The 227,609-nt window shown below is 71.4% G+C and carries 207 protein-coding genes, 2 tRNA genes, 2 pseudogenes and 1 riboswitch (1 of these 212 running past the window's edge); of the genes and pseudogenes, 84 read left to right on the top strand and 127 right to left on the bottom strand.

The features are described 5' to 3' along the window. From fxsT to ACFXI4_RS17620, 8 genes are all read right to left on the bottom strand, one after another. Positions 1-1,315 carry the 5' end (the start) of an FxSxx-COOH system tetratricopeptide repeat protein gene (gene fxsT, locus ACFXI4_RS17655; protein WP_384991494.1) on the bottom strand. 1,694 nt of this gene lie to the left of the window's left edge, so 1,315 of the gene's 3,009 nt are visible here — the first part of the coding sequence; its start codon is at positions 1,313-1,315; the stop codon falls past the left edge of the window. A 121-nt stretch (positions 1,316-1,436) separates the two neighbouring features. Then, entirely contained in the window at positions 1,437-2,843 is a 1,407-nt protein-coding gene (locus tag ACFXI4_RS17650; protein WP_384991527.1) for an aKG-HExxH-type peptide beta-hydroxylase, read from the bottom strand. Then, the gene (locus ACFXI4_RS17645; RefSeq protein WP_384991491.1) at positions 2,843-3,997 is read right to left on the bottom strand and encodes an FxsB family cyclophane-forming radical SAM/SPASM peptide maturase; all 1,155 of its coding nucleotides are present in this window, start codon (positions 3,995-3,997) and stop codon (positions 2,843-2,845) included. Before ACFXI4_RS17645 ends, ACFXI4_RS17650 begins: the two co-directional genes overlap by 1 nt. 145 nt (positions 3,998-4,142) lie before the next feature. Beyond that, positions 4,143-4,337 carry an FxSxx-COOH cyclophane-containing RiPP peptide gene (gene fxsA / locus ACFXI4_RS17640; protein ID WP_384991488.1) on the bottom strand — a complete coding sequence of 65 codons (195 nt, stop codon included), beginning with the start codon at positions 4,335-4,337 and terminating at the stop codon, positions 4,143-4,145. Positions 4,338-4,364: 27 nt separating this feature from the next. After that, a complete protein-coding gene (locus tag ACFXI4_RS17635; protein ID WP_384991485.1) occupies positions 4,365-7,736 on the bottom strand; it encodes an SAV_2336 N-terminal domain-related protein in 3,372 nt (1,123 codons plus the stop codon). Positions 7,737-7,743: 7 nt separating this feature from the next. Then, entirely contained in the window at positions 7,744-8,775 is a 1,032-nt protein-coding gene (locus ACFXI4_RS17630; RefSeq protein WP_384991483.1) for an AAA family ATPase, read from the bottom strand. Between the two features lie 112 nt (positions 8,776-8,887). Next, entirely contained in the window at positions 8,888-11,104 is a 2,217-nt protein-coding gene (locus tag ACFXI4_RS17625) for a trypsin-like peptidase domain-containing protein (RefSeq protein ID WP_384991480.1), read from the bottom strand. Then, entirely contained in the window at positions 11,101-11,559 is a 459-nt protein-coding gene (locus tag ACFXI4_RS17620; protein ID WP_384991477.1) for a CU044_2847 family protein, read from the bottom strand. The genes ACFXI4_RS17625 and ACFXI4_RS17620 overlap by 4 nt, the downstream gene beginning before the upstream one ends. Before the next feature lie 225 nt (positions 11,560-11,784). Between ACFXI4_RS17620 and ACFXI4_RS17615 the strand changes: the two genes are divergently transcribed. Beyond that, positions 11,785-11,964: a DUF6104 family protein gene (locus tag ACFXI4_RS17615; RefSeq protein WP_152776632.1), complete on the top strand. Its 180-nt coding sequence runs from the start codon at positions 11,785-11,787 to the stop codon at positions 11,962-11,964. A gap of 133 nt (positions 11,965-12,097) precedes the next feature. Here ACFXI4_RS17615 and ACFXI4_RS17610 read toward each other — a convergent pair whose 3' ends face one another. Continuing rightward, positions 12,098-12,895 carry a hypothetical protein gene (locus tag ACFXI4_RS17610; RefSeq protein WP_384991474.1) on the bottom strand — a complete coding sequence of 266 codons (798 nt, stop codon included), beginning with the start codon at positions 12,893-12,895 and terminating at the stop codon, positions 12,098-12,100. 212 nt (positions 12,896-13,107) lie between these two features. Between ACFXI4_RS17610 and ACFXI4_RS17605 the strand changes: the two genes are divergently transcribed. Next, the gene (locus ACFXI4_RS17605) at positions 13,108-14,016 is read left to right on the top strand and encodes a DUF4097 family beta strand repeat-containing protein (protein ID WP_362720225.1); all 909 of its coding nucleotides are present in this window, start codon (positions 13,108-13,110) and stop codon (positions 14,014-14,016) included. Position 14,017: 1 nt separating this feature from the next. Next, positions 14,018-15,091 (top strand): PadR family transcriptional regulator, encoded by a 1,074-nt coding sequence (locus ACFXI4_RS17600; protein WP_384991470.1) that lies wholly within the window; start codon positions 14,018-14,020, stop codon positions 15,089-15,091. A 106-nt stretch (positions 15,092-15,197) separates the two neighbouring features. On the opposite strand, the gene ACFXI4_RS17595 is transcribed toward ACFXI4_RS17600, so the two are convergent. Together ACFXI4_RS17595 and ACFXI4_RS17590 are read right to left on the bottom strand one after the other, a co-directional pair. Further along, positions 15,198-16,163, bottom strand: coding sequence for a zinc-binding dehydrogenase (locus ACFXI4_RS17595; protein ID WP_384991467.1), 966 nt, complete (start codon positions 16,161-16,163; stop codon positions 15,198-15,200). Between the two features lie 166 nt (positions 16,164-16,329). Continuing rightward, positions 16,330-17,562, bottom strand: coding sequence for an NADP-dependent malic enzyme (locus ACFXI4_RS17590; protein WP_362720220.1), 1,233 nt, complete (start codon positions 17,560-17,562; stop codon positions 16,330-16,332). Between the two features lie 583 nt (positions 17,563-18,145). Here ACFXI4_RS17590 and ACFXI4_RS17585 point away from each other — a divergent pair. From ACFXI4_RS17585 to ACFXI4_RS17575, 3 genes are read left to right on the top strand one after another with little or no spacing between them, the layout of a single operon-like run. Further along, a complete protein-coding gene (locus ACFXI4_RS17585; protein ID WP_362720217.1) occupies positions 18,146-19,102 on the top strand; it encodes an ABC transporter substrate-binding protein in 957 nt (318 codons plus the stop codon). A 30-nt stretch (positions 19,103-19,132) separates the two neighbouring features. Continuing rightward, the gene (locus ACFXI4_RS17580; protein WP_362720214.1) at positions 19,133-20,062 is read left to right on the top strand and encodes an amino acid ABC transporter permease; all 930 of its coding nucleotides are present in this window, start codon (positions 19,133-19,135) and stop codon (positions 20,060-20,062) included. Then, entirely contained in the window at positions 20,059-20,859 is an 801-nt protein-coding gene (locus tag ACFXI4_RS17575) for an amino acid ABC transporter ATP-binding protein (protein WP_362720212.1), read from the top strand. The genes ACFXI4_RS17580 and ACFXI4_RS17575 overlap by 4 nt, the downstream gene beginning before the upstream one ends. A 63-nt stretch (positions 20,860-20,922) precedes the next feature. On the opposite strand, the gene ACFXI4_RS17570 is transcribed toward ACFXI4_RS17575, so the two are convergent. Continuing rightward, positions 20,923-21,693, bottom strand: coding sequence for a class I SAM-dependent methyltransferase (locus ACFXI4_RS17570; RefSeq protein WP_384991461.1), 771 nt, complete (start codon positions 21,691-21,693; stop codon positions 20,923-20,925). 100 nt (positions 21,694-21,793) lie between these two features. Here ACFXI4_RS17570 and ACFXI4_RS17565 point away from each other — a divergent pair, with 100 nt between their 5' ends. After that, the gene (locus tag ACFXI4_RS17565) at positions 21,794-22,441 is read left to right on the top strand and encodes a CGNR zinc finger domain-containing protein (RefSeq protein ID WP_384991459.1); all 648 of its coding nucleotides are present in this window, start codon (positions 21,794-21,796) and stop codon (positions 22,439-22,441) included. Here the strand turns inward: ACFXI4_RS17565 and sodX are convergent. Continuing rightward, the gene (sodX, locus tag ACFXI4_RS17560; RefSeq protein ID WP_384991524.1) at positions 22,327-22,779 is read right to left on the bottom strand and encodes a nickel-type superoxide dismutase maturation protease; all 453 of its coding nucleotides are present in this window, start codon (positions 22,777-22,779) and stop codon (positions 22,327-22,329) included. The two genes, ACFXI4_RS17565 and sodX, sit on opposite strands and share 115 nt — an antisense overlap. A 145-nt stretch (positions 22,780-22,924) precedes the next feature. Between sodX and sodN the strand changes: the two genes are divergently transcribed. Both sodN and ACFXI4_RS17550 read left to right on the top strand, forming a co-directional pair. After that, positions 22,925-23,320, top strand: a complete 396-nt coding sequence (sodN, locus tag ACFXI4_RS17555; RefSeq protein WP_055634112.1) for a superoxide dismutase, Ni — start codon at positions 22,925-22,927, stop codon at positions 23,318-23,320. A gap of 102 nt (positions 23,321-23,422) precedes the next feature. After that, the gene (locus ACFXI4_RS17550; protein ID WP_362723757.1) at positions 23,423-23,647 is read left to right on the top strand and encodes a hypothetical protein; all 225 of its coding nucleotides are present in this window, start codon (positions 23,423-23,425) and stop codon (positions 23,645-23,647) included. A gap of 108 nt (positions 23,648-23,755) precedes the next feature. Here ACFXI4_RS17550 and ppk2 read toward each other — a convergent pair whose 3' ends face one another. Genes ppk2 through ACFXI4_RS17535 form a run of 3 tightly spaced genes read right to left on the bottom strand, consistent with a single transcriptional unit; the run spans position 23,756 to position 26,085 of the window. Next, positions 23,756-24,652: a polyphosphate kinase 2 gene (gene ppk2 / locus ACFXI4_RS17545; RefSeq protein WP_384991456.1), complete on the bottom strand. Its 897-nt coding sequence runs from the start codon at positions 24,650-24,652 to the stop codon at positions 23,756-23,758. Between the two features lie 33 nt (positions 24,653-24,685). Further along, positions 24,686-24,916 (bottom strand): hypothetical protein, encoded by a 231-nt coding sequence (locus ACFXI4_RS17540; RefSeq protein ID WP_384991453.1) that lies wholly within the window; start codon positions 24,914-24,916, stop codon positions 24,686-24,688. Between the two features lie 14 nt (positions 24,917-24,930). Continuing rightward, positions 24,931-26,085: an inorganic phosphate transporter gene (locus ACFXI4_RS17535; protein WP_362725591.1), complete on the bottom strand. Its 1,155-nt coding sequence runs from the start codon at positions 26,083-26,085 to the stop codon at positions 24,931-24,933. Between the two features lie 106 nt (positions 26,086-26,191). Between ACFXI4_RS17535 and ACFXI4_RS17530 the strand changes: the two genes are divergently transcribed. The 6 genes from ACFXI4_RS17530 (at position 26,192) to ACFXI4_RS17505 (ending at position 30,935) form a co-directional block, all read left to right on the top strand. Further along, positions 26,192-26,590 carry a helix-turn-helix transcriptional regulator gene (locus ACFXI4_RS17530; protein ID WP_362725594.1) on the top strand — a complete coding sequence of 133 codons (399 nt, stop codon included), beginning with the start codon at positions 26,192-26,194 and terminating at the stop codon, positions 26,588-26,590. Between the two features lie 112 nt (positions 26,591-26,702). Beyond that, entirely contained in the window at positions 26,703-27,071 is a 369-nt protein-coding gene (locus ACFXI4_RS17525) for a hypothetical protein (RefSeq protein ID WP_384991449.1), read from the top strand. A gap of 1 nt (position 27,072) precedes the next feature. Beyond that, a complete protein-coding gene (locus ACFXI4_RS17520; protein WP_384991446.1) occupies positions 27,073-28,404 on the top strand; it encodes a tetratricopeptide repeat protein in 1,332 nt (443 codons plus the stop codon). Further along, positions 28,385-29,698 (top strand): Clp protease N-terminal domain-containing protein, encoded by a 1,314-nt coding sequence (locus tag ACFXI4_RS17515; RefSeq protein WP_384991443.1) that lies wholly within the window; start codon positions 28,385-28,387, stop codon positions 29,696-29,698. Before ACFXI4_RS17520 ends, ACFXI4_RS17515 begins: the two co-directional genes overlap by 20 nt. Before the next feature lie 50 nt (positions 29,699-29,748). After that, complete coding sequence (locus tag ACFXI4_RS17510; protein ID WP_384991440.1) at positions 29,749-30,165, top strand: VOC family protein; 417 nt, start codon at positions 29,749-29,751, stop codon at positions 30,163-30,165. 29 nt (positions 30,166-30,194) lie between these two features. Further along, positions 30,195-30,935, top strand: a complete 741-nt coding sequence (locus ACFXI4_RS17505; protein WP_384991437.1) for a VOC family protein — start codon at positions 30,195-30,197, stop codon at positions 30,933-30,935. Here ACFXI4_RS17505 and ACFXI4_RS17500 read toward each other — a convergent pair. The 4 genes from ACFXI4_RS17500 to ACFXI4_RS17485 form a co-directional block, all read right to left on the bottom strand. Further along, complete coding sequence (locus ACFXI4_RS17500) at positions 30,932-31,264, bottom strand: DUF952 domain-containing protein (protein ID WP_384991434.1); 333 nt, start codon at positions 31,262-31,264, stop codon at positions 30,932-30,934. The two genes, ACFXI4_RS17505 and ACFXI4_RS17500, sit on opposite strands and share 4 nt — an antisense overlap. Before the next feature lie 10 nt (positions 31,265-31,274). After that, the gene (locus ACFXI4_RS17495; protein ID WP_384991431.1) at positions 31,275-31,484 is read right to left on the bottom strand and encodes a hypothetical protein; all 210 of its coding nucleotides are present in this window, start codon (positions 31,482-31,484) and stop codon (positions 31,275-31,277) included. Between the two features lie 161 nt (positions 31,485-31,645). After that, positions 31,646-32,746: a family 2 encapsulin nanocompartment cargo protein polyprenyl transferase gene (locus ACFXI4_RS17490; RefSeq protein WP_384991428.1), complete on the bottom strand. Its 1,101-nt coding sequence runs from the start codon at positions 32,744-32,746 to the stop codon at positions 31,646-31,648. A gap of 113 nt (positions 32,747-32,859) precedes the next feature. Further along, positions 32,860-34,266 (bottom strand): family 2B encapsulin nanocompartment shell protein, encoded by a 1,407-nt coding sequence (locus ACFXI4_RS17485; protein ID WP_384991425.1) that lies wholly within the window; start codon positions 34,264-34,266, stop codon positions 32,860-32,862. A 288-nt stretch (positions 34,267-34,554) separates the two neighbouring features. Between ACFXI4_RS17485 and ACFXI4_RS17480 the strand changes: the two genes are divergently transcribed. Both ACFXI4_RS17480 and ACFXI4_RS17475 read left to right on the top strand, forming a co-directional pair. Beyond that, positions 34,555-35,145, top strand: coding sequence for an N-acetylmuramoyl-L-alanine amidase (locus tag ACFXI4_RS17480; RefSeq protein WP_362729997.1), 591 nt, complete (start codon positions 34,555-34,557; stop codon positions 35,143-35,145). 33 nt (positions 35,146-35,178) lie between these two features. Next, on the top strand, positions 35,179-36,060 hold the full coding sequence (locus tag ACFXI4_RS17475; protein ID WP_384991421.1) for a 1-aminocyclopropane-1-carboxylate deaminase/D-cysteine desulfhydrase: 882 nt from the start codon (positions 35,179-35,181) through the stop codon (positions 36,058-36,060). A gap of 20 nt (positions 36,061-36,080) precedes the next feature. On the opposite strand, the gene ACFXI4_RS17470 is transcribed toward ACFXI4_RS17475, so the two are convergent. Then, on the bottom strand, positions 36,081-37,676 hold the full coding sequence (locus tag ACFXI4_RS17470; RefSeq protein ID WP_384991418.1) for a Na+/H+ antiporter: 1,596 nt from the start codon (positions 37,674-37,676) through the stop codon (positions 36,081-36,083). Between the two features lie 61 nt (positions 37,677-37,737). Here ACFXI4_RS17470 and ACFXI4_RS17465 point away from each other — a divergent pair, with 61 nt between their 5' ends. The 3 genes from ACFXI4_RS17465 to ACFXI4_RS17455 all read left to right on the top strand — a co-directional run bounded on the left by ACFXI4_RS17465 (position 37,738) and on the right by ACFXI4_RS17455 (position 39,775). Then, positions 37,738-37,998 (top strand): UBP-type zinc finger domain-containing protein, encoded by a 261-nt coding sequence (locus tag ACFXI4_RS17465; protein WP_384991415.1) that lies wholly within the window; start codon positions 37,738-37,740, stop codon positions 37,996-37,998. A gap of 272 nt (positions 37,999-38,270) precedes the next feature. Beyond that, positions 38,271-38,684 carry an anti-sigma regulatory factor gene (locus ACFXI4_RS17460; protein WP_004925829.1) on the top strand — a complete coding sequence of 138 codons (414 nt, stop codon included), beginning with the start codon at positions 38,271-38,273 and terminating at the stop codon, positions 38,682-38,684. Positions 38,685-38,701: 17 nt separating this feature from the next. Beyond that, a complete protein-coding gene (locus ACFXI4_RS17455; RefSeq protein WP_384991412.1) occupies positions 38,702-39,775 on the top strand; it encodes an RNA polymerase sigma factor SigF in 1,074 nt (357 codons plus the stop codon). Between the two features lie 21 nt (positions 39,776-39,796). Here the strand turns inward: ACFXI4_RS17455 and ACFXI4_RS17450 are convergent, their stop codons facing one another. Further along, positions 39,797-40,237: a hypothetical protein gene (locus ACFXI4_RS17450; RefSeq protein ID WP_362715204.1), complete on the bottom strand. Its 441-nt coding sequence runs from the start codon at positions 40,235-40,237 to the stop codon at positions 39,797-39,799. 135 nt (positions 40,238-40,372) lie between these two features. On the opposite strand from ACFXI4_RS17450, the gene ACFXI4_RS17445 reads away from it, so the two are divergent. Beyond that, positions 40,373-41,341 carry a diacylglycerol/lipid kinase family protein gene (locus ACFXI4_RS17445; RefSeq protein WP_384991409.1) on the top strand — a complete coding sequence of 323 codons (969 nt, stop codon included), beginning with the start codon at positions 40,373-40,375 and terminating at the stop codon, positions 41,339-41,341. Between the two features lie 319 nt (positions 41,342-41,660). Next, positions 41,661-41,918, top strand: coding sequence for a WhiB family transcriptional regulator (locus ACFXI4_RS17440; protein WP_010353616.1), 258 nt, complete (start codon positions 41,661-41,663; stop codon positions 41,916-41,918). Positions 41,919-42,122: 204 nt separating this feature from the next. Here ACFXI4_RS17440 and ACFXI4_RS17435 read toward each other — a convergent pair whose 3' ends face one another. Next, entirely contained in the window at positions 42,123-43,589 is a 1,467-nt protein-coding gene (locus ACFXI4_RS17435; RefSeq protein ID WP_362715216.1) for a PAS domain-containing sensor histidine kinase, read from the bottom strand. Positions 43,590-44,161: 572 nt separating this feature from the next. On the opposite strand from ACFXI4_RS17435, the gene nagB reads away from it, so the two are divergent. After that, positions 44,162-44,947, top strand: coding sequence for a glucosamine-6-phosphate deaminase (gene nagB / locus ACFXI4_RS17430; RefSeq protein WP_384991406.1), 786 nt, complete (start codon positions 44,162-44,164; stop codon positions 44,945-44,947). A 121-nt stretch (positions 44,948-45,068) separates the two neighbouring features. Here nagB and ACFXI4_RS17425 read toward each other — a convergent pair whose 3' ends face one another. The 4 genes from ACFXI4_RS17425 to ACFXI4_RS17410 form a co-directional block, all read right to left on the bottom strand. Beyond that, positions 45,069-46,553: a glycoside hydrolase family 3 protein gene (locus tag ACFXI4_RS17425; RefSeq protein WP_384991404.1), complete on the bottom strand. Its 1,485-nt coding sequence runs from the start codon at positions 46,551-46,553 to the stop codon at positions 45,069-45,071. 9 nt (positions 46,554-46,562) lie between these two features. Beyond that, positions 46,563-47,399: a carbohydrate ABC transporter permease gene (locus ACFXI4_RS17420; protein WP_362715192.1), complete on the bottom strand. Its 837-nt coding sequence runs from the start codon at positions 47,397-47,399 to the stop codon at positions 46,563-46,565. Then, the gene (locus tag ACFXI4_RS17415) at positions 47,396-48,370 is read right to left on the bottom strand and encodes a carbohydrate ABC transporter permease (RefSeq protein WP_384991400.1); all 975 of its coding nucleotides are present in this window, start codon (positions 48,368-48,370) and stop codon (positions 47,396-47,398) included. The genes ACFXI4_RS17420 and ACFXI4_RS17415 overlap by 4 nt, the downstream gene beginning before the upstream one ends. Before the next feature lie 177 nt (positions 48,371-48,547). After that, a complete protein-coding gene (locus tag ACFXI4_RS17410; RefSeq protein WP_362715186.1) occupies positions 48,548-49,834 on the bottom strand; it encodes an extracellular solute-binding protein in 1,287 nt (428 codons plus the stop codon). A gap of 358 nt (positions 49,835-50,192) precedes the next feature. On the opposite strand from ACFXI4_RS17410, the gene ACFXI4_RS17405 reads away from it, so the two are divergent. From ACFXI4_RS17405 to ACFXI4_RS17380, 6 genes are all read left to right on the top strand, one after another. Beyond that, complete coding sequence (locus ACFXI4_RS17405) at positions 50,193-50,957, top strand: GntR family transcriptional regulator (protein WP_093499171.1); 765 nt, start codon at positions 50,193-50,195, stop codon at positions 50,955-50,957. Between the two features lie 123 nt (positions 50,958-51,080). Further along, complete coding sequence (locus ACFXI4_RS17400) at positions 51,081-51,350, top strand: DUF3311 domain-containing protein (RefSeq protein WP_384991396.1); 270 nt, start codon at positions 51,081-51,083, stop codon at positions 51,348-51,350. Further along, complete coding sequence (gene mctP / locus ACFXI4_RS17395; protein WP_384991393.1) at positions 51,347-52,975, top strand: monocarboxylate uptake permease MctP; 1,629 nt, start codon at positions 51,347-51,349, stop codon at positions 52,973-52,975. The genes ACFXI4_RS17400 and mctP overlap by 4 nt, the downstream gene beginning before the upstream one ends. Before the next feature lie 109 nt (positions 52,976-53,084). Next, positions 53,085-53,621, top strand: a complete 537-nt coding sequence (locus ACFXI4_RS17390) for a GNAT family N-acetyltransferase (protein ID WP_384991391.1) — start codon at positions 53,085-53,087, stop codon at positions 53,619-53,621. Between the two features lie 16 nt (positions 53,622-53,637). Next, a riboswitch (cobalamin riboswitch) is annotated at positions 53,638-53,770 on the top strand. Between the two features lie 125 nt (positions 53,771-53,895). Then, entirely contained in the window at positions 53,896-56,262 is a 2,367-nt protein-coding gene (locus ACFXI4_RS17385) for a ribonucleoside-diphosphate reductase subunit alpha (RefSeq protein WP_384991389.1), read from the top strand. Then, positions 56,262-57,275 (top strand): ribonucleotide-diphosphate reductase subunit beta, encoded by a 1,014-nt coding sequence (locus ACFXI4_RS17380; RefSeq protein WP_384991386.1) that lies wholly within the window; start codon positions 56,262-56,264, stop codon positions 57,273-57,275. The genes ACFXI4_RS17385 and ACFXI4_RS17380 overlap by 1 nt, the downstream gene beginning before the upstream one ends. On the opposite strand, the gene ACFXI4_RS17375 is transcribed toward ACFXI4_RS17380, so the two are convergent. Continuing rightward, a complete protein-coding gene (locus ACFXI4_RS17375) occupies positions 57,188-57,439 on the bottom strand; it encodes a hypothetical protein (RefSeq protein ID WP_362716113.1) in 252 nt (83 codons plus the stop codon). The two genes, ACFXI4_RS17380 and ACFXI4_RS17375, sit on opposite strands and share 88 nt — an antisense overlap. Before the next feature lie 93 nt (positions 57,440-57,532). Between ACFXI4_RS17375 and ACFXI4_RS17370 the strand changes: the two genes are divergently transcribed. Continuing rightward, positions 57,533-58,498, top strand: coding sequence for a helix-turn-helix domain-containing protein (locus ACFXI4_RS17370; RefSeq protein WP_384991383.1), 966 nt, complete (start codon positions 57,533-57,535; stop codon positions 58,496-58,498). A 39-nt stretch (positions 58,499-58,537) separates the two neighbouring features. Here ACFXI4_RS17370 and ACFXI4_RS17365 read toward each other — a convergent pair whose 3' ends face one another. The 10 genes from ACFXI4_RS17365 to ACFXI4_RS17320 form a co-directional block, all read right to left on the bottom strand. After that, positions 58,538-59,917: a cytochrome P450 gene (locus ACFXI4_RS17365; RefSeq protein ID WP_384991381.1), complete on the bottom strand. Its 1,380-nt coding sequence runs from the start codon at positions 59,915-59,917 to the stop codon at positions 58,538-58,540. After that, entirely contained in the window at positions 59,914-60,999 is a 1,086-nt protein-coding gene (cyc1, locus tag ACFXI4_RS17360; protein WP_384991521.1) for an epi-isozizaene synthase, read from the bottom strand. Before cyc1 ends, ACFXI4_RS17365 begins: the two co-directional genes overlap by 4 nt. Positions 61,000-61,292: 293 nt before the next feature. Next, positions 61,293-61,943: a peptide deformylase gene (gene def, locus ACFXI4_RS17355; protein WP_384991379.1), complete on the bottom strand. Its 651-nt coding sequence runs from the start codon at positions 61,941-61,943 to the stop codon at positions 61,293-61,295. A gap of 123 nt (positions 61,944-62,066) precedes the next feature. Beyond that, a complete protein-coding gene (locus ACFXI4_RS17350; RefSeq protein WP_362716127.1) occupies positions 62,067-63,047 on the bottom strand; it encodes a hypothetical protein in 981 nt (326 codons plus the stop codon). Between the two features lie 114 nt (positions 63,048-63,161). Next, complete coding sequence (locus ACFXI4_RS17345) at positions 63,162-64,532, bottom strand: HD-GYP domain-containing protein (RefSeq protein WP_384991376.1); 1,371 nt, start codon at positions 64,530-64,532, stop codon at positions 63,162-63,164. Next, entirely contained in the window at positions 64,529-65,848 is a 1,320-nt protein-coding gene (locus ACFXI4_RS17340) for an HD-GYP domain-containing protein (protein ID WP_384991374.1), read from the bottom strand. The genes ACFXI4_RS17345 and ACFXI4_RS17340 overlap by 4 nt, the downstream gene beginning before the upstream one ends. A 149-nt stretch (positions 65,849-65,997) precedes the next feature. Beyond that, positions 65,998-66,339 carry a mycothiol system anti-sigma-R factor gene (gene rsrA / locus ACFXI4_RS17335; RefSeq protein ID WP_362730213.1) on the bottom strand — a complete coding sequence of 114 codons (342 nt, stop codon included), beginning with the start codon at positions 66,337-66,339 and terminating at the stop codon, positions 65,998-66,000. Next, on the bottom strand, positions 66,336-67,019 hold the full coding sequence (gene sigR, locus ACFXI4_RS17330) for an RNA polymerase sigma factor SigR (RefSeq protein ID WP_352219829.1): 684 nt from the start codon (positions 67,017-67,019) through the stop codon (positions 66,336-66,338). The genes rsrA and sigR overlap by 4 nt, the downstream gene beginning before the upstream one ends. 256 nt (positions 67,020-67,275) lie before the next feature. Continuing rightward, entirely contained in the window at positions 67,276-67,905 is a 630-nt protein-coding gene (locus tag ACFXI4_RS17325; protein WP_384991518.1) for an alpha/beta family hydrolase, read from the bottom strand. 39 nt (positions 67,906-67,944) lie between these two features. Next, entirely contained in the window at positions 67,945-68,760 is an 816-nt protein-coding gene (locus tag ACFXI4_RS17320) for an SOS response-associated peptidase (protein ID WP_384991371.1), read from the bottom strand. Between the two features lie 105 nt (positions 68,761-68,865). On the opposite strand from ACFXI4_RS17320, the pseudogene ACFXI4_RS17315 reads away from it, so the two are divergent. The 7 genes and pseudogenes from ACFXI4_RS17315 to ACFXI4_RS17285 form a co-directional block, all read left to right on the top strand. Beyond that, positions 68,866-69,069 (top strand): annotated as a pseudogene (locus ACFXI4_RS17315) (AMP-binding protein); the annotation flags it as partial. A 151-nt stretch (positions 69,070-69,220) separates the two neighbouring features. Continuing rightward, positions 69,221-69,490 (top strand): annotated as a pseudogene (locus ACFXI4_RS17310) (AMP-binding protein); the annotation flags it as partial. Then, complete coding sequence (locus ACFXI4_RS17305; protein ID WP_384991515.1) at positions 69,487-69,615, top strand: acyl carrier protein; 129 nt, start codon at positions 69,487-69,489, stop codon at positions 69,613-69,615. The pseudogene ACFXI4_RS17310 and the gene ACFXI4_RS17305, both read left to right, overlap by 4 nt. Positions 69,616-69,716: 101 nt before the next feature. Next, positions 69,717-70,430 carry a M50 family metallopeptidase gene (locus ACFXI4_RS17300; protein WP_362733084.1) on the top strand — a complete coding sequence of 238 codons (714 nt, stop codon included), beginning with the start codon at positions 69,717-69,719 and terminating at the stop codon, positions 70,428-70,430. 154 nt (positions 70,431-70,584) lie between these two features. Next, positions 70,585-71,913, top strand: a complete 1,329-nt coding sequence (aroA, locus tag ACFXI4_RS17295; RefSeq protein WP_384991368.1) for a 3-phosphoshikimate 1-carboxyvinyltransferase — start codon at positions 70,585-70,587, stop codon at positions 71,911-71,913. Positions 71,914-71,925: 12 nt separating this feature from the next. After that, positions 71,926-72,936 (top strand): ribosome small subunit-dependent GTPase A, encoded by a 1,011-nt coding sequence (gene rsgA / locus ACFXI4_RS17290; protein WP_384991364.1) that lies wholly within the window; start codon positions 71,926-71,928, stop codon positions 72,934-72,936. A gap of 76 nt (positions 72,937-73,012) precedes the next feature. Then, positions 73,013-73,336 (top strand): multidrug efflux SMR transporter, encoded by a 324-nt coding sequence (locus ACFXI4_RS17285; protein ID WP_351321695.1) that lies wholly within the window; start codon positions 73,013-73,015, stop codon positions 73,334-73,336. 138 nt (positions 73,337-73,474) lie between these two features. On the opposite strand, the gene ACFXI4_RS17280 is transcribed toward ACFXI4_RS17285, so the two are convergent. Continuing rightward, positions 73,475-74,077 carry a TetR/AcrR family transcriptional regulator gene (locus tag ACFXI4_RS17280; protein ID WP_384991512.1) on the bottom strand — a complete coding sequence of 201 codons (603 nt, stop codon included), beginning with the start codon at positions 74,075-74,077 and terminating at the stop codon, positions 73,475-73,477. A gap of 243 nt (positions 74,078-74,320) precedes the next feature. Between ACFXI4_RS17280 and hisN the strand changes: the two genes are divergently transcribed. The 3 genes from hisN (at position 74,321) to ACFXI4_RS17265 (ending at position 76,232) form a co-directional block, all read left to right on the top strand. After that, positions 74,321-75,121 carry a histidinol-phosphatase gene (gene hisN / locus ACFXI4_RS17275; protein ID WP_384991362.1) on the top strand — a complete coding sequence of 267 codons (801 nt, stop codon included), beginning with the start codon at positions 74,321-74,323 and terminating at the stop codon, positions 75,119-75,121. Positions 75,122-75,304: 183 nt separating this feature from the next. Continuing rightward, complete coding sequence (locus tag ACFXI4_RS17270) at positions 75,305-75,697, top strand: cyclic nucleotide-binding/CBS domain-containing protein (RefSeq protein ID WP_384991358.1); 393 nt, start codon at positions 75,305-75,307, stop codon at positions 75,695-75,697. A 115-nt stretch (positions 75,698-75,812) separates the two neighbouring features. Beyond that, on the top strand, positions 75,813-76,232 hold the full coding sequence (locus ACFXI4_RS17265) for a Fur family transcriptional regulator (protein WP_384991355.1): 420 nt from the start codon (positions 75,813-75,815) through the stop codon (positions 76,230-76,232). A gap of 105 nt (positions 76,233-76,337) precedes the next feature. Here ACFXI4_RS17265 and ACFXI4_RS17260 read toward each other — a convergent pair. From ACFXI4_RS17260 to ACFXI4_RS17245, 4 genes are all read right to left on the bottom strand, one after another. Further along, positions 76,338-76,411, bottom strand: a tRNA-Met gene (locus tag ACFXI4_RS17260). Between the two features lie 84 nt (positions 76,412-76,495). Then, positions 76,496-78,337 (bottom strand): sel1 repeat family protein, encoded by a 1,842-nt coding sequence (locus tag ACFXI4_RS17255; RefSeq protein ID WP_384991353.1) that lies wholly within the window; start codon positions 78,335-78,337, stop codon positions 76,496-76,498. Between the two features lie 281 nt (positions 78,338-78,618). After that, positions 78,619-78,692, bottom strand: a tRNA-Met gene (locus tag ACFXI4_RS17250). A 41-nt stretch (positions 78,693-78,733) separates the two neighbouring features. After that, a complete protein-coding gene (locus tag ACFXI4_RS17245; protein ID WP_384991351.1) occupies positions 78,734-81,715 on the bottom strand; it encodes a UPF0182 family protein in 2,982 nt (993 codons plus the stop codon). A 160-nt stretch (positions 81,716-81,875) separates the two neighbouring features. Here ACFXI4_RS17245 and ACFXI4_RS17240 point away from each other — a divergent pair, with 160 nt between their 5' ends. After that, positions 81,876-82,424, top strand: coding sequence for a PPA1309 family protein (locus ACFXI4_RS17240; RefSeq protein ID WP_384991349.1), 549 nt, complete (start codon positions 81,876-81,878; stop codon positions 82,422-82,424). Between the two features lie 109 nt (positions 82,425-82,533). On the opposite strand, the gene ACFXI4_RS17235 is transcribed toward ACFXI4_RS17240, so the two are convergent. The 4 genes from ACFXI4_RS17235 to ACFXI4_RS17220 form a co-directional block, all read right to left on the bottom strand. Further along, a complete protein-coding gene (locus tag ACFXI4_RS17235) occupies positions 82,534-83,628 on the bottom strand; it encodes a PDZ domain-containing protein (RefSeq protein WP_384991346.1) in 1,095 nt (364 codons plus the stop codon). A 60-nt stretch (positions 83,629-83,688) separates the two neighbouring features. Beyond that, entirely contained in the window at positions 83,689-83,853 is a 165-nt protein-coding gene (locus ACFXI4_RS17230) for a hypothetical protein (protein WP_362723011.1), read from the bottom strand. Positions 83,854-83,970: 117 nt separating this feature from the next. Continuing rightward, the gene (locus tag ACFXI4_RS17225) at positions 83,971-84,432 is read right to left on the bottom strand and encodes a molybdenum cofactor biosynthesis protein MoaE (RefSeq protein ID WP_384991342.1); all 462 of its coding nucleotides are present in this window, start codon (positions 84,430-84,432) and stop codon (positions 83,971-83,973) included. Positions 84,433-84,546: 114 nt separating this feature from the next. Next, complete coding sequence (locus ACFXI4_RS17220) at positions 84,547-85,659, bottom strand: SDR family oxidoreductase (protein ID WP_362723005.1); 1,113 nt, start codon at positions 85,657-85,659, stop codon at positions 84,547-84,549. A 193-nt stretch (positions 85,660-85,852) separates the two neighbouring features. Between ACFXI4_RS17220 and ACFXI4_RS17215 the strand changes: the two genes are divergently transcribed. Together ACFXI4_RS17215 and ACFXI4_RS17210 are read left to right on the top strand one after the other, a co-directional pair. After that, the gene (locus ACFXI4_RS17215) at positions 85,853-87,295 is read left to right on the top strand and encodes a zinc-dependent metalloprotease (RefSeq protein WP_384991340.1); all 1,443 of its coding nucleotides are present in this window, start codon (positions 85,853-85,855) and stop codon (positions 87,293-87,295) included. Next, a complete protein-coding gene (locus ACFXI4_RS17210) occupies positions 87,292-87,813 on the top strand; it encodes an NUDIX hydrolase (protein ID WP_384991337.1) in 522 nt (173 codons plus the stop codon). The genes ACFXI4_RS17215 and ACFXI4_RS17210 overlap by 4 nt, the downstream gene beginning before the upstream one ends. A gap of 78 nt (positions 87,814-87,891) precedes the next feature. On the opposite strand, the gene ACFXI4_RS17205 is transcribed toward ACFXI4_RS17210, so the two are convergent. The 4 genes from ACFXI4_RS17205 to ACFXI4_RS17190 all read right to left on the bottom strand — a co-directional run bounded on the left by ACFXI4_RS17205 (position 87,892) and on the right by ACFXI4_RS17190 (position 91,723). Next, on the bottom strand, positions 87,892-88,647 hold the full coding sequence (locus ACFXI4_RS17205) for an AIM24 family protein (RefSeq protein ID WP_362722996.1): 756 nt from the start codon (positions 88,645-88,647) through the stop codon (positions 87,892-87,894). Between the two features lie 17 nt (positions 88,648-88,664). Then, entirely contained in the window at positions 88,665-89,345 is a 681-nt protein-coding gene (locus ACFXI4_RS17200; RefSeq protein ID WP_362722994.1) for an AIM24 family protein, read from the bottom strand. Positions 89,346-89,356: 11 nt separating this feature from the next. Further along, a complete protein-coding gene (locus ACFXI4_RS17195) occupies positions 89,357-90,988 on the bottom strand; it encodes a TerD family protein (protein ID WP_384991334.1) in 1,632 nt (543 codons plus the stop codon). A gap of 138 nt (positions 90,989-91,126) precedes the next feature. Then, positions 91,127-91,723 carry a M48 family metallopeptidase gene (locus ACFXI4_RS17190; RefSeq protein ID WP_384991331.1) on the bottom strand — a complete coding sequence of 199 codons (597 nt, stop codon included), beginning with the start codon at positions 91,721-91,723 and terminating at the stop codon, positions 91,127-91,129. A gap of 288 nt (positions 91,724-92,011) precedes the next feature. Between ACFXI4_RS17190 and ACFXI4_RS17185 the strand changes: the two genes are divergently transcribed. Then, the gene (locus tag ACFXI4_RS17185) at positions 92,012-93,166 is read left to right on the top strand and encodes a TOMM precursor leader peptide-binding protein (RefSeq protein ID WP_384991329.1); all 1,155 of its coding nucleotides are present in this window, start codon (positions 92,012-92,014) and stop codon (positions 93,164-93,166) included. A gap of 43 nt (positions 93,167-93,209) precedes the next feature. Continuing rightward, positions 93,210-94,616 carry an ABC1 kinase family protein gene (locus ACFXI4_RS17180; RefSeq protein ID WP_384991326.1) on the top strand — a complete coding sequence of 469 codons (1,407 nt, stop codon included), beginning with the start codon at positions 93,210-93,212 and terminating at the stop codon, positions 94,614-94,616. 364 nt (positions 94,617-94,980) lie between these two features. Here the strand turns inward: ACFXI4_RS17180 and ACFXI4_RS17175 are convergent, their stop codons facing one another. The 4 genes from ACFXI4_RS17175 to ACFXI4_RS17160 form a co-directional block, all read right to left on the bottom strand. Continuing rightward, a complete protein-coding gene (locus ACFXI4_RS17175) occupies positions 94,981-95,307 on the bottom strand; it encodes a hypothetical protein (RefSeq protein ID WP_362720436.1) in 327 nt (108 codons plus the stop codon). Then, positions 95,304-95,672 carry a WhiB family transcriptional regulator gene (locus tag ACFXI4_RS17170; protein ID WP_362720439.1) on the bottom strand — a complete coding sequence of 123 codons (369 nt, stop codon included), beginning with the start codon at positions 95,670-95,672 and terminating at the stop codon, positions 95,304-95,306. The genes ACFXI4_RS17175 and ACFXI4_RS17170 overlap by 4 nt, the downstream gene beginning before the upstream one ends. A 173-nt stretch (positions 95,673-95,845) precedes the next feature. After that, positions 95,846-96,130: a hypothetical protein gene (locus tag ACFXI4_RS17165; RefSeq protein ID WP_384991509.1), complete on the bottom strand. Its 285-nt coding sequence runs from the start codon at positions 96,128-96,130 to the stop codon at positions 95,846-95,848. A gap of 200 nt (positions 96,131-96,330) precedes the next feature. Continuing rightward, positions 96,331-98,526: an ATP-dependent DNA helicase UvrD2 gene (locus ACFXI4_RS17160; RefSeq protein WP_384991322.1), complete on the bottom strand. Its 2,196-nt coding sequence runs from the start codon at positions 98,524-98,526 to the stop codon at positions 96,331-96,333. A 177-nt stretch (positions 98,527-98,703) separates the two neighbouring features. On the opposite strand from ACFXI4_RS17160, the gene ACFXI4_RS17155 reads away from it, so the two are divergent. Then, on the top strand, positions 98,704-98,946 hold the full coding sequence (locus tag ACFXI4_RS17155) for a mycoredoxin (RefSeq protein ID WP_384991321.1): 243 nt from the start codon (positions 98,704-98,706) through the stop codon (positions 98,944-98,946). A 73-nt stretch (positions 98,947-99,019) separates the two neighbouring features. Here the strand turns inward: ACFXI4_RS17155 and ACFXI4_RS17150 are convergent, their stop codons facing one another. The 6 genes from ACFXI4_RS17150 to ACFXI4_RS17125 all read right to left on the bottom strand — a co-directional run bounded on the left by ACFXI4_RS17150 (position 99,020) and on the right by ACFXI4_RS17125 (position 109,724). Then, complete coding sequence (locus ACFXI4_RS17150; protein ID WP_362720450.1) at positions 99,020-99,655, bottom strand: class I SAM-dependent methyltransferase; 636 nt, start codon at positions 99,653-99,655, stop codon at positions 99,020-99,022. Between the two features lie 16 nt (positions 99,656-99,671). Next, positions 99,672-100,616: an NAD(+) diphosphatase gene (nudC, locus tag ACFXI4_RS17145; protein WP_362720453.1), complete on the bottom strand. Its 945-nt coding sequence runs from the start codon at positions 100,614-100,616 to the stop codon at positions 99,672-99,674. A 140-nt stretch (positions 100,617-100,756) separates the two neighbouring features. Beyond that, the gene (locus tag ACFXI4_RS17140; protein ID WP_384991318.1) at positions 100,757-102,160 is read right to left on the bottom strand and encodes a dipeptidase; all 1,404 of its coding nucleotides are present in this window, start codon (positions 102,158-102,160) and stop codon (positions 100,757-100,759) included. Positions 102,161-102,170: 10 nt separating this feature from the next. After that, on the bottom strand, positions 102,171-105,683 hold the full coding sequence (locus tag ACFXI4_RS17135) for a UvrD-helicase domain-containing protein (protein WP_384991315.1): 3,513 nt from the start codon (positions 105,681-105,683) through the stop codon (positions 102,171-102,173). A 46-nt stretch (positions 105,684-105,729) separates the two neighbouring features. Continuing rightward, positions 105,730-109,071 (bottom strand): ATP-dependent helicase, encoded by a 3,342-nt coding sequence (locus ACFXI4_RS17130; protein ID WP_384991313.1) that lies wholly within the window; start codon positions 109,069-109,071, stop codon positions 105,730-105,732. A gap of 266 nt (positions 109,072-109,337) precedes the next feature. Continuing rightward, entirely contained in the window at positions 109,338-109,724 is a 387-nt protein-coding gene (locus tag ACFXI4_RS17125) for an MGMT family protein (RefSeq protein WP_384991311.1), read from the bottom strand. Between the two features lie 161 nt (positions 109,725-109,885). Between ACFXI4_RS17125 and ACFXI4_RS17120 the strand changes: the two genes are divergently transcribed. From ACFXI4_RS17120 to ACFXI4_RS17110, 3 genes are all read left to right on the top strand, one after another. Next, a complete protein-coding gene (locus ACFXI4_RS17120; RefSeq protein ID WP_384991309.1) occupies positions 109,886-112,648 on the top strand; it encodes a lysylphosphatidylglycerol synthase domain-containing protein in 2,763 nt (920 codons plus the stop codon). Between the two features lie 150 nt (positions 112,649-112,798). Beyond that, on the top strand, positions 112,799-114,340 hold the full coding sequence (locus ACFXI4_RS17115; RefSeq protein ID WP_384991306.1) for an alpha/beta hydrolase: 1,542 nt from the start codon (positions 112,799-112,801) through the stop codon (positions 114,338-114,340). Positions 114,341-114,495: 155 nt separating this feature from the next. After that, complete coding sequence (locus tag ACFXI4_RS17110; RefSeq protein ID WP_384991304.1) at positions 114,496-116,043, top strand: alpha/beta hydrolase; 1,548 nt, start codon at positions 114,496-114,498, stop codon at positions 116,041-116,043. A 62-nt stretch (positions 116,044-116,105) separates the two neighbouring features. On the opposite strand, the gene moeZ is transcribed toward ACFXI4_RS17110, so the two are convergent. From moeZ to ACFXI4_RS17050, 12 genes are all read right to left on the bottom strand, one after another. Then, positions 116,106-117,284, bottom strand: coding sequence for an adenylyltransferase/sulfurtransferase MoeZ (gene moeZ, locus ACFXI4_RS17105; RefSeq protein ID WP_362719720.1), 1,179 nt, complete (start codon positions 117,282-117,284; stop codon positions 116,106-116,108). Positions 117,285-117,347: 63 nt separating this feature from the next. Continuing rightward, positions 117,348-118,097 carry a spherulation-specific family 4 protein gene (locus tag ACFXI4_RS17100; protein WP_384991300.1) on the bottom strand — a complete coding sequence of 250 codons (750 nt, stop codon included), beginning with the start codon at positions 118,095-118,097 and terminating at the stop codon, positions 117,348-117,350. Beyond that, positions 118,085-119,044 carry an NAD-dependent epimerase/dehydratase family protein gene (locus tag ACFXI4_RS17095; RefSeq protein ID WP_384991297.1) on the bottom strand — a complete coding sequence of 320 codons (960 nt, stop codon included), beginning with the start codon at positions 119,042-119,044 and terminating at the stop codon, positions 118,085-118,087. Before ACFXI4_RS17095 ends, ACFXI4_RS17100 begins: the two co-directional genes overlap by 13 nt. A 181-nt stretch (positions 119,045-119,225) precedes the next feature. Next, entirely contained in the window at positions 119,226-120,575 is a 1,350-nt protein-coding gene (locus tag ACFXI4_RS17090; RefSeq protein WP_384991294.1) for a hypothetical protein, read from the bottom strand. Then, entirely contained in the window at positions 120,572-122,350 is a 1,779-nt protein-coding gene (locus tag ACFXI4_RS17085) for a glycosyltransferase (RefSeq protein ID WP_384991292.1), read from the bottom strand. Before ACFXI4_RS17085 ends, ACFXI4_RS17090 begins: the two co-directional genes overlap by 4 nt. Before the next feature lie 264 nt (positions 122,351-122,614). After that, a complete protein-coding gene (locus ACFXI4_RS17080; protein ID WP_384991290.1) occupies positions 122,615-124,207 on the bottom strand; it encodes a dipeptide ABC transporter ATP-binding protein in 1,593 nt (530 codons plus the stop codon). Then, a complete protein-coding gene (locus tag ACFXI4_RS17075; RefSeq protein WP_384991287.1) occupies positions 124,204-125,202 on the bottom strand; it encodes an ABC transporter permease in 999 nt (332 codons plus the stop codon). The genes ACFXI4_RS17080 and ACFXI4_RS17075 overlap by 4 nt, the downstream gene beginning before the upstream one ends. Next, positions 125,199-126,299 (bottom strand): ABC transporter permease, encoded by a 1,101-nt coding sequence (locus ACFXI4_RS17070; RefSeq protein ID WP_384991284.1) that lies wholly within the window; start codon positions 126,297-126,299, stop codon positions 125,199-125,201. The genes ACFXI4_RS17075 and ACFXI4_RS17070 overlap by 4 nt, the downstream gene beginning before the upstream one ends. 4 nt (positions 126,300-126,303) lie before the next feature. Beyond that, positions 126,304-128,022: an ABC transporter substrate-binding protein gene (locus ACFXI4_RS17065; RefSeq protein ID WP_384991281.1), complete on the bottom strand. Its 1,719-nt coding sequence runs from the start codon at positions 128,020-128,022 to the stop codon at positions 126,304-126,306. 165 nt (positions 128,023-128,187) lie between these two features. Continuing rightward, positions 128,188-128,280, bottom strand: a complete 93-nt coding sequence (locus tag ACFXI4_RS17060; RefSeq protein ID WP_351321593.1) for an Ms4533A family Cys-rich leader peptide — start codon at positions 128,278-128,280, stop codon at positions 128,188-128,190. A 56-nt stretch (positions 128,281-128,336) separates the two neighbouring features. Next, complete coding sequence (locus ACFXI4_RS17055; protein ID WP_384991279.1) at positions 128,337-129,893, bottom strand: DUF3152 domain-containing protein; 1,557 nt, start codon at positions 129,891-129,893, stop codon at positions 128,337-128,339. Between the two features lie 7 nt (positions 129,894-129,900). Beyond that, positions 129,901-130,893 (bottom strand): alpha/beta fold hydrolase, encoded by a 993-nt coding sequence (locus tag ACFXI4_RS17050; RefSeq protein WP_384991277.1) that lies wholly within the window; start codon positions 130,891-130,893, stop codon positions 129,901-129,903. Positions 130,894-131,132: 239 nt separating this feature from the next. On the opposite strand from ACFXI4_RS17050, the gene ACFXI4_RS17045 reads away from it, so the two are divergent. From ACFXI4_RS17045 to ACFXI4_RS17030, 4 genes are all read left to right on the top strand, one after another. After that, on the top strand, positions 131,133-131,366 hold the full coding sequence (locus ACFXI4_RS17045) for a hypothetical protein (protein WP_384991275.1): 234 nt from the start codon (positions 131,133-131,135) through the stop codon (positions 131,364-131,366). Positions 131,367-131,532: 166 nt separating this feature from the next. After that, positions 131,533-132,174, top strand: a complete 642-nt coding sequence (locus tag ACFXI4_RS17040) for a TetR/AcrR family transcriptional regulator (protein WP_362725633.1) — start codon at positions 131,533-131,535, stop codon at positions 132,172-132,174. Between the two features lie 150 nt (positions 132,175-132,324). After that, entirely contained in the window at positions 132,325-132,552 is a 228-nt protein-coding gene (locus ACFXI4_RS17035) for a DUF3107 domain-containing protein (protein ID WP_046730492.1), read from the top strand. A gap of 174 nt (positions 132,553-132,726) precedes the next feature. Then, the gene (locus tag ACFXI4_RS17030; RefSeq protein ID WP_362725636.1) at positions 132,727-132,999 is read left to right on the top strand and encodes a hypothetical protein; all 273 of its coding nucleotides are present in this window, start codon (positions 132,727-132,729) and stop codon (positions 132,997-132,999) included. Positions 133,000-133,079: 80 nt separating this feature from the next. On the opposite strand, the gene ACFXI4_RS17025 is transcribed toward ACFXI4_RS17030, so the two are convergent. Continuing rightward, on the bottom strand, positions 133,080-133,826 hold the full coding sequence (locus tag ACFXI4_RS17025; protein WP_384991272.1) for a ferritin-like fold-containing protein: 747 nt from the start codon (positions 133,824-133,826) through the stop codon (positions 133,080-133,082). A gap of 561 nt (positions 133,827-134,387) precedes the next feature. Here ACFXI4_RS17025 and ACFXI4_RS17020 point away from each other — a divergent pair. Both ACFXI4_RS17020 and ACFXI4_RS17015 read left to right on the top strand, forming a co-directional pair. Continuing rightward, a complete protein-coding gene (locus ACFXI4_RS17020) occupies positions 134,388-136,640 on the top strand; it encodes a DEAD/DEAH box helicase (RefSeq protein ID WP_384991269.1) in 2,253 nt (750 codons plus the stop codon). Between the two features lie 95 nt (positions 136,641-136,735). Beyond that, positions 136,736-137,623 carry an alpha/beta fold hydrolase gene (locus ACFXI4_RS17015; RefSeq protein WP_384991267.1) on the top strand — a complete coding sequence of 296 codons (888 nt, stop codon included), beginning with the start codon at positions 136,736-136,738 and terminating at the stop codon, positions 137,621-137,623. A 17-nt stretch (positions 137,624-137,640) separates the two neighbouring features. On the opposite strand, the gene ACFXI4_RS17010 is transcribed toward ACFXI4_RS17015, so the two are convergent. Then, positions 137,641-138,543, bottom strand: coding sequence for an NYN domain-containing protein (locus tag ACFXI4_RS17010; protein WP_362730512.1), 903 nt, complete (start codon positions 138,541-138,543; stop codon positions 137,641-137,643). Positions 138,544-138,704: 161 nt separating this feature from the next. On the opposite strand from ACFXI4_RS17010, the gene ACFXI4_RS17005 reads away from it, so the two are divergent. Beyond that, positions 138,705-138,857: a hypothetical protein gene (locus ACFXI4_RS17005; RefSeq protein ID WP_351704745.1), complete on the top strand. Its 153-nt coding sequence runs from the start codon at positions 138,705-138,707 to the stop codon at positions 138,855-138,857. Between the two features lie 200 nt (positions 138,858-139,057). On the opposite strand, the gene ACFXI4_RS17000 is transcribed toward ACFXI4_RS17005, so the two are convergent. From ACFXI4_RS17000 to ACFXI4_RS16990, 3 genes are all read right to left on the bottom strand, one after another. Beyond that, positions 139,058-139,663: a MarC family protein gene (locus tag ACFXI4_RS17000; protein ID WP_362729160.1), complete on the bottom strand. Its 606-nt coding sequence runs from the start codon at positions 139,661-139,663 to the stop codon at positions 139,058-139,060. A 139-nt stretch (positions 139,664-139,802) separates the two neighbouring features. After that, positions 139,803-140,660, bottom strand: a complete 858-nt coding sequence (locus ACFXI4_RS16995) for a PHP domain-containing protein (RefSeq protein ID WP_384991264.1) — start codon at positions 140,658-140,660, stop codon at positions 139,803-139,805. Between the two features lie 109 nt (positions 140,661-140,769). Next, a complete protein-coding gene (locus ACFXI4_RS16990; protein WP_384991261.1) occupies positions 140,770-141,411 on the bottom strand; it encodes a DUF6758 family protein in 642 nt (213 codons plus the stop codon). 184 nt (positions 141,412-141,595) lie between these two features. Between ACFXI4_RS16990 and ACFXI4_RS16985 the strand changes: the two genes are divergently transcribed. Further along, the gene (locus ACFXI4_RS16985; protein ID WP_384991258.1) at positions 141,596-142,858 is read left to right on the top strand and encodes an MFS transporter; all 1,263 of its coding nucleotides are present in this window, start codon (positions 141,596-141,598) and stop codon (positions 142,856-142,858) included. 43 nt (positions 142,859-142,901) lie between these two features. Here the strand turns inward: ACFXI4_RS16985 and ACFXI4_RS16980 are convergent, their stop codons facing one another. Further along, positions 142,902-143,498 (bottom strand): suppressor of fused domain protein, encoded by a 597-nt coding sequence (locus ACFXI4_RS16980; RefSeq protein ID WP_384991255.1) that lies wholly within the window; start codon positions 143,496-143,498, stop codon positions 142,902-142,904. Positions 143,499-143,984: 486 nt separating this feature from the next. Between ACFXI4_RS16980 and ACFXI4_RS16975 the strand changes: the two genes are divergently transcribed. Further along, the gene (locus ACFXI4_RS16975; RefSeq protein WP_362730098.1) at positions 143,985-145,115 is read left to right on the top strand and encodes a magnesium and cobalt transport protein CorA; all 1,131 of its coding nucleotides are present in this window, start codon (positions 143,985-143,987) and stop codon (positions 145,113-145,115) included. 10 nt (positions 145,116-145,125) lie between these two features. After that, entirely contained in the window at positions 145,126-145,638 is a 513-nt protein-coding gene (locus ACFXI4_RS16970) for a hypothetical protein (RefSeq protein WP_384991252.1), read from the top strand. 18 nt (positions 145,639-145,656) lie between these two features. On the opposite strand, the gene ACFXI4_RS16965 is transcribed toward ACFXI4_RS16970, so the two are convergent. Beyond that, the gene (locus tag ACFXI4_RS16965) at positions 145,657-146,382 is read right to left on the bottom strand and encodes a hypothetical protein (protein ID WP_362731119.1); all 726 of its coding nucleotides are present in this window, start codon (positions 146,380-146,382) and stop codon (positions 145,657-145,659) included. Between the two features lie 205 nt (positions 146,383-146,587). Between ACFXI4_RS16965 and ACFXI4_RS16960 the strand changes: the two genes are divergently transcribed. Genes ACFXI4_RS16960 through ACFXI4_RS16950 form a run of 3 tightly spaced genes read left to right on the top strand, consistent with a single transcriptional unit; the run spans position 146,588 to position 149,655 of the window. Next, positions 146,588-147,892 (top strand): magnesium transporter MgtE N-terminal domain-containing protein, encoded by a 1,305-nt coding sequence (locus ACFXI4_RS16960; RefSeq protein WP_362731117.1) that lies wholly within the window; start codon positions 146,588-146,590, stop codon positions 147,890-147,892. After that, entirely contained in the window at positions 147,882-148,478 is a 597-nt protein-coding gene (locus ACFXI4_RS16955; RefSeq protein WP_384991248.1) for a DUF1003 domain-containing protein, read from the top strand. Before ACFXI4_RS16960 ends, ACFXI4_RS16955 begins: the two co-directional genes overlap by 11 nt. Before the next feature lie 43 nt (positions 148,479-148,521). Beyond that, positions 148,522-149,655 (top strand): Mrp/NBP35 family ATP-binding protein, encoded by a 1,134-nt coding sequence (locus ACFXI4_RS16950; protein WP_384991246.1) that lies wholly within the window; start codon positions 148,522-148,524, stop codon positions 149,653-149,655. A gap of 159 nt (positions 149,656-149,814) precedes the next feature. Here the strand turns inward: ACFXI4_RS16950 and ACFXI4_RS16945 are convergent, their stop codons facing one another. From ACFXI4_RS16945 to sigE, 4 genes are all read right to left on the bottom strand, one after another. Beyond that, positions 149,815-150,486 carry a hypothetical protein gene (locus tag ACFXI4_RS16945; protein ID WP_384991243.1) on the bottom strand — a complete coding sequence of 224 codons (672 nt, stop codon included), beginning with the start codon at positions 150,484-150,486 and terminating at the stop codon, positions 149,815-149,817. A gap of 226 nt (positions 150,487-150,712) precedes the next feature. Beyond that, positions 150,713-151,156: a sec-independent translocase gene (locus ACFXI4_RS16940; protein WP_384991241.1), complete on the bottom strand. Its 444-nt coding sequence runs from the start codon at positions 151,154-151,156 to the stop codon at positions 150,713-150,715. A gap of 228 nt (positions 151,157-151,384) precedes the next feature. Further along, positions 151,385-152,341: an anti-sigma factor family protein gene (locus ACFXI4_RS16935; protein WP_384991238.1), complete on the bottom strand. Its 957-nt coding sequence runs from the start codon at positions 152,339-152,341 to the stop codon at positions 151,385-151,387. Continuing rightward, positions 152,338-153,054, bottom strand: coding sequence for an RNA polymerase sigma factor SigE (gene sigE / locus ACFXI4_RS16930; RefSeq protein ID WP_362731385.1), 717 nt, complete (start codon positions 153,052-153,054; stop codon positions 152,338-152,340). Before sigE ends, ACFXI4_RS16935 begins: the two co-directional genes overlap by 4 nt. 235 nt (positions 153,055-153,289) lie before the next feature. On the opposite strand from sigE, the gene ACFXI4_RS16925 reads away from it, so the two are divergent. Further along, complete coding sequence (locus tag ACFXI4_RS16925; protein WP_384991505.1) at positions 153,290-153,988, top strand: O-methyltransferase; 699 nt, start codon at positions 153,290-153,292, stop codon at positions 153,986-153,988. Positions 153,989-154,074: 86 nt separating this feature from the next. Here the strand turns inward: ACFXI4_RS16925 and ACFXI4_RS16920 are convergent, their stop codons facing one another. Next, positions 154,075-154,242, bottom strand: a complete 168-nt coding sequence (locus ACFXI4_RS16920) for a DUF3117 domain-containing protein (RefSeq protein ID WP_004950282.1) — start codon at positions 154,240-154,242, stop codon at positions 154,075-154,077. A 380-nt stretch (positions 154,243-154,622) separates the two neighbouring features. Here ACFXI4_RS16920 and ACFXI4_RS16915 point away from each other — a divergent pair, with 380 nt between their 5' ends. Next, positions 154,623-155,426, top strand: a complete 804-nt coding sequence (locus ACFXI4_RS16915; protein ID WP_362723036.1) for an enoyl-CoA hydratase-related protein — start codon at positions 154,623-154,625, stop codon at positions 155,424-155,426. A 55-nt stretch (positions 155,427-155,481) separates the two neighbouring features. Here ACFXI4_RS16915 and ACFXI4_RS16910 read toward each other — a convergent pair whose 3' ends face one another. Then, positions 155,482-156,096: a DNA-3-methyladenine glycosylase I gene (locus ACFXI4_RS16910; RefSeq protein ID WP_384991235.1), complete on the bottom strand. Its 615-nt coding sequence runs from the start codon at positions 156,094-156,096 to the stop codon at positions 155,482-155,484. Continuing rightward, positions 156,093-156,452, bottom strand: coding sequence for a DivIVA domain-containing protein (locus tag ACFXI4_RS16905; protein WP_384991232.1), 360 nt, complete (start codon positions 156,450-156,452; stop codon positions 156,093-156,095). The genes ACFXI4_RS16910 and ACFXI4_RS16905 overlap by 4 nt, the downstream gene beginning before the upstream one ends. A gap of 164 nt (positions 156,453-156,616) precedes the next feature. Between ACFXI4_RS16905 and folP the strand changes: the two genes are divergently transcribed. Beyond that, entirely contained in the window at positions 156,617-157,477 is an 861-nt protein-coding gene (gene folP, locus ACFXI4_RS16900) for a dihydropteroate synthase (RefSeq protein WP_384991230.1), read from the top strand. Between the two features lie 34 nt (positions 157,478-157,511). On the opposite strand, the gene ACFXI4_RS16895 is transcribed toward folP, so the two are convergent. Both ACFXI4_RS16895 and dapE read right to left on the bottom strand, forming a co-directional pair. After that, positions 157,512-158,270: a TIGR00730 family Rossman fold protein gene (locus ACFXI4_RS16895; RefSeq protein ID WP_384991228.1), complete on the bottom strand. Its 759-nt coding sequence runs from the start codon at positions 158,268-158,270 to the stop codon at positions 157,512-157,514. 104 nt (positions 158,271-158,374) lie between these two features. Continuing rightward, positions 158,375-159,454: a succinyl-diaminopimelate desuccinylase gene (gene dapE / locus ACFXI4_RS16890; protein ID WP_384991226.1), complete on the bottom strand. Its 1,080-nt coding sequence runs from the start codon at positions 159,452-159,454 to the stop codon at positions 158,375-158,377. A 147-nt stretch (positions 159,455-159,601) separates the two neighbouring features. Between dapE and ACFXI4_RS16885 the strand changes: the two genes are divergently transcribed. Continuing rightward, on the top strand, positions 159,602-160,549 hold the full coding sequence (locus tag ACFXI4_RS16885; RefSeq protein ID WP_384991224.1) for a heavy metal transporter: 948 nt from the start codon (positions 159,602-159,604) through the stop codon (positions 160,547-160,549). A gap of 282 nt (positions 160,550-160,831) precedes the next feature. Continuing rightward, positions 160,832-161,329, top strand: a complete 498-nt coding sequence (locus ACFXI4_RS16880) for an ATP-binding protein (protein WP_384991222.1) — start codon at positions 160,832-160,834, stop codon at positions 161,327-161,329. Positions 161,330-161,434: 105 nt separating this feature from the next. Here the strand turns inward: ACFXI4_RS16880 and ACFXI4_RS16875 are convergent, their stop codons facing one another. Then, a complete protein-coding gene (locus ACFXI4_RS16875) occupies positions 161,435-162,529 on the bottom strand; it encodes a bifunctional succinyldiaminopimelate transaminase/glutamate-prephenate aminotransferase (RefSeq protein ID WP_384991503.1) in 1,095 nt (364 codons plus the stop codon). A 136-nt stretch (positions 162,530-162,665) separates the two neighbouring features. Then, entirely contained in the window at positions 162,666-162,986 is a 321-nt protein-coding gene (gene fdxA / locus ACFXI4_RS16870) for a ferredoxin (RefSeq protein ID WP_086766880.1), read from the bottom strand. Between the two features lie 140 nt (positions 162,987-163,126). Between fdxA and ACFXI4_RS16865 the strand changes: the two genes are divergently transcribed. Both ACFXI4_RS16865 and ACFXI4_RS16860 read left to right on the top strand, forming a co-directional pair. Next, complete coding sequence (locus ACFXI4_RS16865) at positions 163,127-164,131, top strand: GNAT family N-acetyltransferase (RefSeq protein ID WP_384991501.1); 1,005 nt, start codon at positions 163,127-163,129, stop codon at positions 164,129-164,131. Positions 164,132-164,174: 43 nt separating this feature from the next. Further along, positions 164,175-165,062, top strand: coding sequence for a tetratricopeptide repeat protein (locus ACFXI4_RS16860; RefSeq protein ID WP_384991219.1), 888 nt, complete (start codon positions 164,175-164,177; stop codon positions 165,060-165,062). Between the two features lie 136 nt (positions 165,063-165,198). On the opposite strand, the gene ACFXI4_RS16855 is transcribed toward ACFXI4_RS16860, so the two are convergent. The 8 genes from ACFXI4_RS16855 to ACFXI4_RS16820 all read right to left on the bottom strand — a co-directional run bounded on the left by ACFXI4_RS16855 (position 165,199) and on the right by ACFXI4_RS16820 (position 172,905). After that, complete coding sequence (locus tag ACFXI4_RS16855; RefSeq protein WP_384991217.1) at positions 165,199-165,813, bottom strand: response regulator; 615 nt, start codon at positions 165,811-165,813, stop codon at positions 165,199-165,201. Further along, positions 165,810-167,018, bottom strand: a complete 1,209-nt coding sequence (locus ACFXI4_RS16850; protein ID WP_384991214.1) for a sensor histidine kinase — start codon at positions 167,016-167,018, stop codon at positions 165,810-165,812. The genes ACFXI4_RS16855 and ACFXI4_RS16850 overlap by 4 nt, the downstream gene beginning before the upstream one ends. Next, the gene (locus ACFXI4_RS16845; protein ID WP_384991211.1) at positions 167,015-167,755 is read right to left on the bottom strand and encodes an ABC transporter permease; all 741 of its coding nucleotides are present in this window, start codon (positions 167,753-167,755) and stop codon (positions 167,015-167,017) included. The genes ACFXI4_RS16850 and ACFXI4_RS16845 overlap by 4 nt, the downstream gene beginning before the upstream one ends. Further along, positions 167,752-168,696, bottom strand: a complete 945-nt coding sequence (locus ACFXI4_RS16840) for an ABC transporter ATP-binding protein (protein ID WP_384991208.1) — start codon at positions 168,694-168,696, stop codon at positions 167,752-167,754. The genes ACFXI4_RS16845 and ACFXI4_RS16840 overlap by 4 nt, the downstream gene beginning before the upstream one ends. Positions 168,697-168,834: 138 nt before the next feature. Then, on the bottom strand, positions 168,835-171,168 hold the full coding sequence (locus ACFXI4_RS16835) for a peptidoglycan binding domain-containing protein (protein ID WP_384991205.1): 2,334 nt from the start codon (positions 171,166-171,168) through the stop codon (positions 168,835-168,837). 155 nt (positions 171,169-171,323) lie between these two features. Next, positions 171,324-171,740, bottom strand: coding sequence for a DUF6113 family protein (locus ACFXI4_RS16830; RefSeq protein WP_384991202.1), 417 nt, complete (start codon positions 171,738-171,740; stop codon positions 171,324-171,326). After that, positions 171,737-172,630 carry an N-acetyl-1-D-myo-inositol-2-amino-2-deoxy-alpha-D-glucopyranoside deacetylase gene (gene mshB, locus ACFXI4_RS16825; protein WP_384991199.1) on the bottom strand — a complete coding sequence of 298 codons (894 nt, stop codon included), beginning with the start codon at positions 172,628-172,630 and terminating at the stop codon, positions 171,737-171,739. The genes ACFXI4_RS16830 and mshB overlap by 4 nt, the downstream gene beginning before the upstream one ends. Before the next feature lie 80 nt (positions 172,631-172,710). After that, positions 172,711-172,905, bottom strand: a complete 195-nt coding sequence (locus ACFXI4_RS16820) for a hypothetical protein (protein WP_089098958.1) — start codon at positions 172,903-172,905, stop codon at positions 172,711-172,713. A gap of 189 nt (positions 172,906-173,094) precedes the next feature. Between ACFXI4_RS16820 and ACFXI4_RS16815 the strand changes: the two genes are divergently transcribed. Then, complete coding sequence (locus ACFXI4_RS16815) at positions 173,095-175,215, top strand: prolyl oligopeptidase family serine peptidase (RefSeq protein WP_384991196.1); 2,121 nt, start codon at positions 173,095-173,097, stop codon at positions 175,213-175,215. A gap of 152 nt (positions 175,216-175,367) precedes the next feature. Here ACFXI4_RS16815 and ACFXI4_RS16810 read toward each other — a convergent pair whose 3' ends face one another. Genes ACFXI4_RS16810 through ACFXI4_RS16790 form a run of 5 tightly spaced genes read right to left on the bottom strand, consistent with a single transcriptional unit; the run spans position 175,368 to position 180,957 of the window. Next, entirely contained in the window at positions 175,368-176,441 is a 1,074-nt protein-coding gene (locus ACFXI4_RS16810) for an ABC transporter ATP-binding protein (protein WP_384991499.1), read from the bottom strand. A gap of 4 nt (positions 176,442-176,445) precedes the next feature. After that, positions 176,446-177,420, bottom strand: a complete 975-nt coding sequence (locus ACFXI4_RS16805; protein WP_384991497.1) for an ABC transporter ATP-binding protein — start codon at positions 177,418-177,420, stop codon at positions 176,446-176,448. 8 nt (positions 177,421-177,428) lie between these two features. After that, complete coding sequence (locus ACFXI4_RS16800; RefSeq protein WP_362713052.1) at positions 177,429-178,409, bottom strand: ABC transporter permease; 981 nt, start codon at positions 178,407-178,409, stop codon at positions 177,429-177,431. Beyond that, positions 178,402-179,325, bottom strand: coding sequence for an ABC transporter permease (locus tag ACFXI4_RS16795; protein WP_362713050.1), 924 nt, complete (start codon positions 179,323-179,325; stop codon positions 178,402-178,404). Before ACFXI4_RS16795 ends, ACFXI4_RS16800 begins: the two co-directional genes overlap by 8 nt. A gap of 6 nt (positions 179,326-179,331) precedes the next feature. Beyond that, positions 179,332-180,957 carry an ABC transporter substrate-binding protein gene (locus ACFXI4_RS16790; RefSeq protein ID WP_384991192.1) on the bottom strand — a complete coding sequence of 542 codons (1,626 nt, stop codon included), beginning with the start codon at positions 180,955-180,957 and terminating at the stop codon, positions 179,332-179,334. A 504-nt stretch (positions 180,958-181,461) separates the two neighbouring features. Here ACFXI4_RS16790 and ACFXI4_RS16785 point away from each other — a divergent pair. The 5 genes from ACFXI4_RS16785 to ACFXI4_RS16765 all read left to right on the top strand — a co-directional run bounded on the left by ACFXI4_RS16785 (position 181,462) and on the right by ACFXI4_RS16765 (position 187,561). Further along, positions 181,462-182,490 (top strand): ABC transporter permease, encoded by a 1,029-nt coding sequence (locus ACFXI4_RS16785; protein WP_384991189.1) that lies wholly within the window; start codon positions 181,462-181,464, stop codon positions 182,488-182,490. 82 nt (positions 182,491-182,572) lie between these two features. Further along, positions 182,573-184,330, top strand: coding sequence for an ABC transporter substrate-binding protein (locus tag ACFXI4_RS16780; protein WP_384991187.1), 1,758 nt, complete (start codon positions 182,573-182,575; stop codon positions 184,328-184,330). 96 nt (positions 184,331-184,426) lie between these two features. Then, positions 184,427-185,407 (top strand): ABC transporter permease, encoded by a 981-nt coding sequence (locus ACFXI4_RS16775; protein WP_362713042.1) that lies wholly within the window; start codon positions 184,427-184,429, stop codon positions 185,405-185,407. A gap of 48 nt (positions 185,408-185,455) precedes the next feature. Continuing rightward, positions 185,456-186,493, top strand: coding sequence for an ABC transporter ATP-binding protein (locus tag ACFXI4_RS16770; RefSeq protein ID WP_362713040.1), 1,038 nt, complete (start codon positions 185,456-185,458; stop codon positions 186,491-186,493). 24 nt (positions 186,494-186,517) lie between these two features. Continuing rightward, positions 186,518-187,561, top strand: coding sequence for a dipeptide ABC transporter ATP-binding protein (locus ACFXI4_RS16765; RefSeq protein WP_362713038.1), 1,044 nt, complete (start codon positions 186,518-186,520; stop codon positions 187,559-187,561). A 134-nt stretch (positions 187,562-187,695) separates the two neighbouring features. On the opposite strand, the gene ACFXI4_RS16760 is transcribed toward ACFXI4_RS16765, so the two are convergent. The 3 genes from ACFXI4_RS16760 to ACFXI4_RS16750 are packed head-to-tail and all read right to left on the bottom strand — an operon-like array spanning position 187,696 to position 190,384. Then, complete coding sequence (locus ACFXI4_RS16760) at positions 187,696-189,018, bottom strand: MFS transporter (RefSeq protein WP_384991184.1); 1,323 nt, start codon at positions 189,016-189,018, stop codon at positions 187,696-187,698. Positions 189,019-189,062: 44 nt separating this feature from the next. Then, positions 189,063-189,977 (bottom strand): hypothetical protein, encoded by a 915-nt coding sequence (locus ACFXI4_RS16755; protein WP_384991182.1) that lies wholly within the window; start codon positions 189,975-189,977, stop codon positions 189,063-189,065. Further along, complete coding sequence (locus ACFXI4_RS16750; protein WP_384991179.1) at positions 189,977-190,384, bottom strand: ATP-binding protein; 408 nt, start codon at positions 190,382-190,384, stop codon at positions 189,977-189,979. Before ACFXI4_RS16750 ends, ACFXI4_RS16755 begins: the two co-directional genes overlap by 1 nt. 194 nt (positions 190,385-190,578) lie before the next feature. Here ACFXI4_RS16750 and ACFXI4_RS16745 point away from each other — a divergent pair, with 194 nt between their 5' ends. Further along, the gene (locus tag ACFXI4_RS16745; protein ID WP_384991177.1) at positions 190,579-191,430 is read left to right on the top strand and encodes a helix-turn-helix domain-containing protein; all 852 of its coding nucleotides are present in this window, start codon (positions 190,579-190,581) and stop codon (positions 191,428-191,430) included. A gap of 9 nt (positions 191,431-191,439) precedes the next feature. Further along, the gene (locus ACFXI4_RS16740; protein ID WP_384991174.1) at positions 191,440-191,637 is read left to right on the top strand and encodes a DUF397 domain-containing protein; all 198 of its coding nucleotides are present in this window, start codon (positions 191,440-191,442) and stop codon (positions 191,635-191,637) included. On the opposite strand, the gene ACFXI4_RS16735 is transcribed toward ACFXI4_RS16740, so the two are convergent. Continuing rightward, a complete protein-coding gene (locus tag ACFXI4_RS16735; RefSeq protein ID WP_384991172.1) occupies positions 191,625-192,017 on the bottom strand; it encodes a VOC family protein in 393 nt (130 codons plus the stop codon). The genes ACFXI4_RS16740 and ACFXI4_RS16735 overlap by 13 nt on opposite strands. 66 nt (positions 192,018-192,083) lie before the next feature. Between ACFXI4_RS16735 and ACFXI4_RS16730 the strand changes: the two genes are divergently transcribed. Continuing rightward, positions 192,084-192,842, top strand: coding sequence for a class I SAM-dependent methyltransferase (locus ACFXI4_RS16730; protein WP_384991169.1), 759 nt, complete (start codon positions 192,084-192,086; stop codon positions 192,840-192,842). On the opposite strand, the gene ACFXI4_RS16725 is transcribed toward ACFXI4_RS16730, so the two are convergent. The 7 genes from ACFXI4_RS16725 to ACFXI4_RS16695 form a co-directional block, all read right to left on the bottom strand. Continuing rightward, on the bottom strand, positions 192,839-193,948 hold the full coding sequence (locus tag ACFXI4_RS16725; RefSeq protein WP_384991166.1) for an ABC transporter ATP-binding protein: 1,110 nt from the start codon (positions 193,946-193,948) through the stop codon (positions 192,839-192,841). The two genes, ACFXI4_RS16730 and ACFXI4_RS16725, sit on opposite strands and share 4 nt — an antisense overlap. Before the next feature lie 13 nt (positions 193,949-193,961). After that, positions 193,962-195,023 carry an ABC transporter ATP-binding protein gene (locus tag ACFXI4_RS16720; RefSeq protein ID WP_384991164.1) on the bottom strand — a complete coding sequence of 354 codons (1,062 nt, stop codon included), beginning with the start codon at positions 195,021-195,023 and terminating at the stop codon, positions 193,962-193,964. 20 nt (positions 195,024-195,043) lie between these two features. Beyond that, positions 195,044-196,021, bottom strand: coding sequence for an ABC transporter permease (locus ACFXI4_RS16715; RefSeq protein WP_384991162.1), 978 nt, complete (start codon positions 196,019-196,021; stop codon positions 195,044-195,046). Positions 196,022-196,117: 96 nt separating this feature from the next. Further along, positions 196,118-197,920: an ABC transporter substrate-binding protein gene (locus tag ACFXI4_RS16710; protein ID WP_384991159.1), complete on the bottom strand. Its 1,803-nt coding sequence runs from the start codon at positions 197,918-197,920 to the stop codon at positions 196,118-196,120. A 100-nt stretch (positions 197,921-198,020) separates the two neighbouring features. Continuing rightward, positions 198,021-199,061 carry an ABC transporter permease gene (locus ACFXI4_RS16705; protein WP_384991156.1) on the bottom strand — a complete coding sequence of 347 codons (1,041 nt, stop codon included), beginning with the start codon at positions 199,059-199,061 and terminating at the stop codon, positions 198,021-198,023. A gap of 633 nt (positions 199,062-199,694) precedes the next feature. Beyond that, entirely contained in the window at positions 199,695-201,602 is a 1,908-nt protein-coding gene (gene typA / locus ACFXI4_RS16700) for a translational GTPase TypA (protein ID WP_384991154.1), read from the bottom strand. 228 nt (positions 201,603-201,830) lie between these two features. Next, complete coding sequence (locus ACFXI4_RS16695) at positions 201,831-204,011, bottom strand: ABC transporter family substrate-binding protein (protein ID WP_384991151.1); 2,181 nt, start codon at positions 204,009-204,011, stop codon at positions 201,831-201,833. Positions 204,012-204,391: 380 nt separating this feature from the next. Here ACFXI4_RS16695 and ACFXI4_RS16690 point away from each other — a divergent pair, with 380 nt between their 5' ends. From ACFXI4_RS16690 to ACFXI4_RS16675, 4 genes are all read left to right on the top strand, one after another. After that, positions 204,392-204,682, top strand: a complete 291-nt coding sequence (locus tag ACFXI4_RS16690; RefSeq protein ID WP_384991149.1) for a hypothetical protein — start codon at positions 204,392-204,394, stop codon at positions 204,680-204,682. Between the two features lie 69 nt (positions 204,683-204,751). Further along, positions 204,752-205,573: a hypothetical protein gene (locus ACFXI4_RS16685; RefSeq protein WP_362713008.1), complete on the top strand. Its 822-nt coding sequence runs from the start codon at positions 204,752-204,754 to the stop codon at positions 205,571-205,573. A 14-nt stretch (positions 205,574-205,587) separates the two neighbouring features. Continuing rightward, positions 205,588-207,519 (top strand): fumarate reductase/succinate dehydrogenase flavoprotein subunit, encoded by a 1,932-nt coding sequence (locus ACFXI4_RS16680; protein WP_362713007.1) that lies wholly within the window; start codon positions 205,588-205,590, stop codon positions 207,517-207,519. Beyond that, entirely contained in the window at positions 207,516-208,292 is a 777-nt protein-coding gene (locus ACFXI4_RS16675) for a succinate dehydrogenase/fumarate reductase iron-sulfur subunit (RefSeq protein WP_384991145.1), read from the top strand. The genes ACFXI4_RS16680 and ACFXI4_RS16675 overlap by 4 nt, the downstream gene beginning before the upstream one ends. Here the strand turns inward: ACFXI4_RS16675 and ACFXI4_RS16670 are convergent. After that, the gene (locus ACFXI4_RS16670; RefSeq protein WP_384991142.1) at positions 208,267-209,256 is read right to left on the bottom strand and encodes a phosphotransferase family protein; all 990 of its coding nucleotides are present in this window, start codon (positions 209,254-209,256) and stop codon (positions 208,267-208,269) included. The two genes, ACFXI4_RS16675 and ACFXI4_RS16670, sit on opposite strands and share 26 nt — an antisense overlap. Next, on the bottom strand, positions 209,253-210,335 hold the full coding sequence (locus tag ACFXI4_RS16665; protein WP_384991140.1) for a hypothetical protein: 1,083 nt from the start codon (positions 210,333-210,335) through the stop codon (positions 209,253-209,255). The genes ACFXI4_RS16670 and ACFXI4_RS16665 overlap by 4 nt, the downstream gene beginning before the upstream one ends. Before the next feature lie 82 nt (positions 210,336-210,417). Between ACFXI4_RS16665 and ACFXI4_RS16660 the strand changes: the two genes are divergently transcribed. Further along, positions 210,418-211,896 (top strand): hypothetical protein, encoded by a 1,479-nt coding sequence (locus ACFXI4_RS16660; RefSeq protein ID WP_384991138.1) that lies wholly within the window; start codon positions 210,418-210,420, stop codon positions 211,894-211,896. Between the two features lie 121 nt (positions 211,897-212,017). On the opposite strand, the gene ACFXI4_RS16655 is transcribed toward ACFXI4_RS16660, so the two are convergent. The 6 genes from ACFXI4_RS16655 to ACFXI4_RS16630 form a co-directional block, all read right to left on the bottom strand. Beyond that, positions 212,018-214,606, bottom strand: coding sequence for a SpoIIE family protein phosphatase (locus tag ACFXI4_RS16655; protein WP_362729375.1), 2,589 nt, complete (start codon positions 214,604-214,606; stop codon positions 212,018-212,020). 250 nt (positions 214,607-214,856) lie between these two features. Then, positions 214,857-215,273, bottom strand: coding sequence for an ATP-binding protein (locus tag ACFXI4_RS16650; RefSeq protein WP_384991135.1), 417 nt, complete (start codon positions 215,271-215,273; stop codon positions 214,857-214,859). Between the two features lie 242 nt (positions 215,274-215,515). Beyond that, a complete protein-coding gene (locus ACFXI4_RS16645) occupies positions 215,516-215,935 on the bottom strand; it encodes a (deoxy)nucleoside triphosphate pyrophosphohydrolase (protein ID WP_384991133.1) in 420 nt (139 codons plus the stop codon). 29 nt (positions 215,936-215,964) lie between these two features. Beyond that, entirely contained in the window at positions 215,965-216,165 is a 201-nt protein-coding gene (locus ACFXI4_RS16640; RefSeq protein WP_362732701.1) for an SPOR domain-containing protein, read from the bottom strand. Between the two features lie 302 nt (positions 216,166-216,467). Then, positions 216,468-217,220 (bottom strand): GntR family transcriptional regulator, encoded by a 753-nt coding sequence (locus ACFXI4_RS16635; RefSeq protein WP_384991131.1) that lies wholly within the window; start codon positions 217,218-217,220, stop codon positions 216,468-216,470. Between the two features lie 147 nt (positions 217,221-217,367). After that, on the bottom strand, positions 217,368-218,585 hold the full coding sequence (locus ACFXI4_RS16630) for a DUF4190 domain-containing protein (protein ID WP_384991129.1): 1,218 nt from the start codon (positions 218,583-218,585) through the stop codon (positions 217,368-217,370). A gap of 172 nt (positions 218,586-218,757) precedes the next feature. Here ACFXI4_RS16630 and ACFXI4_RS16625 point away from each other — a divergent pair, with 172 nt between their 5' ends. Further along, entirely contained in the window at positions 218,758-219,930 is a 1,173-nt protein-coding gene (locus ACFXI4_RS16625) for a serpin family protein (protein ID WP_384991127.1), read from the top strand. A gap of 158 nt (positions 219,931-220,088) precedes the next feature. Here ACFXI4_RS16625 and ACFXI4_RS16620 read toward each other — a convergent pair whose 3' ends face one another. The 4 genes from ACFXI4_RS16620 to ACFXI4_RS16605 form a co-directional block, all read right to left on the bottom strand. Beyond that, on the bottom strand, positions 220,089-223,073 hold the full coding sequence (locus tag ACFXI4_RS16620; RefSeq protein ID WP_384991124.1) for a glycoside hydrolase family 2 TIM barrel-domain containing protein: 2,985 nt from the start codon (positions 223,071-223,073) through the stop codon (positions 220,089-220,091). A gap of 38 nt (positions 223,074-223,111) precedes the next feature. Then, positions 223,112-225,838, bottom strand: coding sequence for an alpha-mannosidase (locus tag ACFXI4_RS16615; protein WP_384991122.1), 2,727 nt, complete (start codon positions 225,836-225,838; stop codon positions 223,112-223,114). A 23-nt stretch (positions 225,839-225,861) separates the two neighbouring features. Continuing rightward, complete coding sequence (locus ACFXI4_RS16610) at positions 225,862-226,668, bottom strand: carbohydrate ABC transporter permease (protein ID WP_362728280.1); 807 nt, start codon at positions 226,666-226,668, stop codon at positions 225,862-225,864. Positions 226,669-226,718: 50 nt separating this feature from the next. Further along, positions 226,719-227,609, bottom strand: an 891-nt coding sequence (locus ACFXI4_RS16605; protein ID WP_384991120.1) for a carbohydrate ABC transporter permease, incomplete at its 5' end; no start/stop codon positions are given.

Raw genomic sequence — 227,609 nt, 5'->3', positions numbered from 1 at the left:
GGATGAAGCCCGGCGCGAAGAACGTGCACAGGCGCAGCAGGTCGACCGACTCCGGGACCGTGTCGCGCAGCTTGTTCAGCAGTATCGACCAGGCGGTCTGGAAGGTCACCGGGAAGTCGGCGGAGACCCGTACGACGTCCTGGTCGACGCCGTCCTCCAGCAGGGCGATGTAGTCGTCGACGGTCAGGTCGGAGTCGTTGAGCCAGCCCGCCGTCTGGTCCAGGAGCAGCGGCAGGTCCTCCAGCGCATCGGCGAGCTGGTCGGCCTCCTGCTCCGACAGCCGGGCCGCGCGGCGCCGGATGAAGGCGACCGACTCGTCGCGGTCGTAGACCCGTACTTCGAGGAGCTTGCTGTTGTGCTCGCTCCACTCGGGGTTCCGGGACGTGATGAGCACGTGTCCGGAGCCGGACGGGACCAGGTCCCAGACCTGGTCGGGTTCGTCGGCGCCGTCCAGGATCAGCAGCCACCGGGAGAAGGGGTTGCCCCGGCGCAGCGAGTCGCGGACCGCGCGGAGCCGCTCGCCGTACTCGTCGCCGGTCGACAGGCCGAGTTTCGGGGCGAGTTCGGCCAGCAGACGGCGGTAGGTGGCACGGTTCTCGGCGTTGACCCACCACACCACGTCGTACTCGGAGCCGAAGCGGTACACGTACTCGGCCGCGAGCTGGGTCTTGCCCACGCCGGACATGCCGTGCAACGTCAGCACGCCCGCGCCCGGTTCGCTGTTCTGCAGCAGGTGGTAGGCCTCGCCGAGCAGCGGCTCACGTCCGGTGAAGCGGGTGTTGCGGCGCGGTACACCGCCCCACACCTCGGGCATGGCGGCGGGGAAGCGGGGGCCGCGGGTGCCGGGGTCCGCCGCCGGGCGGCCGTCGGCCGGCAGGTCCAGCCGGTCCAGGAGGCGCCGCTCGGCCTCGTCGGCTCCCATGTTGGTCAGGTCGACCGGGGCCAGTACGGCGATGGCCGCGGGCACGGAGGCGTTGGTGACGGAGACGGCGGCGAACTTGGCGGGGTCGGGGCCGACGACCTCGCGCAGCGCCGCGTTCCACTCCTCGAAGGTCCGGGGGCCGAGCTGGAAGTACCGCTCGCTCACCAGTATCAGGACGCGGCCCTCGGCCAGGGAGAGGCCGCGCAGGAGGTCCACCAGGGTCTCCTCGGCGGGGGAGTCCCAGCGCACGTAGACGACCCGGACACCGCGCCGCTCCAGCCTGTCCCCGATCCACGCCGCCCAGGCCCGGTTGAACCCGGCGAAGCTGATCGTGACGGTCTGCCTCGCGGCCCCCCTCTCGGTCGGCCTGACCGGCGTACGAGTTTCAGACATGCGACGGCCTCCACGCGTAGTCTCAAAATCCTAGAACTTCGGTGCGGCTCTGGGGAACACGGCGACTTCGGAACCGGCACCTCGGCTCGTCGATCTTTGCGCAGCGGGGCCTGAGAAGTCGTCATTTCCGAGATTCACCACGAGGTTGGCGCTGTGTCCACAGCGTGCGGGCCGCCTTGACGTACGCCTGCGCACGCGCCGTGTGCCCCCGGGGCGCGGGATGCGCCGCGAGCCGTTCGTGGGTGGCGGCCATCGCGTCGACGAACCGCCGGCCGGCCGTCGTGAGGTCCGCGGAGCCGGCCAGTGCGGGCAGGGCCGCGCCGACCTGGGCGTGGTAGCGCGCGTACTCGGCCCATGCCCCCGCGGCGCCCTCGCTGCGTGCCGGGCCCGCGGCGAGCGCCCGGCGCTGGAAGAAGTCCGCGAGGGCCAGATGCGAGTAGGCGCCCTGCAACAGCCCGTCGTACGGGCGCGGGTCGGGGCGCCAGGGGGCGAAGTACCGGGCCGCCGGGCCCGCCCGGTGCAGCTCCACCAACTCGCCCAGCGCCACCAGTTTGGCGTGCTGCAGTTCGTGGACGAGGGTCGCCGCGAAGGCGACCGGGGTGACCGGGGCGGTGCTGAACAGGGCACCGAACGCCTCGGGCCGGGTGCCGCTGCACCTGCCCCGGCTCCCCGCTCCGGGCGGCAGTTCCATCGGGACCAGGCAGCGCAGCAGCGCCAGGGCCTCCGTGAGCCGTCCCTCACCGCCGCCCCGCAGCGCGGCGGCCGTGCCCGTCCAGGGCTGCAGCCACCGCTTGCGCTCGGACTCGTCCGGGGCCGCCGGACCGACGGCCGCCGGCCGGCCGGCCTCGCGGGGTGGGGCGCGGTAGGGGTCGAGGTCGTCCAGGGGCATGGCCGGGGCCCCGGGGACCAGACCCGGCAGCGCGTACGCCGAGGTCCAGGCGAGCGATCCGGACCAGGCGCCGCCGTCGCTCTCCAGGTGGACGGTCGCCTGGCCGAGTTCCATCCGGCCGCGGTCGTAGGTCACCCGGAGGCGGGCGTCGCCCCGCTCCGGGGTGTGCAGGGCGCCCAGCGACGGCAGGACCAGGATCCCCTCGCGGGCCGTCAGGTCCGAGGTGAAGGTGATTCCGGCACGGGCCGCGGCCACGGCCGCCACGGCGCTGAAGTAGGCCAGGTCCCGGACCAGTTCACGGCGCTGTTCGTCGCCGGGAACGCCACCGCGCGGATCGAGCCGGGTCAGGCAGCGCCGGGCCCAGGGGCCGAGCAGCGGATGGCCGAGCCGGGTCCGTGCGGGCGAACCGGGGGCGGCGGCCCGGTCCGCCGCGGTGAGCAGCGCCCAGTCCTCCCGCAGCCTGGCCTTCGCCGCCGGCGGGCAGAGCGCCGGGTCCGCCGCCTCGGCCGCGTCCAGCACGGCGCGCAGCAGGAGCAGCCGCCGGGTGTCCTGGTCCCGGACCAGCATCCCGAGCGTGCCGGCTCCGCCCTCCGTGCGCCCGAGTTCGGCGAGAGCCGGCTCCGGGACCGCCGGAAAGATCACGGGGTGCCCCCTTCGGGAGAGGCCACCGCGGGCACCGCGTCCGCGGCGAGCCGGCCGGCCACATGTCGGATGAAACGCTCCAGGTCGGCGCAGTACACCGAGGGGTTGCGGAAGCCGTGCCCGGCCCGGTAGCGGTGGGCGTACTGGCCCCCGCCGCACACGGTCAGCAGCGGGCAGGACCGGCATCCCTCCGCGAGCGCCGCGGTACCCGCCTGGCGTGCGGCGATCCCCGGGTGCCGCAACGCCTCGTCGAAGGTGTGCCGGAAGACGTCCAGGCCCGTGCGCGCGGCGCCCTCGTACGCCGACTTCAACGAGTCGACCTGCTCGATGGAACCGTCCGTCTCCACCACGAGCGCGTCGAAGGGCGTCAGACCGAGGGACTCACCGGCCGCCGGCAACCCCAGCAGCAGGGCCACGCACTCCTCGAAGAGCCGCACCCGGGTCTCCCGCCGCTCGGCCGCCCACCAGCGGTCGAAGACCGCGCACAGCCAGTCGCCGTGGCGGCCGCCGCCCCAGTGCGGCGGCGGCGTGGACCAGTTGCCGTGCGGCAGCAGCAGGTCCAGCGCGGGCGGCCGGAGTTCGAGCAGGCTGTCGTACGTCTCCACCGGATCCGCGGTGGGGTCGACGACGGTCAGGATGCCGGCGTACGTATCCGGGAAGCGACCGGCGAGCAGCCGTGCCCCGCGTGCGGCGGCGGGCCAGGACGGGCGGCCCGCACGGTCGACGCGGAGCGCGTTGTGCCGGGCGCGGCCGCCGTCGAGACTGATGCCGACCTGGATGCCGTGCCGGGCCAGGACACTCAGCCGCTCCTCGGTGAGGAGGGTGGCGTTGGTCTGGACGGCGGGGCGGACCGCACAGCCCGCGGGCACGCGCGCGCGTACGGCTTCGGTGAAGCGAGCGAGGGTGTCGACGCCCGCCAGCAGCGGTTCTCCGCCGTGCAGCACCAGGGAGACCGCGGTCAGACCGTGGCCGCGGGCGTGTTCGGCGATGCGGTCGGCGGTCCGGTCGAGGACCGCGGGCGAGGCGGCGGCGGGGCGGGTACGCCAGGTCCGGTCCGGGCCCTCGTAGAGATAGCAGTAGGTACAGGCCAGGTTGCAGCGGCCGTGCACCTTCACGATGAACTGACGGAAGGGGTGACCGGTCGTAGACACTCCAGCACCCCCATGCCGTACGCCATTTCACCCGTATCAGGCCGCATTCCCGGCGGAAGACCGGACGCAAACCCGACGCGATCGAAGTCGCCTTGTTCTGTCTTTATTTGACCGAACGGAATCGCCTTTCTCTGCGCCAGGTGGCTCACATCGCGCTGTTGAAGCCCCAGAGCATCTCGCCCGGCCGTTCCGCCCGCTCCCGCAGGCCCTCCAGCACCTCGTGCAGGACCGGGTGCCGGACCGTCCTCAGCTCCTCCAGATCCAGCTCCAGCAGTTCCGGCAGCGGCTCACCGGCCGTCGGTCCGCCCGGTACCCGCTCCGTGTCGTCCTGTCGGCTCATGTCCCCGTTCCTCTCCATCGTCAGCGCTCACTCCAACGCGGCGAGCCGCTCCGCCGAGTCGCCGGCGGTCGGCTCCCCCGGGACCAGCGTGCCCTCCGGCAGCTTCGACCACTCCGTCCGGGCGGCCCGGTAGGCCTCGCGCGCGGCCCGTGGACGGGCGGCCGCCTCATAGGACATACCCCGCCAGTGGTGGGCCTGCGCGCCCAGCACCACGGCTTCCTGACGGCGGCGTTCGGTGCGGGCCCCGCCCTCCGCCTCCCGGGCGGACTTTGCGGCGAGACGGAACGCGTCCATCGCCTCGTCGAGCCGGGTCGGACGGCCCAGGCTGCGAAAGGCCTCGTACTGGGCCTGGCCCAGCTCCAGGCGGCAGCGGGCGGCCAGCATCGGGGCCCCCGCCTCGTCCGCCTCGTCCGCCGCGAGCCCGAAGAGGTACTCCGCCTCCCGGAGATCGACGCGGTCGCCGCGCAGCCGGTACCGCAGGATCAGGGCCCGGCCGAGCAGCAGCAGCCGCAGTCCCAGCTCCCGGTTCCCCGTGGAGGTCTCCCGGCGGCAGTCCCGCAGCACCCGGATCGCCTGCGACAGCGGCGCCCACGCGCGGTCGCCGGTCTCCGAGTCGGCCCGGCGCAGCAGCGCCTCGCCCCACTCGGCGAGGATCTGGGAGTACTCGGGATCGTCCCGGGGCAACTCGGCCGCCGCGCTCGCGAACGCGTTGGCCGCCTCCTGGAGTTCGCGCGGGTCACCGGTCTCGGTGTACCGGGCGACCCTGACGCGCCCCGCCCGCAGGTGCAGGGCGGCCCGCCGACCGCGCCTGCGGGTGACCGCCAGGGTCTCGTCGATCAGGTCCTGGGCCTCGTCCAGAGGGGCACCTGCGCGCAGCAGGGCATCCACCAGGTCGAGCCGTACCCCGACCCGGTCCGGGGCCTCGGGAGCGGTCTCCAGGGCGTCGCGCAACGAGCGGGAGGCCTGTTCCGCGTAGCCCCGGGCCTGCTCCGGGTCGGTCGTCGCGTCCGACAGGCGCAGCAGGATCCGGCCGTGGGCGCGCGGCAGTTCGGGCGGCCGGTGCCGACGGTCCGGCCAGGCGTCGGCGAACGCCTCCAGCATGCCGACGGCGCTCTGCAGCAGCGCGCTGTCGCCGCCCAGGCTCCACTGCGCCTCCAGCGCGCCGACCCGCTCCAGCGTCAGCCGCAGCGCCTCCGGCTGTTCGAGGTCGGGGGCGCCGCAGGCCACGGCGTACTCCCGGTCGGCGCGGCGCAGCAGGTCGAGGGCGCCGGTCCGGTCACCGTGCCGCCTGCGGTCGCCGGCGGCGGCCCGCAGCACCCCGGCCAGGACGGCGCGTTCACGCCGGGCGTGCGGGTGGGCCACGGCCCGCTCCGCCGCCTCCTCGGCCTCGCGCAGCAGATCGGCGCCGCCCTGCACCTCCCACAGGCGCAGCGTGCAGTGGGCGTACTGCGCCCACAGCTCCGGGTCCGCCCCCACCGGCTCCTCGTGCCCGGTGGCGCCGCGCAGCAGCTGCACGGCGTCGATCAGGTCCTGCACCATGCCCTCGGCGTCGAACCGGGCGAGCAGGGCACGGGCCCGGTCCACCGCCTGGTGGGTGCGGTGTTCACCCGGTCGTACGGCGGTGTCGCGACTGCCGTAGAGGCGGAACTGTTCGGGCAGCGGCATGAAGCGCTCCAGTACGCGGGCCGCCACCTCGGCGAAAGGCTGCGGGACCAGGGTCGCGTCCGTGTTGTCGCCGTTGCGCGCCGGGTAGCCGGTGCCCGGCGGGGTGTACGGCCGTCCGGAACCGCCGTCACCGAGCTGGGCGAGGGCGAGGGCCGGGAAGTTGGGGCCGCCCTTGCCGAAGCGCTGCTCGATGTACTCGGAGCAGTGCTTGAGGACGAGCAGTGCCTCGTCCCGGCCGAGCGCGGAGAGCAGCCCCTCCTGGACCTCGGGGTCCATCTCGTACCACTGGGTGCCGTCCGCGTGCTGATCGGCGTGGCCCTCGCGGGCCCGGGTGACCAGGCCGCCGAGCAGCACCTCGGCGAGTTCGGAGGGGCCGGAGTCGGGCAGCATGGTCCGCTGGACCAGCTGCATCACGGGCAGACAGAGCGGGGCGGCGGCCAGGTAGACGGCGAGCCGGCCGGCGCTCGGGGAGGCGACCGACTGGAACCTGCTGACCCGCTCGACCGGCGACGGCGCCCGCCCCGCCCGTACGGCCGGCGCGGGCGGCTGGTCCGCGCGCACCCATCCCACCGCGCCCGCCACCGGCCCGGCGCCGGCCCCGGACAGCAGCCTCGCCCACGCCCCGAGCGCCACCGGCTCGGGCGGCAGCACCGGCACCGGCACGGCACCCCGTGGGCCGCTGGCCACGGCACCGGCCGGGGTGCGCACCCGCAGCGCGGTGGCGCCGCCCAGCGTCTCGCCGCGGCTCAGCTCGCCGTAGGTGACGGGCAGCCGGGTCCGGCTCCACATCCGCTGCGGCAACGGCTGCAGCACGGCGGCCGGCGCCTGCCGGGACAGGTGGTGCAGCAGCCGGTGCGCGCGACCGCTGTGCCACAGCGGTCCGGCGCAGTCGCTGATCAGGACGGTGATCCGGCGCCCGGTCGGGTCGCTGAGGCGGTCGGCGGTGTGCAGCGGGGCCGCGTGCACGTCCGCACTGCGACTGACCGCCGGCTCGCCGTCGGGGCCGGCGTGCAGGTGGCTGATCTGGATGTCCCCGAAGGCACCCAACTGGCCGAACACCTGGACCAGTTCGGTGAACATCCGGTCCCAGACCCGCATCGACGGAGAGGCCTCGAGGACCAGTTGCAGCCGGGCGTCGCCCCGGGTCACCGCGCGGTACACGGGCAGGATCAGGCCGCCCGCACGTGCGCTGTGCTCGGCGGTCCGCGTCTCGTCCAGTTCGGTGCGCAACGGCGGTGCGGCGCTCCGGTAGGCCTGCAACGGCCGTAAAGCGCGCTGGAGTTCGAGTGGCGCGGGCAGCGCGGGGGCCGCGGGCACGCCGACCGGCAGTCCGGTGACCCGGCCGGTCCGCCCGCCGTGCCCGCCGCCGTGCTGCTGCGGCACGGGGTACAGGGAGGCCCGGCGATCGGCTCCGCCCGGCCCGGGGGCTACCGGTGCCGGCCGCGCCGTCCGGCTCCCGGCGTCCGCGGACGGGGTGTCGCCCGTCGGGCCCTTCGGCGGTACGGCGGTTCCCCTCCGCGGGCCGCCCGCGGGTCCGGGAACCGCCTGCGCCGGTGCCTCGCCGGCGGGCCGCGTCCACCGGGCCAGCCAGAGGGCGTCGCTGAGCCCCTCGGTGTCCGGGTCGAGCCCGACCTCCCGCAGCCTGCGGACGAGTTCGGCCAGCGGGTCGCCGTCGGCGCCGGGCAGGTCGGGGCCGGATGGAAGGGGGCCGTGTCGAGGCGCTGCGTCCGGCATCAGCGGCTCACCTCGGGCGGTCGAGCCGCTGGATGAGCAGGTCGGCGAGCCGGTCGCGGCTGGGCGGGGCCGCCGCGTCGGTGAGGTAGATGGCGTTCAGCAGCTGGTCGGCGGCGAGGAGTTCGCTGCGGGAGCGCTCGAGGAAGCGGCCGATCAGGTCGTCTCCCGCGCGGGCCGCCTCGTCGCCGAGGTGGGCGCGGACGAACGTGGCGAGCCGGTTGTGGTCCGGGCGGTCCAGCCGGAGATGGATGCAGCGGCGCATCAGCGGGGCCGGGAAGTCCCGTTCGCCGTTGCTGGTGAGGACCACGAACGGGAAGGCCCGGCAGCGCACCCGGCCGTCGCGGATCCGGACCTTGACGCCGTCGGCGGTGAGCACCTCGGCCTCGCCGTTGGGCAGCCGGTCGGCGATGCGCTGGAGTTCGGGGATCTCGAACTCCCCTTCCTCCAGCACGTTCAGCAGGTCGTTGGGCAGATCGATGTCGCTCTTGTCGAGCTCGTCGATCAGCAGCACTCGCGGCGTGTCGGAGGGCAGCAGGGCCGTGCCGAGCGGCCCGAGGCGGACATAACTGCCGATCGCCTCCACGGCACCCGGGGTGCCGCCGGCCGCGCCGTACCCGCCCTGCGCGGCGATCTGGACATCCTGGAGCCGCGCGATGGCGTCGTAGTGGTAGAGGCCGTCCTGGAGCGTGGAGCGGCTCACGATGGACCAGCGCAGCACGTCACCCAGGCCGAGTTCGTAGGCCACCGAGTGCGCCAGGGTGCTCTTGCCCGCACCGGGACTGCCGGTGACCAGGAGCGGCCGGCGCAGGTACAGCGCCGCGTTGATCATCTCCAGCTCCTCGGCGCCGGGCCGGTGCAGCTCGGCCAGATGCCGGTTGGCGCCGAGCCTGCGGTCCCGGGAGCCGTCGCCGCCGTCGCCGCCGCCCTCGGCGCTCCGGCCGGAGAAGTCCCGCCAAGGAGGCGGCGGGGGCAGCCTGTTCATGCCGTCGTGGGGTTCGCCGGCGCCTCGGTAGATGAGCCACTCACTGGATTCGGTCATGTCCGGTCCTCGTCGTCACTCGTCCGTCCGGTCCCCACGGCAGCCATCGAACGTGCCTCACGTTATCGACCTTCACCGGACCCCGTAAGGGCCTCACACAGGGCGCGCGAGTTCACGGCGCCTGAAGCAGGTCACCCGTACCGGGCAGGGGTTGATGCGGATCGTCGTACAGGAGAGCGATGCCCTTGGCCCAGAACGCCTCCGTGAGCCCCTCGCGCACCTGTTTACGCAGCGTGTGTACGGACTCGGGCAGCTCCCAGGCGCCGTCCACGCCGTAGACCGTCATCCGGGTGCCTCGATGGAACTCCCCGCACACGGAGTCGCTCTGCCGGCTCCAGCGACGCCACAGCACCACCCCGTACCCGGCCCTGACGATCCGGCCGAGTGCGGTGGCGTCGTCCGGGTAGCGCCGGTCGCCCTGCCGGCACAGCACCGGGACGGTCCCGGGCGCGAGCTCGCGCAGCGCGGCCACGTCCGACACCGGCCGGCGCACCGCGTCGTCGCAGTCCAGAATGTCGGCCCTGGCCCGGGTCTCGGACCGCTCGCGCCCGGCGTGCACCCGCTGCCAGCGGTCACGACGGGCAGCCTCCTCCTCGTCGTCGGGCGGCCCGTCGCCGCAGGATCCGTCGCCGGGCAGGTCACCGCCGTACCAGCCGTCCTCCCCCGGCAGCTGGTCGCGGTCTTTGCAGCGGACCACGACCGGCCGTTCGACGCCCAGCGGGTCGGCACCGGGGCGCAGCCGCCACTCGTCCACCGGGAGGTCGAGCAGCAGATGCGGCAGAGCGGCGTGCAGCGGCACCGGCCGGCCGGGCCCGTCACAGCGGCGGAAGGCCTCGGCGAGCGGCTCGGCGACCCGGGCGGCGAGGTCGGCCAGCGGGGCACCCTGCCCGTCGTCCAGCCGGGTCGCCTCGCCGTCGCCCCGCACCACCGCGACCGACCAGTCGCAGTGCCCGCGGTTCCAGGCCAGATGCTCCACCTCGAGCAGGACGGACTGGGCGCGCGCGGCGCCCTGCGGATGCTCCCGCCCGTGCTCCCCCGCCGCTCCCGCCACCCGGTGCTCGCCCCGGTCGCGCCCGTTGCGCTCGCGCAGCCGGTCACCGAGGTGCTGGGCGCGCCTGCGGGCCAGCTCGCTGCGGTACTCGCTGTCCAGCCGGGTCGCGGCCTGCTTGATCCACTCCCACAGGGCCTGCTCGGCGTCCAGCACGAACGGCGTGACCGGGCGCTCCGCGGTCATGACCCGCATCGCGTACTCGGCGACCAGCCGGAGCGCGCCGTCGTTGCGCACGTTCTCGTACAGCGCGCCGAGGCCGTCCCGCCAGCCGCGCGGCGCGGGCGACAGGTTCGGCAGCCGGAAGTTCGGCAGCGAGTGCAGGATGTCGAGCAGGCCGCGGGTGCTCTCCGGCGGCGGCAGATCGGCGAGCCGGCCGAGCAGCTCCACCCGCTCGTTGGGACTCAGCGTGCGGCCCGGGCGGGTCCCGAGGTCGGCCTGGAGGTCGGTCCAGGTGGGGCGCCCGGAGTCGGTGGGCTGCTGGCGGTCGCGGTGGTAGCGGTCGTGCGCGTGGCAGACCGCCTGGTAGAGGTCGTGCTGGTACGGGTCGTGGTGGCGCAGCCCGTGCCGGTACAGGTCGTGCCGCCGGTCGCCCGGCGCCGTGGGCAGGGTGCGCAGCCGCTCGATCCCGATCGACGTCCCCCCCGTTCCGCCCGCGGCGCGTGACTTGAGGACGCCGACGACCTCGCCGCGCACCGGGTCGATCACCGGTCCGCCGGAGACCCCGGGCGGCAGGTCGTTCTCCCCGACGCGCATCTGGACGCCCGACGACCAGCCGCCGATGGTGCCGTGCACGGTGAGGAAGCCGTCGAGGATCTCCGGCCGCCCCTGGAAGGAGGTCCAGCCGGCGTAGAAGACGCGGCCCGCGGCGTAGTGCGGCATCGGCCGCTCGGAGACGTAGACGCAGTCGTGGTCCACCGGCTCGCGCAACCGGACGAGCGCCAGGTCCGGGGCGGGCCAGCTGCTGGGGACGGGGCGGTCCACGTGCTCGGGGAGGGTCGCGGCGACCTTGCCGGGCACCGCGCAGGGCTCCTCGAAAGGACCGGGCTGATAGACCACCGTGACCTCGCCCCCTTCCCCGCCGTCGATCACATGGGCGCAGGTCAGCACCCAGTTAGGTGCGATGAAGAAGCCACTGCCGAGGAACTCCCCGGACTCCTCGGGGGCATACCCGACACCTGTGCGATGGATGCGTACGGTGGCCGCCATCACGAGGTCACGCAGCGCATGGTGGGCCGGATCCCAGCCGCCGGATGCGCCCCCGTCGTGCCCTTCCGTCATTCCGCGCCCCCGGCCCCGGCCCGGCGGGCGCCCCCGTGCACCGGGGCGCCGCCGGATGCGCCCGCCGGAGTGCCCGCGGAGTCCGCGTGACCGGCTTCCGGGTCGGGCGGGCCGCCCCCGTGCCAGGTCAGGGTCACGGTGACGGCCGCCTTCGCCTCCCCGTCCGCGAGCAGCCCGACCACCTTGCCGGCCTTCGCGGTCAGCTCGATACCGAACTCGACGCTCACCTCGTCGGGCCGTACCGCCCGCAACGGCCCGGCGAGCGACCGCGCGACTCCGCCGACCAGCGAGTTCAGGCTCTCGACGGTCGCTTCCACGCGCTCGGTGAGACCGGTGTCCGTGTACGACAACTCCCCTGTCGGCACGGCCAGTTCCTCGGCGCCCGAGATCCGTGCCCACACCGGCGTGCCGTCCGGCAGCCGCACCCGCGCTATCCGCGTAGCGTCCCGCTCCATTCCGCTCCCCCGTCCCCCCGAGCCCCGTGTGCTCCCTACGCCGTACCGTTCGTGGTTTCCCGCTCTTCCCGCACGGGAACACATCGCCGATTCAATCCACGGGGAAAGAGTCCTTCCCTGCGGAGCCGAGCCCTACCCTTCGCCGACGGCACACCTTTGCGGTCGGCCTAGGCTGGGAGGCGCCCATCACCGGGCGTCCACACTTTGCACGCAGGAGAGCGACCCATGTACTTCACCGACCGAGGCATCGAGGAACTGGAGAAGCGGCGCGGCGAGGAAGAGATCACCTTCGAGTGGCTCGCGGAACAGCTCCGCACCTTCGTCGACCTGAACCCCGACTTCGAGGTCCCGGTGGAGCGCCTGGCCACCTGGCTGGCCCGGCTGGACGACGAGGACGAGGAGTAGGTCCGCGGCGGGGGCGGAGCGCCCGGCCGGAGGCGCGGGGAACTGCGCGGCGGACCCCGCGCGCCTGTCGCGGCCGGTCCCGGTCGGTCGCGTCCGTTCCCGGTCAGCCCCCGCCGCGCGCGGTCAGTCCCGGTCAGTCCCGCGGAAACATCGTCTCGTACGACAGCTCCAGCACCCCGTGCACCGTCAGCACCGCCCCCGCCACGGCCCACCCCGCGCTGCGCCGCCTCACCCCCCAGGCGGCGACCGGCACCCCGACGGCCAGCTCGGCCACGGCCAGCCGATGCGCCGGCGCCGTCCCTCCCCCCGCCACGCCGTCGCCCCCGGTGTCCTCGACATGCCTCACGTCGGCCCCGGCGCCGGCCGCCTCCCGGAGACGTCCGGGCGGTTCGCCCGGCGCCAGCCCGTCCCGCAGGTGCACCCCCGCACGCGTGAGGACCTCCATCAGCCCGCGCAGGCGCGCGCACGCGTCGGCCCCCGGCTCCGGCACGGTCAGCCGGTCCAGCGCCTCCACGTCGGCAACCGGGTCGAGGCCCAGCCGGGCGGCGAGGGCGCGCAACTCCTCGTCCTCGCCCGCGGGCGTGCCGTCGGCGAGCCATACGTATCCGACCGGGCGCCGGAAGCCGGACGCGAGGGTGCAGCCGGCCCGGTCGGCATCCCACCACAGCGCCAGGACCGGCCACCCGGAGCCCACGGCGAGCGTGGTGGCCCAGCCGGTCAGGACCCGGTCGACGGGCTCGCCCCCGCGCAGCCACGGCGCGCCCTCGGGGACGAGGACGCTCCACTCGCCGGCCGGGGTCAGCAGCATCCGTTCCCGCAGGAGAGGGGCGAGCGGCGCGACGGAGCCCGGATCGGTCCGGCACAGCAGCAGGGCACCCGGCACGGGGGTGTGCGCGAACCGGGACACGGGCGGGGATTCGTCGGTCGGCATGGACACACGGTAGGCAATGCGCCCGCTTGTCGCCTGATATGAGGCGTTTACGGCCGGACGAAGGTCAATTGCACGCCCGGCTGGTCACCCAGAAGAGCGCCTTGACTTCCACCGGCCACGATATATCGTGTTTATGGAAGACGCGATATGGCGCGAACCGTGCATGCGCGTCCGCATCCAGCCGCCATGCCCGGCCGAGGGAGGTCCGCACCATGTCCGAGTGGTCCGTCGCTGAGCCCAGGAAGCTCACCTTCGACACCCCCGTGAGCGATCTGCACGTGCGCATCGTCAACGGAACAGTCAACGTCGTGGGCACGGACGAGGGTTCCGCCCGCCTGGAAGTCTCCGAGATCGAAGGGCCGCCCCTGATCGTCACGCACCGGGACGGCACCCTCACGGTGGCCTACGACGACCTGCCGTGGAAGGGCTTCCTCAAGTGGCTCGACCGCAAAGGCTGGCGACGCAGCGCGGTCGTCTCGCTCGCCGTCCCGGCGGACACCCGCGTGGAGGTGGGCGTGGTGGGCGCCGCCGCCGTCGTCTCCGGGATCAGCGGCACGTCCGTGGTCAAGGGCGTCACCGGTGACACCACCCTGGTCGGTCTCGCCGGCGAGGTCCGGGCGGACACCGTCTCCGGGAACCTGGAGGCCCAGGCCGTCACCGGTGACCTGCGGTTCAACTCCGTCTCCGGAGACCTGACCGTCGTCGAGGGCTCGGGCTCCGCCGTGCGCGCCGACTCGGTCAGCGGCTCCATGATCATCGACCTGGACCCGGACGGTCCGACGGACGTCCGGCTGACCAGCGTCTCCGGCGAGATCGCCATCCGGCTGCCGCATCCGGCCGACGCCGAGGTCGAGGCCAACACCGCCAGCGGCACGATCTCCAACGCCTTCGACGGACTGCGGGTGCACGGCCAGTGGGGCGCCCACAAGATCACCGGCCGCCTCGGCGCGGGCAACGGCAAGCTCCGCGCCACCACGGTCTCCGGCTCCATCGCCCTGCTGCGCCGCCCGCCCAAGGAGGACGACGAGAAGACGGCCTGGGAGTCCGGCCCGGACCCCGAACCCGGGCCCGAGGGGTCCGCACCCCCGGCAGACGGTACGACCGACAAGAAGGTGCTCTGACATGCCTCCCGTCTTCGCCCACGGCCGCCTGCGCCTCTACCTGCTCAAGCTCCTGGACGAGGCTCCGCGCCACGGCTACGAGGTGATCCGGCTGCTCGAAGAACGCTTCCAGGGCCTGTACGCCCCGTCGGCAGGCACCGTCTACCCCCGCCTCGCCAAGCTGGAGGCCGAGGGCCTGGTCACACACACCACTGAGGGCGGCCGCAAGGTGTACGCCATCACCGACGCGGGCCGCGCCGAACTGGCGGACCGCAGCGGCGAGTTGGCGGACCTGGAGCTGGAGATCCGCGAGTCGGTGGCCGAACTGGCCGCCGAGATAAGGGCCGACGTCCGAGGCGCGGCAGGCGATCTGCGCCGCGAGGTCCGGGCGGCCGCCTCCGAGGCCCGGCGCGGCAGCGGGACGGGAGCCGGGGCCGGGGAGTTCGGCGACCTCGGCGACAAGGAGTCCTGGCGGGCCGCCAAGGAGGAGATGCGGCGCGTCAAGCAGGAGTGGAAGGAGCAGGCCCGCCGCGCCAAGGACGAGAGCCGCCGGGCGCGTGACGAGGCCCAGCGGGCGCGCCGGCAGGCCCAGGAGGCCCAGGCCCGGGCACGTGCGCAGGCCCAGGAGGAGATGCAGCGCATCGCCCACCGGGTGCAGGAGCAGGTCCAGGACCACTTCGCCCGCGGTGACTGGCCGACGGGGGTTCGCGAGGGCCTCACCGAACTCGCCAAGGAGTTGGGCGAGTTCGGAAAGGACTACGGCAAGGGGTTCGGCAAGGAGTTCGGCTTCGGGGGCCGTACCGAGCCGCAGCCCGGACCGGGCCCGGACCTCCGCAAGCCGGCACCGGCACCCGAGTACACCGAGACCCCGGAGGACTTCCCGGCGCAGTACGTCCCCGAGTGGGCGCACGGCGACGGGACCGGCACCGGCGATCCGGCCCGCGACCTCGACCGGCTCCTGGACCGCTTCCGCGACGACATCCGCGACGCGGCCCGCGACCACGGAGTCACCGCGGAGCAGCTCGACGACACCCGCCGCCACCTGTCGACGGCGGCGGCCCGCATCGGAGCGCTGCTGCGCGGCCCGAAGCCCTGAGAAGCGCCGGGGAGGGAGCCGGGGAGCGTCGCCGTCCCTCTCCCCTGTCTCCCGTCTCTCAACTCCCTCTCCCTCCGTCCCGGCTCAGGAGCGGGTCAGGAGCGGGTCAGGAGTTGGTCAGGACGATCTTCCCGAACTGCTCGCCGGACTCCAGCCGCTGGAAGCCCTCGCGGGCGCGGTCGAGCGGGAGCAGTTCGTCGATGACGGGGCGTACGCCGGTGGCGGCGCAGAAGGCGAGCAGGTCCTCCAGCTCGTCCTTGGTCCCCATGGTCGAGCCCACGACCTTCAGTTCCAGGAAGAAGATCCTGGTCAGCTCGGCGTGCGAGGGCCGGTCGCCGCTGGTCGCGCCGGAGATGACGATGGTGCCGCCGGGCCGCAGCGACTTCACCGAGTGGGACCAGGTGGCGGCGCCGACGGTCTCGATCACGGCGTCCACGCGCTGCGGCAGCCGGGCGCCCGGTTCCACCGCCTCGACGGCGCCCAGTTCCAGGGCCCGCTTGCGCTTCGCCTCGTCCCGGCTGGTGGCGAAGATCCGCAGCCCCGCGGCCTTGCCGAGCACGATGGCGGCGGTGGCGACCCCGCCGCCCGCTCCCTGCACGAGGACCGAGTCACCGGGACGGACGCCCGCGTTGGTGAACAGCATCCGGTACGCCGTCAGCCAGGCGGTGGGCAGGCAGGCGGCCTCCGCGAAGGACAGCTCCCTGGGCTTGGGCAGGATGTTCCAGGTGGGTACGGCGACCCGCTCGGCGAAGGTGCCCTGGTAGCGCTCGGTGAGGATGGAGCGGGGTTCCTCCGGCCCGACCCCGTGGCCGCTCTGCCCGATCACGGAGTGCAGGACGACCTCGTTGCCGTCCGCGTCGACACCGGCGGCGTCACAGCCGAGGATCATCGGCAGCCGGTCCTCCGGGAGGCCGACGCCGCGCAGGGACCAGAGGTCGTGATGGTTGAGGGAGGCGGCGCGGACGTCGACGGTACTCCAGCCGGGGCGGGCCTCGGGGGCGGGACGATCCCCCAACTCGAGGCCGGAGAGCGGCTGGTCGCGGTCGATTCGGGCGGCGTAGACGGCGAACATAGCGCCGACGATAGGTTCCCGGGGCCGGGGGCGAAACCGGGGGCCGCTGTGACACATCCCCTCTTGCGCGGCTGCGAGGCGGCGGTCACCTCGTGAACACCCGAACGGAGGGGTGGCTGGAAGAAAAATGGCCCCGCCCTCCCGGGCGGGGCCATTCGGGGCGACGTCAGCGCCGGGCAACGCCTTCGGCGCGTGCGGCCGCGGCCACCGCCGCGGTCACCGCCGGGGCGACCCGCTCGTCGAACGGCGACGGGATGACGTAGTCCGCCGCGAGATCGTCACCGACGACCGACGCCAGCGCCTCCGCCGCGGCGATCTTCATCCCCTCGGTGATCCGGGAGGCCCGCACCTGGAGCGCGCCCGCGAAGATGCCGGGGAACGCCAGCACGTTGTTGATCTGGTTCGGGAAGTCCGACCGCCCGGTGGCGACGACCGCCGCGTACTTGTGGGCGACGTCGGGGTGCACCTCCGGGTTCGGGTTGGCCATGGCGAACACGAACGCGCCTTCGGCCATGGAGGCGACGGCCTCCTCGGGGACCGTACCGCCGGAGACGCCGATGAAGACGTCGGCGCCGGCCAGCGCGTCCTCCAGGGTGCCCTTGAGCCCGGCCTTGTTGGTGAACCCGGCGACCTCGCGCTTGACGGCGGTGAGGTCCTCACGGTCCGCCGAGATGATGCCTCTGCGGTCGGTCAGGGCGACGTCCCCGATGCCGGCCTCGACCAGCATCTTGGCGATGGCGACCCCGGCCGCGCCGGCGCCGGAGATCACCGCCCGCAGCTGGCCGATCTCCCGGCGGCTGAGCCGTGCCGCGTTCCGCAGCGCCGCCAGCGTCACGACGGCCGTACCGTGCTGGTCGTCGTGGAAGACCGGGATGTCGAGCCGCTCCTGGAGCCTGCGCTCGACCTCGAAGCACCGCGGTGCCGAGATGTCCTCCAGGTTGACCCCGCCGAAGGAGGGGGCGAGCCGGACGACGGTCTCCACGATCTCGTCGACGTCGGTGCAGGCGAGGGCGATCGGCACCGCGTCCACGCCGCCGAACTGCTTGAAGAGGATCGCTTTGCCCTCCATCACGGGGAGGGAGGCCTCTGGGCCGATGTCCCCGAGTCCGAGCACGGCCGTACCGTCGGTGACGACGGCCACGACGGACGACTTCCATGTGTAGTCGTTGACCAGCTCGGGCTGTTCCGCGATCGCGGTGCACACGCGCGCGACTCCGGGCGTGTACGCGAGGGAAAGGTCGTCCTTGTCGCGGATCGGCACGGTGGCCTGCACGGCCATCTTGCCGCCGCGGTGGAGCGCGAACGCCGGATCGAAGGAGTCGAGGGGCTCGGCCCCGCCGTCCTGGTCCGAACTGCCCGGCGTGCTGTCGCTGCGAGGATTGACGATCTCCGCTGCCACTTGTCTTACCCCTTAGGTATGCATGGTTGAGGGTCGGCCACTTCCGGTGAGGAAGTGGACGGGCACCGCGCAGGACCCGATGACTGATACGTACGAGTGGCACGTACGGGCACCTGCACGACGGGCGCGCCGCACACGCGCCCTGGAGCCCCGGATGAGGGGTGTAAAGAACCTTCTTACCGGACGGACCGCGCCCGCGACGAGTCGAATAGGCGCAAGGTCACATCACGGATGTCGTAGGCAACCGACAGATGAGCGGTGCGGGTGACCGGCAGACGGCCCGGGGTACGGCCGGGGATGAACCGGCGGTGAACCGAAGATCTTCCGGCCGGAAGGCCGGATTCCCGCAGATGTGCGGGGCGGCAGGTCGGGGGAGGCCCGGCCCGACGTGTCACGGGGGTCACCCGTTATCCGATTTTGACATCGTGACACGCCTGAATGGGGCAATCCCAATGGCAGGATGCCGTAAACCCACGAGGTCGCGACACCCGATGGTGTGTGTTTCCGTCGACCCATCGGCATATCGACATATCAGGCACATCGGTATATCGGCTTGTTCAACCCACCGCCGGAGGAACCCACCATGACCGCTAGCTCCACCCGTCGTACCAGTGTCGCGCGCTCCAGGACCGCAGCGTTCGGTGCGATCGCGGTCGCAGGCGCCCTGATCCTCACCGGCTGCGGTGACCAGACCGACAAGGGGAGCGACACCGGCTCCTCCTCGTCCTCGGCCCCGCTGGCGAGCAAGCTGCCGGACAGCATCCGCAAGGCCGGTGTGATCAAGGTGGGCTCGGACATCGCCTACCCGCCGGTCGAGTACATGGAGGGCGGCAAGGCCGTCGGCGTCGACCCCGACATCGCGGACGCGCTGGGCAAGCAGCTCGGCGTGAAGTTCGACTTCCAGAACGGCAAGTTCGCCCAGCTGATCGTGGGCCTGCAGTCCAAGCGGTTCGACATGGTGATGTCGGCGATGAACGACACCAAGGACCGCCAGAACGGCATCGACTCCGACACCGGCAAGAAGGTCGGCAACGGCGTCGACTTCGTCGACTACTTCACCGCCGGCACCTCGATCCTCGTCCAGAAGGGCAACCCGAAGGGCATCAAGTCCCTGGACGACCTGTGCGGCAAGGTCGTCGCCCTGCAGCAGGGCACCACGTCCGAGGGCATCGCCAAGGCGCAGAGCACGAAGTGCACGAAGGACGGCAAGAAGGCCATCACCCTGCAGACCTTCGACACCGACCCCGAGGCGCTGCTCCGCCTGAAGCAGGGCGCGTCCGTCGCCGACCTGAACGACTTCCCGGTCGCGGCCTACAACGCCAAGACCTCGGGCGGCGGCAAGGACTTCGAGGTCGTCGGCGACCAGATCGAGGCCGGCCCCTACGGCATCGCCGTCACCAAGGAGAACACCCAGCTGCGGGACGCCCTCCAGGCCGCCCTCGACGCGATCGTCAAGAACGGCGAGTACGGGAAGATCCTGGCGAAGTGGAACGTCACGCAGGGCGGGGTCACCGAGTCGAAGATCAACGGCGGCTCCTGAGCACCCGGGCAAGACTGAAGGGCTGTCACTGTGACTGACACGGTCGACAAGACTCCGGCGCCGTCGGTGCCGCCGGAGCAGATCAAGGCCATCCCGGTGCGCCACTACGGCCGTTGGGTGGCCGGCGCCGCCGTCATCGCCGTCCTGGTGCTGATCGGTATCGCCTTCTCCAACGCGAACATCAACTACGGCATCATCCCGGACTACCTCACGGACGGCACGATCCTGTCCGGTGTCTGGCACACGCTGTACATCTCGGTGCTCGCGATGGTCCTGGGTCTGGTCCTCGGCATCGTCCTCGCGGTGATGCGGATGTCCACGAACCCGGTCACCAGCACCGTGGGCTGGCTGTACGTCTGGTTCTTCCGCGGTACTCCGGTGCTGGTGCAGCTGCTGCTCTGGTACAACCTGTCCCTCGTGTTCCCCATCCTCAACCTGGGGTTCTACAAGGACGAGATGAACCAGGTCATGACGCCGTTCCTGGCGGCGCTGCTGGGTCTGGGTCTGAACGAGGCCGCCTACATGTCGGAGATCGTCCGGGCCGGCATCCAGTCGGTGGACGAGGGCCAGACCGAGGCCTCGCACGCGCTCGGCATGACCAGCGGCCAGACGCTGCGCCGGGTGATCCTGCCGCAGGCGATGCGCGTGATCGTGCCGCCGACCGGCAACGAGTTCATCAACATGCTCAAGACCTCGTCGCTGGCGTACGCGGTGCAGTTCAACGAACTGATCAAGCGCGCCCAGGACATCTCCAGCACCTCGCTGGCGATCGTGGAGATGTACTTCGTCGCGTCGATCTGGTACCTGATCCTCACCAGCGTCTTCAGCGTCGGCCAGTACTACCTGGAGCGCCGTTACGCCCGCGGTTCGACGCGCAACCTGCCGCCGACGCCGTTCCAGCGTCTGCGGAAGAACCTCCGGCTGTTCGGTTCCTTCCGCCGCCCGGAGGTGGCCCGATGACCGGTCTCGCCAAGGACATCACCCCGCCGAGCAGCGGCGCGCCGATGGTCAAGGCCGAGGGCGTGCACAAGTCCTTCGGTCTCGCGCACATCCTCAAGGGCATCGACCTGGAGGTGCTGCCGCGCGAGGTGTTCTGCCTGATCGGTCCGTCCGGTTCCGGCAAGTCCACGTTCCTCAGGTGCATCAACCACCTCGAGAAGATCAGTGCCGGCCGGCTCTACGTCGACGGCCACCTGGTCGGCTACCGCCAGCAGGGCGACAGGCTCTACGAGCTGAAGGAGAAGGAGGTCGCGGCGCAGCGACGGGACATCGGCATGGTGTTCCAGCGCTTCAACCTCTTCCCGCACATGACGGCGCTGGAGAACGTCATGGAGGCGCCGGTCCAGGTCAAGCGCGAGTCCCGGGCGGTGGCCCGGGAGCGCGCGGAGCGGCTCCTGGACCGGGTGGGCCTCGGCGACCGCAAGGGCCACTACCCGGCGCAGCTCTCCGGCGGCCAGCAGCAGCGCGTGGCGATCGCCCGCGCGCTGGCCATGCAGCCGAAGCTGATGCTCTTCGACGAGCCGACCTCGGCGCTCGACCCGGAGCTGGTCGGCGAGGTCCTGGACGTGATGCGGGACCTGGCCGAGGACGGCATGACGATGATCGTCGTCACCCATGAGATGGGCTTCGCCCGCGAGGTCGGCGACAGCCTGGTCTTCATGGACGACGGTGTGGTGGTCGAGTCCGGCCACCCGCGCGACGTCCTGACCAACCCGCAGCACGACCGGACGAAGTCGTTCCTGTCGAAGGTGCTGTAGGGACCCGCGCCCGCGAACACCGAAGGGGCGGTACGAGGCTCTCGTACCGCCCCTTCACGCTGTCTACCGAACGGCCAGCAGCAGGGTGTCCGAAGGCGAGCACCACACCGCCCGGGCCTCCCCGAAGCCCTTCTCCCGCAGCACCCGCGCGTGCCAGGCCGCCGGGGGCATGTCGCCGTCCGCGTGCTCGCCGTAGATCTCGAACCGGCGGGCCGTCGGCGCGGCCAGTGCCGGGTCCCGCGCGGCCAGCTGCCACCACTCGGCCCAGTCGAGCGCCCCTGCCTCCTTGGCCTGATCCATCCGCAGATGCCGCTGCGCCCGTTCGGCCGCGTTGATCCGGGGCGTGCTGTCGTCGATCATGTGGTCCGCGTTCATGAAGACACCGCCGTCGCGGACGAGTTCCGCGACCTGACCGTAGAGGGCCGCGAGGGGTTCGCTGTGCAGCCAGTGCAGGGCCGTGGCGGTCAGGACGGCGTCGTAGGAGTCGTACGGCAGTTTCGTGCGCCAGTCGGGGTCCTTGAGGTCGGCGGTGACGAACACGGCCCGCTCGTCGCCCGCGAAGGTGCCCTCGGCGATGGCGAGGAGGGCCGCGTCGAGGTCGACGCCGACGCTCACCGCCGCCGGGAAGCGGCTCAGCAGCCGGGCGGTGATGCTGCCGGTGCCGCACGCGAGGTCGAGGATCCGCGGGGCCGTACCGACGAGCGCCTCGACCATGTCGAGCATGATCCGGAAGCGTTCCTCCCGGTCGGGCATGTACCACTCCTGCTGCCGGTCCCAGCTCTCCTGCCAGGCCCGCCAGTCGGTCCCGGTCGTGGTCGTCTGCGCATCCGTCATGGCAACCCTCCGCCGCACAAGTCCCGTAATACCCTGGAAGCACGACCGGCTGTTACCCGACCGCACCACTGACCGTAGAACACCCCCGTAAGGACTACAAGTGGAACTGGCCTATTACTCGGATTACGCCGTCCGACTCGTGAACAGCGAGGAACCGGCCCGGGGCAAGGACTCCCTGACCTCGGTCGAGGCCGTCCGCGACCTCTTCGGGGTCAACGCGTCGGCGGCCCGGCGCACCACCGACGCCGATGTCACCCGCTTCCGCTCGGTACGGGCCCGGCTGCGCGCGGTCTTCGAGGCCGCCGACCAGGGCGACGAGACCCTGGCGGTCGACCTGCTGAACTCCCTGCTGCTCGAATTCCCGGTCTCCCCGCAGATCTCCGGCCACGACCACCGGGACGAGGACGACCGCCCGCTGTGGCACATGCACCTGGCCGACCACCCCTCCAACGCCACCGCGGGCTATGCGGCGATCGCGGCGATGGGCCTGGCCTTCCATCTCACCGAGTACGGCGTCGACCGGCTCGGCCTGTGCGAGGCGGCGCCGTGCCGCAACGCCTACCTCGACACCTCCACCAACCGCTCCCGGCGCTACTGCTCGGACCGCTGCGCGACCCGCGCCAACGTGGCCGCCTACCGGGCCCGCAAACGCCTGGAGGCGGACCGGCCGGGCCGGCCCGAACGCTCGGCGAGCACCGGGCGGGCCGCCGAGAGCGCCCAGCGCGCCAGTGCCAGCGGCGAACGCTGACCGGCCCTGAGCGGCCGCCAGCGGAACAGGGCACGGCCGAGGATCAGCTCCTCGGGCACGGTCCCGTAGTCGGTGCTGTCCCCGCCCGCGTACGCGTTGTCCCCGAGCACCCACCAGCCGCCCTCGCGCAGCTCCACGGCCCGCTTGACGACCAGCAGGTCCTGCTGGAAGGGGTGGCGCAGGACGACGACGTCACCGGCTCTCACCCGGGCCCCGTACCGCACCAGGAGCTGATCCCCCTGGTACAGCGTGGGCACCATCGAGGGGCCGGTCACCTCGGCCAGCCCGAAGGGCGCGGCACCCCTCCCCCGCTCGGTCTCCTGCGACAGCTCCGGCATCGCCGGCACCTCCCCGGTCCGTTCCTCCACCAGTGTCAGTCTGACCCTGGACTTTTGTCCTAAGCCCATGGGGGCACTCGCGAATTCAGGCTTCCCAGGGAGTAATGTCCCACCTGAGAAGACGATCACGAGGAAGGAATGCTCCATGCTTTCCCGCCTGTTTGCCCCCAAGGTCAAGGTCAGCGCGCACTGCGACCTGCCCTGCGGTGTGTACGACCCGGCCCAGGCCCGCATCGAGGCGGAGTCGGTGAAGGCCGTGCAGGAGAAGATGGCCGCCAACGACGACCCGCACTTCCAGGCTCGCGCCACCGTCATCAAGGAGCAGCGCGCCGAGCTCGCCAAGCACCACGTGTCGGTGCTCTGGAGCGACTACTTCAAGCCCCCGCACTTCGAGAAGTACCCCCAGCTGCACGTGCTGGTGAACGACACCCTGAAGGCCCTGTCCGCCGCCAAGGCGTCCACGGACCCGAAGACCGGCGAGAAGGCCCTGGAGCTCATCGCCGAGATCGACAAGATCTTCTGGGAGACCAAGAAGGCCTGACCTTCCGGTCCCCCTCCCCGCACCCGGCCCGCAGGCCGCCACCCACGGCGACCACTGCGGACCGGGTGCGGTCGTCTTTCCCCCCGTCACGGAAGGGCCGCCATGAACGACGCGCCCCGGCTCTGGAAAGTGGTCATCGCCCTGGAGGCCACCTCGGAGCAGGTGGACGCCCTCACCGACCGTTTCGTCGAGACGATCTGCCCGGACCCGGACCACGAGGGCCCCTGCGCGACCCCCTGGGCCCTGCACGTCACCGACGGCGCCTCGCTGGGCGCGCGGGAGCAGAAGCGGTTGCGCGCGGAGATCGAGGACACCATGGCCGACTGAGGCGGCGACCGGACGTCAGCCGTTCGTGGAACCGGCGCGGCCGTGTTCCGCCGGTTCCACGAGCAAGGGGGCCGGCCGGGGACCCGGCCGGCCCCCTCGGCGTCGGTGCTAACGGTGGTCGTCCTCGCCGGCCTCCAGGAGGCCCGCCGCCGCGCCCACGACCTGCGGGTCCGGGCTGCCGACGACCTCCTCGTCCTTGTTGGCGTAGTCGAAGCGGGCCAGGACGCTGCGCATGGCCTCGACCCGGGCCCGCTTCTTGTCGTTGCTCTTGACCACCGTCCAGGGGGCGTACTCGGTGTCCGTCGCCCGGAACATCGCGACCTTCGCGGCCGTGTAGTCGTCCCAGCGGGCCAGCGAGGCCAGGTCCATCGGGCTGAGCTTCCACTGCCGTACCGGGTCGACCTGGCGGATGGTGAAGCGGGTCCGCTGCTCGCTCTGCGAGACCGAGAACCAGAACTTCACCAGGTCCACCCCGTCGTCCACGAGCATCCGCTCGAACAGCGGGGCCTGCCGCATGAAGCGCTGGTACTCGTCCTCCGAGCAGAAGCCCATGACCCGCTCGACACCGGCCCGGTTGTACCAGGACCGGTCGAAGAGGACGATCTCACCGGCCGTCGGAAGGTGCTCGACGTAGCGCTGGAAGTACCACTGGCCGCTCTCGCGTTCGGAGGGCTTCTCCAGCGCCACCACCCGCGCGCCACGGGGGTTCAGGTGCTCCGTGAAGCGCTTGATGGTGCCGCCCTTGCCGGCCGCGTCCCGTCCCTCGAAGACGATGACGATCCGGCGTCCGGTCTCCTTGATCCAGGTCTGCAGCTTCAGCAGTTCGATCTGCTGGAGCCGCTTGTGCCACTCGTACTCCTTGCGCTCCATGCGCTGCGGGTACGGGTAGTTCTCCCGCCAGGTGTCGATCGGTGATCCGTCCGGGCGGATGAGTACGGGATCGTCCGGGTCGCTGTAGTCGACCTTCAGGTCGGCCAGGTCGGACAGCAGGTCCGGCGTCGTCATCCAGTCCTCCTCAGCGGCTTGTGGGTCGGTGGGTCAGTGGAACTGCGGGACGATCAGGTAGATGCCGTACGCCACCACCGCCGCGCAGGCCAGGAAGCACAGCCCGGCCTGGGCGGCGCCCACGGTGCTGGTGCCGCCGTGCTCCTTGGCCGCCTCGTAGCGGGCGAGCCCGAGGACGCCGAAGGCGAAGACGACCACCACGGCGAATGTAACTCCGATGCTCACCGCGGTGACCTCGCCGAGTGCGGTCCAGTCGATGTTCATGGGAACTCCCTCACTCAGGCGGCAGTGCCGACGTTGGACGGGGGCGTGGTGCGGATGGCGACCTCGTGACCGTCGTTGACGTTCTTCGCGTCGATGGGGTTGCGTCGCGACAGCAGGACGATGCCCGCCGCGAGCGCGGCGCCGACCAGCGCGACCACGACCGTGCCGAAGTTGCCGCCGTGCTTGACCGTGGCCGCGGAGATGCCGCCGACCAGCGCCGCACAGGGCAGGGTGATCAGCCAGGCGGCCACCATGCGGCCGGCGATGCCCCAGCGGACCTCCGCGAGCCGTCGGCCGAGACCCGCGCCGAGGATGGAACCGGAGGCGACCTGCGTGGTGGACAGGGCGAAGCCCATGTGGGCCGAGGTCAGGATGACGGCCGTGGAGGCGGTCTCCGCCGCGAAGCCCTGCGGGGACTGGATCTCCGTCAGGCCCTTGCCCATGGTGCGGATGATCCGCCAGCCGCCGATGTAGGTGCCGAGGGCGATGGCGAGACCGGCGCTGAAGATCACCCAGATCGGCGGCCCGGCGTCGCCCGGGAGCGCGCCGACGGAGATCAGGGTCAGGGTGATGATGCCCATGGTCTTCTGGGCGTCGTTGGTGCCGTGCGCGAGCGAGACCAGCGAGGCCGAGCCGATCTGTCCGAGCCGGAAGCCCTTGGTCACCGAACCCTCGCGGCCGCGGGCGGTGAGTTTGTAGGCGCAGTACGTCGCGATCAGCGCGGCGACGCCCGCGACCACCGGCGAGGCGAACGCCGGGATGATGATCTTCTCAAGAACCTTGTCGAAGTTGACCGCGCCGGAGCCGGCACCGACCCACACGGCGCCGATCAGTCCCCCGAACAGGGCGTGCGAGGAGCTGGAGGGCAGTCCGACCAGCCAGGTCAGCAGATTCCAGAGGATCGCCCCCACCAGCCCCGCGAAGATCATCGCCGGGGTCACCTTGGCGTCGTCGACGATGCCGCCGGAGATCGTCCTGGCGACCTCCGTCGAGAGGAAGGCTCCGGCCAGGTTCAGCACACCGCTGATCAGAACGGCTGTCTTCGGTTTGAGCGCTCCGGTCGCGATGGACGTGGCCATCGCGTTCGCCGTGTCATGGAACCCGTTGGTGAAGTCGAAAGCCAGCGCAGTGACGATCACGACCGCCACGAGGAACGTGATGTGGTCCATTCCTTAATGCAAACAAGCACGAGCCAATTGCGCGAGAACCGGAGGCGAACGAAGCCTCAGGAACAGACCCGGTCCGCCTGCGGGATGTGCATGCCATGCTGAGGCCATGACCCTGGAGGACCTGCGGCGGCTGCGCCGGGCGCGCGACCGCATGGACCGCGAGTACGCGGAGCCGCTCGACATGACCGAGCTCGCACGGACGGCCCTCATGTCCCCGGGACATTTCCAGCGCAGCTTCCGCAAGGCCTTCGGGGAGACACCGTACAGCTACCTCATGACCCGGCGGGTCGAACGGGCCAAGGCACTGCTGCGGCGCGGGGACCTCACCGTGACGGAGGTGTGCATGGCCGTCGGCTGTACGTCCCTCGGGTCCTTCAGTTCGCGGTTCACCGAGCTGGTCGGGGAGACGCCGAGCGCGTACCGGGCCCGGGACCACGAGGAGAGCACGGTGATCCCGTCCTGCGTGGCCCGCACGTTCACCCGGCCCCGTCGCCGCCCGTACTGACCGGGTCACGTTCCGCTGTCCCGGCCCTACACTGGCCGTCAAGGTCAACACCGTTGCCCGCCACGGCCCGTGCGGGTCTCGGGCACGGGCCGTCCACGCATCGGGGGAATCCGTGGCAACTGCGATCATCTCCGTCCTGAGCCCCGCCCCGGTCACGGACGCCGAGTCCCTGACCGACTGGCTCAGAGGCGAGCCGGCGCTGGCCGGCAAGGTCCGGCTGACCGGTGGCGCCCCGGCCGAGGGCCAGCTGGGCGCCCCGCTGGACACGGTCTCCGTCCTGCTCGGCGCGGGCGGTCCGCTCACCGTGCTCGCCTCCTGTCTGCGCGCCTGGATCACCCAGCCGCGCCGCAGCGACGTGAAACTGACCGTCCGGCACGAGCACGGCCCGGCCGTCGAGATCGACGCCAGGCGGGTCAGCCGCGAGGACGTGGCGGAGATCCTGCGGCAGGCACTGGAGGAGCGTCCGGAACAGGGCGGGTGACGTGCGGCTCCCCGACCCCCACCGCTCCCGGGTCGTCCTGATCGGCGCGAGCCGCTACTCCGACCCGGCCCTGCCCGACCTGCCCGCCGTCGGGCGGACCGTCACCGATCTCGCCGGGCTGCTCACCGAGCCCCCGTACCGGCTCGTCCCCGAGAGCCACTGCACGGTCCTGCTCGACGACGGCGACCTGCGCACGGTCGGCGACCGGCTGCGCGCCGCCGTAGCCGGCGCCGAGGACCTCCTGCTGGTCCACTACGCCGGTCACGGCCTGGTCGCCGGCCGCCGCCACACCCTGTACCTGGCGCTGCCGGACAGCCGCTGGGAGGCACCCGAGTTCAACTCCCTGGAGTACGACAAGCTGCGCGACGCCGTCCTCGACTCCCCCGCCGAGACCAAGGTGGTCGTCCTGGACTGCTGTTTCTCCGGCCGGGCCGTCGGCGACTCGCTCAGCGCCGACCCGCCCGGCGGCGGGCCCGGGCCGATCGACCGGCTGGAGGTGGCCGGCACCTACGTGCTGACCTCCGCCCAGCGCGACCAGGTGGCCCTCGCCCTGCCCGGCGAGGAACACACCGCGTTCTCCGGCCGGTTGATCCGGCTGCTGCGCGAAGGGGTGGTCGGCGGGCCCGAGCTGCTCACGGTCGACGACCTCTACCGCCGGCTGAGCGCCGTCATGGCCGCCGAGGGTCTGCCCGCCCCGCTCAACCGGGGTGCCGGTACGGCAGGTTCGATCGCTCTGGGCATCAACCGCGCGTTCGCCACCTCCGCCGGACCCGAACTGCGCCGCCGCCACACGGCCGCCGTCGAGCAGGGCCGGGCCGGGGACTGGACGGGGGCCGCCGCGCTGCTGCGGGAGATCGTCGACGAGCAGACCCGGATCCTGGGCGCCGAGCACGAGGACACCCTGCGCGGCCGCCAGTCCCACGCGCACAGCCTCGGCGGCGCCGGCAGCCCCGTGGAGGCGGCCGGGCTGCTGCGCCGGCTCCTCGCCGACCAGTTGCGGCTGCTCGGCCCCGACCATGCGGACACCCTGCGCACCCGGCAGTTCCTCGCGGTGAACCTGGGCGAGGCGGGGCACCGGGAGGAGGCGGCCGGAATGCTCCGGGTGCTGCTCGCGGACCGGGGGCGGGTGCTGGGCACGGAACATCCGCACACGCTGCGGACCCGGCATCTGCTGGCCCGCAACCTGGCGTTCGCCGGCGGCCGCGAGGAGGCCCTGGCGCTGCTGCGGGAGGTGGTGGCGGTGCGGGAACGGCTGCTTGGTCCCGGGCATCCGCACACCCGAAGGGCCCGGGCGGACCTGGCGGAGGTGAGCCGTGTACGAGCGGTTCAGTGACCGGGCTCGGGACGTCGTCGACCTCGCCCGCCAGCAGGCACGGGCGCTCAGGCACTGGTACGTCGAGCCAGGCCACGTCCTGCTCGCGCTGCTCGAGTCGGACGGGCCCGAGGTCGTACGGCTGCTCGGCACGTCCGCCGAAGGGCTGCGTGCGGCCCTGGCACCCGCCCTGGGCAGCGGCACCGTCGAACCCGGGGAGTACCTGCCGCTGACCGGTGCGGCCACCGCCGTGTTCGAACTGGCACCGCGGGAGGCCGACCGGCTGGGTCACCGGCTCGTGCAGCCCTTCCACATCCTGTTCGCCCTGCTGGCCACCGCGGACACCGTGCTGGCGGACGTGCTCGCGCAGACCCGGGTGGACCCCCGGCGCGTGCGTGCGTCCGTCACCGCTCCGGCCACCCCCGCCCTGCTGGACTCGGTCACCCGGGACCCGGCCGCCGGCGCCCCTCCCGTCGTCGGCCGCGCCGCGGAGATCGACCGGGTCCTGCGCACTCTCACCCGCCGCGACCGCCGGATCCCGCTGCTCACCGGACCGCCCGGCGTGGGCAAGGGGGCCGTGGCCGTGGGCGTCGCCCGGGCCGTCGAGCGGGGCCGGGTACCGGACGCCCTGCTCGGCCACCGGGTCCGCTCCCTGGACCTGCATGCCGTCCTGAGCGACCCGCGCCACCGCGCCCGCGGCACCGCTCTGGTGGCCGGCCTCCTCGACGAGATCAGGGACAGCACCGGCCTGCTCCTGCACGTGCCCGGGGCCCTCACCCGCCTGCGGCTGCCCGAGGGCACCACCACCCCGCTCGGCCTGCTGCGCCCGCTCCTGGAGAGCCCGGGTGTCCTGGTCTTCGGTGACTGCGGGGACTCGGACCACGACCGCCGGGACCCCGACCCCGGCCTCGACCGTCTCGTCCAGCCCGTCCCGCTCGAAGAGCCGCCCGCCGCCGACGTGGCCGAGATCCTCCGCGCCGGGCGGGCGCGCCTGGAGACGCACCATGCGGTGACCCTCACCGACGAGGCCCTGACCGCCGCGGCCGCCCTCGCCCACGACCACGTCCCCGACCGGGCACTGCCCGGCTCGGCCCTCGGCCTCCTCGACGAGGCGGCGGCTCTGGTCCGGGCCAGAGCCGCCACCGGCGCCGGCAGCACGGCCCGCACGGAACCGCGTCCTGACGGCCCGCCGACCGTCACGGCCGCCCATGTCACCCAGGCCCTCGCCACCGCCTCGGGCATCCGCGTCGCCGGGCCCGCCGAACGGGCCGCCCCGCTCTCCGGCCACGACCCCTACGTCTGGGCCATGAGCTGAGGCCGTGAACCGGTCCGGCACGGCCGGCCGTTTCCTCCTAGCCTGACCCCATGGACGTAAAACTCGCGCAGTGTTTCATCGCCGTCGACGACCATGACAAGGCCCTGGCCTTCTACCGGGACGTGCTCGGCCTGGAGGTCCACAACGACGTGGCGTTCGAGGGGATGCGCTGGGTGACCGTCGGGTCGCCCCAGCAGCCGGGCGTGGAGATCGTGCTGGAGCCGCCCGGCGCCAACCCGGACGCGTCCCCCGCCGACCGGCAGGCCGTGGCCGAGCTGCTCGCCAAGGGCATGCTGCGGGGGGTCATCTTCTCCACCACCGACTGCGACGCGCTGTACGAGCGGGTGCGGGAACACGGCGGCGACGTCATCCAGGAGCCGACGGACCAGCACTGGGGCGTACGGGACTGCGCCTTCCGGGACCCGGCGGGCAACCTGCTGCGTTTCACCGAACGCCGGGACGAGTAGCCCCCGCGGGCCCCTCTACGATCCCCTCCATGACCATCCGCTGGACGTACGTCTTCGCCGACCGTCCCACCGCGCACCTCGCCGCCGCCCAGGCCTTCTGGACGGCCGTCACGGGCACCTTCCTCTCGGCGCCCCGCGGGCAGGACGACGAGTTCGTGACGCTGCTGCCGGCCAACGGCGTCGATGCCTGCGTCAAGATCCAGGGCGTCGACGCGGGCCCCGGCGGAGCCCACCTGGACCTGTGCGTCGAGGACGTGCCGGGCCTGGTGAAGCGGGCCCGGGAACTCGGCGCCGAACCGGTCGCCGAGCACGAGGGCTGGGCCGTACTGCGGTCGCCCGCCGGGCAGTTGTGGTGCGCGGCCCCCTGGCAGGGCGAGTCGGTGCGGCCACCGGTCGTCGCGGGCAGCCGGCTCGACCAGGTCAGCCTCGACATCCCGCCGTCCGCGTACGCGACGGAGACCGCGTTCTGGGCGGAGCTGACCGGCTGGGAGCTGCTGACCGGTTCGCTGCCGGAGTTCCGGGTGCTCAGGCCACCGGCCGGGCTGCCCGTGCGGATCCTCCTCCAGCGGCTGGCCGACGAGCGCCCGGCCGCCGCCCATCTCGACCTGGCCTGCGAGGACGTCGCGGCGACCCGGGCCCGGCACGAGGAACTCGGCGCCGTCCACGTGGCCGACGGGCGGCACTGGACGGTGCTGCGCGACCCGGCGGGCGGCGTCTACTGCCTGACCGGCCGGGACCCGGAGACCGGCGGACTCCCGGACAGGGCCTAGCCCCAGGGCTCCACGTCCACCACGGCCGTGACCGGGATCGGCCCGTACACGTGCGGGAACTCCTCGCCGTCCGGCTGCACCGCCTCCCACTTCACCGGTACGCCGACCCGTGCCGGATCCACGACCAGTACCACCAGTTCGTCCGGGCCGTCGTAGGAGCCGTACAGGAACGCTGCCACGCGCGGGAGTTGTTCCCGGGTGGAGCAGTGGACGAAGCCCTCCTCCTGAAGGGTGCGGCCGCGGGTGGACAGCTCGTAGGAGCCCCGCGCGCGGGCGTCCTCCCACAGGGAGCGCTCGGTGATGTGCAGGATGTTCGGAAGTCCGGTCATGCCGTCAACGCTAGGGCGTCGCCCGGTCCGTCTTCGCGGCGGACCCGGACGCCGGGGCCGGGGTCGGCGGCCGCTCCTGCCGCCGGTTCCCCGCGCAGTCGGGATTACGGCAGGGAGCCGGTCCCCAGACCGGAACCCACGCGCCCAGCGTCTTGCGCCGATGCACCACTGTCTCGACGGCCTGCCCGCACACCGGGCAGACCCGGTCCTGGCTGTCCATGTCTCCATCGTAGGCCGAAACGGGGGGATCCGGCGGCCGGCCATCCGCCGTGGAAAACGCCGGGCCCCGCACGCCGTGGGGATGTGCGGGACCCGTCGGGCCGGAGCCCCCGGGAGCCGTGCGGGGTCAGGAGCCGCGCGGTTCCGGGGGTTCCGGTGTCTTCACCTGCTGCGCCGGGTCACGAACTCGGCGAGCGCGAGCAGACCGCCCGCCGACTCGGGGTCGGGTACCGCACGGGTGAGCTCCTCCATGGCCAGGGCCATCCGGTCGGCCGCCTCGGCCTGTGCCCAGTCACGGCCGCCCGCCCGCTCCACGGCCAGTGCCGTGCGCGCGACCTCGTCGGCGTCGGCCCTCGCAGGCGGCTCGGCGTACAGCTCGGCGAGTTCGTCCGCGGCCGGGGTGCCGGAGGCGAGGGCCGCGACGACCGGCAGGGACTTCTTGCGGGCCGCCAGGTCCGCCCCGGCCGGCTTGCCGGTGCGCCGTGGATCACCCCATATCCCGATGACGTCGTCGATCAGCTGGAAGGCGAGCCCGGCCTGCCGGCCGAAGCCGTCGAGCGCCGCCACCTCTTCCGCCGCCGCCCCCGCGTACAGCGCGCCGAGGGCGCAGGCGGAGCCGAGCAGTGCCCCGGTCTTGGCCTCGGCCATGACGAGCACCTCGTCGAGGGTGACCTCGCCCGGGGCCCGGTCCTCCATGGCCGTGTCCGCGTGCTGACCGGCGCACAGTTCCAGGACGCACCGCGCGAGCCGGGCGGCGGCGGGACCGGACGCTGGGTGCGGGTCCTCGGCGAGCAGCCCCAGGGCCAGCGCCTGGAGGGCGTCCCCGGCGAGGATCGCGTCGACGTCGCCGAACACGGTCCACGCCGTGGGCCGGTGCCGGCGTGTGGTGTCCCGGTCCATGACGTCGTCGTGCAGCAGCGTGAAGTTGTGCACCAGTTCCACGGCGGCAGCGGCCCGGACGGCGGCCGCGCGGGCCGCCGGGCCGCCGAGCGCGTCGGCGGCGGCGAGGACGAGAGCGGGCCGGATGGCCTTGCCCGCGTCGCCGGCCGCCGGCGTGCCGTCGGCGTGCTCCCACCCGAAGTGGTAGCGCGCGACCCGGCGCATGGCGCCGGGCAACGAGTCGACGGCCGCGTGCAGTTCGGGGTCGACGGACGCCCGGGCACGCTCCAGTACGGCCGCCGCCTCCGTCCCGTCGAGGGACTCGGGCCTCTCCGGCGGCACCCCCGTGGCGCGCTGCCGGCGCTCCGTCACGAACTCGGCCATGGCCTCCCCCTCGCGGAGTGGGCGTACGGTGGCGTCTGTGCCCCGGCTTCGCACGTACCCCGAGGGTGTACCCGCCCCGGAGGGCGGGAACACGGCCGCGAAGTGCGGAAACGTCACCTCCAGCGGCCGATCTCGACGTTCTCCAGCACGCCGAGGGCGTCGGGGACCAGGACGGCCGCCGAGTAGTAGGCCGTGACCAGGTAATTGATGATGGCCTGCTCGTTGATGCCCATGAAGCGCACCGACAGGCTCGGCTCGATCTCGTCGGGGATCCCGGACTGGCGCAGCCCGATGACGCCCTGGTCCGCCTCGCCCGTGCGCATGGCGATGATCGAGGTGGTCCGGGCCTCGGAGACCGGGATCTTGTTGCACGGGTAGAGCGGGACCCCGCGCCAGGTCGGGATGCGGTTGCCGCCGACCTCGATGGACTCGGGGACCAGTCCGCGCTTGTTGAGCTCGCGGCCGAAGGCGGCGATCGCCCGCGGGTGGGCGAGGAAGAGCTTGGTGCCGCGGCGGCGACTGAGCAGCTCGTCCATGTCGTCCGGGCTGGGCACGCCGTCGTGCGGCTGCAGCCGCTGGTCGTACTGGCAGTTGCTGAGCAGGCCGAACTCCGGGTTGTTGATCAGCTCGTGCTCCTGGCGCTCCTTCAACGCCTCGACGGTCAGCCGGAGCTGGTGCTCGGTCTGGTTCATGGGCTGGTTGTAGAGGTCGGCCACCCGGGTGTGGATGCGCAGCACGGTCTGGGCGATGCTCAGCTCGTACTCGCGCGGCCGGGCCTCGTAGTCGACGAAGGTGTTCGGGATCTCGGGCTCGCCGCTGTGGCCGGCCGCGAGGGCGACCTCCTTCTCACCGAACCTGTTGGTGCGCTGCTCGGGGATCGCGCGCAGCCGGTGCAGGTGCTCGCGCAGCGAGTCGGCGCGCTCGGCGACCTGCTCGAAGTCCTGCCGGGACAGGGTCAGCACGGTGCAGGCCGTGTCCGCACGGGCGGTGTACTCCCAGATGGCGTCCGGGTCGATCAGGCCCTGCTCGCCGAAGTGCGCGCCGTCGGCGAGGACACCGAGCACCGCGTCGTCGCCGTACGGGCCGGTGCCGATCTTCTCGACCCGGCCGTGGGCCAGCAGGTGGACCTCCTCCGCCTGGCTGCCGAACGAGGCGATGACCTCGCCCGCCGCGAAGTCGCGCTGCCGGCACCGCTGGGCCAGCTCCCCCAGAACCTCCTGGTCCTCGTAGGACCGCAGGACGGGCAGTTCGCCCAGCTCCGCGGGGATGACCTCGACCCGGTCTCCGGTCTTCAGGAACGTGATACGGCCGTCACCGACCGTGTAGGTGAGCCGCCGGTTCACTCGGTACGTGCCGCCCTGGACGTCCACCCAGGGCAGTGTCCGCAGCAGCCAGCGTGAGCTGATCTCCTGCATCTGGGGCGCGGACTTGGTCGTGGTGGCCAGGTTCCGCGCGGCCGCCGTGTCCAGGGACTGCTGCGGCTTGCCCTGATCCGTGCGGACCTCTTCGCCTACCGACATAGAGAAATGCCCTCCCATACCTGCGCGGATGCCGAACTGTCCACGCATCGGTCTCACCGGCCACCCTGTCATCACGGAGCGTGCCCGTGCCATTACCCGAAAGAGCGGGAATAGATCATCGAACATGTGGGCATGCCGGGCGAATAGTCGCTCAACCGGCCCGCGATATGCCGACTTGTCCTGATCGGCTCGCACGTGATCCGAACATCGCCTCGGGGGCTGGCCGTGGACCCGCGCGTTCTGTAGAAGGTTCGGCACCAGCCGAGCACAGAAGCTAAGGAGGCGGTCATGGCCCCACCCATGTCCGCGGAGGTCTTCCTCGACGCGTTGCGCAGCGAGGGCGTCACGGTCGTCGAGGTCGGCGACTGGAGGGAACACAACCGCAACCACAAGGGGCCCTGGGGCCCGGTCCACGGCGTGATGATCCACCACACGGTGACCCACGGCGCGGCCCGCACGGTGCGGATCTGCTACGACGGCCGCCCGGACCTCCCCGGCCCGCTCTGCCACGGTGTCATCACCAAGGACGGCACGGTCCACCTCGTCGGCCACGGTCGCGCCAACCACGCGGGACCGGGCGACGACGACGTGCTGCGCGCCGTGATCGCCGAGAAGGCCCTGCCCCGGGACAACGAGGCGAACACCGACGGCAACCGGCACTTCTACGGCTTCGAGTGCGAGAACCTGGGCGACGGCGAGGACCCCTGGCCCGCGGCCCAGCTGGAGGCGATCGAGAGGGTGGCGGCGGCAGTGTGCCGGCGGCACGGCTGGTCGGAGCGGTCGGTGATCGGCCACGCGGAGTGGCAGCCGGGGAAGGTGGACCCCCGTGGTTTCACGATGGCCTGGCTGCGCGAGCGCGTCCGGGACCGTCTGAAGTGACCCGGTGCCCGCACTCCGGGCGACAATGACCGCGTGACCAGCGCCGACATACTCAGCCCCCGGCTCCCGTCCCCTCTTGAGGAGGTGGCCGACGACCGGTTCGCCCGCCGCGGCGTCCGGCTCCTCCTCAAGCGCGACGACCTGATCCACCCGGAGCTGATCGGCAACAAGTGGCGCAAGCTGGTCCCGAACATCGAGGCGGCGGCCGGACGGCCGGTGCTCACCTTCGGCGGGGCGTACTCCAACCATCTGCGGGCGACGGCAGCGGCCGGGCGCCTGCTCGGCTTTCCGACGGTGGGCGTGGTCCGGGGCGAGGAACTGGCCGCCCGGCCGCTGAACCCCTCGCTGGCGCGGTGCGCGGCCGACGGCATGCGGCTGCACTTCGTCGACAGGTCGGTCTACCGGCGCAAGACCGAGCCGGCGGTGGTGGCCGCGCTGGCGCGGGCGGCGGGGGCCGAGGACGCGTACGTCGTGCCGGAGGGCGGCAGCAACGCGGCCGCGGTCCGCGGCTGCCGGGCCCTGGGCGAGGAGCTGCGCGACCGCGCCGACCTGGTGGCGACGGCGTGCGGAACCGGGGGCACGCTGGCCGGGCTCGCCGCCGGACTGGGCGCGGGACAGCGGGCGCTGGGGGTGCCGGTGCTGCGCGGCGGGTTCCTGGCCGGGGAGACGGAGCGGCTCCAGCGGGAGGCGTTCGGGGGGCGGCGCGGGGACTGGTCGCTCGACGAGCGGTTCCACTTCGGCGGATACGGGCGGACGACCCCCGGCCTCGACGACTTCGCACGGGACTTCGAGGACCGGCACGGGGTGACGGTGGAGCGGCTGTATGTCGCCAAACTGCTCTATGGGCTTGTCGAGCTGGCAGCGGAAGGCGCCCTGCCCAGCGGGATCCGGGTGGCGGCGGTCATCACCGCCTGACCTGCGCTTCCGTCGGAACCTCAGGTCGCCTCCCGGAACGCCGCCGCCTCCTCCAGGTCCAGTCGGCGCAGCAGGGTGCGGAGCATCTCGTCGTCGATGTAGCGGTGGTCGCGGAGCCGGACGAAGACCGCGCGTTCGGCGCTGATCATGTCGCGGGACAGCCGCCGGTAGGTCTCGTCGACCGACTCGCCGGTGACGGGGTTGGTCTGGCCGAGACGCTCCCACACGGCGTTGCGACGGCGTTCCAGGACACTGCGCAGGCGGTCGGCGAGCGGCGGCGGCAGCTCGTTGCGTTCGTCGGAGAGGAGGTCTTCGAGGCGGTTCTCGGCCGCGCGGGAGGCCTGCGCCTGGGCGTTGGCCTCGGCGAGGGTCTCGGCCTGCACGTCCCGGGGCGGGAACTTCAGCAGGCGGATCAGCGGGGCCAGGCTCAGGCCCTGCACCACCAGGGTGCCGATGACGGTCGTGAAGGTCAGGAACAGGATCAGGTTGCGCTGCGGGAAGGCGCTGCCGTCGTGCAGGGTGAGCGGGATCGAGAAGGCGATGGCCAGCGAGACGACGCCGCGCATGGCGGCCCAGGACTCGACGACGGGCGATCTCCAGTCGAGGTCCCCCTCCCGCTCGCGGATCCGGGGGAACACCAGGCGCGGCAGGACGGCGGCCGGGTACATCCACACGAACCGGGCCGCGACCACGACGAGGAAGAGGGCGGTCGCGTACCAGGCGGCGTCGATGCCCCGGTACGCGCCGAGGCCCTTCAGGACGACCGGCAGCTGCAGTCCGATCAGCGCGAAGACCGCCGACTCCAGCAGGAACGCGACCATCCGCCACACCGCGTCCTCCTGGAGGCGGGTGGCGAAGTCGACCTCCCAGGCGCGGTGGCCGAGGTAGAGGGCGACCACCACGACCGCCAGCACGCCGGAGGCGTGCAGCTGCTCGGCGACGCCGTAGGCGACGAACGGGATCAGCAGCGACAGCGTGTTCTGGAGCAGGGCCTCCTTCAGATGGGTGCGCAGCCAGTGGATCGGCACCATCAGCGCCAGCCCGACCAGCACGCCGCCGATCGCGGCCACCAGGAACTCGCCGACCCCGTGCATCCAGGAGGCGCCCTCGCCGATGGCGGCCGCGACGGCCACCCGGTAGGCGGTGATCGCGGTGGCGTCGTTGAGCAGGGACTCGCCCTGCAGGATCGTGGTGAGCCGGGACGGCAGCCCCACCCGGCGGGCGATCGCGGCGGCCGCGACGGCGTCCGTGGGTGCCAGCACCGCACCCAGCGCCAGCGCCGCCGGCAACGGCAGGCCGGGCACGATCGCGTAGGCGGCCCAGCCGACCACGAAGGTCGCGAAGAGCACGTAGCCGACCGACAGCAGCGCCACGGGCCGCATGTTGGCCCGCAGGTCGAGGTACGAGCTCTCGGTGCCCTCCTTGTACAGCAGCGGGGGCAGCACGAGCGGCAGCACGATCTCCGGGTCGAGCGTGTAGTCGGGGACTCCGGGGATGTACGAGACGGCCAGGCCGACGGCGACCAGCAGCAGGGGCGCCGGCACCGGGGTACGCCGCGCCGCGCCCGCGACCGTCGCGCTTCCCGCCACCAGCAACAGCAGTGGCAACACGTCCATGATCCTCGCCCACCCTCATTTTCCGCGCGGCCACCCGCACACCCGTCGTAATCTGGCAATCATGAAACAGTGCACGCATGCCGGCGCGCTGCCGCACCCGGAACCCCGACCGCTGGACGAGACCTGCCCGGAGTGCCTCTCCCGGGGCTGGCACCCGGTTCAGCTGCGGCTCTGTCTGACCTGTGGCCATGTCGGCTGCTGCGACTCGTCGCCGGGAAGACACGCGACGGGGCATCACGAGACGTCAGGTCACCCCGTGATGCGGACCTTCGAGCCCGGCGAGGACTGGCGCTGGTGCTTTGTCGACCACGTCCTCGTGTGACACTGCACTACGGCCGCTGAAGGCGGCCGTGGCGACGGTTCGACGGTTCGACGCCGGGGTACGTCAACCCGGCGCGTGCTCTTCCCAATTGGGCAAGCCGGACCCCTAGACACGGAGCGTATCCACAGGTTTACTGTGAGTGACGCCAGGGGGTTGGGGTCCCGGGACAGAAAAGTATGGAGCGCGGTAGCGTCACCGCTGAACCACGTAGTGCGTTACCCCGGGGGGCGACCCCTCGGCCCCGAAATGCTTGTACCACCATGGAGGTGAGGGTGTCCCAGATCGCAGGCGAGCCCGCGACCCAGGACTTCGTGGAAGTCCGGCTGCCGGCTGCGGGTGCCTACCTGTCGGTGCTGCGGACGGCCACGGCCGGTCTCGCCGCCCGCTTGGACTTCACCCTGGACGAGATCGAGGACCTGCGCATCGCGGTGGACGAGGCATGCGCGATCCTGCTCCAGCAGGCCGTTCCCGGCTCGGTGCTCAGTTGTGTCTTCCGCCTCGTCGACGACTCGCTGGAGGTCACGGTCTCCGCGCCGACCACGGACGGTCACGCCCCTTCGCGCGACACCTTCGCCTGGACCGTGCTGTCGGCCCTGGCGGGCAAGGTCTCGTCGGCCGTCGACGAGGACAAGACCGTGTCGATCAGCCTCTACAAACAGCGCGGCGCGGGACCCGGGCCGGCGTGAGGAACGAGGACGGGCCGGTGCGGGACGAAGAGCGCGGCACACGGGAGCTGTCGGCCGGGGGCGAAGAGCCCGAGGCCGACTCCCGCCGCATGGCTGACGGCATCGACGGCATCCCGGAACAGGCCAGGCCGCACCCGGAGGAACCCTCCGCGCGCGCCGGGCTGGAGGGTGCCGCGCAGAGCGCGCCCCCGGAAGGGCGGAACGGGGCCACGGCCCCGGACCGAGCCGGGGCGAAGGCTCGTGGAAGGGCGACGGGCGGGACGATGAGCGAGCACGAGCGATACGCCGAGGACAAGGCGCTGGCCGCGGAGGTCGTGCAGGCGACCCACCACGAACCTCAGGACCGCAGCGGGGCGCGCGCCATGTTCATCGAGCTGCGCAAGCTCAAGGACGGCAGCCCGGAGTACGCGGAGCTGCGCAACAGGCTGGTCCGGATGCACCTGCCGCTCGTGGAGCACCTCGCGCGCCGGTTCCGCAATCGCGGCGAGCCGCTGGACGACCTCACCCAGGTCGCCACGATCGGCCTGATCAAGTCGGTGGACCGCTTCGACCCGGAGCGGGGCGTGGAGTTCTCCACGTACGCCACCCCGACCGTGGTCGGCGAGATCAAGCGCCACTTCCGCGACAAGGGCTGGGCGGTCCGCGTCCCGCGCCGCCTGCAGGAGCTGCGTCTCGCGCTGACCACCGCCACGGCGGAGCTGTCCCAGCAGCACGGGCGCTCCCCCACGGTCCACGAGCTGGCCGAGAAGCTCGCGATCTCGGAGGAGGAGGTCCTGGAGGGCCTGGAGTCGGCCAACGCGTACTCCACGCTGTCCCTGGACGTTCCCGACACCGACGACGAGTCCCCGGCGGTCGCCGACACACTCGGCGCCGAGGACGAGGCACTGGAGGGCGTCGAGTACCGCGAGTCCCTCAAGCCGCTGCTGGAAGACCTGCCGCCCCGCGAGAAGCGGATCCTTCTCCTCCGCTTCTTCGGCAACATGACGCAGTCCCAGATCGCCCAGGAAGTCGGCATCAGCCAGATGCACGTCTCCCGGCTGCTGGCGCGGACCCTGGCCCAGCTTCGCGAGAAGCTGCTGGTCGAGGAGTAGGTCTTTCCGTCGGCGACCGGATCAGCCGCTGCGCCCCGGCCCCTTGATCCCCAGGGCCCGGGTCGTGGCAGAGTTCACCAGCAGGACCAGCGAGGCGACGGCCACCACGGCCAACGCGATCCCCGCCGGAATGGCCGCGCTGTCGGCCTGCAGCAGGCTGTAGGCCACTGGCAGCGCCATGATCTGCGTGATCACCGCGGGTCCCCGGCTCCAGCTCCTGCGCAGGAGCAGCCCCCGCGCCGCCAGCAGCGGCAGCAGCGCCAGCACGATCACGGTGATGCCCCCGGTGACGGCCTGTCCCCGGTCGTCCGGAGATCCGGTGAGCCCGAGGACCAGCATCCAGACCCCGCCGACGGCCAGCGCGAGCCCTTCCAGCCCGCTCAGCGCGGCCGCGTACGTCAGCCTTCGCGGACGGGGCCCGTCGGTCACGTCGGCCTTCTCGGCCGTAGGCGCATTGCTCACGGCAGAAGGGTAGCCCTCGCCCGAAAACGCGGGCCCGGCCCCTCGGCGCCACGTGTTCAGACTCACGCCTCTTTCTCTTACCGGATCCCTAACGCGGCCTGGGCCCGGTACTTCCCAGTAGGTACGCTGCAATCCATGCGTGCACTTCTCGTGGTCAATCCGGCGGCAACCACCACAAGCGCACGTAGGCGCGATGTCCTGATCCACGCGCTCGCGAGCGAGGTCGAACTGGAGGCCGTCACCACCGAGTACCGCGGCCACGCCCGTGACCTGGGCCGGCAGGCGGCGGAGAGCGAGGACATCGACCTGGTCGTGGCCCTCGGCGGCGACGGCACGGTCAACGAGGTGGTCAACGGCCTCCTCCACGCCGGCCCCGACCCGGACCGGCTGCCCGGACTCGCGGTGGTCCCCGGCGGCTCCACCAATGTCTTCGCGCGCGCCCTCGGCCTGCCCAACGACCCGGTCGAGGCCACCGGCGCCCTGCTCGGCGCGCTGCGCGAGAAACAGGAGCGGGTCGTCGGCCTCGGCCTGACGGCCGGCACCCCCGGCACCGCGGACGAGGCCGTCCCGGCCCGCTGGTTCACCTTCAACGCGGGGCTCGGCTTCGACGCCGGCGTGGTCGGCAGGGTCGAACAGCAGCGGGAGCTCGGCAAGAAGTCGACGCACGCACTGTATGTACGACAGGTCGTACGGCAGTTCTTCGGTGAGGAGCACCGCCGGCACGGCACGATCACCCTGGAACACCCCGGGGCCGACCCGGTCACGGATCTTGTGGTGGCGATAGTCTCGAACACCTCGCCCTGGACGTATCTCGGCAATCGTCCGATGTACACGTCGCCTAAGGCCTCGTTCGATAAAGGCATCGACGTACTCGGTCTCAGCCGCCTGTCGACAGCCGCGGTTGCCCGGTATGGCACCCAGTTGCTCACTTCGTCCCCCGAGCGCGGACCCCATGGCAAGCACGCCGTGTCCTTGCACGACCTGGACCAGTTCACCTTGCATTCGAAGGTCCCCCTCCCCCTTCAGATGGACGGCGACCACCTAGGACTGCGTACGAGCGTGACGTTCACAGGCGTACGCCGCGCACTGCGTGTGATTGTGTGAGCGGAACGGGCCAAAGTCCTTTCACTCGAACGTTTAGGCCAGGATCCACCCCATGGAAGTACGGCTGTGACCCAGTCGACACCGAGGAATCAAAAAAAACTTTCCGGAAGGGGTTGTATCCGTCGCTGAGGTTTGCGAGGCTCTACGTGGCGGTCGGGACAGCCCGCAACACTGGCGTCCACTGATCACCGGAATCCCCTTCAACTCACAGGACCCCTGCCAGGGAACCTGGCGGTCGGCCCTTCACTTGTTGAGGGATTCGTGAAAGCGTTCACATTCACAAGCAACGTGCATGTAATACCAAGGAGAGGTAGCAGCCATGGACTGGCGTCACAACGCCGTTTGCCGCGAGGAAGACCCCGAGCTCTTCTTCCCCATCGGCAACACCGGTCCTGCGCTGCTGCAGATCGAGGAAGCCAAGGCCGTCTGCCGTCGCTGTCCCGTCATGGACCAGTGTCTGCAGTGGGCGCTCGAGTCCGGTCAGGACTCCGGCGTCTGGGGTGGTCTCAGCGAGGACGAGCGTCGCGCGATGAAGCGCCGTGCCGCCCGCAACCGGGCCCGTCAGGCCACCGCCTGACAGTCCCACCCCTGGTGACGGCCTGAGCTTGGCGGCGCGTACAGCGAGTACGCATCTCCCGCCCCCGAGCCGCAGCGCGCAGTACCCCGATGCGCTTAAGAGCAGCAACGAGTAATCGGCCCCGGACCCACCAGGTCCGGGGCTCTTTGCTGTGCCCAGGCGGCCGTTGCCGTGGCCCCGGTGCCCGACGTTCCCCCGGCCGGGCTACTTCTGCGGCTGCACCGGAACGTCGAGGATCACCCTGGTCCCCCGCTCCGGCGCCGGCACCATGTCGAACGTGCCGCCCAACTCGCCCTCCACCAGCGTCCGTACGATCTGCAGACCGAGGTTGCCGGAGCGGTGCGGGTCGAACCCCTCGGGCAGGCCGACGCCGTCGTCCTGGACGGTGACCAGGAGTCGCGCCTCCTTGGTGGTGCCGCCCCGCACCGCCGTGACCTCGACGGTGCCCGTCTCGCCCTCGCGGAAGCCGTGTTCGAGGGCGTTCTGCAGGATCTCGGTGAGGACCATCGACAGCGGGGTCGCCACCTCGGCGTCGAGTATGCCGAAGCGTCCGGTGCGCCGGCCCGCGACCTTGCCCGGCGAGATCTCCGCGACCATCGCCAGCACCCGGTCGGCGATCTCGTCGAACTCCACACGCTCGTCCAGGTTCTGGGACAGCGTCTCATGCACGATCGCGATCGAGCCGACCCGTCGGACGGCCTCCTCCAGGGCCTCCCGGCCGCGCTCGGACTCGATCCGGCGGGCCTGCAGGCGCAACAGCGCGGCCACCGTCTGGAGGTTGTTCTTCACCCGGTGGTGGATCTCCCGGATGGTCGCATCCTTGGTGATCAACTCGCGTTCACGGCGCCGCAGTTCGGTGACGTCCCGGAGCAGTACCAGGGAACCGATACGGGTGCCCTTGGGCTTGAGCGGGATCGCCCGGAACTGGATCGCGCCGTCGCTGGACTCGATCTCGAACTCGCGCGGCGCCCAGCCGCTGGCGACCTTGGCGAGCGCCTCGTCCACCGGCCCGCGGGTCGGGGCGAGTTCCGCGGTGGTCTGGCCGAGGTGGTGACCGAGCAGGTCGGAGGCGAGGCCGAGGCGATGGTAGGCCGAGAGGGCGTTCGGGGAGGCGTACTGGACGATGCCGTCCGCGTCCAGCCGGATCAGGCCGTCGCCGACACGCGGCGAGGCGTCCATGTCGACCTGCTGGTTCGGGAAGGGAAACGATCCGGCAGCGATCATCTGCGCGAGGTCGGAGGCGCTCTGGAGGTAGGTCAGCTCCAGCCGGCTCGGGGTGCGCACGGTCAGCAGGTTGGTGTTGCGGGCGATGACCCCGAGGACCCGGCCCTCACGCCGTACCGGGATGGACTCGACCCGTACGGGGACCTCTTCCCGCCACTCCGGGTCACCCTCCCGGACGATCCGGCCCTCGTCCAGCGCGATGTCCAGCATGGGGCGCCGGCCCCGGGGCACCAGATGACCGATCATGTCGTCCTGGTAGGAGGTCGGGCCGGTGTTGGGGCGCATCTGCGCCACCGAGACATAGCGGGTGCCGTCCGCGGTGGGAACCCACAGGACCAGGTCGGCGAAGGAGAGGTCGGAGAGCAGCTGCCACTCCGAGACCAGCAGATGGAGCCACTCGAGGTCGGAGTCGTCGAGGGCGGTGTGCTGGCGGACCAGTTCGTTCATGGAGGGCACGTCTGCGAGCGTACCCGCGGGTCTGTTGATGGCCTAAAAACGGCCGAGAACACCCGCGGGCCGCGGCGCCTGGGAGGGACCCTCAACCCTCCCGGCACCGCAGCCCGGAGCAGCAACGGCCACGGGGTGTGCGGTCCCGACAGGCCGAAGGTGAGGACCCGGGGCAGTCAGGGCAGAGAGCTCCGGTTCCTCGGTCCGTCCTCCTGTGCGGGGAGGACGGAAGAGTGCGACTGTGTCGTACGGTGCCGCCGTACTCCTTCAGTCCTGGTACGCAATTGTGGACTAGACCACGGTGTGTGTCCATGCGTTGGAGACTGTTCACAGTCGATGCGATCGCAGCGTAGCCCGCCGGAGGCGGCCGTGGGGCCCGATGAGGCGCGGCATTTTCCGACACCCCGGCGGACGGGCTGGATTTTTCCTTGATTCACCCGTTCTGACGTATTCACGTAACCTCACACTTGTCCCCTTTTCGCTGCACCGCTCCCGGGGTGACGGGGGCTGGTTCTGTTAGATTGGTCCCATCGGATTGGTCTAAACCACATAGACAGAACGGCAGGCCCAGCGTGGAAGTTGTCATCGTTCCGGACGCCGCCGCGGGTGGCGAGCTGATCGCCGAGGCCATGGCCCAGCTGCTCGGCCGCAAGCCGGACGCGCTGCTCGGGGTGGCCACGGGCTCGACCCCGCTGCCCATCTACCAGGCGCTCACGGCCAAGGTGCGGTCCGGGGCCGTGGACACCTCGCGGGCGCGGATAGCCCAGCTCGACGAGTACGTGGGACTGCCGGCCGAGCATCCGGAGTCGTACCGGTCGGTGCTGCGGCGCGAGGTGCTGGAGCCGCTCGGGATCGGGATGGACGCGTTCCTCGGCCCCGACGGCACGGCCGAGGACGTACAGGCCGCCTGCGAGGCGTACGACGGGGCGCTGGCGCGGGCGGGCGGCGTGGATCTGCAGTTGCTCGGGATCGGCACGGACGGACACATCGGTTTCAACGAGCCGTGTTCGTCCCTCGCCTCCCGGACGCGGATCAAGACGCTCACCGAGCAGACCCGGGTCGACAACGCGCGGTTCTTCGACGGCGACATCGCGCAGGTGCCGCACCATGTGATCACCCAGGGGATCGGGACGATCCTGGAGGCGCGGCATCTGGTGCTGCTCGCGACGGGCGAGGGGAAGGCCGACGCGGTCGCGGCGACCGTGGAAGGGCCGGTCGCCGCGGTGTGTCCCGCGTCGGCGCTGCAGTTGCATCCGCATGCGACGGTCGTGGTGGACGAGGCTGCCGCGTCCAAGCTGAAGCTTGCGGAGTACTTCCGGTACACGTTCGCCAACAAGCCCGCTTGGCAGGGCATTTGAGAGCGGTCGCGTCTGCCGCGTTCGGTCGGGTGCGCCGTGCGCGGCGCGGGGCCGGTCGCCCAGTCCCTCCCCCGGCCTCCGGCCGGGGGACCCCCGGCGCCCCCCTGAAGGGGCGCTCCGCTCACCGGGGTGCGATGACCTCCGCCGCCGCCGTGCCGCAGACCCTCGCCGCGCCGTGGGTCGCGATGTGCAGGGCACCCCTGGGCGGCGCCTGGGGGACGCCCATCTCCACCACGATCGTGTCGGGGCGGGACTTGAGGAGTACGTCCAGGGCCGTGGTCATCCAGGGGTGGCGGTGCTCGTCCCGGAGCACGGCCACGATCCTGCGGTCGCCGGCCGCCGACAGGGCGTCCTCGCCCGCGTGGTCGCCCGTGAAGCCGGCCGTCTCCGTTTCGGGCAGGCGGCGGGACAGTTCCGCCGCCACCCCCCAGGGGGTCTCCGTGCCCACCGCGATGTTGGACACCGGGGTGAACACGGCCACGAAGGGGGCCGTGGTCAGGGGCGGGTAGGGATCGACGCGCGTCACGTCCAGTGCGCGGCGGGCGGCGACGAGGCCGATGTCCGCGGCCGCGGAGTCCGGCTGCGCCCGCTCCGTCGTGGCCGTCCAGCGGGCCAGTGACCGTACCCGGTCCGCCGCCTCCGCCAGGCGTTCCTCGGGAAGTTCGCCGGAGTGGACCGCCGCGACCAGGGCGTCGCGCAGACGCCGTACCGTCTCCTCGTCCGCGAGACCGCCGCCCACGCAGATCGCGTCCGCTCCGGCGGCGATGGCCAGGACGCTGCCGTGTTCGATGCCGTACGTCGCGGAGATGGCCTGCATCTCCATCCCGTCGGTGACGATCAGGCCCTCGTAGCCGAGTTCGCCGCGCAGCAGGTCGGTGAGGATCGTGCGGGACAGCGTGGCCGGCCGGGCCGGATCCAGTGCCGGGACCAGGATGTGCGCGCTCATCACGGCACGGGTGCCGGCGGCGATGGCGGCGCGGAAGGGGGCCAGCTCGCGGGCGTGCAGGACGTCGCCGGCGGCGTCGATGCGGGGCAGGGCGAGGTGCGAGTCGACGGCCGTGTCGCCGTGGCCCGGGAAGTGCTTGGTGCAGGCCGCGACCCCGGCCGACTGGAGACCGGTGACATAGGCCGCCGCGTGGCGGGCCACCAGGTCCGGGTCGGCGCCGAAGGAACGGACGCCGATGACCGGGTTGGCCGGGTTGGAGTTGACGTCGGCGGACGGGGCCCAGTTGAAGTTCACCCCGCAGGCAGCGAGGCGGCGGCCCAGTTCGAGGGCGACCTCCCGGGTCAGTTCCACCTCGTCGACCGCGCCGAGGGCGTGGTTGCCGGGGAAGGAGGAGCCGGTGTGCACCTCGAGGCGGGTGACGTCACCGCCCTCCTCGTCGACCGCCACCAGGACGTCGTCCCGTTCGGCGCGCAACTGGGCGGTGAGAGCGGCGAGTTGTTCGGGCGAGGCGATGTTGCGGCCGAACAGGCCCACGGCGGCCAGGCCTTCGCCGAGCCGGCGCAGCAGCCAGTCGGGGGCGGTGGTGCCGGTGAAGCCGGGCTGGAGGACCGTCAGCGCGTCGCGCGTGAGTGTGTCCGTACCGCTGGCGAGTGTCGTCATCGGGTGGCGTTATCCCTTCACGGCGCCCGCGGTCAGGCCCGCGGCCATCTTGCGCTGGACGAGGAGGAACAGGACGACGATCGGCACGGCCATCATGGTGGAGCCGGCCATCATCGGGGCGTATTCGGTGCCGTGCTTGGTGGTGAAGTTGGCGAGCCAGACGGTCGCGGTCTGGTGCTCCTGGCTGAGCAGCATCAGGGCGTAGATGTACTCGTTCCAGGCCTGGATGAAGGCGTAGACCGAGGTGGCGACCAGGCCCGGGGCCAGCAGCGGGAAGACCACCCGGACGAAGGCGCCGGTGCGCGAGCACCCGTCGACCATCGCGGCCTCCTCCAGCTCCTTCGGGATGTTGACGATGAAGCCACGCATGGTCCACACCGTGAACGGGAGGATGAAGGTCAGGTAGGTGATGATCAGACCGCTGAGCTTGTCGTACTGGTCCAGGTCGTTGAGGAGCAGGAAGACCGGGATGATCATGGCGACCAGCGGGACCATCTGGACCGCGAGGATGCCGACGATCACGACCTTGCGTCCGCGGAAGGCGAACCGTGAGATGGCCAGGGCGGCCAGCAGACCGACGACCATGCCGATCGCCACCACGGACAGGGAGACGATCAGGCTGCGGCCCACCGGGCCCCAGAAGTCGGCGATGTCCAGCGCGCGGCGGAAGTTGGACAGGGTCAGGCCCGTGGGCAGCAGGCTCGGGTCCGGGTCGATGGCGTCCTTCGCCGGCTTGAACGCCGTGTTCAGCATCCAGTAGACGGGGAACCCGACGACGACGAAGACCAGGAGGCCGAGGAGGTTCCAGGCCGCACGGGGCCCCCTGCGGACGGCTGTGGTGCTCATTCGACCTCTCCGATCTTCAGCATCTGGCGCATGTACACGGCGACGACACCGAGCAGCAGAACCACGGTGAGCAGGGCGATCGCGGAGCCCTGTCCGTAGTTGTTGACCACGAAGGCGCGGTCGTAGGAGTAGGTGGTCAGCAGCTGGAACTCGGGCTCGGGATGCCCGCCGCGCATGACGAAGACCTGCGGGAAGACGCCCATGTCCCAGATGACCGAGAGGGTCGTGAGCATCACGATGATCGGCTTGAGGACGGGGAGCGTGACGTAACGGAGGACGCCCCAGGCGCCCGCGCCGTCCAGGCGCGCGGCCTCCACCAGTTCCGCCGGGACCTGGGTCAGGCCGGCACTCAGCGTGATGACCACGAAGGGCACCGCTCCCCAGACCACCAGGAGCATGATCACCGCGAGCCCCTCGGGGCCGCTGGCGAACCAGTTGTGGCCGATCAGCTCCACCCCGGGAATCTTGCTGAGCAGGGCGTTGAGGATGCCGTAGTCGGAGTCGAAGAGCCACTTGAAGAGCGTGGTGGCGACGATGACCGGCATGCCCCAGCTGGCCACCAGCGCGATGTTGACCAGGGTCTTCACCCAGCCGGAGACCCTCTGCAGCAGCAGCGCGATGAGCATGCCGACGACCATGGTGAAGACCACGCAGCCGACCGCGAAGACGATCGTGCGCAGCACCACCTGCCAGAACTCGGTGTCGTCGAGCACGTCGGAGAAGTTCCCGAACCCGACCCACTCGGCCGACTTGAACCCCCACAGCTGGGACTGCCCGAACTCCTGGAAGGAGAGGGCTACCAGCCGGTAGAAGGGGTAACCGAGCACGAGCCCGAGAATCCCCAGACAGGGCGCGAGCAGCAGCCAGGGGACGGCGGGACCGCCCGAGCGCCGGTTCCCGCGTGGTCGGTGCGGGAAGTCCGGTGGAGGTGCCGGCACCTTGGCGGGTGTGGTCGTGTCAACGGCACTCATCGCGTGCTCCTCAGCAGTTCAAGAAACGTCAGGTGACGCGCCCCCGAAGGGTCGCGAGGAACTGCGCGACCAGCCCCCACGCACCCGCAGCGGCCGCGCGGCCCAACGCGGCACTCTCTTCGTGGAACTCACCCGCCGGGCCTGACCCCCCGTCGACCAGGCCCGGCCGGATGGCGACTACTTGGTGTTGATGACCTTGTCGATCGCGGCGTCCGCGGTCTTGGCGGCCGCCTCCACCGTCTGCTTGCCGGTGCCGATGTTCTGCAGCATGGTCTGCAGGACCTGCGCCTTCTCGACCTGCCCCCAGCCCGGCGCCATCGGGACGAACCAGTTGGACTCGGCCGCGGTGGCCGGCACCGCGGTCGCCGGGTCGTTCTTCAGCGTCGCGAGGTCGGTCTTGTTGTTGGGCAGGTTGCCCTTGGCCATCAGGCCCTTCTGGCCGGAGGGACCGGTGAACGCGTTGATCCACTCGGCGGCGACGCCCTGCGCCTTGGACTTCACCGGGATGGCGAGGTCGGAGCCGCCCAGGAAGACCGGCATGTTCTTGCCGGACGGGCCGGGCATCACGAAGTTGACCAGGTTGTCCTTCAGCTTGCCGCCGGTCTTGTCGTTCTTCGGGTCGGCCGCGGTGGCACCCTCCCACGCGGCACCGAAGATCATGGACGACTTGCCCTGGCCGTAGACGATGTACCGGTCGGACTCGTCCTTGGTCTTGTCACCGTGCATGTACTTGTCGATGACGTTCTTGAACTCGTTGAGGCCCTTGACGGACTCGGGTGAGGAGAGGTTGCCCTTCCACTGGCCGCCGGACTCCGCGGCGATGGAGCCGCCGGCGTCGTAGACGAAGGACATGGCCGCGTACCAGTCACGGGTGGGCTGGTACCAGGCGCTGAACTTGTCGCCTTCCTTCTTCTGGATCTTGTCCAGGTCGGCGGTCAGCTCGGTGTAGGTCTTCGGCGTGGTCTTGACGCCGGCCGAGGCGGCGACGTCCTTGCGCCAGTTGGCCACGCGGCCACCGGCGTAGTACGGCACGCCGTAGGTCTTGCCGTCGTAGGTCACGGAGGCCTTGAGGCCGTCGAGCCACTGGTCGGAGTTGGTGAACTGGGAGGCCTCGACCGGAGCGAAGGCGCCCTTGACCATGTAGCCGAGCATCTCGGTGTTGCCCATCTCGACCACGTCGGGGGCCTTGTCCGTGGCGAGGACGGCGTCCAGCTTGGTGTTCTTGTCCGGCCAGCCGTAGTACTCGTGCTTGATCTTGATGCCGGGGTGCTTCTTCTGCACGGCCGCGTCGGCGGCCTTCACCAGGTCGGGCCAGTTGTTCTGGGCGTCCACGGTGAGCCAGACGGTCAGCTCCTTGGCGTCCGCCCCCTGCGCCTTGTCGTCGTCCTTCTTGTCACTGCCACACGCCGCGATGGAGACGACCATGCCCGCGATACCAATCGCGGCTATCAGCTTGCGCTTCACGCCACCCTCCTCAGGGATGCCACAAACCCCCCTGCCTCCCCGCGCGAGCGTTGGGCCGGGACCTGGACCAATGGTGTAGACCAGTGCGGGAAGCTTGGCCCAGACCAGCAGGCCTGTCAAGGGTGGTCGAATGGGCTCCGACCAGCCGTTATGCGACCTACATATGCAGGAACCTTTAAGTAAGAAGCCCTCGAAAACCCGGCGCGCGGACGAGACAATTCCGGTAGACCACTCAAGTGGTGGACTAGACCAAAAGAGCCCGCGGCGGTATACAGAGGGGATCACGCAGCGTGCAGGGGAAATCCCGGTACGCTGCCGTGCCACGAAGTGGCCGGATCAGGAGCCGGGAAGGCGGAGCATGAGCACCGACGTCAGCAGTGCGGAGAACGAGAGCGGGACAGCCGTCCGTACCGCGCGCGTGCCCAAGTACTACCGTCTGAAGAAACATCTCCTCGAGATGACGGAGACACAGGCGCCCGGCACCCCGGTCCCGCCCGAGCGCACGCTGGCAGCCGAGTTCGATACCTCCCGCACCACCGTCCGACAGGCCCTCCAGGAACTGGTGGTCGAGGGCCGCCTGGAACGCATCCAGGGCAAGGGCACCTTCGTGGCCAAGCCGAAGGTCTCCCAGGCGCTGCAGCTCACCTCCTACACGGAGGACATGCGCGCCCAGGGCCTGGAGCCGACCTCACAGCTGCTGGACATCGGCTACATCACCGCCGACGACCGGCTCGCCGGCCTGCTCGACATAACGGCCGGCGGGCGCGTGCTGCGCATCGAGCGGCTGCGCATGGCCAACGGCGAGCCCATGGCCATAGAGACCACCCACCTGAGCGCCAAGCGCTTCCCGGCCCTGCGCAGGTCCCTCGTCAAGTACACGTCCCTCTACACCGCCCTCGCCGAGGTGTACGACGTCCATCTCGCCGAGGCCGAGGAGACCATCGAGACCTCGCTGGCCACCCCGCGCGAGGCCGGCCTGCTCGGCACCGACGTGGGCCTGCCGATGCTGATGCTCTCCCGGCACTCCCTGGACCGCGACGGCCAGCCGGTGGAGTGGGTGCGCTCGGTGTACCGCGGCGACCGGTACAAGTTCGTGGCCCGCCTCAAGCGTCCGCAGGACTGACACCGGGCGCCCTTCACGGAATCGACATACCGATAGCCGGACAGCTACTTCCGCTGCGGTGACGCCGTGACCTAGATTGCCTGCGCATTACACAGGCGAACGATGAGGGGACGGAGCCGCGGTATGCCGGATGTACCTGAAGTGAGACAGCCGGTGGTGACACCGATACGCGTGGTCATCACCGTCTGCCTCGTCGCGCCCTTCGTGGCGATGCTGTGGGTGGGCTCCTACGCCAAGACGGACCCGACGTTCATCGGGATCCCGTTCTTCTACTGGTACCAGATGCTGTGGGTACTGATCTCGACCGCGCTCACGATGACCGCGTACCAGCTGTGGCAGCGTGACCGGCGCGCCCGCAAGTCCGGCCACACGAGCGGGGGTGCACAGCAGTGAAGGACGGTGTGAACGGCGTCGCGCTCGGCGTCTTCATCTTCTTCTTCCTGGCCGTCACGGTCATGGGCTTCCTGGCCGCGCGCTGGCGCAAGGCCGACAACGAGCACTCCCTGGACGAATGGGGCCTGGGCGGCCGCTCGTTCGGCACCTGGGTCACCTGGTTCCTGCTCGGCGGCGACCTCTACACGGCGTACACCTTCGTCGCCGTACCGGCGGCGATCTACGCGGCGGGCGCGGCCGGCTTCTTCGCGGTGCCGTACACGATCCTCGTCTACCCGCTGATCTTCACGTTCCTGCCCCGCCTGTGGTCGGTCTCCCACAAGCACGGCTACGTGACGACCTCCGACTTCGTCCGCGGACGCTTCGGCTCCAAGGGGCTCTCGCTCGCCGTCGCCCTGACCGGCATCCTGGCGACGATGCCCTACATCGCGCTCCAGCTCGTCGGCATCCAGGCCGTCCTCGACGTCATGGGCATCGGCGGCGGCAACGGCACCAACTGGTTCGTGAAGGACCTGCCGCTGCTCATCGCCTTCGGCGTCCTGGCGGCGTACACCTACTCCTCCGGCCTGCGGGCGCCCGCCCTCATCGCGTTCGTGAAGGACGGGCTGATCTACCTCGTCATCGCGGTCGCGATCATCTACATCCCGATCAAGCTGGGCGGCTTCGACGACATCTTCGCCAAGGCCGGCCACGCGTTCACCCAGGTCAACCCGGCCACCGGCAAACCACGCGGGGCGCTGGCGCCACCCGAGGCCGGCCAGTGGACCTACGCCACCCTGGCGCTGGGCTCCGCGCTCGCGCTGTTCATGTACCCGCACTCGATCACCGCGACGCTCTCCTCCAAGAGCCGTGACGTGATCCGCCGCAACACCACGATCCTGCCGCTGTACTCCCTGATGCTGGGCCTGCTCGCGCTGCTCGGCTTCATGGCCATCGCGGCCGGCGTCAAGGTCACCAACGGCCAGCTGGCGATCCCGCAGCTGTTCGAGAACATGTTCCCGGACTGGTTCGCGGGCGTGGCCTTCGCGGCGATCGGCATCGGCGCCCTGGTCCCGGCCGCCATCATGTCCATCGCGGCCGCCAACCTCTTCACCCGCAACATCTACCGGGACTTCATCAAGCCGGACGCCACCCCGAAGCAGGAGGCCCAGGTCTCCAAGCTCGTGTCGCTGCTGGTGAAGGTCGGCGCGCTGGTCTTCGTCCTCACCATGGACAAGACGGTCGCCATCAACTTCCAGCTCCTCGGCGGCATCTGGATCCTGCAGACCTTCCCGGCCCTGGTCGGCGGCCTGTTCACCCGCTGGTTCCACCGCTGGGCCCTGCTGGCGGGCTGGGCGGTGGGCATGGTCTACGGCACGGCCGCGGCGTACGGCGTGGCCTCCCCCACCCAGAAGCACTTCGGCGGCTCGGCCAAGGAGATCCCCGGCATCGGGGAGATCGGCTACATCGGCCTCACGGCGTTCGTGATGAACGTGGTGGTGACCGTGGTCCTGACGTTCGTCCTGAAGGCCCTGAAGGCCCCCGAGGGCATCGACGAGACGAAGACGGAGGACTACACGGCCGACGCCGGCGACCCGGGCGTGGAAACGGAACTCCCCCCGGCCGTCGCGGAAGGCGCCCGCTGAAGCACCCCGTCAGGGGCGCGAGGAACCGCGCGGGCAACCCCTGACGACCCGCAGCGGGCCGCCGAAAAGAAATCACGACGGCGGCCCGCTGTCGTACACACTCACCCGCATGACGATCCGGATCAGGAAAGCGAACCCCGCGGAATACGGCACCCTCGGCGAACTGACGGCCCAGGCCTACCTCCAGGACGGCCTCCTCGACTTCGGTGAGAGCGACTCCTACCTCACCGAACTGAGGAACGTGGCGAAACGGGCCGCCGCGGCCACCGTTCTCGTCGCCGTGAGCGACGACGTCCTCCTGGGTGGCGTGACTTTCGTCCCCGGCCCCGGCCCGATGTCCGACATCGCCGCCGAGGGCGAGGCCGAGATCCGCATGCTCGCCGTCGACAGCGCCGCCCGCGGCCGGGGTGCCGGCGCGGCGCTCGTCCGCGCCTGCGTCGACCGCGCACGCGCCCTCGAAGGCTGCGAGAAGGTCGTCCTGTCGACGCAGCGCACCATGGAATCCGCCCACCGGATCTACGAACGTCTCGGCTTCGTCCGCACACCCGAGCGGGACTGGAACCCCTTGCCACAGCTGGACGACATCACTCTCCTCACCTATGAGTTGACGCTGCGAGACGGTTCGCGACACAACATGTGGGGGTGACGCGACAGCACGGCACTAGATGTATGCTCATGCTCGCTGTCGCCGCAGGGGAATCCGGTGCGAATCCGGAACTGTCCCGCAACGGTGTACTTGCGCACATCTGTGCGCGAGCGTCAGTCCGAGGACCTGCCGACAGCAACGCCCGGCCGTCCGGCCCGGGTGTTCTGACGTCCGGGTCTCGTGGAGTGGACCGGGGACGCGACACGCGTGCGTGCGCCCGTGTGCTGCCTCCTGCCCTCCGCCAGGCCCTGAGCCGAGCGAGGGAGAGCCCCACGTGACCATCGCGCCAGCCGAACCGGCTTCAGCGACCATCTCTGTGGACGAGGACGGTCCCGGCACCGCGTTGCTGCGGACCCTGACCGGGTTGACCGCCGATCTCCCCGACGCCGACCCCGGCCGGGTCGCCGCCGCCGCGCTGCGCGGCCGGTCCTCGCGGGCCGACGAGGCCGAGCTGCGCGAGCTGGCCACCGAGGCGGCCGCCGGTCTCATCTCCGAGGACCCCGCCTACTCCCGGCTCGCCGCCCGGCTGCTGACGATCTCGATCCGTGCCGAGGCCGCCTCGCAGGGCGTGACGTCCTTCACCGAGTCCGTCGCCGTCGGCCACCGCGAGGGCCTCATCGCGGACCGCACCGCGGAGTTCGCGCGCCTGCACGCGGCCCGCCTGGACGCACTGGTCGACCCGGCCGCCGACGACCGCTTCGGCTACTTCGGCCTGCGCACCCTGTACAGCCGTTACCTGCTCCGGCACCCGATCACCCGCAAGGTCGTCGAGACCCCCCAGTACTTCCTGCTCCGGGTGGCGGCCGGTCTCGCCGAGGACGACACGGTCCGTGCCCTCGACGAAGTCACCGCGCTCTACGGGCTCATGAGCCGCCTCGACTACCTCCCCTCCTCGCCCACCCTCTTCAACTCCGGCACCCGGCACCCCCAGATGTCGTCCTGCTACCTCCTCGACTCCCCGAAGGACGAGCTGGACTCCATCTACGACCGCTACCACCAGGTGGCCCGGCTCTCGAAGCACGCCGGCGGCATCGGCCTGTCGTACAGCCGGATCCGCTCCCGCGGTTCGCTGATCCGCGGCACCAACGGGCACTCCAACGGCATCGTGCCGTTCCTCAAGACGCTCGACGCCTCGGTCGCCGCGGTGAACCAGGGCGGCCGGCGCAAGGGGGCGGCCGCGGTCTACCTGGAGACCTGGCACTCCGACATCGAGGAGTTCCTGGAGCTGCGCGACAACACCGGTGAGGACGCCCGGCGTACGCACAACCTGAACCTCGCGCACTGGATCCCGGACGAGTTCATGCGCCGGGTCAACGCCGACGGGCAGTGGTCCCTGTTCTCCCCCGCCGACGTGCCGGACCTGGTGGACCTGTGGGGCGACGAGTTCGACGCGGCGTACCGCGCGGCGGAGGAGAAGGGTCTGGCCCGCAAGACCGTCCCGGCCCGTGATCTGTACGGCCGGATGATGCGCGCTCTCGCGCAGACCGGCAACGGCTGGATGACCTTCAAGGACGCGGCCAACCGGACCGCGAACCAGACGGCCACCCCCGGCCATGTCGTTCACTCCTCCAACCTCTGCACGGAGATCCTGGAGGTCACGGACGACGGCGAGACGGCGGTGTGCAACCTGGGCTCCGTGAACCTCGGCGCCTTCGTGGACACGGCGACCGGTGACATCGACTGGGAGCGGCTGGACGAGACCGTCCGCACCGCCGTCACCTTCCTCGACCGGGTCGTCGACATCAACTTCTACCCGACCGAGCAGGCGGGCCGATCCAACGCCAGGTGGCGTCCCGTGGGCCTCGGCGCGATGGGGCTCCAGGACGTCTTCTTCCAGCTGCGGCTGCCCTTCGACTCCGCCGAGGCCAAGGCGCTCTCCACCCGGATCGCCGAGCGGATCATGCTCGTCGCCTACGAGGCCTCCGCCGACCTAGCCGAGCGCGGCGGCCCGCTGCCGGCCTGGGAGAAGACCCGTACCGCACAGGGCGTGCTGCACCCCGACCACTACGGCGTCGAGTTCACCTGGCCGGAGCGCTGGGCGGCGCTGCGCGCGCGGATCGCCACGACCGGCCTGCGCAACAGCCTGCTGCTCGCCATCGCCCCCACGGCCACCATCGCGTCCATCGCGGGCGTGTACGAGTGCATCGAGCCGCAGGTCTCCAACCTGTTCAAGCGCGAGACGCTGTCCGGTGAGTTCCTCCAGGTCAACTCCTACCTGGTGCGGGAACTCAAGGACCTCGGCGTCTGGGACGCCCGCACCCGTGAGGCGCTGCGCGAGGCCAACGGCTCGGTGCAGGACTTCGCGTGGATCCCTGCGGACGTCCGGGCGCTGTACCGCACGGCGTGGGAGATCCCGCAGCGCGGTCTGATCGACATGGCCGCGGCCCGGACCCCGTACCTGGACCAGGCCCAGTCCCTGAACCTGTTCCTGGAGACGCCGACCATCGGCAAGCTCTCCTCGATGTACGCGTACGCCTGGAAGTCGGGCCTGAAGACGACGTACTACCTGCGCTCGCGCCCGGCGACCCGGATCGCCCGCGCCGCGCAGGCCCAGCCCACCGTTCCCGCCCAGCAGACGGCTCCCGAAGACGCGGTCGCCTGCTCCCTGGAAAACCCCGAGTCCTGCGAGGCCTGCCAGTAATGACCACCCCGAACAAGAACCTGCTCGACCCGGGCTTCGAGCTGACTCTGCGCCCCATGCGCTACCCGGACTTCTACGAGCGCTACCGGGACGCCATCAAGAACACCTGGACCGTCGAGGAGGTCGACCTCCACTCGGACGTCGCCGACCTCGCCAGGCTCAGCCCCTCCGAGCAGCACCTGATCGGCCGGCTCGTCGCCTTCTTCGCGACCGGTGACTCGATCGTGGCGAACAACCTGGTGCTGACGCTGTACAAGCACATCAACTCCCCCGAGGCGCGCCTGTACCTGAGCCGCCAGCTGTTCGAGGAGGCCGTGCACGTCCAGTTCTATCTGACGCTCCTGGACACCTACCTCCCCGACCCGGAGGACCGCAACGCCGCGTTCGCCGCGGTGGAGAACATCCCCTCCATCCGCGAGAAGGCCGAGTTCTGCTTCAAGTGGATGGACTCGGTGGAGAACCTGGACCGCCTGGAGTCCAAGGCCGACCGGCGCCTGTTCCTGCTCAACCTCATCTGCTTCGCCGCGTGCATCGAGGGCCTGTTCTTCTACGGCGCCTTCGCGTACGTCTACTGGTTCCGCAGCCGGGGTCTGCTGCACGGTCTCGCCACGGGCACCAACTGGGTGTTCCGTGACGAGACGATGCACATGAGCTTCGCGTTCGACGTGGTCGACACCGTCCGCAAGGAGGAGCCGGAGCTCTTCGACGACGAACTCCGGCAGCAGGTCACCGACATGCTGCGGGAGGCCGTCGAGGCGGAGCTCCAGTTCGCCCGTGACCTGTGCGGTGACGGCCTGCCCGGCATGAACACCGACTCGATGCGCGCGTACCTGGAGTGCGTCGCCGACCAGCGGCTCGGCCGCCTCGGCTTCGCTCCGGTGTACGGCTCGCAGAACCCGTTCTCCTTCATGGAGCTGCAGGGCGTTCAGGAGTTGACGAACTTCTTCGAGCGGCGCCCGTCCGCGTACCAGGTCGCGGTGGAGGGCACCGTGGACCTTGACGAGGACTTCTGAGCCTTCTGAGCCTTCGGCTCCCCATGGGCCTCATGGGCCTCCCTGATCTGCCGGTCGATACGCCTGTCGCGCAGGACGCCGAGCACGGACGGGAGGGCCATGAGGACCAGGATGCCGAGGACCAGGACCATTCCGACGAGACCTTCGATCTGGTTTCCGTTCATGGACATCACTGTCGCGCCGAATGGTCCTTACCGTGAGTGGCAGCACTGCCACACACCCTCGAATTGCTGCCAGCGACAAGGCACACTGGCAGCATGCTGACGAACGTGGCCGCGGTGCTTCTGGACGGTGTGCACCCCTTCGAGCTGGGGGTGGTCTGCGAGGTCTTCGGCCTCGACCGCTCCGACGAGGGGCTGCCGGTGTACGACTTCGCGGTCGTCTCGGCGGAGGGGCCGTCGCTCGGCACCCATGTGCCAGGCCTGACCGTCACCACTCCGTACGGCCTGGACCGGCTGGACGAGGCCGATCTGATCGCGGTGCCGGCCTCCGACGCCAACGTCGAGCGCGACTACCCGCCCGAGCTGCTCGACGCGCTGCGCCGGGCGGTGGACCGGGGCGCCCGGGTGCTGAGCGTCTGTTCCGGCGTCTTCGTCCTGGGCGCCGCCGGGCTGCTGGACGGGCGCCGGTGCGCGGTGCACTGGCGGCACGCGCAGCTGCTCGCCCGCCGTTTCCCGCGCACCCGGGTCGAACCCGACGTGCTGTACGTCGACGAGGACCCGGTGATCACCTCGGCGGGCACCGCGGCCGGCATCGACGCGTGTCTGCACATCGTCCGCAAGGAACAGGGCCCCGAGGTCGCCAAGAAGATCGCCCGGCGGATGGTGGTGCCCCCGCACCGGGACGGCGGCCAGGCCCAGTACATCGAGCGGCCGCTGCCAAAGGGCCGCTGCGACACGGTCGGCGAGGTGCTGGCCTGGATGGCGGAGCATCTCGACGAGGAGGTCACCGTCGAGCAGCTCGCCGCCCGCGCCCTGATGGCCCCGCGCACCTTCGCCCGCCGCTTCCAGCAGGAGACCGGCACCACGCCGTACCGCTGGATCCTTCGGCAACGGGTACTGCTGGCCCAGGAGTTGCTGGAGGGGACCGACGAGACGATGGACGCCGTAGCGGGCCGCACCGGCTTCGGCACGGCGGCCGCGCTGCGGCACCAGTTCGTGAAGGAGCTCGGCACCACGCCGAACGCCTACCGGCGCGCGTTCCGGGGCCCGCAGGCCGCCTGAGCGCGCGCCGGGAGCAGGAGCGGACCGGGAGCCGGCGGGTCACCAGGGCACGGGCGTGAGCAGCAGGCGCTGCGGGCGCAGGGTGATGCCGACCCTGGTGGCGTCGTCCGACCCCGGCACCTGTTCGAAACGGTACCTGGCGCACAACACCGCCGTGATCAGGCTGAGCTGGGCCATGGAGAAGTGGTCGCTGGGGCATTTGCGGTTGCCGACGCTGAAGGGGCTCATGGCGTACTTCGGCACCTCCTGAGCCCGCTCCGGAAGCCAGCGGTCCGGGTCGAAGTCGAGGTGCGCGTCGTACGAGCGGGAGTCGCGCTGGATGGCGTAGGGGCTGTAGACGATGTCGGCCCCCGCCGGAATGCGATAGCCGCCGAGCTCGGTGTCGGCCACGGCTCGCCGCGTCAATATCCATATGGCGGGCCGCAAACGCATCGCCTCGACGACGACATTGTTGGTGTGCGTGAGCTGCCGAACGTGCTCGAATCCAACCGGTCGACCTCCTGTCACGGATTCGACCTCGGTCCGTACCTTCGCGGCGTGTTCCGGGTGTTCGGCGAGGACCTGGAGCAGCCACATGATCGTGGAAGCGACGGTTTCGCTACCGGGCGTGAGTATCGCGACGACCTGGTCGTGGATCTCCTGTTCCCCGATGGGCTCGCCATTGTCGTCCTTCGCCGCCAGCAATGCTGTCAGCAAATCGTCCGGCTTTTGACCAGATGCCCGGCGCTCGGCGACGATCTCGTCGACGAGGAGATGCAGATCGGCCAGCGCCCGGTTGAATTCACGGTTGGCCGGCAACGGCAGCCGGTAGAGCGGACCGAGTGGTACGACCATCCGCCGGTACATACCCCGGAAGACGCTTGTGAGGTCGACGCTCAGCCGCTCCGCGCGCTCGTCCATGTACTCCCCGCGCAGCAGGCAGCGGGCGGCTATGCGGACCGCGACCCGGAAGGACTCCGAGGTGCAGTCGACGGTGCCCCCGGGCTGCCAGCGCGTGGTCAGCGCGTGCGCCTCCTCCTCCATGATCGGACCGTAGTCGGGTATCGCGGAGAGGTTGAACGCGGGCTGGATGGTGCGCCGCTGGCGGCGGTGGCGGGGGCCGTTCGCGGTGGCCACGCCCTCCTTGCCGAGCAGCCCCTCCAGGGACTCCCAGAGCGGGCCCGAGATGATGAAGTCGGGGCTGAGGGCGAGAGCCCCGGTGAGCGCCGGGGTGGTGACGGCGTACATCTCCTTGGGGCCGAGACGCAGGCGCACCATGTCGCCGTCGGCGCGCAGCCGGGACATGAAGGCCAGCGGGTCGCGGACCAGCTGCCAGCCGTGGCCGAGCAGCGGCACACGGCCGCCGGCGAGGGGCGGTTCGCGCAGTTCACCGTGTTCGGAAGCCTCCGCGGTCGCGGGCTTCACGGACTCGACGGTCATTTCTCACCTGCCGCTTCGTTGTTGACGTACGGGGGCGTGGACCGGTCGTCCCAGCTGTCGACCATGTACCGGCCGGATTCGTGGTGGAACCAGTAGACGGAACTGAACCAGTTCCGCATATTGGCGACACAGGCCAGGACCGCGGCACCGAGTTCCTTTCCGCGCACGGTGCCGTCGTCGAGCTGTTCGGCGAATCGATGAGCGGTCCGCTCGGCGGCCAGGAATTCGCTTATGCATTCCTCGACACGTCGCCTGACTTCTTCGACAGCCTTTTCCAGGCTCAGTCCCTCATGAGTGACGAGACTGATTCCGAGATTGTGCACCTCATCGCCCGCTATTTCCTTGGGCAGCGAGCAGAGGTCGTTGTACCAGGCCGCGAATTCCTGGCTGAGCAGTGCCGGGCGGCGGTAGGCCGGATTCTTGCGCACGGCGTCCGGGAGTTCGGTCCCGGCACTCGGCTCAAGGAGGTCCGTCCAGATCCAGTGGGCGAAGGTGAGGCGTCGCAGGGCGAGGTATTCCTCGACCTCCGGGATGTATCCCGTGGTGCGGTTGCGGTATTCGCGGTCGTAAGCCTCGATCACCTCGTGGAAGTGCCGGGCGAACCGCTGGTTCCAGCTCACCGGCAGGAACGAGCACAGCCGCGCGACACTGTCCGCGAACCCCGCGACCAGGGTGTCCGGATGGTTCAGATGGTGCAGCGGGGCGTCGAGGGCCGCATGCAAACGGAACCTCAGCCGCCGCCAGTCGGCCGCCCGCCCGTGCACGACGTCGCGGTCGTGCCGGTCGTCCCAGACGAAGAACCAGGCGCTGTAGTCGCATATCGCCTGGATCACCTCGTCGGAGGCGCCCAGGTAGTACCCGGCCATGAGGTCGGTGTAGCAAAGGCCGTCGGCATATTCCCGCACCTTGTCGGCCGGCATCAGCCGCTTTTCCAGCAGCCAGAGGCGGGTCCTCTCCTGGAGTTGTGGCCAATACGGATGCAGTTGCCGAGGAAACTCAGCCTCGATCACGGGCAGGGCGAGTTGTGGTGGAACCGCGAGCGCCGTCGGCGTCGATGTGGTGCTGTGTGAGAAAGCGTGCACGAACATACCCCTCTCAGCCGCCAGGTACGCACACCCCTCCCGCTGTGCCGGGCGTGCGCCGTTGCGTATCCCCGCACTTCCCATTCAGCACTACAACCGACCGATCTGGGAACGGATTTGCTCCATTCACTACCCCCCAGTGCCGCGAATCTCCCCTTGTGTGACTGATTAGGGATCACTAGAGACGTACAAAGGATCGAATGCGCGACGGACGGGCGAACGAGTCTGACCGGACATGACGAACGCCTGGCCGGGGCGATCCCGACCAGGCGTCACAACTGTCCCTGTCCGCCTCAGTCGTTGGCGACCACGGGGTAGCGGGGCTCGTTCTCGGCCATCTGCCGCAGGGCGTCCTTGCGCTCGCGCTTGGAGAGCCGGTCGATGTACAGGTACCCGTACAGGTGATCGGTCTCGTGCTGCAAACACCGAGCGAAGTAGCCGGTGCCGCGCACCCTGATCGGGTTGCCCTGCTCGTCCTGGCCGGTGACCTCGGCGTAGTCGGGCCGGGCCAGCGGGGCGTAGGCGGTGGGCACCGACAGGCAGCCCTCGTTGCTGTCGTCCAGCCGCCGCTTGTCCGCCGGCAGGTCCACCAGCTTCGGGTTGCACACCACACCCACGTGCCGGGCGCCCTCGTCGTCCTGGCAGTCGTAGACGAAGACCTTCAGGTCGACGCCGATCTGGTTGGCGGCGAGGCCGACGCCCTCGGCCGTCCGCTGGCTGGCGAACATGTCGGCGACCAGCTGCGCCAGCTCGTCCCCGAACTCGGTGACGTCCTTGCACTCCTTGTGCAGCACGGGGTTGCCGACGACGGTGATGGGCCGCGAGGTCCCCCGCGCACGCCAGGCGTTCTCGCGCTCCTCGGTCCCCTCGGTGTCGACGACGAACCCGTCGTCATCCACGGGGAGCACGCCCGCGTGCTGCTGATCGGTGTCCTGCTGCGCCATGACCGACGTAAGCCTTCCTAGGTAAAACGGGGGTGATGTTGCAGGTACAGGGTACGTGGATGCTTTCAGGGGCGCGGGGAACCGCGCGATCGGCCACATCGGGCCCGCAGTCGAAGCGCAGGCTCAGCAGACCTCTTCCAGATCCCGCCAGTCCCGGGAGTCAGGGCTGTCCGCGACCCATCCGTCCAGCAGCCCCCTCACCAGCGCGGACGGCGCGGCCACCCCGCACTCCCGCTCCGGCACCCACAGCTGCCCGTCGGTGCGGTGTCCGAGCGGCCCCGGGTGCCCCGGCTCACTGTGGTCGTGGGGATCGAGATGCACCCCGTCGCCCTCGTCGGACGGCATCCGCGACTCGGAGCACATCCTGCACAGCAGCCGCACCGAGGAGGACCAGTCCTCAGCGGCGAACCCGGCGTCCCCGGCCAGCTGCTCCAGCGCGTCCCGGTCCGCCTCCGTCGCCGCCTCCAGCAGCACCACCCAGGTCGGCACCGGCGACGGCGCCCACAGCTCGATCTCGTCGAAGACGGGGTACGCGTGCCCGGTCGCGGTGGTCCGCTCGCCGTGCGGCACCCCGTCGTGCAGCACGACCTCGCCCCAGCGCCGCCCCGACGACGGCAGCGGGATCGACTGCACCTCGATGCGGGCGGGATCCAGCCGCCGCCCCCACACCACCTCGGCCTCCCCCTCGGGGGACAGCCGTACGGCGGCGCTGCCCAGGTCCATCCCGTCCGGCTCACCGGAGACGGTGGCACCGCCGGGCACCCGCAGCCCGTAGGCCTGCCAGGCCCGCCGGGCCAGCGGCCAGTCCTGCAGCGCGGTCGCGGCGATCCCGACGTTCCACCAGTCGGGCGCCCCGGTCTCCCGGTCGAGCAGGGCCACCGCCCGCAGCCCGGCGGCCCGCGCCTGCTCCCAGTCGTGCCGGAACTTGTGCAGCAGGGCGAGGTTGAACCAGGACTCGGACAGCCAGGGTTCCAGGTCGGCGGCACGGGTCAGCAGTTCGCCCGCGTCCTCGTACCGGCCGTCACCGATCAGCGTGAACGCGCGGTCGGTGGCCTGCCGCCAGGAGGCGGAGGGCCGGTGCCGTCCCTTGCCGAAGATCCTCACGATTCCCGCCTGCCAGTTCCATTTCCGCACAGTGGGCTGGCTTGTGCCCCCGGACATCACCCTCTCCCTCGCATCCAACCACGTACGACGGGAGGGCCGCTCATTACCCATGGGTTACCCAGCCGCGCGCAAGGTCAGACAGTCTCTGGAGAGCACGCGCGCCAGGGACTCCACGACCTCCGGAGCGTAGTCCCCCGCGGTGGCCAGCCGTAACTCCTCCAGCGCGGTCAGCGGCCCGCCGGGCCCGGAGTCCCGGGCCTTCTCCTCGTACGCGTTGACGACCCGCACGATCCGCGCGGCGAGCGGCTGCTCCCGGTAGGGGTCGGCCTGCCGCTCCACGACCACGGCGACCGCCGCCTCCACGCCGGTCTGCCGTACGACGGCTCCGCCGAGCAGGGCGATCCGGCGCTGTTCCGCCGGCGGCAGGACGGCCGTGGCCCCGGCCGGCACCGGGTCGACCAGGCTCAGCTGGCCGATGTCGTGCATCAGCGCCGCGTACTCGAGGACGGTGAGCTCCGCTCCGGACAGCCCGAGGTCCCGCCCCACGGCCTGGCTCAGCATGGCGACCCGGCGGGCGTGTCCGGCCGGGGTGTACCCGGCCACCTCGGTGGCACGCGCGAGCGAGGCGATGGTCTGCCGGTAGGTGGCCCGTACGGCCGCGTACCGGCGCAGGGACAGCTGGGTGAGGAGCAGGGGCAGGCAGAAGACCGGCAGCGCCCAGAGGCCGACGACGGCGACGGCCGGCGCCATGACCGCACCGGTGGCGCAGACCGCGGACCCGATGCCGAGCAGACCGCGCAGTTCGTCGCGGAGCAGCGGCCCGAACGGCCATCCGGTGCGGGAGTGCGCCTGGGCGGCGGCGAGCACGGCGTCGCACAGCACGGTGAGGACCAGCAGCGCGATCAGCAGCAGCGCGTAGGCCGGTCCGATCCAGTGTTCCAACACACCCCTGCTGTACAGGGGTTGGAAGCAGACGGCGGCGAAGCCGACGGTGAGCACGCGGCGGGCCAGACGGTCGAGCGTGGGGCCGCGCCCGTCGGCTATGTGGGGCACGCTGCCGAGCAGCGTGGCCGCGCAGACGACGGTCACGACCTGAAAGGTCCCGCCATGTGTGGTGGCCCCGCCGTCGGCACCCAGCAGGGCATAGGCGAGCCCCCCGGCGGCCGCGAGCGGCGCGGCCTCGCGGGCCTCGATCCCGGTCCGCCGGCCGAGCTCCCCGACGGCGACGAGTCCTCCGAAGGCGAGCGCGATCCTGCGGTCGGCGAGACCTTCCCAGAGGGTGCCGCCCAGACAGCCGAGGGCGAGAAGCAGTGCGGCGCCCCGGATGCCCCGCAGGACGGCGGGCGGACGGGACGGGAGCCCCCGGGACGCTCCGCCGGCCGACGAGTGTGCCGGGCCCGGCTCCGGCTCGGTGGATCCGGGGAGCGGGCCGGCGGGGCCGGGGGCCCTCCGCCCCGGCACGGGCGCCAGGTCGTCGGAGGTCATGCGGTGCCTCGGCCCACGCTCTGCCCCTCACTTCGCGGGCGGCCGGAGACGGCCGGCTCGGGTGCGCAGTCGTCGGCGGTCACCGCGGGGTGCCAGCCCTGTCTGGCCAGCGCCCGCGCCAGGGCGTCGACGGCCTCGGTGTCGAACTGCCGGCCGGCGCAGCGCCGCAGCTCCCGCACCGCCGCCGCGACCGGCCGGGCCCGGCTGTAGGAGCGGGTCGAGGTCATCGCGTCGAACGCGTCGGCGACGGCCACCACGCGCGCGGACTCGGGGATCTGACTGCCGGCCAGACCGTAGGGGTAGCCGCTGCCGTCGATGCGCTCGTGGTGGTGGAGGATCGCCGCCCGGGCCTCGCCGAGGAAGGAGATCCCGCGCACCATCTCGTGGCCGTACTCGGGATGCAGCTCGATGATCCGCCGTTCCTCGGGGGTGAGCGGCCCGTCCTTGCGCAGCAGCCGGGTCGGGACGCCCAGCTTTCCCACGTCGTGCAGGATCCCGGCGAAGCGGAGCACCTCCACCCGCTCGTCGTCCATGCCCAGTTCGCGCGCGATCATCACGGAGGCCTGTCCGACCCGTTCGCTGTGCCCACGGGTGTAGCCGTCCTTGATGTCGACGGCCTGCACGAGCGCCCGGATGGTGGCCTGGTGGGCGGCCCGTTCCCGGTGGTACTGGGCGAACGCCCACCAGGAGACGCACATCGGCAGCAGGACCAGCAGCGCGGCGACGGGACCGAAGGGGCTGCGCCACAGCACCGCCATCATCAGCCCGGCGAGCCCGTGCACCCCGATCGGCGCGAGGGAGCGGGAGAGCAGCCCCCGCCAGGCCCGTCGGGGCGGGACGCGCTCGGCCAGGGCGAGGATCCCGCCGTCCAGCAGTGCGAGAACCCCGCAGAACGCCAGTACCGCCGCCGCACAGGGCAGCAGCGCGTACGGGAAGTCGCAGCCCACCACGGAGTCCCGGCCGCCCAGCGCCCAGTGGACGCGTCCCGCGCTCCACACGGCGAGCGCCAGCTCCGCGGCCCGCCAGATCCGCCGCAGCGTCCGCGGCCGCTGTTCGACGTGTGAGAGCAGCGCACCCGGCAGCGGTACCAGCGCGGCGGCCGGCGGCGGCAGCAGGAAGGCGGCGGCGAGCAGCACCGGGTAGAAGGTGCCGCCGAACCGCCGTCGCGCGAGGTGCTCACAGGCCGCGTACAGCGCGGCCAGCAGAGCCACCGCCCACCAGGGCGTACGCGGGTCCGGCAGCGGCAGCAGGCACCACAGGCCGCCGAGGGCCGCACAGCTCACGTACGCGCGCACCCGTGCCGGAACCGCCTCCATCTCGCCCCTCCCCCGACCATGCCTGTCCAGGCTCCGGAGCCTAGGCGGCCACCGGAGGGTCCGGAGGATATGACCGGAGGATTAGCACATTCGGGTGACGGACCACCGGGGGCGGCAGGGTCCGGCGAGGAGGGTCGCCCGGCTCGGGCTCAGCTCTCCTGCGGGGCGACCGGAGCGGCCTGTGCGGCCGACGTGGTCCGGGCGGCAGCCGTGACGTCGTGGTCCGGGACGGTCTGGCCGGACCGGATCAGGTCCAGCCGCCCCAGCACCTTCGCCCGCAGGTCGGTGGGCACGTCGTCATGGCCGCAGCACCGCTTGACCAGCTTCTTCACGGCCTCCTCCAGCCCGTACTTCTCCAGGCAGGGGGAGCACTCGTCGAAGTGCTGCTTGAACTTGACGCGATCGACGTCCGGCATCTCACTGTCGAGGAACTCGTACAGATGATCGAGTACCTCACTGCAGTCCGTCTCGTGCGGCTCTCCGCAGCTCATGAGCCCGAGCCTTTCGCTTCGTTCGACTCTCCGGCGCCGGCCGGGACGAGCCCGCGCTCACGCGCGTAGTCCTCCAGCATGCCGCGCAGTTGACGGCGGCCCCGGTGCAGCCGGGACATCACCGTACCGATGGGTGTCCCCATGATGTCCGCGATCTCCTTGTACGCAAAGCCCTCTACGTCGGCAAGGTAGACGGCGATGCGGAATTCCTCGGGGATCGCCTGCAGCGCCTCCTTCACGTCCGAGTCGGGCAGATGGTCGAGCGCCTGCGACTCCGCGGAGCGCAGACCGGTCGACATGTGCGACTCGGCGCGGGCGAGCTGCCAGTCCTCGATCTCCTCGGCCGCGGAGCGCTGGGGTTCGCGCTGCTTCTTGCGGTACGAGTTGATGAAGGTGTTGGTGAGAATGCGGTACAGCCACGCCTTGAGGTTGGTGCCCTCACGGAACTGGTGGAAGGACGCGTACGCCTTGGCGTAGGTCTCCTGCACCAGGTCCTCGGCGTCGGCCGGGTTGCGCGTCATGCGCAGCGCGGCCGAGTACATCTGGTCGAGGAATTCCAGCGCGTCCCGCTCGAAGCGCGCGGTGCGCTCCGAGGTCGACTCCGCGCTCGTGCCCTGGCCCTCGGGCAGCTCCGCCTGGCCGTTGTCGGTCCCTGCGTCGGTCCCAGTGACCGGACCCACCTCCTCAAGATCCAGGGCAGGACCGAAACCGATCCCACTCGACTCGGAGGATAGAACACGACCCGTGCCTGCCGCCGCTCGAATGGGAGCGGTCTTGGCCGCGTGCAGCACTGTCCAGCCCAGGTCAGCGCTGCTGCTGCGGCTCGGGCAGATGGTCGAACCCATGCGGCGGACTTCCTCTCCTTCGGCGTCGGCACTGGTGCCCCAGCACTTCTGTCCGCCTCAACAGTGGTCCGTCGCGCAACATTCCCGGGCGTCACCCGAGTGCCGCGGTCCATGCGACGACCGCGTCCGTGATGATGGTCACTGCCCCTTCCGGCTCGATGTCCGCCCTTCTGGGCACCGCGAAGCCGTGATCGGCGTGCGGCACCTCGATGAGCGTGTAGTCACCCTCCGGGAACTCGGCCGGCTTGCCGAACGGGTCCCTGCCGCCCTGCACGACGAGTGTGGGCACCCCGGCCCCCAGCAGTTCCTCGGCCCGCGACTTCTCGGGTCTGCCCGGCGGGTGCAGCGGGAAGCCGAGAGCGAGGACGGCGACGGCACCGAGCTCCCGCGCGGTACGACAGGCCACCCGGGCGCCGGCGCTGCGCCCGCCGGACACCACCGGCGGCCCGGGTGCGGCGAGCGCGGGCCACACGCCCCGCCAGCCCGCGTCGAGCGTCCTGGGCGCCGGGGCGACCTTCTTGCCGGCGACCCGCCAGGGCTGCTCGACGAGCGCGACGCTCACGCCGTGCACCGGGAGCACCGCGGCGAGAGCCTGGAGGTCGCGGGCCTCGATGCCGCCGCCCGCCCCATGGCTCAGGGCGAGCACCAGCCGCGCCTTGCGCGCCGCGTGCCAGGTGATGCGGGCGTCCCCCGCCTCCGTACCGACGATCTTCGAAGTGATCACGTCAGCAGGCTAGAAGAGCGGGGCCGCAGGGCGGGCCTAGAAGAGCGTGCTCTCCTCCGGTGCCTCCAGTTCCGTCAGCAGCTCCGGGCTGTTGTTGCGGACGTTGCTGACGGCCGTGGAGACCGGGTAGGCCCGCATCAGGCCCTCCGGCGGCGGGGCGAGCAGCGAGCGCAGGTCCTCGACGTCGGTGCGGTCCGGGTCGAGCCAGGCGTCCCAGCGGTCCGGGGTCAGCATCAGCGGCATCCGGGGGTGGATGTCGAACAGCGACCGCGGGCCCTGTGCGGGCGCCACCGCCAGCGGCGAGGTCTCCGCCTCCGTGGTGATCACCGAGCAGGTCGCCCACCAGGCCAGCGGATGCTCGTCGGGCAGCGTCCGGTCCCGCCAGAACTCGTACAGCCCGGCCATGGCGAACACCGAGCCGTCGGCCGGGAGCACGAAGTACGGCTGCTTGCGCGGCCGCTTCTTGCGGCCCTCGACCTCCAGCTCCCGCTCCTCCTTGGCGGTGACCCACTCGTAGTAGCCGTCGGCGGGCAGGATGCAGCGGCGGGTGGCGAACGCGCGGCGGTAGGACGGCTTCTCGTGCACGGTCTCGGCACGCGCGTTGATCATCCGGGCGCCGCCCTCCGGCGACTTGGCCCAGGACGGCACCAATCCCCACTTGAGCCTGCGCAGTTGACGGACCGGGCGCCGGTCGTCGGCGTCCTTCAGCGGCCGGTCGAGGACCGCGTAGACCTCCTTGGTGGGGGCCACGTTGTAGTCGGGCTCCAGAGTCTCCTCGGGCTCCCACTTCTCGACCTCGAAGATCCCGGCCAGATCCTCGGGCTTACGACTCGACGCGTACCGTCCGCACATCTTCACAACCCTACATTTCACTCCCAGGGCTGAAGCCGGGACGGCGGAGTCGGTAACGGGGGCGCGCGGAGCACACACCTCCGTCCGTCCCGTGCGTCCTGCTGGGTGCAACAGCTGTTCGAACGCCGGGCGGCGCTCCGCCCCGACGCCCCCGCCGTGATCGCCCCGGACCGGACCCTGTCGTACGGACGGCTCGCGGACGCCTCGCGGCAGGTGGCCCGCAGGCTGACCGCCAGCGGCGCGCGGCCCGGGCAGCTCGTCGCCATCGTCATGGAGAAGGGCCGGGAACAGGTCGTCGCGGCCTCCGGCGTGCTCTTCTCGGGCGCGGCCTGCCTGCCCGTCGACCGGGACTGCCCGGCCGGCGCCTGCGGCAGCTGCTCGACCAGCCGCTGCCCGCCGTCGCCGGCACCCCGCTGCCGCCGCCCGGCAGCCCGGACGACGTCGTCCACACCGTGTTCACCTCCGGATGTTCACCTCCGGATCGACGGGAGAGCCGAAGGGCGTGACGGTCCCCCACCGGGCGCAGGCCAACTGCCCGGTGCAGACGATCGAGACCTGCCGGGTCACCGGCGCCGACCGCGGCCCGGCCGTGGCGGCGCTCCACCCATTCCTGTCGGTCTTCGACCTCTCCGGGCTGCTGGCCGCCCGCGGCAGCCTGGCCGTCCCGGCCGCCGGCGACCGCCGCGACCCGGCGCACCGGGCGGCCACCCGCCGGCCGCGACCCGGCTGATCGCAGGGATCCGCGACCGCTTCCAGGTCTCGATCAGCCTGCGCGAGGTCTTCACCGCCCGGACGGTCGCCGGCCTGGCGACGGCGGTCGACCGGCACCGCGGGGAGGTGGGCGGCACGGCCTGATCCGGGTACGTTCCCCTCCTCTTGGCCGTTGACATGCCGAGCACACATCCATACGTGTCAGACTGCCGACTCCGTACGAGGAGAGGGAACGACCGCAGACCATGGACACCAGCACAGCGACCTCGCTCTGGGACGAGCTGCTCGGCACCCAGCCCGACCCGGACCTGTGGGTGGTGATCGCGACACTCGCCGCCGCGGCCGCCGTGGTGGTCCCGCACACCGTGTGGCGGATATCCCGCAACACCATCACGATCGCCCACGAGGGCGGCCACGGCCTGGTCGCCCTCCTCACCGGCCGCCAGCTCACCGGCATCCGGCTGCACTCCGACACCAGCGGCCTCACGGTCAGCCGGGGCAAGCCGCACGGGCTGGGCATGATCCTCACGGCGGCGGCCGGCTACACCGCGCCCCCGCTCCTGGGCCTGGGCGGCGCGGCCCTGCTCGGCAGCGGCCGCATCACTCTCCTGCTCTGGATCGCGACGGCCCTGCTCATCGCCATGCTGGTGATGATCCGCAACGCGTACGGCGTCCTGACGGTGTTCCTGACGGGCGGCGCGTTCCTGCTGGTGTCCTGGCTGGCGGGGCCCCAGGTGCAGGCGGCGTTCGCGTACGCGGTGGTCTGGTTCCTGCTGCTCGGCGGGGTACGCCCGGCGTTCGAACTCCAGGCGAAGCGCTCCCGGGGCGGCGCCGGCGACTCGGACGCGGACCAGCTGTCCAGGCTGACCCATCTTCCGGCGGGCGTGTGGCTGTTCCTGTTCCACACGGTGTCGCTCTGTTCCCTGATCGGCGGAGGCCGCTGGCTGCTCGGCATGTGAGCGGCACACCGGGGCCGGCCGGGCGGCGCGAGGCCGTGCCGGCACGCGGCTGCGCCGTGTGGACGCGGCGAACCCCCGCCGCCCCGCACCCGAACGACGTCCTCCCGGTGGAACGACCGGCACCCCCACCCCGGCCGCGCACTAAAGTGACCCCATGGCCGCAAACCCCACCGCACCAACCGCCCTCTGGCCCGCCCCCCACGCAAGCGGAGCCGTCGACGCGACCGTTCACGTGCCCGGGTCCAAGTCGGTCACCAACCGCGCTCTCGTCCTTGCCGCCCTCGCCTCCGAACCCGGTTGGGTGCGCCGTCCCCTCCGCTCCCGCGACACCCTGCTGATGGCCGGCGCCCTGCGCGCGATGGGCGTCGGCATCGAGGAAGGCGTGGGCCCCGACGGCTCCGGCGAGGCCTGGCGGGTGATTCCCGCGGGGCTCCGCGGCCCCGCCACCGTCGACGTCGGCAACGCCGGCACGGTGATGCGCTTCCTCCCGCCGGTCGCCACCCTCGCGGCCGGCGACATCCGCTTCGACGGTGACCCGCGGTCCTACGAGCGCCCCCTGCACGGCGTGATCGACGCCCTGCGCGCCCTCGGCGCCCGGATCGACGACGACGGCCGGGGCGCGCTCCCGCTGACGGTGCACGGCAGCGGCGCGCTGGAGGGCGGTCCGGTGTCGATCGACGCCTCGTCCTCGTCCCAGTTCGTGTCGGCTCTGCTGCTCTCCGGCCCGCGGTTCAACCAGGGCGTGGAGGTCCGCCACGTCGGCGCGACCCTCCCCTCCCTGCCGCACATCCGGATGACCGTCGACATGCTGCGCGCGGTCGGCGCCCAGGTGGACACCCCGGAGTCGGGCGGCGAGCCGAACGTCTGGAGGGTCACCCCGGGCGCGCTGCTCGGCCGGGACCTGACCGTCGAGCCGGACCTCTCGAACGCCCAGCCCTTCCTCGCCGCCGCACTGGTGACGGGCGGCAGGGTGCTGGTCCCCGACTGGCCGTCGCGGACCACCCAGCCGGGTGACCGGCTTCGCGAGATCTTCACCGAGATGGGCGGTACCTGCGAACTGGGCGAGTACGGCCTGGAGTTCACCGGTTCCGGCCGGGTCCACGGCATCGATGTCGACCTGGGTGACGTGGGCGAGCTGACCCCGGGCATCGCGGCGGTCGCCGCGCTCGCCGACTCTCCCTCCACCCTGCGGGGCGTGTCCCATCTCCGGCTCCACGAGACGGACCGGCTGGCCGCGCTCACCAAGGAGATCAACGAGCTGGGCGGTGACGTCACCGAGACCGCCGACGGCCTGCACATCCGCCCGCGCAGGCTGCACGGCGGGGTCTTCCACACCTATGAGGACCATCGCATGGCCACCGCCGGTGCGATCATCGGCCTGGCCGTGGAGGGCGTCCAGATCGAGAACGTGGCGACCACGGCCAAGACCCTGCCGGACTTCCCCGACCTGTGGACCGGGATGCTCGGGAGCGACGGGGCCTAGGGGCGTACGACCATGCGCCGCTACGGCAAGCACACGGACGAGGACGACATCCGCCAGCGTCCCAACCGCAAGGGCACCCGGCCCCGTACCCATATCCGCCCCGCCCACGAGGACGCGGCCGAGGGTATGGTCCTCACCGTCGACAGGGGCCGGCTGACCTGCCTGGTCGAGGACCGTACGGTCCTGGCGATGAAGGCGCGCGAGCTGGGCCGCAAGGCCGCGGTGGTGGGTGACCGGGTGGCCCTGGTGGGCGACCTGTCCGGCAAGAAGGACACCATGGCCCGGATCGTGCGCATCCAGGACCGCACGTCGGTCCTGCGCCGGACCGCCGACGACGACGATCCGTTCGAGCGGGTGGTCGTCGCCAACGCCGACCAGCTGGCGATCGTCACCGCCCTGGCCGACCCGGAGCCCCGCCCGCGTCTCATCGACCGCTGCCTGGTCGCGGCCTACGACGCCGGCCTCACCCCTTTGCTGGTCATGACCAAGTCGGACCTGGCCCCGCCGGACAAACTCCTGGAGCTGTACGGCGAACTGGAGATCCCGTACGTGGTCACCAGCCGCGAGGAACTGGAGAGGGGGGACGCGGCCCGCGCCGTCCAGGATCATCTGGACGGCAGGATCACGGCGTTCGTCGGCCACTCGGGCGTCGGCAAGACCACGCTGGTGAACGCCCTGGTCCCCGAGGGCCTGCGGCGGACGACGGGTCATGTGAACGCGGTGACCGGCCGCGGCCGCCACACGACGACCTCGGCCCTGGCCCTTCCCCTCACCGGGGACGACGGCTGGGTGGTCGACACTCCGGGGGTCCGCTCCTTCGGGCTGGCGCACATCGACCCGTCCCGGGTGATCCACGCGTTCCCCGACCTGGAGCCCGGCACCGTGAACTGTCCGCGCGCGTGCAGCCACGACGAGCCGGAGTGCGCGCTGGACGCCTGGGTCGCCGAGGGGCACGCGGGCCCCGCCCGCCTCTACTCCCTGCGCCGGCTCCTGGCGACACGCGAGCGCACGGAAGGTGACTGACCACCGCGTTGTTTGTCCTGACCCGAGTTCGGTAAGTGCATAATCGCACCGAGCTGGACTTACGGGAGGACGGCACATGGCGTGGCTGCTGGTGATCGTGGCCGGAATTCTGGAGACCGGCTTCGCCGTGTGCCTCAAACTCTCCCACGGCTTCACCCGTCTCTGGCCGACGATCGCGTTCGCGTCCTTCGCCCTGGGCAGCTTCGGTCTCCTGACCCTGTCCCTCAAGAAGCTGGACGTGGGCCCCGCGTACGCGGTGTGGACGGGCATCGGGGCGGCGGGCACGGCGATCTACGGCATGATCTTCCTGGGCGACCTGGTGTCCACCCTGAAGATCATCTCCATCAGCCTGGTGATCGCGGGCGTGATCGGCCTCCAGCTCTCGGGCTCCGCCCACTGACACCGGCGCCGGAAGGAACACGGCGCGAGGCCGGCCCGTGGCCGGCCGAGGGGCGCGAGGCCGTACCGACGTGCGGCCACGCCGCGCGGGCGCGACAGGCCCCCACTCGCCCGCGGCCGGTACGCGACGCCCTGCCCGTCACACCGGCTGCCGCGACAGCGCCCCCCGCACCAGCTCCGCCACCCCGCCCTCCCCCGGCGGCGCGGCCACGCACGACAGCGCGAGCCGCACCACCAGCTCGCAGGACCGGGCCAGCTCACCATTGCCCCGCACGGCTCCCGGTCCGGACAGCACCGCCACCGCCCGGTCCCGCACGATCTGCACGAAGTCCCCGGGAGAGGGCAACGGCCCGTCCGCCCTGCGCTGCGCAGGCACCGCCGACGACGACGGCACCGCGGTCAGCGTCGGCGAGGGCAAGCGCTCGCTCCAGCACCCTGTGAGCATCGCCCGCACCAGCACGTTCTCGCGGGCTGCGACGGCCATCCACTCGGCCGTCGCCGTCAGACGCTCCCGTACCTCGGTATGACTGCCGAGCGCACGCTCCACCCCCGCGAGATATCCGTCGGCCTCCCGGCGCACCAGGGCCCTCGCCAGGCCTTCCTTGCTGCCGAACTCGTTGTACAGCGTCTGCCGGGAGACGCCTGCCGCCGCGGAGACGTCGACCATCCGTACGGCGGCCCACGGGCGGCGGGCGAGCGCCGTGTACGCGGCGTCCAGCAGGGACTCGCGGGCTGCAGGCATCATCGCCTCCTGGGGCGAGCGGTCTGCGCCCAGATTTGACGCGCACGATCCCACTGTCAAGGGTTCGCGAAGGCTCCGGGGGGGCGCCCTTCGGCCAATGCACGCGGGCGCCCCGGCATCACCACTCGCCCCGCCGGATCGACGGACGGACAGCCCCCGTGTCCCCAGGCCCCCCCCGACATCCCCGTATCCGCCCCATCCCTGTGTAGCCCCGCCCCGGCCCCGGCAGATAGCGTTCGTCACATGCCGGACTACCACGATGACCTGCGGCTCGCCCACGTGCTCGCGGACGCGGCCGACGCCGCCACCATGGACCGCTTCAAGGCCCTCGACCTCAAGGTCGAGACCAAGCCGGACATGACCCCGGTGAGCGAGGCGGACAAGGCGGCCGAGGAACTGATCCGCGGCCAGTTGCAGCGCGCCCGCCCACGGGACGCGGTCCTGGGCGAGGAGTACGGCATCGAGGGCACGGGCCCGCGCCGCTGGGTGATCGACCCGATCGACGGCACCAAGAACTACGTACGCGGTGTTCCCGTCTGGGCCACCCTGATCTCCCTGATGGAGGCCGCCGAGGGCGGCTACCGGCCGGTCGTCGGCGTGGTCTCCGCACCCGCGCTGGGCCGCCGCTGGTGGGCGGCGCTGGGGCACGGCGCCTACACCGGCCGCAGCCTCTCCTCCGCCACCCGTCTGCGCGTCTCCAAGGTCTCGAAGCTGTCCGACGCGTCGTTCGCGTACTCCTCCCTGAGCGGCTGGGAGGAGCGCGGGCAGCTGAACGGCTTCCTGGACCTGACCCGGGAGGTGTGGCGCACGCGCGCGTACGGCGACTTCTGGCCGTACATGATGGTCGCCGAAGGGTCGGTGGACATCTGCGCCGAGCCGGAGCTGTCCCTGTGGGACATGGCGGCCACCGCGATCGTCGTGACGGAGGCCGGCGGCACCTTCACCGGCCTGGACGGCCGCCCCGGCCCGCACAGCGGCAACGCCGCCGCGTCCAACGGTCTGCTCCACGACGAGCTGCTGTCGTACCTCGGCCAGCGTTACTGAAACTGCCTCCTGGGGCGGAACAGGGCATTCTCATCCGGCACATATGAGCGCGTGCGCCCTCAATTGGCTACTCGCACCCCCTTGTTGACCCGGGCTTTACCTGCCACCCTATGAGAACGCCCACTTTGTGAACTTGTGAATCGCTGAACTATCTCCGCGGTTCCCTAGGAGGTGGCACCTTCCATGCTCGTCCGTGACGCCATGAGCACGGTGGTCCTGACCGTCGGCCCAGCCCACACACTCCGCCAGGCAGCCGCCCTGATGTCCGCGCGCCGCGTGGGCGCGGCGATCGTCCACGACCCGGACGCCGGCGGCATCGGCATCCTGACCGAACGCGACATCCTGAACTCCGTCGGCCTGGGCCAGAACCCGGACACGGAACTCATCCACGCCCACACCACCAACGACGTCGTGTTCGCCACGGCGACCTGGACCCTGGAGGAGGCGGCCCGGGCGATGGCCCACGGCGGCTTCCGCCATCTGATCGTCCTCGACGGCGGCGAACCGGCCGGCATCGTCTCCGTCCGCGACATCATCCGCTGCTGGGTCGGGGCCCGCGCACCCCAACCCGTCTGACATCACACACCGGCCGTCCATCAGCCGTTCCTATGCTGGACTCAGTCCAAATCAAGTTCTGCTCCAAAGTCACACCTGTTCGGGAAATGGTCGGCCGGCTGTTAGGCTGGATCCCATGAGTGACCTTCTGGAACGGCTGCGTGGACGCGGATGGCGGATGACCGCACAACGACGCGTCGTGGCCGAGGTCCTCGACGGTGAGCACGTCCACCTGACGGCCGACGAGGTCCATGCCAGGGCCGTCGTCAAGCTGCCGGAGATCTCCCGGGCGACCGTCTACAACACGCTGGGCGAGCTGGTCTCGCTGGGCGAGGTGCTCGAGGTCTCCACGGACAGGCGCGCCAAGCGGTACGACCCGAACGCGCACCAGCCGCACCACCACCTGGTCTGCGCGCACTGCGGCTCGATCCGGGACGTCCATCCGACCGGCAACCCGCTGGCCGACCTGCCCGTCTCGGAGCGCTTCGGCTTCACGGTCTCCGACGTCGAGGTGACGTACCGCGGCCTGTGCCCGGACTGCGCGCAGACCGCCTGACGTCCCGCCAGAACCGCACGACGGCCGAGAACCGCACCACGACTGATGGCCGCACTACGACCGAGGGCCGGAATCCATTTCTGGATTCCGGCCCTCGGCCTTCAGTAGCGGGGACAGGATTTGAACCTGCGACCTCTGGGTTATGAGCCCAGCGAGCTACCGAGCTGCTCCACCCCGCGTCGATGAACAGAACACTACGTGAGGGACACGAGCGGAAGCAAATCCCTTCCTACGGGCCCGCCTGACCTGCGGATATACGCAGGTCAGGCGGACAGCTCCTCGCGCAGCGCATCCCGCAGCCGCCCGGCCCGCTCGGCGACCTCGGCCGGCCCCAGCGCCACCGCCCGGTCGGCCCACCGCTGCCCCTCGTCCAGTTCGCCACGACGCGCGTAGACCAGGGCCAGCCGCAACGCCGCCCGCCCGTGCCCGGCGTCGGCGGCCCGCTGCCACCACACGGCGGCCTCGGGCTCGCTCCCCTCCCGGGCCAGCAGCAGCCCCAGGTTGAACGCCCCGTTCCGGGACCCGGCCTCAGCCGCGATCCGGTACCACCGCGCCGCCTCCACCACGTCCCCGCGCGCGGCGGCGAGCATCCCGACCCGCACCTGGGCGCGCCGGTGGCCCTGCGAGGCGGCCCGCTCGTACCACTCCTCGCACTCGGTCTTGGTGTGCACCGAGGGCTCGCCGAGCTCGTGCTCGGAGACCTTCGGCCGGCGCGCGTCGAGCACCGCGGCGAGCCGGTACGCGCCCTCCGCGCTTCCGCCGCCCGCGGCGCACCGCAGATGCCGCTCCGCGGCCGCCTCGTCGCCCTCACGCAGCCGGGCGATGCCGACCTGGAGCGCCGCCTCCGTGTGTCCGGCCGCGGCCGCCTGCTCGTAGCAGTGCAGCGCGATGCGGTCCTCGCCCCGCCCGGCGTACAGGATCCCGAGGTTGAACGCGGCGTCCACGCTGCCGGCCTCTGCGGCCTTGGAGAACCACGGCTCGGCGCCCGCCGTGTCACCGCCCTGGAGCAGCAGGACGGCGAGCGCGTTCGCCGCCTCCCGGTGGCCCGCGTAGGCCGCCCGCCGGTACCACTGCTCGGCCTGTGCGGTCCGCCCCTGCTCGGCGCAGAGCAGGGCGAGGTTGTACGCCCCGTTGTCGTCGCCGGCGTCCATCGCCGCCCGGTACCAGCGCTCGGCGGTCTGTGTCTGACCACGTTCGGCGTGCAGCGCGCCGAGCGCGTTGGCCGCGTTGCCGTCGCCGTCCTGCGCGGCCCGCAGCCACCACACGGCGGCGCTCTCGGTGTCCCCGGCGTCGCGCAGCAGGAAGCCGAGCGCGCACGCGGCCCGGGCCTCGCCGTCCTTGGCCGAGGTCAGGTACCAGCGTCCGGCTTCCTTCAGCTCGCCGCGCCGCTCCAGGATCGCCCCGAGGTGCAGCGCGGCCCGCCGGTGGCCGCGGGCGGCGGCCTGCCGGTACCACTGCTCGGCCTCCTCGGCCTCCGGGGTCCCGGCGGCGGGCTCCGGGCCGGCGGCGGCGTCGGCCCCGCTCTCCCCCTCGTCCACGCCCTCCCTGCGGTCCAGCGCGCGCGCCAGCCGGTACGCCGCCTCCCGGTGCCCGCGTTCCGCGGCGGCCCGCATCCAGTGGCCGGCGTTCGCGTCGCCGCGGTGCTCCAGCAGATCGGCCAGCGCGTAGGCGCCGAGCGGATGGCCCTGCTCGGCGGACTGGCGCAGCCAGTATTCGGCGGCGGGTTCGTCCCCGCGCTCCCGGTGGTACCGGCCCAGCGCGTGGGCGGCCGCCGCGGAACCGGCCACGGCGGCGATCCGCCACCATCCGGCGGCCTCGTCGGGGTAACCACGCTGGTGTAGCAGGACACCGAGGTTGTTGGCGGCGGCACGGTCACCGGCGGCGGTGGCTGCACGCAACTGGGGTTCGGCCCCGTCGAGGTCGCCACGGCGCAGCAGCAGGGCACCGAGGACACTCATCGACTCGACGTCACCGGCCTCGGCGTGGAGCCGGTGACGTGCCTCCTCAGCGGCCTCAGCGGCCTCGTCGCGGGTCGGCTCCTCGCCCGAAGGCTGCACAAATCGCCCTGTCTCGAACAGAGTTGCCTTGTCCCCCATAACGTCCATCGTCGCACCACCTGCAACCTGGGTACATCCGGTATAGCGCAACCCGTGAGGTCACTTCAGCGTTTTGTCGACATGCCCACAGAACGACAAGTCAAACACATCTGGCTCAACTCCCCACCGCGGCTCGGCGACCTCGCGCACCGGTACATGCGTTCGCCGCCCGTCCGGCGACCGGCGGCCGTCCCTCCGCACGCCACGAGCCCCCGGTCCAGGCGCCGTTGACCGGCCGTGCGCACACCGCGAAGGCCCGGATCCAAAAGGATCCGGGCCTTCGACTTCAGTAGCGGGGACAGGATTTGAACCTGCGACCTCTGGGTTATGAGCCCAGCGAGCTACCGAGCTGCTCCACCCCGCGCCGTTGTGTTCAAACCGTACCACGGCGCGGGGCGGTCCCGATCATCCGCCCGGACCGGGGCTGCCGCCGGCGGAGGGACTCGCGCTGGTCCCTGGGCTCGGACTGCCGCTCGGCGAGGTGCCGCCGCCGGTCTTGCCGGCCTCGGACTGCGCCGCCTCGGCCCGGCCGAGCGCGTCCCGCAGCTCCTCCTGGGCCTTGCCGTACGCCGTCCAGTCGCCCTTCTTCAGCGCCTCCTGCCCCGCCTCGAAGGCCTTCTGGGCGTCGTTCAGCGCCTGTTGGACCGTCGGGTTGCCGGACGTCGGCGGCGTGGTGGTCCCGGTGTCGGAGGACCCCGTGTCCGAGGACCCGGTGTCGCTGCCGTCCGAGCCGAAGACCTTGTCGAGCGCCTCGTCGAGGGTGTTCTCGAAGGCGGTCCGGCCCTCGTACGTCACCAGCACCTTGCGCAGCAGCGGGTACTTGACCCCGGCGCCGCGGACGTAGACGGGCTCCGCGTAGAGCAGGCCCCCGTCCAGTGGCACGGTCAGCAGATTGCCGTACTCGACCTCGGAGTCGCCGCCCTTCAGGAGTTTGATGGCGGCCGCGATGTCCTGTTCGGAGTTGAACTGGCTCTGTACCTGTTTCGGTCCGTCGACGGTCGTGCTGGTCGGCAGTTTCAGGATTCTGATCTTGCCGTAGTCCTTCGAACCGGCCTCGGAGTCCACCGACATGAACGCGCTGAGGTTGTCCCGGCCGTTGGGCGTGAACGTCGTCGACAGCGAGAACGTCTGCGCGCTCTGGTCCGGCATCTTCATGCTCAGGTAGTACGGCGGCACCGCGTCGCCCGACTTGTTGGTCGGATCGTCGGGCACCTGCCACACCTCGCTGCCGGTCAGGAACGTCTGGGCGTCCGTCACGTGGTAGCGGGTGAGCAGTTCGCGCTGCACCTTGAACAGGTCCTGCGGGTAGCGGAGATGGTCCATCAGGTCCTGCGAGACGGCACTCCTCGGCTGCACCGTGCCCGGGAAGGCCTTCATCCAGGTCTTCAGCACCGGGTCCTCGGTGTCCCACTGGTAGAGCTTGACCTCGCCGGTGTACGCGTCGACGGTCGCCTTCACCGAGTTGCGGATGTAGTTGACCTGGTTCTGCTGGGCCACCACCGCACGCGAGTTGTTGTTCGCGGTCAGCGAGTCCGCGGTGGTGTCACCGAGGGTCGTACGGGAGGCGTAGGGATAGCCGTTCGACGTCGTGTAGGCGTCGACGATCCACTGGATCCGGCCCTTCACCACCGCCGGGTACGCGTCGCCGTCGATGGTCAGCCAGGGGGCGACCGCCTCCACGCGCTCCTTGGGCGTGCGGTTGTACAGGATCCGCGAGCCCTCCCCGATCGCGCCGGAGTAGAGGATCTGCGGCTCGTTGAACGCCACCGCGTACGCGGCCCGGTTGATCGGGCTGGAGAGACTCACCCCGCTCCTGCCCGCGTAGCTGGTGGTCTTCTCACCGCTGTCGTCGGAGTAGTCGATCTCCTTCTGGGGACCGCCGACGATCGAGTAGGTGTTGGTCTTCTCGCCGTAGTAGATCCGCTGCTGGTAGGTCCCCAGGTCGCCCGTGGACGGCAGGTCGGACTCGGTGAAGACCGGCTGGCCCTGGCTGTCGGCCTCGGTGCCCTTGGCGGCGACCACGCCGTAGCCGTGCGTGTAGCGGAAGTGGTCGTTGATCCAGTTGTTCTTCGGGATGCCGGCGAGGTTCAGCTCACGCAGGCCGATGACGGTGTCCTGGACCTTGCCGTCCTTGGTGTAGCGGTCCACGTCCAGATTGGTCGGGAACGCGTAGTAGTTCCGCATCTGCTGGAGCTGCTGGAACGTGGGCGAGACGATGTTCGGGTCCATGATCCGGATGCTCGCCGTGGCGCCGACGTCGTCCCGGAGCCTGGTCTTGTCCGTGGTCGTGCTCTTGCCCTTGTACTCGGTGACCTGGGTGTCGTCGATGCCGTACGCCTCGCGGGTCGCCTTGAGGTTCTTCTGGACGTACGGCGCTTCCTTGGCCTGCTCGTTCGGCTGGACCTGGAACTTCTGGACGATCGCCGGGTACAGGCCGCCGATGAGGATCGCCGACAGGACCATCAGGCCGAAGCCGATGACGGGCAGCTGCCAGGTGCGCCGCCACAGGGTGGCGAAGAACAGCAGCGCGCAGATGACGGCGATGCAGAAGAGGATCGTCTTGGCCGGCAGGTACGCGTTCGCGTCGACGTACCTGAGGCCCGTCCAGTTGTCGGTGGCCTTGAAGTCGCTGGATTTGACGGCCAGTCCGTACCGGTCGAGCCAGTAGGCGACCGCCTTGAGGGCGACGAAGAAACCGAGCAGCACCGAGAGGTGACCGGTGGCGGCACCGGTGGCGCGCGCGCCGGGGCTGGTGACGCGCAGCCCGCCGTACAGGTAGTGGGTGAGCGCGGCCGCGATCAGGGAGAGGATCGCGGTGGCGAAGCCGAAGCCCAGCAGGAACCGGTACCAGGGCAGGTCGAAGGCGTAGAAGGAGACGTCGAGGTGGAACTGCGGGTCCTTCTGGTGGAAGGGCACCCCGTTCACCCACATCAGCCAGGTGCGCCACTGACCGGCCGCGGAGGCGCCGGCGATCAGCCCGACCAGCGCGGTGACCGCGAGCAGCAGCCACTTCTTGTACGGCGCGATGCCCATCCGGTAGCGGTCCAGGCTCTGCTGCTCCATGGACATGGCGCTCAGCGGCGGCCGCAGCCGGTGCGCGAGCCAGACGTTGAAGCCCACCGCGGCCGCCATCAGCAGCCCGAAGACGAAGAACAGCCCGATCTTCGTCCACAGGGTGGTGGTGAACACCGAGGAGTAGTGCACCGACCGGTACCAGAGCCAGTCCGTCCAGAAGCCCGCGAACATGGTGAACGCCATGCCGAGTACGGCAAGGACGCCCAGTGTCAGGAGCAGGGTCCGGACGCGCCGGGACGGCCGGCCCGCTCTCATCCGCGGCCCCGTCGGGCCTCCGCCGCGGTCCGGCATCTGGAAAGCCAAGGTGCGCACCTCGAAGTTCGCTGTTTGATCCGCTGATGATCCGCTGTTGTTGCGTCAGACCCTCTGGTTCGGGGGCCGGACGTGGCCCCCCGTGATCGTGGGGCCACACCTATGCAACTTACTCACGACTTACTCGGTTCCCGATTCCGGCCATGAACGAGGCAGGATTGTGACCATGTCCAACACTCCCATGGCAGCGAACCCGCTCACCCGGGCCGTACTCGAGATCGACGAGTACGCCTCCGGCCTCGGCTGGGACCAGCCCGCTCGCCTCTTCGCCCTCGTCGACACCGCACGGCTGCGCACCCAGGAACCGGCTCTCGCCGCCCAGCTCGGTCTGGAGGACGAGTCCGCGACCACCGGTCTCACCCCGATCGAGCAGGACGAAGTGCCAACGGACAAAGCGCTGGACGAGTTCCTCGGTACCATCGCCTGGCCGGACGCGGTGGTCGGCTGCGCGCTCACGGTGGAGCGGCTGATGCTGCCGCCGTCCGCCGAGACCCAGGTGCCGGAGGGGCTGAGCGAGGCCAAGCTGGCCACGTGGGTGGCACAGCACCCCGGCCGGCAGGAGGTCCGGATGACGGTCGGCGTGCTGCGGGACGGCAGCCGCGACTCGGCGGTCCGGCTGCGCGAGAAGGACTCCCCGACGGAGGTCCTCACCGGCCCGGACCTGGTCCCGGGCCTGGCGGAGGCGCTGAAGGCCACCTTCGCGGACTGAGCCCCTCGCACCCGGCCCGCACCCGGCCCGTGTGCGGCCGCATACGGCACCGGGGGCGGCCCCTCGTCAGGAGGGGCGCCCCCGGGCCTTTCAGGTCCCCTGCGGGCCCTCAGCTCTTGGTGCCGCACTTCGGCAGGGCGGCGGTGTCCCCGTCGCGGATGTCCTTGAGGGCGCCGAGGGCGTCGTCGATCGTCTTGACCTTGACCAGGGTGAGCCCGCCCGGGGTGTCCTTCGCGGCCTCGGCGCAGTTGTCGGCCGGGGTCAGGAAGTACTGGGCGCCCTTGCTGCGCGCCCCGATCGTCTTCAGGGAGATGCCACCGATCGGGCCGACCGTGCCGTCGTCCGCGATCGTGCCGGTGCCCGCGACGAACTTGCCGCCGGTGAGGTCGCCCGGGGTGAGCTTGTCGTAGATGCCGAGCGCGAACATGAGGCCGGCGCTCGGCCCCCCGACGTCGGCGAGCTTGATGTCGATGGAGAACGGGAACGTGTGATCGGTCCCGGCGGAGATCCCGACGATGGCTCGCTTCTCGCCGCCGGTGGAGGTGGTCGTGGTCAGCGTGACCTGCTCGGTCCTGGTGGCCGTCCTGTGCGCCTTCTCGGCGGCGGCCTGTTCCTTGGCCGGTACGACCGTGAACACGACGTCCTCGCCGGGCTTGTGCTTGGTCACCAGCGTGGCGACATCGGCCGGCTGCCTGACCGCCGTACCGTCGACGGCCTTGATCACGTCGCCGGCGTGCAGCTTGCCCTCCGAGGGCGAGCCCTTGAGGACCGTCGAGACGATCACCCAGGACTTCACCGGGACACCCAGCTCCTTCAGGGCGGCGACCTTCGCGCTCTCCTGGGACTCGCTGAACTCCTCGGCGTTCTCCTGGGTGGACTGCTGCTCGGTCTTGCCGTCCGGGTAGAGCGTGTCGTGCGGCACGACCTTGTTGTCGTGCGAGAGCCACCCGTAGACGGCCTCCACGAGGTTCATCTTGTAGTCGGCGCTGGTGACCCGGACCGTTGTCATGTTCAGGTGTCCGGAGGTCGCGTAGGTCTTGTGGCCGGAGATCTGCAGCACCGGCTCGCCGCCGTGGTCCCCGAGCGTGTTCACGGTCGGGCCGGGGGACATCTCCGAGTACGGCACGGTGATGAGCACTCCGGCGCACAGGAGTGCGATCAGCATCAGGGTGGAGGCGAGCATCGTCGCGGTGCGGCGTGGCATGCGAAGACAGTACGGGACGTGTCTGTCAGCGCACCGTCAGGGCCACCCGCCGGGCACGCCTCAGCTGCGGGAGTGGGACCTCTCCATGGCCTCGCGGAACCGCGCGTATCCGTCGAGTTCGGGCCCGTCGCTGCGGGCTCCCCTGGTCCGGTTGGCCCAGCTGCCCCACAGACCGGCGGCGACCGCGGCCACAAGCGGAATCAGCAACCAGACAAGCGCCCCCATGCCGACCTCCCAACCCCATGACCGTCCGCGACTGACTGATCAGCAGATTAATCGTCTGCACTGACAACGCTCACGTGGGGGGTACGGTTACGCAACCGGAGGCCGGACAGGTGTTCTTCAGCAGGCCCCGACCCATTCCTCCGTCCCATCCGAGAACTTCTGGTGCTTCCAGATGGGCACTTCGTGCTTGATGTCGTCGATCAGCTTCCGACAAGCCTCGAAGGCGTCTCCGCGATGCGGACACGACACGCCGACGACCACGGCGAGATCACCCACCCGCAGGTCTCCCACCCGGTGCACCGCGGCCAGCGCCCGCACGGGGTACTCGGCGACGATCTTCTCGGCGATCCGCCGCATCTCGCTCTCCGCACTGGGATGACACGAATAGCCGAGCGCGTCCACGTCGGCGCCCCCGTCGTGGTTGCGCACGGTCCCCACGAACAGCGCGACACCCCCGGCCGCGTCGTCCCCCACGGCCGCGAAGACCTCGTCCACCGACAGCGCGTCCTCCCGGATCCCGATCAGCTTGACGGGATCTTCGGCACCCAGCTCACCGGGATGATCGTTCACAGCAGCCATACCCCCATCGTGCCGCAAGCCCGGGAGTAGGGGGAATACGCCCGACCACCGGCGCACGCGCGCGCACGTTTGGAGACTCCTACGAACTCCCGGCTCGCCGCCCGCGGCCCGCGGTCAGATCCGCCGTCGGGCCTTGCGTGCCCGTCGGACCACCGCCGCCGCGCCCAGCAGGGCCACTGTGGCGCCCGCCGCGCCCGCGGCCGTCGCGTCCTTGCGGCCGAGCCGCCGCCCGACCACCGTGTGCCGTCCGGCCACCTCCTCCAACAGCTCGGCGAGGACCTCCTCGTTGGTCCACCGCGGCCGCCACCCGGCCTCGTGCAGCCGGCTGCCGCTCACCACCCACGGATACATCGTGTAGGCGAGATCCCCGGCGGGCGACGGCGTCAGCCCGATCCGGTGCAGCCGGGCCGCGGCGCCCAGCGCCACCGCCGAGGGCAGCTCCATCCGCCGGATCCCGCTGAGCTCCTCGACCTCTTCCTGCTCCAGCCATCCGTCGCAGCCGACGGCGAGCTCCCCGTCGACCTGCTCCAGGACTGCGTACTCCAGCGCGCTGCACAGGTCCTCGACGTGACAGAACTGCCAGGCGGGTCGCGAACCGGCGACGACAAGCAGCCGAGGCGACTCGAAATACCTGGTCAGCGCGGTGTCCGTGCCTCCGACCAGCACCGCCGGGCGCACGACGGTGACATTGAGCCCGGGGTGCGCGCGGGGCGCCCGGCGGGCGAGCCGCTCGATCTCCAGCAGGTCCCCCACGCCGGTCGCCTCCGCCGTGGCGCGCAGCTCCGCGTCCTCGGACAGCGGCAGCTCGTTGTCCGGGAGCGCGCCGTAGACCATCGCGGAGGTGCACAGCACCACGCGGTGCACCCCGGCCGCCGCCGCCGCGGTCAGCACGGTCTGCGTGCCGCGCACGTTGTAGGCCGTACGGGCGGCCGGATCGGTCTCCAGATCCAGGTCGAGCGCGAGATGCACCACCACGTCGGCCCCGCGGAGCTTGTCCGCGATGGCCGGATCCCGCACGTCGAGGATGTGCCACTGGGCGTCCGCGCACTCCCCGCGCCGCTCGTCGATGGCGATGACCCGCTTGACCCCCTCGGACGCGGCCAGCCGCTCGGTGAGCAGCGCGCCGACCCCGGTCGCGGCGCCGGTGACGGCGACGACGGGCCCGCGCACGGCGGCAGGGGTTGACGGGTTTCGCGCTGCGCGAACCTGCGGATCTGGGGAACTCACCGGGCGTCTCCAGCGGTTGTCTTCAGTACGAGCGTGAGGGACGCGTACGTACCAGGTGGCATCCATCCTGCCGCAGGCCGACTGTCGGCGAAGCACCGAGGCCCGATCGGGTCGAGGTGTCTACGCTGGGTGGTGTTGTCGGGCAGCCGCGCCGCCGGGAGAGAACCGGTGGCCTTACCAGCCGAGGATTCCCGTGAGTGACACCCCATTCGGTTTCGGCCTTCCGCCGGAGGAGCCGGAAGACGGCGACGAGGGCAAGAAGAAGGACCAGCAGAGCGGTGGTGGGCAGGGACCGGCCAACCCGTTCGGTTTCGGCACACCCGGGGCCGGCGGCTTCGGCGGCCCCGGCGCCGACAATCCGTTCGCTGCCATGTTCGGTTCGCTGAACCCCACCGACCTGGGCGCCGCCTTCCAGCAGCTGGGCCAGATGCTCTCGTACGAGGGCGGCCCGGTGAACTGGGACATGGCCAAGCAGATCGCCCGCCAGACGGTCTCCCAGGGCACCTCGGACGGCGTCAAGGACGCGAGCGTGGGCCCTTCCGACCGCACGGCGGTCGAGGAGGCGGTCCGGCTGGCCGACCTGTGGCTGGACGACGTGACGTCGCTGCCGTCCGGTTCCGGCTCGGCCGTGGCGTGGTCGCGCGCCGAGTGGGTCGAGGCGACGCTGCCCGCCTGGCAGGAGCTGGTGGACCCGGTCGCCGAGCGGGTCGGCGCCGCGATGGGCGACGTCCTGCCGGAGGAGATGCAGGCCATGGCCGGCCCGCTGATCGGCATGATGCGCTCGATGGGCGGCGCCATGTTCGGCACGCAGATCGGGCAGGCCGTCGGGGTGCTCGCGGGCGAGGTCGTCGGCTCGACCGACATCGGCCTGCCGCTCGGCCCGATCGGCCGGGCCGCGCTGCTGCCGGCGAACGTCGAGGCGTTCGGCAAGGACCTCGGCGTCCCCAAGGAGGAGGTGCGGCTGTATCTCGCGCTGCGCGAGGCGGCCCATCAGCGCCTGTTCGCACACGTCCCGTGGCTGCGCTCGCACCTGTTCGGCGCGGTCGACGGGTACGCGCGCGGGATCAAGGTCGACACCGCCAAGCTGGAGGACGTGGTCGGCCAGTTCGACCCGCAGAACCCCGAGCAGCTTCAGGACGCGCTCCAGCAGGGCATGTTCCAGCCCGAGGACACGCCCGAGCAGAAGGCGGCCCTGGCCCGTCTGGAGACGGCGCTGGCCCTCGTCGAGGGCTGGGTCGACGCGGTGGTCCACGCGGCGGCCAAGCCGCGCCTGTCGTCCGCCGACGCGCTGCGCGAGACGCTGCGCCGGCGCCGTGCCACGGGCGGTCCCGCGGAGCAGACGTTCGCCACGCTGATCGGCCTGGAACTGCGCCCGCGCCGGCTGCGGGACGCCTCCCGCCTGTGGGCCTCGCTCACCGACGCGCGCGGTGTCGACGGCCGGGACGGCCTGTGGGAGCACCCGGACATGCTGCCGACGGCGAGCGACCTCGACGACCCGGACGGCTTCGTGCACCGCGAGCAGCTGGACTTCTCCGAGCTGGACAAGATGCTCGGCGAGGCGGCCCAGAAGCCCGACCTGCGCAAGAAGGACGACCAGGCGGAGGGCGACCAGGCAGAGGGCGACGACACCGAATGAGCCTGTACGACGACGCGGTCCTCGTCCTCAAGGGGTACGAGGACCAGGAAGAGCTGCGTCAGGACTACCTGGACCACCTCGCCGCGCACCCCGACGGCATGTGGAAGGCGTGTCACGCGGGGCATGTGACGGCGAGCGCGCTGGTCGTCGACCCCGAGCAGGGCCGGGCGCTGCTGACCCTGCACCGGAAGCTGCGGATGTGGCTGCAGATGGGCGGCCATTGCGAACCGGGCGACGCCACGCTGGCCGCGGCGGCCCTGCGGGAGGCGACCGAGGAGTCCGGGATCCCCGGGCTGACGCTGCTGGACGGCGGTCCGGTGCGCCTGGACCGGCACCCGATCCCGGCGCCGTGCCACTGGCACTTCGACGTCCAGTACGTGGCCGTGGCCCCGCAAGGCGCCATCCATGCGATCAGCGACGAGTCCCTGGACGTGCGCTGGTTCGCCTACGACGAGGTCGCCGAGGTCGCCGACGGTTCGGTCGTACGCCTGCTGGAGGCGGCCCGAGCGCGGCTCTGAACTGCTCAACCGCGCGGGCCTGTGCCGAGGCCTGGGTAAGGGGCGCCCGCCGAGGCGTGCGCCCCTTACCCGGGGGCGTCAGCTCCAGGCGTTCCCCTGGTTCATACCGCGCGCGCCCTGCTGGCCCATCCCGAACTGGGCGGCGAGGCCCTGGCCGATCTGGGCGCCCTGCGGAGGCAGCAGTTCACTCGGCTGGACCAGCGCGAAGCCACTTCCCATGAAGCTCAGCTCCCAGCCCTCACCGGTGCTGCCGCGACGCCGCCACACGCCCGAGGAGTGCGTCTGGGCCTGCATCTGGACGCGCAGCCCGGTGGACCAGGCGACGATCGCGTCGGCGTCGCAGTTGACGTACTTGTCGGGGGTGACCTGCATCAGCAGCGGCGCGCCCGAGGTCATCAGGGCGACCTTGCCGCGTCCGGTGATGTTGAGCTGGTACTTCCCGGAGCCGGAGATGCCGTAGAGGCTGTCCACGGCGACCACCTCGTAGTGCAGCGAGGAGTCCATGGCGAGGACGTAGCCGCTGTCCACGGTCAGGCCCTCCTGCTCCACGTCCAGGACGTGCACGTGCTGGGCGAGGTTGGCGAGGTAGACCGTGCCCTGCCCGTGGCAGCGCATCAGGTCCAGGCCCTCGCCGGTGTACGCACGCGCGCGTGACTGCTGGTTGTTCGTGTACTCGGCGTCGAACTCGACGAGCCCCTGGTAGGCGACCATCGTGCCCTTGCGGGCGAGGACGTCGTCGTGGCCCTCCAGGACGACCCGCAGCATCTGCTTGTTCTGCAGGCTGTAGCGGTCCCGGGCCTGGGAGTCGTTGAACGCGAAAAGCGGGCTCTGCATGATTCTCTGGCTCCCCCTCAGCCCCGGAAACGAAGGCGGTCGGTGCTGTCCTCGCTGGGCTGGACGACGACGATGCCCTGCCCGGAGAAGGCCATCTGGAAGGCCTCGCCGCTGCCCCGGCCGATCAGGGACTGCGCCTTGAAGCTGCGCTTGCCCTTCACCTTGAGGTTCGGCGACCAGGCGACCAGCGCGTCCGGGTCGACGTACGTCTCGTCCTCGCCGCCGCCGCAGTCGACGACGATCGGCTTGCCCCGGGAGGTCAGCGCGACCCAGCCCTGCCCGGAGATCTTGGTGTTCCACAGGCCCTGGCCGGCGAACTTCGCGAGCCCCTTCACGCGCTCCACGCCCCACGTGAGGTGAGCGTCGAAGGCGAGCAGGTTGGTGGCGTTGACGGAGATGCCGTCGCCGTTGAGGTTGATGACGACGACGTTCGCGCCGTAGTCGGCGAGGTAGAGCAGTCCGTCGCCCGAGCACTTCATCAGCGGCGCGCCCTCGCCGGTCATCCAGTCGCGGGCGATCTGGCGGACGGCCGGCGGGTTGGGCTCGTACTGGACGAAGCCCTCGTAGGCGACCATCGACCCCACACGCGCGAGGAGGTCGCTGCCGGTCTGCATGGCGACCTTCAGCATGTGGTCGCCGTGGTTCTCCATGCGGGCGGTGACGGGTGCGGGGGCGTAGCCCGCGAGCGGCTGGTTCATGACGGGCTCCCTCAGACCTCGTACGGCTGGACCACGATGAAGTTGCCGGGGGCGCCCCGGAACTGCAGGTTGACGCTCTCACCGGTGTCGCCGGGATAGGCGTTGCGGCGCATCCGGACCTGGCTGGAGACGATCACCTGGGAGGCCGCCGACCAGGCGACCACGGCGTTGCAGTCGGCGAACGTCGTCGGTGTCACGGGCAGCACGACGGGCGTGCCGTGCGTCTTGACGACGATCGTGCCGGTGCCCTGGAACTGCATCGTGAACAGCGCGCCGCCCGGAATGCCGTGCCCCTCGATGCGGCGGACCTCGTACTGGAGGCTCTCGTCGAAGGCGAGGACGCTTTCGGCGGAGACACAGATCGCGTCGCCCTGGAGCTCGATGGGGTGCAGATAAGCGGAGTTCTCGGCGAGGAACACCTGGCCGTTGCCGGTGCAGCGCATCAACTGCATCTCCTGGCCGGTCGCGTTGCCCACGATCCGGCCGGCGAACCCGGCGCCCTTGTAACCGAAGTCGACCTTGCCCTGGTAGAGCACCATGCTGCCCTGCCGGGCCAGCGCCGGCTGGCCGCCCATGCCGAGGTCGACCCGGACGAGCTTGCTGTTCTGCTGCGTCCAGCGCTGCCCGGTGGGCGTCTCCTTGAACTTCTGGAGCGCCGCGCCCACTCCGGCACCGCCCTGCGGAGTGCCTTGCGGGACTCCGTAGGTCTGCTGGCCGGGCACCTGCCCGAACGGCGGCTGCTGGCCGTATCCCGGGGGCGGGGCCGGGGCCTGCGGGTATCCGGGCTGCGGCGGCGACGGAGGCTGGCCGTAGCCGGGCGGCACGGGCGCGCTCGGGGCGGGCGGCTGACCGTAGGGCGCCGGCGCCGGGGGCGGCACGGTGCCGGGGCCGGGCGGGGCCAGCGGGGCGATGACGGTGGGCGCGCCGTGCATGTTCGGAACCGGCGCGGGGCCGGGTGCCGGGGGCGGGGCGAAGCCCTGGGGCGCGGGAGCGGGCGCGGGGGGTGCCGGGGCGGGCGCCGGGGCCGGGGCGGGGGCGGCGAAAGCGGGCGGCGCGAATCCGGGCGCGGTCCCGGCCTGCGACGGCTGCGGCTGCGGCGCGGGGGGCTCCTCCTCCGCCACCACCTCGCCACCGAAGTTCTTCAGCAGCGCCTCCAGACCGCCGTCGAAGCCCTGCCCGACGGCGGCGAAGCGCCACACGTCCTTCAGGTAGAAGTCGCCCAGCATCACGGCGCGTTCGGTGGAGAACTCCGAGCCGTCGAAGGAGTAGCGGGCCACCTCCTCGCCGCCCGCGACGATCCGGATGTATCCGGGGGCGACCTGCGACATCTGTCCGGCGCCGTCGAGGGTCGCCGTGAACGCAAGCTTCTGGATCTGCGGCGGGATCCGGTCCAGCGTGACCCGGAAGGACTCCGTGTCGCCCGCCTGGGCACCCAGCAGCTGGATGGACTCCTCGGGGGACTTCGGCTGGTTGAAGAAGACGAAGTACCGGTCGTCCGAGAGCCGTTCGTCGGCGTCCAGCCCGAAGCAGCTGATGTCGAAGGACAGTCCGGGCCCGGCGATCTGCACACCTACGTACAGATCCGTGCCCGCCGTCAGGTCACTGATCCTGGCCTTGTGGCCGCGTTGGAATTCCCTGGCCATGCGCTACGACCGTCCCCCATCCCGAATGTGAGTGCGTCGCGCCAGGCTAACGGCTAACGCGGACATCGGCGGAAGTCGGTACAGACCCGGTACACAACCGGACTCGGCAGGCTCCGAAGGGAACGCCTGCGAGGCGTGTCACTCGTCGCGGGCGCCGGGCGGGTGGGGGAGCCGGTCGGCGGCTACCACTCCTTCGAGGTAGCCCCGGGCCCGCTCGGTGCGCGGATACGCCTCCAGGAGCCGCCAGAAGTCGGGACCGTGCCCCGGTACCAGCAGATGTGCCAGTTCATGGCAGAGCACATAGTCGACGACGTACTCGGGCATGCCCTGGAGCCGGTGCGACAGGCGGATGCTGCCCTCGGCCGGGGTGCAGGAGCCCCAGCGGGTGTTCTGGTTGGTGACCCAGCGCACCGAGGCGGGGCGGGCCCGGCCGTCGAAGTACTGGGCCGAGAGCCGCTCGGCACGCTCGGTCAGTTCGGCGTCGCCCAGCACGCGCTTGCTCTCCTGGGCGGCGAGCTTGTTGAGCATGACGGTGACCCAGCGTTTCTCCTCCGCTTCGGACATCCGGGCGGGGATCAGTACGACGGTGCGATCGCCCTCGCGGTACGCGGAGACCGTCCGGCGGCGCCGGGCGCTTCTGCGGACCTCGATCGCGCTCACCCCCAAGCCGCTGGGCGGCTGGCTCGTCATGCTGCGCTGTGGGTTTCCGGCGCTGTGCAGTGGGTCGGCGGGCACGCCCCGACGTTACCCGCTGCACAAGGGGGAAGTCCCGGGTCCGGGACGGTTCGATCCCGATCCCCCACCATGCGTTTGATTTGTACGACGAACACCCACCGCCTGTGGACAACTTTCGGCGGCCGCCGAACGGGCCGGGCATGCTGGCAGACGTCGGGGGAGCGTGACCGGCTCCACCCGCAGACGGGGATCTTCCATGACTTTTCGACATCTACGGGGGACCGGCATGAGCTACTTCGGAAACTGGCGAGAGCCACGGGGAACCGGCGCGAGCTGCGGGGGTCTGTCATGCATCCGCTGGTGAAGCCCGCGCTCCGGCGCGGCTGGCGTGATCTCAACACGGTGCAGTTCGGGATGACGCCGGCGCACGCGATGACGCTCGGGCCGATGGACACCGCCACCGGCAGCTTCCTCGACCTGCTCGACGGCGCCCGCGGGCTCGCGCTGCTGCGTGCCGAAGGACGGCGCATGGACCTGCCGGACGGGCACGTCGACGCGCTGGTGGAACGGCTGTCACGGGCCGGGCTCGTCGACGACGCGCACGGCGGCGGGCAGGCCGCGGCGGCGCTGCGCGCGAAACAGGAGGTCCTGGACCGGCTCGGTCCCGATCTCGCCTCGCTGTCCCTGATCACTCCGGAGCCGGGCGGGGCGATCGACCGGCTGGCGGCCCGGCGCGTCCTGCGGGTGCAGGTGCGGGGCGCGGGGCGGGTCGGTGTCACGCTGGCCGCGCTGCTGTCGGGGGCGGGTGTCGGTGAGGTGGACGTGCGGGACGTGGGCCGCGTCCAGCAGTGGGACGTGGCGCCGGGCGGCCTGCCCGCGGAGGCGGTCGGCGAGCGGCGGGACGAGGCCGCCCGCAGAGTCGTCCGCCGGGCGGCCCCGGGCCGCCCGCCGCGCCGTGCGGAGCCCGCCGACGAGGAGCCCGGCTTCTCCCTGGTGATCATCGCGCCGCGTGACGACGTCCTGGTGCACGCCCCGGACGCACGCGCCGCCGAACCGCTCATGGCCTCCGGGACACCGCACCTCTACACGGGTGTCGTGGAGGGCACCGGCGTCGTCGGCCCGCTCGTCCTGCCCGGCGGGACCGGCTGTGCCCGCTGTCTGCACGAGCACCGCTCGGACCGGGACCCGGCCTGGCCACGCCTGATCGCGCAGTGGCGGTCCGGGCAGGCCCGCCGGGTGGGGGCCTGTGATCTGACGCTGGCGACAGCCGTCGCGGGGCTGGCCGCCGCGCATGCTTTGGCCTTCCTCGACGGGGAGTCGCCGTCCGGTACCGGAGTGCGCTGGGAGGCCTCCGTGCCGGCCCTGCACTGGCATGCGCGGCCGGTCCGGCCGCATCCCGCATGCCCGTGCGGAACGGCGGAGAAAGCTAAAGGGGAGCACTCATCAACCAACGAGGCTCCACACGAGACAATGGTGGTGCAACGGCCGTCGGCGGACCGGTGAAGCCACACGGACGCAGCGCGGCCGACTGGGACTTGGAGGGCGCATGTCTGATCTTCCCCGCAAGGCGGTCACCCGGACCGCCAAGCTCGCCGCGCTCCCGCTCGGCATCGCCGGCCGGGCGACCTGGGGTCTGGGCAAGCGCATCGTGGGTGAGTCCGCGGAGATCGTCGGCCGCGAACTGCAGCAGCGCACCGCGGAACAACTCTTCAAGGTCCTCGGCGAATTGAAAGGCGGGGCGATGAAGTTCGGGCAGGCCCTGTCCGTCTTCGAGTCCGCCCTTCCCGAGGAGGTCGCCGGCCCCTACCGCGCGGCCCTCACCCGGCTCCAGGACGCCGCACCGCCGATGCCGACCCGCACCGTGCACGCGGTGCTCGCCGAGCGCTTGGGCGAGGACTGGCGGGAGCTGTTCCTGGAGTTCGAGGAGAAGCCCGCGGCGGCCGCCTCGATCGGCCAGGTGCACCGGGCGGTGTGGCACGACGGCCGGGTGGTCGCGGTCAAGGTGCAGTATCCGGGTGCCGGCGAGGCCCTGCTGTCCGACCTCGGGCAACTGAGCCGTTTCGCCCGTCTGTTGGGTCCACTGATCCCGGGTATGGACATCAAGCCCCTGATCGCGGAGCTGCGCGACCGGGTCTCCGAGGAGCTGGACTACGCCCTGGAGGCGCAGGCCCAGTCGGCGCACGCGGAGGAGTTCGCGGACGACCCCGACGTGGTGGTCCCCGCGGTGGTGCACCAGTGCGACCAGGTCCTGGTCACGGAGTGGATCGACGGAATACCGCTCTCCGAGATCATCTCGGAGGGCACCCAGGAGCAGCGCGACCGGGCCGGTCAGCTGCTGGCCCGGTTCCTGTTCTCGGGCCCGGCCCGCACCGGCCTGCTGCACGCCGACCCCCACCCGGGCAACTTCCGGCTGCTGCCCGGTGGGCCGGAGGACGAGGAGGAGTGGCTCCTGGGTGTGCTGGACTTCGGCACGGTCGACCGTCTCGCCGGCGGCCTGCCCGCCCCGATCGGCGACTCCCTGCGGATGACACTGGACGGTGATGCCGAGGCGGTCTACGAGCTGCTGCGCGCCGAGGGGTTCGTCAAGGACTCCATAGAGCTGGACCCCGACGCGGTCCTCGACTATCTGCTGCCGATCATCGAACCGGCGCAGGTCGATGAGTTCACCTTCACCCGCACCTGGATGCGCAGCCAGGCGGCCCGTATCGCGGACCCCCGCAACCCCGCCCACCAGCTGGGCAAACAGCTCAACCTGCCGCCTGCCTACCTGCTGATACACCGGGTGACCCTGAGCACCATCGGCGTGCTGTGCCAGCTGGGCGCGACGGTGCGGTTGCGGGAGGAACTGGAGGGGTGGCTGCCCGGGTTCCTGCTCGAAGAGGCCGAAGAAACGGAAGACGTCGCCGATGCCGTGGCGGCCGAGGTGGTGGAGGCGGCCGCGGAGGCCCAGTAGAAGGAGCGCGGGGCGGTGATCACCACCAGGACGAGTCATGCCGGCCCTCGATCGCTCTGAGGTGCTCCCGGGAGCAGGCGTCGCACAGGAACTCGCGGACGCCGTTCTCCACGGAGCAGGTCCAGGTGGCGGGCGAGGGCCGTCGGCCGGGGTGCCGCAGCGGGCACACACCGGGGTGGGGGCTCCGTCGCGGAGCCATCGTGATCACTGCCTCCGGGAGGACTCGCCACCCGGCGACGCAACGCCGCGGCATCGCATCCGCGGGCACAACGCACCGCGGGGGCCGGTCCGTTCGGACGGACCGGCCTCCGCGGGAAGCTTTCTCCTCCCGCAGCCGGGAGGCCACCGCCTCAGGTGTTCGGGATCACTGCATGACGGCCATGGCGAGCGCACGGCGGGCGCGCATCGAGGCGCGCTCGGCCCGGCGCTGCATCCGGCGAGCGGTCGCCAGGCGCGCGGCCCGGTTTTCCCGCTCGGCCTCGTGCAGTCGCTCGCGCATATGCGCACGAGCCAGGGCTTCTGGGATGAGTTGCATTTCGCGGGTCCTGTTCTGACGCGAACCGGTGGTCGTACCGGCGTGGGTGAAGTCTGGGATCGCGGAGCCGGTGGGCTCGCTGACGGACGGCTTCATCGGGGCCTGCTTCTTGGGATCGTGCGTGAGGGGACGGTCGATCGTTCCGTGGATGTTCATGCCGAGACCGGGTTCTTGCGCGGGCGGCCACGCGGCCGCTTGCGGGCGACGACAACACCCTGGACGAACAGCTCGCCACCCCAGACACCCCAGGGCTCGCGCCGCTCCTTGGCGCCGGCGAGGCAGGCCTCGATCAGCGGGCAGGTGCGGCAGAGGGACTTGGCGTACTCGACGTCCGCCGGCGACTCCGCGAAGAAGACCTCCGGGTCGTAGGAACGGCAGGGGACGGGCACGCCGAGGTTCTCGATGGCGTCGTCGAGCGCGGTGAGCGCGGTGAGGGGGATCAAGGTGGAGTCCTCCGTGGAGCCGGGCGGCGGGTTCGTTTGGGAAGGCGGTACGGACGGGGCGTGCGCTTCGAGTTGCACGGCTGTTGTTCCTCGTCTGGTCGTGCCGGTCGGGTTGGACCGGTTGGCGGCTGGTACCGGGTTCTGCTCGTGCCCGAGGCTCCTTCGCCGTTCGTCCCTGTGGTGGGGACAAACAGAAGGGCCGCGGATCCCGGATGGGGTTCCGCGGCCCTGAAGGCGCCGGCCTGATCGATTCAGGCTGGATCACTCCAGGGTTCTGGCCCACGGAAGGCCCACATCAGGTGGTGCTGCGTCGTCTGCTTCCGGCTTCCGGCACCGGCCGCCGTAAAGGCATAGGCCTGGGCCCGTGCCACTACTGCTTCCAGTGCCTCAGTCGGTCGCTCATTGCGCTCACGGACGGGAAGGCCCGCGAGGGAAACGGAGGAGGACGCCGGACGCACGGCAGGAATGCCGGACAGACCGGTGCCCAGGTTCGAGACGCCGAGCATGCACGCGGAGACGGCCGAGAGATCGGTCATTTTGGCCGCACTGATGTTGGTCTTGATGCTGATCACTGGACTCGCCTCCTCTCGGCGTCTGGGGGGACTGGGATGAGCCAGTCCACTCGGATATGCAAGTACAACACGGAACCGGGCCTTCGAGAAGGCCGCCGTTTCCGTGCCTAGAACCTATGGGGATTGCCGGGGCATGCGCAAACTATTTTTTCGACGAGTTGGCATCAGTCCCCCGCTGCGGCTCCCCCGGGCTGCCGACCTGCGCAGATGGCCAGAACATCGGCGCCGTAACGGTTGAGCTTGCGCATGCCGACGCCAGGGATCCGGGCCAACTCGCGGTCGTCATCGGGCGCGTTCTCGGCGATCGCCATCAGCGTCCTGTCGGTGAAGACGCAGAAGGCGGGCTGGCCGCTGAGCCGGGCCTGGTCCGCGCGCCACTCCCGCAGCCGCTCGTAGAGGCCCTCGTCCATGTCGGAGGGACAGTCGTCGCAGCGCATCAGTTTCATCTCACCGGCGTCGGTGAGGGTGCGTCCGCAGACCCGGCATCGGGCGGGGGTGCGCTGCGTACGGCGGGGCGCGGCCACGGGAGCGCCGGTGAAACCGCGCTCGACGCCTCCGGGGCCGGCGCCCGGACCGCGGCCGACGGTGCCGGTGGAGCCGGGACGCAGTCCGTCCAGGAAGTGGCTGGGCCTGCGGCTGGGGCGGCCGCCGGGGGTGCGGGAGAGGGACCAGGAGACATGGAGCCGCTCCCTGGCACGCGTCACGCCGACATAGAGGAGACGGCGTTCCTCCTCGATCTGCTCGTCGGTCTTCGCATAGGTGATCGGCATCATCCCCTCGGCGACACCGACCAGGAAGACGACGTCCCACTCCAGCCCCTTGGCCGAGTGCAGAGAGGCGAGGGTGACACCCTGGACGGTCGGGGCGTGCTGGGCACCCGCGCGCTCGTCGAGTTCCGTGACGAAGTCCGCGAGGGTGGCTGCGGGCCGGGCGGCCGCCACGTCGTGCGCCAGGTTCACCAGGGCGGCCAGTGACTCCCAGCGCTCCCGGACCGCGCCGGAGCCGGCCGGCGGCTCCGTGGTCCAGCCCTCCCCCGAGAGCACCGCACGCACCTGCGACGGCAGGTCGACGGTGTCGTCGAGCAGTGCGTCGTTGCCGCCGAAGCGGGCCGCGGCGCGCAGGGCGACACCCGCCTTGCGCACCTCGGGCCGGTCGAAGAACCGCTCGGCACCGCGCAGCTGGTAAGGCACGCCGGCGTCGGCGAGGGCCTGCTCATAGGTCTCGGACTGGGAATTGGTGCGGAACAGGACGGCGATCTCGGCGGCCGGGACCCCGGCGTGGACGAGTTCACGGATCCGGCGGGCGGCGCCCTCGGCCTCGGCGGGCTCGTCGGTGTACTCGGTGTAGACGGGTTCGGGTCCCGCGGGCCGCTGGGAGATCAGCTCCAGGCGGTGGTCGGCGGCCCGGCCGTGCGCCTGGGCCAGCAGGCCGTTGGCGAGGTGGACGACCTGGGGTGTGGAACGGTAGTCGCGGACCAGCTTGACGACGGTGGCCCCGGGGTGGCGGGTACGGAAGTCGAGCAGATGGTCGGGAGTTGCTCCTGTGAACGAGTAGATGGTCTGGCTGGCGTCGCCGACGACGCACAGGCTGTCGCGGTCGCCGAGCCACAGCTCCAGCAGGCGCTGCTGGAGGGGGCTGACGTCCTGGTACTCGTCGACGACGAAGTGCTGGTACTGGGCGCGGACCTGCTCGGCGATGTCCTGCCGGTCCTGCAGGACGGCGACGGTGAGCAGCAGGACGTCCTCGAAGTCGATGACCCTGCGGTCCCGCTTGAGGTCCTCGTACACCGAGTAGATCTGGGCGATCTCGGCGGCGTCCCGGGGGGCTTCGCGGCCGGCCTTCACGGCGGCGGGCTGATAGTCGGCGGGGACGGTCTGGGTGACCTTGGCCCACTCGATCTCGCCGGTGACGTCGCGCAGCTCGCCCCGGTCCAGGCGGATGCGGCAGGCGGCGGCCGCGTCGGCGACCAACTGGACCTTTCGGTCGACGAGCCGGGGCAGCGAACCACCGATGGCTTTCGGCCAGAAGAACTGGAGCTGACGCAGTGCGGCCGAGTGGAAGGTGCGGGCCTGCACCCCCTGGGCGCCGAGCTGGCGCAGCCGGCCGCGCATCTCTCCGGCGGCACGGTTGGTGAAGGTGACGGCGAGCACGCTGGACGGCTGGAGGATGCCGGCCCGTACCCCGTAGGCGATCCGGTGGGTGATCGCCCGGGTCTTGCCGGTACCCGCTCCGGCCAGCACGCACACCGGCCCGTGCAGGGCGGTCGCCACCTCGCGCTGCTCGGGGTCGAGCCCATCGAGCACCGCGTCGGCAGAGTCCGGTACCTGCGGGAAGAGGGAGGAATGCGTTGCTGCTGTCACACAGCCATGCTGCCAGGTCGCCGGAGAATGCCGTGCCGGTTGTCCACAGGCGACCCCTCGCAGTCGTACTAATACGGCAGACGTCACCCGGGGCCGGTGCTGCGGGAATGGCGGACGGGCCGCGTACGTTCCCCTCCTGGACGAACTTCCCCGACCTGCCGAAGGAGCGCGAGCGAGATGCAGGGCACTGTGACGATGTACAGCACCACGTGGTGCGGCTACTGCCGCCGGCTGAAGAGCCAGATGGACCGCGAGGGCATCGCGTACACCGAGATCAACATCGAGCAGGACCCGGATTCGGCCGCGTTCGTGGAGAAGGCGAACGGCGGAAACCAGACGGTCCCGACGGTGCTCTTCTCCGACGGCTCGACGCTGACGAACCCCTCGCTGGCCCAGGTCAAGCAGAAGATCAGCGCGTAGTCCCTCTTCGCAACTCCCGCGTTTAGGCGCGTTGTTCTTCGCGTTCTTCGCGCAAGGCGGTCCCTGGTCCTGTTCAGGGACCGCCTTCGTGTGTCCCGTCCGGCTTGTCCCACACGAGGGTGTAGCGCCACAGCAGCCGGCGCCGGTACCGGCGTCCGGGAAGCACGTGCGCGGTGGCCCGCCGGACCTCTCTCCAGTTCATGATCGGGTCCTTCACGGGCATGCCGGACGGCTCGCGCTCGCCGCCGCGCCTGAGCGCCCGCAGCGCCAGCGCCACCGGGACCCCGCATCCGCTGATCACCCGGTCCAGGAGGGTGCGGTTGTGCGCCAGGCCGACGACGACCAGCCGGCCGCCGGGTGCGAGCAGCCCCACCAGCCGGTCGATCGCGTCGTCGAAGGGGGCGTGGTGGACGACGGCGACCGCGCTGACGAAGTCGTAGCTCCCCTCGTCGAGGAGCGAGCCGTCGAGATAGTCACCCTCCAGGAAGGTGACGGTTCCCGCGTCGTCCCGTTTCCGCGCCAGCCGGATCATCTCCGGTGACCGGTCCACGCCGGTCACCGACTGCGCCCTGGCCGCGAGCCCGGCGGCCAGCAGGCCGTCGCCGCAGCCGACGTCCAGGGCGGAGCGGCAGCCGGGCGGTACCGCGTCCAGCACCACCGGGTGGTAGTGGACGTTGTGGTTCCAGTAGGTGTCGTGGGTGTCGGTCATCAGCCGGGCCGCCGTCTCAGACGAAGCTCCTCGTCGGCAGCGGCTTGCCGTACCACATCTCGATCAGACGGGCCGCGATGGAGATCCCGTACGGCGGCAGGACGTCGCCGGAGTCGAAGGCGGCGCCCAGTTCGTCGCGGGAGAACCAGCGGGCCTCGTGGATCTCGTCACCGTCGACGTTGATCTCGGTCGAGGTCGCGCGGGCCATGAAGCCGAGCATGAGGCTGGACGGGAACGGCCAGGGCTGGCTGGCGACGTACTCGACGGGGCCGACGGTGACCCCGGCCTCCTCGAAGACCTCCCGGCGTACCGCCTGTTCGATGGACTCGCCGGGCTCCACGAAACCGGCGAGCGTGGAGAAGCGGCCCTCGGGCCAGTGCACCTGGCGGCCGAGCAGGATGCGGTCGTCCTCGTCGGTGACAGCCATGATCACGGCTGGGTCGGTGCGCGGGTAGTGCTCGGCGCCGCAGGCGGGGCAGCGGCGGATGTGACCCGCTGCGGCGATCACCGTGCGCTCGCCGCAGCGGGAGCAGAAGCGGTGGGTGCGCTGCCAGTTCTCCAGGCCGACCGCGTGCACCATCAGGCCCACGTCACGCGGCGACAGCAGCAGTCCGGCCTCGCGCAGCCCGGCCGGCCGCGCGGACTGGTCGATACGGCCGGGCAGGGCGTCCTTCTGGAGCGCGAAGTAGCTGACGCCGTCCTCGTCGGTGCCCAGGAAGTAGCGGTGCGCCTCGGTGAGGGGGGCCTCGAAGGAGGGGGTCATGACGAGTTCGGTACGGCCCTCGGGCGTCTCGTCGATGAGGACCTGACCGCCGGAGACCACGAAACAGCGGGTGTCGGGGTGGCTCCACGCCGCAGCGAGCCAGGCCTCGTCGAGCCGGTGGTGGGCGGCGCGGTCGATGCCGCTCGGGGCGGTGAGCGAGACGGGTCGGTCGGCGGTGTGGTCGGTCCAGGTGGTCACGGGTGCTTCCAACTCCCCCAGTGCAACGGATGTTTCAGCGGGCGGTTCAGCGGGACGAAGGGCGGGAGGAGACCGGGTCGGGCGGGGCGGCCCTTCCAGTGTGCCCCGCCCGCGGTGCCGCTCCGGACGGCGCCGACGGGTCAGGGTGCATGGCGCCAGTTCTCGGCCAGGTCACCCCACAGGTAGGCGCTGGTCTCGACGCCCTTGAGGAGAAGGTCCAGCTCAACCTTCTCGTTCGGGGCGTGCCAGCCGTCGGAGGGCACGGAAATGCCCAGGAAGAGAACGGGTGCGCCGAGCACGTCCTGGAGGTCCGCGGCGGGCCCGGAGCCACCTGAACGGGTGAACCGGACCGGCCCCTCGAAGGCGCGGCCCATGGCGCGCGCCAGTGACTGCAGGGCCGGGTGGTCGAGCGGGGTCAGGCAGGGGCGGGTGGCCGGCAGGAAGGTGATCTCGGCGCGGATCCCGGCGGGGACGCGTTCGGTGGCCCAGGCACGGACGGCCTTCTCGACGTGGTCGGGCTCCTGGCCGGCGACCAGCCGGAACGACAGCTTGACCATGGCCGAGGACGGGATGATCGTCTTGCTGCCGGCGCCCTGGTAGCCGCCGCCGATGCCGTTGACCTCGGCGGTGGGCCGGGCCCAGATGCGCTCCAGGGTGGTGTGCCCGGCCTCGCCCTCGGTGGCGTACGAGTGGGCCTCGCGCAGCCAGTCCTCCTCGTCGAACGGCAGCTCGGCCCACAGCCGTCGCTCGCGTTCGCCGAGCTCCACGATCCCGTCGTAGAAGCCCGGGATCGCCACGCGCGCGTGCTCGTCGTGCAGCGCGGCGACCAGCCGGGCCGCGGCGGTGGCCGGGTTGGGGACGGCACCGCCGAAGGCACCGGAGTGGATGTCCTGGTCGGGGCCGTGCAGGACGATCCCGCACTCGACCAGCCCGCGCATGCCCGTGCACACCGTGGGGGTGTCCTCGGACCACATTCCGGTGTCGGAGACGATCACGATGTCCGCGGCGAGCAGATCCGCACGTTCCTCGACGAGCGCCCGGAAGTGCGGGGAGCCGGACTCCTCCTCGCCCTCGATCAGCAGCTTCAGGTTGACGGCGGGTGCGGTGCGGCCGGTGGCGGCGAGGTGGGCGCGGACGCCGAGTGTGTGGAAGAACACCTGGCCCTTGTCGTCGGCCGCCCCCCGCGCGTGGAGGCGGTTTCCCCGGACGACCGGCTCGAAGGGGTCGCTGTCCCAGCCGTCCGCGCGGGCGGCGGGCTGCACGTCGTGGTGGCCGTAGACGAGGACGGTGGGCGCCTCGGGGTCGCCTGCGGGCCATTCGGCGAAGACGGCCGGGGCGCCCGGTGTCTCCCAGACCTCGGCGGTCGGGAAGCCCGTCCTCCCGAGTTCGGCGGCGAGCCAGTCGGCGCTGCGGCGGACATCGGCGGCGTGCTCGGGCTGGGCCGAGACGGAGGGGATGCGCAGCCACTCCGCGAGGTCGTCGAGGAAGGCGGCACGGTGCTGCTCGATGTACGAACGGACAGCGCTGTCCGGGGTCTGGCTCATGGTCACGAGCCTATCCGCCCGCGCCGACATCCTCGGCGGGCGGTTCGTCACACTCGCCCTGCCCGATGATCAGCCTTTCCAGGGTGGCCCGGTCCGGCAGATCCTCCGGCCGCTCGACCTCGCCGGTGCGCACGTGCACGAAGGCGGCGGTGACCGACTCGGGCGGCACGCCCTGCTGCTCGGCCCAGCCGATCCGGTAGATCGCGAGCTGGAGCGGGTCGGCGGGGCGAGAACGGCTGGTCTTCCAGTCGACGATCTCGTACGCCGTCCCGTCGCCGTGCCCGGTCCGGTAGACGGCGTCGATCCGGCCCCGCACGACCCGCCCCGCCAGGGCGAGCTGGAAGGGGGCTTCCACCCGGTAGGGCGTGCGGTGGGCGTACTCGGTGCGTTCGAAGGCCTCCTTGAGGGCCTCCAGGTCGCGTTCGTCGGCGATCTCGGCGTCGCTTCCGGGCAGTTCGTCGGGCTCCAGCATGGGCAGGGTGAGCTCTTCGAAGCGGGCCTCGACCCAGGCGTGGAAGCGGGTGCCCCGGCGTGCGGCCGGTTGTGGGGGGCGTGGCATGGGGCGCGCGAGTTCCTGCGCGAGCCCGTCCGGATCCTCGGCCAACCGCATCAGCTGGGTGGCGGAGAGCGTGGCCGGCAGGGGCACGTCGGTGACGCTGCGCCGGGCGCGCAGCAGTTCGCCGGTGAGGGCGTCGAGGTCGCGGTCCCAGGAGGCGATGGCGCGGGCCTCCTCGGGGGTGACGCGGGCCTCCTCCGGGACACGGGGGGCATGCTCCGGCGGGCGTGCCTGCGCCGGCGGGCGCGGGGGCGTGCGTTCCGCGGACGTGGCCTGGTGCGGGACCACGGGGCGGTCGGCGCTCAGGGATTCCCAGTCGGCAAGGTCCTCGTCCGGGGAGTCGTCCTCGTAGGGGCCGGGCTCGTCGCCGTAGGGGCCGGGCTCGTCGTCGGGCGGCGGGGGCCAGTCCGGGTCCTCGTGGCCCGCGGGATCGTGGGCGGCCGCCGGGTGGCCGTCCTCCCCTGCGGTGAGTGCGTCCAGGTGGGCGAGGACGGTCTCGGCGGCGGCACGGCGGCGGGCCAGGGCGGCCTCGTCGAGGGGCAGCGGCCACACCTGGTCGGCGCTCACCGTGTGCAGGGCCGGGTTCTCCTCGTCCTCCTCCGGTTCGGCGGCCCAGGCCTCGATCTCGCCGTGTCCGGTGGCGCAGTGGTCGTACAGGGCCTGGAGGAAGTCGGAGGGACCGCGCGGCTTCTTCTGGCTGGGGCCCCACCAGTGGCCGGAGCCGAGCAGCAGGGAGCGCGGACGGGTGAAGGTGACGTAGCCGAGGCGGAGCTCCTCGGTGTGCTGGTGGTCCTTCATCGCCTCGTGGAAGGCCTTCATGCCCCGCGAGTCCCAGGCCTCGACGTCGGGCAGGGTGTCGGTGTCGCCGCGCAGGGCGTGCGGGAGCACCTTGGCCTGGGCGGTCCACTTCTCGCGGCCCTGACCGCTCGGGAAGGTGCCCTTGACCAGGCCCGGGACGACCACGACATCCCACTCCAGGCCCTTGGACCGGTGCGCGGTCAGCACCTTGACGGTGTTCTCGCCGCCTGGCAGGGCGTTGTCGAGACCCTTCTCGTACTGGGCGGCGGTGCGCAGGAAGCCGAGGAAGGCGAGCAGGGTCGCCTCCTGGTCGCCGGCCGCGAAGGAGGCGGCGACGTCCAGGAAGTTGGAGAGCGTCTCCCGGCGGCGGGCGGCCAGTGCGTGCGGGGAGGCGGACAGCTCCACCTCCAGGCCGGTGACCGCGAGGACGCGGTGCAGGACGTCCATCAGCGGGTCGGACAGGGAGCGGCGCAGCTCGCGCAGTTCGGTGGCCAGGCGGGCGAAGCGCACGCGCGCGTCCGGCGAGAACGGCAGGCCGTCGTCCTGCCGCCCGGTGTCGAGCGGCAGCTCCAGGAAGGTGTCCAGGGCGTCCGCGAGCGATATCACCTCGGCCGGGTCGACGCCCTCGACGGCCTCGGCGAGCCTGCGGTCCGGGTCGTCGGCGTCGCCCACGCGCGCGTAGGACACCAGCAGCCGGGCACGACGGCCCAGGAGGGCGAGGTCGCGCGGGCCGATGCGCCAGCGCGGGCCGGTCAGCAACCGGACCAGGGAGGCGTTGGCTCCGGGGTCCTGGAGGACCTCGCAGACGGCGACGAGATCGGCCACCTCGGGCAGGTGCAGCAGCCCGGAGAGGCCGACCACCTCGACGGGGACGTCCCGTGCGACGAGTGCGCCCTGGATCTCCGCGAAGTCGGTCGCCGTACGGCACAGGACCGCGATCTCGCCGGGTGCCGTGCCGGTGCGGACGAGGTGGGCGACCGAGTCGGCGATCCAGTCCATCTCGTCGGCGTGGGTGGGCAGCAGGGCGCAGCGGACCATGCCGTCGCGTTCCGCGCCCGGGGCCGGGCGCAGGGCCGCCACGCCCGCGTGCATGGCGCGCAGCGGCTCGGCGAGGCCGTTGGCGAGGTCGAGGAGACGGCCGCCGCTGCGGCGGTTCTCGCTGAGCGCCTGGCGGGTGGCGGGGCGGCCGTCGGCGTGCGCGAAGTGCTCGGGGAAGTCGTCCAGGTTGGCGACGGAGGCGCCGCGCCAGCCGTAGATGGCCTGGCAGGGGTCGCCGACGGCGGTCACGGGGTGGCCGGTGCCGCCGCCGAACAGACCCGCGAGGAGCACCCGCTGGGCCACCGAGGTGTCCTGGTACTCGTCGAGGAGCACGACCCGGAACTCGTCGCGCAGCAGCCGTCCCACCTCGGGGATGCCGGCCAGCGCGGCGGACAGTGCGATCTGGTCGCCGAAGTCGAGCAGGTCCCGCTCGCGCTTGGCGCTCCGGTAACGCAGGACGAGTTCGGCCAGTTCACGGCGGGCGGCGGCCGTCTCGGGGACCTTGCGCAGGTCGGCGTTGCCGAGCTTGACGGAAGCGAGGGTGTTCAGCAGGCCGGCGTCCCAGGCACGCAGGTCCTCCGGGCGTACGAGGTGTTCGGCGAGCTCGGAGTCGAGGGTGAGCAGGTCGCCGACCAGGTCGGCGAAGGAGCGGGTGAGGGCCGGATAGGGGCCGGGGGCCTCGCGCAGCACCCGCGCGGCGAGCTGGAAGCGGGTGGCGTCGGCGAGCAGCCGGGAGGCCGGCTCCAGGCCGATGCGCAGACCGTGGTCGGTCAGCAGGCGGCCCGCGAAGGCGTGGTACGTCGAGACGACCGGCTCGCCGGGCGGATTGTCGGGGTCGATGACATCGGGGTCGGTGACGCCGGCCCTGACGAGCGCCTTGCGGACGCGTTCGGCGAGTTCGCCGGCCGCCTTGTTGGTGAAGGTCAGCCCGAGGACCTGCTCGGGGGCCACCTGTCCGGTGCCGACCAGCCAGACCACGCGGGCGGCCATCACCGTCGTCTTGCCCGACCCGGCTCCGGCCACGATCACCTGCGGGGCGGGCGGCGCGGTGATGCAGGCCGTCTGCTCCGGGGTGAAGGGGATACCGAGGAGCTCCTTGAGCTGCTCGGGGTCGGTGATGAGGGCGGGCATGAAGGGAAAGGCTAGCGGCGGGCACTGACAACCGATGAACCAGCGCTCACTCCACCACGTGCCGCCCCTCGGGCCGTGCGCTGCACGACGCCCGGAAGGCACAGTGCGTGCAGTGCTGTCCGGTGGTCGGCGTGAACCGCTCGTCGAGGACCTTGCCGGCGGCGGTGGCCAGCAGGTCGCCGACCCACTCCCCCTCCAGCGGTTCCTGGGCCTGCACCTTGGGCAGGGTCTCGCCGCCGTCGCGCCGGGCGGCGCCCTGCCGGAGGTGGACCAGTTCGGCGCCGCCGGCCTCGGGGCGCACGCCGTCGAAGGCCTCGTCGACGGCGCCCTCGCGGACCGCGAGCTGGTAGACGGCCAGCTGCGGATGCCGTGCGACCTCGGCGGCGCTCGGGGCCTGCTTGCCGGTCTTGAAGTCGACGACGTAGGCGCGCCCCTCGCCGTCCGTCTCCACGCGGTCCATCTGGCCGCGGATGCGCACCTCGTAGCCGCCCGCTTCGAGGCTGACGTCGAAGTCCTGTTCGCTGGCGACGGGGGTGCGTGCGGTGCGGTCCAGGACGTGCCACTTCAGGAAGCGTTCGAGCGCCACGCGCGCGTTGTCCTTCTCCTGGGCCGACTTCCAGGGGGCGTCGAAGGCGAGCGCGTTCCACACCGACTCCAGGCGCTCCATGAGGACCGCGAGGTCGGCCGGGGTACGTCCGGAGGCGACCTCGTCGGCCAGGACGTGCACGACGTTGCCGAAGCCCTGGGCGGTGGTGGCGGGCGCGTCGGCCTTGACCTCACGGCCCAGGAACCACTGCAGGCTGCAGGTGTTGGCGAGCTGGTCGAGGGCGCTGCCGGAGAGCACGACGGGCCGGTCGCGGTCGCGCAGCGGCACCTTGCTCTCGGTCGGCTCGAACATGCCCCACCAGCGGTAGGGGTGGGCGGAGGGCACCAGGGGACGGCCGTCCTCGTCGGCGAGCGCGGCCAGCCGGGCCAGCCGCCGGGCGGCGGCTTCCCGCAGCGTGCCGGACGCGCGCGGGTCGACCGTGGTCGCGCGCAGCTCGGCGACGAGGGCGGCCACGGAGAGCGGGCGCCGGGGACGTCCGGTGACGTCCTGGGGTTCGGTCCCCAGTTCGGTGAGGAACCGGGAGGGCTGGTCGCCGTCGTCCGCGGGCGCCTTCACGGCGGTGACCACGAGGCGTTCGCGCGCGCGTGTGGCGGCGACGTAGAACAGGCGGCGCTCCTCGGCGAGGAGCGCGCCCGGGGTGAGCGGTTCGGCCAGGCCGTCGCGGCCGATGCGGTCGGCCTCCAGCAGCGAGCCGCGGCGGCGCAGGTCGGGCCAGAGACCCTCCTGGACGCCGGCGACGACGACCAGGCGCCACTCCAGGCCCTTGGCACGGTGCGCGGTCAGCAGGCGGACGGCGTCGGGGCGTACCGCGCGCCCGGCGAGGGTGTCGGCGGCGATGTCCTCGGCCTCGATCTCCGCCAGGAAGTTCAGCGCGCCCCGGCCGCCGCTGCGCTCCTCCGCGCGGGCCGCGGTGGCGAACAGGGCGCACACGGCGTCCAGGTCACGGTCGGCGTTGCGGCCGGCCGCGCCGCCGCGCCGGGCGGCGCGCTCCAGGCGCGAGGGCCAGGGTGTGCCGTTCCACAGGTCCCACAGCGCCTCCTCGGCCGTACCGCCGCCCGCCAGGCGCTCCCGGGCCTTCCTGAGCAGGCCGCCGAGCCGCTGCGCCCCGCGCGCGTACCCGGGGTCGTGGACCGCCAGCCGCTCGGGTTCGGCGAGGGCCCGCGCGAGCAGGTCGTCCGAGGGCGGGGGCAGCGCGTTGCCGGCCGCCCGTTCCTCGTCGCGCAGGGCGCGGCCGAGGCGGCGCAGGTCGGCCGCGTCCATGCCGGCGAGGGGGGAGGCGAGCAGAGTGAGCGCGGTCTCGGTGCCGAGCCAGCAGGGGGCTCCCGCGGTGCCGTCGTGCCCGTCGGGGCCCGCCGTCTCGCTGCCCGTGCCCGCGGCCGGGTGTGCCGCCTCGGCCGCGGCCACCGCCCTGAGGGCCGTCAGCAGGGGCGCCACCGCCGGTTCGTGGCGCAGCGGGACGTCGTCGCCGTCGATGTCCAGGGGTACGCCGGCCGCGGTCAGGGCCCGGCGGACCGTCGGGATGGTGCTGGACCCGGCGCGCACCAGGACCGCCATGTCGCTCCAGCGCACGCCGTCCTCCAGGTGCGCGCGCCGCAGGATGTCGGCGATGTTGTCCAGCTCGGTGCCGGACGTCGGGTAGGTGTAGACCTCGACGGCGCCGCCGTCCCGCGCGGCGGTCAGTTCGCGGTGGGCCCGCACCTTGTCGGCGGGCAGCCTGGTCAGGGGCATCCGCTGGGTCAGCAGCCGCGTCGCGGCCAGCAGACCGGCGCCGGAGCGGCGGGAGGTGCGCAGCACCCGGACCGGCGCGGGCCGGCCGTCCACGCGCGCGAACGCCGACGGGAAGTCCAGGATGCCGTTCACGTCGGCGCCCCGGAACGTGTAGATCGACTGGTCCGGGTCGCCGAACGCGACCAGCGTGCGGCCGCCGCCGGCCAGGGCGTGCAGCAGCCGTACCTGCGCCGGGTCGGTGTCCTGGTACTCGTCGACGTACACGGCGTCGTAGCGGCCGGCCAGGTCCAGGGCGACCTCGGGACGCTGGGCGAGCAGCACCGCGCGGTGCACGAGTTCGGCGTAGTCGAGGACGCCCTGGAGGTCGAGGACGTCCAGGTACTCGGCGAGGAAGGCGGCCGCGGCCCGCCAGTCCGGACGGCCGAGACGGCAGGCGAAGGCGTCCAGGGCGGCGGGGGCGAGGCCCAGTTCACGGCTGCGGGCGAGGACCGCACGGACCTCGTCGGCGAAACCCCGGGTGGTCAGGCAGGCGCGCAGTTCGTCAGGCCAGCGCACCGGGTCGAGTCCGAGCCGCTCCAGCTCGGCCTGGCCGGCCAGCAGCTCGCGGACGGTGACGTCCTGCTCGGGGCCGGAGAGCAGTCGCAGCGGGTCGACGAACAGGCCGCTTTCCTGGTGGGCGCGGACCAGCGCGTAGCAGTACGAGTGGAAGGTGGTCGCCCGGGGCGCGCCGGCCGCGCCGACGCGCAGGGCCATGCGGTCGCGCAGCTCGACGGCGGCCTTGCGGCTGAACGTCAGGACCAGGATCCGCTCGGGGTCCCCGCCGCCGGCGATCCGCGCGGCCACCGATTCCACGAGGGTGGTGGTCTTCCCGGTGCCGGGACCCGCCAGGACGAGCAGCGGGCCGGCCCCGTGGTCAACCACGGCGCGCTGTGCCGCGTCCAGAGGAGGGGGATCCGTGTCGGCGGCCGGAGTCCGCACCAGTCGGTAAGCGCCACGGTTCCCCTGTCGTACCTGGAGGTGCGACAGGCGCCTGGTGGAGGAAGAGGAGCTCACGTGGTTCGCCGGTCCTGGTGGGTGTGCTGGTTGGCTCGCGGTCGCGCGGGCAGTGCGGTGGCCGTGGGGTGAGCGGGACACGCGCAGCCGACGCTACGCCGACGAACCGGGCGGAAGCAGGGCTTCGGCTTCTTCCCGTCAGCCTCGGGTGGCACTCGTGGCACGCGCGCCCCACATCCCACGAACGTACGTCATGCCACGGACGTCCCCTGTGTCCCTCGAACGGGCCACGGGCTCCCCTCGAGCGCCTCGGATGGCGGAAGCTGTCAGGTGTGAGCCCCCGAGTCCGCGTCGCCGTCCCACCGCGCCCGCTTCATGTCGAGCCGCGGCAGATGGCCCTCCGCGGCCCTGCTCGCCTCCTTCAGCGCGGTGCCCTCCGCGCGGTAGTGGTCCAGGGCGCTCAGCTCGTGCCCCGGCAGCAGCACCCCGTCGGCGCGCACCACCCGCCACCAGGGGACGGAGCCGCCGTAGAGGGACATCACCCGCCCCACCTGGCGCGGCCCACCCTCCTCCAGCCACTCCGCGACATCGCCGTACGTCATCACGTGCCCGGGCGGAATCCGCTCGGCGACCTCCAGGACCCGCTCGGCGTACTCGGGCAGCTCGTCCGCGTACCCCTCTCGGGTGTCCTCGGAAAGGTTCCGCTCGCTCATTCGCCCCATCCTGCCGCACCCCACCGACAACCGGTGCGGTCCGCGCCAGGTCTCGTTCTCGCTCCCGGAGGGCCCTTGGGGCAGACTGTGCGCCCCCGCATCTGCACCCTGATGCCCTCGTGTGTCGGTGGGGCATGCCACCATCGTGCGGGCGGTGACTGGTGATACGAGATCAAGAAGAGACGAGCGAGCAGCAGGGCGTGCACCCCGGCGGGGCGACGGGCACCCCTGACGCCGCCGCACGCCCGGACGCGCCCGGATCCGGCGCCGTACCCGCGGAATCCGCGCGCGCGGACGCCGTGGAGCCGGACTCCGTCCCCGACGTCTCCGAGGCGGAACACGTGCCGGACGAGCTTCACACGGACGAGGTGGAGGGCGACGAACCGCTGCTCCCCGCGCGCGTGCACCGCCCCTCCGACCTCATGCGTCTCCTGGTCGGCGTGCTGGCCGTCGCCGTGCTGCTCGGGATCGCCGCGTTCGCGCACGGCACCACCTCCGGGCTCGAACAGGACATCAACAAGGGCACCGGGCAGGCGCCCGACCTGCTGATCAAGATCGCGGGACTGGCCTCCAGCATCGCGATCCTGCTGGTGCCGGTCGCGTTCGCCATCGAGCGGCTGATCAAACGGGACGGGCTGCGCATCGCCGACGGCGTGCTCGCGGCCGTCCTCGCCCACGGCGTGACCCTCGCCACCGACCTGTGGGTCGCCCGGGCCGCCCCCGGCTCCATCCAGGAGGCGCTCACCCAGCCCTCCCCCGGTGACATCCACGCCCTCACCGACCCGGTGCACGGCTATCTCGCGCCAGTGATCGCCTATATGACGGCCGTCGGCATGTCCCGGCGGCCGCGATGGCGTGCGGTCCTGTGGATCGTGCTGACGCTCGACGCGTTCTCCATGCTCGTCACCGGCTACACGACACCGTTCTCGATCATCCTCACGGTGCTGATCGGCTGGACCGTCGCCTACGGCACGCTCTACGCGGTCGGCTCCCCCAACGTGCGCCCCACCGGCCGGACCCTGCTGGCGGGGCTTCGGCACGTCGGCTTCCACCCGGTCGGCGCGGCCCGCGAGGAGGCCCTGGACAGCGAGAACGGCGACCGGGGCAGACGTTACTTCGTCACCCTGGAGGACGGCCCGCCGCTGGACGTCACCGTCGTCGACCGGGAACAGCAGGCTCAGGGCTTCTTCTACCGCGCGTGGCGCAACCTGACCTTGCGCGGCTTCGCCACCCGCTCCAGCCTCCAGTCGCTGCGCCAGGCGCTGGAGCAGGAGGCGCTGCTGGCGTACGCGGCGATCGCGGCCGGCGCCAACGCGCCCAAGCTCATCGCCACCTCCGAGCTGGGCCCGGACGCCGTGATGCTCGTCTACGAGCACACCGGCGGCCGCACCCTCGACTCGCTCGCCGACGAGGAGATCACCGACGAACTGCTGCGCAACACCTGGCACCAGGTGCAGGCGCTGCAGTCCCGCCGGATCGCGCACCGCAGGCTCGCGGGTGACGCCATCCTGGTGGATCGTTCCGGCAAGGTGATCCTCACGGACCTGCGCGGCGGTGAGATCGCGGCCGGCGAACTACTGCTGCGCATGGACGTGGCCCAGCTGGTCACCACGGTCGGTCTGCGGGTCGGCGCCGAGCGGGCGGTGGCCTCGGCGGTCGGCGTCCTCGGGCCCGACGCCGTCGCCGACTGCCTGCCGATGCTCCAGCCGATCGCGCTCACCCGCTCCACGCGCGCGACGCTGCGAAGACTGGCCAGAGAGCGTGCCCAGCGCGAACGCGACGCGGTCCTGGAGGCGTCCCGGCAGGCCAAGCAGGCGCGCGCGGAGGAGACCGAGAAGCCCGACAAGAAGACGGTGCGCGCCGAGCAGCGGGCCGAGAAGCGGGCCCTGGACGACGCGCTGGAAGAGGCCCGCGAGGAGGACCTGCTCACCCAGATCCGCCACCAGGTGCTCAGGATCAGGCCGCAGGCGCCCGTCGAGCCGGCCCGCCTGGAGCGGGTGCGGCCGCGCACCCTGATCAGCGTCATCGCCGGCGCGATCGGCGCGTACTACCTGCTGACCCAGCTCACCCACATCGAGTTCGGCCCCCTGGTCGCGAACGCCCAGTGGGGCTGGGTGATCGCCGCGGTGCTGTTCTCGGCGCTCAGCTACGTCGCCGCCGCGATGGCGCTGCTCGGGTTCGTGCCCGAGCGGGTGCCGTTCGTGCGGACCACGGCGGCCCAGGTCGCCGGATCGTTCGTGAAGATCGTGGCACCCGCGGCGGTCGGCGGTGTCGCCCTCAACACGCGCTTCCTGCAGCGCGCCGGGGTGCGCCCCGGCCTCGCGGTGGCGAGCGTCGGCGCCTCCCAGCTGTTCGGGCTCGGCTGTCACATCCTGATGCTGCTGTCCTTCGGCTATCTGACCGGCACCGAGAAGACCCCGTCGCTGTCGCCGTCCCGCACCGTCATCGCGGGCCTGCTGACCGTCGCCGTGCTGGTCCTGGTGGTGACCTCGGTCCCGTTCCTGCGGAAATTCGTCTCCACGCGCGTGCGGTCGCTTTTCGCGGGCGTCGTACCGCGCATGCTGGACGTGCTGCAACGGCCGCAGAAGCTCGTCACCGGCATCGGCGGCATGCTGCTGCTCACCGCCTGCTTCGTGATGTGCCTGGACGCCTCCATCCGCGCCTTCGGCAACGAGGGCGCCTCGCTCAGCATCGCCAGCGTCGCCGTCGTCTTCCTCGCCGGAAACGCGCTCGGCTCCGCGGCGCCGACCCCGGGCGGAGTCGGTGCGGTGGAGGCGACGCTGACCGTCGGCCTGATCGCCGTCGGCCTGCCCAAGGAGGTCGCCGCCCCCGCCGTCCTGCTGTACCGGCTGCTGACCCTGTGGCTGCCGGTCCTGCCCGGCTGGCTGGCCTTCAACCACCTCTCCCGCAAGGGAGCGCTCTAGCCACGGCGGCAGCGCCGCGACGACGAGGCGCCCCGGCCGGCGCAGCGCGCGTCACACAGCACGCCGTATGCGGCGCGGCCGTACCCGGGGCGTACCTCGTACGGCTCGCGCCCCGCGCGCGGGGCCGCGCGCGACCCCAGGATGGGAAACATGCCGAACCCCTTCCGGATCCGTGCCGCCGCCCTGACCACCGTCCTGGTGGCGTCCTGCCTGCTGAGCGGCTGCAGCGACGGCGTCAAGGACGGGGATCTGGCGACACAGAAGCTGGACTGGACGGCCTGCCCGGCCCCCGACGAGGCCGAGGGCGGTGGCGACGCCCCGTCGCCGCTGCCCGGCGGCGGGACCTGGCAGTGCGCCACCATGAAGGCGCCGCTGGACTGGTCCAAGCCGAAGGGCGCCACCATCGGCCTCGCTCTGATCCGGGCCAAGGCCAGCGGCGACGCGAGCAAACGGATCGGCTCCCTGATCTTCAACTTCGGCGGGCCCGGCGGCAGCGGCGTCACCACGCTGCCCGCGTTCGCCGGGGACTACACGGCCCTGCGCACCCGCTACGACCTCGTCAGCTTCGACCCGCGCGGAGTCGGCCGCAGCGACCCGGTCGAATGCGAGAACGACGAACAGCTCGACAACTACTTCCAGCAGGACGCGACGCCCGAGACCAGCGCCGAGCGCACCCAGCTGATCAACCGCACCAGGCAGTTCAACGCCGCCTGCGAGAAGAACTCCAGGACGATCATCCCGCAGGTGCGCACCACCGACGCCGCCCGCGACATGGACCTCATGCGCCAGGTCCTCGGCGACCGGCAGCTGCACTACTTCGGCATCTCCTACGGCACCGAACTCGGCGGCGTCTACGCCCACCTGTTCCCGAAGAACGTGGGCCGGGCCGTCTTCGACGGCGTCATCGATCCCACCCAGAACACCGAGCAGAGCTCCCTGGGACAGGCCAAGGGTTTCCAGCTCGCGCTCGACAACTTCGCCGAGGACTGCACGTCCAAGAAGACCGAGTGCCCGATCGGCGACACCCCGCAGGACGTGAAGGACCGTATCGGCAAGCTCCTCGCGGACCTCGACAAGAAGCCGATCCCCGGCATCCTCCCCCGTCAGCTGACCCAGACCGCCGCCACCAACGGCATCGCCCAGTCCCTGTACTCCAAGGACTTCTGGGAGTACCTCACCGAAGGACTCGAAGAGGCGTACGACGGCGACGGGAAGATCCTGATGCTGCTGTCCGACTCCATGAACGGCCGCAGCCAGAACGGTGAGTACAGCAACATCACGGCGGCGAACATCGCCATCAACTGCGCTGACGAGAAGCCCCGGTACACCGCCGACTACGTGCAACAGAAGCTGCCCGAATTCCGCGCCGCCTCACCGCTGTTCGGCGACTACCTCGCGTGGGGCATGGTCAGCTGCACGAGTTGGGCGGTGCCGGGCGCCGCGGACCATCCGGACGTCAGCGCGCCCGGGTCGGCACCGATCCTGGTCGTGGGCAACACGGGCGACCCGGCCACGCCGTACGAGGGTGCGAAGAAGATGGTGGAGGCGCTGGGGAACGGCGTCGGTGTCGAGCTGACGTACCAGGGGCAGGGGCACGGGGCCTACGACAGCAAGAACAAGTGCGTGCAGTCGGCCGTGAACGGCTACCTGCTCGACGGGAGGGTGCCGAAAGCCGGCGCGGTCTGTTCGTGAGCGCGGGACCGGACCGCCACACTACCTCGGCAGGTTAGGAAACCGCAGGTCACGCTGTTATCCACAGGCCGCAACAGCCTTCGCCGGATCTGCCTACTATGACCTGACCGCTTTCCGCGACGAGCCTGCGGAGAGCCTGTGTGGGGGGTGTGCGCATGGTGCGTTCTGTACGGTGGGCGGCTGCTGTTGCGGCCGCGTTGCTCGTGGCCGGGTGCGGCAGTGGGTCGTCGGGCGGGGACGAGGACGAAGGGAAGACACGGTCCGAAGGGCCGTCGTCCTCGTCCACCGCCTCCGCCGCTCTGCCCTCCTCACTGACCTCGCAGAAGCTCGACTGGGGCCGCTGCACGGGCACTTCGGACTCCGCGGCACCCGGTGGCGAGTGGCAGTGCGCGACGCTCAGGGTGCCGCTCGACTGGTCGAAGCCGGACGCGAGGACGATAGGGCTGGCACTGATCCGGGCGAAGGCGAGCGGGGGGTCGGGCAAGCGGATCGGCTCGCTGCTGTTCAACTTCGGCGGTCCCGGAGGCTCGGGCGTCTCGATGATGCCGTACTACGCCACCACCGCCTCCGCACTGCGCGAGCGGTACGACCTGGTGAGCTGGGATCCGCGCGGGGTGGGCGCCAGTGAGGGGATCCGGTGTCGCAGCGACAAGGACCTGCGGTCCGCCGAGTCGGTCGACGCCACCCCGGACACGCCGGCCGAGGAGTCGGCGTACTTCCAGGACGCCGCGGCCTTCGGCAAGGGCTGCGAGACGGCGGCCGGCGAGCTGATCGGGCACGTCTCGACGACCGACACGGCCCGGGACATGGATCTGATGCGCCAGGTGCTCGGTGATACGCGGATGCACTACTTCGGCATCTCCTACGGCACCGAACTGGGCGGCGTCTACGCCCACCTGTTCCCGAAGAAGGTGGGCCGGCTGATCCTGGACGCGGTGGTCGACCCGACCGCGGACTCGGTCGGCCACGCGAAGAACCAGGCCCGGGGATTCCAGCGGGCGCTGGACGACTATCTCAAGTCCACCGGGCAGGACTCGGAGCAGGGCTCTCAGAAGATCGTGGACCTGCTGAAGAAGATCGACACCGAGCCGCTGCCGACGTCCTCCGGGCGGAAGCTGACCCAGACCCTCGCGGTCACCGGTATCGTCCTGCCGCTGTACAGCCAGGACAGCTGGCCGACGCTGACCGGCGCGCTGCGCGCGGCCGAGGGCGGCGACGGCTCGGCGCTGCTGTCGCTCGCGGACCAGTACAACGAGCGGGACTCCTCGGGGCACTACGGCACGACCGCCCACTCGCAACGGGTCATATCGTGCCTGGACGACAAGCAGCGGCCCACGCCCGCCCAGACGAAGAAGCTGCTGCCCGACTTCGAGAGGATCTCGCCCGTCTTCGGCGACTTCCTGGGCTGGGACACGGCCGGCTGGTGCCACGACTGGCCGGTGGCCGGGGAGTACGACACCCCTCAGGTGAGTGCCCCGGGCGCGGCCCCGGTCCTGCTGGTCGGCAACACCGGCGACCCGGCGACTCCCTACGAGGGCGCCCGGAGAATGGCCGACGAGCTGGGCAAGGGCGTGGGTGTCGAGCTGACCTGGAAGGGCGAGGGCCATGGGGCCTACGGCAGCGGGAGCGCCTGTGTGGACTCGACGGTGAACGCCTACCTGCTGGACGGCACGGTCCCGAAGGACGGCAAGGTCTGCTCATGACGAAGGCGGGGGCCCGGGATGCCTGCCGCACCCGAAACCCCCGCCCGTCGCGGAGACTGCGCTCAGTAGACCGGCTTGTGCGGCTCGATCTGGTTGACCCAGCCGATCACGCCGCTGCCGACGTGCACGGCGTCCGCGAAGCCCGCGGACTTCAGGACCGCGAGGACCTCCGCACTGCGGACACCCGTCTTGCAGTGCAGGACGATCTTCTTGTCCTGGGGCAGGCCCTCCAGGGCGGTGCCGAGGAGGAACTCGTTCTTCGGGATCAGCTTGGCGCCCGGGATGGAGACGATCTCGTACTCGTTCGGCTCGCGGACGTCGATGATCTCGATGTTCTCGCCGTCGTCGATCCACTCCTTGAGCTGCTTGGGAGTGATCGTCGAACCGGCGGCCGCCTGCTGGGCCTCCTCGGAGACTACGCCGCAGAAGGCCTCGTAGTCGATGAGTTCGGTGACGGTCGGGTTCTCGCCGCAGACGGCGCAGTTCGGGTCCTTGCGGACCTTGACCTGCCGGTACTGCATCTCCAGGGCGTCGTAGATCATCAGGCGGCCGACGAGGGGATCGCCGGTGCCGGTGAGGACCTTGATGGCCTCGGTGACCTGGATGGAGCCGATGGACGCGCAGAGCACGCCCAGCACGCCGCCCTCGGCGCAGGAGGGGACCATGCCCGGCGGCGGGGGCTCCGGGTAGAGGCAGCGGTAGCAAGGACCGTGCTCGGACCAGAAGACCGAGGCCTGGCCGTCGAAGCGGTAGATCGAGCCCCAGACGTACGGCTTGTTCAGCAGCACGCAGGCGTCGTTGACCAGGTAGCGGGTGGCGAAGTTGTCCGTGCCGTCGACGATCAGGTCGTACTGGCTGAAGATGTCCATCACGTTCTCGGCCTCGAGCCGCTCTTCGTGAAGGACCACGTTCACGTAGGGGTTGATGCCGAGGACGGAGTCACGGGCGGACTCGGCCTTGGAGCGGCCGATGTCGGCCTGGCTGTGGATGATCTGGCGCTGCAGGTTCGACTCGTCGACCTCGTCGAACTCCACGATGCCGAGAGTGCCGACACCGGCCGCGGCGAGGTACATCAGCGCCGGCGAACCCAGGCCGCCGGCGCCCACACAGAGCACCTTGGCGTTCTTCAACCGCTTCTGCCCGTCCATCCCCACGTCGGGGATGATCAGGTGGCGGGAGTACCTGCGGACCTCGTCTACGGTGAGCTCAGAGGCTGGCTCGACCAGGGGTGGCAGCGACACGGGGACTCCGTTGATCGGTCAATCACTACAGTTGTTCTCCGTGTAACACTGCCACGCCCCTCATCATTCCGAGACACCCGTCCCGACCCGCGAGACGATGTCGTCCCAGTAGCCGGGCATGTTCTCCCAGGGATCCACCCGGCCGCCGTGATCCGTGCGGTCCGTGAAGTAGATGGTCGCGGCGCCCTGCCAGCGGGCGATGCGCAGTGCCTCGTCGAGGTGGCCGCGCGGCACGCCGTGCACGAAGTGGCAGAAGCGGTCCGGCGGATAGTCCGCGGTCCACTCGGCGACGTGGGACCAGCGGTAGTCGCTCCACGGCCCGGCGAAGGTCACCAGTTGGTCGGCGTTCTCCGCGTAACCCGGATGGGGGTGGGTGCCGTGGCCGAGGACGATGTGCGGGTCGTCACCGATGGTGCGCAGGGTGGCGACCGCTCGGCGGATCTCGGGCAGCGCCGAGCGTTCGCCGGGGCAGCGCTCCAGCAGGAAGCCGTCCACGCGGTACCAGTCGTGATAGCGGCGGGCGTCCAGGACCAGGTCGCCGTGGGGGCGGGCGCCGTAGGTGGCGTCCAGGCGGCCGAGGACGCGGACGCCCGCGTTGCGGAGCCGGCCGGCCGCCTCCAGGCAGTGCGGGTCGGGGCGGCTGCCGGGTCCGTTCGCCACGTTGAGGACGACCCAGTGCAAAGGGGTGCCCGGGCGCGTGAGCTCGGCCCACTGCGCCGGCGCGAGAAGGGGGTGGGCGTAGCCCGGGATGCCGAAGGCGGTGCCGAGGCCGGTGGTCGCGGCGCCCGGTGTGGTGCTGGTCAGATGCGGCATGCCGCCTCCATCCAGATGTCCGCGAGGGACTCTTCGAGGTTGATACGGGGCCGCCAGCCGAGCCGGTCACGGGCGCAGCGCACGTCGGCCTGCTGCCAGCTGCCGCAGCCGTCCGGGTAGGGGTAGGCGACCGGGGCCGCGTGGTCGGGGTCCATGCGGGGGTGGCCGATGGGGCTGCGCATCGGGCCGGGCGGGCCGTCGAGTTCGTGCAGGGCGCCGCCGTATCCGGCGACCCGGGCGAGGACGGCGGCTGCGTCGCGGAGGCGGACGGCGCGGCCGGAGCCGATGTTGATGACGCCCTGGGCCGCGGAGAGCGAGGCCGCGTGGACGGCGCGGGCGACGTCGCGTACGTCGATGAAGTCACGCTGGGCGCCGAGGCCGCCGAGTTTGAGCTCGCCGTCGCCGGACTGCATGGCGCGCCGCATGGCTTCGGCCAGGCGGCCGAGCGGGGAGCCGGCCGGGGTGCCGGGCCCGGCCGGCGAGAAGACGCGCAGGACGACGGCGTCCAGGCCCGACCCGAGGACCATTTCGGTGGCGGCCAGCTTGCTGACGCCGTACGGGCCGCCGGGGCGCGGTACGGCGTCCTCGGCCGTGGAGGAGCCGGGCTGGCTCGGGCCGTACTCGGCGCTGCAGCCGATCTGCACCAGGCGTGCGCTGCAGCCGCTGCGGCGCAGGGCCTCGCAGATGGTGGCGACGGCGACGGTGTTGTGCCGGGTGAGTTCCCGGGCACCGCCGCGGGTGGCGCCGGCGCAGTTCACGACGACGCCCGGGTGGACCGCGTCGAGGAACCGGGTGAGCGCACCGGGGCTGCCGGTGGCGAGGTCGAAGCGGACGTCGGCGTCGTCGCCGCGGCCGAGCGCGGTGAGCTGGACGGCCGGGTCGGCGAGCAGCCGGTCGGCGACGAAGCGGCCGAGGTATCCGTTGGCTCCGATCAGCAGAACCCTCATCGCGCGGCTCCCGGGGTGTCCGCTCCGGCGGCTCCGGTGGTTCCGGACGCTCCGGGTCCGGGTCGGGAGGTGGTCATCTGGTGGTCTCCTTCAAGGGGTGGTGCGGTTGTCCCCGGCGGGGTGCCGGGCGCCTGCCGCCGCGACGGCACGGCGAGGCAGGCGAAGAGAACGGGGGCTCTGCTCACTCCGGGTCTCCCGTCGGCGCGTGGGCCGCGGCCCGCGTGAGGGTGCGGGTCGCCTGGAACAGCAGCGCCAGGGCCGCGGTGCCGCAGACGAGTGCCGGGACGCTGTCCGCGCCCCACGCGTCGACCAGGGCCTCGACGGGGCTCGCCAGGAAGGCGCAGCCGGGCAGCCGTCCGGCCAGCACCAGCCCCACGGCGGCCGCTTCGGCGGCCGCGGCGAGGGCGAGGGCGGGGCGCTGCGGGACGTTGTGGACGGTGAGCAGGCGGGCGAGCAGGAGGAGGGCGCCGAGAGTGAGGCCCTCCGGGTAGCCGGCGGGTTCGCCCAGGACGACCCCGCACAGGGCGAGCAGGGCGGTGAGGGCGCCCAGGTAGAGGGCGAACGCTCCGAGCAGCAGAGGCTGTACGGCTCCGGTGAACTCCGCCAGGCCCCGGCTGCCCGTGAGCCTGCGCCGGGCAGCCGTCGTGAAGAGGTGGGCACTCCAGGCGGCCGGGGCGCAGGCCAGGGTGAGGGCGAGGACCGGCGCGGTGGTCACCGGCCAGGGGCTGTGCGCGGCGCCGGTCGGGAGGCCGTCGGGGCCGCCGTCCAGGACCCCACGGAGCAGGCCGTTGCCGAGGAGGGCGTAGCCGAGCAGCCAGCAGGTCCATACGTGGGCACCGGTGACGGTGTGCCGGGCGAGGCCACCGGCGGGTACGGCGAGGGGACCGCGGCGCAGGGCCAGCCCCGCGGCCATCGCGAGGGCGAGTACGCCGACGGCCGCCGTCAGCAGGCGCGGCCGGCCCTCGGTGAGCCGCACGCCGGTCACCAGCGCCGCGCCGACCGTGCCCGGCAGGAGCGTCAGCAGTGCCCGGTCGGCGCGCACGCGGGGCGCGGGCCCCGGTTCCGGGCACGGATGCCGGTCGCCGTCGCGGGGCACGCGCGCATACAGCTCCTCGGCGAGGGAGAAGACGTCACGGTGCCGGAAGCGGGCGGCGGTCCGGTCGGTGACGCCGTGCGCTTCGAGACCGGCCGCGATCTCCAGCGGGTCGACGGCCTGCTCGCAGAGCGCGCGGTGGCGGTGCATCAGCGCTTTCACGGGATCGGCGGCGCCTCGGCGCGGGGCGGATCCGCGGTTGCCCTCGGCGGGCCGGGCGGCCCGGGCGGCCCGGGCGGCCCGGGTGCGGAGCCGGCCGGCGACCGCGGCCGCCCGCGGAGGCCCGCTCCCGGGCAGGGTGTCCTCGGAGCCGGCGTCCGCCGCGCCCAGGAGCCATTTCTCCGACCGCGCGTCCCAGGCGTCGGCCCCGCCGGGGCGCCCGGGCCGGTCCGGTTCCCGCGGACCGCCGGTGACCGCGCCGTCCGCGTCGCCGTTCACAGGGCGCCCTCCGGGGCGGTGAGCGGGGTGGCCCGTACCGGGGTCGGCCACGGTGGGGTACCCAGGGCCCAGCCCGGACCGCCCGGGCTCGCGACGCGGGCCGTCGGGCCGGTCCAGCGGCCGGGGACGTGGGCCTCGGCCGGAGCGGCGAACGGCAGCGGCTCGCCTGCCTCGTCGAGGACGACCCGGCGTACCGGACAGTGCGAGACGATCTCCAGGTAAATGCCGTGAAATGCCGCGATGTTCTGCTCGACGGTGAACAGTTCGAGTGCCCGGGCTCGCGCGGCGGCTCCAAGGCGCTCACGGCGCTCGGGGTCGCGCAGCAGCGCCACGCACGCCTCCGCGAGCGCCCGCGGATTGCGCGGGGGGACGACGAGACCGGTGCCGCCGATGACCTCCACCACGGCGCCGACGTCGGTGGAGACGGTCGCGCGGGCGCAGAGCATCGCCTCGACGAGACCGGTCGGGAAGCCCTCGACGACGCTCGAGAGGACGACGACCGAACCGGACGCGTAGGCGTCGGCGAGGGTCGGCGCCTCCGGGCCGCCGATCTCCTCGAAGGAGACCGGGTTGTCGCCGACGGCGTGCACTCCCTCCGCCTCGTCCGGGAAGAGCTGGGCGGCGAGCGCCTTGCAGTGGCCCAGGTAGGCCCGGCCCTCCCCGCCGACCGGTGCGCCCACGACCCGCAGCCGCGCCTTGGGCTCCTCCTTGCGGACCTCCGCGAACGCGTGCAGCAGCGACACCAGGTCCTTGGAGGGTTCCGCCCTGCCGACCCACACGAGCGTGTCCGGATCGGCGCGGTCCGGCGCCTCGCCCACCTCGGCGAAGCGGGCGGCCTCCATGCCCGGGTGGACGGTACGGATGCGGGACCGGTCGGCGCCGCAGCGCTCCTGCCAGCGGCGGGCGTGCGCGTTGCCGGGGGTGACGATCGCGGCGCGGCCGTAGACCTCGGCGGCGAGCCGGCCGTGAAAGGCGGCCAGCAGGGTGCGCACGGCCGGGGTGGCCGCGTCGGGACCGGAGGCGAGGTAGTGCGAGCGCAGCTGCACGCCGTACTCGGTGACCAGCAGCGGGACGTCGCAGAAGTGGCGGGCGAGCAGCCCGGGCAGGGCGGCCGGGCCGCCGGCGGTGGCGTGGCAGAGGTCGGCGGCACCGAGGCCGTCGTCGCCGTACCAGTCGAGCGAGAGGGGGCGCAGGGTGCGTTCGAGGTGCGCGGCGACGGCGAGCAGGTCCGGCACGCGCGCCTCGCGCACCGTACCGACTGCGCCACGTGCACGACAGGCGCGCTCCAGCGTGCGCACGGCGCTGTCGGAGCGGAGTGCGCCGACCAGTCCACCCTCGTCACGGGCGAGTTCGGCGAGTCCGTAGAGCGCGCTGCCGAAACGGTCCGCCAGAGGACCTGACCCGGCATCGGAGCCGCCAGCGCTGTCCGTGGCGCCCGCACCGCCCGAGCCGTCCCCACCGTGCGAGCCGCCGGAGCCGCCTGCGCCGTCCGGGCCTGGATCTGCCGGGCCGCCGATGCCCGGACCGGCGCACAGTACGGCCGCCAGTTCCCCGTAGCTCTCGACGAAGCGCCGACGCGCGCGCCGGCCGTACCCGACCCCGTCCTCCTCCGCGGCCCACAGGGGAGCCGTCCGTACCCGGCTGACGTGCGGTGGCAGCGGGAGCCGGCCCTCGTCCTCCTGGCGCCTGCTGCGGCTGAGCGCGTAGATGTCGAACTCGTGCCGCCCGAGCCCGCGTACGAGCCGGTCGCACCAGAGTCTGGCGTCACCGCTCACATACGGATAGCTACCCTCCGTAATCAGTCCGATGCGCACGTGTGCACCCCCGATCGATCTCCCGTGGGAGCCACCGTTGCCTCGGCGGCTCGCAGCGGGACGAACGTATGCGGACAAGGCGGTGGCGCGATGGACGGTTGTCCATCGCGCCACCAAAAGGGGTGAACGGTCGTAACTTTCCCGTGCGGACCGCGTTCGGTCGCGCTAAGAGATCAGAAGACAGCGCAACGTCACATCAGGAGGGCGCCGGGAGCTGCTGAAACGTCACGCCGACTCCAGCTCCCGCCGGGCTGCCCGGTGCCGGGCCGCGACCTCGGGGTCGAGCGCGGGTACGGCGGCGAGAAGTTGCCGGGTGTACGGGTCCTGGGGGCTGTCGTAGACCTCGTCGGCGGGTCCGGTCTCGACGATCAGGCCGCGCCGCATCACCGCGACCCGGTCGCTGACCTGACGGACGACGGCGAGGTCGTGTGCGACGAAGACGAGCGCCAGGCCGAGTTCCCGCTGGAGCTCGCCCAGCAGGGCGACGACCTGGGCCTGGGTGGTGACGTCCAGCGCGGAGACCGGCTCGTCGCAGACGATGACACGCGGGTCGGCCGCCAGCGCCCGCGCGATGCCCACGCGCTGGCGCTGACCACCGCTGAACTCGTGCGGATAGCGCTCGTAGTGCGCCCCTTCGAGCCCCACGCGCTCCAGCAGTTCGATCACGCGCCGCCGGATGCGCCCCTGATCCCTTTCGCCGCGCGCCCGGAGCGGATCGGCTATCGACTCGCCCACGCTGCGCCGGGGATTGAGGGACGACACCGGGTCCTGGAACACCATCTGGACGGCCGGCCGCACGCCCCTGCGCGCGCTCCCCTCGTAACGGACCTCTCCCGCGGTCGGCTCCAGCAGCCCGACCAGCATCCGGCCCAGCGTCGTCTTGCCGCTGCCGCTCTCGCCGACGACGCCGAGCGTCTCGCCCCGGTGGATGGTCAGCGACACGTCGTCGACGGCCGTGAACGCCGCCTTGCCGCGCCCGAATTCGCGCCGCAGGCCGGATGCCTCCAGCACGACCTCCCCGGACGCCTGTGAGGGCGCGCGTACCGCGTCCACGCGCGGGACGGCAAAGAGCAGTTCGCGCGTGTACGGCTGTGCGGGCGCCCCGAGCACGGCGGCGACCGGGCCCTGCTCGACCACGCGCCCGTGTCGCATGACGAGGACCTGGTCGACGCTCTCGGCGGCGACGCCCACGTCGTGCGTGACGAGCAGCAGGCCCATGCCGGTCTCCTCGCGCAGGGTGTGCAGCAGGTCGAGGATCTGGGCCTGGACGGTGACGTCGAGGGCGGTGGTGGGCTCGTCGGCGATCAGCAGGCCTGGCTCGCAGGCGAGCGCCATGGCGATCAGCGCGCGCTGGCGCATGCCGCCGCTGAACTCGTGCGGACGGGACCGGGACCGGCGCGGTGCGTCCGGGATGCCCACCCGGTCCAGCACCTCGACGGCACGCGCGCGAGCGGCCCGTCGCGACACGCGCGCGTGCACGCGGTACACCTCGGCGATCTGGTCGCCGATCGCGTGGTAAGGGTCGAGGGAGGACAGCGGGTCCTGGAAGACCATCGCCGCCCCGGCGCCGCGCAGCCGCCGCAGCTCCTCCTCGGAAGCGGCCTGCACGTCGGTGCCGGCGACCTCGATCGTGCCGCCGACCCGCGCCCCCGTGTCGCGATGCAGCCCGAGCAGGGCCGAGGCGACGGTGGACTTGCCGGAGCCGGACTCGCCGACCAGGGCGAGCGCGGCGCCCGCCGCCAGTTCGAAGGAGAGTCCGTCCACGGCCCGCAGGTCGCCGAACTCGACAGTCAGATCAGTGACTCGGACGAGACTCACGTCAGTACCACCCGTCGGTCGGCCACCGCGTACAGCACGTCCGCGACGGCGTTGGCGAGGACCACGAAGAAGCCGATGACCAGGACCATGCCGACCACGACGGGCAGGTCGACCACGGTGACGGCGTGGACGAGTTCCTGGCCGATGCCGGGCAGGCCGAAGAGGGTCTCGATCAGGACGGCGCCGCCCACGGCACTGCCGAAGTCGTTGGCGTTCAGGGCGATGATCGGCGCCAGGGCGCCGCGCAGGGCGTGCCGGCCGACGATCGACCGTTCGCCCACGCCATAGGCCCGGAAGGTCCGGATGTGGTCCTCGGCGAGCGTCTCCAGCATCGACGCCCGGGTCATCCGGGCGAAGTAGGCGGCCTCGGCGAGCGCGAGGGTGAACCACGGCAGCAGCAGGTTCCACGCCCACTGCTCGGGGTCGTCCGAGAAGGACACGTACTCCGGGAACGGCAGCAGCTCCAGTTGTCCGCAGATCACGATCATCAGGACGAGCCCGATGACGAAGACCGGCGTCGACATGCCCGCCAGGGTGAGCCCGGTGAGGGCGCGTTCGGTGAACCGGCCGCGCCGCCAGGCGGAGAGGATGCCGGTGCCGACGCCGAGGATCAGCCACAGCACCATGGCGCCGATCACCAGGGACAGGCTGACCGGCAGCTTGGTCAGGATGATCCGGGTGACCTGCTGGTCGCTCCGGTACGAGAGTCCGAGGCACGGCGCCGGGCAGTGCGCGACGGACGTGCCGGTCGAGTAGTCCTGGCCGGCGAAGATGCCCGACAGGAAGTGCCAGTACCGCAGGTACAGCGGGTCGTCGAGCCGGAGCTGCTGGGAGACCTGGTGCACCTGTTCCGGTGAGCAGCGCGGACCGCAGGTGATCTGGGCGACGTTGCCGGGGGTGACGTAGAAGACGACGTAGACGATCACCGAGATGGCCAGCAGGGTGATCACCGCGCCGACGGCACGGCGCAGCGCGAATCCGGCGAAGCCGGTCATGACCGGGCCTCCTTCGCGGTGGCCGCCTCCGTCGCGGTGGCCGCCTCCGTCGCGGTGGCCGCCTCCGTCGCGGTGGCCGCCTCCGTCGCGGTGGCCGCCTCCGTCGCGGTGGCCGTGTTCGCCTCCTGCTTGCGTCCGGTGCCCACGCGCAGCCGGGAGGCCGAGCGCGGGTCGAGGGCCGTGCGGATCCCGTCACCGAGGACGGTGAGCGCGAGCACGGTCAGGAACAGGGCTCCGGCCGGCAGCAGCAGGTACTGCGGGGCCGCCTGGTACCAGATGTTGGCGGAGGTCAGCATCTGTCCCCACGACGGGGTCGGGGGTTTCACGCCGACGCCGAGGAAGGACAGCGAGGCCTCGATGGAGATGTTCGCCGGCACCATGAGCGCGGCGTAGGTGATGACGGGCGCGGCGAGGCCGGGCAGCAGTTCCCGGCGGGCGATCCGCCAGGTGCTCCAGCCGCTGAGCCGCGCGGCGGCCACGTAGTCGAGGTTCTTCAGGGAGAGCGTCGCGGCCCGGCTGATCTTGCCGATGGTGCCCCAGGCGACGAACCCGATGATGAGCGAGACCAGGACCGGCCGCGGGAAGCTCGCGGGCACGACGGCCAGCAGCGCCAGCGCCATGATGATCAACGGCATGGCGACGATGATGTCGGTGACGCGGCTCAACAGTTGGTCAACCCACCGGTTGCCGAGCGCGGCCGTGACGCCCACGACGACACCGATGACGACCTGCACGGTGGTCGCGGCCAGCGCGACGCCCAGGGAGACCCGGGCCCCGTAGACCAGCCGCGCGAACAGGTCGCGCCCGGTCTGCGGTTCGACGCCGAGCCAGTGGTCGCCGCCGACGCCGCCGAAGGAGCCGACCGGGACGCCGCCGCGCGCGGAGTCGACGAGGGACGGGTGGTAGGTGGTCGGGTCCTGGCCCTCGATCGCGGTGAGCAGGGGCGCGGCGAGCGCGACCAGGACGAGCAGCGCGACGACGGCGGCCGCGACGAGGGCGGCGCGCTGGGTGCGCAGCCGCCGCCAGAACTGACGAGCCCCCGAGGCCCCCGAGGCGGGCGCCTCGGGGGCCTGGGTGGCGAGAAGTGCCTCGCTCACGGCGCTACTTCACCGCGACCTGGGAGATGTCCAGGACGCCGGTCCAGTCGCTGATCACGACGTTCCTGATGTCCTTGCCGACCAGTCGCTTGTAGACCGGGTGGAACAGCGGCACGGTGAGAGCCTGCGCGCCGATCTTCTCGTCCAGGGCGCCCCACCGCTTGGCGGCCGCGTCAAGGTCGGTCAACTTGTTGATCGCGTCAATCTCGGCATTGACCGAAGCATCGTTGAGCTGGGCAGAGTTGAAGTTCGAGCCGTCCTTGACGATCTGCCGGCCGTCGAAGATCGGGGCGAGGAAGGGGCCGCCGGAGGGCCAGTCGGCACCCCACGCGGCGAGGAAGAAGCCCGGCTCGGTCTTCACGTCGTGGATCGTGTCCGAGTAGTTGTTGTCCTCCAGTCCCTGGAGCCTGACCGTGATGCCGGCCTTCTTGAGGGCGTCCTGGATGGCGGTCGCGATCTCGGGGCTGGTCCTGAAGTTCTGGGCGTTGTCGTGGGTCAGCGTGACGGTGAGCCCGTTCGGGTAACCGGCCTCCTTCAGCAGCTCCTTGGCCTTGGCCGCGTTGCCGGTGGCGCCCGCCGGGAAGGGGTCGTACGGCGTGTAGCCGAAGGACTTCTGGTTGGGCAGGTACGTGGTGGCGGCCTCGGCCAGCGCGCTGCCGCCCGCCGCGTTGACCACGGACGACCGGTCGACCGCGTACGAGATCGCCTGCCGCACCTTGGGGTTGTCGAACGGCTTGACCTTCGGGTTGAACGCTATGTAGTTCGTGTAGCCGAAGTGCCCGGTGCCCACGCGCGAGGCGAGTTCCTTGTCGCCGGTCACCTTGGCGAGTTCGGCCGGGCCGAGGTTGGTGTCCGTGGTGACCGCGGAGGCGTCCGTCCCCTGGGAGGCCGACAGCCGCTGGTTGATCACCGCCGAGTCCAGCCCGGACTTGACGTCGATCTTGTCCGGGTAGGCCTTGCGCTGGTCGTCGACGGCCGCGGACCAGTAGGTGTTCCGTTCCAGGACCAGGTGCTCGCCGTCGTTCTCGTTCTTGACGACCTTGTAGGGGCCGGACGAGACCGGGTGCTCCTCGTACTTGGTGCCGGTGTCCTTGGCCTTCGGGACGGGCGTGAACTGCGTCTGGGTGGCCAGGTACGGGAACTCGCCCTCGGGCTTGTTCAGGTGGAAGACGATCGTGCGGCTGTCCGGTGTCTCGATCGCCGAGAGCCCCTTCCTGTCCTTGTACGGGCCCTGGTAGTCGGCGGCGCCCGCCAGCCAGTCCCGCAGGTAGGGCGCGCCGCCGGAGAGTTCGGGGGCGAAGGAGCGCTCGATGCCGTACTTGATGTCGGCGGACGTGATCGCCGTCCCGTCCTCGTACTTGAGGCCCTTCTTCAAGGTGTACGTCCACACGGTCGCGTTCTCGCTCGGGCGCCCGGTGTCGGTGGCCAGGTCGGGGACGACCTTGGCGCCGGCCGCGCCGTCGGCGCGGTTGCGGGTGGTGAGCGTACGGAAGACCAGGGAGGGCACGTTGCCGCCGCCGGAGGTGTACAGACGGGCGGGGTCGAAGTCCGACTGGGGGTCGGAGTTCAGGACCGCGAGCGTGCCGCCCTTGTGCGGCGTGGAGTCGCCACCGGAGCCCTTGGCATCGTTGTCCTTCGGGCCGCAGGAGACGGCGCCCGCTGCCACGACCAGGCTGACGGATGCCACGGCCATGCGGCGCGTTATGGCGGACGGTTGACGCATCGGAATGACGACCTCTCGGAAGGCGTGTCTCGATCGGTGAGACAGATTGACGAGGAGTGAGACGAAAGTGAACAGACGTCTGCCCGGGCGTCAGGTCGTCGAAAGAGCCGTGACCGGGTCACGGCAAAGGGAAGAGATCGCGACGCGAACGCCCAGGGGCGAGGGTCAGCGACAGTGGATGTCGGCCACGCAGAGCGCGGTCACGCCGATGAGCGCCAGCTCGATGGCGGCGCGCGCGGAGGCGTGAAGGGACGACATGCCCAGAAATATGTATGAACTTTCTGCCCATGTCAATGTGACGTATGAGCCACCTGTCAACTCTTGGGGAACGGCCAGGGGTTGGGCAGGCAGTGGATTCCGTCGTGGTCGAGGAACTTGGTCTGCTGCTGCATGACCGGCGCGAGAGCGCCGTCCTTGTCGCAGGTCACATGGCCGTGGCCGAGCCGGTGGCCGACCTCGTGGTTGATCAGCATCTGCCGGTAGGCGTGGATCTCGTCACCGTACGTCGCGCTGCCCCGCGCCCACCGGTACGCGTTGATCATGACGCGTTCCGTGGAGGCCGAGTCGCAGGACACGTTGTCCTCGGTAGTGTCGAGACCGGACTTGGCGCACCACTTGGCGGTGGTGCCGGGGCTGGCGAGGGTGATCACGAAGTCGGGCCTGCCGGAGGAGACGCGCGCGAAGGTACGGGCACCGTCGTGGGCCCAACTGCGCTCGTCGTTGAGCGTCTTCTGCACGGCCTCGGCGAACAGTTCCCCGTCCAGCCCCAGCCCCTCCTCCACGTCGACGCGGTAGGTGTACCTCTGCCCCTTGCCGGGCGCCTTTGCGGCCCCGGGGACGGCGTCGAACTTCCCGGACCCGGCCAGTCTGGCGCCGAGCGGGTACTTCTTGTCCATCGCCTGCTCGTACGAGAGCGTCGCCACGCGGGGCGAGGCGGAGACCGACGGTGTCGTACGGCCGTTGCCGCGGGAGGCGGAACCGTCGGTGATCCGTGCGTCGCCGGCGGCCGACTGCGACCGTACGGAGCCGTCACCGCTGTCGGCGACCTGCCCGGCGACGATCACCGCGAGCACGGTGGTGACGGCGGCGGCCGCGACGCCGGTGAGGGCCCGCCCCTTGCCGCTCCTGGGCTGTGCGGGTTCGCCGGTGGGCGGCGCGTCGTCATCGCCGTCGCCGTGGCCGCTCCCGTAGGGCTCGGAGGCGAGCGGGGACGCCTGCGGGCCGGAGCCGAGGCGCCCGGCGGCCGGACCGGAGTCGGGCGAGCGCGTCTGCGCACGCCGGCCGCCGACACCGGTCCCCGTGCCGGGGCGCGGCGTGAAGACGTCGACGTCCTCGGCGAAGGCGTCGACGTAGTCCTGCCGTGGCCCACCGGGCCCGCCTCGCCGCTGTCGCGGTACCGCCGCCCCGGCCGGCCCGGAGGCGGCGGCACCGGCCGGTCCGCCCACCTCGCCCCAGCCCCCGCCCGGCTCCCGCTGCTGGGGATGACCCCCGCGGGCCCGGGGCACACCGTGGGCGGGTGTCCCGTCGGCAAAGCGCGGCACACCGTGCGCCGGGGTGCCGTCGGGCAGCCGGGGCCCGCCGTGGGCCGGAGTGCCGTCCGGGAACCGGGACACCCCGCGCACGGGGGTGCCGTCGGGAGAGGGAGGCATGCCACGCGCGGGCGTGCCGTCCGGCAGACGTGGGAAACCTCCCCCGGGCGTGCCGTCCGGCAGGCGCCGGGACTCCGCGGGGGTGCCCCGGGCCGGGCGCGGTACCCGTCCGGTGCCTTCGCGTTCGGCCGGCCCCGGCTCCCTGTTCCGGGCCGCTCTTATGTCACTTGTGTCGGCGGCGTCGCCCTTGGGCGCCGGACCGCGGCGGCTGTGACGTCCCACCCGGCCCTCAGCTCCCCGCGCCCGGCGCGCCCGCTCCGGCGCCCGACTCGTCGGCCTGCGCGAGGAGTTCACGGAACGCCCCGGCGACCGTCTCCGGATACTCCATCATCGCCACGTGCCCGGCGTCCGGCATGGACAGCAGCCGGGAGTGGCGGAAGCTGCGTGCGGCCTTCCGGGCCATGCGGTAGCCGACCAGCTGGTCGCGGCCGCCGTAGATCAGCAGGGTCGGGGCGAGGACGCGCTCGGCCTGACGCCAGAGCCCGTGCTGGCCGCCCAGGGTGTAGGCGTTGACGATCCCGCGCGCGGACCGCGCCATCGCGTCCCAGAAATACGGCAGCCGCAGCCGCCGTTCCAGCTCCTCCACCGCGTACTCGAACGCCTCGGGCGTGACCCGGCCGGGGTCGCCGTAGCAGAGGGCCAGCACGCCCCGTACCCGCTGTTCGGCGGTCCACTTGCCGGTCGTGCGGGTGAGCAGTCCGGCGACGCCGGGCAGGCCGAGCAGCACCGTCGGCACGGCCGTGCGCTGCACCCACAGCTCGGGCAGGGCCGGTGAGACGAGCGTGAGTGTGCGGACCAGGTCGGGACGGACGGCGGCGACGCGGGTGCTGACCGCCCCGCCGAGCGAGTTGCCGAAGAGATGGACCGGGCCGCGGCCGAACGCGTCGAGGTAGCGGATGATCGCGCGCGCGTGCCCGGTGACCGAGTAGTCGCCGTCGTCCGGTGGCGGGGAGTCGCCGAAGCCTGGCAGGTCGACCGCCTCGCCGTCCACGACGCCTTCGAGTCGCTGCATCAGGACCGACCAGTTCTGCGAGGAGCCGCCGAGCCCGTGGACGAACAGGGCCGACGGCAGGCCCGGTCGCACAGGAGGCCTGGACCTGATCGTGAGGGTGACGCCGGGCAGCCCCACCGACCGCAGCCGCTCGCCCTCCGCGACTCTGACAGCCGTCGCCTTCGGGAGCACGCTGGTGGGCGGCACTGACGGCAGCTCGGTCGAAGACATGGGCCAATGTTACGAGACGATCACACCGTGGTTCGTGTGTTCGCCGTCACAGGGCCGCCGCGGCGGGCCGCGGGTCCCCGCACCGTCCGCCGACGGCCCGTCGGCGACCGCCCGGCAGGCCGTGGGGCCGGCCGGCCACTGCATAGCGTCCGCATCCGGTGTCTCCTACTCTCATAAAGAGGGCACCCGTTTATGGCCCCCTGCTTCTGACAGGGACATTCGATGGAAGGGAGCCCACCATGGCCTTTGAACCCACCGACCCCGACGTGCTCGACGATCTGCAGCCGGAGGAGGAGCAGGACGCCCCGGAGATCGACGTCGAGGCCCCGGAGAGCGACGCAGCCGAGCAGCACACGGACGTCACGCCGTCCCACGACGACCCGCTCACCGGTGTGGACGACGACCGCGCGAACGAGGCCGATCTCATCGAACAGGCGCGCGTGGTCTCCCTTGACGAGGACGACTACCGCTGACCGCGCGGGCCCCGGCGGGCCCACCTGGCCTGTCCGCATTTCCCGGTGCGGCTTTCGCCGCCGTCCGGTACGTGAAATTCTGCGCTCGCACCGCGCACAGCACGGTTACCGAAAAGTACGATGGCCGGGCGGCGTAATCCGCATGTGGACGATTTTGGGAGGCGGCGTGACAGCCATCGAGCAGACAGAGGCGGCGCGCCCGCGGGGCACGCGCCTGCCGCGCCGTGCCCGTCGGAACCAGTTGCTGGGCGCCGCCCAGGAAGTTTTCGTCGCGCAGGGCTACCACGCGGCCGCGATGGACGACATCGCCGAACGCGCGGGGGTCAGCAAGCCGGTGCTCTACCAGCACTTCCCGGGCAAGCTCGACCTCTACCTGGCTCTGCTGGACCAGCACTGCGACGCCCTGATCCAGGCGGTGCGCAGCGCGCTCGCGTCGACGACCGACAACAAGCAGCGCGTCCGGGCGACCATGGACGCGTACTTCGCGTACGTCGAGGACGACGGCGGCGCCTTCCGTCTCGTCTTCGAGTCCGACCTGACGAACGAGCCGGCGGTACGCGAGCGCGTCGACAAGGTCACCACCGAGTGCGCCGAGGCGATCTGCGACGTGATCGCCGAGGACACCGGCCTGTCGCGGGCCGAGTCGACGCTGCTGGCCTCCGGCCTCGGCGGCCTCGCCCAGGTGGTGGCGCGCTCCTGGCTGCACAGCGACCGCAGCGTCCCGCGCGACCAGGCGGTGCAGTTGCTCGCCTCGCTGGCGTGGCGGGGCATCGCCGGTTTCCCGCTGCACGGCACCGACCACCACTGAGGCGTCATGGACCGGTGGGCACGGCATTCCCGTTCGCTGTTCGCTCCTGGCGTGCCCGCCCACAGCGTGTACGTCCCCTCACCGGGCTAATGTGTGCTGCGTACGGCGCGGAAGGCCGCGCACTTCACTGACCGTCGGAGGGACATAGCCGTGGAGGTCAAGATCGGCGTGCAGCACGCGCCCCGCGAGATCGTGCTGGAGAGCGGTCTGAACGCCGAGGAGGTCGAGCGCCTCGTCGCCGACGCCCTGGCCGGCAAGTCGCAGGTGCTGTCCCTGGAGGACGAGCGCGGCCGCAAGGTACTGGTCCCGACGGACCGCCTGGCGTACATCGAGCTCGGCGAGCCGACGGTGCGCAAGGTGGGCTTCAGCGCGGTCTAGCCACAGCGGCACGGAGGGGCCCGGCGCAGGTGTGTCCGCCGGGCCCCTCCGTCGTGTCCGGTCTCCACATCCGGTCCACAAGTCACCCACAGGGGAGGATTGCATTCCGCAGGTCACGGGTATGACGGCCTACGACCGTGAAGTACCGGCCGGCCGTGGGAGGGACCCCTCGTGATGCTGCTGGAAGTCCTAGGATCCGCACTGCTCGGCGTGGCCCTGTCGTGGGCCGCGGCCAGCCGCCTTTCCCACCGTCTTCCGGCTCGTCCTCTGGTGTTCTCGACGGGTGTCGCGGGAGCCCTCTTCGGCGACTTCGTCACCCACAGCGCGCTCGGCCCCGGCACCGTCCTGGTGAGCCTTCTGGGAGCCGCGATCGTCGCGGCGGCGTCCCTCTCGCTGCTGCTCCGCCCGGCGGGCCGCCATCTGCGCCGACGATCGATCCCGGCGTGAGCACGCCGACGGAGCGCGCGGAACTGCGCGACCGGTGACCCCGCGGCCGCGCAACTCCCCCTGGATCCAGCCCCGCAGGGTCAGGCGGCCAGGCCCAGCGCAGCCATCCGCTTCGTGTGCGCCTCGGTGATCCGCGAGAACATCCGCCCCACCTCGGCGAGATCGAACCCGTCGGCCACCCCGCCCACCAGCATGGTCGACAGCGCGTCACGGTCGGCGACCACCCGCTGGGACTGCGACAGCGCCTCGCCCATCAGCCGCCGCGCCCACAGGGCCAGCCGGCCGCCCACGCGGGGGTCGGCGTCGATGGCCGCCCGCACCCTGTCCACCGCGAACCCGGCATGTCCCGTGTCGTCGAGCACGGCCAGCACCAGCTCGCGCGTGTCCGTGTCCAGCCGGGCCGCGACCTCCCGGTAGAAGTCACTGGCGATCGAGTCGCCGACGTACGCCTTGACCAGGCCTTCCAGCCAGTCCGACGGGGCGGTCTGCCGGTGGAAGCCGTCGAGGGCCGCGACGAACGGCTCCATCGCCTGCGTCGCGTCCTCGCCGATCTCCGTCAGCCGGTTCCGCAACCGCTCGAAGTGCTGGAACTCGGCCGACGCCATCTTCGCCAGCTCGGCCTTGTCCACCAGCGAGGGCGCCAGCTTGGCGTCCTCCGCGAGGCGCTCGAACGCGGCGAGCTCGCCGTACGCGAGGGCGCCGAGCAGGTCCACGACCGCGGCACGGTACTGCGGGTCGGCGGCCGCCCGCGCCCAGTCCTGGGCGGCGACACCGGTCGGTTCGGCGGAGGCGGTCTCAGGCTTGTCAGAGCTCGTCATGAAGCGCACAATAGCCCGCCCGCGGCCCCCGGGAACCCCCGGGAAGGCTCACGGAACCCTGGGGCATGCCCCGGGAAGTCCCCCGACAAGTCGGCGTGAAGTCGCTGGTCAGCCACTGCGACTACCACGACGTGACCGAATCGGCCATCGCATGTGCACGATTCCGGGGTATGGTGGTAATGCGCCTGCTGGTACGCCGTCGTATTCGGACGTATCTCGACAGGCCGCACGTATGAGGATGCCCGGTCGGTGGCCCGATCGGCTCCGACCCGACAGCCCTCCCGGCGCGTACGGCACATCGCGTACGACGACCGGAGGGACACCTCAGCGGTACGAGCGCTCGAGCGTCGGCAGAGGTCCCGTGTCATACGGCGTGCCCCACACGGCCCGCCCGTAAGGCAGCCGACGTCCCCCGGCACGGTCCGTCAAAGACCCCCGCGCTCGCCTCGGACCGCGACACACAGAAGAGGCAGCACCCTGACTACGACGTTTCGTGAACTCGGAATCCTTCCCGAGACCGCCGAGGCCCTGGAAGCCGTCGGCATCATCACCCCCTTCCCCATCCAGGAGATGACACTCCCGGTCGCCCTCTCCGGCACCGACGTCATCGGCCAGGCCAAGACCGGCACCGGCAAGACCCTCGGCTTCGGTCTGCCGCTCCTGGAGCGCGTGACCGTCCCTGCCGACGTGGAGGCCGGACGCGCCACCCCCGAGGCCCTCACCGACGCCCCGCAGGCGCTCGTCGTCGTCCCCACGCGCGAGCTGTGCACCCAGGTGACCAACGACCTGCTGACGGCCGGCAAGGTCCGTAACGTGCGCGTGCTCGCCATCTACGGCGGCCGGGCCTACGAGCCGCAGGTCGAGGCCCTGAAGAAGGGCGTCGACGTGGTCGTCGGCACCCCGGGCCGGCTGCTGGACCTCGCGGGCCAGAAGAAGCTCAACCTGAAGCACATCAAGTCGCTCGTCCTCGACGAGGCCGACGAGATGCTCGACCTGGGCTTCCTGCCCGACGTCGAGAAGATCATCAACATGCTTCCGGCCAGGCGCCAGACCATGCTGTTCTCGGCGACCATGCCGGGCGCGGTCATCGGCCTCGCCCGCCGGTACATGAGCCAGCCCACCCACATCCGCGCCACCGCGCCGGACGACACGGGCGCGACCGTCGCGAACATCGCGCAGTTCGTCTACCGCGCGCACTCCATGGACAAGCCGGAGATGATCGCCCGCATCCTCCAGTCCGAGGGCCGCGGACTGGCGATGATCTTCTGCCGCACCAAGCGCACCGCCGCCGACATCGCCGAGCAGCTCCAGCGCCGTGGTTTCGCCTCCGGCGCCGTCCACGGCGACCTGGGCCAGGGCGCCCGCGAGCAGGCGCTGCGCGCGTTCCGCAACGGCAAGGTGGACGTCCTCGTCTGCACCGACGTCGCCGCGCGCGGCATCGACGTCGAAGGCGTCACCCACGTCATCAACTACCAGTCCCCCGAGGACGAGAAGACGTATCTGCACCGGGTGGGCCGCACCGGCCGCGCGGGCGCCTCGGGCACGGCGATCACCTTCGTCGACTGGGACGACATCCCGCGCTGGCAGCTCATCAACAAGGCGCTGGAGCTCGGCTTCCACGACCCGGTGGAGACGTACTCGACCTCCCCGCACTTCTTCGAGGAGCTGAAGATCCCGGCCGGCACCAAGGGTGTCCTGCCGCGTTCGGAGCGCACCCGCGCCGGGCTCGACGCGGAGGAGCTGGAGGACCTGGGCGAGACCGGCGGCCGTGGTGGCCGCGGTCGCGGTGGCCGGGGCGACCGGAACGACCGCGGTGACCGGAACGAGGCCCGTTCCGAGGAGCGCGAGCGTCCGGCCCGTACCCCCCGCCGCCGCCGTCGTACCCGCGCCGGCACGTCGATGGACCCGGCGGCCGGTACGCCGTCCGCGACCCCGTCCGCGGAGTCCGCGTCCCCCGCCGCCGAGTCCGTCACGGCGTCGGAGCCCGCGGGCACCCGCACCCCGCGCCGTCGCCGTCGTACGCGCGCCGGGGCGGCACCGGAGCCGGTGGCGGCCGCGGCCGCCACCCCGCAGCCCGTGACGCCCGAGGCGGTCGTGGAGACCGTCGAGGCCGTCGTGGAGGCCGTCGCTCCGGAGAAGCCTCGTCGCCGTCGGACCCGCAAGTCCGCGGAGGCCGCGGTGACGCCGGCCGAGGTCGTCGAGGTCACGGAGGCTCCGCAGGAGACCGCCGAGACCGTCCAGGCCGTCGAGGCCGTCGAGGCCGTCGAGGCCGTCGAGGCCGTCGAGGCGCCGGTGACACCGGCCCGCCGCCGTACCCGCAAGGCCGCCGCGCCGGCCGAGGCGGCGGTGACCGTGGCCGAGCCCGAGGTCACAGAGGAGCCGAAGCCGCGCCGGACCCGCAGGACGGCAGCCGCCGCCGAAACGGCTGTGGACACCGCCGAAGCCGTCGAGGCCAAGCCCCGCCGCACCCGCAAGACCGCGGCCGCCGCTCCGGCGACGGCCGAGGCCGCCGAGGCCACGACGGAGACGGAAGCCGCCAAGCCCCGCCGCACCCGCAAGACGGCAGCCGCCGCCGAAACGGCTGTGGACACCGCCGAGGCCGCCGAGGCCAAGCCCCGCCGCACCCGCAAGACCGCGGCCGCCGCCGGTGCGGAGATTCCGGCGCAGGCCAGCGAGGAGCCGGAGGTCAAGCCGAGGCGTCGTACCACCCGCAAGGCGGCCGAGTCCGTCGAGGCGGCCGGTGTCGCTGACGCGGCCGACGCGGAGGCGAAGCCGAAGGCCCGCCGGACCCGGAAGGCCGCCGCGGCGGCTCCCGAGGCCTGAGCACGTCACCGGACGGCCCGGTCCACCCTGTGTGGGCCGGGCCGTCCGGCGTTCCCGGGGCCCACCTGCCGTTCGCCGCCGGATAACCTCTCCCCATGAGCAGGCCTCGCACCTTTGTCCCGCCCGACGGTGCCCGCGCGTACGCGCTCGCCACCGCACGTGGTGAGTTCGCCGTCATCGACGCGCCCGTGGCTGCCGGGGCCGGGTCCAAGGGGACCGCGCTGCTGCTGCCCGGGTTCACCGGCAGCAAGGAGGACTTCAACCCGCTGCTCGAGGCACTGGGTGCGCGCGGATACCGGACCGTCGCCGTCGACGGGCGTGGACAGTTCGAGTCGGACGGCCCGGAACACGACGAATCGGCCTACGCCCAGGAGGAGTTGGCGCGCGACGTACTGGCGCAGGCGGCAGTGGTCGGCGACGGACGGCCCGTGCATCTGCTGGGGCACTCCCTCGGCGGTCAGATCGCGCGCGCGGCCGTGCTCCTCGACCACACGCCGTTCCGCTCGCTGACGCTGATGTCCTCGGGCCCGGCGCAGATCTCCGTCCCCCAGCAGCAGCGGGTGAAGCTGCTGAGGGACGCGCTCGCGGTGCTCCCGATGGCCGAGGTGTGGGAGGCCATGCAGGCCATGGAAGCACCGGAGGAACTCGAAGAGGGCGGCGTGGAGGACCGGGCGGACCAGGAGGACCAGGCGGACCTGCGGCGCCGCTGGCTGGGCAACAAACCGGCCCAACTCCTCGCCGCCGGACGCCAGTTGTGCGTCGAGCCGGACCGCGTCGACGAACTCGTCGCCGTACCGCTGCCGTTCCACGTGCTGTCGGGGGCGCGGGACGACACCTGGCCGGTGCCGCTGCTGGACGACATGGCGTCGCGGCTGCGCGCGCACCGGACGGTCGTCGAGGGTGCCGAGCACTCCCCCAACACCGACCGGCCGGCCCCCACCGCCGAGGCGATCGCCGCCTTCTGGGACGGCGCGAACGGCTAGTCGCCTACCGTCCCCCGCTAGTACTGCGTCTGAAGGTGCTCCCAGAAGCCGTCACGGAGGGCCCGGCGCAGGTCGGCCTGGCCGCGCAGGGAGTACTGGAGCATGCCCTCGGCCTCGACGAGGAGGTCCTGGTCGACCGGGCCCGGCAGATAGGGATGCCCGGGCAGCAGCTCGACGAGCGCCTCGCTGCCCCGCGAGGAGAGCCACTTCGCGGCGATCTGCGCGCCGACGAAACGGACGTCCTCACGACTGGGCCTGGTGCCGCCGGCCTCGTAGGCGTGGGCGGTGCGCCGGGCGACGTAGGGCTTGAAGAACTCGAGGTCCAGGGTGCGCTGGCTGTCGACCTCCCAGAGCAGCGGCTCGGCCTGGTTGCGGCCCTCGGGGGCTTCGATGCCCCACAGGTGGACACGGGCGCCGTAGCCCTGGGCCGCCTCGACCGCGGAGACCAGGTCCTCGTCACCGCCGAGCAGGGCCGCGTCGCTGATGGCGCGATGCCGGGCGAGTGACTCCAGGTCCGTACGGATCAGGGAGTCGACGCCCTTCTGCTGGTTGTTGGCGTTGAGGTTGCCGAGCCGGACCTTGACGTCGGGCAGTTCGGCGATGGTCTGCTGCTCGGCCGTGTGGATGCGGCGGCGGGCGCCGTCGTACCAGTAGACGCGCAGCAGCCTGCTGTCCGCGAAGATCTGGCGTGCCTTGTCGATGAGCGCCTCGATCAGCCCCTCGGCGTCGAGGTCGAAGGCGCGGCGGTCCTCCGTCCCGGCGACGAGCCGGCCCGTGGCCGCGTAGAGGTAACCCGCGTCGACGAAGATCGCGTGCGTCGAAGGGGTCTTCGCCACTTCGGCGAGCATGCGGGTGAGCAGCTCGTTCGTGCGATCGATGCGGGCCTGGAGTGCGGCGAGGTCGTCGTTCATCGCCTCCATTGTCCCGGCGGTCACGCTGCGAACACAACCGGTCCCGGTCAGTCTCCCACAGGTCTCTTACCGGTCGGTAATTAGGCGTTCGAAAATTTTCTTTAGCCAAGGGAATGTTTGTAACACGCAAGCCGTTCAATGAGAGGAACACGCGAGGAAGGGAGAGGCTGATGCGCTTCGAGATCAGGCGACTGGACGAAGTCGACGGCACCACCGTGGACTGCACTGTCGTGGACGCCGCCTCCGTCAACAGGATCGTCCAGCAGGCCGCCGCCATCGGGCAGCGCCTGTGGATCCGGCCGGCCGAGAACCAGGCTTCGTAACGGGACACGAGTCCCGAGCCACGGCGCACCACGCGCCACGCACCGCAACTGAGCGACAAACGACGAGACACCACGAGCCACGAGACACGACGAGAAGCACTGACGCGCGGAGTACCGCAAAGTCTTCGGAACCCCCGCACGGCACGAGGCCGTGCGGGGGTTCCGCGTCTGTCCGCCCTTCCCGGCGCCGTCCCGCCGGCTCAGCCGCCCTTGATCACCTGGGTGACGCCGTTGATGATCTGCTGCACGGCGATCGCGGAGAGCATCATGCCCGCGAGCCGCGTCACCAGGACCACGCCACCGTCCTTGATGACCCGGATGATCAGGAGCGAATACCGCATCACCAGCCACAGCACGACGTGGATGGCGAGGATCGCGGCCCACACGGACACCTGGGCGGAGACGCTGTCCGCCTTCTGTACGGCGAGGATGACCGACACGATCGCGCCGGGCCCCGCCAGCAGCGGCATGCCCAGGGGTACCAGTGCCACGTTGACGTCCTTGGTCTGCTTCGGCTCGTCGTTCTTGCCGGTGAGCAGGTCGAGGGCGATCAGCAGGAGCAGCAGGCCGCCCGAGATCATCAGCGCGGGCACGGAGACGTGCAGGTAGTCGAGGATCTGGTGTCCCAGGAGCCCGAAGACGGTGATCACCCCACCCGCCACGCAGACGGCCTGGAAGGCCATCCGCCGCTGTACCTTGCCGGGCCGGCCGGAGGTGAGGGCGAGGAAGATCGGGGTGATCCCGGGGGGATCCATGATGACGAACAGGGTCAGGAAGAGGGAGCCGAAGACGGCGACGTCGAACATGCGTGAGCCTTGTGCGTAGGGCGGCACCGCGGCGGTCGCGCCGAGGGCCGGTGAGGGTCACCGCGCGGGCGGGCACAGCCCAGGAGCGGGCGAGCCCGGCCTGCCGCACGGGAAGGTCAGGAACTGGGGGGCGGTGACCTCAGCGTCCGCCGGCGCCCGGGACGGGGAACGCACCGGTGGCACGGCGCGTGATCTCCCCGTACACCTCGGGATCGGTCGTGTACTCGCCCAGCGCCACCGTCTTGCGGCTGCCGTGGTAGTCCGAGGACCCGGTGACCAGCAGCCCCAGCTCAGCGGCCAGCCCGCGCAGCCGGACCCGGGTGTCGGCGTCGTGGTCCATGTGGTCGACCTCGATGCCGTCGAGGCCGGCCGCGGCCATCTCGGCGATCGTCGACTCGGGCACCGTACGCCCGCGCTTGGCGGCCGCCGGATGCGCGAACACGCACACCCCGCCGGCCTGCTTGACCAGCCGGATCGCGGTGAAGGGGTCGGTCTCGTGCTTCTCCACGAAGGCCCGGCCGCCGTCCGCCAGCCACTCCGGCGTGAAGGCATCGCTCACGGTCGGTACGACACCCAGCTCGACGAGCGCGGAGGCGACGTGCGGCCGCCCCACGGAACCCTCACCGGCGATCCTCCTCACCTGCTCCCAGGTGACCGGCACGCCCAGCTCGTTCAGCCTGGCGACCATCCCCTGGGCCCGCGGCACCCGGTCGTCCCGGACCAGCTCGCGCTCGGCGAGCAGATCGGGCTCCTCGGGGTCGAAGAGGTAGGCCAGCATGTGCATGGAGACGCCGTCGACACGACAGGACAGTTCGGCCCCGGTGACCAGGGTGAGTCCCTCGGGCAGCGCGGCGACGGCCTCGGCGTGGCCCCGGGTGGTGTCGTGGTCGGTCAGCGCCACCACGTCGAGCCCGGCGGCGGCGGCGTTCCGCACCAGTTCGGCCGGGCTGTCCGTGCCGTCGGAGGCGGTGGAGTGGCAGTGCAGATCGATACGCACGATGCGGACTCCAGGCGGGACGGGACGGGAGGGAACGTGTCAAGGATAGCGGCCGGAACCGGTACCCCTGTCACACCCGAACGTCGGGGGCGCCCCGTACAGGGAGCCCTCAGGGCTCCAGCAGCCGCGGCGACAGCGCGCCGCAGGGCACCAGGTCCACCTCCGCGCCGGCGTCCCGCAGGTCCGTGAGCACCAGTTCGTCGTACATCAGCAGCCCGGTCTGTTCGGGCCACACCACGGCCCAGAGCCAGAGCCCGCAGGCCTCGCCCGCGAAGACGGCCCGGTCGTCCGGCACTCCCGGAACATGCCACAGCGGCGTCGGCCGTCCGGCGGCGAGCACCTTCGCCTGCGGCGGCTTCTCCACGTCCATCGCCGGCCCCGGATCGGGTCCGTCGATGCCCGCGTACCGTGCACCGAAACCGACTCCCAGCTCCTCGGCGACCAGGATCATCTCCCCTATGCCGCCGAGCGGCGCGGGTCCGGAGCAGGCGACGGCGGTCGCACGCCCGCCACTGCGGTCGTCACCGGCACAGGCCACGCCCGTGAACAGCCAGCCGACCGGCAGCGGCCAGGGCATCCACACCGGCACCTGGGTGCGGTGCACCACGACACCGAGGGCCTCGACGCTGGGCGGTATCACGGGCTGTACCGGATGCACGGTCCCGTGCACGTCGCACTGCCAGGTGTCGGCGAAGAGACCGGGAGCCCTGACCCGGCCACCGCACTTCGGGCAACTGGGTTCGCCCCTCATAGGGCCCCACGGTCCTACCCGGAATCCCCCACGTCAAGGACGATCACCCGTCCGGGCGGAACCGGTTACCGGCCGGAGTTAGATGCATCTTACATTAATTAGCTGACCTAACTTACTATGTGTATATGCCAACCAAATCGGCGTGCGGACGAGACCGCGCGGACGAGAACAAGGGAGGAAGCGCATGGCACAGCCGGCAGACCCGTTCGACGCGGGGGCGGGCAGCATCCTGCGGCAGCCGAAGGCCGTATGGGCGACGGCCGGCGCGTCCGTCGTCGCCTTCATGGGCATCGGACTCGTCGACCCGATCCTGCCCTCCATCGCCAAGGGCCTGGACGCCACCACCAGCCAGGTCTCCCTGCTCTTCACCTCGTACTTCCTGATCACCGCCGTGGCGATGCTGCTCACCGGCTTCGTCTCCAGCCGGATCGGCGGCCGCCTGACCCTGCTGCTCGGCCTCGCGTTCGTGGTCGTCTTCGCGGGTCTCGCCGGCACCTCGGACACCGTCGGCCAGCTGGTCGGCTTCCGGGCCGGCTGGGGCCTCGGCAACGCCCTGTTCGTCTCGACCGCCCTCGCGGTCATCGTGGGCGCGGCGGCCGGCGGCAGCGCCGCCGCGATCCTGCTCTACGAGTCCGCGCTCGGCCTCGGCATGGCGTGCGGCCCGCTGCTCGGGGCGGTGCTCGGCAACATCAGCTGGCGCTACCCCTTCTTCGGCACCGCCGCCCTGATGGCGGTCGGCTTCCTGTGCATCACCGCGTTCCTGAAGGAGCAGCCCAGGCCCGCCCGCAGGACCTCGGTCCCGGACCCGCTCAGGGCGCTCGGCCACGGGGGCCTGGCCTCCGTCGCCACCTCGGCCTTCTTCTACAACTACACGTTCTTCACCGTGCTGGCCTTCACCCCGTTCGTGCTGGACATGACCCCGTACCGCTCGGGTGCCGTGTTCTTCGCCTGGGGCGTGCTGCTCGCGCTCTTCTCGGTGGTGGTGGCCCCGCGCATGCAGCGGCGCTTCGGCTCGCTGCGGGTGCTCGGCGGCTCGCTGGTGCTGCTCGCCGCCGACGTCACCGTCCTCGGCTACGGCAGCCCCACCGCGGCGGTCGTCTGCACGGTCCTGTCCGGCGCGTTCATCGGCGTGAACAACACCGTCTACACCGAGCTGGCCCTCGGCGTGTCGGACGCTCCCCCAGACTCCGTCCGGGGGTACCCCCAGCGTCCGGTGGCGAGCGCGGGCTACAACTTCGTCCGCTGGTTCGCCGCCGCGGCCGCCCCCTACTTCGCGCCGAAGATCGAGGAGTGGACCGACCTCCACGTCCCGTTCGTGGTGGCGGCGGTCACCGCCGCGCTGGGCGCGGTGGTGGTACTCGTACGGCGCAACGCGCTCACGCACGAGGCGGCGGAACGGGAGCCGTCGCACGCCACGCGGGACGGCGTCACCGTCTTTGCCAACTGACCGGCCGGGGACGGCGCTTGGTGAGGTTGCTCACCGTCGCACGTCAGTCCAGCGGGACGGAGTTGCGGTGCGGATCCCGCAGGTCCGTCCCGCTCGCCAGCCAGCGCTCCTGAAGGGCCTGGGCCCCGTGCACCCGCTTCCAGGCCGCCTCGTTCGGGGTCATCGGCAGCAGGGGCAGGAACCGGACGGGGTCGAGCGGCTCGTCCAGCGCCAGATCCTCGACGAGACCGCCCGGCTCGCCGACCAGGACCGAGGTGAAGGGAGCGCCCGGCCACAGCGGTCCGCCCACGTCCAGGGACGCGCCCGGCGCCACGACCAGGCCCTCCACCTGCGGAGACGCGGCCAGGACGGCCAGCGCGCGGAGCACCTTGTCGGTCTCGGCCAGCCCGGCGCGGACCGACAGGACCAGCTCGGCGCGGGGACCCTGGACAGGGTTCGCGAGCGTCGCGGTGGGGTCGGTCATGGGGTGCGCCGACATGCCGAGCGTGGCGTAACGCAGGACGTTCTCGCCCTGCAGATCCTCGTGGAAACGGAGCACCTCGATGCGGTCCGTGCCGAGGAAGGTGACCGCCGCGCGCGCGTCCGGTTCGCCCAGTGCGGTGGTCAACCGGGCCTCGACCAGAGGAAGAACATCTGCCATGTCGTGAGCATAGAACTCGTCAGTACCGGGCAAAGCAGCGCCTTGACAGTGAGGGCTGCTGCTACTCTGGCCGCGGTGGTTCGGGGCAGCACGCAGAGCGTCGCGGTCAGACCCCGACGCCACGAGGACTCCCTTACGAGGGACCGGCTGGAGGAGGTGGGGCTGTCATGGATCGAAGTCACCCGTGCAGTACCACTCGCTCTTCCGCCTGCTGATTTCGTCTACTGGTCGGCTGCCGCCTTCACGTTCGCGTTGTCGTTCGGAAGAGCACTTTGTTTTCGCTTGCCTGATCCCTCTGACCGGTCCGCTCCGGATCTGTCTGGATCCGTTCGTCTGATCCGAATCAGTAGCGAAGCCGCCACCGCAACGGTGCGGTGCTCCCCGCTTTGTGGACGTGCCAAACATCCGCAGTCAGGACGTCCCCATTCCGGGTAGTTCCACCCGTTCGCCGCGGTCTTCCGCTACTTGTCGCGAAGGAGCCTGCCCATGTCGATGATCCGCGACCTCCGTGCCGTGGTCCGCCCGACCCGCCCTTCCCAGCGCAACAGCCTGCGCGCCGAGACCGGCGCGTACGACACCACCCGCGACCCCGGTACGCCGTCGGCCGTCGTCGACTGCGCCGTCTACCGGGACGGTGCGCGGGTGGAGACGCCGAAGCCGCTGAGCCCGCAGGAGGCGATGCGCCAGGTACGCCGGGACGGCGGGTTCGTGTGGATCGGCCTGCACGAGCCGACGGAGGCCGAATTCGCCGGTATCGCGGGCGAGTTCGGGCTCCACCCGCTGGCGGTGGAGGACGCCGTCCAGGCCCACCAGCGCCCCAAGCTCGAGCGCTACGACGACTCCCTCTTCACCGTCTTCAAGACCATCCACTACGTCGAGCACGACCAGCTCACCGCCAACAGCGAGGTCGTGGAGACCGGCGAGGTGATGTGCTTCACCGGCCGGGACTTCTTCATCACCGTCCGGCACGGCGGGCAGGGCTCGCTGCGGGCGCTGCGGCACCGGCTCCAGGACGACCCCGAGCTGCTCGCCAGGGGCCCCTCGGCCGTCCTGCACGCCATCGCCGACCATGTCGTCGACGGCTATGTCGCGGTCGCCGACGCCGTGCAGGACGACATCGACGAGGTGGAGACCGAGGTCTTCTCGCCCGGCCGCAAGGGCGGGGTCTCGCGTGGTGTGGACTCGGCGCGGATCTACCAACTCAAGCGCGAGGTGCTGGAGTTCAAGCGTGCGGTGTCGCCGCTGCTGCGTCCCATGCAGCTGCTCAGCGAGCGCCCGATGCGGCTGGTCGACCCCGACATCCAGAAGTACTTCCGGGACGTCGCCGACCATCTCGCGCGCGTCCAGGAGCAGGTCGTCGGCTTCGACGAACTCCTCAACTCCATCCTCCAGGCCAACCTGGCGCAGGCGTCCGTGGCCCAGAACGAGGACATGCGCAAGATCACGTCCTGGGCCGCGATCATCGCCGTACCCACGATGGTGTGCGGGGTGTACGGCATGAACTTCAAGTACATGCCGGAGACGCACTGGCGGTACGGCTACCCGGTGATCATGGGCATCACGATGGTCATCTGTCTCGGCATCCACCGCACCCTCAAGCGCAACGGCTGGCTCTAGGCTGGGCGCCATGACACGTCAGCTGCTCGACCAGGCCCTCGTCGAGGAGGCCACGAAGAAGTCCGGCCTCATCTGGGTCCGGGGCGCCGGGGCACCGGCCGCGCGCGCGGTGTGGCATGCCTGGGCCGACGGTGCCGTGTGCCTGGTCGGCGACGGGAGCGAGCAGCCGCTGACCGGGCTGGCCGGCGGGGGCACGGCCGAGGTGACCGTCCGCAGCAAGGACAAGGGCGGGCGGCTGGTCACCTGGACGGCGGCGGTGACGGAGCTGTCCGCCGGCTCCCCCGAGTGGGACGCGGCGGTGGCGGAGCTGAAGGGCAAGCGTCTCAACGCCCCCGACGGCGAGGCCATGACGGACCGCTGGGCGCGGGAGTGCAGGGTGCTGCGCCTGCGCCCGACGGGAGCGACGGCGCCGCTGCCGACGGGAAGCCTGGCGCAGGCTCCGGTGCCGTCCCCGGCGACGACCCGTCAGCCGGTCCCGGCGGGCCTGCCGAAGCTCCTGGCACGGCGCGGAAGGTCCCGGTAGCCCCCCGGCGGGTGCCCTTCACGAGGTGGGCAGTTGCCTGCCGTAGTCGACCGTGTCGCCCTTCTCCGGCTCGGTGACGCTGAAAGAGCTGCCCCAGTCCGTGAACGTGAGGGTGCCGGCGCCGCCGGCCCGCTCCAGGCGGAGCGGATACGGCTTGCCCTTGAGGGAGACGTCCAGCGTGCCGCCGGAACCGCCGTCGCCGGCGATGCGGATGGTGGGGGTGCCTGACTGTTCGTGGTGGCCGGCGGTGGAGAGTGAACCGTGCAGGGTCAGCAGGCCCGACAGAAGGAGGTTCTTGTCCGTGAAGCCGCTGAACTTCTTGTACGAGGGATCGCCCTGCGGAACCTTCACGTACTTCCCGTCGAGCGTGCCGGCCGCGCTCGTGTCGCTCCCGTCGGCATGGTTCCAGAAGTCCGCGTCGGCCTGCAGATAGAGCGTCTCGCCGACCCGGAGCAGGTGGAAGGTCGAACCCTTCGAGGTGACCGACCCGGTCCCGCCGTCCGCGTTCAGGCGCATGTCCAGTTCGTAGGTACGCCCGCTGGTGACCACCGTGCCCGCCATCCGTACCGTCGCCACCGACGTCGCCGCCGCGCGGGTCCTCGACTGGATGACGTCCGGGGCCAGCTTGCCCACCCCGTTCGTGCCCGCGTCCGGATCCTCACTGCACGCGGTGAGGAGGGCCAGCGCGCACATCGTGGTCACCAACGCGGCGTGGCGAGTACGGCCACGGCCCGGAGCAAGCACGGTCACCGAGGGGGCCACCTTTCTGACGGGTCCGGCACGGCGTACCGCAGCGTACCGGTGCCCCGGCCCCCCGGCGGAGCCAGTCCGTCCGGACCGCCCACCAGGGCGTATCCGATCGGTACGGGCTAGCCTGAACCCCACCGAGCAGGCGAAAAGGGCAGCAAAGCAACCAAGCGGTACTCGGGTCGGCAAAGGAGGCGGGTCCATGGCAGCGGGCGCCCCCCGGATCTTCGTCTCGCACCTCGCCGGTATCGCCGTCTTCGATCCCACCGGCGACCAGGTGGGGCGGGTCAGGGACCTCGTCGTCATCCTGCGCGTCGGCGCCAAGCCCCCGCGGCTGCTCGGCATGGTCGTCGAACTCTCCACCCGGCGCCGCGTCTTCCTGCCCATGACCCGGGTGACGAGCATCGAGTCCGGCCAGGTCATCACCACCGGCGTGCTCAACGTCCGCCGGTTCGAGCAGCGGCCCACCGAGCGCCTGGTCTTCGGCGAACTCCTGGACCGCCGCGTCGAGCTGGTCGAGACCGGCGAGGAGGTCACCGTCCTGGACCTGGGCGCCCGGCAGCGGCAGGCCCGCCGGGAGTGGGAGGTCGACCGCGTCTTCGTCCGCAAGGGCCGCACGGGTACCTTCCGGCGCACCAGGGGCGAGTCGCTCACCGTCGAGTGGTCCCAGGTCACCGGTTTCTCCCTGGAGGAGCACGGACAGGGCGCGGAGAGCCTGCTCGCCACCTTCGAGCAGCTCCGCGCCGCGGACCTCGCCAACGTGCTGCACCACCTGTCCGCCAAGCGCCGCGCCGAGGTGGCCGCCGCGCTGGACGACGACCGCCTGGCCGACGTCCTCGAAGAGCTTCCCGAGGACGACCAGATCGAGATCCTCGGCAAGCTGAAGGAGGAGCGGGCGGCGGACGTGCTGGAGGCCATGGACCCCGACGACGCGGCCGACCTGCTCGCCGAACTCCCCGAGGAGGACAAGGAGCGGCTGCTGAACCTGATGCAGCCGGCGGACGCGGCCGAGATGCGGCGGCTGATGTCGTACGAGGAACACACGGCCGGCGGGCTGATGACGACCGAGCCGATCGTGGTGCGGCCCGACTCCACCGTCGCCGACGCCCTGGCCCGGGTCCGCAACCCCGACCTGTCCCCGGCCCTCGCCGCCCAGGTCTACGTCTGCCGGCCGCCCGACGAGACCCCGACCGGCAAGTACCTGGGCGCCGTCCACTTCCAGCGCCTGCTGCGCGATCCTCCGTACACCCTGGTCAGTTCGCTCCTCGACGACGACCTGCAACCGCTCGATCCCGAGGCCACGCTGCCGATCATCGCCGGGTTCTTCGCCACGTACGACATGGTCGCGGCGCCCGTGGTGGACGAGACGGGGTCGCTGCTGGGCGCGGTGACCGTGGACGACGTCCTGGACCACATGCTGCCCGAGGACTGGCGGGAGACCGAGTTCCACCTGGACGACGCGGAGGAGCAGGAGCCGGAGAAGGGGGCGGGGGCCCATGGCGCCTGAACGTGAGGGCACCCGGGAGCGCACGCCGTCGGGCGCCACCGCGGCCACCCGGCCGCGCGGGCACCGTCTGGACCAGCCGCGGCCGCCCAGACGGCGGATCGTGCCCGAGTGGGACCCGGAGGCCTTCGGCCGGCTCTCCGAGCGCATCGCGCGATTCCTGGGCACCGGACGGTTCATCGTCTGGATGACGTTCGTGATCATCGTCTGGGTGCTGTGGAACATCTCGGCACCCGGGAAGCTGCGCTTCGACGAGTACCCGTTCATCTTCCTGACCCTGGCCCTGTCCCTCCAGGCCTCCTACGCGGCCCCGCTGATCCTGCTCGCGCAGAACAGGCAGGACGACCGCGACCGCGTCAACCTCGAACAGGACCGCAAGCAGAACGAGCGGTCCATCGCCGACACCGAGTACCTGACCCGGGAGATCGCCGCGCTGCGCATGGGCCTGGGCGAGGTGGCGACCCGGGACTGGATCCGTTCCGAGCTCCAGGACCTGCTCCGGGACATGGACGAGCGGCGGGACGGGCACGGCGCGCACGGCGTATTCCCGGCAGAACGGTCTGCCAGGCGTGACGTAGACGACCGGTGAGGGGCGTTATAGGGGCCGTGCGCCTCGCCGTACCATCGTCTGTATGGCTAGCGAAGACGCGGTGCGCGAGGCTCTGGCGACGGTGAACGACCCGGAGATCAACCGACCCATCACCGAACTGGGGATGGTCAAATCGGTGGAGATCGGGGAGGACGGCGCGGTCGCGGTCACCGTGTACCTGACGGTCTCCGGCTGCCCCATGCGGGACACCATCACCCAGCGGGTCACCGAGGCGGTCTCCCGGGTCGACGGCGTCACCCGGGTCGACGTCACCCTGGACGTGATGAGCGACGAGCAGCGCAAGGAGCTGGCGTCCGCGCTGCGCGGCGGCCAGACCGAGCGTGAGGTGCCCTTCGCCAAACCCGGCAGCCTGACCCGGGTCTACGCGGTCGCCTCCGGCAAGGGCGGTGTCGGCAAGTCCTCGGTGACGGTCAACCTCGCCGCCGCGATGGCCGCCGACGGTCTCAAGGTCGGTGTCGTCGACGCCGACATCTACGGCCACTCGGTCCCGCGCATGCTCGGCGCGGACGGCCGCCCCACCCAGGTCGAGAACATGATCATGCCGCCGTCGGCGAACGGCGTGAAGGTCATCTCGATCGGCATGTTCACCCCGGGCAACGCCCCGGTGGTCTGGCGCGGCCCGATGCTGCACCGCGCCCTCCAGCAGTTCCTCGCGGACGTCTACTGGGGCGACCTCGACGTCCTGCTGCTCGACCTCCCGCCGGGCACGGGTGACATCGCCATCTCGGTCGCCCAGCTGGTCCCGAACGCCGAGATCCTCGTCGTGACGACGCCTCAGCAGGCGGCGGCGGAGGTCGCCGAGCGCGCCGGCTCCATCGCGGTCCAGACCCACCAGAAGATCGTCGGCGTGGTCGAGAACATGTCCGGCCTGCCCTGCCCGCACTGCGGCGAGATGGTCGACGTCTTCGGCACGGGCGGCGGCCAGGCGGTCGCCGACGGCCTCACCCGCACGACGGGTGCGAACGTCCCGGTCCTCGGCAGCATCCCCATCGACGTCCGCCTCCGCGAGGGCGGCGACGAGGGCAAGCCGGTCGTCCTGACCGACCCGGACAGCCCGGCGGGCGCGGCCCTGCGCGGCATCGCCGGGAAGCTGGGCGGCAGGCAGCGGGGCCTGTCGGGCCTGTCCCTGGGCATCACGCCGCGCAACAAGTTCTAGGGGGTCGCAGCGCCCCGCAAGGGGCGCGGGACCGTATCGTGCGGCTCCGCCGCGGGGCGCGACCGGCCACGGCGCGCCCGCGCCCGCACACACCGCGGTCCCGACGGCGAAGGGGCGCCACGAACGACCGGCGCCCCTTTTCTCATGCGTACCCGTCTCTCATGCGTACTCGGCGACGTCCTTGATCACCGCGAACCCGAGCCCGTAGGCCGACATCCCCCGGCCGTACGCCCCCACGTGCACGCCCTGCGACGTGGACCCGGCGAGCACCCACCCGAACTCCGACTCCCGGTAGTGGAACGGGGTGGGCACCCCGTCCACCGGCAGCGACAGCGTGGACCACTCCGGCCCGCTCAGCTCGTCGGCCAACTGCCACGCGGTCTCGGTCTGCTGGTCCAGCCAGTCGTCCCGCAGGGTGTGGTCCATCTGCCCCGGCCAGGTGAAGGACAGCAGCCCGACCCCGGCCAGCCACGCGGCCGACGACACCGACGTGGCCTCCAGCAGCCCTGTCCCGTCGGCGCTCCTGCGGGACGGATTCGCCGCGATGGTCACGACCACCGCGAACTTCTCCCTCGGCTCACCGACGGACGCGGCGAGGTGCTCGTTCCGCACGGACGGCTCGTCGCCGTGCCCGACCGACCCGTGCTCCACCGCGCCGTCGGCCGCCGTACCCACCTGCATCAGCCAGCGCGGCCCTGTGAAGGCCTCGTCGAGGCCGTACCAGGGGAAGGGCGCCTCCAGGTAGCCGTCGACCGTGCGCCGGGCGGAGAGGACCTGCTGTCCGTTCTCCGCGCCCGGCGTCTGTTCGCCCACCCGACTTGTCGTCTCCATCTACCCGGACGCCTCCTAGCTCCAGTCGGTCCGGGGCGGCCCGCCCCCCTTCGGGCGCACTCGTCCGGTCCGCACAACAACTCGGCAGCATATCCACACCGCTGCAACCAGCAGCGAAACCGCCCGGCGCGTGGGTCGCGCGGGCGGCGGGATCAAGCCGTGAGCGGCGCGTACGCGGTATGAAACGCGTCACGTGCACCGCTCGGCCGGAGGTGTCGGGTCGGGCTCAGGTGGCGTCCGCGTCGAACGGCGGACGGTCGTCCTTGCCCGGCTCCTCGGGCTTCTTGGCCATGTCGATCCGGCCACCCGTGGAACCCGCGGAACCCGTGGAAGGGGACGAGTCGGCCTCCCGGCCGTGCACCGCCTCCGTGACCTCGGCCATCTCCTTCTTCAGGTCGAAGCCGTTGCGGATCTCCTTGAGCCCCAGCTCGTCGCTGTCCAGGTGCTTGCGGACGAAGTTCTTGGGGTTGAGGTCGTCGAACTCGAAGTCCTTGAACTCCGGGCCGAGTTCCTCGCGGATGTCCGCCTTGGCGCTCTCCGAGAACTCCCGGATCTTGCGGATGGTCCGCATCACGTCCTGGATGACCTTCGGGAGCTTGTCCGGACCGAAGACGAGCACGGCGAGCACGACGATGGTCGCCAGCTCGAGTGGTCCTATGTCATTGAACACCTGAAGCTCCTTGCGATGTCCTCGGTCCTCGGCCCTCCGGTCGCTGGTGCGGTTGTTCCGTGGTCCGGGCCGGGTCCACGGTACCCGGCGTACCTGTCCGACCGGTACTGCCCCGAGGTGTCCGACCATGTGTGTACGACCGGTTTTCCCGGTTGTTTGCCTAGTCGGAGGCATGGGCGTGGTTTCGCCTGTGACGTTTCTGTCAGTTCCTGTCCGGCTTTCCCGCGGTCAGCGGGCCGCGCGGAAGGAGGGGGAGGGAGCGGAGGTCGCGTCGGGGACGGGTACGGCGAGCAGGGCGGCGCCGGTCGCCTCGGGGGAGTCGGTCCACGAGGTGAGGGTGAACGGCGGGTTGGTGGCCAGGGGGCGTATCAGCGGGGAGACGGCTGCCGCGCCGGCCAGTACGGGTGCGGTCAGCTCCCGCAGCGCGTTCTCGCCGGCGCCCGGGGAGGGCACTCCGGGCAGCAGCGGCGCGGAGGCCGAGGTGGGTGCCGCGGTCGTGGCGGAGCCGAGCAGGCTGCCGGAGGACAGCAGCGGGGTGAGCGAGCGGCGGCGCTGCGAGTCGGCGGCGCCCGCGGTGCCGGTGCCCGCCGTGCCGGCCGGGGCGACGCTGCCGCCACCGGTACCGCTGCGGGCGTCGGCGGAGGTGGAGCCGGGCAGGCCGGCGGTGACCCCGCCGAGAGCGACCGCGGCCAGCGAGACCGCACCGGCGGCGACGAACGCGAACCGCATGCCGCGCGAGGCGGAGCGGTCGGCGTCCGGGCGGCCGACGGGATGGATCCGGAAGCCCCGGTCGGCGGCGACGGCCGAGTCGTGCGGGTGGGCCGGGACGTAGCCGAACTCGAAGCGGTCCTCCTGGCTCACGCCGAAGACCCCGCTGTCGGACCGGCGTCCCGAGGGGCCCGGGCCGCCGAACGGGGAACCGTCGGTGTCGCCGCCCCCGGGCAGCCCCTGGAGGCGGGCGAGGAAGCTCTCGGAGGGCGGGGGCGGGGCGGCCTCCGAAAAGACGCTCTTCAGTGCGCGCTGGGCGTCGGCCTCCGCCTTGCACCTGGCGCAGGTGGCCAGGTGGGCCAGGACGCGCTCACGCGAATCATGACCGAGCTCTCCGTCCACCAGGGCGGAGAGTCGGTCTCCCAGGTGCTGCTCGGCGAGCTGTCGCTCGGCGGGATCGGGTCGGGAACCACTCACGCGGACGCGCCCCCTCCTCCCAGCGCGGGAACACGGGGTACGAAGGAGCGACGCTCGGCCCTGCGGGCTTCCGGGGAGCGGTGCGCGAGGGCCTTGCGCAGCTGGGAGCGGCCGCGGTGGATCCGGGAGCGGACCGTGCCGAGCTTGACGCCGAGGGTCGCGGCGATCTCCTCGTACGACAGGCCCTCGATGTCGCACAGGACGACGGCGGCGCGGAACTCGGGCGCGAGGGTGTCCAGCGCCTGCTGCACGTCGGCGTCGAAGTGCGCGTCGTTGAAGGCCTGGGAAGGGGTGGGCTCACGGCTGGGCAGGCGCTCGGCCGCGTCGTCGCCGAGGGCGTCGAAGCGGATGCGCTGCTTGCGCCGGACCATGTCGAGGAACAGGTTGGTCGTGATGCGGTGCAGCCAGCCCTCGAAGGTGCCCGGCGAGTAGGTCGACAGGGAGCGGAAGACGCGGACGAAGACCTCCTGGGTGAGGTCCTCGGCGTCGTGCTGGTTGCCGGTGAGCCGATAGGCCAGGCGGTAGACGCGGCCGCTGTGCGTGCTGACGATCTCCTCCCACGTGGGCGGAGTCCATGCCTGCCCGTCCGCGTCGGTGGAGAAGGTCGCGGTCCGGTCCTCGCCCATGGCGAGCGCGTCGGCGTGGCTGGGGTCAGCAGCGGTGTCGTTCACGGATTTCGGCCTGCCCGCCGATCCGAGGAAGCGCCGTAGCACTCCTCCCCGGTCCCCGGGTTCGGCCGCACCTCCCCTGTCGGCTCTGGTGGTGTCCAGTGGAGCCCCTACCATAGCCACCTCGCCCGTTAGCACCGGATAAGCGGTTTTACGAGAATTTGATCTCTGCCGGTACGGCTCGTCCCGCCGTGTCGGCGGCTGCTCTGCCGCCGTCTCCTCATCGTGATCCATTCGTGTCCCCCCGCCCTGTCTTCCACCCCTCTAAACGCCTGGTCCCATCTGCGGGTTCCCGGCACCAACGGATACAGTCACGCCCAGGCAACCACGGGGACAGGAGAGGGTCATTACCGGCAACCGGCAGACGAGCTGGGCGTTCGCCGACGCCTTTGTCGCCGAGGACGAAGCGCTGCGGTGGGCCCGTGACCGGGCCCGCGACGCAGGGCTGCGCTCGGTGTCGCCCGGCACGGGTGCCGCGCTGCGTCTGCTCGCCGCCTCCGTGGACGCCAAGGCCGTCGCCGAGATCGGCACCGGGTGCGGGGTGTCGGGGATGCACCTGCTGCACGGCATGCGCGCGGACGGTGTCCTGACGACCGTCGACCCCGAGCCGGAGCACCAGCAGTTCGCCCGGCAGGCCTTCCGCGCCTGCGGCTTCGCCAGCAACCGGGCCCGCTTCATCCCGGGCCGCGCCCTCGACGTACTCCCCCGTCTCGCGGACGCCGGTTACGACCTGGTCTTCTGCGACGGCGACCGGCAGGAGTACTCCGACTATCTCGCTGAATCGTTGCGCCTGCTGCGCACCGGCGGCCTGGTGGTCTTCGAGGGCGTCTTCGCCAACGGCCGGACGGTCGACTCCGGGCCGCAGCCGACCGAGGTGCTGCGGCTGCGCGAGCTGCTGCGCACGGTCCGGGAGAGCCCGGAGCTGCTGCCGTCACTGCTGCCGGTGGGCGACGGACTGCTCTGCGCCGTCAAGCGCTGACCCGCCGCGCGAGGACCCCGGATGCGGCACCGCCCCGGCACCGCATGCGGTGCCGGGGCGGCCGAAAGGGTGTGGTCGCTGACGCCTCAGACGACGACGTTCTTGAGGGCGTCGGCGAGTGCCGCGGCCTCGTCAGGGGTCAGCTCGACGACGAGCCGACCGCCGCCTTCGAGCGGAACGCGCATGACGATGCCCCGCCCCTCCTTGGTCACCTCGAGCGGGCCATCACCCGTCCGCGGCTTCATGGCCGCCATGCTGGTTCCCCTTCCTGAAAACAGCTCATCGTCTGCCGACGGCCCACGAGGGCACGCGCGATCCTTGGCGGGACACGCGGTACCGGCATCGAACACATTGCTTCCAAGCCATTATCCCGCATCTCAGGACCCGATGACCAACATCAGTCGGCATCGCTTGGGCAACGCGCGCGAGCAAAACCACCCAATTCGGCGATGTGACTGCGATACTGCGCCGCCTCGCGTCCTTACGCCGAGCGAGTCGGCTCCGATTTTCTTTGACGCAGGTCACACAACGGGTCCGGTCGTCGGACCGCGATCTCCGCCATGCTGTCCTTCGGACCTGTACGTACTGAGCGGTACGTCAGCCGCGACGACGGAGACGACGGAGGGGACGCACCATGACCGACACCGTGCTCTACGAGGTGAGCGACGGGCTCGCGACGATCACGCTGAACCGCCCCGAGGCGATGAACGCGCTGAACATCGCGACGAAGGTCGCGCTTCGGGAGGTCGCGCGGGAGGCGGCGGCCGACCCGGCCGTGCGGGCCGTCCTGCTGACCGCCGCCGGGGACCGGGCGTTCTGTGTGGGCCAGGACCTCAAGGAACACATCACCCTGCTCGCCTCCGACCGGGAGACGGGGTCGGGGCAGACGATGACGACGGTCCGGGAGCACTACAACCCGATCGTGCGGGCGCTGGCGGGGGCACCGAAGCCGGTGGTGGCCGCGGTGAACGGCGTCGCCGCCGGTGCCGGTCTCGGGTTCGCGCTGGCCGCGGACTACCGCGTGGTCGCCGACACGGCCGCCTTCAACACGTCGTTCGCCGGGGTCGCGCTGACCGCGGACTCCGGGGTCTCGTGGACGCTGCCCCGGGTCGTGGGCCCTGGACGCGCCGCCGACCTGCTGCTCTTCCCGCGCAGCATCAGCGCGCAGGACGCCTACGAGCTGGGCATCGCGAACAAGGTCGTGCCGTCGGCCGAGCTGCGGGCCGAGGGCGAGAAGATCGCGCGGAAGCTGGCCGAGGGGCCGACGATGGCGTACGCGGCACTGAAGGAGGCCGTCGCCTACGGGCTCACGCACTCCCTCGACGAGACGCTGGACAAGGAGGACGAGCTGCAGGCCCGGGCCGGTGCCTCCGAGGACCACGGGATCGCAGTGCAGGCGTTCGTGAACAAGGAGAAGCCGAAGTACCTGGGGCGGTGACGGCCTGTGGGGAACTGCGGGCGCGCAGGGCATCTCGCGCAGTTCCCCGCACGCCTCAACGGGAGCGTCTGCTCATGCACGCTTCCAGGTGGTCGTCGACCAGGCCGCACGCCTGCATCAGGGCGTACGCCGTCGTCGGGCCGATGAAGCGCAGCCCCCGCTTCTTCAGGGCCTTGGACAGGGCCGTCGACTCGGCGGTCACCGGTGCGACGTCGGCGATGGTCCGCGGGGCGGGGTAGGTACCCGGCCTCGGGGCGAACGACCAGATCAGCTCGTCCAGCTCGCCCCGCCCCCACTCCGCCAGGACCTTCGCGTTGGACATCGTCGCGTCGATCTTCGACCGGTTGCGGATGATGCCCGGGTCCGCCAGCAGCCGCTCCCGGTCCTCGTCCGTGAAGGCGGCGACCTTCTCGATGCGGAACCCGGCGAAGGCGGCGCGGAAGCCGGGGCGGCGGCGCAGGATCGTGATCCAGGAGAGTCCGGACTGGAAGGCCTCCAGGCTGAGGCGTTCGTAGAGGGCGTCGTCGCCGTGGACCGGACGGCCCCACTCCTCGTCGTGGTAGGCCACGTAGTCCTCGGTGGACAGGGCCCAGGGGCAGCGCAGTCTGCCGTCCGGCCCGGCCACGGCCGCGCCGGCGGTCGGGGCGGCCTGACCGGTCAGGTCGGTCACGGCCGGTCCTCCGGCTCGGGCTTGTCCAGCGAGGTGTGCCGGGCGTGCGGCGTGGCCCGGGCGCCGGCCAGCGTGGTCTCCAGGTCGGCGATCCGGGCGTCGCGCTCGGCGAGTTCGGCGCCGAGGCGGCTGAGCGCGTCGTCGACGTCCGCCATGCGGTAGCCGCGCGGGGCGAGCGGGAAACGGAGGCTCTCGACGTCCGCGCGGTTCACCGGACGGTCCGGGGGCAGCGGGTCCTGGAAGCGCTCGGGCGCCACCTCGGCCAGCGGGGCGCTCTCGCCGCCGCTCACCACGGACAGCGTGACCGCGGCGACCACGACCGCGAGCGCGACGACCAGGAACAGGAACATAACCATCGCGGTGGCCCCCAGGCTCGATGAAGCTCGTGCGTACTCGTACTGCCGAGTGCGCTTAGTGTGCTCGGTGTCGAATGTGTCTGTGTCCGATCGTGCCATGCGAGTCTGACAGTCAGGGGCACAGGCGGTCGCACCGAGGGACTTACTACGAGAGGTCACAGGCGATGCTCAGGCTGGGCAAGCGGGAATTCGCGCCGCACGAATCGGTGATCATGGCCATCGTGAACCGGACGCCGGACTCCTTCTACGACCAGGGGGCGACCTTCCTCGACGAGCCCGCCCTCGCGCGCGTGGAGCAGGCGGTCGCCGAGGGGGCCGCGATCATCGACATCGGCGGGGTGAAGGCCGGCCCGGGCGAGGAGGTCACGCCCGAGGAGGAGGCGCGCCGGATCGTCGGGTTCGTCGCCGAGGTGCGCCGGCGGTTCCCCGACGTCGTGATCAGCGTGGACACCTGGCGGGCGTCGGTCGCGGAGGCCGCCTGCGAGGCCGGCGCGGATCTGCTGAACGACGCGTGGGGCGGGGTCGATCCTGCGCTGGCGGAGGTCGCGGCCCGGTACCGGGTGGGACTGGTGTGCACGCACGCGGGTGAGGCGGAGCCGCGGACGCGGCCGCACCGGGTGACGTACGACGACGTGATGGCCGACATTCTGCGGGTGACCCTGGGGCTGGCCGAGCGGGCCGTGGCGCTCGGGGTGCCCCGGGAGTCGGTGATGATCGATCCCGGACACGACTTCGGCAAGAACACCCGGCACAGCCTGGAGGCGACGCGCCGGCTGGGCGAGATGACCGCGACGGGGTGGCCGGTGCTGGTCTCCCTGTCCAACAAGGACTTCGTGGGCGAGACGCTGGACCGGCCGGTGAAGGAACGGGTGATCGGCACGCTGGCGACGACGGCGGTGTCGGCGTGGCTGGGAGCGCAGGTGTACCGCGTCCACGAGGTGGCGGAGACCCGCCAGGTCCTCGACATGGTCGCGTCCATCGCGGGCCACCGCCCTCCGACGGTGGCCCGGCGAGGCCTGGCGTAGCCTCCGGCGGCTGCGCCCCCGGTGCCGGCGCGTCCTAGCGGGCCGCTTCCTTGGAGACCAGGGCCACCGCTTCCGCCACGTCGTCCGTGACGTGGAACAGCAGGAGGTCCTTCTCCGAGGCCTTGCCCTGCACCACCAGGGTGTTGCGCAGCCAGTCCACCAGGCCGCCCCAGTAGGCGCTCCCGAACAGCACGATCGGGAAGCGGGTGACCTTCTGCGTCTGCACGAGGGTGAGCGCCTCGAAGAATTCGTCCAGGGTGCCGAGGCCGCCGGGCAGCACCACGAAGCCCTGGGCGTACTTGACGAACATCATCTTCCGCACGAAGAAGTAGCGGAAGTTCAGGCCGATGTCGACGTAGGGGTTCAGGCCCTGCTCGAAGGGCAGCTCGATGCCGAGGCCGACCGAGACGCCGCCCGCCTCCAGGGCGCCCTTGTTGGCCGCCTCCATCGCGCCGGGCCCGCCGCCCGTGATGACCGCCCAGCCGGCCTCGACCAGGCCCCGGCCCAGCCGCACCCCCGCGTCGTACTCCGGCGAGTCCACCGGCGTCCGCGCCGAGCCGAACACGCTGATCGCGGCGGGGAGTTCGGCGAGCGTGCCGAAGCCCTCGATGAACTCCGACTGGATGCGCAGCACCCGCCAGGGGTCCGTGTGGACCCAGTCGGAGGGGCCGCCCGCGTCCAGCAGACGCTGGTCCGTCGTGCTCGCGGTCACCTGACCGCGCCGTCGGAGGACCGGCCCAAGGCGCTGCTCGTCCGGCGGCACCTTCTTCCCCTCGGGGTTCCCGGTAGGCATATGCGCGCTCCCTCCGCTTGCACGTGTACCCGACCCAGCGTAGATCCACCCGGGTTACCGGCGCGGGACGTCGGCATGTCCGCTGCGCAGCGCCGTCGTACGGCTCAACGGGTCAGCCAGGCGCGCAGCCGCTCCTCGCCCGCCAGGATCTTTCCGGTTTCGACCCTTTCATCCCTCTTGTGCGCCAAGTGCGGATTGCCCGGACCGTAGTTGACCGCCGGGACGCCCAGGGCGGAGAAACGGGAGACGTCGGTCCAGCCGTACTTGGGCATCGGGGTGCCGCCGACCGCCTCGACGAAGGCGGCCGCGGCCGGGTGCGAGAGGCCCGGCAGCGCACCGGGGCTGTGGTCGTCGACCACGAACTCCTCGACCCCGCAGCCGGCGAAGACCTCCCGGACGTGCGCGATCGCCTCCTCCTCGGAACGGTCGGGGGCGTACCGGAAGTTGACCGTGACCACGCACTCGTCGGGGATGACGTTGCCGGCGACCCCGCCCGAGACACCCACCGCGTTGAGGCCCTCGCGGTACTCCAGGCCGTCGATGACCGGGTAGCGCGGCTCGTAGGCGGCGAGCCGGGCGAGGATCGGGGCGGCCGCGTGGATCGCGTTGGAGCCCATCCAGGAGCGCGCGGAGTGGGCCCGCTCGCCCGTGGTCCTCAGCAGGACCCGCAGGGTGCCCTGGCAGCCGCCCTCGACCTCGCCGTCGGAGGGTTCGAGAAGGACCGCGAAGTCGCCCGCCAGCCACTCCGGGTGCGCCTCGGCGACGTGCCGGAGGCCGTTGAGGTGGGCGGCGACCTCCTCGTTGTCGTAGAAGACGAAGGTCAGGTCGCGGTTCGGGGCGGGCACGGTGGCCGCGATGCGCAGCTGGACGGCGACGCCGGACTTCATGTCGCAGGTGCCGCAGCCCCACAGCACGCCGTCCTCGTCCAGCCGGGACGGCACGTTGTCAGCGATCGGGACGGTGTCGATGTGACCGGCCAGGATCACGCGCTCGGAGCGGCCGAGGTTCGTCCGGGCGATCACGTTGTTGCCGTACCGGTCGACCGTCAGATGCGGCAGGGCACCCAGCGCGGCCTCGATCGCGTCCGCGAGCGGCTTCTCGGTGCCGCTCTCCGAACGGAAGTCGACGAGTCGCGCGGTCAGCGCGGCCGCGTCCAGAGTGAGGTCAAGCGAGGTGTCGGCCATGGCCCCGACCCTAGCGCGCGGTACCGCGGAGGCGGTTTCACAGGCTTTCGCACGCGGGGTTGAGCCGCTCGTACTCTCCAGTATGTTGTACGCGTGCGAGAGCCGTCCCCCACCCGCCCCACGCGTCGCCGCCGTGCCCTGCGTTTCGTGTCGGGTTTGCTCATCCTGTGCGCCGTCGCGGCGTATCTGGTCGTCCAGTACGTCACCGGCGGCGGCGGCTCCGAGGGCTGCAAGGTCGTCTCGGGCCGGAGCGACAGCGAGTCGTACGATTTCACGCCCGAACAGGCGGTGAACGCGGCGACGATCGCCGCCGTCGGCACCGGGCGCGGCATGCCCGAGCGGGCGGTGGCCATCGCCCTGGCGACCGCGCTCCAGGAGTCCGGGCTGCTCAACATCGAGCACGGCGACCGGGATTCACTGGGCCTGTTCCAGCAGCGGCCCTCACAGGGCTGGGGCACCGCGAAGCAGATCCTGGACCCGGCGTACGCGGCGGGCATGTTCTACGCGCACCTGGCCAAGGTGCGCGACTACGAGACCCTGCCGCTGACGGTGGCCGCGCAGCGCGTGCAGCGCAGCGGCTACCCGGAGGCGTACGCCAAGCACGAGACCGACGCCACCCTGCTCGCGGCGGCCCTGACCGGGCAGGCGGCGGCCACGCTGACCTGCGACGGGCGCCCGGCGGCCGTCACCGGGGCGGCGGCGACGGGTCCGGACGCGGTACGGACCGCGCTGGTACGGGACTTCGGGCGGGACGCGGTCGAGGAGGCCGGCGCGGAGGTGAGCGGCTCGTCCGCGAGTTCGCCGACACCCACGCCGAGCGTGACCGCCACGGCGCACGGACGGACCGTGACCGTGCCGGTGCCGCAGGGCGGCGGGAAGGACGGGTCGGGGCGCACCGAGAGCGAGCGCGGCTGGCAGCTGGCGCACTGGGCGGTGGCCAACTCCTCGGCCCTGCACATCCAGCGGGTGTCGTACGCCGGCCGGGAGTGGTCCGCCGGGAGCACGGACAGCCAGTGGCGGGCTGCGGCCGGTTCGAAGAGCACGGGCGGAGCGGAGAAGTCCGCGGGGTCGGTGCGGATCGTGACCGGGCAGTAGTTCGGCGTTTCACTCCGACGGGTCGGCCGGGGCGGATCGGATCCATGGTGTACCCACGTTCTCGCACGGTCAGCCACCCCTGCGCGAAACCCGTTGCGAGCACGGGGACGTAAGGATTCTGCGCGGTTCCGGACACCCTCACCCCCGGACGCTCTTTGCCCGTTTTTATCCACACCCGATAATGCGATGCGTTATCAATTCTTTACCTTGCGCCTCCGCAACCTTCGCGGACTTCGAGCGGTAGTCACGGCGATCACGTTCCCTCCCGTCGAATGGAGCATCATGTCCCTCCCTCTGACCCGCCGGATCGCCCGTGCCGCGCTGCTCGTCGCAGCGGGAGCGGCAGCCGGGGTCGGTGCGGCCGGCTCCGCCGGCGCGGCCCCGAGCCTGCCGGCCGCCACTCCGAACCTGGGCGGTCTGACCGCGCTGGACGGAGCGAGCGTCGGCAATACCGCCGACAGTGCGGCGCAGAACGTCGCCGGCACCGTCGGCCACACCGGCGGCAGGACGGTCGAGTCGGCGCTGCCGGCCGCGGGCAGGACCGGCGGCAAGGCCGTCAAGGTGGCGGCGCCGGTGGTGCAGCACGCCGCCGGCGACGCGGCCGGCTCCGCCGGTGGGCTGCTCGGCGAGACGGCGGCCACGGCGACCAAGGGCGGCCTGCCGGCACAGGGGCTCGCAAAGGGCGGCCTGCCGACGCAGGGGCTCACCAAGGGCGGCCTGCCGACGCAGGGGCTCACCAAGGGCGGCCTGCCGGTCAAGGGCCTGCCGCTGGGCGGCTGACGCCGCGCGACGCCGGTGATGTGCGAAGGGACCCGGGGTTCGCCCCGGGTCCCTTCTCGTCGTGCCTCGGCTGCCGCCGAAGAGAACTCCGGCAGCGGTCGGGGTCTAGGAGAGCCGCTCCACGGCCGCCCGTACGCGCTCGTCCGTCGCCGTCAGGGCCACCCGGACGAACCTCTCGCCCGCCGTGCCGTAGAAGTCGCCCGGTGCCACCAGGATGCCGAGTTCGGCCAGGTGGGCCACCGTCCGCCAGCAGGACTCGTCCCTCGTCGACCACAGGTAGAGGCTCGCCTCGCTGTGTTCGACGCGGAAGCCGTGGGCCACCAGCGCCGCACGGAGGAGGAGGCGGCGGGCCGCGTAACGCCCGCGCTGTTCCTGGACGTGGGTGTCGTCGGACAGGGCCGCCACCACCGCCGCCTGGGTGGGTGCCGACGTCATCATGCCGCCGTGCTTGCGGATCTCCAGGAGCGGGCCGAGCACCGCCGGGTCACCGGCCAGGAAGGCCGCTCGGTAGCCGGCCAGGTTGGACCGCTTGGAGAGGGAGTGGACGGCCACGACGCCGTCGTACGAGCCGCCGTTCACGTCCGGGTGCAGGACCGAGACGGGGTCTGCCTCCCAGCCCAGTTCGAGGTAGCACTCGTCGGAGAAGACCAGGACGCCGTGGGCGCGGGCCCAGGCGACGATCTCCGTCAGCTCCCGCGCCGGGATGACCCGGCCCGTCGGGTTGGACGGGGAGTTCAGCCAGAGGAGCTTCAGGTTCGTCGGGTCCAGGTCGCGTGGGTCGTCGTAGACCTCGTACTGCGCGCGGGCCAGGCGGGCGCCGACCTCGTAGGTGGGGTACGCCAGGCGCGGGTAGGCGACCTTGTCCCCGGGGCCGAGGCCCAGCTGGGTGGGGAGCCAGGCGACGAGTTCCTTGGAGCCGACGATCGGCAGGACGTGGCGGTGGGTGACGTCGCGGGCGCCCAGGCGGCGCCCGACCCAGCCGGTGATCGCGTCGCGCAGCGCCGGGGTGCCCCAGACGGTGGGGTAGCCGGGCGAGTCGGCCGCGTCGATCAGGGCCTTCTGGATCAGGTCGGGGACCGGGTCCACCGGGGTGCCGACGGAGAGGTCGACGATGCCGTCCGGGTGCGCCGCTGCCGTCTTCTTGTACGGCTCCAGCTTGTCCCAGGGGAAGGTGGGCAGACGGTCGGAGACTGCGGACACGGTCACTGGCTCGCTTTCTTCGGTACGACCGGTACGACCGGCACGGCAAACGCCTCGGTCCCGCAGGCGCCGACCGGGTGCGATCAGGCCGTACGGGACCGAGGCGGCACGGTGGTGCGGCGGGCCGCCGTACGGGCTACCCGGCCTGCGGGGGCAGCGCGGCGACGAAGGGGTGGTCGCGCTCGATCAGGCCCAGCTTGCTGGCGCCCCCGGGAGAGCCGAGCTCGTCGAAGAACTCGACGTTGGCCTTGTAGTAGTCCTTCCACTCCTCCGGAGTGTCGTCCTCGTAGAAGATCGCCTCGACCGGGCAGACCGGCTCACAGGCGCCACAGTCAACGCATTCGTCCGGGTGGATGTACAAGGACCGCTGGCCCTCGTAGATGCAGTCGACCGGGCACTCCTCGATGCACGCCTTGTCCTTCACGTCGACACAAGGCTGCGCGATGACGTAGGTCACGCTGTCGTTCCTCCTCGATTGGGCGCTGGCGGGCCTCCGTAGGCTCCGCCGCCTGGCGCGCGGGAGCGCGGCGTCGTCGATGCCCACCCCTAGTATCTCCGTTCTCGGGCATGATCCGAACAGGAGGGGTGAACCGACCAGTGGAAATCTCGGCCGCAGGACGCTTCGAGGTCCGCATCACCGCTGCTGACGTGGGCAAAAGAATCTCCGTGCGCCGTTTGGCGGGAAATGGCCTACCCGGGGAGAAGTTCACCGACACGGTGGGTGTTCTCACATCATGGGACGACGACGGCATGCTGACGATCGCACGGCGGGACGGGCTGATCGTCCGGATACCGGAGTCCGCTCTGGTGGCCGCCAAGGTGGTGCCGGCCGCTCCGGCGCGCCGCCGGGGACCGGCGGCCACGTACCGCGAAGTCGCGCGTGTCGCCTCGCGCGGCTGGCCGCCGCTGGAGAGCGAGCGGCTCGGTGAGTGGGAGCTGCGGGCCTCCGGGGGATTCACCCGGCGGGCGAACAGCGTGCTGCCGCTGGGCGGGCCGGGCCTCCCGCTCGACGCGGCCCTGGACGCCGTACGGCGGTGGTACGGCGAGCGGGGGCTGCCCGCGTACGTGCAGACCGCGACCGGCGCCGAGGGCACGCAGGAGCTGCTCGGTGCCGAGCTGGAGCGGCGCGGCTGGGTGCGTGAGGTGAGTGCCGAGCTGTGGACCGGGGCGACGGCGCCGGTGGCGGACCGTGCGGAGGGTGCCGGTGTGGTGCTCTCCCGGTCGGCCGACGAGGCCTGGCTCGCGCGCTACCAGCGCAAGGGGGTCGGCGAGGTCGCCCTGCGGGTGCTGCGGGGAGGGCCGTCCGTGTGGTTCGCGACCGTTCCCGGCGAGGGCGCCCCGGCGGCCATCGGGCGGCTGGTGGTGGACGGCCGGTGGGCCGGGTTCGCCGCCGTCGAGGTGGATCCGGCGCTGCGACGCCGGGGACTGGCCGGCGAGGTCATGGCCGCGCTCGCCCGGCGGGCGCTGGAGGAGGGCGCGTCCGCGGCCTGGCTCCAGGTGGAGGCCGGGAACACCGGGGCGCGGGCGCTGTACACCGGGCTGGGTTTCGGGGCACACCACGCGTACCACCACTACAGGGAGCCGGCGGCGGACGGCCGCTGAGGCCGCCGTGGTACGGAGCGTTCCGGAAGGGCACGAAACAGCTATGCACCCCCCTGTTCCAGATCCGGATCCAGCACCGCGTCCGCGTCTGCGTCCGCCGGCGCCGGAGCGGGCCTCCGAGGTCGGGCGGCGCTTCGCCGAGGAGGCGCGGTCCGAGCGGCCCGATCTGGCGACGCTGTGTCTGCTGCTGGGCGCGGCGGCCGACGGCTCGCTGGACGAGGCCGGGATCGACGCGGCGCAGATGGAGCTGGACCGGCTGGCCGGACAGCTGCCGTACCGGCCGGGCGGCCCGCACGCCTGGGCCACGGCGGCGCACCGGCTGCTGGGCGAACGGCTCGGCTTCCACGGCACCGCCTCGGACTACCGCAGGCTGGAGTCCTCACTGCTGCACGAGGTGCTGCGCCGGCGGCGCGGGCTGCCGATCCTGCTGTCCGTGGTCTGGCTGGAGGTGACCCGGCGGGCGGGCGCGCCGGTCCACGGGGTCGCGCTGCCGGGGCACTTCGTGGTGGGGTTCGGGCCGGCCGAGGAGCAGGTGCTGGCCGATCCGTTCGACGGTGGCCGGGTGCTGACCGGTTCGGACGCGCAGACGCTGGTGGTGGGGGCGACGGGGGCGCCGCTGGAGCCGGCGATGCTGGAACCGGCCGATCCGCTGGACGTCGTACGCCGGATCCTCAACAACGTACGGGCCTGGGCGGCGGCCCGGCCCGAGCGGTCGGAGGTGGGCCTGTGGGCGGTGGACCTGTCCCTGCTGATGCCCTCCCACCCGGCCAGGCTGCGGTACGACCGGGCACGGCTGCTGGTGCAGCGGGGTGACTTCACCGACGGCGCCGAGGAGCTGGAGGAGTACGCGGGGCTGATCGAGGCCGTCGACGAGGCGGCGGCGGAGAAGGTGCGCGGCGAGGCACGGTCGGCTCGGGCCAGGCTCAACTGAGGGGAACGGGGGCCGCCGCTTGGCCGTGGGGGGACGCGTTGCGCGCCCGCGAGTCCGTCGTGGCGCGGCGCGCGGTTCCCCGCGCCCCAGGCCGGCTGCCCATGCCGGCAGGCAGTCCCTCAGACTCCCGGGTCCTCTACAGCCAGCCCTTCTCCCGGGCTGTCCGGACCGCCTCCGCCCTGTTGCGCACCGCCAGCTTCTGGATGGCCGTCGAGAGGTAGTTGCGTACCGTCCCCTGCGAGAGGTGCAGGGCCGCCGCCAGCTCCGCGTTGGTGGAGCCGTCTGCCGCCGCGCGCAGCACCTCCCGCTCGCGGTCGGTCAGCGGGTTGGCGCCCTCCGCCAGGGCCGCCGCCGCCAGCGTGGGGTCGATGACGCGCTCGCCGGCCAGGACCTTGCGGACCGCCTCGGCGAGCTGGGCGGCGGGGGCGTCCTTGACCAGGAACGCGTCGGCCCCCGCCTCCATCGCGCTGCGCAGGTAGCCGGGCCGCCCGAAGGTGGTCAGCACGACCAGCTTCACGGCGGGCAGCGCCTTGTGGAGCTGGGCCGCCGCCTCGATGCCCGTGCAGCCCGGCATCTCGATGTCGAGCAGGGCGACATCGACGCCGTGCTGCCGGGCGGCCGCCATCACCTCGTCGCCGCGCGCCACCTGTGCCACGACCTCGATGTCGTCCTCCAGACCCAGCAGGGCGGCGAGCGCCTCGCGGACCATCGACTGGTCCTCGGCGAGGAGGACCTTGATCGTGCTGCTCATGCCCCGGATCCTACGGCCCCGTCGGCTCCCAGCGGGACCCGGGCGACCAGCCGGAAACCTCGCTTCAGGCGCCCCGCCTCCAGCGTGCCGCCGGCCTTCTCCAGCCGCTCGGTGAGCCCGGTGAGGCCGTTGCCCGGGCCCTTGCCGGAACCGCCCGATCCATTGTCCTCGACGGCGAGTTCGAGGACCGGGCCGTCCAGCGTCTGCCGGCGCAGCAGCTCCACCGTGCAGGCGCTCGCGCCACTGTGCCGGACGACGTTGGTGACCGCCTCGCGCAGCGCCCACGCGAGGGCCGCCTCGCCGTCCTCGGGCACTCCGGTGAGGTCGGGCTCGGCCGGGACCTCCGCGGTGACCGCGGCGGCGGTCAGGGCGACCTGGGCGCCCGCGAGCTCGGCGGCGAGCCGGGGGCGCCGGTAGCCGGTGACCGCCTCCCGGACGTCCACCAGGGCCTGCCGGCTGACCTGTTCGATGTCGGAGACCTGCTGCGCCGCCTTGTCGGGGTGGTCCGGGAGCATCCGGCCCGCCAGCTCGCTCTTCAGGGTGATGAGCGAGAGCGAGTGCCCCAGCAGGTCGTGCAGGTCCCGGGCGAGCCGCAGCCGCTCCTCGTTCGCCGCCAGTTGGGCGACCGTGGCGCGGGCCTTGCGCAACTCGATCGTGGTGGCGACCAGTTGCCGTACGCCGATCATGGAGTAGCCGATCAGGAGCACCACCAGGAACAGGCCCCAGGCCTCGTCCAGGTCGTGGCGGTACCAGCCCGCCAGCATCATGGCGGCGGTGTTCAGCGGAATCGTCCAGTAGGCGACCCGCAGCGGGAAGGTCACCCCGCACATCACCGAGACGTACACGAACAGACCGAACCAGGAGCCGCCGAGGCCGAAGGCCAGCACGACCGCGAGCGTCCCCTCCAGGGCGATCGCGGCGTCGACGATCCAGCCCCGGAAGGGACGGCCCATGGAGCGGAAGACGATCGCCAGGTAGATCCCGACGAAGGCCACGAGGCCCGCCCAGCCGGCCGCCGTCGCCGCGGTGCCGTGGTGGCCGGAGGCAAGGTCCTCCGCCGGGGAGGCTAGGTAGATCAGCCAGGGCAGGACCCACACCGTCTTGCGCAGCGCCTCGCCCTGGCTGCGGGGCGGCCGGCCGATCGCTACCAGCCGGTCCCCCCGCGTCTGCCCGTCGGGCCGTGGGTCTTGCGTCATCGTGCTCACGCCTTCAGCGTGTCCTTCCGGTACAGCCAGGCCGCGCCGCCGACGAACAGGGCGAAGAAGGCGACGAGGATGGCGATGTCCTGGGCCTGCGGGGCCTGGCTCTGTTCGATGGCCCGCCCCAGTGCAGCGTACGCGTGGGTGGGCAGCCACTTCGCGATGTCCTGGAGCCAGGTGGGGAAGGAGGACGAAGGCCACCACAGGCCGCCGAGGATCGACAGTCCGAAGTAGGTGATCATCGTGATCGGGCGCACCGCGTCCCCGGAGGCGAGGTAGCCGATCGCCACGCCGAGCGCGGCGAAGACCAGGCTGCCGGCCCAGATGGCGCCGGTGAGGGCGAGCCACTGCCAGGCGTCCAGGCGTACGCCCTTCACCGTGGCGGCGATCGCGAAGACGACCACGATGGAGGGCAGGCTCACCACGGCCGCACTGGCGGTCTTGGCGAGGACGTAGCCGCGTCCGGGCAGGGTGGTCAGCCGCAGCTGTCGTACCCACCCGCTCTCCCGTTCCTTGGCGATGCGCTCGCTGTTGCCCATCAGGACGGCGGTCAGGGCGCCGAAGGAGGCCATGGAGACCATGACGTAGGCCGCCACGGAGAGCCCCGAGTCGCCGACGGTCCGACTGGTGTCGCCCTGGCTGGCGACCAGCAGGAAGATGATCGACGGGTAGATCACCGAGAAGAACAGGAACTTGCGGTTGCGCAGGGCGCGGGCGAGCTCCAGCTTGATCAGGGCGTTCACGACCGCGTGGCCTCCTTGGCCTCTTCGGCCTCCGTGATGGCGACGAACGCCTGCTCCAGGCCGAGCCCGGCGACTTCCAGGTTGTGCGGGTAGACACCCAGGCCGTAGAGGGCGTGGACGGTGGCGTCGGCGTCGGACGACTGGATGCGGATCGTCTGGCCGGAGATGTCGACGGCCGTCAGGAAGGGCAGCGCCCGCAGCGGCGCCTCGTCGATCTCGCCCTCCAGGTCGAAGGAGACCCGGCGGGCGCCCGCCTTGGCCTTGATCTCGGCGGCCGTGCCGTCGGCGAGCAGCCGGCCGCGGTGCAGCACGAGCACCCGGTCGGCGATCGCGTCGGCCTCCTCGAGGTAGTGCGTGGCGAAGAGGACGGTACGGCCCTGGTCGGCCTGTTCCCGCATGGTGGCCCAGAACGCCTGGCGGGCGGAGACGTCCATGCCGGTGGTCGGCTCGTCCAGGACGATCAGGTCGCTGTCGCCGGCGGTCGCGAGCGCGAAGCGGACGCGCTGGGACTGGCCGCCGGAGAGCTTGTTGACCTTGCGGTCGGCGATCTGCGAGATGCCCGCGCGGGCGAGGACGTCGCTGACCTCGTACGGCTTGGGGTGCAGCCGGCAGGCGAGCCCGACGAGTTCGGCGACGGTGACCTCGTCCATCAGACCGCCGCTCTGCAGCATCGCGCCCACCCGGCCGGCGACGATGGCTTCACGCGGGCTCGTGCCGAACACGCTCACCGAGCCGGTGTCGGCCTGCTTGAGGCCGAGCAGCAGGTCGAGCGTGGTCGACTTGCCCGCGCCGTTCGGCCCGAGCAGGGCCACGGTCTCCCCCGGGTGCAGCCGCAGCGAGAGCCCGTCGACGGCCCGCACCTTCCCGTACGTCTTGCTCACCTGGTCGAACCCGACCGCCACCGGGGAGCCGGTGGCGGTGGTCGCCGCTGTCGTCGTCATGCGTCCATGCTCGCGGCCGGACCTGGTCCGGGGGCAGTGTCCACCGTCCGGAGTGCCGTATGACAGATGTCATCCGCACGGCGTGACACGCGCGAGGGGGCGCCCGGTGAGTACCGGGCGCCCCCTCGCGGAGTGGCGTCAGCTCGGGTTGGTGTCGATGACCCCGACGCGCTCCGCCGTGGTCTTGCCGACCAGCGCCTTGCGCAGCGCGGAGGCGACGTCCTGCGGGGTGACGGCCGTCTTCTGGCCGGTGCCCCGGGTGATCAGCACGCCGTCGAAGGTGGCGCCGTACGCCTTCTTGAGGGCGTCGAGGTCGTACGTCTCGACCAGCTTGCCGTCGACCGCCTTGAAGCCGAGGATCTTCGGCAGCGACAGGGCGCCGAACGGGATGCTGTGCACCGCGTCCGTCTGCACGATGACGTTCTTCGACATCGCCGGCTCCGCGAAGTCCTTCATCTCGCGGTCGACCTCCGCGTTGGAGACCGTCGGCTGCACGGTGGTCGTCGGTACGGCCACCGCGGACGCCGTGCCCGTCTCCACCATCGACTCGTACGCCTGCTCGACGGCCTTCGTGGAGGCGGCCGCGTCGATGCCCTTGCCCGCCTTGCCGTAGACCGCGACGGCCTTGCCCCCGGAGAACTTGATCGTGCCCTCGGTGACCGAGCCGGAGCTGCCGCCGAGGCCCTTGAGGGCCGCCTGGAGCTTCTCCTCGTCGACCGGCATGGCCGGCTCGACGACCCGCTTCTGGCCGAACAGGGACCCGATCACGGAGACCGGGTTGTAGTCGCTCTCGGCGGCCTGCTCGACCGTGGACTGCATGTCGAACTGCAGGCCCGCCTGGTCCGGCGGCAGCGAGACGGCCTTGCCGTCGACCGACAGCTTCAGCGGCTTGTTCACCCGTGAGCCGAAGGCGTCGTCGAGCTTCTTGACGGCGTCGTCACGGGTGCCGCCGCCGATGTCGACGCCGAGCACCGTGGTGCCCTTGGGCACGTCGGAGTGGTTCATCAGGAGTCCGGCGCCGTAGACGCCGAGGCCCGCGACCACCACGACACCGACGAGCAGCGGCAGCTTGCCGCGCTTCTTCTTCGCCTTGGCCTTGCCCTTGGACTGGGCCGGGGGCGGCGAGACCGGTTCGGGCAGCTTCGGGGGCGTGTGCGGCAGCGGCCCGTCGGCGGGCGCGCCCGGTGCGAACGGGGAGTTCGCGCCGGGGGGTACGACCGGGATACCGCTGGTGACGGTGTGTCCGGAGACGTTGTCCGCCGGGGAGCCGTAGCCGGGCATGCCCGGTTCGGGCGCGGGCTTTTGCGGGGTGAGGATCGCGGTGTCGTCGCTCAGACCACCGCCGGGGCCGAGACCGGGACCGGCGGGGGCGGTGCGCGCGCCGGGTCCGGCCTGGGCCTGACGGCCGGCGGGGCCGCCCGGGCGGGCGCCGGGGCCTGCCGGGCCGCCGGGCGCGCCGAAGGGCTCGCCGCCGTTGAAGGGCGCGCCGTTCGGCCCCGCGAAGGACTCGCCGCCGTTGACCGGCGGGATGAAGGGGCCGTCGCCGGTGACCGGGCCGCCGGTGGGGCCCGCCGGGCCCTGCGGGCCCCCGGGACCGCCGGGCAGACCCGGCCCGTTGAAGCCGCTGGGGCCGCCGGGGCCGGCCGGCCCGCCACCGGGCGCGCCGGGACCGGGCTGAGCGCCGTTCTGGCCGCCGTTCTCGGAGAAGTACGGCAGTTCGTCCCGGCGGGGCTCGCCGGGGCCCTTCGCGCCGCCCCGGGGGCCGCCGAGCGGGCCCGCGGCGAGCGCCTCGGTCACGTCGAAGGAGCCGGTGCCACCGCCGTGCCCGGGAGCAACCGGGCCGCCGGTCGCACCCGTGGGCAGCCCCGCGCCGTTGGTGGATCCCGGCCGGGACCCGCCGGGCACGCTCATGGATCCGACCACACCGCCGGGGCGGCCGCCGTTCGGACGGGCGGCACCGGGCCCGGCACCGGGCGGGCCCTGCGCGGCCGGACCGTTCGGCGCCGCGGCGGGTGAACCGCCGGGCGTGTCCGCGCCGTTGGCGGCGCCGCCGCGCTGACCGCCCTTGGCCGGGCCGGACTTGCGCGGCGCGAACCAGTCGCTGGACTTCTCGCCGGTGGCGGGCCCGGGCGACGGCGCGGTCTGGGCGGGCGGCTCGGCGGTGCCGGTGGACGTGGTGGCGCCCGTCGGCTGCGCGTGCGTGCCTGTCTCCTCGCCCGCGCCGCCTTCGGCGTCGGTGACCGGAGTACGGACGACCACCGGCGGAATCGGCCGGGATCCGGGGATGTTGATCCGGATCCGGGTCGTCAGCGTGGTCTCGGTCTTGCGTTCCTCGGGCTGGGCGGCCGAACGGCCTGCGGCCTTGCCGTCGTCGGAAGCCATGGGGGTCCCGTACGGCGGTGTGCCCGAGGGGTAAGCGGCTCCCCCGTGCCCGTCGGGCCCGGAGGAAGGAGTGTCAGTTTCACGACTCAAGGCAGGTTCTCCCGGTTGGCTCCGCCGCCCGTTCGACCTTGCTCGGGCGGCTCGGCGGCGCGCACCACCATACTGGCCACTTCTGGCGCTTATCCCATGACCGCTGGGGAAACCCACACCGGACTGTCACGCGCGCCGTACGGCGAAGTGGTACGTCACTTGCCAAGTCGGGCGCCGTACGCGTCAGGTTGCCGCCCCAAACCAATAGTGGCGCAGATCACAGCCAGCGCCATGCCGCCGAGCAGGAAGAGATAGGAGCCGCCCCCCGCGCCGAACAGGAAGTCGCCCTCGGGTCTGCTGACGGTGAGCAGGATGACGGCGACGACCCAGCCGAACGCGGGCGCCACGGCCCCGGACCGGCTGTCCAGCGCCCGCGACCCGCCCACGAAGAGCCCGGCGGCACCGGCCAGGGCGAGCAGCAGCCCGCCGGGGAACCAGGCGGCCTGGACGAGGGTCCCGGCGGCGCCGACGGCCACGCCGAGCACGATCAGCCCGAGCAGGGCGGCGATCCGTCCCGCGGAGGGCCGTTGCAACGGTTGCGCGAGCATCGAGCCACGTCCGGCAGAACTCATGACGCCTCCTCCATCGGTACGCCGAGGCCGGCGAAGAGATCGGTCTCGCGCGCCGCGCCCGGCTCTCCGGCCGCCAACTCGTAGTACTCCGTGACGAATACGGGCTGCGCCAGCTCATTGCTCAGCGCGAAGCAGAGGGCGCCGTGCGGTGCCACCTCGACCTGGGTGGCGTGGGCGGCCATCGCCGCGGTCTTCGCGGTGGCGTACGCGGTCCCGTCGATCTCGGCGGTGACCCGGCGGTCGTCGACCACGCCCGGCACGTCGCCGAGGGCGGCGGCCTTCTCGAACGGGAGACCGGGCAGGTCCTCGTGCAGCCGGGCGAAGGCGGCCTCGGCGACCGTGCGCGGGACGCGGTTCCAGTAGACCTTCGCGACGCGGTGGCCGGCCCCGGCGGCCAACTCGACCGCCCGCATCGCGACGCGGTGGGCCTGGATGTGGTCCGGGTGGCCGTATCCGCCGTTGTCGTCGTAGGTGACGAGGACCTGGGGGCGGATCTCCAGGATCACCTCGGCCAGGTGTCCGGCGGCCTCGTCGAGGTCGGCCCGCCAGAAGCAGTGCGGGTCGTCGTTGTCGGCGGTGCCCATCATGCCGGAGTCCCGGTAGCGGCCGGGGCCGCCGAGCAGCCGGAAGTCGCCGACGCCGAGCTCGCGCATGGCGGCGGCCAGCTCGCCCTGCCGGTGCGCACCCAGCGCGGGACCGGTCAGGTGCCGCAGCTCGGGCGGAATGACCTCACCGCCCTCGCCCAGGGTGCAGGTGACCAGCGTCACATGGGCGCCCTGGTCCGCGTAGCGGGCCATGGTGGCGCCGTTGTTGATCGACTCGTCGTCCGGGTGCGCGTGCACCAGCAGCAGACGCCGGGCGGGTAGCGGCCGGGCGGGCGGTTCCGTCATGTGCCCAGCCTACGAAACGCCACCGACAGCGCCGTGCAGCCCCGGTCGACGAGGCCGACCGGGTCGCAAGCCGCCGCGGGTCAGAACTTGATGCTGCCGATCATGCTGGCGACGTTGGTCGTCAGATCGCTGATCGTCGGCGCGATGGTCGAGGAGGCGAGATAGAAACCGAGCAGCATGCAGACGACCGCATGCCCGCCCTTCAGACCCGACTTCTTGATCAGCAAGAAGACGATGATCGCCAGCAGCACCACCGCCGAAATCGAGAGTGCCACGGCGGCTCACCTCCAAAGATCCCAGGGACGCGGGGGGTTCGGGTATGGGGGTTGTAGATCGGTACAGCAAATCCATCCGCAAGCCAGCAGGTTCATACCCACACAGCGGTAGTGATCATAACTATGCGTGCTCGCGCATCGCTCGGCGCACGGCCGCACAAGGGGGCGCATGGCCAATATGGTCAGGGCATGAAGACCGAGGCTGTCTCATTCCCCCGCCGGCACGCCCGCACCCAGCGTTTCACGCTCGGCGCGCCGCGCGCGTTCACCGTGGCCCCCGACGGCTCCCGGGTGGCGTTCCTGCGCTCGGGTTCCGGTACGGACCGGGCCAATTCCCTGTGGGTTCTCGACGTACCGAGCGGCGAGGAGCGCCTGGCGGCGGACCCGCGCACCCTGCTCGGCGGTGCGGACGAGCGTCTCTCGGCGGCCGAGCGGGCCCGTCGTGAGCGCAGCCGCGAGGGCGGTGCCGGCATCGTCGGCTACGCCTGTGACGCGACCCTGGAGCTGGCGTCTTTCGCCTTGTCAGGGCGGCTTTTCACGGCGGAGCTCAGGGCCGGCACGACCCGTGAACTCACCGTCCCCGGGCCGGTGATCGATCCGCGCCCGTCCCCCGACGGGCGCCATGTCGCGTACGTCGCGGAGGGCGCGCTGCGGGTCGTGGGCGCCGGCGGCGACGGCGACCGGGCGCTGGCGGAGCCCGAGTCGGAGCAGGTCACCTATGGACTGGCCGAGTTCATCGCGGCCGAGGAGATGGGGCGTTCGCGCGGCTTCTGGTGGTCACCGCGGTCCGACCGGCTGCTGGTGGCCCGCGTGGACGACACGCCGGTACAGCGGTGGTGGATCGCCGACCCCGCCCACCCCGGGCGTGAGCCACATCATGTCGCCTACCCGGCGGCGGGCACCGCGAACGCGGACGTCCGGCTGTTCGCCTACGACCTCGAAGGGGGGCGCGCGGAGGTCTCCTGGGACCGGGCGCGCTACCCGTACCTGGCGCATGTGCACTGGTCAGAGGCGGGTGCACCGTTGCTGCTCGTACAGGCTCGCGACCAGCGCAGCCAGCTGTTCCTCGCCGTGGACCCGGGGTCGGGCGCGACCCGGATGGTGCACGCCGACGAAGATCCAACATGGCTTGAACTGTTCGGTGGAGTGCCCTGCTGGAGCCCCTCGGGACAGCTGGTCCGGATCGCCGACGAAGGCGGCGCCCGGGTGCTCGCGGTGGGTGAACGGCCGCTCACCGGTGCCCACTTGCACATCCGCGCGGTTCTCGACGTGACCGCCGACGACGTGCTGGTTTCCGCGTCCGCCGGCGAGGAGGCCGAGTCCCCCGAGACCGGCGAGGTACACGTCTACCGCGTCAACGAGCTCGGCGTGGAGCGCGTGTCGCAGGAGCCCGGCGTGCACACCGCCGTGCGCGCCGGGGGCGTGACCGTTTTGGTCTCCGCCGCACTGGACACCCCGGGCACCCGCGTCCAGCTGCTCCGTGACGGAAAACATCTGGCAACTGTCACGTCCTACGCCGAAGACCCCGGTTTGTCCCCGCGCGTGACACTCACCGAGGGGGGCGCACGCCGAATTCCGTGCGCCGTGCTTATGCCACGGGACTACCACGGGGACACTCCCCTTCCGGTTCTGCTCGACCCCTACGGCGGTCCGCACGGCCAGCGGGTGGTCGCCGCCCACAACGCCCACCTCACCTCCCAGTGGTTCGCCGACCAGGGTTTCGCGGTGATCGTCGCCGACGGGCGGGGCACGCCGGGCCGCTCCCCCGCGTGGGAGAAATCCATCAAGGACGACGTCGCGGCGACCGTCCTGCAGGACCAGGTCGACGCCCTCCAGGCACTCGCCGCGGACTTCCCGCTGGACCTGACCAAGGTGGCGATCCGCGGCTGGTCCTTCGGCGGCTACCTCGCCGCGCTCGCGGCCCTGCGCCGCCCGGACGTCTTCCACGCGGCGGTGGTGGGCGCCCCGGTGACCGACCTGCGCCTGTACGACACCCACTACCAGGAGCGCTACCTCGGCGACCCTGGCGAGCAGCCGGACGTGTACCGCCGCAACTCGGTGATCGACGACGCGGGCCTGGTCGACGCGGCCGAGCCGCACCGCCCGATGATGGTCATCCACGGCCTGGCGGACGACAACGTGGTGGTGGCCCACTCACTGCGCCTGTCCAGTGCCCTGCTGGCGGCCGGCCGCCCGCACGAGGTGCTCCCGCTGTCGGGCGTGACCCACATGACCCCGCAGGAACAGGTGGCCGAGAACCTGCTCCTGCTCCAGCTGGACTTCCTGAAGCGGAGTCTGAGGCTCGGCTAGGGGTACGGCAACGGGCCGGGACGACATGGCGCGTCCCGGCCCGTTTACGGCACCCGCACGGCCGTACGCTGATTACAGTGCCGCGTCCGTATATCGGGACCGGGTCGGCGAAGTTGCCTGCGTGTTAACGCGATTGACCCGCATACATCCCGCTATGAACCCCCGTCACCAAGATCGTCCGGCGCTTCCCCGGCCGGCTCCTCCGGCGGCACCACCTGCTTCTCCTCCGCGAAGTGGCAGGCGGAGTCGTGCGCCGCCGGCCCCGGCACCGACCGGAACACCGCGGGCACCGCCAGCACCGGCACCTCCACCGCACACCGCTCCTCGGCCTTCCAGCACCGCGTGCGGAACCGGCACCCCGACGGAACGTTCGTCGGCGACGGCACGTCCCCGCTGAGGATGATCCGCTCCCGGTGTTCCCGGGCCTCCGGGTCCGGCACGGGCACGGCGGAGAGCAGCGCCTGGGTGTAGGGGTGGGTCGGATGCTCGTAGATCTCCTCGTCCTTGCCGATCTCCACGATCCGTCCGAGGTACATCACCCCGACCCGGTCCGAGATGTGCCGGACGATCGACAGGTCGTGGGCGATGAAGACGTACGACAGGTCGAAGTCCTTCTGGAGCCGGTCGAGCAGGTTGATCACCTGGGCCTGCACGGAGACGTCCAGCGCGGACACCGGTTCGTCCGCGACGATCACCTCGGGGCGCAGCGCCAGCCCCCGCGCGATACCGATGCGCTGCCGCTGGCCGCCGGAGAACTGGTGCGGATAGCGGTTGATGTACTCGGGGTTGAGACCGACGACGTCCAGCAGCTCCTGGACCCGCTTGCGCCGGTCGCCCTTGGGCGCCGCCTCGGGGTGGATCTCGTACGGCTCGCCGACGATGTCGCCCACGGTCATCCGGGGGTTGAGGGAGGTGTACGGGTCCTGGAAGACCATCTGGATGTTGCGGCGGACGGCCTTCAGCGCCCGCCCGCCCAGCCTGGTGATCTCCTCGCCCTTGTACCTGATCGACCCGGCCGTCGGCCGCTCCAGGTTGACGAGCATCTTCGCCACCGTGGACTTGCCGCAGCCGGACTCCCCGACGATGCCGAGGGTCTCCCCCTTGCCGAGCACGAAGTCGACGCCGTCCACGGCCTTGACGGCACCGATCTGCCTCCTGATCAAGATGCCCTGGGTCAAGGGGTAGTGCTTGACCAGTCCGCTCACTTCCAGGATCGGCTCAACCATCGCGTCACCCATTGAGGCACTCCCTCCAGAAGTGGCAGGCGCTGCCCCGGTGCCGGTCCACCTCGTACAGCGGTGGTTCGTCGGTGCGGCACACGTCCTGGGCCATGGGGCAGCGCGGGTTGAAGGCGCACCCGGGTGGGATCTGCATGAGGTTGGGCGGCAGGCCCTTGATGGCGTAGAGCTCCTGGCCCTTCTGGTCCAGGCGCGGGATGGAGTCGAGGAGCCCGCGCGTGTACGGGTGCGCCGGTGCCTTGTAGATGTCGTGCACCGGCGCGGATTCGACGATCCGCCCGGCGTACATCACGGCGATCCGGTCGGCGACGTCCGCGACCACGCCCAGGTCGTGGGTGATCAGGATCAGCCCCATGCGGTACTCGCGCTGCAACTCCGCGAGCAGATCCATGACCTGGGCCTGGACGGTGACGTCCAGCGCCGTGGTCGGCTCGTCGGCGATGACGAGCGCCGGTTCCAGGGCCAGCGCCATGGCGATCATGATGCGCTGGCGCATGCCCCCGGAGAACTGGTGCGGATAGTCCCGCACCCGCTGGGCGGCGCCCGGGATCCGCACCCGGTCCATCAGCTCGACCGCCCTGGCCCGCGCGTCCTTCCGGGACATCCCCCGGTGCACGACGAACATCTCGCCGAGCTGGTCGCCCACGCTCAGCACCGGGTTGAGCGCCGACAGCGCGTCCTGGAAGATCATGGCCATCTCGGCGCCCCGGATCCTCCGCCGCTCCTCCTCCTTCAGCTTCAGCAGATCCCGCCCCCGGAAGAGGATCTCGCCCCCGGCGATCCGCCCCGGAGGCATGTCCAGGATCCCCATCACGGCCTGGGCGGTGACCGACTTCCCGGATCCGGACTCCCCGAGGACGGCCAGGGTCTCGCCGGCGTCGACGGCGTAGGACACCCCGTTGACCGCCTTCGCGATCCCGTCCCGGGTCCGGAACTCCACGTGCAGGTCGCGCACTTCGAGCAGCACGGCGGCGCTCACCTCAGCTTCGGGTCGAGGGCGTCGCGCACCGCGTCGCCGAGCATGATGAAGGCCAGGACGGTGAGCGCGAGGGCCCCGGAGGGCCACAGCAGCGCGTGCGGGGCGTTACGGATGTACGGCGAGGCCGCGGAGATGTCGATGCCCCAGGAGACGCTGGGCGGCTTCAGACCGACGCCGAGGTACGACAGGGTCGCCTCCAGCGCGATGTAGGTGCCGAGCGCGATGGTGGCCACGACGATCACCGGGGCCACCGCGTTGGGCGCGATGTGCCGCAGCAGGATCCGGGAGTTGGAGGCGCCGAGGGCGCGGGCGGCCTGGACGTAGTCGTTCTGTTTGGCGGTGATCACCGAGCCGCGGGCGATCCGGGAGATCTGGGGCCAGCCGAGCAGCACCATGAACCCGATGACCGGCCAGACCGTATTGCTGGTCACCACGGAGAGGAGGACGAGACCGCCGAGGACGACCGGGATCGCGAAGAAGACGTCGGTGATCCGGGACAGCACCGAGTCCCAGACCCCGCCGAAGAACCCGGCGAGGCCGCCGAGCACCGACCCGAGCAGTGCGACCCCGAGCGTGGCGCAGACGCCCACCGTGACGGACGTACGGGCCCCGTAGACGGTCCGGGTGTAGACGTTGCAGCCCTGGCCGTCGTACCCGAAGGGAGCGCCCGGCTGGGAGCCCTCCTGGGCCTTGGCGAGGTCGCACTTGAGGGGGGAGCCGGAGGCGATCAGGGACGGCCACAGGGAGATGACGACGAGGAAGAGGATGACGAGGGCGGAGACGATGAAGACCGGGTTGCGCCGCAGGTCCCGCCAGGCGTCCGACCAGAGCGAGCGGGGCTTGTCGGCCGGGCCGGTGCCGAGCGGTCCGCCGGGTGTCCGCTCCAGCGTCTCCGCCTCGGTCGCCGCCAGGTCCATCGCCCCGCCCATGCCCGTCCCCGCGATGGCCCGGTCCGGCTCGAACGGCTGCTCAGGCATAGCGGATCCTCGGGTCGAGTACGGCGTAGAGCAGGTCCACCAGCAGGTTGGCCACCAGGAACACCAGGACCAGCACCGTCACGAAGCCCACGACCGTCTGGGTGTTCTGCCGCAGGATCCCCTGGTAGAGCTGGTAGCCCACGCCGTGGATGTTGAAGATCCGCTCGGTGACGATGGCGCCGCCCATGAGCGCGCCGATGTCGGTGCCGATGAAGGTGACCACCGGGATGAGGGAGTTGCGCAGCAGGTGCCGTGCGATGACCCGCCGCCTGGGCAGTCCTTTGGCGACGGCCGTACGGACGTAGTCGCTCCGTTTGTTCTCGGCGATGGAGGTGCGGGTCAGCCGGGTGACATAGGCGAGCGAGACGGAGGCGAGGACGAGCCCCGGCACGATCAGCTCGCCGAAGGTGGCGTCCGGGGAGACGGACGGTCTGATCCAGCCCCACTCCACGCCGAGCAGCAGCTGGAGCAGCAGACCGGTGACGAACGTCGGTACGGAGATGACGACCAGGGTCGCCAGCAGTACCCCGGTGTCGACCGGCCGCCCGCGCCGGAGCCCGGTCACGACGCCCAGGGTGATGCCGATGACGACCTCGATGACGACGGCCACGATCGTCAGCCGGATGGTGACGGGGAACGCGGTGGACATCAGCTCGGTGACCGGCTGCCCGTTGAACGCCGTACCGAAGTCCCCGGTGAAGACGTTCCCCATATAGGTGAGGTATTGCTGCCACACCGGCTTGTCGAGCCCGAACTCCTTCTTCAACTGGGCGGCGGTCGCCGGATCGCAGGCCCGCTCTCCGCACAGCCCGGCGATCGGGTCGCCCATGACGTTGACCATCAGGAAGATCAGCAGCGTGGCACCGACGAACACCGGGATCATCTGGAGCAGCCGCCGGACGACATAGCGCCCCATGCCGCGTCAGCTGACCTTGATCTCGTTGTACACGGGGACGCTGAACGGGTTGAGGGCCACGTTCGAGAGGCGCTCGGAGTAGCCGGCGCTGCCGTTCTGGTACCAGAGCGGAATGGCGGCCATGTTGTCGCGGACGACCTCCTCCGCCTTCTGGAAGGTGGAGACGGCCTTGGCGGTGTCGGTCTCGGCGTTGGCCTGGTCGACGAGTGTGTCGAAGTCCTTGTTGGACCACTTGCCGTCGTTGGAGGAGGCGTTGGTGTAGTAGAGCGGCTGGAGGAAGTTCTGGATGAGCGGGTAGTCCATCTGCCAGCCCGCGCGGAACGGCCCGGCCATCTTGTGCTGGCCGATCTGATTGCGGAAGTCGGCGAAAGTGCCCACCGGATTCCCGACGCACGCCTTGTCGTTGCCGAGCGCGTTGTTGATGGAGTTGCACACGGCGTCCACCCACATCCTGTGCGAGCCGGTGTCGGCGTTGTACGTGATCTTGAGCTGTCCGCCGGGCAGCCCGCCGCCCTCCTGGATCAGCGCTTTGGCCTGGTCCGGGTCGTAGTCACAGGCGCTCCCGCACAGCCCCTCCTTGAAACCTCCCGCCGTGCCGAGCACCGGCGAGGTCCAGTCGGTGGCCGGGGTGCGGGTGTTCCGGAAGATGGTGTCGGTGATCTGCTTCCGGTTGATGGCCATGGAAAGGCCGGTACGGACCTTGTCCGATCCGCTCTTGTTCCAGGCGCTGTCGTAGTAGGGAAAGGCGAGCGTCTGGATGATGCCGGCCGGGGTGTTGATGTAACGGTCACCGAGATCGTTCTTGACGTTCTTCAGCTGTGAGGCGGGAACGTCGTCGACGAGGTCGAGGTTGCCGGCGATGAGGTCGGTGTAGGCGGTGTCGCTGTCGGTGTAGACCTTGAGCGTCACTCCACCGTTCTGCGCCTTGTCGGCACCGGGGTAGCCGTCCCACTTCTTCAGGGACATCTGCGATCCCTTGGTGTAGGACTCGATGGCGTACGGGCCGTCGCCGACCGGCTGCGCCAGCCAGCCCGCGTGGTCGGTGAAGAAGGACCGGGGCAGCGGGGCGAAGGCCGCGTAACCGAGGGTGTCGGGGAAACTGGAGAACTTCTGGTTCAGCTTCACCGTGAAGGTCTTGTCGTCGACGACCTTCAGCCCGGAGAGCGCCTCGGCGCTCTGGCTGCCGGTCTCGGGATGGACCTTGTCGTATCCCTCGATGTAACCGAAGAAGTAGGCGTTCTTCTGGTTGTTCTTGAGACTCGCTCCGTAGTTCCAGGCGTCGACGAAGGAGCGGGCGGTCACCTTCTCGCCGTTGGAGAAGGTCCAGCCGTCCTTGACGGTGATCGTGTAGTTCTGCGAGTCGCTCGTGTCGATCTTCTGGGCGAGCATGTCCTGGGCCTTGCCGGTCTTCGGGTCGTACTTCTTCAGACCCCGGAAGATCATGTCGAGGACCTTGCCGCCCTGGACCTCGTTGGTGTTGGCCGGCTCCAGGGGGTTCTGCGGGTCGCCCCAGGAGGAGCTGAGCACGCCGCTCTCGCCCCCGCCGCCCCCGCCGCCGCCCCCGCAGGCCGTTGCGGCGAGCGCCGTCACCACCGCGCAGGCCGCCCATCGGGCGTGCGTGGCTGAACGCATGGCGTGCCTCCTCCGTGAAGGATGATCCGTGAATCGTGCATTACCGGTCAATATCGACCCAATCGGTCGATATTGCTCACCCACTGCCCCGAACGGCGGCCCTCCAGGAGCCCCATGACGACCTTTAGGGGGACACGTCACCCGATTGCAGGCGGCCTCCCGGAGGCGCTTGAGGATCTTGCCTGCGGGGCGCAATGGATCTACGCGTAACGATGCCGAAACGTTGGATTGCGACCTGTCGATGTACGCATTTCGGCACACTCGCGTCCGCATAACGAACTCCTTGCCCGTTTAGCCCGAATGGTCCGAACTAAAGCACGGAGTGATTACGAGGTGCTACCCGCGTAGCTACGGAACGGTCAAGACCAGGCAAAGAAGGTAAAGAGAAACTCAAGCCGCCCGAGAATTTATTGACCTTGAATGAATTGCGTTGAAAAAGTCCGGCGTAGCCCGTAGGGGAGTGCCCTGCGGAGTCATCAGACCCTCCCTTGGGCCAGGAGCACCATGACCCCCCCAACTCCATCCGCGGCTGCCCCGCTCGAGGTGACCGAAGAGACCGGCAAGAAGCCCACCGCTTCGGACGGCTCGAAGGGCAGCGAGAGCAGGTCGCCGGGCCGCCTGGCCTGGAAGCGCTTCAAGCGCGACCGGACGGGCGTTATATCCGCTTACGTCGTGATCTTCTTCTTCGTGATCGGCGCAGCCGCGCCGATCATCGCGAAGCTGTACGGCAAGAACCCGTACACGACCTACACCACCCTGCACCCCGAGCTGCTCGACGCCTTCTCGTACCCCGCGGGGCCCAACGGCGGCATGAGCTCGGAGTACTGGTTCGGCATCGAGCCCCAGCTGGGCCGGGACGTCTTCACGTTCCTGCTGTACGCCATCCGCAACTCCCTCGGCATCGCGACGGCCGCCGCCCTGCTCACCACGGTCCTCGGCGTCGTGATCGGTGTGACGGCGGGCTACCTGGGCGGCAAGACGGACTACCTCGTCAGCCGGATCATCGACATCCTGCTGTCGTTCCCGTCCACGCTGTTCTTCATCGCGTTCATGCCGGTCGTCTTCGGCTTCTTCGTCGCTCCCGACGAGAACATCCCGACCTGGCTCCGCGCCACCGCGCTGATCCTCGTGCTGTCCGCCTTCGGCTGGGCCTCCATCGCCCGACTGCTCCGCGGACAGGTGCTCGGCCTGCGCGAACGGGAGTTCGTCGAGGCGGCCAAGGTCACGGGCGCGTCACCGATGCGTGTCGTGTTCAAGGAACTGCTGCCCAACCTCTGGACTCCGATCATCATCCAGTCCACCCTGCTGCTGCCGGCCTTCGTGACCGCGGAGGCGGGCCTCGCCTTCCTCGGCGTAGGCATGATCGATCCGACCCCCGACTGGGGCGTGATGATCGGCCGAGGCGCGCAGTTCTACACCCAGGACATCACCTTCATGCTCTTCCCGGGCGTCTCCATGGTGATCTTCGTCCTGGCCTTCAACCTGCTCGGTGACTCGGTGCGCGACGCGCTCGACCCGAAGTCCAAGCGGTAGCGATCCCTGTTCCACCCGGCCCGGTTCGATGACGTCCGGCTGGTTCCGACCATCCGAATTGACCCCTATAGGCAGGCTCAGCATGTCTTTTTCTCGCAGAAACTTCCTGATCGCCACCGGTGTGGCTGCGGCCTCCACGACCGTGCTGAGCGCTTGCAGCAGCGGTGACGACAGCAAGGGCTCGTCCAAGGTCCCCTCCGTCTCCACGGCGAAGACCATGAACATCCCGGTCGGGACCAAGGCGGACTCCACGGGCCCGGCGCCCGAGGTCGCGGGTGCGGTCAAGGGCGGCACGGTCTACTCGCTCGACCAGTTCGACATGGACCACCTGGACCCGGCGCAGATCTACGTCTCCACCGAGGGCGCCATCACCCGCCCGATCCTGCGCGGCCTGACCGGCTACAAGGTCGACGACAAGGGCGGCGCCACGCTCGTCGGCGACGTCGCGACCGACGCCGGCACCATGAAGGACGGCGGCAAGACCTGGTCGTTCACGATCAAGGAAGGCGTCAAGTGGGAGGACGGCACCGAGCTGTCCATGGACGACGTCCGCCACACCTTCGAGCGTCTCTTCGCCTCCTTCGTCACCGAGGGTCCCCGCTACGTCCAGCAGTGGCTGGCCGGCGGCGACAAGTACAAGGGCCCCTACGACGGCAAGAAGCTCGCCTCGATCGAGGTCTCCGGCCGGACGATCACCTTCACGCTCAACGAGGCCCGCACCGACTTCAACTACACGCTGGGCATGCCGGGCTACGGCCTGGTGAACAAGAAGAAGGACACCAAGGAGAAGTACGACAAGCGTCCGTACTCCCTCGGCCCCTACAAGATCGACAGCCGCAGCATCGGCAAGTCGATGACCTACGTGCGCAACGAGCACTGGGACCCGGCCACGGACGCGATCCGCAACGCGTACCCGGACAAGTACATCTTCCAGTTCGGCTTCCAGCCGGTCGCCTCCACGGACCGCTACATCGCGGACAAGGGCAACGACCAGTACGCGATGTCGATCTTCAACGAGGTCGCCGCCGAGCGCACCGCGCAGGTCCTCACCAACGCCTCGCTGAAGAAGCGCGTCCTCACCCAGGTCGACACGGTCACCTACTACTGGCCGATCAACATGACCCGGATCAAGGACGTCAAGGTCCGCCAGGCGATCAACTGGGCGTGGCCGCACCAGCAGCTGCAGACCATCCGCGGTGGCGCCTCCACCAGCGAGCTGGCCAGCACCATCCTCAGCCCGGTGACCCCCGGCTACAAGAAGTTCGACCTGTACGGCGTGACCACCAAGCCCGGTGGCGACCCGGAGAAGGCCAAGGCCCTGCTGAAGGAGGCCGGCAAGGTCGGCCAGAAGCTGGTCATCGCCTACCAGCAGTCGGACAACGCGGTGAAGCAGGCCGTGGCCATCAAGAACGCCCTTGAGGCGGCCGGCTTCCAGGTCGTCAACCAGCAGGTCGACAAGACCACCTTCTACACCCAGATCGGCAAGATCGACAACGGCTACGACCTGTTCGCGGCCGGCTGGAGCCCGGACTGGCCGAACGGCTACTCGGTCTTCTACCCCTGCTGGAGCGGCAAGAACATCGGCGACGGCCGCAGCAACTACGCCCAGCTGAACGACCCGAGCGTGAACAAGGCGATCGACGCGGCCGCCAAGATCGCCGACGTCGACGAGGCCAACAAGGCCTGGGGTGACATCGACAAGCAGATCATGGAGCTCGCGGCGGTCGTTCCGGACTACCACTCCATCCGTAACTGGATGTACGGATCCAAGATCGGCAACGTCGTCTACGACGCCGGCAACACCTGCGTCGCGCTCTGCAAGCTGTACGTCAAGAAGTAAGCGCACAGACCCTCGGGGGGCGGCCGCGACCGGCCGCCCCCCTACGGCCCACCCCCTCACCCCGGCGACGGCGCCCCGTCCGGAAAGTCACCACCCATGTTCCGCTTCCTTGTCCGCCGAGTCTTCGGCGCGCTGGTCATCCTGTTGATCATCAGCGCCGTCACCTTCTGGCTCTTCTACGCCATCCCGCGTGACCCCGCCACGATGTCCTGCGGCAAGAACTGCACGCCCGACATGCTCGCGCAGGTCCGGCACAACCTGGGCATCGACCACCCGGTTCCGGTCCAGTACTGGTACTGGCTCAAGGGCATCTTCGTCGGACGCAGCTACGGCGACTTCGGCAACTGCAGCGCGCCGTGCCTCGGGTACTCGTTCGCCAACCGCGAGCCCGTCCTCGGCACGATCATGGACCGGCTTCCGCTGACCCTGTCGCTCGCCTTCGGATCGGCCGTCGTCTTCCTGATCTTCGGCATCGGCTCCGGCATGCTGGCCGCCGTGAAGCAGGGCAAGTGGCAGGACAAGGTCGCCAGCTCGGCGTCGCTGATCGCCTCCTCGATGCAGATCTACTTCGTCGGCTACATCGCGATGTACTTCCTCGTCGCCAAGCTCGGCATCCTGGACAACCCGTCCTACACCCCCCTCACCCAGGACCCGTTCGAGTGGGCCTCCGGCCTGCTGCTGCCGTGGCTGGTGCTGGCCCTCATCTGGACCGCCAACTACACCCGTATGACGCGCTCGCAGCTGGTCGAGACGCTCAGCGAGGACTACGTGCGCACGGCCCGGGCCAAGGGTCTGTCCCGGCGCAACGTCTTCTTCCGGTTCGCCTGGCGCGGTGCCATGGGTCCGATCGTCACGATCTTCGGCATCGACCTCGCCACCCTCGTCGGCGGCGCGATCATCACCGAGACCGTCTTCAGCCTCCAGGGCGTGGGACAGCTCGCACTGAAGTCCGTGGAACAGAGCGACCTGCCCATGGTTCTCGGCGTGACCCTGCTGTCCGCCGGCGCGATCGTGCTCTTCAACATCGTCGTCGACGCCGTCTACGCCCTCATCGACCCGCGGATCCGGCTCGCCTGACCTCCGCCCCACCCCCTACCTCTCGCATCACCCCCCAGGAGCGTCACCGTGACGAGCACCGATCAGCAGCCGTTCCTCTCCGTCAAGGACCTCAAAGTCCACTTCTCCACCGAGGACGGCATCGTCAAGGCCGTCGACGGGCTCAGCTTCGACCTCGTCAAGGGCCAGACACTCGGCATCGTGGGCGAGTCGGGCTCCGGCAAGTCCGTCACCAACCTGACGATCCTGGGTCTGCACGACCCCGCCCGCACCCAGATCGACGGCGAGATCCTGCTCGACGGCAAGGAGCTGCTCACGGCTTCCGAGCGGGAGCTGGAGAAGCTGCGCGGCAACAAGATGTCGATGATCTTCCAGGACGCGCTGGCCTCGCTGTCGCCGTACCACACCATCGGCACGCAGATCTCCGAGGTGTACCGCAAGCACACCGGTGCCTCCAAGAAGGAGTCCCGGGCGCGGGCGATCGAGATGCTGCGCCGGGTCGGGATCCCCCAGCCGGACGTGCGGGTGGACGACTACCCGCACCAGTTCTCCGGCGGTATGCGCCAGCGGGCGATGATCGCGATGGCCCTGGTCTGCGACCCGGAGCTGCTGATCGCGGACGAGCCCACCACCGCGCTCGACGTGACGGTCCAGGCCCAGATCATGGACCTCCTCAAGGACCTCCAGCAGGAGTTCGGCACGGCGATCATCTTCATCACCCACGACCTCGGTGTCATCGCCGACATCGCCGACGACGTCCTGGTGATGTACGGCGGCCGCTGCGTGGAGCGCGGCACCAAGAAGCAGGTGCTGGGCGCGCCGCAGCACCCGTACACGCTGGGCCTGCTCAACTCCATGCCGAGCCTCGACGGACCGGTCGACGTCCCGCTGTCGCCGATCCCCGGTTCACCGCCGTCGCTGCTCAACCCGCCCACGGGCTGCCGTTTCCACCCGCGGTGCGCGTTCGCGGACAAGGTGCCGGGCAACCGGTGCTCCACCGAGCAGCCGCTGCTCCAGCTGACCGAGGGCCGCGGCTCCGCCTGCCACCTGGAGCTGAGCCGGCGTGACGATCTCTTCGCCGACTACGCGGCGACCAGCCACAACTGACGGACAAGACGGGACTTCACGATCATGAGCAACACGAACCCCCTCCTGGACGTCTCCGGGCTGACCAAACACTTCCCGATCAAGGGCGGCTTCCCGATCAAGCGGACGGTCGGCGCGGTGCAGGCCGTCGACGGCCTGGACTTCCAGGTCGCCGAGGGCGAGGCCCTGGGCCTGGTCGGCGAGTCGGGCTGCGGCAAGTCGACCACCGGCCGGCTGATCACCCGCCTGCTGGAGCCGACCGGCGGCAAGATCTCCTACCGCGGGCAGGACATCACGCACGCGGGCCGCAGGCAGCTGGCGCCGATCCGGTCCGAGATCCAGATGATCTTCCAGGACCCGTACGCGTCCCTCAACCCGCGCCAGACGGTCGGCAAGATCATCGCGGGTCCGATGGAGATCAACGACATCAACCCGCCCGGCGGCCGCGAGGCCCGGGTCCGCGAGCTCCTGGAGATCGTCGGCCTGAACCCCGAGCACTTCAACCGTTTCCCGCACGAGTTCTCCGGCGGCCAGCGCCAGCGCATCGGCGTCGCCCGCGCCCTCGCGCTGGAGCCGAAGCTGATCGTGGCGGACGAGCCGGTCTCGGCCCTGGACGTCTCGATCCAGGCCCAGGTCGTGAACCTTCTGCAGAAGGTGCAGAAGGAACTCGGCATCGCGTTCGTCTTCATCGCGCACGACCTCGCGATCGTGCGGCACTTCTCGCAGCGCGTCGCGGTGATGTACCTCGGCAAGATCGTGGAGATCGCCGACCGCGAGGACCTGTACGAGAACCCGCGCCACCCCTACACGCGGGCGCTGCTGTCCGCCGTGCCCGAGGCGACGGTGGACGTGGAGCCGCGCGAGCGGATCCGTCTGGTCGGTGACGTCCCGTCCCCGATCAACCCGCCGTCCGGCTGCCGTTTCCGCACGCGTTGCTGGAAGGCGACGGAGAAGTGCGCGACGGAGGCCCCGCCGCTGGTCCAGGCCGAGGGCAACAAGCCCGGTCACCTGACCGCGTGCCACTACCCTGAGGTCCGGGACATGGTTCCCGCCCCGCGCCTCTCCAAGGACCCCGAGGCAGCGGCCTGACACACCCCTTTCCGTCAGCCGCCGCCTGCGGAACGGACCTTCACCGGCCCATTGACCCGAGCCCTGATCGTCCGCTCCAGGGGAGCAAGGGCCCGCACCTCCCCAGGTGCGGGCCCTTCTCATGGCCTCCCCGCTCAGGTGGGTGTGGCGTCGCCCGCACCGGTCCCGGGCAGCGCCGGGCCGGTCTGCGGCGAGGCCGTCGGTGTCGCCGTACCGGTCTCACAGGGCTCCGGCCGCCCCGCCTGCGGTGCCCGCAGCGACCGCACCGCAGGGGACAGGAGTGCGGCGAGCGTCGCGGTGACGATCAGGACCGCGCAGACCTCCAGCATCCGGTCGGTGCCGAACGCGTCGGCGGCGGGGCCCGCGACGGCCAGGCCGAGCGGGGCGAGGGTGAGCGAGCCGAACCAGTCGTAGGAACTGACCCGGGACAGCGCCTCCTCGGGGACTTCGCGCTGGATGGTCGTGGACCACAGCACACCGAAGAAGTCCAGGCTGACACCGGCGGCGAAGGCGCCCACCGCGACGGCCCACAGCGGCGCCCCGCCCCCGAGGAGGACGGGCGGCAGGGCCGCGGGCAGGGTGAACAGGACCGCCGCCAGGATCGGCCGGCCCACCCGGGTACGGCCCGCGATCCCGGCGCCGGCCACGGCCCCCAGCGCCTGCGCCCCCACCACCAGCGACCAGGCACGGGCCCCGCCGAAGTGGGCGCTCGCGGCCAGCGGTCCAAGGACACCGGCGTTGGCGTTCATGGCGGCGACCACCACGGAGAACTGGACGACGACCACCCACAGCCACTGGCGGGAGGCGAACTCCTGCCAGCCCTCGCGCAGATCGGCCCAGCCCGAGGCGGCCTTCCGTGGCCGGCGGCTCAGCCGCAGCGGGACGGTGAGGGCCGCGCTGACGACGAACGACAGGCCGTTGAGGGCCAGCGCCCAGCCGGCCCCGACCCAGGCCACGGTCACGCCCGAGAGGGCCAGGCCCAGCAGCAGGGAGGTGTTGGTACCGACCCTCAGCAGGCCGTTGGCCCGCTGGAGCGCCTCGGACGGCACCAGCCGCGGGATGACCCCGTCCATCGCGGGCCCGAACAGGGCCGACGCGATGCCGGCCGTGACGGCCAGTGCGCACAGCGCGGCGACGGGGGCGTGGCCGCTGAGCACCATCGCCGCCAGCCCGCCGTAGGAAAGAGCGCCCAGCACGTCCGCCGCGGCCATCAGCCCGGAGCGGGAGACCCGGTCGGCGATCACACCGCCGACCAGGACCAGAGCGAGCTGCGGGACCGCCTGGCAGGCGACGACCAGCGAGAGTTTTCCAGGGCTCGCACCGGGCAGCGAGAGCACCGCGAAGGCCAGCGCGATCCGGGCGAACCCGTTGCCGAGGACGGAGATGATCCGGGCCAGTGCCAGCCGGACGAAGCCGGCGTTGCGGAGCAGGGAAGGGGTGTGGTCAGCGACGGACATGGACGCGCACCCTACGCCCTGTGGCTCGGGCCCCTCTCCCCGCCCTACGGGCCCTCCTCGGCGAACAGTTCCACAGCGTCGGTGACGTGCATGGCGCGCTGCGCCCATGCCTCCAGCCGGTCCAGGTCGGTACAGGCGTGCACCCGCTCCCGCACGGGATCGGTCACCGGGACGCCCCGCCACTCCAGAATCCGGAGGACCATCTCGGCCTTGGCCTCGGCTCGGCCTTCCTCCCGGCCCTCCTCCCGGCCCTCCTCCCGGCCCTCCTCCCGCACCTGCTCCGCCAGCGGGTGTCGCCAGAAGTACTGGATAGCCGTCATCAGGTCCCTCCACATCTGCCTCGCCTGAGGATCAACCAGGCACGAGTCGACGAACTGCACGAAGACCGCGGCGCTGTCACGGTCAATGGTTTTCAGTGCGGCCGCCAGCGATTCCAGTATGGCCGGGGCCTGCCGACCCCGCCCATGCGTCATCGCCGAAAGCACCGCAAGAGGTACGTCGTTCTCCGCCTCCCGTACATCCGCGATCACCGGCACGTTGTCCGGCCCCAGCACCAGCGGACGCACCGTCAGCGACTCCCACCCGCGCAGCCCCAGCTGGATCGGCCGGGCCGCCCACCGCGCCGTCGCACTGCTCTGCGTAATCACGATCAGCACCGGCTCACACCGGTACTTCTCATACAGATATGACAGGTAGTACGGCCAACTCCCCCGCTTACGCTCGTCCGCCTTCCCCTGCGACTCGACGGCCAGGAGATACGTCCCCTCGTCCGTCTCCGCCCGCAGCAACGTGTCCACCCGACGCTCGACCGGCTCGATCTCCGTCAGATCCACGTTCATCGCCGCGATCTCCCGCGGCTCCGGGAACGGCACGCCCAGCACCCGCTGCAACGCGTGCGTCAACAGCCCCGGGTCCTTCTGGAAGATCCGGTGCAACGCCTCGTGCGTCGGCCCCACCATCACGCCACCCCCAACTCACACCACACGTATTTGCCCCGGTCCCCGAACCGGGAAGACGGCTGCCAGCCCCAGCAGTCGGCACACGCCACCACCAGGCCCAGCCCCCGTCCCGCCTCATCAAGGCCCGCCACCGCCTCCAACCTCCCCGGCGGCTCCGGAGGCACGGGATCCGCGTCCCACACCCCGATCCACACGACGCCCTCCGCAGAACGCCGTACCCGCAGCGCCGCCGGCCCCTTCGTATGCCGTACGGCGTTGGAGACCAGCTCCGCCGCCAGCAGCTCCGCGGTGTCCGCGACGGCGATGAGCCCGTGCATCGTCAGGATCAGGCGGAGGGTGCGGCGGCAGATCGTGACGGCTCTGAGGTCGTTGGGAACGGACAGCGTGTAGTCCCAGGTTTCGGACATGCGTCATCAACTCCGGTCGGAAGAAGGGGATTTCAGGCGCGGCGGCATTACGGGGCGACCTTGCGGCGCACTTGCGCAGCGTGTACTTGGCGTCACCGACGGTAGAGACCTAATTTGGGACGACGCAAGTCGCTGCCGTAATCTGCCCTCGAAAGATGTGCTGCTCTGGGGCAGTTCACCGCGAGGGGGAAGACATGACACGCAGGAAGCAGCCCACAGCTCGGCAAGAGCGTCTGGGTTCCGAACTGCGTCGGCTCCGCGAAGCCGCAGGACTCAAGGGACTCGAGGCTGCGTCACTGCTCGGAACGGACTCCGCCCAGATCAGTCAGATCGAATTCGGCACAGCCGGCGTGAGCGAGGAGCGCGTGCGACGACTGGCGTCTCACTACTCCTGTACGGACGCCGAGTTGGTCGAGGCACTGGTGGCCATCGCTACCGATCGGACCCGCGGCTGGTGGGAGAAGTACCGCGGTTCGCTGCCGACCTCGTTCCTGGATCTCGCCGAGTTGGAGTACCACTCCTCGTATCGCCTGGATGTCGAGTTCCTGCACATCCCTGGCTTGTTCCAGACCGAGGACTACGCCCGCGCCATTTTCTCCTACCGTGTCCCCGAACTCCCCGCAGACGACGTCGAACTGCGCGTTCGCCACCGCCTGGAACGCAAGGTCGTCATCGAGGAACCGGCCCGTGTCCCCTACAAGGCCGTAATCCACGAGGCGGCCCTGCGCATCAGGGTCTGCGACCGCGCAGCCGCGCGCGTCCAACTCGACCGCATCCTTGAGCTCTCCGAAGCACCCCACATCACCGTGCGGGTCATTCCGTTCGACCTGGACGACTTCGCTGGAGCCACGAACGCCATGATGTACGCGGGTGGCGCCGTACCCAGGCTGGACACGGCGGTACGCGATGCGCCTCACGGCGCGGGATTCATCGGCTGCGAGGCCCAACTCAGCGCCTTTCGAACGCTCTTCCGTAAAGTGGAGTTCGCATCCCTCGACCCCGAACGGTCGCGCGACTTCATCCACAACCTGAGGAAAGAGCTGTGAGGGCCGACCATGAACCCTGACAACTGGCAGAGATCGTCCTACTCGGGAAGCGGCGACGGCAACAACTGTGTCGAGGTCGCCCCCCGCCCGGCCCACATATCCATCCGCGACTCCAAAGCCCCCACCAGAGCCGCCCTCACCTTCCCCGTCACCGCCTTCGCCCCGTTCCTCGACGCGCTGAAGGCCACCGCCCCTCATCCATCCTGAGCCACCAGCTCCACCTCGAACCCGGCGTCGTCCTCCAGGTACGCCGCGTAGTGCCCGGGGCCGCCTGCGTACGGATGGCGGTCGGTGAAGAGCAGCGACCAGCCGTGTGCGGGGGCCTCCGTCGCCAGCGCGTCCACCGTCGCCCGGTCGGCCGCGTGGAAGGCCAGGTGGTTGAGGCCCGGGCGCATCCGGTCGTGCCCGGCGTCGGCGCCCCGCAGTGCCGGTGACCGCTCGATCACGAGATACGTCGATCCGTGCCGCCAGCTGCGGCCCGCCGGCCAGTCCTGGTACGGCGCCCAGCCCAGCCGTCCGAGCAGCCAGCCCCAGGACTCCGCGGCCCGGTCCAGGTCTGCCACCCACAGCTCAATGTGATGAAGCACCCGTGCTCCAGGGAAAGTTGAGGGAAGGTCAAGAAGAAAGCTGTTCCTGACCTTTCGTTCAACATCATGTGGCAGACTGCCGCGGTGGTCGATCATTCGTTCGCGAATCCTTCGCTCGCCGCGCTGTACGACAGCCTCAACCCGTGGGGGCCGGGTGACGACTTCTATCTGGATCTCGTCATGGGCGCCGGCTCCGTGCTCGACGTCGGCTGCGGTACCGGGCGGCTGCTGCGGCGGGCTCGTGGAGCGGGGCACGAGGGCCGGCTGGCGGGGCTCGATCCGGCGGCCGCGATGCTCGTGCAGGGGCGGCAGGCCGACCCGACCGTCGAATGGATCCTCGGTGATCTCCGTGCCCGGCTCTGGGACGGCCCCGGCTTCGACCTCGTCGTGATGACCGGTCACGCCTTCCAGGTGCTGCTGACCGACGAGGAGCTGCGGATCGCACTGGACGCGGTCCGCCGCGCCCTCTCCCCCACCGGCCGCTTCGTCTTCGAGACCCGCAACCCCGGCGCCCGTGCCTGGGAGCGCTGGACCCCCGACCGCGTGCACCACGTCACCGACGCGGACGGCCGTGCGGTCCGGGTCTGGCACGAGGTCGAGGGGTCCCCGGCCGGGGACCGGGTGACCTTCACCGAGACGTACGACGGCTCCCCCTGGCCGCGGCCCCAGGTGTGCCGCGCCACCCTGCGTTTCCTCGGCCCCGACGCCCTCGCCGGTTTCCTCACGGACGCGGGTCTCCAGGTGGCGGAACAGCACGGCGACTGGTCCCGGGGCCCGCTCACCTCCGCCAGCCCCGAGATCATCACCGTCGCGCGACCCGTCTAGTCGTCCTCCTCCAGCGCCAGCAGCGCCGGGTCCAGGACGATGTCCTCGTCCCTCGCCTCCGTCGTCGGCTCCTCCGGGAAGTGGCAGGCCGTCAGGTGGCCTTCCCGGTTGCCCGAGATCTGGACCAGCGGCGGCTCCTCCGTCGCGCACTTGTCCTCGGCCTTCCAGCAACGGGTGCGGAAGCGGCAGCCGGACGGCGGGGAGATCGGGGACGGGACGTCGCCGGCGAGGCGGATGCGCTCGCGGCCCACCGCGTCCTCGTCGTCCGAGAGGTTGACCTCCGGCACCGCCGAGAGCAGGGCGTGGGTGTAGGGGTGACGCGGCCGGTTGTAGATGGCGTCCCGGTCACCGACCTCGATGATCTTGCCGAGGTACATCACCGCGACCCGCTGGGAGAAGTGCCGTACCACCGCCAGGTCGTGGGCGATGAAGAGGAAGGCGATGCCCAGTTCCCGCTGCACCTGCTGGAGGAGGTTCACCACCTGGGCCTGGATCGAGACGTCCAGGGCCGAGACAGGCTCGTCCGCCACGATCAGCTTCGGCTCCAGCGCGAGGGCGCGGGCGACGCCGATGCGCTGGCGCTGGCCGCCGGAGAACTCGTGCGGGAAACGGTTGAAGTGCTCGGGGTTGAGACCGACGATCTCCAGCAGCTCCCGTACGCGCTTCTCCCGGCCGCCCTCCGGCTGAATCCCGTTGATCTCCATCGGACCCGAGATGATCTTGCCGACGGTCTGGCGGGGGTTCAGCGACGAGTACGGGTCCTGGAAGATCATCTGGATCTCGGAGCGGATCGGCGCCAGCTGCCTGCGCGTGGCACGGCTGATGTCCTTGCCCCGGTACGCGATCGAACCGCTGGTCGGCTCCAGGAGGCGGGTGATCAGGCGGCCCGTGGTCGACTTGCCGCAGCCCGACTCGCCGACCAGTCCGAAGCTCTCCCCCACCCGTACGGTCAGGTCGATGCCGTCCACGGCCTGGACGTGCCCGACCGTCCGCCGGATCGGGAAGCCGCCCTTGACCGGGAAGTACTTGGTCAGTCCGGAGACTTCGAGCAGCGGTTCCCCGACGGCGGCCTCACGCGGGGCGGGAAGGATCGTGTCCTGGGTCATGACGTGTCGTCTCCTAGCCCAGTCGGGGCTTGATCTCTTCGATGAAGATGGTCTGCTTCTGGTCCGCCGTGAGATGGCAGGCCGAGGCGCGGTCGGGGGCCAGCAGCGGGCGTTCGGTGACGCAGCGGGTACCGCCGACCCGGTCCTGGAAGGTGCAGCGGGGATGGAAACGGCAGCCGGAGGGAGGGTTCAGGAGCGACGGCGGCGTGCCCGGGATCGGGCTCAGGGGGGTCGAAAGGTCGGAGTCCAGCCTCGGCATCGAGTTCAGCAGGCCCCAGGTGTACGGGTGTTGCGGTGTGCGCATGACCTCCCGGACCGTGCCGCGCTCCACCGCGCTCCCCGCGTACATCACCATGATGTCGTCGGCCATGTCGGCGATCACCCCCAGGTCGTGGGTGATGAAAATGATGCCGGAGCCGAACTCCTGTTGCAGGTCCTTCAGCAGATCCAGGATCTGCGCCTGGACCGTCACGTCCAGGGCCGTCGTCGGTTCGTCGGCGATCAGCAGGTCGGGGTCGCAGATCAGTGCCATCGCGATCATGGCGCGCTGGCGCATGCCTCCGGAGAACTGGTGGGGGTAGTCCTTCGCCCGCTCCCGGGGGTTGGGGATGCCCACCTTCGCCAGCATCTCGACCGCACGCTCCCACGCCGCCCGCTTCGAGACCCGCTTGTGCTTCATGTAGGGCTCGGCGATCTGCCGGCCCACCGTGTAGAAGGGGGACAGCGCGGTCAGCGGGTCCTGGAAGATCATCGCGGCCCGGTTGCCGCGCAGCCGCTCCATCTCGTTCTCGGTGGCGGTGATCAGCTCCTTGCCGTCGAGCACGATCTCGCCGTCGATCTTCGTGAACAGCGGGTTGTGCAGGCCGAGGATCGTCAGGTTGGTGACGGACTTGCCGGAGCCGGACTCGCCGACGATGCCGAGGGTCCTGCCGCGCATCAGGTCGAAGGAGAGCCCGTCGACCGCCTTCACGGGACCGTCCTCCGTGGAGAACGTCACCTGGAGATCGCGGACCGAGAGGAAGCCGTCCGGCGCGTTCGCCGCCGGTGCGCCCTCTGGTTTGGTCACTGTGGTCACGGTGTCGCTTCCTAAGGGTCCTAAGAGAGGCGGATGCGCGGGTCGATCCACGCGTACGTGATGTCGGTGAAGATGTTGATGATCAGGATGAAGAAGGCGCCGAACAGCATCACGCCCATCGTCAGCGGCAGATCCTTGTTGACCGCACCGTCCACCGCGAGCCGGCCGATCCCCTGGAGTGAGAAGGTCAGTTCGGTGACGACGGCCCCGCCCAGCAGGGCGCTGAGGTCGATGCTGAAGACGGTGACGATCGGGATGAGCGAACCCCGCCAGGCGTAGCGGAAGAAGACGTAGCTGCGGGACATGCCCTTGGCCTTGGCCGTGCGGATGCTGTCCTCGGCGAGCTGCTCGATCATCGAGGACCGTGCCATACGGGTGTACTGGGCGGTGAAGATGGTCGCCATCACGCACACCGGGATCGACATGCCGACGAACCAGCCGACCGGGTCCTCGGTGATCGGCACGTACTTGGGGTCCTCCATCAAGCCGGTGCTGTAGACGAGGACGGTCAGGACGATCGGACCGAGGAAGTAGATCTGGAAGGAGCTGAGCACCATCGAGGCACCGGTGGCGAACTTGTCGATGTACGTGCCCCGGCGGTAGGCGGCGATCATGCCCGCGCCGACGCCCACGACGAGGAAGACGATCGCGCCACCGGCGGTCAGCGTCAGGGTGAGCGGGAAGCGGTCCATGATGGTGCTCCACACCATGTCGCCCGAGTAGAACGAGATGCCCAGGCACGGGGCCGAGCAGTGGCCGGTCGGGAAGTCACGGCCCCTCACGATGCCGGACATGAAGTCCCAGAACTGCTGCGCCAGCGGCAGGTTGAGGCCCAGCGCCTCCCGGATGTCGTGCAGCCGCGCGGGCGAGCAGTCCTTGCCGCAGGCCAGGGAGGCGTAGTCGGAGGGGGCGGCGACGAACAGGAAGAAGGTCGCCGCGCCGATGAGGAACAGGGTGACGGCGGCGCCCACCGCGCGCCGGACGATGAACTGGATCATGACGGCCAGGCTGCTCTCTGCAAGGACTGCAAGGACGAGTGTGGAGGGTCGCAGGAAACCGCGGGGGCGCCGGACGCCCCCGCGGTCGCACAGCCGTTACGACTTCAGGTAGATCCTGGTGACGTCGATGTAGCTGGAGACGCTGCTGTAGCGGGCGCCGCCGATGTTGGAACCGAACAGCTGGAGCTGCTTGGTGTACCAGAGCGGGGCGGCCGGGTTGACCTTCTCCAGGATGTAGTGGTGCGCGTCGCGCCAGGTCTTCGCGGCCTCGGTGGGCTCCTGGGTCAGCGCCTTCTTGATCAGCTCCTGGACCTTGGGGTCGTTGATGTGCGAGTAGTTGGCGGAGCCGTCGGCGACCTGGTCACCGTCGTAGATCGGCGTGACGACCGTGCCCGGCGACGGCCAGTCCTGGCCCCAGCCGCTGATGTACATGTCGTACGGGTTGTCGAGCTTGCCGATCTGCTCGTAGTAGCTGGCGCCGTCGACCTCCTTGGAGACGACGTCGAAGCCGACCTTGGTGAGCGCGTCCTCGATGGCCACCTTGCGGCGCTGGCCCGCCTCGGTGTTGGCGTAGGCGAAGACGACCTTCTTCTCGGCGGCCGGCACGCCCTTGAGGATCTCCTTGGCCTTGGCGATGTTGCCCTGCGGGGTCTTCAGCCGGCCGTAGGGGTCGTACGTCGCCTCGTAGCCCGGCAGGGTGGGCGCGAACAGGTTCGGGGCGACGTCACCGCCGTAGGCACCGCCCTCGCCGGCGATCAGGGACTTGGAGTTGACCGCGTAGGTGATGGCGTCGCGGACCTTCTTGTCCTTGACCCGGTCCAGGTTGAACGTGAGCGTCATGACGTACGGCTGGTAGCCCTTGATGGTCCGCTTGTACGTCTCGGGGTTCTTGACGACGTCCTGGATCTGGGTGGCGTCGACGCTGCCGGTGAACTGCATGGCGTTCTTGGAGTCGCCCTGGTCGGCGATGAGCCGCTTGGTCTGGGTGGACTCGGTGACGCCGAAGGCGAAGTTGAAGCCGTCGACGTACTGGTGGCGCACGGAGTCGGTCTTCGGATCCCAGTTGGTGTTCTTCGCCAGCACCAGGGACTTGCCGGACTTCGACGAGGCGATCTTGTACGGGCCGGTGGAGACCGGGGCCTTGTCGTAGTTGGCCTTGGTGTCGGTCTTCGCCGGGACGATCGCGTAGCCCGCCATGGCCAGGGTCTGCGGCAGGTCGGTGCGCGGGGTGTCGAAGTGGAAGACGACCGTCTTGGCGTCCGGGGTGTCCAGGACCGAGGCCGGCAGGTGCTTGGAGCCGAAGCCGCCGTCGGGCAGCGCCTTGCGGTAGTCGGCGCCGCTCAGCCAGGTCTGGAGGTAGGTGGGGCCGTCGAAGATGAACTTCGCGTACAGGCGCTCGACGCTGTGCCGGACGTCCGCCGAGGTGATCGCGTTGCCGTTCTGGTCCTTGATCCCGTCCTTCAGGGTGAAGGTCCAGGTCTTGCCGCCGTCGGTGGACTTGCCGGAGTCGGTGGCGAGGTCGCCGACGACCGAGACGTTGCCCTTGTCGTCCTCCTGGAACTGGGTCAGGCGGCGGAAGAGCAGGTTGGCGATCTGGCCGGCGTCGGAGACGTAGATCTGGCCCGGGTCCAGGTGGGTGAGCGGGGTCTCCTGGAAGATCTGGACGGTGCCGCCGCTCTTTGCTCCGGGCACGTCCTTCGCGGGCCCGGTGGAGGCGGCCGCGTCCAGGTAGGTGACCGCCTTGGACTGGACGGCGGCCTCCTTCTGATCCTTCTTCGAGTCGGTCCCGGACTTGCCGCCCTCGTTCTTGGAGCAGGCGGTGAGCGCGAGGGAGCCGGCCGCGACGGCGACCACCAGGGTGCGCGCTCTGCGGGAGAGCAGTGAGCGATGAGACATCATGTGGCGAATCCACCTATTTGTCGGTTGTGATCCCTGAGTACTGCCGGACGCCGGCCGTGAGGCCGACGGGGGCGGCAGCCACCCCCACCCAAGGGACGTCCTATCGCCCGGACTTGGGGTCGAACGCGTCCCGAACGGAGTCTCCGAGGAGGTTGAAGCTCAGGACGAAGATCACCAGAGCGACGCCCGGGAAGAACATGAACGCGGGGTCCTGCTCGGCGTACTGCGCGCCGGCGGCGAAGAGACGCCCCCAGTCCGGGGTGGGCTCCACGAACCCGACACCCGCGAAGGAGAGGAAGGCGATACTGAGGATGGTGCTGGGGAGCGTGTACGTGAACTGCACCAGGATCGGCGTCACGACGTTCGGCAGGATCTCCTTGCGGACGATCCGCCAGGGCGAGGCCCCCGAAACCCGGGCCGCCTCCACGAACTCCCGTTCCCGCAGGGACAGCACGGTGGAGCGGACCAGACGCGCCATGCCCATCCAGCCCAGCAGCCACAGCACGATCAGCATGGCCAGGGCCCGGAAGTAGGTGGGCGTCTCCTCACGCGGGTCCACGAAGAACGAGGTGACCACGGGCATGAAGGCGATGAAGAACAGCTGCTGCGGGAAGGACAGGAAGAAGTCCGTGACCCGGCCGACCCAGTAGTCGGTACGGCCGCCGAAGTAGCCGCCGACCAGGCCGATGACGACACCGGTGACCATGACGAGCACGGTGATGCCGAGCGCCATGAACAGCGAGGTCCGCATGCCGTACAGCAGCATGGCGTACAGATCACGGCCGTACTGCGGCTCGACGCCGAACCAGTGGTCGCCCGAGACGCCGCCCAAGTAGCCGAGCGGCAGCCCGAATTCGTCCAGGACCGGCTTGTCCGCGTAGGTGGGATCCTGGCCGTACAGGGTGTACGGATTGGTGCCGGAGAGCTTCGTCAGCAGCGGCGCCGCCAGGGAGATCACGAAGTACGCGAGCACGATGACCGCGCAGACTACGCCCGTGCGATCCCGCTTGAAGCGGATCCACATCAGCCGGCCGGGAGACCGGCCCGCGAGCTGGTCCGCTCCGGGCTTCGCAGGGGGCACGGGTTCGCCCTCGGCGACGACCGGGGTCCCGCCGTCCTCGATGTCGATAGGACTGGTCACTGTTCGTCCGTTTCACAGGTGTGGGTGTGAGGGGCTTCCGGGTAGCCCGAGGAACGCACGCAGACGCGGCGGGAAACCGCAGTCGGACGCGCGTAGTCGAACGGCCGCGCTACACGGCCGGACGGATCCTCAGAATCGGTCGCCGGACGAACAGTTGTCGACGCAGGAATGACCTGATGGCGCGAGTGCGACCCACCTGGTGTTCGTGACACCACGCATGGGAGTTCCTCCTCATGACTTCACGTGTTCACCAACAGGAGGCTTCCGCCCATACCCTCCGACACCCCTGACGGAGGGCCAGACGCCCCCTGATGCTCGTGAGCCGGCGCTGTCCCCACAGCGCGTGACCCATTGACCCGAGCGCTACGCGGCTAACTATCTGCCATGCGCCAGGTGCCGACCACTGTCTTTAAATCTCAATTCAGTCACAGCTGATGCCAAGTTCTTCCGAAAAATGGACAAACTGTTCGCCGCGAGAAGGCCACGAAACGGACTTGTTACATGGGTATCGGGCGAGGATCTCCGCATTTCGGACACTGACCGAAGCCGGTCCACTCTCGGCCACCAGAAAACGGGTTGCAAAAAGCCCGGGCACCCCCATGATGGGGGCACCCGGGCTTCGATGTCCTGCGATCAGCCGTGCTTGGCGCGGCTGGCGGTGCGGCCGCGCTCCTTCTGGTCGAGGACGACCTTGCGGATGCGAACGGCCTCGGGAGTCACCTCGACGCACTCGTCGTCACGGCAGAACTCCAGCGACTGCTCCAGGGAGAGCTTGCGCGGCGGGACGATCGCCTCGAACGAGTCGGCCGACGACGACCGCATGTTGGTGAGCTTCTTCTCCTTGGTGATGTTCACGTCCATGTCGTCGGCGCGAGAGTTCTCGCCGACGATCATGCCCTCGTACACCTCGGTGCCGGGGTCCGTGAACAGCACGCCGCGTTCCTGGAGGTTCGTCATCGCGAACGCGGTGACGGCGCCGGCGCGGTCGGCGACGAGCGAGCCGTTGTTACGGGTCGTCAGGACACCGAACCACGGCTCGTGGCCCTCGTGGATGGAGTGGGCGATGCCGGTGCCGCGCGTGTTGGTCAGGAACTCGGTACGGAAGCCGATGAGACCGCGGGACGGGACGACGAACTCCAGCCGGACCCAGCCCGAGCCGTGGTTGGACATGTTGTCCATCCGGCCCTTGCGGACACCCATGAGCTGCGTGACCGCGCCCATGTGCTCCTCGGGGACGTCGATCGTCATGCGCTCGACGGGCTCGTACGTCTTGCCGTCGATCTGCTGGGTGACGACCTGCGGCTTGCCGATGGTCAGCTCGAAGCCCTCACGGCGCATCTGCTCGACCAGGATGGCGAGCGCCAGCTCACCACGGCCCTGGACCTCCCAGGCGTCCGGACGCTCGGTGTCGAGGACGCGCAGCGAGACGTTACCGATCAGCTCGCGGTCGAGGCGGTCCTTGACCTGGCGGGCGGTGACCTTGCGGTCCTTGACGGCCGACTTCGCGTCGGCGCCCTTGCCGGTGCCGCCGCGGCCGACCAGCGGCGAGGTGTTGGTACCGATGGTCATCGAGATCGCGGGCTCGTCGACCGTGATCAGCGGCAGCGGGATCGGGTTCTCGGGGTCGGCGAGGGTCTCGCCGATCATGATGTCCGGGATACCGGCGACCGCGCAGATGTCACCCGGCCCCGCCACCTCGGCGGGCTTGCGGGTGAGCGCCTCGGTCATCAGCAGTTCGGTGATGCGGACGTTGGACATCGTGCCGTCACGCTTGATCCAGGTGACGGTCTGGCCCTTGCGCAGCTCGCCCTGCTCGACCCGGAGCAGCGCGATACGGCCGAGGAAGTTGTCGGCGTCCAGGTTGGTGACGTGCGCCTGGAGCGGGGCGGCCTCGTCGTACTCGGGGGCCGGGACGTGGGACAGGATCGTGGAGAAGAACGGCTCCAGGCTGTCGCTGTCCTGCGGGACCGTGCCGTTCTCCGGCTTGGTCAGCGAGGCCACACCGTCACGCGCACAGGCGTAGACGATGGGGAACTCGATCTGGTCCTCGTCGGCGTCGAGGTCGAGGAAGAGGTCGTACGTCTCGTTGACGACCTCGTCGATGCGCGAGTCGGGGCGGTCCGTCTTGTTGATGCACAGGATGACGGGCAGCTTGGCCTGGAGGGCCTTGCGCAGCACGAAACGGGTCTGGGGCAGCGGGCCCTCGGACGCGTCGACGAGCAGCACGACCGCGTCCACCATCGACAGACCGCGCTCGACCTCGCCGCCGAAGTCGGCGTGGCCCGGGGTGTCGATGATGTTGATGGTGACGACCTCGCCACCGTCCTTCGGGTGGTACTTCACGGCCGTGTTCTTGGCCAGGATCGTGATGCCCTTCTCACGCTCCAGATCGTTCGAGTCCATCATGCGATCGTCGAGCGACTCTGCGGCGTGCGCGGCGAAGGCGCCGGCCTGCTTCAGCATGGCGTCGACAAGGGTCGTCTTGCCGTGGTCGACGTGGGCGACGATGGCGACGTTGCGGATGTCGTGGCGCGTGGCCATTAAGGCGTACTCCCGGAGTGTGAGGAAGGCCAGCGCGTACGTCGGTGTTACGCGGACCCTGCCGGGCTGAACACGCCACGGCCTCACCCCATGGTACGGGCACCAACCAGGGTGGGCTCGCCGGGCCGCCCCACAGGGGCGTGGGCGGTGTCACCGACCGGCTGAGCCGCACGGTCGCGACCAGCACGATCAGGCGTCCACCACCACCCGGCCACCCGTCCGGTCCGGCTATCCCCTGGCCGGGCTCGCCGACACCTTCGCCCCCTTCTTCAGGAAGCCCATGTCCTGGTAGACCGGCGTCTGGAAGCCGAACGCACCGACGTTCACCAGGTCCTTGCGGGCCCCCACGATCTGGGGCCGCTGGTACAGCGGCAGCGAGCCCGCCGACGCCCAGATCCGCGAGTCGGCCTTCCGCAGCAGTCCGTCCGCCTCGTCCTCGTCCAGCGCCCCGAGCGCCTGGTCGAAGAGCTGGTCCACCTGGTCGGTGCCCACCCGCGTGTAGTTCTGCCCGACGTTCAGCGACCCGTCCGCGGCCGGTACCGGCTTCGCGTAGATCGGCCGTGCGTCGGTCGCCGGGAACGCGGACGAGGGCCACGAGTACAGGGCGAGGTCGTACTGACCGGAGGCGATGTGGTCCTTGAAGTAGCTCTCGTCGGAGACCTTGATGATCTCCGTCTGGATCCCGACCGTCGCCAGCATCTGCCGGATCCGCTCTGCGACGTCCTGGAGCGTGTCCGAGCCCGGCCCCGACGGCAGCACGAACCGCAGGCTCAGCGCCTTGCCGTCCTTGGCCAGGGGCGCGGCCGCGGCCTGCGCTCCCCTGGGTGCGGCGGTGCCCTTCGGGGCGTACGCCCCGGGCGCCCCGTGGGCGTGGTCCCTCTGGTGGTCGCGGGTGCCCTTGTCGTCCGGGGTGTCGGGGCTCTTGTCGTCCTCCCCGACGATGTACTGCCCGTCGCTCCCGCCTCCGCCCGAGTCGTCGCCCTTGTCGCCCTTGTCACCCTTATCGGATTTGTCGCCCTTGCCGGTCTGCGCGCCGGCCGCCTTCTCCCCGGCCTTGATCGGCCCTCCGGCCACCCATCCCGCGTCGGCGAGCAGCGCCTGCGCCTCATGGGTGTCGAGGCCGCCGATCGTCCCGCTGCTGTCGGCGTAGGCGGCCTGCCCGGACAGGGCGAGGTGGCTGCCGACCGGCACCGCGGGCAGCCCCAGCGGGGTCAGCACCAGCTTGGCGAGGGTCTTGCGGTCGAGGGCGCGGGCGACGGCCCGGCGCACCCGCTCGTCGGCCAGCGGGCCCGCGGAGCCGTTCAGGGCGAGCTGCGTATAGGCGGGTTCCAGGGACTTGCGGACGTCGACGTCACGCAGCTCCTGCTGCTGCTCGAGCCACTTCGAGATGGTCTGGCGGAGCTTCTTGGGCCCCTTGGGCAGCCGGTCCTGGTCCATGCCGAGGGCGAGTGCCCAGGAGCGGAGCTTCTTCGCGGAGGTCTTCCCGGCACCCTGCAACGGCGTGCCGCTGCCCTTGTCCCGTCCGGCGAGGGCGATCCGCTGGGCCTCGGCGGCGTCGATGTCGGCGACGTCGACCGTCCCGGCGGCGAGCGAGGCGGCCCGCTGGTCCCGGCCCACGGCGTGCAGGTCGATCTCGTCGAGCTTGGCCGGGCGGCCCCACCAGCGGGGGTTGCGGGTGAGGACCACGTCCTTCCTGGCGGTGTCGACCTTGTCCACCTTGAAGGGACCCGCGGTGACCGTGAGCTTCCGGCGGGCGCCGTCGTTGAAGGCGTCCGGGGTGCCCATGACCTCCTTGGGGTACAGCGGCGAGAACAGCGACCTCCAGTCGGCGTAGGGCCGCTCGAAGGTGACCCGGACCTCCAGGTCGTTGGCGCCGCGCTCGATCTTGCCGATGCGGTCGTATCCGGCGTTGCGGGCGGTCCAGTAGGCGGAGTCCTTGCCGGACAGGGCACGCCACTGGGCGGCGAAGTCGGCGGCGCCGATCTCCCGGCCGTCGCTCCAGACGGCCTGCTGGTTGAGCTTGTAGAGGACCACCTGGCGCGGCTCGGTCTCGATGACCTTCGCGGACTCCAGGTAGTCGGGGTCGCGGACCGGACGGCCGGTGGCGTCGATGGTGAACATCGACGGCAGCACGGCCTGGGCGACCCGGGTGGTGCCGGCGTCGGCGTCGGCCTGGAAGGTGTTGAGCGTCTCCGGTACGGCGTCCACGGCCCACTTCAGGGTGCCGCCCTCGGCGACCGCGTCACGGGCGACCGCCGCGATGTCCTGTCCGGCGAGCGGCTTGCTCCCCTCGTCGTCGGAGCCGCAGCCCGTGAGGAAGGGCACCGCGAGCGCGCCCGCGGTCAGGAACGTGACGGAACGCATGACCGCACTGCGGCCAGGCCTGGGTCCGACGCCGTGGTGAGACATCTCTGCTACCTCCGGGAGGCCCGGTGACACGGGTGTGGTCTGTTCACATTTGGGGGTATTTTGGAGTTGATCACATCTACGCCACAAGTACGGACCCCACTGAAATGGACGGGGTCCACCGGCCGGGGCCGACACGGCGGCGGGGGGCGTCAAAGGCCACCCGTGCGGCGCAACGCCCGCCCGGGGCGGCGAGCGGGGATCCACACCCGCCCCGGCGCCCGCCCCCGGCGCACACAGAGCGCGTGCGGGCGCGCGACCCAGGTGTGCAATCCGCCAATCGCTGCACACGCCTTCACACCAGCAGGTGTGACGCGCAACACTCGCAGGCGCATGAACGTCGCCGCCTTGGACACCGAAGTCCGCGGAAGTGAGGTCACGTCATGTCCGTGCACGACGACCTGACATCAGTACAGCGCTGTCTGGACGATCTGAACCGGTCCGTCGGCCGCCTGGAGCAGCAGCTCGGGCGCGGCGGGCTGGAGATGCGCCGCGTCCGTGCCGACGCCGATCACCTGCGCGAGAGCGTGGCACTGCTGCGGGAGACGGCCAGCGCCGGCGCCCCGAGCAAGCGACCCGAACTCGTCACCATCTCCGACGCCCCCTACGACATCAACCTGTGGACGGACACGGACGACGAGGGTCTCGGCGCCCGCGACCGGCACGCCCCCTGAGAGGCGTGACGGCACCGCCGACAGGCGTGCCGCCCGCAGGCCCGCCCCCGAACCGACCGGAGTCATCCATTGGCCACTGGTACGGAACCACATCAGAACAGCGGCGGCGTACGCACCCGTACGCGCGCCGCGATCTCCGCCCCGCACCTGCGGACCGACCGCTGGTGGCTGGCGCCCGCCGTCACCGCGGCCGGTCTGTTCGCGTTCGTCGTCTACTCGACCTGGCGGGCCTTCGCCAACGCGGACTACTACTCGGCGCCGTACGTCTCGCCGTTCTACTCGCCGTGTCTGGCCGAGAACTGCAGGACCATGCCCTCGGGCCCCAACGCGGACCTCTTCGGCGGCTGGTGGGCGATCTCCCCGGCGATCATCATCCTGATCTTCCCGCTGGGCTTCCGCCTGACCTGCTACTACTACCGCAAGGCGTACTACCGCAGTTTCTGGGCGTCCCCGCCCGCCTGCGCGGTGGCCGAACCGCACGCGAAGTACTCCGGTGAGACCCGCTTCCCGCTGATCCTGCAGAACCTCCACCGGTACTTCTTCTACTTCGCCCTGCTGGTCGCCTGCGTGCTGACCTACGACACGGTGCTGTCCTTCCGGGACACCCACGAGAACTGGGGCCACATGGGCCTCGGCACCCTGGTCTTCCTGGCCAACATCGTGCTGATCTGGGCGTACACCCTGTCCTGCCACTCCTGCCGGCACATCGTGGGCGGCAAGCTCAAGCACTTCTCCCAACACCCCGTGCGCTACCGGGCGTGGCAGTTCGTCGGCCGGCTCAACGCCCGGCACATGCAGCTCGCCTGGGCGTCGTTGGTGAGCGTGGCGCTCGCCGACTTCTACGTCTACCTGCTCGCGTCCGGTGTCTTCGACGACCCGCGACTCTTCTAGGACTGGGGCATGTGATGACATCGGTGGAGCGGCAGCAGTGGGACGTCGTGGTCGTCGGCGCCGGCGGCGCCGGGCTGCGCGCCGCGATCGAGGCGCGCGAGCGGGGCGCCCGTACGGCGGTGATCTGCAAGTCGCTGTTCGGCAAGGCGCACACGGTGATGGCCGAGGGCGGCATCGCCGCGGCCATGGCCAACGCCAACGAGCACGACAACTGGCAGGTCCACTTCCGGGACACCCTGCGCGGCGGCAAGTTCCTCAACCAGTGGCGGATGGCCGAGCTGCACGCCAAGGAGGCCCCGGACCGGGTCTGGGAGCTGGAGACGTGGGGCGCCCTGTTCGACCGTACGAAGGACGGGAGGATCTCCCAGCGCAACTTCGGCGGCCACGAGTACCCGCGCCTGGCGCATGTCGGGGACCGCACCGGACTCGAACTGATCCGGACCCTCCAGCAGAAGATCGTCTCGCTCCAGCAGGAGGACAGGAAGGAGACCGGCGACTACGAGTCCCGGCTCAAGGTCTTCCAGGAGTGCACGGTCACCAGGATCCTCAAGGACGGCTCACGGGTCAGCGGCGTCTTCGCGTACGAGCGGGAGTCCGGCCGGTTCTTCGTCCTCGAGGCGCCCGCCGTCGTGGTCGCGACCGGCGGCATCGGCAAGTCCTTCAAGGTGACGTCGAACTCGTGGGAGTACACCGGCGACGGGCACGCGCTCGCCCTGCTGGCGGGGGCGCCCCTGCTCAACATGGAGTTCGTGCAGTTCCATCCGACGGGCATGGTCTGGCCGCCGTCGGTGAAGGGGATCCTGGTCACGGAGTCGGTGCGCGGCGACGGTGGGGTGCTGCGCAACTCCGAGGGCAAGCGGTTCATGTTCGACTACGTCCCGGACGTCTTCAAGGAGAAGTACGCCGAGTCCGAGGAGGAGGGCGACCGCTGGTACGAGGACCCGGACCACAACCGGCGCCCGCCCGAACTGCTCCCCCGCGACGAGGTCGCCCGGGCCATCAACTCCGAGGTGAAGGCGGGCCGCGGCTCCCCGCACGGCGGGGTCTTCCTGGACGTGTCGACACGGATGCCGGCCGAGGTGATCCGGCGCCGGCTGCCCTCCATGTACCACCAGTTCAAGGAGCTGGCGGACGTCGACATCACCGCGGAGGCGATGGAGGTCGGGCCCACCTGCCACTACGTGATGGGCGGGGTCGCGGTGGACTCCGACACGGCGGCGGCCCGAGGGGTGCCGGGGCTGTTCGCGGCCGGTGAGGTGGCCGGCGGGATGCACGGCTCCAACCGGCTCGGCGGCAACTCGCTGTCCGACCTGCTGGTGTTCGGGCGCCGGGCGGGCTGGCACGCGGCCGACTACACGGCGGGCCTCGGCGCCCGGCCGGACGTGGACGACGAACAGATCGACGCGGCGGCGGCCGAGGCGCTGCGGCCCTTCTCGGCCGAGAGCCAGGAACCGGACTCCGGGCCGCCGGAGAACCCCTACACGCTCCACCAGGAGCTCCAGCAGTCCATGAACGACCTGGTCGGCATCATCCGCCGGGAGGGCGAGATGGAGCAGGCCCTGGAGCGGCTCGCCGCGCTGCGGGTCCGGGCCCGCCGGGCCGGGGTGGAGGGGCACCGCCAGTTCAACCCGGGCTGGCACCTGGCTCTGGACCTCAGGAACATGCTGCTGGTCAGCGAGTGCGTGGCCCGGGCGGCCCTGGAGCGCACCGAGTCACGCGGCGGCCACACCCGCGAGGACCATCCGACGATGGACCGCGCCTGGCGCCGGATCAACCTGCTCTGCCGGCCGGCCGACCCCACGGGCGGGCTCGCGGCCACCGACCCGGTGCGCGGCCAGATCGACCTCGTCCGCGAGACCACCGAACCCATCCGCGCCGACCTGCTCGCCCTCTTCGAGAAGGAGGAGCTGGTCAAGTACCTCGCCGAAGAGGAGCTGTACGAATGAGCGGCTACACGGCCCACTTCCGGGTGTGGCGGGGCGACGTCGAGGGCGGCGGCCTGGAGGACTTCGAGGTCGAGGTGAACGAGGGCGAGGTGGTCCTGGACATCATCCACCGCATCCAGGCCACCCAGGCCCCCGACCTGGCCGTCCGCTGGAACTGCAAGGCGGGCAAGTGCGGTTCGTGCTCGGCGGAGATCAACGGCCGGCCGCGCCTGATGTGCATGACCCGGATGTCCGTCTTCGAACCGGACGAGACCCTCACGGTCACCCCGCTGCGCGCCTTCCCGGTGATCCGCGACCTGGTCACGGACGTCGGCTTCAACTACCAGAAGGCCAGGGAGGTCCCGTCGTTCGTGCCGCCCGCCGGAGTGGGCCCCGGCGAGTACCGGATGTTCCAGGAGGACGTGGACCGGTCGCAGGAGTTCCGCAAGTGCATCGAGTGCTTCCTGTGCCAGGACACCTGCCATGTCGTCCGCGACCACGAGGAGAACAAGACGGCCTTCGCCGGGCCGCGTTTCCTGATGCGGGTCGCCGAGCTGGACATGCACCCGCTGGACGCGGCCGAGGCGTCCGGCCTGGACCGCAAGCGCACGGCCCAGGACGAACACGGTCTCGGCTACTGCAACATCACCAAGTGCTGCACGGAGGTGTGCCCCGAGGGCATCCACATCACCGACAACGCGCTGATCCCCCTGAAGGAGCGGGCCGTCGACCGCAAGTACGACCCGCTGGTCTGGCTCGGCTCGAAGATCAGGAGGCGCCCCGCAGGAGGCTGAGCACCTGCCGGAGGCTGGACTCGGCGATGTCCCGCATCGGTTCACGGTCCGGGAAGTCGCCGTCCAGCAGCCTGAGCGGCCCGGCGACCAGGTTGAGGTGCATCGCCAGCCGGTACAGCTCCATCCGGTCCTCGTCGAGGTCGGCGGTGCGCAGCACGTCGTAGGCGGGCCCGAAGCGCAGCCGCAGGAAGACGTGCTCCCACTCGGCGTCGAAGTACATCAGGCCCTCGATGTCGATGAGCGCGGGATCGCCCTCGTCGGTCACCAGGACGTGGTCCGGGCCGAGTTCGCCGTGCACGAGGGAGGCGCTCTCGCGCGGCTCGACCGCGTCGTACAGCTCCCGGACCCGCTCCGACAGCGCCTGGCGGACCTCCCGTACCCGGGGGTCCCGCTCGGCGAGCTCCACGATGTCGCGCACGGCACGGTCCGCGACGACCTGCTCGCAGGAGGTGCCGAGCGGCTTGGCGCCCTCCTCGACCAGGGCGGCCTTGCCGTATCCGGGGGCGGTGCACTCCCGGAGCACGCCGAGCGTGCCGGCCAGCCGGGCCAGCGGCACCCGGGCCGCGCCGGGGTCGCTGCGCAGCAGCATCTCCAGGCTGCCGCCACGGACGTCCTCGACGACCGCCGCGAAGACGGGCAGGTACTCGGCCTCCTCGTCGGCGAAGAGCAGACGCGGGGTGCGCACACCCAGCTCGGTCAGCCGGTCGTGGGCCGACAGGAAGAGACCCAGCCCGGAGGCGTGGGCGAAGGGGTCGCGGATGTCGGTGTCGGCCGGGCCCCAGTAGTCCTCCTCCGGGGACCAGACGTAGGCGATCGCGGTCCTGCCGTTGTCGAGGGCAAGCCGGTAGACGCCTTTCTTGGAGCCACCGCGCAGCCGGGTGACGGTGGCGGGGGCACGGCCGAGGGCCGCGCGGGCGAGCGGAGCGAGGTCGTCACGGGTGAGGTGGGCACGAGCGGTTGTCATGACGTACGAACCCAGTCCTTCCGATAAGAGGTCCAGTCATCCTCGGTGGCGGCGAAGTCGACGTACAGGGCGACGCCGAAGTTAGCGCGATCCGCGTCCGTGCGGGACAGTCCCAGCCGAACCCCTCGCACGGCCGCCGGCACGGTCTCCGCGTGCGCCCAGTGGCCGAAGCGGTTCTCGTGGTAGAAGGGCAGGCCCATCAGGAGGTCGGTGTCCGCCGGTGTGACCTCCAGCGCAAGGCTGGTCTGCTGCGCGACGTACCCGCCGTACAGGCTCTGCAGGGGCTGCATGGTGTCGTACGACATCACCGCGATCTGGTCCACCCGGCGGGCGACTTGCCCGAAATACTCCTGTGACCACCATTTGGGATGGCCGGTGACGGTACCCCAGAAGGAGTGAAAGGCGGGGAGCGGATCGATCTGGTGTGCGGCGACGGACAGCAGCGGGGTCACCGGCCGCAACGCGTCCAGGAGGGCCAGGTAGTCGCGGTCGCCGGAGCGCAGGGGCTCCAGGTCGAAGTGGACCCCGTCGAAGCCGGCGGCGATCACCTGGCGGGTGGAGGCGACGACGGCGGCACGCGTCCGCGCGTTCTCCAGATGCATGGCGTACGGCTTCTCGGGCGCGACCTCGTCCCCGAGCCAGGCCTGAACGCGGACGCCGGGAAGTTTTCGATGCACGGCCGTTATCAGCCAACGGGCCTTGGGGTAGTCCGTTCTGGGCAGCGTGCCGTTGTGTTCCAGCGGCCCGGCATGGACGTAGAGGTCGCGTATGCCGGTGTCCGCGAGCCGGGCGGCGAGGGCGGTGACGTCGGCGTCGGTCCTACGGCCGTCGACCCAGGCGTGCCCGAGCCAGATGGCGTCCCTGTCCCGGGTGCGGGTGCCGGGCTCCGGGTCGCCGGTGAAGTTGATGCGGAGGGCGGTCTCGGCGATGAGGAGCGGGAGGACCAGGAGCAGGACGGCGGCGAGCCCGACCCGCCTGGCCCAGCGGATCCGGGCGGCTCTCCTGCGGACCCCCGGCGCCTCCGGCGCGCCCGCGCCCTCGGCCTCGCCCGTCCCCGCCGGTTCGGATTCCGCTGCCATCGCCCGTACCCCTCTTCTCGTCGACGCCCGCCCGTCCCCACCCCGGTCGCGAAGCCGACTTGCTGCCCATACGCTCCGAAATGTGACGTCATCCTTGATCCGGGGCCGTCCGAGGCACGCCACCGCCCGCATAGGTGTGCGGGTGGGGCATGCCGTGCTGGGCGGCGTGACCGGAGCGGCCTGGCTGGTGTTGCCGGTGATGACGACCACCGCTCAAGATCCGGTTCCCGCGGCGGCACGCGAACCGGTCGCCACGGCGCGGGCTGACGGGGCGTCCACCGCCGATTACGTCATGCCGCTGGTCGCGGTGGCGGCCGCCGGCGCGCTGGGCGGCTACGGGTACGTACGGCGGGTGCGGCGGGCCCGTTCGCGCACCACCCCGGGGATCGTCTCCACCGCCCCGCCGGTTCCGTCGCCGGTGGACGTCGAGCGTCAGGCGCGGGCCGCCCTGGTCCTGGCCGACGACTGCGTCCGCACCAGCCGCCAGGCGCTCGGGTACGTCGACGGCGGCGATCCTGCCGCGGAGGCCCTGCGGACGGCCGAGACCGAGCTGTCGGCCGCGTTCGCGATATGGCGGCGGTACGAGGAGGGGATACCCGGGGACGACAGGGGCCGGCGGCAGGCGTTGGCCGGAGTGGTCGGACGGTGTGCGGAGGCGGGGCGGCGACTGGACGCGGCGGCGGAGGGATTCGACGCCGAGTGGGATGCGGGGGACGCACTGGCGGTGGCCGAGGGACGGTTCCGGGAACTGGCCGCGCGCACGGGCAAGGTGGCGGGTGCGCTGACGGAGGCCGGCGAGCACTACGGGAGCGGGGCCGTCGCCGCCGTGCTGGGGTACGTCGAACAGGCCAAGGACCGGCTGGTGTTCGCGACCGGACGGCTCAACCAGGCCCGCCGGGACGCCGACTCGGGCGACGGCGACGGGATGCGCCGTGGGGTGTGCGCCGCCGAGGGGGCGGTGGCCCAGGCCGGGGTGCTGCTGGGCGGGGTGGCCGGGCTCGCGGCGGAACTGCGGACGGCGGCGGGCCTGGTGCCGGCCGCGCTCACCGGGGCGGAGAAGGAACTGGCAGGCGTCCGGGAAGCCGCCTCGCCGTCCCGTCTGGCCCACGCCGACACCGTGCTGGCCGCGGTGCGTGAGGAGCTGACCGGGGGCCCGTACGATCCGCTGGACGCGCTGCGCCGGGTCGTACGGGCGGTGGAGGGCGCCGGGGGCGGGCGCTCCGGGGTGATCTCCGCCGGAGCGGAGCTGGTGGCGCGGAGCGCGCTGGGGGCGGCGGACGACTTCGTGGAGGTGCACCGGCGGGCGGTGGGGGCGGAGGCGCGGGCGCTGCTGGCGGAGGCGCGGCGGGCGGCTGCCGGGGACGCGGACCGGCTGGCGCGGCGGGCCCGGGAGCTGGCGGGGCGGGACGTACGCGCCCATGGCAACCCGTACGCGGGAGAGGCGGCCCATGAGAGCGGCCTCGCGGGTGCGGTGCTGGGGGGCGTGCTGCTGGGCGAGGAGGCGGACGGGGGGCCGGTGGTGACGTTCGGCGGCCCGCAGACGCGAGCACGACTGCGCTGACCGGCCGCAGCGACTGCGGGCCGGTGGGGGTCGTTCGCGCGGTTCCCCGCGCCCCTGAAGGGCGCGGGGCTGCGCGAGGATCGACGGCGCCGCACCCGTGAACCGGTCCGCGCCACCTCTGTCAGAACAGGCTGAGCAATGCCTCCGCCGGGTCGGTGAGGCCTGTTTCGCCGTCCGGGAGGGGCAGTTCGAACCACACGGTCTTGCCGCGCGGAGTGCGCCGTGAGCCCCACGCCGCGGAGAGCAGTCCGACCAGCTGAAGCCCCCGCCCGCCCTCGTCGGTGTCGCGGGCGCGCCGCCGCCGCGGCTGGACCAGGCCGGAGTCCCACACCTCGCACACCAGCGTCCGGTCCAGCAGCAGCCGTAGCCGTATCTCCCCCTCGCCGTACCGCAGCGCGTTGGTGACCAGCTCGCTGACCAGCAGCTCCGCCGTGTCGACCAGCGGCTCCAGGTCCCAGCTGAGCAGCTGGCCGCGCGCGTACTCACGGGCCCGGCCCACACTGCGCGGCTCGCGCGGCAGCGTCCAGTCGCCGACCGACTCGGCCGGCAGCCCTTGTACACGTGCCATCAGCAACGCGATGTCGTCCTCGCCGTGGTGCGTGTCGAGGGTGTTCAGGACGTGGTCGCAGACGTCCTCGAGGGGCTGGGAGGGGTCGGTGAGGGCTCCGACGAACGCCTGGAGGCCCTCGTCCAGGGGATGGTCGCGGGACTCGACGAGACCGTCCGTGTAGAGCGCGAGCAGCGCGCCCTCGGGGAGTTCGACCTCGACCTCCTCGAAGGGCTCGCCGCCGACGCCCAGCGGCATGCCGGGCGGCACGTCGAGCATCAGCGCGTCCTCGCCCGGTTCCACCAGCACCGGCGGCAGATGGCCGGCGTTGGCGAAGGTGCAGCGCCTGGTGACGGAGTCGTAGACGGCGTACACGCAGGTCGCCAGGTAGACCTCGGAGAGGTCGGCGTCGCGGGGCTGGCGGGCCGTCCGGGTGGCCTGCTGGACCCCGCCGGGAGTGCCGAGGCCGCGGGCGATCTCGTCCAGCGCCGAGAGGACCTCGGCGGGTTCGAGGTCGAGCAGGGCCAGGGTGCGGACCGCCGTGCGCAGTTCGCCCATCGCGACGGCCGCGCGCAGTCCTCGGCCCATCACGTCACCGACCACCAGCGCCGTGCGGTGGCCGGGGAGTTCGATGACGTCGAACCAGTCGCCGCCGACCTCGGTCGCCGCGTTGCCCGGCAGGTAGCGGCACGCGATGTCCAGTCCGGAGGCCTCCGGGTCGCCGGGCGGGAGCAGGGACCGTTGCAGTATCAACGCGCGTTCGTGCTCACGGCGGTACAGGCGCGCGTTGTCGATGCAGACGGCGGCCCGGGCGGCCAGCTCGACGGCCAGGTCGCGGTCGCGGTCGCCGAACGGCTCACTGCCCTTGGTGCGGGCGAACTGGGCGAGGCCGACGACCGTGTCGTGGGCGACCATCGGGACGGCGAGGGTGGACTGGACGAGGCCGCCCTCCTCGGCCGGCACATGCTGCGGGCGGGCGGTGCGCAGGGCGTCCGCGCAGGGCGAGTTGAACGGGTAGTGGTGAACCGCGCCGACGGCGACCGGGGCACCGCCGCCCACGAAGGGCGCGTCGGAGACCGCGCTGGCGAACGCGACCCGGCGCAGCTCCGCGCTGCCGTCGGAGAGCCCCGGCGGCCGCTCGTCGCCCGCCAGCAGGCCCTGGTAGAGGTCGACGGTGGCGAGGTCGCAGAAGCCGGGCACGACCACGTCGAGGAGTTCGCGGGCGGTGGTCTCCAGGTCGAGGGAGTTGCCGATCCGGGCGCCGGCCTCGTTGAGGAGGGCGAGATTCCGCCGGGCCGCGGCGGCCTCGCGGGCGGCGGCGCGGCGGGCGGTGATGTCCAGTCCGAGCCAGGCGATACCGATGGGGCGGCCGGTGCCGCTGTGCACCCGGTAGAGGTTGATGGACCAGTGCCGGCGCTCCTCGGAGCCCGGCACGAACCCCGTGACGTGCATGTCCGTGATGGAGTTGCCGGTCTCCAGGACCCGCCGCAGGGTGGCCGCGACCCGCTCGGCCTCCGAGCGCGGCAGATAGTCGTGGACGCCCTTGCCGCGGTGGTCGTCCGGGCTGCCGCCGAAGACGGAGGAGAACCGTACGTTGGCGCGGCGGATCCGCAGGTCGGGGTCGATCAGCAGGAAACCGAAAGGAGATTGACCGAATATCGACTGCGAGGCGGCCAGGTCGGTCTCGATGCTGCGTAGGGTGCGGACGTCGACCACGATGCACACGGCCGCGTTCTCGCCCTCGGCGGTGCGGGTGGGCATGACGTAGACCTCGGCGAGGCCCTCCTCGCCGCGCTCGCCGTCCGCCGTGTCGGGCATCCGGAAGGGGACCACGCCGGTCCACTCCCGCCCGTCCAGGATCTCGGCCATCTTCCGCTGGCCGTGCTCGCGCAGGTCCGCGTCGACGAACGCCTCGATGGGATCCATGCCGACGGCCCGCTCCGCCGGGATGCCGAAGATCTGCTCGGCGCGCAGGCTCCACTGGTCGACCAGGCCGCCGGCGCCGATGGAGAACGAGGCGACCTTGATGTAGTCGTAGATCGAGCCGGGTGGGCTGCTCTGCCACATGGCGTCGCCGGGGGCCGCGGCTGTCTCCGCGGTCCCCGCCCTCACGCCGTCCGACGGGTCCTCGGACTCCGTGGCCTTAGCTGGTATCTCGCTCACGCGAACCGTCCCCTCCAGCTCACCGCACCCGGCACCGGTCACCGGGGGCGGCTGCCCGCAGTATCCAGCACTACGGCGCCGCCTGACACGGTGTTCACGATCACAGCACGGTCCCGACTGTTTCCGGACCGGGCCGTGACAACACTTCCAGTCTTCTAACCAGGGAACACGCCCTCGAACCACCCACTCCGGTGCCCATTCCCCGGCCACTCCCGAGAGTGGACGGCGTAGCACTGCGTGTACACCCCGTTCACCCCGCCAGGTCGGGCACCGCGAGCTCGAACCAGACCGTCTTGCCGGTGTCGCCGGGCCGGGTCCCCCACTTCCACGAGGAACCGGCGACCAGCTGGAGGCCGCGGCCGCTCTCGTCGTCGGGGCTGGCGGCGCGTTCGCGGGGCGGGTCCGGGAGCGGGTCGGAGACCTCCACCCGGAGGGTACGGCCGAGGTCGGCGGGGCGTACCAGGCGGACACCGATGGGGCCGGTGGCGTGCCTCAGCGAGTTGGTCACCAACTCGCTGACCAGCAGTGCGGTGATGTCGGCGAGGGTGCCGAGGCCCCAGCCGGTCAGTTGGTCACGGACCGCGGTCCGGGCGGTGCGCACGGCGCCCGGTTCCGCGGGAAAGGTCCACTCGACGGTGTCACCTTCGGTGTCGATCACACCGATCACTTCCCAGTCGCTTCCCCGGTTACGAGCCCGGCTCTGTCCGGTTTCATGGGGTTAATTGGCACATACCCGATTACTGGGGGGCAGTACCGCACGGAAGGGCGCACTGTGGGACGAACGGCTTACGCCGGGGTGGCCGAGCGCCGCCCGGGCGCAGGGGGTGCCGGTGCCGGGCGGCTGCGACCGCGCCGTCGCCGGTCGCGCCCGCGCGGCGGCAGCCGCACGTCCCGTACGGCCCCGCGCCCCTATGCCTCGGGGCTTCGCCCCGTACTCAACCGGTCGGCCACCTCGCGCACCGCCGGGACGTCCTGGTCCAGCCAGTCCACGGACCAGAGTTCGTCCGGGGCCAGCCAGCGCAGTTCGTCGTGGTCCTGGAGGGGCGCGGGGGCGGCGGAGGCGGGGCGCAGGCGGGCGGTCCACACCTGGAGGGCGTACGGCTCCCGCAGCGGCCACTCGCCGGGCACCCGCGCCAGCACCTGCGCCCGCACGCCCAACTCCTCGTGCAGTTCGCGCGCCAGGGCCTGTTCGGGGGTCTCGCCGGGCTCGACCTTGCCACCGGGCAGTTCCCAGCGGCCGGCCAGCTCCGGGGGTGCGCTGCGGCGGGCCGCGAGGAGGCGGCCGGCGTCGAGCAGGGCGGCCCCGACCACCACGATCCGTTCGCTCATGGCCGGAGCCTACGGGAGGCGGTGCGGGGTCAGTTGCGCGTGCCGTCCCCGCTGCCGTTGCCGAAGCCGATGCGCTCGACCCAGTAGAGCTGCTTGTGTCCGCGGTCGTCGAGACTGTCGGCGATCTTCTGCGCCTCGGCCCGGGTCGCGTACCGGCCGACGCGGTAGCGATTGCCGTTGTCGTCCTGCCGTATGACGAGCCAGGGGAGAGAGACCGTGCCTTCCGTCATCGCACCCCTCCGTCTCTCCCGGCTCCCGCCCGTCCCCGCCCCGCTAAGGAAACCGCACTCCGCATATGCCCGAGCGTACGCCTAACCTTTACGCAGCGAATACGGCTTTTCACAAAGAGGTACGCAACCAGCCAGAACGGTGGGGGCGCACGATGACGAATGCGCCGTGCGCACAGCGGGCACTTCCCGTCGGAGGCATGCCGCGGACAGCCCGGACCACCTGGGAGAACGGCCGGATCGCAACGGCCGGTCCGAGATCCCGACAGAGACGGTGAAGACGTCAACTATCGCAAGGGTGTGCGCTACTTCACGGGCAGGTGGTACGCGGCACGGTACCGGTCGGCCGGGATGACGACGTCAGCCGTCTCCACCGGGCGGCCGGAGGCGTAGTACGTCCGCTGGATCACCAGGACCACATGGCCGGGGACACCGCCCAGGGTGAGCAGTTCCTCGGCGAGGCCGGGGCGGGCGCCGACCTCCTCGGTGACGTTGTCCACGATGACGTCGATGGCCCGCATCCGCTCGACGACGCCCATGCCTCCCAGGGGCCCCTCCTCGGGCAGCATCACGGGGGTGCGGCCGGTGACCGCGAGGGGCTCCCAGGAGGTGGAGAGCATCATCGGCTCGCCCGCGTCCCGGAACAGGTACCGGGTGCGCATCACCCGGTCCCCGGCCTGGATGCCGAGCCGGTCGGCGATCACGGCGCCGGCCACGGCCTGCTCACTGCTGGACTCCCAGGTGCCGCGCGCGGCCGCCTCGGACTGCTCCTGCCGGAACGGGGTGGCGCCGCCGACCGGCCGGAACCCGGAGCGGGCCACCCGGCGGGGGACCGGCCGCTCCCGCACGTAGGTCCCGGAGCCGGAGCGGCCCTCGACCAGCCCCTCGGCCATCAGCACCTTGCGGGCCTCCAGGGCGACGGTGTCGGAGACGCCGTACTCCTCGCGGATGCGGGCCTGGGAGGGGAGCCGGGTGTGCGGTGGCAGCGAACCGTCGACGATCTTCTTACGGAGATCACCCGCGACACGCAGATACGCCGGCTGCTCACCGAAAGTCACTGGCCGCTCCCATCAGGTTGTACAGACAGCAACAGCCTGGCAACCGTGGGTTCCGCCACGCAAGCAAAGGCCAGAGAATCACTCGATGTGATGACATACGGCCGGGGAACGCTTTACGCAGGCACTTTCTCCCCGCTATGGCCGCGGTCACACCTGCATGCCGGAGCCACTTCCTCCACTGCCGGACTCGCCGCCTCCGTCGCCGTACGCGGGCGGGGTGGCGAAGAGGCCCAGAGCATCGCGTACGGTCACCGCGCGGTGCGGGTCGATCAGCTTGTACCCCTTGTCATAGTGCGCGTAGAAGGTGTCGACGTCCGCCGCCTTCGCCGCCTTGGCCCACTCGACGCGCGCCTTGTCGAGGTCGGCGGCGAGGGCGCGGACCGGCCGCCCGGTGGCGGCGGTCCACTCGTACGAGCGCAGCATCGCCGACTGCTTGCCGAGCGCCGTGGCCACCCGGCCCGCCCACGCCTTGTTCCCCGGCAGGTCGTCCTCGACGTACTCGGCGTCCGGCGCGGAGTCCAGGGCGGCGTTCAGGACGTGCGCGGCCTTGAGGTAGGCGACCTGTTCGGGACTGTAGGAGCCGGCGTCGTCGCGGTAGGAACTGGTGAGCTTCTCCCCCTCCGTGGCACTGCCGAAGGCGCAGACCACGCTGCGGTCCCCCGCGGCCCAACTGTCCTCGCTGGGCGTGAAGTAGTACACGGCGACGTCGTCGGGGACCAGCCAGAGGTCGAAGGCGTAGGTGTCCTCCAGGGCGTAGCAGCGGCGGTCCGCCGTCTCGCCGGACGCGTCGTCACCCGGGTAGTCGGCGCCCTTGAGGTCGTAGGTGGCGAAGACCTCGCCGTCGTGGGCGTCGTCACAGCCGACGTGCGTGACGTCGGTGACGAGGTCGCCGTTCAGGGAGCCGTCGGGGGTGTCGAAGCAGTCGCCGGTGGACAGCGAGAGGCTGGAGCTCTCGCTCGCGCCCTCCTTGACGCCCTCCCAGAAGTCGCCGGCGCCGCCGGTGGCCAGCAGCAGCACCCACACGGCCAGCCCGATTCCGGAGAACACCGAGCCGACGACCGCCATCGCCCTGCCGCGCTCACCGCGCCTGCGGATCTGGCTCAGCGCGACCAGTCCCAGCACCAGCCCCACCCCCGGCAGACAGCACAGCAGTCCGAGCACGAGGGAGGCGATGGCCAGGCCGTTGACCGGCGCGGGCACGACGTAGGGGCTGTAGCCCTGACCCCAGGGCTGGTACGGCGAGGGGTACGGCGGCTGCTGTCCGTACGGACCCTGCGGGTACTGCGGGTACTGCGGCGGGCCCGTCCGGGGCGGCTGGTAGGGCCCTTGTGGCTGCTGGGGGCCGGGAGGCGGAGGTATGGACACCGGTACCGTGCTCCTGAGGGGGCGTCTGGCCGCGTGAAACGCACGGCTGAACTGATGTACGACTGCGCGCATCGTAAGCGCGCCGTCAACGGGGGCGGAATGAGGGCCGTGCGCGCCACCGTCCGGGTCGGCGCCCGCTTCGACCGGCCGAGTACTCCTTGGGGGACGACGAATGAACGAGACCGTCAGCGCCGTCAACGCGCTCACCGCGGCATGGGCGCAGCGGACCAGACAGGGCACGGTCTTCTCGGCCGCCGGTGTCTGGCCGCTGCTGGCCTTCCTGGCCGAAGGCGCCGCGGGCCCCGCCCGGGACGAACTGACCCGTGCCCTGGGGCTGCAAGCCGACCATGCGGCGGCCGGTGCGCGGGAGTTACTCGGCGGGCTCGCCTCGATGCACGGTGTCGGGGCGGCCCTCGGACTGTGGACCGACCGTGCGCTGGAACTGGACGGGCGGTGGGCGGCGGGGCTGCCCGCCGACGCGCACGGGGTGCTGGCCGCCGACCCCGCGGCCTCCCAGGAGGCGCTGGACGCATGGGCGGCCGAGCGCACCGAGGGGCTGGTCGAGCGGATGCCGGTCAAGCTGGCCGAGAGCGCCCGGATGGTGCTCGCGACCGCGCTGGCCCTGCACACGGAGTGGCGGCAGCCGTTCCTGGAGACCGTGCTGCGGCCCGGCTCGGGCCCCTGGCGGGACCGCACTCTGGCCGGCCTGCGGCGCAGCAGCGTACGGCCGGACCGGATCGGGGTGGCCGCGGGCCCGGACGGCCGCGTCACGACGCTGAAGGTGCCGGGCGGCAACGCCCTGGACGTGCATCTGCTGCTCGGCGAGGAGGGGATGGCGCCCGGCCAGGTGCTGCACACCGGCATAGGCGTCCTGGAACGCACCCTGCCGGTGACGACCGGCGGCCGGCTCCCCTACGGTCCGGCGGGACCCGGGGTGGCCGTGGAGCGGCTGCCGTCGGCCACCCCCGACCCGGTACGGCTGGATGTGACGACCGTCGGCTTCCAGGTGCGCGCGGACCACGATCTCCTGCAACTGCACGGCCTGTTCGGGCTCTCCACGGCCGCCGACGCCCGCGAGGGGCACTTCCCCGGGATCAGCGCCGCGCCGCTGGCCATCGGGGCGGCCGGGCAGTCCGCCGTCGCCGAGTTCGGGCCGCTGGGGTTCCGGGCCGCGGCGGTGACGGCCGTCCTCGCGGCGCCGGGCGGCGGCCCGCCGCGGCACCGGCACGAGTCGACGGTCGTGCGGGCCACCTTCGACCGCCCGTTCGGCTTCCTGGCCGTGCACCGCGACAGCCGCCTGATCCTGGCGGCGGGCTGGGTGACGGATCCGACTGCGGCGGGCTGAGCGCCGGCTCCGCAACCGTGGCGGGTCCTCGCGGGTGCCGCCCCGGGCGGGCGCGGCCGGGTCCTGCGGTGGCCCGGGGCACCGGGTCACGCCCACCGCGGTGTCGTCCGCGGCGGGTGCGGCCTCGGCGGGCGCCCGGTCTCCGGTTCGGGTTCACCTCACCCGCGTACCCCCTCGGTGATGCGCAGCCTGATCGTGCGGGCCTCCGGGCGCAGGGCGAACTCGGGCCACACGTCCGGTCCGCAGGCCCGGGAGCCGAGACCGTGCTGGGCCGCGTCGATGATCAGGTGGCTGGTGGTGGACTCCGGGAGTTCGAAGGGGTGGGCGGCCCGGGCGAGCTGCTGGGGGGTGTGCCGGGCCAGGGTGAAGCCGGGGCGCCGTCCCCGGGTGTCGGGGAGCGCCGTGAGGTGCAGTACCGCGGTGTCGGCGCTGGTCAGGGTGAGGCGGCGGAGCCCGGAGCGGTGGCCGGTCTCCTGGGGGCGGGCGTATCCGGCCGCGAGGTCCGCGACGGCGGCGGAGAAGCGGCCGGTGCGGGCCGCGCGGAGGCTGTCCGGGTAGGACTCGTGCGGGCCCAGGCCGAACCAGTCGGCGCCGTCCACCGGGGCCGTTCCGTCCGGCAGTTCGAAGCTCACCCCGATCCGCGGCCAGACCGTCGTCCAGCCCCGCGAGGGCTCGATCTCCACGCGCAGTTCCAGTTCGCCGTCCTCGACCGTCCAGACCGACTCCACGGTCACCGACAGCGCGGAGTGCGCGGCGGAGACCCGGTCGACGGTACGCAGGGCCTCATCGGTCCGTGCCACGCCGGTCCGCCGTGTCGTCAGCCGGTCGAGTCCGGCGCGGCGCCACAGCTCGGCGCTGGACACCTCGGGCAGGGCGTCGTCGCTGCCCTCCAGCCGGTCGGAGGTGCCCTCGTCGTTGTCGGTCGGCGCCCGGAACAGCTCCAGCCGCGGCCCGGTGACGGCGCGTCCGCCGAGGCGGGTGAGGGAACCGCCGGTGAACTCGGCGATGCCGAGGGTGAGTGTGCCCTCGTCCGGCCGCCAGCCGGTCCGGCGCCGGACGGCGGGCACCGGCCGCCGTACCGAGCGGTCCAGCTGGGCGGTGGCCACCTCGTGTCCCGCGGGCGCCCAGGAGGTCTCCGCGGCCAGCACCGCCTCGACCGTCAGCCAGGTCTCGGCGTCCGGCGCCACCGGGACCGCCGGCAGCGGCACCCGCCCCGACTCGCCCGCGGCCACCGGCGCGACCTTCAGGTCCCCGGACGCCACGAGGACGCCGTCGTGCTCGGCCCGCCAGCGGAAGAGCAGGTCGGAGGTGTCGGCGGAGTGCCGCAGGTTGGTGACCGTGAGCCGGTCGCCGTCGACGGCGAAGCGGACCGGCTGCACGACCGCCTTGAACTCGTGGAGGCCGGGGGTCGGCACGTCGTCGCTCAGCACCATGCCGTCCATGACGAAGTTGCCGTCGTGCACGACCTCCCCGAAGTCGCCGCCGTAGGCGTAGTAGGGCGTCCCGTCCGGGGTCCTGGCCAGGATGCCGTGGTCGCGCCACTCCCAGACGAAGCCGCCGTGCAGCCGCGGGTGCCGGTGGACCAGTTCCTCGTACTGGTCGAGGGCGCCGGGTCCGTTGCCCATCGCGTGGGCGTACTCGCACAGCAGGAACGGCCTGGTGCGCTGCCGGGCGCCCTGCGCGGGGGTGCAGCCGAGCAGCGGGGCGCGGGAGCCGTCCGTGCCGATCTGCTCGGTCTCGGGGACGGTCGCGTACATCCGCGAGTAGACGTCGGTGTACTCGCCGGTGTAGTCGCCCTCGTAGTGCACGGGACGCTCGGGGTCGCGGGCGTGCACCCAGGCCGACATGGCGGCGAGGTTGGCGCCGGTCCCGGCCTCGTTGCCGAGCGACCACATGACGACGCCGGGGTGGTTCTTGTCGCGCTCGACGGTGCGCTCGATGCGGTCGAGGCAGGCCGCGCGCCAGGCCGGGTCGTCGGTCGGGTTCCCGTGCCAGCCCACGTTGTCGAATCCGTGGGTCTCCAGGTCGCACTCGAGGACGACCCAGAAGCCGAGTTCGTCGGCGAGGTCGAGCAGCCGGGGGTGCGGCGGGTAGTGGCTGGTGCGGATGGCGTTCACGTTGAACCGCTTCATCCGCGCCAGGTCCTCGCGGGCGTGCGCCTCGTCGAAGACCCGGCCGCGCTCGGGGTGCGCCTCGTGCCGGTTCATGCCGTGGAAGACCACCCGGCGGCCGTTGACCAGGAAACGGTCACCACGGATCTCGACGGTACGGAAACCCACCCGCAGGGCTATGGTCTCGGCGGCCGACGCCACGGTGACGTCGTACAGCCGGGGTTCCTCGGCCGACCACGGCTCCACGCCCGGGACGTCGAGGGGCGTCACGTCGGCCGGCGTCTGCCAGACCCGCTCGACGCCCAGTTCGGGGATACGCAGGGTGACGGGGAACGCGCCGGCGCCGGCGGTGATCTCGGGGTCGATCCGGCCGTGTCCGCCGGCGTAGCCGGGGCGCAGCCAGACGTCCTCGACGCCGCCGACGGGGCGGGCGAGCAGGGTGACGTCCCGGAAGATGCCGGGCAGCCACCACTGGTCCTGGTCCTCCAGGTAGCTGGCGGCCGACCACTGGTGCACCCGGACGGCGACGACGTTGTCACCGGGGCGGACCGCGGAGGTCACGTCGAACTCGTGGGCGAGCCGGCTGCCGCTCGCGCTGCCGATCTCGACGCCGTTCACCCACACCTTGAACAGCGACTCCACACCGTCGAAGCGCAGCAGCACCCGCTCGGCGTCCGGCCAGTCCTCGGGGAGGACGAAGTGGCGGCGGTAGTCGCCGGTGGGGTTCTCGTCGGGCACGTGCGGCGGGTCGATCGGGAACGGGAACTGGATGTTGGTGTAGATCGGCCGGCCGTAGGCGCCGTCGCCCTCCAGCACCCAGTGCGCGGGCACCGGGATGCCGTCCCAGCCGTGGTCGTCGTAGTCCTCGGCCGCGAACTCCTCGGCGACGGCCGCCGTCGGCGACAGCCTGAAGCGCCAGTTTCCGTTCAGCGACAGGGCGGGGGCGTCGGAGTGCAGCCACGAGCGGGCCGGGCGCAGGGCGCCACGCCAGGGAGCGGTGTCCGATACGTACGCGGAGTGCTCGGAGGGCAAGAGTTCACAACTTTCTGGATGAGGGGGGTGTTGTGCCGCTAGCGGAGGACGACGGTGCGGATCTCCCAGGGGCCGAGGGAGAGGGTGAGCCCGTCCTCCGTCACCGGTTCCGCGGCGATCGGCCGGCCGAGCAGGTCGACGGTCCCGGCTTCGGTGAAGGCGCCGGTCACCCGGACCTCCGTCGCGGTGTCGCGCAGCGCGGCGAGCCGCACCTCGGTGCCGGGCCCGTGCTCGGGGTCGGTGACCCGGCGGATGCTGGACACCTGGACGTCCCGGCCCTCGACCCGCACGCCGGTCGCGTCGGGGGGCAGCCCGCCGCCGCCGGGCGCGGTGCCGCGGGTGACCAGGACGCCGGCCCTGAACTCCTCGGCGAGCGCGACCGCGTCCGCGTCCCGCCAGCCGCCCGCCGAGGGCAGCACGGCGAACCGGTTCTCGATGCGCATGCCCAGGTCCTGGGCGCCGGGGACGGGGATCTCGCTCGCCGCGGGTTCGTCGCGCAGGGGGTGCAGGTTGACACTGATCGAGCCGATGGCGCGCAGCAGGGTGAGGGCCAGGGCGGAGCCGCCGTCGACGAGTTCGTACTCGGCGGAGTGGTCCAGCAGGACGGTGGCCGGCCCCGCCGACACGAAGGAGCTCGCCGGGAAGGTCGGCAGGGGGTACTCGCCCCAGCCGCCCTCGGCGGTCAGTCCGCGTTCGGTGACGGCGAACTGCCCGGCCGACGCGGAGGCCGTGACGGGTTCGGGCAGCGGCACGTGGAAGCGCAGCCGGTGGTCGGCGCTCCGGTTGAGGAACGCGGTGGAGATCCGGACGAACGGCTCCCCCGCGCGGAGCTCCACCACCATGTCCACGGGGGTCGCGGCGGTACGGCCGTCCCGCCGGTCCCGGTCCTCCGTGGCGAGCGCGGCCGGCCAGTCGTAGACGCGGGTGACCCGCAGCCTGGCCCGCAGCGGGCCCCGGTCCAGGAGTTCGACGCCGACCCGGGCCGGCTCGGAGACGAGGACGTCGTGGGCGGGCGGGGCGTAGTTGTAGCTGTCGCCCCGGTCGCCGCCGTCGACCAGCCGGCCGACCCCGGACAGGACGGTGCCGTCACGTCCGGTCACCTCCAGGGTGCCGTCGGCGGCCACGGTGACCTCGACCAGGCCGTTGGCGAGGCGGTCGGATGCCGCCGTCACCGGCCGCGCGGCCAGGTCGGTGGGGCGGTCGGCCGGCTCGACCCGGAAGGCGGCCAGTCCGGCGGCGGGGACGGGCACGGCCACCACCGCGGTGGCCCGGGCCTGGGCCAGGGTGCGCACCCGCCACTCCCCCGGGTGGGCGGCCGCGGCGGCGGCGACCTCGCCGCGCAGGGTCATCAGGTCGAAGGGTCCGTCCGGCGCCTCGGCGAGGTGGAAGACCAGGGAGTTCGGGGTGAGTTCGTAGTGGTCGATGAGCAGGCCGAACAGCTCCCGGCGGTGGATGCGGCGCAGCACGCGTTCGAGCTGCGAGGCGTCGTGCCGCTCGTCGCTGAGCACGGTGGGTGCCTCGGAGACCAGCTGGACGGGGTGCGTGGAGCCGTCGGCGGTGGTGGCGACCAGCGTGCGCCCCTCGGGGGCGGCGACGACGTCCACCTCGACCAGTGCGGTACGGGGCACGGGCAGCGGGTTGGCGACCAGGTGGCCGTCGCTCGGGACCAGGGCGGCGGGCTCGGCGAGGGCCGCGTCCCGGACCGCGCGGGCGGTCTGCGCGGCCTCGGCGAGGCGGGCGGCGACCTGGTCGCAGGTCTCGTCGGTGCCGGAGCCGACCACCGAGTCGTGGGCCGTCGACTCGACGATCTTGTGCCAGGCGAGGGCGAGGAAGTGCGACTCGTCGCGCCGGGACCACAGGGCGTTCATCCGCTCGGCGTGGTCGACGGTCCGCTCGGCGAGGGCCATCCGCTGCTTGAGCCCGAGCCGCACGGACAGCACGCCCGGCAGGATGTTGCCCCGGACATGGCTGCGCAGCTCACCGGTGACGACGGCGGTCACCTCGTCGCGTACGTGCCCCCGGAGGTACTCGTCGAGCGTGGCGACGGTGATCGGCCGCTGCTCGCCGGAGGCCCGCCGCAGCCAGTCCGCCAGCTTCGGGTCGGGCGCGTTGTGGTCGGTGCCGGCCATGGCCAGGAGCGGGTCGCCGCCCCAGCGTCCGGCGGTCTGCTCGGCGTACTCGGCGAGCGCCTGCCGGATCCGGTCCGGTACCAGCAGGACGTCGAGTCCGTTGTCGTACCCGTCGAAGAGGAACTCGGTGCGGACCTCGGAACCGTCGGGGGCGCGCCAGCGGAAGGCGTGGCCGTCGACCGAGCCGGGCACTCCGCGCCACAGGGCCGCGTGCTCGATGCCGGCGCGGGCCAGGATCTGCGGCATCTGCGCGACGTGGCCGAACATGTCGGGCAGGTAGCCGATGGGCATGGCCCCGCCGAGCCGCTCCGCGGCCGCCCAGCCCATCTGGAGGTTGCGGACGATGGTCTCGCCGGTGCAGAGGAACTCGTCGAGCAGGATCAGCCAGGGCCCGACGGCCAGCCGGCCCTCGCGGACCAGGGCGGCGACCCGGTCGCGGTTCTCCGGGCGCATCTCCAGGTAGTCCTCGACCGCGGCCATCTGCCCGTCGACGGTGAACCGGAAGTCCGGGTCGGCGTCGGCGGTGGCGAGCACGGTGTCGAGGGCGGTGACGAGTCGGTGCCGGAACACCTGGAACGGCTCGTACCACTCGCGGTCCCAGTGGAAGTGGGGCACGAAGACGGCGGAGTCGGGCATGACGGGAGGTACCTTCCGGGTGGTCACTTGAGGGAGCCGGCGGCGAGGCCGGTCCGCCAGAAGCGCTGGAGCAGGATGAACACGATGATCACGGGCACGATCGACACCAGTGAGCCGGTGATGATGGACTGCTGGAGCGCCGGGGCGCGGGCGGTCTGGCCGTTCCACTCGTACAGGCCGAGCGTGATCGGGAACAGGGACTCCTTCTGCAGCATCACCATCGGCAGGAAGAAGTTGTTCCAGATGGCCACGAACTGGAACAGGAAGATGGTCACCAGGGCCGGGGTCATCAGCCGGAACGCCACCGAGAAGAACGTCCGGAACTCGCCCGCCCCGTCCAGCCGCGCCGACTCGATCAGCTCCTGCGGGACCGCCGCGTTGGCGAAGATCCGCGCCAGGTAGACGCCGAACGGGCTGACGATGCTCGGCAGGAACACCGCGAAGTAGGTGTTGACCAGCCCGGTCGCCGAGAACAGCAGGAACAGCGGCAGGGCGAGCGCGGTGGTGGGCACCAGGACTCCGCCGAGGATGACGGAGAACAGGAACTCCCGGCCGCGGAACCGGAACTTGGCGAGGGCGTAGCCGCACAGCGCGGAGATCAGGGTGCCGACGGCCGCGCCCAGCACCGCGTAGATCACGGTGTTCAGGGCCCAGCGGCCGAAGATGCCGTCGCTGCGGGTGAACAGGACGTGCAGGTTGTCGAAGAGGTCGAAGTGCGAGAACGCCAGCCCGTTGGTGGTGGCGAGGTCGCCCTGCGGCTTGGTCGCCGCGACGACCAGGAAGTAGACCGGCAGCAGGAAGTAGACGGCCAGCAGCAGCATCAGGCCCATGGCCGCGGTACGGCTGACGCGGCTCTCTTTGATCACGGTGGGGTGGTTGCTCACAGTCCGGCCTTCTTCGAGGTCAGTCGCATGAACCCGAAGCTCAAGACGAAGGTGATGACGGCGATGACGACGGAGATGGCGGCTGCCTGCTGGTAGTTGTTCCCGGAGGCCACCGTGTAGGCGAGCATGTTCGGGGTGAACGTGCTGGAGATGTTCGAGGAGATCTGCCGCAGCACGGCGGGCTCGGCGTACAGCTGCAGCGTGCCGATGATCGAGAACACCGTGGTCAGGACGATCGACGGGGCGATGATCGGTACCTTGACCCGCCAGGCGATCGTCCAGTTGGAGGCGCCGTCGATCTTCGCGGCCTCGTAGAGCTCCTGCGGGATCGACTGGAGCGCCGAGAACATGATCAGCATGTTGTAGCCGGTCCACAGCCAGGTGGAGACGTTCGCGGCCGACCAGAGCACGGCACCCGGGCCGAGGAAGTCGGGGTGCAGCCCGACGCTGTCCAGCAGGTCGACGACGGGGCTGAGCTGCGGCGAGTAGAGGTACGACCACATGATCGCGGCGATCACCCCGGGCACCGCGTACGGCATGAACGCGGTGATCCGGAAGAACGCCTTGACCCTGAGCAGCGGGGTGTCCAGGAGCAGCGCGATGATCAGCGCGACGAACAGCATGACCGGCACCTGCACGATGCCGAACAGGCCGATCCGGCCGATGCTGGACCAGAACTCGGTGTTCTGGAACACCTGGCCGTACTGCTCGAAGCCGCCGAAGGTCGTGTACGAGGTGCCGTACTGTCCGCCGCTGCGGCGCACCACGCGGAAGCTCTGCCACAGCGCGTAGCAGACCGGCACCAGGTAGAAGAGCAGGAACGGCAGGAAGAACGGGGCGACGAAGGCGGCGATGGTGCCCGGCCGGGGGCCGCCGCCGTCGAGACG

Origin of the sequence: Streptomyces sp. NPDC059224, from assembly GCF_042754285.1 — a bacterium.
In the GTDB taxonomy this organism is placed as follows: domain Bacteria; phylum Actinomycetota; class Actinomycetes; order Streptomycetales; family Streptomycetaceae; genus Streptomyces.
The sequence above is the reverse complement of the archived record's forward strand: the minus strand, read 5'-3'. Positions and strand labels throughout refer to the sequence as shown.

Coding starts and splice junctions, on each gene's coding strand:
- ACFXI4_RS17535 (WP_362725591.1), bottom strand. CDS start 26,085: ATGGACCACATCACGTTCCTCGTGGCGGTCGTGATCGTCACTGCGCTG.
- ACFXI4_RS17440 (WP_010353616.1), top strand. CDS start 41,661: ATGGACTGGCGTCACAACGCCGTTTGCCGCGAGGAAGACCCCGAGCTC.
- ACFXI4_RS17505 (WP_384991437.1), top strand. CDS start 30,195: ATGACCATCCGCTGGACGTACGTCTTCGCCGACCGTCCCACCGCGCAC.
- ACFXI4_RS17140 (WP_384991318.1), bottom strand. CDS start 102,160: ATGAGCCAGACCCCGGACAGCGCTGTCCGTTCGTACATCGAGCAGCAC.
- folP (WP_384991230.1), top strand. CDS start 156,617: ATGCTCAGGCTGGGCAAGCGGGAATTCGCGCCGCACGAATCGGTGATC.
- ACFXI4_RS16810 (WP_384991499.1), bottom strand. CDS start 176,441: ATGGTTGAGCCGATCCTGGAAGTGAGCGGACTGGTCAAGCACTACCCC.
- hisN (WP_384991362.1), top strand. CDS start 74,321: ATGCCGGACTACCACGATGACCTGCGGCTCGCCCACGTGCTCGCGGAC.
- ACFXI4_RS17465 (WP_384991415.1), top strand. CDS start 37,738: ATGAAACAGTGCACGCATGCCGGCGCGCTGCCGCACCCGGAACCCCGA.
- ACFXI4_RS17610 (WP_384991474.1), bottom strand. CDS start 12,895: ATGCCGACCGACGAATCCCCGCCCGTGTCCCGGTTCGCGCACACCCCC.
- ACFXI4_RS17010 (WP_362730512.1), bottom strand. CDS start 138,543: ATGGAGGCGATGAACGACGACCTCGCCGCACTCCAGGCCCGCATCGAT.
- ACFXI4_RS16895 (WP_384991228.1), bottom strand. CDS start 158,270: ATGCCTACCGGGAACCCCGAGGGGAAGAAGGTGCCGCCGGACGAGCAG.
- ACFXI4_RS17095 (WP_384991297.1), bottom strand. CDS start 119,044: ATGAGGGTTCTGCTGATCGGAGCCAACGGATACCTCGGCCGCTTCGTC.
- ACFXI4_RS17380 (WP_384991386.1), top strand. CDS start 56,262: ATGACCACCCCGAACAAGAACCTGCTCGACCCGGGCTTCGAGCTGACT.
- ACFXI4_RS16830 (WP_384991202.1), bottom strand. CDS start 171,740: ATGAGTTCTGCCGGACGTGGCTCGATGCTCGCGCAACCGTTGCAACGG.
- ACFXI4_RS17530 (WP_362725594.1), top strand. CDS start 26,192: ATGACCCTGGAGGACCTGCGGCGGCTGCGCCGGGCGCGCGACCGCATG.
- ACFXI4_RS17420 (WP_362715192.1), bottom strand. CDS start 47,399: ATGAGCACCACAGCCGTCCGCAGGGGGCCCCGTGCGGCCTGGAACCTC.
- ACFXI4_RS16730 (WP_384991169.1), top strand. CDS start 192,084: ATGTGGCAGACTGCCGCGGTGGTCGATCATTCGTTCGCGAATCCTTCG.
- ACFXI4_RS17595 (WP_384991467.1), bottom strand. CDS start 16,163: ATGTTCGCCGTCTACGCCGCCCGAATCGACCGCGACCAGCCGCTCTCC.
- ACFXI4_RS16905 (WP_384991232.1), bottom strand. CDS start 156,452: ATGGTTATGTTCCTGTTCCTGGTCGTCGCGCTCGCGGTCGTGGTCGCC.
- ACFXI4_RS16760 (WP_384991184.1), bottom strand. CDS start 189,018: ATGTCCGTCGCTGACCACACCCCTTCCCTGCTCCGCAACGCCGGCTTC.
- ACFXI4_RS17635 (WP_384991485.1), bottom strand. CDS start 7,736: ATGCCGGACGCAGCGCCTCGACACGGCCCCCTTCCATCCGGCCCCGAC.
- ACFXI4_RS17125 (WP_384991311.1), bottom strand. CDS start 109,724: ATGAGCGAGCGGAACCTTTCCGAGGACACCCGAGAGGGGTACGCGGAC.
- ACFXI4_RS17270 (WP_384991358.1), top strand. CDS start 75,305: ATGCTCGTCCGTGACGCCATGAGCACGGTGGTCCTGACCGTCGGCCCA.
- ACFXI4_RS17435 (WP_362715216.1), bottom strand. CDS start 43,589: ATGAACGAACTGGTCCGCCAGCACACCGCCCTCGACGACTCCGACCTC.
- ACFXI4_RS17005 (WP_351704745.1), top strand. CDS start 138,705: ATGCGCTTCGAGATCAGGCGACTGGACGAAGTCGACGGCACCACCGTG.
- ACFXI4_RS17060 (WP_351321593.1), bottom strand. CDS start 128,280: ATGTCGTCCCTTCACGCCTCCGCGCGCGCCGCCATCGAGCTGGCGCTC.
- ACFXI4_RS17255 (WP_384991353.1), bottom strand. CDS start 78,337: ATGGACGTTATGGGGGACAAGGCAACTCTGTTCGAGACAGGGCGATTT.
- ACFXI4_RS17110 (WP_384991304.1), top strand. CDS start 114,496: ATGGTGCGTTCTGTACGGTGGGCGGCTGCTGTTGCGGCCGCGTTGCTC.
- ACFXI4_RS16645 (WP_384991133.1), bottom strand. CDS start 215,935: ATGAGCGAACGGATCGTGGTGGTCGGGGCCGCCCTGCTCGACGCCGGC.
- ACFXI4_RS17175 (WP_362720436.1), bottom strand. CDS start 95,307: ATGAACATCCACGGAACGATCGACCGTCCCCTCACGCACGATCCCAAG.
- ACFXI4_RS16750 (WP_384991179.1), bottom strand. CDS start 190,384: ATGTCCGAAACCTGGGACTACACGCTGTCCGTTCCCAACGACCTCAGA.
- ACFXI4_RS16670 (WP_384991142.1), bottom strand. CDS start 209,256: ATGACAACCGCTCGTGCCCACCTCACCCGTGACGACCTCGCTCCGCTC.
- ACFXI4_RS16815 (WP_384991196.1), top strand. CDS start 173,095: ATGAAGACCGAGGCTGTCTCATTCCCCCGCCGGCACGCCCGCACCCAG.
- ACFXI4_RS16950 (WP_384991246.1), top strand. CDS start 148,522: ATGGCTAGCGAAGACGCGGTGCGCGAGGCTCTGGCGACGGTGAACGAC.
- ACFXI4_RS16795 (WP_362713050.1), bottom strand. CDS start 179,325: ATGGGGCGCTATGTCGTCCGGCGGCTGCTCCAGATGATCCCGGTGTTC.
- ACFXI4_RS17415 (WP_384991400.1), bottom strand. CDS start 48,370: ATGAGTGCCGTTGACACGACCACACCCGCCAAGGTGCCGGCACCTCCA.
- ACFXI4_RS17370 (WP_384991383.1), top strand. CDS start 57,533: ATGCTGACGAACGTGGCCGCGGTGCTTCTGGACGGTGTGCACCCCTTC.
- ACFXI4_RS16970 (WP_384991252.1), top strand. CDS start 145,126: ATGACACGTCAGCTGCTCGACCAGGCCCTCGTCGAGGAGGCCACGAAG.
- ACFXI4_RS16745 (WP_384991177.1), top strand. CDS start 190,579: ATGACACGCAGGAAGCAGCCCACAGCTCGGCAAGAGCGTCTGGGTTCC.
- ACFXI4_RS16980 (WP_384991255.1), bottom strand. CDS start 143,498: ATGGCAGATGTTCTTCCTCTGGTCGAGGCCCGGTTGACCACCGCACTG.
- ACFXI4_RS17390 (WP_384991391.1), top strand. CDS start 53,085: ATGACGATCCGGATCAGGAAAGCGAACCCCGCGGAATACGGCACCCTC.
- ACFXI4_RS17615 (WP_152776632.1), top strand. CDS start 11,785: ATGTACTTCACCGACCGAGGCATCGAGGAACTGGAGAAGCGGCGCGGC.
- ACFXI4_RS17265 (WP_384991355.1), top strand. CDS start 75,813: ATGAGTGACCTTCTGGAACGGCTGCGTGGACGCGGATGGCGGATGACC.
- ACFXI4_RS16665 (WP_384991140.1), bottom strand. CDS start 210,335: ATGGCAGCGGAATCCGAACCGGCGGGGACGGGCGAGGCCGAGGGCGCG.
- ACFXI4_RS17470 (WP_384991418.1), bottom strand. CDS start 37,676: ATGGACGTGTTGCCACTGCTGTTGCTGGTGGCGGGAAGCGCGACGGTC.
- ACFXI4_RS17340 (WP_384991374.1), bottom strand. CDS start 65,848: ATGGAGGCGGTTCCGGCACGGGTGCGCGCGTACGTGAGCTGTGCGGCC.
- ACFXI4_RS16680 (WP_362713007.1), top strand. CDS start 205,588: ATGACATCGGTGGAGCGGCAGCAGTGGGACGTCGTGGTCGTCGGCGCC.
- ACFXI4_RS17075 (WP_384991287.1), bottom strand. CDS start 125,202: ATGACCGGCTTCGCCGGATTCGCGCTGCGCCGTGCCGTCGGCGCGGTG.
- ACFXI4_RS16765 (WP_362713038.1), top strand. CDS start 186,518: ATGAGCAACACGAACCCCCTCCTGGACGTCTCCGGGCTGACCAAACAC.
- ACFXI4_RS17485 (WP_384991425.1), bottom strand. CDS start 34,266: ATGTCGGTAGGCGAAGAGGTCCGCACGGATCAGGGCAAGCCGCAGCAG.
- ACFXI4_RS17000 (WP_362729160.1), bottom strand. CDS start 139,663: ATGTTCGACGTCGCCGTCTTCGGCTCCCTCTTCCTGACCCTGTTCGTC.
- typA (WP_384991154.1), bottom strand. CDS start 201,602: ATGGCCACGCGCCACGACATCCGCAACGTCGCCATCGTCGCCCACGTC.
- ACFXI4_RS17285 (WP_351321695.1), top strand. CDS start 73,013: ATGGCGTGGCTGCTGGTGATCGTGGCCGGAATTCTGGAGACCGGCTTC.
- ACFXI4_RS16725 (WP_384991166.1), bottom strand. CDS start 193,948: ATGACCCAGGACACGATCCTTCCCGCCCCGCGTGAGGCCGCCGTCGGG.
- rsrA (WP_362730213.1), bottom strand. CDS start 66,339: ATGAGCTGCGGAGAGCCGCACGAGACGGACTGCAGTGAGGTACTCGAT.
- ACFXI4_RS16715 (WP_384991162.1), bottom strand. CDS start 196,021: ATGATCCAGTTCATCGTCCGGCGCGCGGTGGGCGCCGCCGTCACCCTG.
- ACFXI4_RS17020 (WP_384991269.1), top strand. CDS start 134,388: ATGACACTCCCGGTCGCCCTCTCCGGCACCGACGTCATCGGCCAGGCC.
- ACFXI4_RS17600 (WP_384991470.1), top strand. CDS start 14,018: ATGCCTCCCGTCTTCGCCCACGGCCGCCTGCGCCTCTACCTGCTCAAG.
- ACFXI4_RS17115 (WP_384991306.1), top strand. CDS start 112,799: ATGCCGAACCCCTTCCGGATCCGTGCCGCCGCCCTGACCACCGTCCTG.
- ACFXI4_RS17200 (WP_362722994.1), bottom strand. CDS start 89,345: ATGAACCAGCCGCTCGCGGGCTACGCCCCCGCACCCGTCACCGCCCGC.
- ACFXI4_RS17570 (WP_384991461.1), bottom strand. CDS start 21,693: ATGACGGATGCGCAGACGACCACGACCGGGACCGACTGGCGGGCCTGG.
- ACFXI4_RS17550 (WP_362723757.1), top strand. CDS start 23,423: ATGAACGACGCGCCCCGGCTCTGGAAAGTGGTCATCGCCCTGGAGGCC.
- ACFXI4_RS17575 (WP_362720212.1), top strand. CDS start 20,059: ATGACCGGTCTCGCCAAGGACATCACCCCGCCGAGCAGCGGCGCGCCG.
- ACFXI4_RS17605 (WP_362720225.1), top strand. CDS start 13,108: ATGTCCGAGTGGTCCGTCGCTGAGCCCAGGAAGCTCACCTTCGACACC.
- ACFXI4_RS16920 (WP_004950282.1), bottom strand. CDS start 154,242: ATGGCGGCCATGAAGCCGCGGACGGGTGATGGCCCGCTCGAGGTGACC.
- ppk2 (WP_384991456.1), bottom strand. CDS start 24,652: ATGACGACGCCGGACCTGCTGTCCGACCTGGCCGACCTGAAGGTCGAC.
- ACFXI4_RS17490 (WP_384991428.1), bottom strand. CDS start 32,746: ATGGCCGAGTTCGTGACGGAGCGCCGGCAGCGCGCCACGGGGGTGCCG.
- ACFXI4_RS17405 (WP_093499171.1), top strand. CDS start 50,193: ATGAGCACCGACGTCAGCAGTGCGGAGAACGAGAGCGGGACAGCCGTC.
- ACFXI4_RS17500 (WP_384991434.1), bottom strand. CDS start 31,264: ATGACCGGACTTCCGAACATCCTGCACATCACCGAGCGCTCCCTGTGG.
- ACFXI4_RS17480 (WP_362729997.1), top strand. CDS start 34,555: ATGGCCCCACCCATGTCCGCGGAGGTCTTCCTCGACGCGTTGCGCAGC.
- ACFXI4_RS17540 (WP_384991453.1), bottom strand. CDS start 24,916: ATGAACATCGACTGGACCGCACTCGGCGAGGTCACCGCGGTGAGCATC.
- ACFXI4_RS17225 (WP_384991342.1), bottom strand. CDS start 84,432: ATGGCTGCTGTGAACGATCATCCCGGTGAGCTGGGTGCCGAAGATCCC.
- def (WP_384991379.1), bottom strand. CDS start 61,943: ATGGCGCAGCAGGACACCGATCAGCAGCACGCGGGCGTGCTCCCCGTG.
- ACFXI4_RS16960 (WP_362731117.1), top strand. CDS start 146,588: ATGGCAGCGGGCGCCCCCCGGATCTTCGTCTCGCACCTCGCCGGTATC.
- ACFXI4_RS16880 (WP_384991222.1), top strand. CDS start 160,832: ATGTCCCTCCCTCTGACCCGCCGGATCGCCCGTGCCGCGCTGCTCGTC.
- ACFXI4_RS17425 (WP_384991404.1), bottom strand. CDS start 46,553: ATGACGACACTCGCCAGCGGTACGGACACACTCACGCGCGACGCGCTG.
- fxsA (WP_384991488.1), bottom strand. CDS start 4,337: ATGAGCCGACAGGACGACACGGAGCGGGTACCGGGCGGACCGACGGCC.
- aroA (WP_384991368.1), top strand. CDS start 70,585: ATGGCCGCAAACCCCACCGCACCAACCGCCCTCTGGCCCGCCCCCCAC.
- ACFXI4_RS17155 (WP_384991321.1), top strand. CDS start 98,704: ATGCAGGGCACTGTGACGATGTACAGCACCACGTGGTGCGGCTACTGC.
- ACFXI4_RS16610 (WP_362728280.1), bottom strand. CDS start 226,668: ATGGGCCTGATGCTGCTGCTGGCCGTCTACTTCCTGCTGCCGGTCTAC.
- ACFXI4_RS16915 (WP_362723036.1), top strand. CDS start 154,623: ATGACCGACACCGTGCTCTACGAGGTGAGCGACGGGCTCGCGACGATC.
- ACFXI4_RS17300 (WP_362733084.1), top strand. CDS start 69,717: ATGGACACCAGCACAGCGACCTCGCTCTGGGACGAGCTGCTCGGCACC.
- ACFXI4_RS17100 (WP_384991300.1), bottom strand. CDS start 118,097: ATGCCGCATCTGACCAGCACCACACCGGGCGCCGCGACCACCGGCCTC.
- ACFXI4_RS16740 (WP_384991174.1), top strand. CDS start 191,440: ATGAACCCTGACAACTGGCAGAGATCGTCCTACTCGGGAAGCGGCGAC.
- ACFXI4_RS17630 (WP_384991483.1), bottom strand. CDS start 8,775: ATGACCGAATCCAGTGAGTGGCTCATCTACCGAGGCGCCGGCGAACCC.
- ACFXI4_RS17585 (WP_362720217.1), top strand. CDS start 18,146: ATGACCGCTAGCTCCACCCGTCGTACCAGTGTCGCGCGCTCCAGGACC.
- ACFXI4_RS17320 (WP_384991371.1), bottom strand. CDS start 68,760: ATGTGCGGACGGTACGCGTCGAGTCGTAAGCCCGAGGATCTGGCCGGG.
- ACFXI4_RS17045 (WP_384991275.1), top strand. CDS start 131,133: ATGGCCTTTGAACCCACCGACCCCGACGTGCTCGACGATCTGCAGCCG.
- ACFXI4_RS17180 (WP_384991326.1), top strand. CDS start 93,210: ATGTCTGATCTTCCCCGCAAGGCGGTCACCCGGACCGCCAAGCTCGCC.
- dapE (WP_384991226.1), bottom strand. CDS start 159,454: ATGGCCGACACCTCGCTTGACCTCACTCTGGACGCGGCCGCGCTGACC.
- ACFXI4_RS16800 (WP_362713052.1), bottom strand. CDS start 178,409: ATGCCTGAGCAGCCGTTCGAGCCGGACCGGGCCATCGCGGGGACGGGC.
- ACFXI4_RS17445 (WP_384991409.1), top strand. CDS start 40,373: ATGCGTGCACTTCTCGTGGTCAATCCGGCGGCAACCACCACAAGCGCA.
- sodN (WP_055634112.1), top strand. CDS start 22,925: ATGCTTTCCCGCCTGTTTGCCCCCAAGGTCAAGGTCAGCGCGCACTGC.
- ACFXI4_RS16790 (WP_384991192.1), bottom strand. CDS start 180,957: ATGCGTTCAGCCACGCACGCCCGATGGGCGGCCTGCGCGGTGGTGACG.
- ACFXI4_RS17345 (WP_384991376.1), bottom strand. CDS start 64,532: ATGACCTCCGACGACCTGGCGCCCGTGCCGGGGCGGAGGGCCCCCGGC.
- ACFXI4_RS16755 (WP_384991182.1), bottom strand. CDS start 189,977: ATGGTGGGGCCGACGCACGAGGCGTTGCACCGGATCTTCCAGAAGGAC.
- ACFXI4_RS17625 (WP_384991480.1), bottom strand. CDS start 11,104: ATGACGGAAGGGCACGACGGGGGCGCATCCGGCGGCTGGGATCCGGCC.
- ACFXI4_RS17205 (WP_362722996.1), bottom strand. CDS start 88,647: ATGCAGAGCCCGCTTTTCGCGTTCAACGACTCCCAGGCCCGGGACCGC.
- ACFXI4_RS16990 (WP_384991261.1), bottom strand. CDS start 141,411: ATGAGGGGCGAACCCAGTTGCCCGAAGTGCGGTGGCCGGGTCAGGGCT.
- ACFXI4_RS17195 (WP_384991334.1), bottom strand. CDS start 90,988: ATGGCCAGGGAATTCCAACGCGGCCACAAGGCCAGGATCAGTGACCTG.
- ACFXI4_RS16675 (WP_384991145.1), top strand. CDS start 207,516: ATGAGCGGCTACACGGCCCACTTCCGGGTGTGGCGGGGCGACGTCGAG.
- ACFXI4_RS17400 (WP_384991396.1), top strand. CDS start 51,081: ATGCCGGATGTACCTGAAGTGAGACAGCCGGTGGTGACACCGATACGC.
- ACFXI4_RS17375 (WP_362716113.1), bottom strand. CDS start 57,439: ATGAACGGAAACCAGATCGAAGGTCTCGTCGGAATGGTCCTGGTCCTC.
- ACFXI4_RS17150 (WP_362720450.1), bottom strand. CDS start 99,655: ATGACCGACACCCACGACACCTACTGGAACCACAACGTCCACTACCAC.
- rsgA (WP_384991364.1), top strand. CDS start 71,926: ATGCGCCGCTACGGCAAGCACACGGACGAGGACGACATCCGCCAGCGT.
- ACFXI4_RS17495 (WP_384991431.1), bottom strand. CDS start 31,484: ATGGACAGCCAGGACCGGGTCTGCCCGGTGTGCGGGCAGGCCGTCGAG.
- ACFXI4_RS17030 (WP_362725636.1), top strand. CDS start 132,727: ATGCTGCTGGAAGTCCTAGGATCCGCACTGCTCGGCGTGGCCCTGTCG.
- ACFXI4_RS16855 (WP_384991217.1), bottom strand. CDS start 165,813: ATGAGCAGCACGATCAAGGTCCTCCTCGCCGAGGACCAGTCGATGGTC.
- ACFXI4_RS16860 (WP_384991219.1), top strand. CDS start 164,175: ATGCACCCCCCTGTTCCAGATCCGGATCCAGCACCGCGTCCGCGTCTG.
- ACFXI4_RS17185 (WP_384991329.1), top strand. CDS start 92,012: ATGCATCCGCTGGTGAAGCCCGCGCTCCGGCGCGGCTGGCGTGATCTC.
- ACFXI4_RS17235 (WP_384991346.1), bottom strand. CDS start 83,628: ATGCCACGCCGCACCGCGACGATGCTCGCCTCCACCCTGATGCTGATC.
- ACFXI4_RS16975 (WP_362730098.1), top strand. CDS start 143,985: ATGTCGATGATCCGCGACCTCCGTGCCGTGGTCCGCCCGACCCGCCCT.
- ACFXI4_RS17165 (WP_384991509.1), bottom strand. CDS start 96,130: ATGACCGATCTCTCGGCCGTCTCCGCGTGCATGCTCGGCGTCTCGAAC.
- ACFXI4_RS16840 (WP_384991208.1), bottom strand. CDS start 168,696: ATGACGACGACAGCGGCGACCACCGCCACCGGCTCCCCGGTGGCGGTC.
- ACFXI4_RS17280 (WP_384991512.1), bottom strand. CDS start 74,077: ATGCCTGCAGCCCGCGAGTCCCTGCTGGACGCCGCGTACACGGCGCTC.
- ACFXI4_RS17510 (WP_384991440.1), top strand. CDS start 29,749: ATGGACGTAAAACTCGCGCAGTGTTTCATCGCCGTCGACGACCATGAC.
- ACFXI4_RS16785 (WP_384991189.1), top strand. CDS start 181,462: ATGACCCCCCCAACTCCATCCGCGGCTGCCCCGCTCGAGGTGACCGAA.
- ACFXI4_RS16615 (WP_384991122.1), bottom strand. CDS start 225,838: ATGCCCGACTCCGCCGTCTTCGTGCCCCACTTCCACTGGGACCGCGAG.
- ACFXI4_RS16625 (WP_384991127.1), top strand. CDS start 218,758: ATGAACGAGACCGTCAGCGCCGTCAACGCGCTCACCGCGGCATGGGCG.
- ACFXI4_RS16695 (WP_384991151.1), bottom strand. CDS start 204,011: ATGTCTCACCACGGCGTCGGACCCAGGCCTGGCCGCAGTGCGGTCATG.
- ACFXI4_RS16945 (WP_384991243.1), bottom strand. CDS start 150,486: ATGGAGACGACAAGTCGGGTGGGCGAACAGACGCCGGGCGCGGAGAAC.
- ACFXI4_RS16710 (WP_384991159.1), bottom strand. CDS start 197,920: ATGATGTCTCATCGCTCACTGCTCTCCCGCAGAGCGCGCACCCTGGTG.
- ACFXI4_RS16690 (WP_384991149.1), top strand. CDS start 204,392: ATGTCCGTGCACGACGACCTGACATCAGTACAGCGCTGTCTGGACGAT.
- ACFXI4_RS17230 (WP_362723011.1), bottom strand. CDS start 83,853: ATGGGGGCGCTTGTCTGGTTGCTGATTCCGCTTGTGGCCGCGGTCGCC.
- ACFXI4_RS17065 (WP_384991281.1), bottom strand. CDS start 128,022: ATGCGTCAACCGTCCGCCATAACGCGCCGCATGGCCGTGGCATCCGTC.
- sodX (WP_384991524.1), bottom strand. CDS start 22,779: ATGCCGGAGCTGTCGCAGGAGACCGAGCGGGGGAGGGGTGCCGCGCCC.
- ACFXI4_RS16780 (WP_384991187.1), top strand. CDS start 182,573: ATGTCTTTTTCTCGCAGAAACTTCCTGATCGCCACCGGTGTGGCTGCG.
- ACFXI4_RS16640 (WP_362732701.1), bottom strand. CDS start 216,165: ATGACGGAAGGCACGGTCTCTCTCCCCTGGCTCGTCATACGGCAGGAC.
- mshB (WP_384991199.1), bottom strand. CDS start 172,630: ATGACGGAACCGCCCGCCCGGCCGCTACCCGCCCGGCGTCTGCTGCTG.
- ACFXI4_RS16985 (WP_384991258.1), top strand. CDS start 141,596: ATGGCACAGCCGGCAGACCCGTTCGACGCGGGGGCGGGCAGCATCCTG.
- ACFXI4_RS17620 (WP_384991477.1), bottom strand. CDS start 11,559: ATGGAGCGGGACGCTACGCGGATAGCGCGGGTGCGGCTGCCGGACGGC.
- ACFXI4_RS16955 (WP_384991248.1), top strand. CDS start 147,882: ATGGCGCCTGAACGTGAGGGCACCCGGGAGCGCACGCCGTCGGGCGCC.
- ACFXI4_RS17365 (WP_384991381.1), bottom strand. CDS start 59,917: ATGACCGTCGAGTCCGTGAAGCCCGCGACCGCGGAGGCTTCCGAACAC.
- ACFXI4_RS17015 (WP_384991267.1), top strand. CDS start 136,736: ATGAGCAGGCCTCGCACCTTTGTCCCGCCCGACGGTGCCCGCGCGTAC.
- ACFXI4_RS16775 (WP_362713042.1), top strand. CDS start 184,427: ATGTTCCGCTTCCTTGTCCGCCGAGTCTTCGGCGCGCTGGTCATCCTG.
- ACFXI4_RS17135 (WP_384991315.1), bottom strand. CDS start 105,683: ATGCCCGCCCTCATCACCGACCCCGAGCAGCTCAAGGAGCTCCTCGGT.
- ACFXI4_RS17050 (WP_384991277.1), bottom strand. CDS start 130,893: ATGTCTTCGACCGAGCTGCCGTCAGTGCCGCCCACCAGCGTGCTCCCG.
- ACFXI4_RS17210 (WP_384991337.1), top strand. CDS start 87,292: ATGAGCCTGTACGACGACGCGGTCCTCGTCCTCAAGGGGTACGAGGAC.